The sequence below is a fragment of the Adhaeribacter terreus genome, assembly GCF_042657365.1.
Taxonomy (GTDB): domain Bacteria; phylum Bacteroidota; class Bacteroidia; order Cytophagales; family Hymenobacteraceae; genus Adhaeribacter_A; species Adhaeribacter_A terreus.
On sequence record NZ_JBHSKT010000004.1, the window covers coordinates 57672 to 288357 of the forward strand.

At 45.8% G+C, this 230686-nt stretch carries 191 protein-coding genes and 3 tRNA genes (2 of these 194 only partly in view); 90 read left to right on the forward strand and 104 right to left on the reverse strand.

The genetic code is table 11. The features are described from left to right. The 5 genes from ccsA (ACFPIB_RS07815) to ACFPIB_RS07835 form a co-directional block, all read right to left on the reverse strand. A protein-coding gene (ccsA, locus tag ACFPIB_RS07815) for a cytochrome c biogenesis protein CcsA (protein WP_378016880.1) crosses the window boundary here: on the reverse strand, positions 1-471 show its 5' portion. The gene continues 2139 nt to the left of window position 1, outside the view; 471 of the gene's 2610 nt are visible here — the first part of the coding sequence; its start codon is at positions 469-471; its stop codon lies beyond the left edge, outside the window. An 88-nt stretch (positions 472-559) separates the two neighbouring features. Beyond that, positions 560-1000 (reverse strand): cytochrome c maturation protein CcmE domain-containing protein, encoded by a 441-nt coding sequence (locus ACFPIB_RS07820; RefSeq protein WP_378016881.1) that lies wholly within the window; start codon positions 998-1000, stop codon positions 560-562. Positions 1001-1159: 159 nt separating this feature from the next. After that, a complete protein-coding gene (locus tag ACFPIB_RS07825; RefSeq protein WP_378016882.1) occupies positions 1160-1399 on the reverse strand; it encodes a CcmD family protein in 240 nt (79 codons plus the stop codon). Next, positions 1386-2048, reverse strand: coding sequence for a cytochrome c biogenesis protein CcsA (gene ccsA / locus ACFPIB_RS07830; RefSeq protein ID WP_378016883.1), 663 nt, complete (start codon positions 2046-2048; stop codon positions 1386-1388). The genes ACFPIB_RS07825 and ccsA (ACFPIB_RS07830) overlap by 14 nt, the downstream gene beginning before the upstream one ends. Positions 2049-2172: 124 nt before the next feature. Beyond that, complete coding sequence (locus tag ACFPIB_RS07835) at positions 2173-2859, reverse strand: heme exporter protein CcmB (protein WP_378016884.1); 687 nt, start codon at positions 2857-2859, stop codon at positions 2173-2175. Positions 2860-3362: 503 nt separating this feature from the next. Between ACFPIB_RS07835 and ACFPIB_RS07840 the strand changes: the two genes are divergently transcribed. Both ACFPIB_RS07840 and ACFPIB_RS07845 read left to right on the forward strand, forming a co-directional pair. Beyond that, complete coding sequence (locus ACFPIB_RS07840) at positions 3363-6170, forward strand: TonB-dependent receptor (RefSeq protein WP_378016885.1); 2808 nt, start codon at positions 3363-3365, stop codon at positions 6168-6170. Between the two features lie 276 nt (positions 6171-6446). Continuing rightward, positions 6447-7850, forward strand: a complete 1404-nt coding sequence (locus tag ACFPIB_RS07845) for a T9SS C-terminal target domain-containing protein (RefSeq protein WP_378016886.1) — start codon at positions 6447-6449, stop codon at positions 7848-7850. A gap of 20 nt (positions 7851-7870) precedes the next feature. Here the strand turns inward: ACFPIB_RS07845 and ACFPIB_RS07850 are convergent, their stop codons facing one another. After that, positions 7871-8065, reverse strand: a complete 195-nt coding sequence (locus ACFPIB_RS07850; RefSeq protein WP_378016887.1) for a hypothetical protein — start codon at positions 8063-8065, stop codon at positions 7871-7873. 159 nt (positions 8066-8224) lie between these two features. On the opposite strand from ACFPIB_RS07850, the gene ACFPIB_RS07855 reads away from it, so the two are divergent. The 3 genes from ACFPIB_RS07855 to ACFPIB_RS07865 all read left to right on the forward strand — a co-directional run bounded on the left by ACFPIB_RS07855 (position 8225) and on the right by ACFPIB_RS07865 (position 11227). Continuing rightward, positions 8225-8698, forward strand: coding sequence for a DUF6265 family protein (locus ACFPIB_RS07855; RefSeq protein WP_378016888.1), 474 nt, complete (start codon positions 8225-8227; stop codon positions 8696-8698). 71 nt (positions 8699-8769) lie between these two features. Beyond that, positions 8770-9981 carry a glycosyltransferase gene (locus ACFPIB_RS07860; RefSeq protein WP_378016889.1) on the forward strand — a complete coding sequence of 404 codons (1212 nt, stop codon included), beginning with the start codon at positions 8770-8772 and terminating at the stop codon, positions 9979-9981. Next, positions 9971-11227, forward strand: a complete 1257-nt coding sequence (locus ACFPIB_RS07865; RefSeq protein ID WP_378016890.1) for a lipopolysaccharide biosynthesis protein — start codon at positions 9971-9973, stop codon at positions 11225-11227. The genes ACFPIB_RS07860 and ACFPIB_RS07865 overlap by 11 nt, the downstream gene beginning before the upstream one ends. A 64-nt stretch (positions 11228-11291) precedes the next feature. On the opposite strand, the gene ACFPIB_RS07870 is transcribed toward ACFPIB_RS07865, so the two are convergent. The 4 genes from ACFPIB_RS07870 to ACFPIB_RS07885 form a co-directional block, all read right to left on the reverse strand. Next, the gene (locus ACFPIB_RS07870) at positions 11292-12401 is read right to left on the reverse strand and encodes a GNAT family N-acetyltransferase (RefSeq protein WP_378016891.1); all 1110 of its coding nucleotides are present in this window, start codon (positions 12399-12401) and stop codon (positions 11292-11294) included. A gap of 1 nt (position 12402) precedes the next feature. Further along, positions 12403-13434: a polysaccharide deacetylase family protein gene (locus ACFPIB_RS07875; RefSeq protein WP_378016892.1), complete on the reverse strand. Its 1032-nt coding sequence runs from the start codon at positions 13432-13434 to the stop codon at positions 12403-12405. A gap of 20 nt (positions 13435-13454) precedes the next feature. Further along, positions 13455-14447: an AAA family ATPase gene (locus tag ACFPIB_RS07880; protein WP_378016893.1), complete on the reverse strand. Its 993-nt coding sequence runs from the start codon at positions 14445-14447 to the stop codon at positions 13455-13457. A gap of 154 nt (positions 14448-14601) precedes the next feature. Then, positions 14602-14973: a DMT family protein gene (locus ACFPIB_RS07885; RefSeq protein WP_378016894.1), complete on the reverse strand. Its 372-nt coding sequence runs from the start codon at positions 14971-14973 to the stop codon at positions 14602-14604. A 257-nt stretch (positions 14974-15230) separates the two neighbouring features. Between ACFPIB_RS07885 and ACFPIB_RS07890 the strand changes: the two genes are divergently transcribed. From ACFPIB_RS07890 to ACFPIB_RS07905, 4 genes are all read left to right on the forward strand, one after another. After that, a complete protein-coding gene (locus ACFPIB_RS07890) occupies positions 15231-19550 on the forward strand; it encodes a T9SS type A sorting domain-containing protein (protein ID WP_378016895.1) in 4320 nt (1439 codons plus the stop codon). A 17-nt stretch (positions 19551-19567) separates the two neighbouring features. Then, positions 19568-19795: a PID-CTERM protein-sorting domain-containing protein gene (locus tag ACFPIB_RS07895; protein WP_378016896.1), complete on the forward strand. Its 228-nt coding sequence runs from the start codon at positions 19568-19570 to the stop codon at positions 19793-19795. Between the two features lie 115 nt (positions 19796-19910). Next, complete coding sequence (gene xrtX, locus ACFPIB_RS07900; protein WP_378016897.1) at positions 19911-20429, forward strand: exosortase X; 519 nt, start codon at positions 19911-19913, stop codon at positions 20427-20429. Further along, entirely contained in the window at positions 20395-20904 is a 510-nt protein-coding gene (locus ACFPIB_RS07905) for an XrtX-associated membrane protein (protein ID WP_378016898.1), read from the forward strand. The genes xrtX and ACFPIB_RS07905 overlap by 35 nt, the downstream gene beginning before the upstream one ends. An 87-nt stretch (positions 20905-20991) precedes the next feature. On the opposite strand, the gene ACFPIB_RS07910 is transcribed toward ACFPIB_RS07905, so the two are convergent. From ACFPIB_RS07910 to mutS, 5 genes are all read right to left on the reverse strand, one after another. Continuing rightward, entirely contained in the window at positions 20992-21423 is a 432-nt protein-coding gene (locus tag ACFPIB_RS07910) for a hypothetical protein (RefSeq protein ID WP_378016899.1), read from the reverse strand. Positions 21424-21824: 401 nt separating this feature from the next. Next, a tRNA-Leu gene (locus ACFPIB_RS07915) sits at positions 21825-21911 on the reverse strand. Positions 21912-21982: 71 nt separating this feature from the next. Then, positions 21983-22058 (reverse strand) — tRNA-Gly (locus ACFPIB_RS07920). Positions 22059-22104: 46 nt separating this feature from the next. Next, a tRNA-Gly gene (locus tag ACFPIB_RS07925) sits at positions 22105-22177 on the reverse strand. A 262-nt stretch (positions 22178-22439) separates the two neighbouring features. Further along, the gene (gene mutS, locus ACFPIB_RS07930) at positions 22440-25070 is read right to left on the reverse strand and encodes a DNA mismatch repair protein MutS (protein WP_378016900.1); all 2631 of its coding nucleotides are present in this window, start codon (positions 25068-25070) and stop codon (positions 22440-22442) included. A 483-nt stretch (positions 25071-25553) separates the two neighbouring features. Here mutS and ACFPIB_RS07935 point away from each other — a divergent pair, with 483 nt between their 5' ends. Continuing rightward, a complete protein-coding gene (locus ACFPIB_RS07935) occupies positions 25554-26099 on the forward strand; it encodes an RNA methyltransferase (protein WP_378016901.1) in 546 nt (181 codons plus the stop codon). 295 nt (positions 26100-26394) lie between these two features. On the opposite strand, the gene ACFPIB_RS07940 is transcribed toward ACFPIB_RS07935, so the two are convergent. Both ACFPIB_RS07940 and ACFPIB_RS07945 read right to left on the reverse strand, forming a co-directional pair. Beyond that, positions 26395-27159: a TerC family protein gene (locus tag ACFPIB_RS07940; protein WP_378016902.1), complete on the reverse strand. Its 765-nt coding sequence runs from the start codon at positions 27157-27159 to the stop codon at positions 26395-26397. Positions 27160-27316: 157 nt separating this feature from the next. Continuing rightward, positions 27317-27808: a YajQ family cyclic di-GMP-binding protein gene (locus tag ACFPIB_RS07945; RefSeq protein WP_378016903.1), complete on the reverse strand. Its 492-nt coding sequence runs from the start codon at positions 27806-27808 to the stop codon at positions 27317-27319. Between the two features lie 107 nt (positions 27809-27915). Between ACFPIB_RS07945 and ACFPIB_RS07950 the strand changes: the two genes are divergently transcribed. Beyond that, a complete protein-coding gene (locus ACFPIB_RS07950; RefSeq protein WP_378016904.1) occupies positions 27916-28347 on the forward strand; it encodes a GNAT family N-acetyltransferase in 432 nt (143 codons plus the stop codon). A 49-nt stretch (positions 28348-28396) separates the two neighbouring features. Then, entirely contained in the window at positions 28397-28939 is a 543-nt protein-coding gene (locus ACFPIB_RS07955) for a lipocalin family protein (protein WP_378016905.1), read from the forward strand. Between the two features lie 5 nt (positions 28940-28944). On the opposite strand, the gene ACFPIB_RS07960 is transcribed toward ACFPIB_RS07955, so the two are convergent. The 9 genes from ACFPIB_RS07960 to tpiA all read right to left on the reverse strand — a co-directional run bounded on the left by ACFPIB_RS07960 (position 28945) and on the right by tpiA (position 43703). Then, positions 28945-29532: a hypothetical protein gene (locus ACFPIB_RS07960; RefSeq protein WP_378016906.1), complete on the reverse strand. Its 588-nt coding sequence runs from the start codon at positions 29530-29532 to the stop codon at positions 28945-28947. Further along, on the reverse strand, positions 29529-30308 hold the full coding sequence (locus ACFPIB_RS07965) for an SDR family NAD(P)-dependent oxidoreductase (RefSeq protein ID WP_378016907.1): 780 nt from the start codon (positions 30306-30308) through the stop codon (positions 29529-29531). The genes ACFPIB_RS07960 and ACFPIB_RS07965 overlap by 4 nt, the downstream gene beginning before the upstream one ends. A gap of 642 nt (positions 30309-30950) precedes the next feature. Further along, positions 30951-32318 (reverse strand): dipeptidase, encoded by a 1368-nt coding sequence (locus ACFPIB_RS07970; protein ID WP_378016908.1) that lies wholly within the window; start codon positions 32316-32318, stop codon positions 30951-30953. Between the two features lie 90 nt (positions 32319-32408). Further along, the gene (locus ACFPIB_RS07975) at positions 32409-34277 is read right to left on the reverse strand and encodes a T9SS type A sorting domain-containing protein (protein WP_378016909.1); all 1869 of its coding nucleotides are present in this window, start codon (positions 34275-34277) and stop codon (positions 32409-32411) included. A gap of 594 nt (positions 34278-34871) precedes the next feature. Further along, positions 34872-35513, reverse strand: coding sequence for a glycerol-3-phosphate 1-O-acyltransferase PlsY (plsY, locus tag ACFPIB_RS07980; RefSeq protein ID WP_378016910.1), 642 nt, complete (start codon positions 35511-35513; stop codon positions 34872-34874). Between the two features lie 234 nt (positions 35514-35747). Beyond that, the gene (locus tag ACFPIB_RS07985; protein WP_378016911.1) at positions 35748-41318 is read right to left on the reverse strand and encodes a hypothetical protein; all 5571 of its coding nucleotides are present in this window, start codon (positions 41316-41318) and stop codon (positions 35748-35750) included. 15 nt (positions 41319-41333) lie between these two features. Then, a complete protein-coding gene (prmA, locus tag ACFPIB_RS07990; RefSeq protein ID WP_378016912.1) occupies positions 41334-42170 on the reverse strand; it encodes a 50S ribosomal protein L11 methyltransferase in 837 nt (278 codons plus the stop codon). A gap of 10 nt (positions 42171-42180) precedes the next feature. Next, positions 42181-42564, reverse strand: coding sequence for a 7(1) septoil knot domain-containing protein (locus ACFPIB_RS07995; protein WP_378016913.1), 384 nt, complete (start codon positions 42562-42564; stop codon positions 42181-42183). A gap of 383 nt (positions 42565-42947) precedes the next feature. Beyond that, positions 42948-43703, reverse strand: coding sequence for a triose-phosphate isomerase (tpiA, locus tag ACFPIB_RS08000; protein ID WP_378017208.1), 756 nt, complete (start codon positions 43701-43703; stop codon positions 42948-42950). Between the two features lie 257 nt (positions 43704-43960). Here tpiA and ACFPIB_RS08005 point away from each other — a divergent pair, with 257 nt between their 5' ends. Continuing rightward, complete coding sequence (locus ACFPIB_RS08005) at positions 43961-44254, forward strand: (2Fe-2S) ferredoxin domain-containing protein (RefSeq protein ID WP_378016914.1); 294 nt, start codon at positions 43961-43963, stop codon at positions 44252-44254. Between the two features lie 291 nt (positions 44255-44545). Here the strand turns inward: ACFPIB_RS08005 and ACFPIB_RS08010 are convergent, their stop codons facing one another. From ACFPIB_RS08010 to ACFPIB_RS08040, 7 genes are all read right to left on the reverse strand, one after another. Continuing rightward, on the reverse strand, positions 44546-45070 hold the full coding sequence (locus tag ACFPIB_RS08010) for a ferritin (RefSeq protein WP_378016915.1): 525 nt from the start codon (positions 45068-45070) through the stop codon (positions 44546-44548). A 245-nt stretch (positions 45071-45315) separates the two neighbouring features. Beyond that, entirely contained in the window at positions 45316-45669 is a 354-nt protein-coding gene (locus ACFPIB_RS08015; RefSeq protein ID WP_378016916.1) for a hypothetical protein, read from the reverse strand. A 91-nt stretch (positions 45670-45760) separates the two neighbouring features. Further along, complete coding sequence (locus ACFPIB_RS08020) at positions 45761-45958, reverse strand: cysteine-rich CWC family protein (protein WP_378016917.1); 198 nt, start codon at positions 45956-45958, stop codon at positions 45761-45763. 207 nt (positions 45959-46165) lie between these two features. After that, positions 46166-46738, reverse strand: coding sequence for a pentapeptide repeat-containing protein (locus tag ACFPIB_RS08025; protein WP_378017209.1), 573 nt, complete (start codon positions 46736-46738; stop codon positions 46166-46168). Between the two features lie 12 nt (positions 46739-46750). Next, entirely contained in the window at positions 46751-47410 is a 660-nt protein-coding gene (locus ACFPIB_RS08030; protein WP_378016918.1) for a tetratricopeptide repeat protein, read from the reverse strand. 388 nt (positions 47411-47798) lie between these two features. Further along, positions 47799-50600 carry an excinuclease ABC subunit UvrA gene (gene uvrA / locus ACFPIB_RS08035; protein ID WP_378017210.1) on the reverse strand — a complete coding sequence of 934 codons (2802 nt, stop codon included), beginning with the start codon at positions 50598-50600 and terminating at the stop codon, positions 47799-47801. A gap of 119 nt (positions 50601-50719) precedes the next feature. Then, on the reverse strand, positions 50720-51040 hold the full coding sequence (locus tag ACFPIB_RS08040) for a hypothetical protein (protein WP_378016919.1): 321 nt from the start codon (positions 51038-51040) through the stop codon (positions 50720-50722). A gap of 486 nt (positions 51041-51526) precedes the next feature. Between ACFPIB_RS08040 and ACFPIB_RS08045 the strand changes: the two genes are divergently transcribed. The 3 genes from ACFPIB_RS08045 (at position 51527) to ACFPIB_RS08055 (ending at position 56902) form a co-directional block, all read left to right on the forward strand. After that, positions 51527-53617 (forward strand): hypothetical protein, encoded by a 2091-nt coding sequence (locus ACFPIB_RS08045; protein WP_378016920.1) that lies wholly within the window; start codon positions 51527-51529, stop codon positions 53615-53617. A 155-nt stretch (positions 53618-53772) separates the two neighbouring features. Beyond that, positions 53773-55182, forward strand: coding sequence for a T9SS type A sorting domain-containing protein (locus ACFPIB_RS08050; protein ID WP_378016921.1), 1410 nt, complete (start codon positions 53773-53775; stop codon positions 55180-55182). 163 nt (positions 55183-55345) lie between these two features. Further along, entirely contained in the window at positions 55346-56902 is a 1557-nt protein-coding gene (locus tag ACFPIB_RS08055; protein WP_378016922.1) for a T9SS type A sorting domain-containing protein, read from the forward strand. Positions 56903-57047: 145 nt separating this feature from the next. Here the strand turns inward: ACFPIB_RS08055 and ACFPIB_RS08060 are convergent, their stop codons facing one another. After that, positions 57048-58301 carry an MFS transporter gene (locus tag ACFPIB_RS08060; protein ID WP_378016923.1) on the reverse strand — a complete coding sequence of 418 codons (1254 nt, stop codon included), beginning with the start codon at positions 58299-58301 and terminating at the stop codon, positions 57048-57050. Positions 58302-59086: 785 nt separating this feature from the next. On the opposite strand from ACFPIB_RS08060, the gene ACFPIB_RS08065 reads away from it, so the two are divergent. From ACFPIB_RS08065 to ACFPIB_RS08080, 4 genes are all read left to right on the forward strand, one after another. Further along, positions 59087-59554: a DUF6799 domain-containing protein gene (locus tag ACFPIB_RS08065; RefSeq protein ID WP_378016924.1), complete on the forward strand. Its 468-nt coding sequence runs from the start codon at positions 59087-59089 to the stop codon at positions 59552-59554. A gap of 280 nt (positions 59555-59834) precedes the next feature. Next, positions 59835-60434, forward strand: coding sequence for an RNA polymerase sigma factor (locus tag ACFPIB_RS08070; RefSeq protein WP_378016925.1), 600 nt, complete (start codon positions 59835-59837; stop codon positions 60432-60434). Beyond that, complete coding sequence (locus tag ACFPIB_RS08075; RefSeq protein ID WP_378016926.1) at positions 60409-60639, forward strand: hypothetical protein; 231 nt, start codon at positions 60409-60411, stop codon at positions 60637-60639. Before ACFPIB_RS08070 ends, ACFPIB_RS08075 begins: the two co-directional genes overlap by 26 nt. A 595-nt stretch (positions 60640-61234) precedes the next feature. Beyond that, positions 61235-62575, forward strand: coding sequence for a T9SS type B sorting domain-containing protein (locus ACFPIB_RS08080; protein ID WP_378016927.1), 1341 nt, complete (start codon positions 61235-61237; stop codon positions 62573-62575). Between the two features lie 149 nt (positions 62576-62724). Here the strand turns inward: ACFPIB_RS08080 and ACFPIB_RS08085 are convergent, their stop codons facing one another. Further along, entirely contained in the window at positions 62725-62913 is a 189-nt protein-coding gene (locus tag ACFPIB_RS08085) for a hypothetical protein (RefSeq protein ID WP_378016928.1), read from the reverse strand. Positions 62914-63073: 160 nt separating this feature from the next. Between ACFPIB_RS08085 and nth the strand changes: the two genes are divergently transcribed. From nth to ACFPIB_RS08100, 3 genes are read left to right on the forward strand one after another with little or no spacing between them, the layout of a single operon-like run. Beyond that, complete coding sequence (gene nth, locus ACFPIB_RS08090; RefSeq protein WP_378016929.1) at positions 63074-63748, forward strand: endonuclease III; 675 nt, start codon at positions 63074-63076, stop codon at positions 63746-63748. A gap of 56 nt (positions 63749-63804) precedes the next feature. Then, positions 63805-65685 (forward strand): asparagine synthase (glutamine-hydrolyzing), encoded by a 1881-nt coding sequence (asnB, locus tag ACFPIB_RS08095; RefSeq protein ID WP_378016930.1) that lies wholly within the window; start codon positions 63805-63807, stop codon positions 65683-65685. After that, on the forward strand, positions 65682-66845 hold the full coding sequence (locus ACFPIB_RS08100) for a glycosyltransferase family 4 protein (RefSeq protein WP_378016931.1): 1164 nt from the start codon (positions 65682-65684) through the stop codon (positions 66843-66845). The genes asnB and ACFPIB_RS08100 overlap by 4 nt, the downstream gene beginning before the upstream one ends. A gap of 120 nt (positions 66846-66965) precedes the next feature. On the opposite strand, the gene gldB is transcribed toward ACFPIB_RS08100, so the two are convergent. Beyond that, complete coding sequence (gene gldB, locus ACFPIB_RS08105; RefSeq protein ID WP_378016932.1) at positions 66966-67964, reverse strand: gliding motility lipoprotein GldB; 999 nt, start codon at positions 67962-67964, stop codon at positions 66966-66968. Positions 67965-68038: 74 nt separating this feature from the next. Here gldB and ACFPIB_RS08110 point away from each other — a divergent pair, with 74 nt between their 5' ends. Then, positions 68039-68737: a porin family protein gene (locus ACFPIB_RS08110; RefSeq protein ID WP_378016933.1), complete on the forward strand. Its 699-nt coding sequence runs from the start codon at positions 68039-68041 to the stop codon at positions 68735-68737. Between the two features lie 205 nt (positions 68738-68942). On the opposite strand, the gene ACFPIB_RS08115 is transcribed toward ACFPIB_RS08110, so the two are convergent. The 3 genes from ACFPIB_RS08115 to ACFPIB_RS08125 form a co-directional block, all read right to left on the reverse strand. Further along, positions 68943-70553, reverse strand: a complete 1611-nt coding sequence (locus ACFPIB_RS08115; RefSeq protein ID WP_378016934.1) for an Rne/Rng family ribonuclease — start codon at positions 70551-70553, stop codon at positions 68943-68945. Between the two features lie 216 nt (positions 70554-70769). Beyond that, a complete protein-coding gene (locus ACFPIB_RS08120) occupies positions 70770-71645 on the reverse strand; it encodes a tetratricopeptide repeat protein (RefSeq protein WP_378016935.1) in 876 nt (291 codons plus the stop codon). A gap of 69 nt (positions 71646-71714) precedes the next feature. Next, entirely contained in the window at positions 71715-72020 is a 306-nt protein-coding gene (locus ACFPIB_RS08125; protein ID WP_378016936.1) for an HU family DNA-binding protein, read from the reverse strand. A 196-nt stretch (positions 72021-72216) separates the two neighbouring features. On the opposite strand from ACFPIB_RS08125, the gene mutY reads away from it, so the two are divergent. The 5 genes from mutY (at position 72217) to recG (ending at position 78257) form a co-directional block, all read left to right on the forward strand. Next, positions 72217-73299 carry an A/G-specific adenine glycosylase gene (gene mutY, locus ACFPIB_RS08130; RefSeq protein ID WP_378016937.1) on the forward strand — a complete coding sequence of 361 codons (1083 nt, stop codon included), beginning with the start codon at positions 72217-72219 and terminating at the stop codon, positions 73297-73299. Positions 73300-73479: 180 nt separating this feature from the next. Beyond that, a complete protein-coding gene (locus ACFPIB_RS08135) occupies positions 73480-73938 on the forward strand; it encodes a single-stranded DNA-binding protein (RefSeq protein ID WP_378016938.1) in 459 nt (152 codons plus the stop codon). Between the two features lie 26 nt (positions 73939-73964). After that, positions 73965-75299, forward strand: a complete 1335-nt coding sequence (gene gldE, locus ACFPIB_RS08140; protein ID WP_378016939.1) for a gliding motility-associated protein GldE — start codon at positions 73965-73967, stop codon at positions 75297-75299. Further along, the gene (gene gldD / locus ACFPIB_RS08145) at positions 75271-75915 is read left to right on the forward strand and encodes a gliding motility lipoprotein GldD (protein WP_378016940.1); all 645 of its coding nucleotides are present in this window, start codon (positions 75271-75273) and stop codon (positions 75913-75915) included. Before gldE ends, gldD begins: the two co-directional genes overlap by 29 nt. A 245-nt stretch (positions 75916-76160) precedes the next feature. After that, complete coding sequence (recG, locus tag ACFPIB_RS08150) at positions 76161-78257, forward strand: ATP-dependent DNA helicase RecG (RefSeq protein ID WP_378016941.1); 2097 nt, start codon at positions 76161-76163, stop codon at positions 78255-78257. A gap of 133 nt (positions 78258-78390) precedes the next feature. On the opposite strand, the gene ACFPIB_RS08155 is transcribed toward recG, so the two are convergent. Beyond that, positions 78391-78612 carry a hypothetical protein gene (locus tag ACFPIB_RS08155; RefSeq protein WP_378016942.1) on the reverse strand — a complete coding sequence of 74 codons (222 nt, stop codon included), beginning with the start codon at positions 78610-78612 and terminating at the stop codon, positions 78391-78393. Between the two features lie 344 nt (positions 78613-78956). Between ACFPIB_RS08155 and ACFPIB_RS08160 the strand changes: the two genes are divergently transcribed. Further along, positions 78957-80417, forward strand: coding sequence for a hypothetical protein (locus ACFPIB_RS08160; protein WP_378016943.1), 1461 nt, complete (start codon positions 78957-78959; stop codon positions 80415-80417). A 56-nt stretch (positions 80418-80473) separates the two neighbouring features. After that, positions 80474-81208: a DUF6252 domain-containing protein gene (locus tag ACFPIB_RS08165; RefSeq protein WP_378016944.1), complete on the forward strand. Its 735-nt coding sequence runs from the start codon at positions 80474-80476 to the stop codon at positions 81206-81208. A 118-nt stretch (positions 81209-81326) separates the two neighbouring features. Here the strand turns inward: ACFPIB_RS08165 and ACFPIB_RS08170 are convergent, their stop codons facing one another. Both ACFPIB_RS08170 and ACFPIB_RS08175 read right to left on the reverse strand, forming a co-directional pair. Further along, positions 81327-82337, reverse strand: a complete 1011-nt coding sequence (locus ACFPIB_RS08170; protein ID WP_378016945.1) for a T9SS type A sorting domain-containing protein — start codon at positions 82335-82337, stop codon at positions 81327-81329. A 40-nt stretch (positions 82338-82377) separates the two neighbouring features. Further along, positions 82378-83403: a T9SS type A sorting domain-containing protein gene (locus ACFPIB_RS08175; protein ID WP_378016946.1), complete on the reverse strand. Its 1026-nt coding sequence runs from the start codon at positions 83401-83403 to the stop codon at positions 82378-82380. 101 nt (positions 83404-83504) lie between these two features. Here ACFPIB_RS08175 and ACFPIB_RS08180 point away from each other — a divergent pair, with 101 nt between their 5' ends. After that, on the forward strand, positions 83505-84266 hold the full coding sequence (locus ACFPIB_RS08180; RefSeq protein WP_378016947.1) for a hypothetical protein: 762 nt from the start codon (positions 83505-83507) through the stop codon (positions 84264-84266). Positions 84267-84328: 62 nt separating this feature from the next. Here the strand turns inward: ACFPIB_RS08180 and ACFPIB_RS08185 are convergent, their stop codons facing one another. From ACFPIB_RS08185 to ACFPIB_RS08205, 5 genes are all read right to left on the reverse strand, one after another. Further along, entirely contained in the window at positions 84329-86116 is a 1788-nt protein-coding gene (locus tag ACFPIB_RS08185) for an acyl-CoA dehydrogenase family protein (protein WP_378016948.1), read from the reverse strand. A gap of 196 nt (positions 86117-86312) precedes the next feature. Next, entirely contained in the window at positions 86313-87491 is a 1179-nt protein-coding gene (locus tag ACFPIB_RS08190) for a thiolase family protein (RefSeq protein WP_378016949.1), read from the reverse strand. Positions 87492-87797: 306 nt separating this feature from the next. Next, entirely contained in the window at positions 87798-90200 is a 2403-nt protein-coding gene (locus ACFPIB_RS08195; RefSeq protein WP_378016950.1) for a 3-hydroxyacyl-CoA dehydrogenase/enoyl-CoA hydratase family protein, read from the reverse strand. Positions 90201-90633: 433 nt separating this feature from the next. After that, complete coding sequence (locus tag ACFPIB_RS08200) at positions 90634-91068, reverse strand: MarR family winged helix-turn-helix transcriptional regulator (protein ID WP_378016951.1); 435 nt, start codon at positions 91066-91068, stop codon at positions 90634-90636. Between the two features lie 273 nt (positions 91069-91341). Then, on the reverse strand, positions 91342-93102 hold the full coding sequence (locus tag ACFPIB_RS08205) for an AMP-dependent synthetase/ligase (RefSeq protein ID WP_378016952.1): 1761 nt from the start codon (positions 93100-93102) through the stop codon (positions 91342-91344). Positions 93103-93252: 150 nt separating this feature from the next. On the opposite strand from ACFPIB_RS08205, the gene ACFPIB_RS08210 reads away from it, so the two are divergent. From ACFPIB_RS08210 to ACFPIB_RS08245, 8 genes are all read left to right on the forward strand, one after another. Continuing rightward, positions 93253-94407, forward strand: coding sequence for a formimidoylglutamase (locus tag ACFPIB_RS08210; protein ID WP_378016953.1), 1155 nt, complete (start codon positions 93253-93255; stop codon positions 94405-94407). A 67-nt stretch (positions 94408-94474) separates the two neighbouring features. Beyond that, entirely contained in the window at positions 94475-94891 is a 417-nt protein-coding gene (locus ACFPIB_RS08215) for an STAS domain-containing protein (RefSeq protein ID WP_378016954.1), read from the forward strand. Between the two features lie 55 nt (positions 94892-94946). Continuing rightward, positions 94947-95669 (forward strand): hypothetical protein, encoded by a 723-nt coding sequence (locus tag ACFPIB_RS08220; protein WP_378016955.1) that lies wholly within the window; start codon positions 94947-94949, stop codon positions 95667-95669. Positions 95670-95879: 210 nt separating this feature from the next. Beyond that, positions 95880-96131, forward strand: coding sequence for a cytochrome b5 domain-containing protein (locus tag ACFPIB_RS08225; RefSeq protein WP_378016956.1), 252 nt, complete (start codon positions 95880-95882; stop codon positions 96129-96131). 105 nt (positions 96132-96236) lie between these two features. Further along, the gene (locus ACFPIB_RS08230; protein ID WP_378016957.1) at positions 96237-97073 is read left to right on the forward strand and encodes an N-acetylglucosamine kinase; all 837 of its coding nucleotides are present in this window, start codon (positions 96237-96239) and stop codon (positions 97071-97073) included. A 46-nt stretch (positions 97074-97119) separates the two neighbouring features. Next, positions 97120-97293, forward strand: coding sequence for a hypothetical protein (locus ACFPIB_RS08235; protein WP_378016958.1), 174 nt, complete (start codon positions 97120-97122; stop codon positions 97291-97293). Positions 97294-97338: 45 nt separating this feature from the next. Further along, complete coding sequence (gene murQ / locus ACFPIB_RS08240; protein WP_378016959.1) at positions 97339-98154, forward strand: N-acetylmuramic acid 6-phosphate etherase; 816 nt, start codon at positions 97339-97341, stop codon at positions 98152-98154. 140 nt (positions 98155-98294) lie between these two features. Further along, complete coding sequence (locus ACFPIB_RS08245) at positions 98295-98861, forward strand: hypothetical protein (protein ID WP_378016960.1); 567 nt, start codon at positions 98295-98297, stop codon at positions 98859-98861. Positions 98862-99023: 162 nt separating this feature from the next. Here ACFPIB_RS08245 and ACFPIB_RS08250 read toward each other — a convergent pair whose 3' ends face one another. The 6 genes from ACFPIB_RS08250 to era form a co-directional block, all read right to left on the reverse strand. Next, positions 99024-99245, reverse strand: a complete 222-nt coding sequence (locus ACFPIB_RS08250) for a hypothetical protein (protein ID WP_378016961.1) — start codon at positions 99243-99245, stop codon at positions 99024-99026. A 267-nt stretch (positions 99246-99512) separates the two neighbouring features. Further along, complete coding sequence (locus tag ACFPIB_RS08255) at positions 99513-99707, reverse strand: hypothetical protein (protein ID WP_378016962.1); 195 nt, start codon at positions 99705-99707, stop codon at positions 99513-99515. A 279-nt stretch (positions 99708-99986) separates the two neighbouring features. Next, on the reverse strand, positions 99987-100181 hold the full coding sequence (locus ACFPIB_RS08260; protein ID WP_378016963.1) for a hypothetical protein: 195 nt from the start codon (positions 100179-100181) through the stop codon (positions 99987-99989). 82 nt (positions 100182-100263) lie between these two features. Next, complete coding sequence (der, locus tag ACFPIB_RS08265; protein WP_378016964.1) at positions 100264-101577, reverse strand: ribosome biogenesis GTPase Der; 1314 nt, start codon at positions 101575-101577, stop codon at positions 100264-100266. A gap of 259 nt (positions 101578-101836) precedes the next feature. Continuing rightward, complete coding sequence (locus ACFPIB_RS08270; RefSeq protein ID WP_378016965.1) at positions 101837-102325, reverse strand: carboxypeptidase-like regulatory domain-containing protein; 489 nt, start codon at positions 102323-102325, stop codon at positions 101837-101839. A gap of 5 nt (positions 102326-102330) precedes the next feature. Next, the gene (era, locus tag ACFPIB_RS08275; RefSeq protein ID WP_378017211.1) at positions 102331-103221 is read right to left on the reverse strand and encodes a GTPase Era; all 891 of its coding nucleotides are present in this window, start codon (positions 103219-103221) and stop codon (positions 102331-102333) included. 487 nt (positions 103222-103708) lie between these two features. Between era and hemH the strand changes: the two genes are divergently transcribed. Then, positions 103709-104743, forward strand: coding sequence for a ferrochelatase (gene hemH / locus ACFPIB_RS08280; RefSeq protein ID WP_378016966.1), 1035 nt, complete (start codon positions 103709-103711; stop codon positions 104741-104743). Positions 104744-105005: 262 nt separating this feature from the next. Here the strand turns inward: hemH and ACFPIB_RS08285 are convergent, their stop codons facing one another. From ACFPIB_RS08285 to glmM, 3 genes are all read right to left on the reverse strand, one after another. Then, a complete protein-coding gene (locus ACFPIB_RS08285; protein WP_378016967.1) occupies positions 105006-106619 on the reverse strand; it encodes an ArnT family glycosyltransferase in 1614 nt (537 codons plus the stop codon). Positions 106620-106801: 182 nt separating this feature from the next. Beyond that, positions 106802-107944, reverse strand: a complete 1143-nt coding sequence (locus ACFPIB_RS08290) for a cysteine desulfurase family protein (protein WP_378016968.1) — start codon at positions 107942-107944, stop codon at positions 106802-106804. Between the two features lie 735 nt (positions 107945-108679). Further along, the gene (glmM, locus tag ACFPIB_RS08295; protein ID WP_378016969.1) at positions 108680-110068 is read right to left on the reverse strand and encodes a phosphoglucosamine mutase; all 1389 of its coding nucleotides are present in this window, start codon (positions 110066-110068) and stop codon (positions 108680-108682) included. Between the two features lie 235 nt (positions 110069-110303). Between glmM and mazG the strand changes: the two genes are divergently transcribed. The 10 genes from mazG to ACFPIB_RS08345 all read left to right on the forward strand — a co-directional run bounded on the left by mazG (position 110304) and on the right by ACFPIB_RS08345 (position 119550). After that, positions 110304-111122, forward strand: a complete 819-nt coding sequence (gene mazG / locus ACFPIB_RS08300; protein ID WP_378016970.1) for a nucleoside triphosphate pyrophosphohydrolase — start codon at positions 110304-110306, stop codon at positions 111120-111122. A 408-nt stretch (positions 111123-111530) separates the two neighbouring features. Then, complete coding sequence (locus ACFPIB_RS08305; RefSeq protein WP_378016971.1) at positions 111531-112400, forward strand: MotA/TolQ/ExbB proton channel family protein; 870 nt, start codon at positions 111531-111533, stop codon at positions 112398-112400. A gap of 25 nt (positions 112401-112425) precedes the next feature. Continuing rightward, a complete protein-coding gene (locus ACFPIB_RS08310; protein WP_378016972.1) occupies positions 112426-113040 on the forward strand; it encodes an ExbD/TolR family protein in 615 nt (204 codons plus the stop codon). A gap of 4 nt (positions 113041-113044) precedes the next feature. After that, positions 113045-113584 (forward strand): ExbD/TolR family protein, encoded by a 540-nt coding sequence (locus ACFPIB_RS08315; RefSeq protein WP_378016973.1) that lies wholly within the window; start codon positions 113045-113047, stop codon positions 113582-113584. Next, positions 113574-114395 carry an energy transducer TonB gene (locus ACFPIB_RS08320; RefSeq protein WP_378016974.1) on the forward strand — a complete coding sequence of 274 codons (822 nt, stop codon included), beginning with the start codon at positions 113574-113576 and terminating at the stop codon, positions 114393-114395. The genes ACFPIB_RS08315 and ACFPIB_RS08320 overlap by 11 nt, the downstream gene beginning before the upstream one ends. 363 nt (positions 114396-114758) lie before the next feature. Then, positions 114759-115592: an energy transducer TonB gene (locus ACFPIB_RS08325; RefSeq protein ID WP_378016975.1), complete on the forward strand. Its 834-nt coding sequence runs from the start codon at positions 114759-114761 to the stop codon at positions 115590-115592. Between the two features lie 131 nt (positions 115593-115723). Then, on the forward strand, positions 115724-116449 hold the full coding sequence (locus tag ACFPIB_RS08330) for an energy transducer TonB (protein ID WP_378016976.1): 726 nt from the start codon (positions 115724-115726) through the stop codon (positions 116447-116449). 79 nt (positions 116450-116528) lie between these two features. Continuing rightward, positions 116529-116786 carry a hypothetical protein gene (locus ACFPIB_RS08335; RefSeq protein WP_378016977.1) on the forward strand — a complete coding sequence of 86 codons (258 nt, stop codon included), beginning with the start codon at positions 116529-116531 and terminating at the stop codon, positions 116784-116786. 144 nt (positions 116787-116930) lie between these two features. After that, positions 116931-117887, forward strand: coding sequence for a PstS family phosphate ABC transporter substrate-binding protein (locus ACFPIB_RS08340; protein WP_378016978.1), 957 nt, complete (start codon positions 116931-116933; stop codon positions 117885-117887). A gap of 61 nt (positions 117888-117948) precedes the next feature. Beyond that, positions 117949-119550 carry a tetratricopeptide repeat protein gene (locus ACFPIB_RS08345; RefSeq protein ID WP_378016979.1) on the forward strand — a complete coding sequence of 534 codons (1602 nt, stop codon included), beginning with the start codon at positions 117949-117951 and terminating at the stop codon, positions 119548-119550. 246 nt (positions 119551-119796) lie between these two features. Here the strand turns inward: ACFPIB_RS08345 and ACFPIB_RS08350 are convergent, their stop codons facing one another. The 15 genes from ACFPIB_RS08350 to ACFPIB_RS08420 all read right to left on the reverse strand — a co-directional run bounded on the left by ACFPIB_RS08350 (position 119797) and on the right by ACFPIB_RS08420 (position 133641). Next, complete coding sequence (locus tag ACFPIB_RS08350) at positions 119797-120840, reverse strand: RluA family pseudouridine synthase (protein WP_378016980.1); 1044 nt, start codon at positions 120838-120840, stop codon at positions 119797-119799. Between the two features lie 111 nt (positions 120841-120951). Continuing rightward, positions 120952-121581 (reverse strand): OmpH/Skp family outer membrane protein, encoded by a 630-nt coding sequence (locus tag ACFPIB_RS08355; RefSeq protein ID WP_378016981.1) that lies wholly within the window; start codon positions 121579-121581, stop codon positions 120952-120954. Positions 121582-121607: 26 nt separating this feature from the next. Further along, positions 121608-122285 carry an OmpH/Skp family outer membrane protein gene (locus ACFPIB_RS08360; RefSeq protein WP_378016982.1) on the reverse strand — a complete coding sequence of 226 codons (678 nt, stop codon included), beginning with the start codon at positions 122283-122285 and terminating at the stop codon, positions 121608-121610. Positions 122286-122303: 18 nt separating this feature from the next. After that, positions 122304-124805 carry an outer membrane protein assembly factor BamA gene (gene bamA, locus ACFPIB_RS08365; protein WP_378016983.1) on the reverse strand — a complete coding sequence of 834 codons (2502 nt, stop codon included), beginning with the start codon at positions 124803-124805 and terminating at the stop codon, positions 122304-122306. Then, positions 124802-125545, reverse strand: coding sequence for an isoprenyl transferase (locus ACFPIB_RS08370; RefSeq protein ID WP_378016984.1), 744 nt, complete (start codon positions 125543-125545; stop codon positions 124802-124804). The genes bamA and ACFPIB_RS08370 overlap by 4 nt, the downstream gene beginning before the upstream one ends. Before the next feature lie 57 nt (positions 125546-125602). Next, positions 125603-126367, reverse strand: coding sequence for a type IX secretion system protein PorG (porG, locus tag ACFPIB_RS08375; RefSeq protein ID WP_378016985.1), 765 nt, complete (start codon positions 126365-126367; stop codon positions 125603-125605). A 30-nt stretch (positions 126368-126397) separates the two neighbouring features. After that, a complete protein-coding gene (locus ACFPIB_RS08380; RefSeq protein ID WP_378016986.1) occupies positions 126398-127294 on the reverse strand; it encodes a DUF6089 family protein in 897 nt (298 codons plus the stop codon). 134 nt (positions 127295-127428) lie between these two features. Beyond that, positions 127429-128307, reverse strand: coding sequence for an NAD kinase (locus ACFPIB_RS08385; RefSeq protein WP_378016987.1), 879 nt, complete (start codon positions 128305-128307; stop codon positions 127429-127431). Between the two features lie 3 nt (positions 128308-128310). Next, on the reverse strand, positions 128311-129738 hold the full coding sequence (locus tag ACFPIB_RS08390) for a POTRA domain-containing protein (RefSeq protein ID WP_378016988.1): 1428 nt from the start codon (positions 129736-129738) through the stop codon (positions 128311-128313). A 9-nt stretch (positions 129739-129747) separates the two neighbouring features. Beyond that, entirely contained in the window at positions 129748-130413 is a 666-nt protein-coding gene (locus ACFPIB_RS08395; RefSeq protein WP_378016989.1) for a CBS domain-containing protein, read from the reverse strand. Positions 130414-130508: 95 nt separating this feature from the next. Next, positions 130509-131267, reverse strand: a complete 759-nt coding sequence (locus ACFPIB_RS08400) for an alpha/beta fold hydrolase (RefSeq protein ID WP_378016990.1) — start codon at positions 131265-131267, stop codon at positions 130509-130511. 71 nt (positions 131268-131338) lie between these two features. Continuing rightward, positions 131339-131932 carry an anthranilate synthase component II gene (locus tag ACFPIB_RS08405; protein ID WP_378016991.1) on the reverse strand — a complete coding sequence of 198 codons (594 nt, stop codon included), beginning with the start codon at positions 131930-131932 and terminating at the stop codon, positions 131339-131341. 181 nt (positions 131933-132113) lie between these two features. Next, positions 132114-132545 carry a hypothetical protein gene (locus ACFPIB_RS08410; protein WP_378016992.1) on the reverse strand — a complete coding sequence of 144 codons (432 nt, stop codon included), beginning with the start codon at positions 132543-132545 and terminating at the stop codon, positions 132114-132116. Positions 132546-132584: 39 nt separating this feature from the next. Continuing rightward, positions 132585-133103, reverse strand: a complete 519-nt coding sequence (locus ACFPIB_RS08415) for a CvpA family protein (RefSeq protein WP_378016993.1) — start codon at positions 133101-133103, stop codon at positions 132585-132587. Between the two features lie 76 nt (positions 133104-133179). Continuing rightward, positions 133180-133641, reverse strand: coding sequence for a GatB/YqeY domain-containing protein (locus ACFPIB_RS08420; protein ID WP_378016994.1), 462 nt, complete (start codon positions 133639-133641; stop codon positions 133180-133182). 295 nt (positions 133642-133936) lie between these two features. Between ACFPIB_RS08420 and ACFPIB_RS08425 the strand changes: the two genes are divergently transcribed. From ACFPIB_RS08425 to ACFPIB_RS08445, 5 genes are all read left to right on the forward strand, one after another. After that, complete coding sequence (locus ACFPIB_RS08425) at positions 133937-134662, forward strand: pyridoxine 5'-phosphate synthase (protein ID WP_378016995.1); 726 nt, start codon at positions 133937-133939, stop codon at positions 134660-134662. Next, entirely contained in the window at positions 134652-135686 is a 1035-nt protein-coding gene (mnmH, locus tag ACFPIB_RS08430; RefSeq protein ID WP_378016996.1) for a tRNA 2-selenouridine(34) synthase MnmH, read from the forward strand. Before ACFPIB_RS08425 ends, mnmH begins: the two co-directional genes overlap by 11 nt. Positions 135687-135926: 240 nt before the next feature. Beyond that, positions 135927-136979, forward strand: a complete 1053-nt coding sequence (gene selD, locus ACFPIB_RS08435) for a selenide, water dikinase SelD (protein WP_378016997.1) — start codon at positions 135927-135929, stop codon at positions 136977-136979. Between the two features lie 8 nt (positions 136980-136987). Then, positions 136988-137761, forward strand: coding sequence for an alpha/beta fold hydrolase (locus ACFPIB_RS08440; protein ID WP_378016998.1), 774 nt, complete (start codon positions 136988-136990; stop codon positions 137759-137761). A gap of 307 nt (positions 137762-138068) precedes the next feature. Continuing rightward, positions 138069-138782, forward strand: a complete 714-nt coding sequence (locus ACFPIB_RS08445; protein WP_378016999.1) for an SAM-dependent methyltransferase — start codon at positions 138069-138071, stop codon at positions 138780-138782. A gap of 340 nt (positions 138783-139122) precedes the next feature. Here ACFPIB_RS08445 and feoB read toward each other — a convergent pair whose 3' ends face one another. Both feoB and ACFPIB_RS08455 read right to left on the reverse strand, forming a co-directional pair. Then, the gene (gene feoB, locus ACFPIB_RS08450; protein ID WP_378017000.1) at positions 139123-141279 is read right to left on the reverse strand and encodes a ferrous iron transport protein B; all 2157 of its coding nucleotides are present in this window, start codon (positions 141277-141279) and stop codon (positions 139123-139125) included. 2 nt (positions 141280-141281) lie between these two features. After that, on the reverse strand, positions 141282-141515 hold the full coding sequence (locus tag ACFPIB_RS08455; protein ID WP_378017001.1) for a FeoA family protein: 234 nt from the start codon (positions 141513-141515) through the stop codon (positions 141282-141284). A gap of 528 nt (positions 141516-142043) precedes the next feature. Between ACFPIB_RS08455 and ACFPIB_RS08460 the strand changes: the two genes are divergently transcribed. From ACFPIB_RS08460 to ACFPIB_RS08470, 3 genes are all read left to right on the forward strand, one after another. Continuing rightward, entirely contained in the window at positions 142044-145544 is a 3501-nt protein-coding gene (locus ACFPIB_RS08460) for a T9SS type A sorting domain-containing protein (protein ID WP_378017002.1), read from the forward strand. Between the two features lie 445 nt (positions 145545-145989). Then, positions 145990-151239: a T9SS type A sorting domain-containing protein gene (locus ACFPIB_RS08465; protein ID WP_378017003.1), complete on the forward strand. Its 5250-nt coding sequence runs from the start codon at positions 145990-145992 to the stop codon at positions 151237-151239. A 555-nt stretch (positions 151240-151794) separates the two neighbouring features. Continuing rightward, complete coding sequence (locus ACFPIB_RS08470; protein WP_378017004.1) at positions 151795-155277, forward strand: T9SS type A sorting domain-containing protein; 3483 nt, start codon at positions 151795-151797, stop codon at positions 155275-155277. Between the two features lie 163 nt (positions 155278-155440). On the opposite strand, the gene ACFPIB_RS08475 is transcribed toward ACFPIB_RS08470, so the two are convergent. Further along, on the reverse strand, positions 155441-157924 hold the full coding sequence (locus ACFPIB_RS08475; protein ID WP_378017005.1) for a bifunctional UDP-N-acetylmuramoyl-tripeptide:D-alanyl-D-alanine ligase/alanine racemase: 2484 nt from the start codon (positions 157922-157924) through the stop codon (positions 155441-155443). Between the two features lie 134 nt (positions 157925-158058). Next, positions 158059-158682 (reverse strand): T9SS type A sorting domain-containing protein, encoded by a 624-nt coding sequence (locus tag ACFPIB_RS08480; protein WP_378017006.1) that lies wholly within the window; start codon positions 158680-158682, stop codon positions 158059-158061. A 263-nt stretch (positions 158683-158945) separates the two neighbouring features. Here ACFPIB_RS08480 and ACFPIB_RS08485 point away from each other — a divergent pair, with 263 nt between their 5' ends. After that, entirely contained in the window at positions 158946-159848 is a 903-nt protein-coding gene (locus ACFPIB_RS08485) for an EamA family transporter (protein WP_378017007.1), read from the forward strand. A 107-nt stretch (positions 159849-159955) separates the two neighbouring features. Here the strand turns inward: ACFPIB_RS08485 and ACFPIB_RS08490 are convergent, their stop codons facing one another. Together ACFPIB_RS08490 and ACFPIB_RS08495 are read right to left on the reverse strand one after the other, a co-directional pair. Beyond that, the gene (locus ACFPIB_RS08490; protein ID WP_378017008.1) at positions 159956-160138 is read right to left on the reverse strand and encodes a hypothetical protein; all 183 of its coding nucleotides are present in this window, start codon (positions 160136-160138) and stop codon (positions 159956-159958) included. A 128-nt stretch (positions 160139-160266) separates the two neighbouring features. After that, a complete protein-coding gene (locus tag ACFPIB_RS08495) occupies positions 160267-162876 on the reverse strand; it encodes a DUF5686 and carboxypeptidase regulatory-like domain-containing protein (protein WP_378017009.1) in 2610 nt (869 codons plus the stop codon). Positions 162877-163513: 637 nt separating this feature from the next. On the opposite strand from ACFPIB_RS08495, the gene ACFPIB_RS08500 reads away from it, so the two are divergent. Further along, the gene (locus ACFPIB_RS08500) at positions 163514-166825 is read left to right on the forward strand and encodes a T9SS type A sorting domain-containing protein (protein WP_378017010.1); all 3312 of its coding nucleotides are present in this window, start codon (positions 163514-163516) and stop codon (positions 166823-166825) included. Between the two features lie 263 nt (positions 166826-167088). Continuing rightward, a complete protein-coding gene (carB, locus tag ACFPIB_RS08505) occupies positions 167089-169902 on the forward strand; it encodes a carbamoyl-phosphate synthase large subunit (protein WP_378017011.1) in 2814 nt (937 codons plus the stop codon). A gap of 345 nt (positions 169903-170247) precedes the next feature. Here the strand turns inward: carB and ACFPIB_RS08510 are convergent, their stop codons facing one another. Together ACFPIB_RS08510 and ACFPIB_RS08515 are read right to left on the reverse strand one after the other, a co-directional pair. Continuing rightward, positions 170248-171423, reverse strand: coding sequence for an efflux RND transporter periplasmic adaptor subunit (locus ACFPIB_RS08510; protein WP_378017012.1), 1176 nt, complete (start codon positions 171421-171423; stop codon positions 170248-170250). A 35-nt stretch (positions 171424-171458) separates the two neighbouring features. Then, on the reverse strand, positions 171459-175856 hold the full coding sequence (locus tag ACFPIB_RS08515; RefSeq protein ID WP_378017013.1) for a CusA/CzcA family heavy metal efflux RND transporter: 4398 nt from the start codon (positions 175854-175856) through the stop codon (positions 171459-171461). 410 nt (positions 175857-176266) lie between these two features. Between ACFPIB_RS08515 and ACFPIB_RS08520 the strand changes: the two genes are divergently transcribed. The 5 genes from ACFPIB_RS08520 to ACFPIB_RS08540 all read left to right on the forward strand — a co-directional run bounded on the left by ACFPIB_RS08520 (position 176267) and on the right by ACFPIB_RS08540 (position 181833). Beyond that, on the forward strand, positions 176267-177001 hold the full coding sequence (locus ACFPIB_RS08520) for an FkbM family methyltransferase (protein WP_378017014.1): 735 nt from the start codon (positions 176267-176269) through the stop codon (positions 176999-177001). 7 nt (positions 177002-177008) lie between these two features. Continuing rightward, complete coding sequence (locus tag ACFPIB_RS08525; RefSeq protein WP_378017015.1) at positions 177009-177281, forward strand: DUF4834 family protein; 273 nt, start codon at positions 177009-177011, stop codon at positions 177279-177281. Positions 177282-177328: 47 nt separating this feature from the next. Continuing rightward, a complete protein-coding gene (locus tag ACFPIB_RS08530) occupies positions 177329-179785 on the forward strand; it encodes a YfhO family protein (protein ID WP_378017016.1) in 2457 nt (818 codons plus the stop codon). A 383-nt stretch (positions 179786-180168) separates the two neighbouring features. After that, positions 180169-181098 carry a 1-aminocyclopropane-1-carboxylate deaminase/D-cysteine desulfhydrase gene (locus ACFPIB_RS08535; protein WP_378017017.1) on the forward strand — a complete coding sequence of 310 codons (930 nt, stop codon included), beginning with the start codon at positions 180169-180171 and terminating at the stop codon, positions 181096-181098. 111 nt (positions 181099-181209) lie between these two features. Beyond that, complete coding sequence (locus tag ACFPIB_RS08540; protein WP_378017018.1) at positions 181210-181833, forward strand: DUF4230 domain-containing protein; 624 nt, start codon at positions 181210-181212, stop codon at positions 181831-181833. Between the two features lie 10 nt (positions 181834-181843). On the opposite strand, the gene ACFPIB_RS08545 is transcribed toward ACFPIB_RS08540, so the two are convergent. Next, complete coding sequence (locus tag ACFPIB_RS08545) at positions 181844-182335, reverse strand: regulatory protein RecX (protein WP_378017019.1); 492 nt, start codon at positions 182333-182335, stop codon at positions 181844-181846. Between the two features lie 163 nt (positions 182336-182498). After that, positions 182499-183152 (reverse strand): DsbA family protein, encoded by a 654-nt coding sequence (locus tag ACFPIB_RS08550; RefSeq protein ID WP_378017020.1) that lies wholly within the window; start codon positions 183150-183152, stop codon positions 182499-182501. Between the two features lie 349 nt (positions 183153-183501). On the opposite strand from ACFPIB_RS08550, the gene ACFPIB_RS08555 reads away from it, so the two are divergent. The 3 genes from ACFPIB_RS08555 to ACFPIB_RS08565 all read left to right on the forward strand — a co-directional run bounded on the left by ACFPIB_RS08555 (position 183502) and on the right by ACFPIB_RS08565 (position 185665). Continuing rightward, positions 183502-184113: a hypothetical protein gene (locus ACFPIB_RS08555; protein WP_378017021.1), complete on the forward strand. Its 612-nt coding sequence runs from the start codon at positions 183502-183504 to the stop codon at positions 184111-184113. Positions 184114-184287: 174 nt separating this feature from the next. Beyond that, positions 184288-184557: a hypothetical protein gene (locus tag ACFPIB_RS08560; RefSeq protein WP_378017022.1), complete on the forward strand. Its 270-nt coding sequence runs from the start codon at positions 184288-184290 to the stop codon at positions 184555-184557. Between the two features lie 214 nt (positions 184558-184771). After that, positions 184772-185665: a M48 family metalloprotease gene (locus ACFPIB_RS08565; RefSeq protein WP_378017023.1), complete on the forward strand. Its 894-nt coding sequence runs from the start codon at positions 184772-184774 to the stop codon at positions 185663-185665. A gap of 90 nt (positions 185666-185755) precedes the next feature. Here the strand turns inward: ACFPIB_RS08565 and ACFPIB_RS08570 are convergent, their stop codons facing one another. Further along, positions 185756-187327: a hypothetical protein gene (locus ACFPIB_RS08570; RefSeq protein WP_378017024.1), complete on the reverse strand. Its 1572-nt coding sequence runs from the start codon at positions 187325-187327 to the stop codon at positions 185756-185758. 193 nt (positions 187328-187520) lie between these two features. Here ACFPIB_RS08570 and ACFPIB_RS08575 point away from each other — a divergent pair, with 193 nt between their 5' ends. The 3 genes from ACFPIB_RS08575 to ACFPIB_RS08585 all read left to right on the forward strand — a co-directional run bounded on the left by ACFPIB_RS08575 (position 187521) and on the right by ACFPIB_RS08585 (position 189819). Further along, positions 187521-188282, forward strand: a complete 762-nt coding sequence (locus ACFPIB_RS08575) for a hypothetical protein (protein WP_378017025.1) — start codon at positions 187521-187523, stop codon at positions 188280-188282. Between the two features lie 185 nt (positions 188283-188467). Continuing rightward, positions 188468-189217 carry a hypothetical protein gene (locus ACFPIB_RS08580; RefSeq protein WP_378017026.1) on the forward strand — a complete coding sequence of 250 codons (750 nt, stop codon included), beginning with the start codon at positions 188468-188470 and terminating at the stop codon, positions 189215-189217. Further along, complete coding sequence (locus ACFPIB_RS08585; RefSeq protein ID WP_378017027.1) at positions 189214-189819, forward strand: hypothetical protein; 606 nt, start codon at positions 189214-189216, stop codon at positions 189817-189819. The genes ACFPIB_RS08580 and ACFPIB_RS08585 overlap by 4 nt, the downstream gene beginning before the upstream one ends. 88 nt (positions 189820-189907) lie before the next feature. Here ACFPIB_RS08585 and ACFPIB_RS08590 read toward each other — a convergent pair whose 3' ends face one another. Next, positions 189908-190225 carry a hypothetical protein gene (locus ACFPIB_RS08590; RefSeq protein WP_378017028.1) on the reverse strand — a complete coding sequence of 106 codons (318 nt, stop codon included), beginning with the start codon at positions 190223-190225 and terminating at the stop codon, positions 189908-189910. Positions 190226-190491: 266 nt separating this feature from the next. Here ACFPIB_RS08590 and ACFPIB_RS08595 point away from each other — a divergent pair, with 266 nt between their 5' ends. Further along, on the forward strand, positions 190492-190671 hold the full coding sequence (locus ACFPIB_RS08595) for a hypothetical protein (RefSeq protein WP_378017029.1): 180 nt from the start codon (positions 190492-190494) through the stop codon (positions 190669-190671). Between the two features lie 97 nt (positions 190672-190768). On the opposite strand, the gene ACFPIB_RS08600 is transcribed toward ACFPIB_RS08595, so the two are convergent. Together ACFPIB_RS08600 and ACFPIB_RS08605 are read right to left on the reverse strand one after the other, a co-directional pair. Next, positions 190769-191260, reverse strand: a complete 492-nt coding sequence (locus tag ACFPIB_RS08600) for a hypothetical protein (protein ID WP_378017030.1) — start codon at positions 191258-191260, stop codon at positions 190769-190771. Between the two features lie 19 nt (positions 191261-191279). Continuing rightward, entirely contained in the window at positions 191280-191825 is a 546-nt protein-coding gene (locus tag ACFPIB_RS08605; RefSeq protein WP_378017031.1) for a DUF421 domain-containing protein, read from the reverse strand. A gap of 259 nt (positions 191826-192084) precedes the next feature. Between ACFPIB_RS08605 and msrA the strand changes: the two genes are divergently transcribed. Beyond that, positions 192085-192570, forward strand: a complete 486-nt coding sequence (gene msrA, locus ACFPIB_RS08610) for a peptide-methionine (S)-S-oxide reductase MsrA (RefSeq protein WP_378017032.1) — start codon at positions 192085-192087, stop codon at positions 192568-192570. A gap of 91 nt (positions 192571-192661) precedes the next feature. Here msrA and ACFPIB_RS08615 read toward each other — a convergent pair whose 3' ends face one another. Next, complete coding sequence (locus ACFPIB_RS08615) at positions 192662-192946, reverse strand: hypothetical protein (RefSeq protein ID WP_378017033.1); 285 nt, start codon at positions 192944-192946, stop codon at positions 192662-192664. A gap of 276 nt (positions 192947-193222) precedes the next feature. On the opposite strand from ACFPIB_RS08615, the gene ACFPIB_RS08620 reads away from it, so the two are divergent. Further along, entirely contained in the window at positions 193223-193852 is a 630-nt protein-coding gene (locus ACFPIB_RS08620; RefSeq protein ID WP_378017034.1) for a hypothetical protein, read from the forward strand. Positions 193853-193938: 86 nt separating this feature from the next. Here the strand turns inward: ACFPIB_RS08620 and ACFPIB_RS08625 are convergent, their stop codons facing one another. The 3 genes from ACFPIB_RS08625 to ACFPIB_RS08635 all read right to left on the reverse strand — a co-directional run bounded on the left by ACFPIB_RS08625 (position 193939) and on the right by ACFPIB_RS08635 (position 197207). After that, positions 193939-194676 carry a TVP38/TMEM64 family protein gene (locus tag ACFPIB_RS08625; RefSeq protein ID WP_378017035.1) on the reverse strand — a complete coding sequence of 246 codons (738 nt, stop codon included), beginning with the start codon at positions 194674-194676 and terminating at the stop codon, positions 193939-193941. A gap of 71 nt (positions 194677-194747) precedes the next feature. Further along, entirely contained in the window at positions 194748-195923 is a 1176-nt protein-coding gene (locus tag ACFPIB_RS08630; RefSeq protein ID WP_378017036.1) for a zinc dependent phospholipase C family protein, read from the reverse strand. Between the two features lie 198 nt (positions 195924-196121). Next, entirely contained in the window at positions 196122-197207 is a 1086-nt protein-coding gene (locus ACFPIB_RS08635) for a DUF3616 domain-containing protein (RefSeq protein WP_378017037.1), read from the reverse strand. 3 nt (positions 197208-197210) lie between these two features. Between ACFPIB_RS08635 and ACFPIB_RS08640 the strand changes: the two genes are divergently transcribed. Beyond that, entirely contained in the window at positions 197211-197408 is a 198-nt protein-coding gene (locus tag ACFPIB_RS08640; protein ID WP_378017038.1) for a hypothetical protein, read from the forward strand. Positions 197409-197628: 220 nt separating this feature from the next. Here the strand turns inward: ACFPIB_RS08640 and lpdA are convergent, their stop codons facing one another. The 5 genes from lpdA to ACFPIB_RS08665 all read right to left on the reverse strand — a co-directional run bounded on the left by lpdA (position 197629) and on the right by ACFPIB_RS08665 (position 204859). Further along, positions 197629-199032 carry a dihydrolipoyl dehydrogenase gene (gene lpdA / locus ACFPIB_RS08645; protein ID WP_378017039.1) on the reverse strand — a complete coding sequence of 468 codons (1404 nt, stop codon included), beginning with the start codon at positions 199030-199032 and terminating at the stop codon, positions 197629-197631. A gap of 202 nt (positions 199033-199234) precedes the next feature. Then, positions 199235-200845: a 2-oxoglutarate dehydrogenase complex dihydrolipoyllysine-residue succinyltransferase gene (gene odhB, locus ACFPIB_RS08650; protein WP_378017040.1), complete on the reverse strand. Its 1611-nt coding sequence runs from the start codon at positions 200843-200845 to the stop codon at positions 199235-199237. Between the two features lie 109 nt (positions 200846-200954). Further along, entirely contained in the window at positions 200955-203708 is a 2754-nt protein-coding gene (locus ACFPIB_RS08655) for a 2-oxoglutarate dehydrogenase E1 component (RefSeq protein WP_378017041.1), read from the reverse strand. A 169-nt stretch (positions 203709-203877) separates the two neighbouring features. Further along, a complete protein-coding gene (locus tag ACFPIB_RS08660; RefSeq protein ID WP_378017042.1) occupies positions 203878-204516 on the reverse strand; it encodes a PRC-barrel domain-containing protein in 639 nt (212 codons plus the stop codon). 145 nt (positions 204517-204661) lie between these two features. After that, the gene (locus tag ACFPIB_RS08665) at positions 204662-204859 is read right to left on the reverse strand and encodes a hypothetical protein (protein ID WP_378017043.1); all 198 of its coding nucleotides are present in this window, start codon (positions 204857-204859) and stop codon (positions 204662-204664) included. A gap of 316 nt (positions 204860-205175) precedes the next feature. Here ACFPIB_RS08665 and ACFPIB_RS08670 point away from each other — a divergent pair, with 316 nt between their 5' ends. The 3 genes from ACFPIB_RS08670 (at position 205176) to ACFPIB_RS08680 (ending at position 207427) form a co-directional block, all read left to right on the forward strand. After that, a complete protein-coding gene (locus ACFPIB_RS08670) occupies positions 205176-205568 on the forward strand; it encodes a DUF6960 family protein (protein ID WP_378017044.1) in 393 nt (130 codons plus the stop codon). Between the two features lie 503 nt (positions 205569-206071). Then, the gene (locus ACFPIB_RS08675) at positions 206072-207010 is read left to right on the forward strand and encodes a DnaJ C-terminal domain-containing protein (protein ID WP_378017045.1); all 939 of its coding nucleotides are present in this window, start codon (positions 206072-206074) and stop codon (positions 207008-207010) included. A gap of 84 nt (positions 207011-207094) precedes the next feature. Then, positions 207095-207427: a chaperone modulator CbpM gene (locus tag ACFPIB_RS08680; protein WP_378017046.1), complete on the forward strand. Its 333-nt coding sequence runs from the start codon at positions 207095-207097 to the stop codon at positions 207425-207427. 111 nt (positions 207428-207538) lie between these two features. On the opposite strand, the gene ACFPIB_RS08685 is transcribed toward ACFPIB_RS08680, so the two are convergent. Continuing rightward, positions 207539-207976: a DUF4345 domain-containing protein gene (locus tag ACFPIB_RS08685; RefSeq protein WP_378017047.1), complete on the reverse strand. Its 438-nt coding sequence runs from the start codon at positions 207974-207976 to the stop codon at positions 207539-207541. 1275 nt (positions 207977-209251) lie between these two features. On the opposite strand from ACFPIB_RS08685, the gene ACFPIB_RS08690 reads away from it, so the two are divergent. After that, on the forward strand, positions 209252-210061 hold the full coding sequence (locus ACFPIB_RS08690; protein ID WP_378017212.1) for a gliding motility-associated C-terminal domain-containing protein: 810 nt from the start codon (positions 209252-209254) through the stop codon (positions 210059-210061). A gap of 34 nt (positions 210062-210095) precedes the next feature. Here ACFPIB_RS08690 and ACFPIB_RS08695 read toward each other — a convergent pair whose 3' ends face one another. After that, positions 210096-211064, reverse strand: coding sequence for an SRPBCC family protein (locus ACFPIB_RS08695; RefSeq protein WP_378017048.1), 969 nt, complete (start codon positions 211062-211064; stop codon positions 210096-210098). 291 nt (positions 211065-211355) lie between these two features. After that, positions 211356-212570, reverse strand: a complete 1215-nt coding sequence (locus ACFPIB_RS08700) for an NAD(P)-dependent oxidoreductase (RefSeq protein WP_378017049.1) — start codon at positions 212568-212570, stop codon at positions 211356-211358. 698 nt (positions 212571-213268) lie between these two features. On the opposite strand from ACFPIB_RS08700, the gene gcvP reads away from it, so the two are divergent. Next, a complete protein-coding gene (gene gcvP, locus ACFPIB_RS08705; RefSeq protein ID WP_378017050.1) occupies positions 213269-216190 on the forward strand; it encodes an aminomethyl-transferring glycine dehydrogenase in 2922 nt (973 codons plus the stop codon). Between the two features lie 297 nt (positions 216191-216487). Here gcvP and ACFPIB_RS08710 read toward each other — a convergent pair whose 3' ends face one another. After that, a complete protein-coding gene (locus tag ACFPIB_RS08710) occupies positions 216488-217786 on the reverse strand; it encodes a lectin-like domain-containing protein (RefSeq protein ID WP_378017051.1) in 1299 nt (432 codons plus the stop codon). Between the two features lie 276 nt (positions 217787-218062). Between ACFPIB_RS08710 and ACFPIB_RS08715 the strand changes: the two genes are divergently transcribed. After that, on the forward strand, positions 218063-218653 hold the full coding sequence (locus ACFPIB_RS08715; RefSeq protein WP_378017052.1) for a DUF4136 domain-containing protein: 591 nt from the start codon (positions 218063-218065) through the stop codon (positions 218651-218653). 151 nt (positions 218654-218804) lie between these two features. Here the strand turns inward: ACFPIB_RS08715 and lipA are convergent, their stop codons facing one another. Both lipA and ACFPIB_RS08725 read right to left on the reverse strand, forming a co-directional pair. Continuing rightward, complete coding sequence (gene lipA, locus ACFPIB_RS08720; protein WP_378017053.1) at positions 218805-219698, reverse strand: lipoyl synthase; 894 nt, start codon at positions 219696-219698, stop codon at positions 218805-218807. 52 nt (positions 219699-219750) lie between these two features. Then, on the reverse strand, positions 219751-220500 hold the full coding sequence (locus ACFPIB_RS08725; protein ID WP_378017054.1) for a hypothetical protein: 750 nt from the start codon (positions 220498-220500) through the stop codon (positions 219751-219753). Positions 220501-220571: 71 nt separating this feature from the next. Here ACFPIB_RS08725 and ACFPIB_RS08730 point away from each other — a divergent pair, with 71 nt between their 5' ends. Further along, positions 220572-220979 (forward strand): OsmC family protein, encoded by a 408-nt coding sequence (locus ACFPIB_RS08730; RefSeq protein ID WP_378017055.1) that lies wholly within the window; start codon positions 220572-220574, stop codon positions 220977-220979. Between the two features lie 187 nt (positions 220980-221166). Here the strand turns inward: ACFPIB_RS08730 and ytxJ are convergent, their stop codons facing one another. From ytxJ to ACFPIB_RS08750, 4 genes are read right to left on the reverse strand one after another with little or no spacing between them, the layout of a single operon-like run. Next, positions 221167-221508: a bacillithiol system redox-active protein YtxJ gene (ytxJ, locus tag ACFPIB_RS08735; protein ID WP_378017056.1), complete on the reverse strand. Its 342-nt coding sequence runs from the start codon at positions 221506-221508 to the stop codon at positions 221167-221169. A 32-nt stretch (positions 221509-221540) separates the two neighbouring features. Next, the gene (locus ACFPIB_RS08740; RefSeq protein ID WP_378017057.1) at positions 221541-221870 is read right to left on the reverse strand and encodes a hypothetical protein; all 330 of its coding nucleotides are present in this window, start codon (positions 221868-221870) and stop codon (positions 221541-221543) included. 3 nt (positions 221871-221873) lie between these two features. After that, positions 221874-222350 carry a hypothetical protein gene (locus ACFPIB_RS08745; RefSeq protein WP_378017058.1) on the reverse strand — a complete coding sequence of 159 codons (477 nt, stop codon included), beginning with the start codon at positions 222348-222350 and terminating at the stop codon, positions 221874-221876. Between the two features lie 25 nt (positions 222351-222375). Further along, the gene (locus tag ACFPIB_RS08750; protein ID WP_378017059.1) at positions 222376-224352 is read right to left on the reverse strand and encodes an alpha-ketoacid dehydrogenase subunit alpha/beta; all 1977 of its coding nucleotides are present in this window, start codon (positions 224350-224352) and stop codon (positions 222376-222378) included. 565 nt (positions 224353-224917) lie between these two features. On the opposite strand from ACFPIB_RS08750, the gene ACFPIB_RS08755 reads away from it, so the two are divergent. The 6 genes from ACFPIB_RS08755 to ACFPIB_RS08780 all read left to right on the forward strand — a co-directional run. Beyond that, a complete protein-coding gene (locus ACFPIB_RS08755) occupies positions 224918-226204 on the forward strand; it encodes a M16 family metallopeptidase (RefSeq protein WP_378017060.1) in 1287 nt (428 codons plus the stop codon). Positions 226205-226212: 8 nt separating this feature from the next. Further along, on the forward strand, positions 226213-226599 hold the full coding sequence (locus ACFPIB_RS08760) for a hypothetical protein (RefSeq protein WP_378017061.1): 387 nt from the start codon (positions 226213-226215) through the stop codon (positions 226597-226599). Between the two features lie 339 nt (positions 226600-226938). After that, positions 226939-227415: a 2-C-methyl-D-erythritol 2,4-cyclodiphosphate synthase gene (gene ispF / locus ACFPIB_RS08765; RefSeq protein ID WP_378017062.1), complete on the forward strand. Its 477-nt coding sequence runs from the start codon at positions 226939-226941 to the stop codon at positions 227413-227415. 60 nt (positions 227416-227475) lie between these two features. Further along, on the forward strand, positions 227476-229143 hold the full coding sequence (locus ACFPIB_RS08770) for a M28 family peptidase (RefSeq protein WP_378017063.1): 1668 nt from the start codon (positions 227476-227478) through the stop codon (positions 229141-229143). 74 nt (positions 229144-229217) lie between these two features. Further along, the gene (locus ACFPIB_RS08775; protein WP_378017064.1) at positions 229218-229619 is read left to right on the forward strand and encodes a hypothetical protein; all 402 of its coding nucleotides are present in this window, start codon (positions 229218-229220) and stop codon (positions 229617-229619) included. Between the two features lie 260 nt (positions 229620-229879). Next, positions 229880-230686 carry the 5' portion of a LutB/LldF family L-lactate oxidation iron-sulfur protein gene (locus ACFPIB_RS08780; protein ID WP_378017065.1) on the forward strand. 567 nt of this gene lie beyond the right edge of the window, so 807 of the gene's 1374 nt are visible here — the first part of the coding sequence; the start codon lies at positions 229880-229882; the stop codon falls past the right edge of the window.

A 230686-nucleotide genomic window follows, 5' to 3' on the forward strand; every position in this document is an offset into this window, starting at 1 on the left:
AGAACCAATTTTCAGGTCGCCGATCACCACACCCAGGATCATGGAAGTAAGGAAAAGTTGCACAAACGCGAATACGGCCATAGCAGGCGCTTCCCATTTGCGGTTATATTTTATAAGCAGGAGCCCTAAAACCGTGTGCCAGAAGATCCAGAGCAGGAAACTTCCCTCCTGGCCTTCCCAGAAACACGAGATCATATAATGGGTTGGCAAATGGTTGGAAGAATGGCTCCAAGCGTAATGGTATTCGTAGCGGTGGCTGTAGATAATCTCGAACAGGCTGCCGATAATGCCTAAAACTGCAATAACGTGCACAAAAAAAGCACCGCGCCCCAGCAATTTCCAGTCGAGCTTATCCTGCCCGAGCGGCTGCCGGTAAGACGCCATAAAATAAGCCAGCGCCGAAACGATTGCCGACACGAACGCCAATATGACGCTGAAATGCCCTAAATCGCCGATAAATGTATTGATCATTACTTTTTCTAATTAGAAATTCTGAATTAGAAATTAGAAATTGAAATGCCCGTTAACAGGAACATTTCTAATTTTTAATTTCTAATTTTTAATTAATTGACGCCGCTTTCGGTTTTCCTTCGGCTTTTACTTCTTTTTCAGTGTATTTGGAAGGGCATTTCAGGAGGATCTTATCGGCTACGAACACGTCGTTTTTCATGTTGCCGGTAATTACTACTTGTTCGGAACGTTCAAAATCCTGTGGTTTCGGGTTGAAATAAACAACGCGCTGCTCCAGTTTATTGGTATCGGAAAGGATAAAAGTGAAATAATTCGGGTCTTTAACCGGGTTATATTCCATGCCTACTATGTGGCCCTGAGCATCTTTTTTCAGACGACCAACTACGTGCACTTTTTTAGAGCTACCTTCTTCAGCCAACTCTTTGGCTTCCGAAAATGAAACGTAAGTACTGGCATCGCCGGCAGTGGTCATGATAATACCAATAGCCAGTGCAATGATAATGATCCCGATTATGTGCGTCTTTTTCATTTTATTAAACTTTTGCGCTTTTGCTGTGAACACCCGAAGCGGGCAGATAATTCAGCGCTGGCACTTTTTCACTCAATTTTACTTCGTTTCAGGTTTCAGGACTTTTTAGGGGAATTTCCCTACCGTTTTTAAATCCGGATGCTTGCTACCTGATACTTATTATTTTATTCCGGTCTGTCTTTCCAGGCGGCCGATCTTGCGGTCAATCATGAAAAGAAAGATCAGCAGGCCGATCAACATAACGGTTAATACAGCTACTACCACGTAGATCTTTCCATCGGCGCGGAGTTTATCGGCCATCTCAATTTCATTTGGGTTTTGCGCGAAAGCCGGCGTGATACCCAAAGCCATCAGCAGAAAGAGCAGCGAACGGACAACAATATTTTTAAGCGTTTTCATATAAGCGGAATTTAAGATTTTCGAGGCGCACCCGTAAGGTCATGATCCAGACACCCAGCCCGATCCAACCCAAAATGGCCGGATAAAATACCATGCGCATATTACCATCCAGATCGTAGCCGCCAAAGCCGGGATTACCGCCGTTGCCGGGGTGCAAAGAATCCGTCAGGCGCGGTAAAATAAACAGCAAAGGCACTAAAGTTACGAAGGCAAAAATGTTGTAAACGGCGCTGATGCGGGCTCTTTGTTGTTGTTCGGCGAAAGAACTGCGCAGCACTAAATAAGCAAAATAGATCAGCATGCCAATAGCCGCGCCGTTCAGTTTCGGATCGTTCACCCACCAGGCGCCCCAGGTAAAGCGAGCCCAGGTCATGCCGGTAAGCAAACCTAAAATGCCGTACAGAATGCCGACGTTGGCTGCTTCTTTAGCAATAATATCGTTACGAAGCGTAGGGTTGCTCAGGTATTTAATAGAATACGTTACCGAAACGCCCAGAATAGCCAGCATGCCAAACCACATCGGCACGTGAAAATACAGGTTTCGGATGCTTTCGTTCAGAATGGCCAAACGTGGTACTTCCGAAAGAAAACCGGCCACCACTGTATATAGAAGCAGCGCCACCGTTACAAATTTCCACCAGTTCTTCATTTTCGTTGTTCGTTATTCGTTGTCCGTTTTCGATTTACTTTTCGTTTTTCTGAACTCCGAATGTCATTTAATATTTTAATTTCCTGTGAATAACTAATCATTATTCATTAATCATTCATCACTATTAAGTTCGCCACAAAAACGGGAACAGGATGTAGGAAGTAGCAATTACAATTACATTTATAGCTCCCAAAACCGCTAATTCATCTAAGTTCGCGGAGCGATCCAGGCCATCTATCGCGTTTTTGGAAAGTTTCATGAGCATTAAAAGCATAGGCGCAATTACCGGAAAACTCAGCACCGCCATTAATGCTGAACTGTTCGCCGCTTTGGCTGCAATGCCGGAAACCAGGGTAAGGGAAGTTGCAAAACCTAAAGCGCCTAGTAGGATAGAAACCAGGAACATGGTAACATCCTGCACTGGATTCCCGATGATTACCGCATAAAACAAAAAGCAAAGCAGCGCTAAAACCAGCATTAAAGCTGCGTTATAAGCAATTTTGGCCAGAATTACGCCCTGCGGACTTACCAGGCTATAGAAGTAAAGTAAGCGTCCGCGGTTTTCCTGGGTAAAGCTTTTGGAGATGGCGTTAACGGCCGTAAAGAGCAGGATGATCCAGTACAAGGCATTCCAGACCGGAACCTGCAAACCGCTAAAGCGCATGCTGAAGCTGAGGTAGCAAATGAAAACGGTACTGCCCACATATAATAGCATTCCGTTGAAGGCATATTTCTGTCTCCACTCCAGAATGAAATCTTTCTGTACCAAATAAATAACCTCTTTCAGCAGCACAATTAACAACTTTGCCACAAAGGTACAACAGAAAAAATTCGAAAGACAGTAAAAAAAACTTTATTCCCGAATGACAATTATCAGGTTTCAGGGTTTTTAGTGTTAAAAGGATAGCATTTTGCATAAAAGCAGCGCTACACCTGTTTTCACGTTTCTTCCGGCCTTTCTTTTCAGGAGAGAATTAGAGATTTTCCGTTAAGGCAAAAAGCCCCGGAAAAAAATAAATGGAAAACCACCCTGAAAATTAGTTAGAATAGAATCCATGAAAACGGTATGCTTTCTGGTTAAAAAACCCGGAACTAATCAGGTTAAAAATTTCCTTTTCACCATAATATAAACAGCGGCACAAAACTACCGTTCAACAACCAAAAACCGCAAAGGTTTTACATTTCAGCTGCACAATATTCATTTAACAATTCAATAATATTACCGGCTTTTCTTTAACTGTTTGATAATAATGGATTAACAGTGCCATAATCGGGTCGCCGTACATTTGTAACGAGACTAAACGACACCCAATTATGAAAGCTTATTTACTCTTGCTATTTACTTTTTTCAGCTTTTCCCCTACCGTTTTTGCGCAAAGTTCCGGAACCCTAACCGGCCGGGTGACCAATAAAAATTCCAACGAGCCGGTAATTGGCGCGGTAGTCTTTATAACCGGTTCTACCAAGGGCGCTTCTACCGATCATAATGGCAATTTCTCAATTAAAGTAGAGCCCGGCATTTACAAGATCGCGGTTACCTATGTTTCCTATAAGCAAACCAACCTCGAAAACATTAAAATTGAAGCCGGAAAAACCACCACGCTGAACATTAAAATAGAGGAAGACAGCAAAATGCTGAATGCAGTTACAATTGTAGGCACGCGGCAAACCAACACCGAAATGAGCCTGATAACCGAAATGAAAAAATCGGAGATTGTGGCTAACGGGGTTTCGGGAGAGCAAATTGCCAAAAGTCTGGACCGTGACGCCGCCGAAACGGTAAAACGCATTCCTGGTATTTCGATCATGGATAATCGTTTTATCGTGATCCGGGGCATGAACGAACGCTACAATACCGTAATGCTGAACGATGCGCTCACGCCGAGTACCGAAACCGACGCCAAAGCCTTTTCCTTCGATATTCTGCCTACCAGCGTAATTGACCGCATCATGGTTTTTAAAGGCGGTTCACCGGAATTGCCGGGTGAATTTGCGGGTGGCGTGATCAAAGTCTACACCAAAAATTTCGCCGACGAAAACACCAATACGTTCAGTCTTTCAGGTTCTTACCGCGCCGGCACTACCTTCAAAAATTTCAATTCATACCAAGGCAGCAAAACTGATTTCCTGGGTTTCGATAATGGTAAAAGAGCCTTGCCGGGCCAGTTTCCGGAAAGCCTAGCTGATATGACGAATGCGCAACGCGCCGATGCCGGCAAAGCCCTGGAAAATACCTGGACGCCCAATCAAAGCAAAGCCGCGCCGGATCTACGCGCTTCTTTAGGCATGACCCGCCGGTTCAACATTGGCTCGACCAAGATCAGCAATCTGACCGCCGTTTCTTACAGCAACACCCGCACCATGCTGGAAGCCAACCGCGATAAATTCCTGTTCTTCGACGAGGAAACCCAGACCCACCCCTACGAATATTCTTTTAAAGACCTGCAAAGCACAGAAAGCGTACGATTAGGCGTGATTCATAACTGGTCGGCGCGCTTAAGCAACAACCATAAACTCGAGTTCCGGAATTTATTTAACCAGCTGGGCGCCAATCAAACCACCGTGCGCAAAGGCTTTGACCGCAGCAACCAGCAGGACCAGGAAAATTACGCACTACGCTACGAAAGCCGCCGCATTTATTCTGGTCAGTTGCAAGGCACCCACGATCTGAACAACGAAAACACGACACTTACCTGGACCACCGGTTTTGCCAGCACCAATCGTAACGAACCTGATTACAGAAGAGTGCGCACGCAACGCGCCATGGGCAGCACCGATGCCTTTAAAGTAGTGGTTCCGAATGGCCCAACGCCGAAAGATGCCAGCCGCTTTTTCTCGCAACTGAACGAAGATACCTACATGGCAAGCGGAGATGCCGAGCATCGTTTGGGCCAGAAAGACAGTTTGGCAACCGATGACCGCCGCATTAAACTGCGCACCGGTTTTTACGCCGAGAAAAAGAACCGCGATTTTGCTTCCCGCTACTTTTCCTACGCTTTCCGCCCCGACAACAACAACCCGGACCTGAGCGTGTTAGACCTTCCGCTTAACCAGATCTTCGCCCCGGAAAACATTAAACCAAACAACGGCTTTATTCTGGAAGAAGGCACCAACCCAAGCGATGCTTACACAGCTTCGAACGACCTGGTGGCCGGTTATGTGAGCACTTCGGTGCCCGTCGGAGCAAGATTATTATTAGCCGGTGGTGCCCGTTTGGAATACAACCGCCAGCGCTTGAGCACCGCTACCAGCAGCGGCCCGGTGGAAGTAGACAACCCGATCACACGTTTGCTGCCCAGCCTGAATATTTCTTATAACCTCACGGAAAACCAGCTTTTAAGAGCCGGTACCAGCGTAAGTCTGAACCGTCCGGAATTCCGGGAACTGGCGCCGTTTACTTACTACGATTTCAACACCAACTTTGAAGTAACCGGTAACCCGGAACTGGAAACACCTACCATTTACAACGCCGATCTGCGCTATGAATACTACGCCAGCCCTACGGAAGTGCTTTCGGCAGGAACCTTCTTCAAACACTTCCAGAACCCGATCGAGAACTTCTTTATTGTGAGCAGCGGGGCCAACTCTTACACCTTCAAAAATGCTGAAAGCGCGGTGAGCTACGGCCTGGAAACGGAGATCCGCAAATCATTCTTCAACCTTTCTGAAAACAAATTTGTGCAGAACCTGAGTCTGGTACTAAACGCCTCGCTCATCAAAAGCCAGGTTACTTTGGGCGAAGAAGCCGACGGCCAAGCCCAGGACCGACCGATGATGGGACAGTCGCCTTACATTGTGAACACCGGCCTTTATTACCAGAACGACGAACAGAAATTTCAGGCCAACCTGCTTTACAACGTGATGGGCAAGCGCATTTACATTGTAGGAAACTACGCCAATCCAACCGTGTTCGAAATGCCGCGCCACCAGATCGACTTTACGGTTACTAAAGGTTTCGGCGAACGGTTCCAGGTTACGGCCGGCGTGCAGGACCTGCTGAACCAGCGCTACAACCTGGTGCAGGACTGGGACCAGAACAGCCAGATCACCGACTTCGATAAATCTATTCTGAATTATAAACGCGGGGCTTACACCACGCTGGGCATGACCTATAAATTCTAAAAATCATATCGGGAAGAGAATTACGCATTCCCGAAAAGTCCCCCTTTGGAGGGGGTTGGGGGAGGATTTTACTTTACCAGGTCATCCCGACGATAGGAGGGATCTCATTAAGTTAATAGTACATTTTATTCTGGCTACTCTACCTTCCTCCGGAGATCTCTCCTGACGTCGAGATGTCGCAAAAAAGTGGTCCTCCCCCTACCCCCTCCAAAGGGGGACAATCAGAAAACTTAAAACAAAATCATCTACTCAAAACCAATTTAACCAAAAACAACAATGAAAAAATTACTAAATGTGATGCTGATGGCCTGTGTAATAGGTTTTACAGTTAGCTGTAACGACAATGACGATAATCCGAAACCACCAGTGGCAGTAGATCCGAACGGTGCGGCCGTTGCGCCAAACGAAGCGGGATTGAACGGAACGGTTGAAAATGGCCGGGTAGTTTTACAAGGCTCTGCAACCAAAAATGTAATTCTGCGCGCCGGCACCAAATATATCCTGAAAGGCTTTGTTTACATTCCTGCGGGCTTAACGCTTACTATTGAACCGGGCACCGTTATTATGGGCGACAAAACCACCAAAGGAACGCTTGTAATTGAAAGAGGCGGTAAAATTATGGCCGATGGCACCGCGCAAAAACCAATTGTATTTACTTCGGCGCAACAAAAAGGCAGCCGCGCGGCCGGCGACTGGGGCGGTATAATTGTACTGGGTGCTGCTCCAACCAATTTGCCAAGCGAAAAAGCTAAAATTGAAGGCGGCGTGGATCGTGAATACGGCGGAACGAATGCGAACGACAACTCCGGGATCATCCGTTATGTGCGCATCGAGTTCAGTGGCATTGCTTTCCAGCCAGACAATGAAATTAACGGTCTGACTTTGGGTGGCGTAGGTGCTGGAACCACTATCGATTACGTGCAGGTTTCTTACAACGGCGACGACTCTTTTGAAATGTTTGGCGGAACTGTGAATATGAAACACCTGATCGCTTACAAAACCGTGGATGATATGTTCGATACCGATAACGGTTATTCCGGCAAATTGCAATTTGTGGTGGGTTTAAGCAATCCGGCCGTGGCAGACGTTTCGGGTTCTAACGGATTTGAATCGGATGGCGATGCGCAAGGCTCAGATGCTTCGCCAAAAACTTCAGCCATTTTCTCGAACGTGAGCTTATTCGGTCCGATGGCAACTTCTACGGCTACCGGTTTTAACAGCAACTTTAAACGGGCCATGCACATCCGGAGGAACAGCAATATTCAGGTGCACAACGCAGTTTTTGCAGGCTGGCCAACGGGCTTGTTGTTAGATGGTTCCAAATCGCAAGCAAACGCTACGGCCAATACCCTGAAAATTCAGAATACAGTAATTGCCGGTTCGCAAAGCGGCAAAGCCCTGACTACCGAAACCGGCAGCACGTTTGATGTAAGTACCTGGTTTAACGCTGCCAGCAAAGGAAACAGCGTAGTAGCCGAAGCGGCCGACCTGAAACTGAACGGCGCTTTCAACCAGCAGAATCCGGATTTCCGTCCGGGCAGTGGTTCTTCTCTCCTAAGTGGCGCTTCTTTTACCGGCCTGGATGCGTTCTTCGAAAATGTAGCTTATAAAGGCGCTTTCGGAACAACCGACTGGACTGCCGGCTGGGCGAATTTCGACCCGCAAAACACTGACTATTAACTCATTAAAAACATTGTACATTAAAACAGGGTGAAAACTTTAGTGTACAGCTTCCGGCCGCGCAGCTTAGTCTCCTGCGCATCTGGTAAAAGCTCCGCTGCAAGGCGGGGCTTTTTACGTTTTCGGGCAATCTGAATCAAGGATTTTACGAATTTGGGATTACCCAGATTTTTGTTGCCCTCGATAAATCCGCCCAAACCCGAAATCCATTTCATCCGCGATTAAGACTTTTTCGCCTTCAAACCCTATCGTTTTTCAGTTCCGGAAAGCTACACGAAAACCGTATCTTTGAACTGGCTGCCGGTTGCTAAAATTCAGAATAAAAAAAAATCGACAGCCTGCACACTATAAAGACTTAAAACAAATAATAACCAATGAAATTAAAACCTATAAGCATGCTGACGTTTACATTTATGTTGGCGCTTTGCAGCTGGAATAATCCTCAGAACCCAGACATTGATAAAGCTTCGTGGCTGGCCGGGACCTGGCAGAATAAAAGCGAAAAAATGTTCGAAACCTGGAAAAAAGTAAGCGACACGGAGTTTGCGGGCAAAAGTTACATGCTTCGGAAAAACGACACCCTTGTTTTCGAAACGATCCGGCTGATTCAGAAACTGGAAGGGCTGGCTTATATTCCCAAAGTAAGAAACCAGAATAAGAACCAACCGGTAGAATTTTTGCAGAAAAAAGTAACCGAAACCGAACTGGTTTTCGAAAACCCGAAACACGATTTTCCGCAGGTTATTGCTTACAAACTGATCAACCCTGATTCGCTGGTGGCTGAAATTTCGGCGAGTAAAAATGGCAAGGTCCGGAAACAAACCTTCGCCATGAAACGTCTGAAATAATGCAGTAAGATGCGGAAAACTGTTCAGAAACCTTATATTTGAATTTTCTGAAAGCTTGCTGAGAACCTGAAATGCCAGAAACGCCGCGCCGCAAAATCCTGTTTTTACCCAAATGGTACCCCGACCGCAAGGCAGACCAGAACGGTAATTTCATTCAGCAGCACGCACGTGCGGTTTCCGGTTTTGCCGAGGTAATTGTGCTTTACGCCAACGCCGACGATTTTTCTGGCCCTAACCTGACCGAGTTCGATTACAAGAAAGACGACGGCATTCCCACGCTTTATTTCTACTACAAAAAGCGCATCACCGGCCTGAATTTTATAGACAAACCACTCAAATTGCTGCTGTATTTTGCCTGCCTTTTTCGCGGTTATCGCATTGTAGAACGGCTTTTTGGAAGGCCCGATCTGCTGCACGTGCACGTACTTTTGCGAACCGGTTTGTTTGCCTGGTTCAAATGTTTCACCAGTGGTTTGCCGTTTATAATTACCGAACACTGGACCTTATATCTGCCGCAAAATGCACATAAAATAAGCCGGCTCCGGAAAAAACTTACCCAGCTGGTAGTTAAAAAAGCGGCCGCTGTAAATACCGTTTCGGAAGATCTGAAAAATGCCATGCAGAATCTGGGTTTTCGGAACCGGAACTATACCGTTATTCCGAATGTGGTAGATACCGCGACTTTTTACCCCGAAAACCCTATCGTTTTGAAGCCGAAAAAGGAATTGCTGAACGTGGCCATTCTGAACGATCGCGCCAAAAACCAGAGCGGTTTAATTAAAGCTTTTCACAAACTGCTTCCAGAATTTCCGGACCTTGAATTGCACATTATTGGGTTTGGCCCTTCGGAGCAAATGCTAAAAGATCTGGCGCAGGAAATGGGTTTACTTAACAAAACAGTATTCTTTGAAGGCAAAAAAGAGGCGGAAGAAGTAGCGGAATTTATGCGAAAAGCCGATGTTTTTGTACTGCCCAGTTTCTACGAAACCTTCGGGGTAGTTTTAATTGAAGCGCTGGCCAGCGGAACGCCCGTAATTGCCAGTAAGGTTGGCGGCGTACCGGAAGTTTTTACTAAAGAACAAGGCATTTTGATTGAACCCGGCAACGAAGAAAATTTATTGGAAGCCTTGCGGTTTGTGCTGCAAAATCCGGAGGCTTTCCCGAAAGAAAAGCTGCGCAAATTTGCCGTAAAAAATTACAGTTTTGATGCCGTAGGAAAACAGTTTGCCGCGCTCTACGAAACGGTATTACTTTCCACCGAAAAACCCGAAGATGCTCGCTAAGATCCTGCACACCTTTACTTCGCGGGTAGGCATTGCCGGCCTCAATTTCCTAATCGTGATGCTTACGGCACAGGTTTTGGGCGCTTCCGGCCGGGGCGAGATCGGGATATTCGGGGCAAATTTAGCGCTGGTCATTTTGTTTACGGGCTTGCTGGGTGGCACTGGTTTGGCTTATTTAACGCCACGTACCAACATTTACCAATTGCTGCTTCCGGCTTATGTGTGGTCGGTGCTGGTTTCCGGATTGGTAACGGTTTTGCTGTATTTTTTAGATCAGGTTCCGCCGGAATTTGCCATTCATTTATTCGGACTTTCGTTGCTGCTGGCTTTGTTTACCGTGAACACAACGGTACTGGTTGGCAAGGAAAAAGTAAAGCTTTTCAACTACCTGAGTTTCCTGCAAACGTTGCTGCTAATTGTAGTTTTAGCAACCGGGTTTTTAGTTTTTAAGCAGCAAACCATAGCGTTTTATTTCACGGCTTTGTACTGGGCTTACGGCTTCACCTTCACGCTCAGCTTCATAGCTATTTTACTCCTCCCCGACCGACCCGATTTCACCGGATTTCAGCAAAACATTTTGCACTTATTCAAGTTCGGTAGTACCGCTCAACTTTCCAACATCATTACCTTTCTGAACTACCGCCTCGGCTATTATTTTCTGAACACCTTAACCGATTCTAAAGCAGTAGGCATTTTTTCAGTGGGCGTGTCCTTATCGGAAGCGATCTGGATGGTGGGCCGCAGTTTAGCGCTGGTACAATATGCCAAGCTGGTTAACACTGAAGATCCGGAAGCCGCCAAACAACTGACCATCAAGTTAGCGCGCCTGAGTTTTCTGGTAACTTTTACCGCCGTTTTGGTTTTAGCTTTGCTCCCGCCGGTAGTTTTTCAGCTTATTTTCGGGGAGGAATTTGGCAGCGTAAATACCGTGATCTGGTCGTTGGGGTTAGGCATTATTGCTATTGGCACGAGCACGATTTTTAGTCATTATTTTGCTGGCCGTGGGAAATATTCCATCAATAACTGGGCTTCGTTTTCTGGTTTGCTTTTAACGGTTCCGGCCTGCTGGCTGCTCATTCCGAAGTTGGGTTTTGTAGGCGCCGGAATGGCTTCTACTCTTTCCTATTTAGCGGCTTTTACATTTTTATACTGGAAATTCAGGAAAGAAAGCGGGTTTTCTTTCACACAACTTTTGCCGGGAAAGACAGATTTTCAGGAATTGAAAAAGTTACTTCGGAAGAAGTAATTACACAGTTTTCGCTGGCACAAGTGTTAAGCCACAGGCGTCACTTGTGCCAAAGACAAAAAGCTTACGTAAACGCACAATCCGCGTCGCCATCCTGAATCTTCACTTCTGCTTGCTTGCTTAATAATTCCGCAAATTTCTTCGAGATAATGTAGTGTCGTTTGAGCGGATGCAAATAAATAAACGGTTTCGGATTTTGCTTGAAAACCGCTACCAATTCCGGGTGAAAAACTGTGATGGTATTCAGCTTTTCTTTCATCATTAACTGAATAATAATTTCAGCTACGGTCCGCATGTTTCCGGCTTCTGCGTACAGATACGGCACTTTCAAATCGTTACCGCGAATGGCTAAAATCACAAAAGCAACTACCTGGTTTTCAGTATTTGAAATTTGCAACGGCCGGAATTCGAAACGTTTATCGAAAGCCGAGAAATGATACTTTTTGCCGGTGCCATCATCTTCCGAAAGTTGTAAAAGCCAAGGATTTTGCAGCATCCAGTTCAGGTCTTCGGCGCCGCGTTTTTCTAATTGGTTTTGCTGTTTTTCTGAGATGAATTCCGCGAGTTTTTCGTCGATTTTCCCTATCGTTTCTACGCGGTAATTCCTGGTTCCTTTCGAAGGTTCCCACATACTCAGGCGCACATCGTTCTGCACGTTCAACGCCCAGTTTTTCAGGCTGATGAGCCATTTGATTTTTTCCAGTACCGGGAATTTCTTAGGCAGCAATTCGTCTAGATTGAAGCGCAAAAAGCCTCGCAGGCCTTCGGAAATTTTCAGGTCCTGAAACTGATTGGAGCGGTCGTATAAACCTTTGGCGGCGGGCGTGAATTCGGTAACTAAAATGCGATTATCCCAGCGTTCCAGCACCCGAGTCAGCAGTTTTTTGGCAATGCCTTGTCCGCGGACTTCGGGGTCCACCCACATGCAGCTGAGCCAGCCGGCTTTATCTTTTTGTCCGTTCAGGAAAATATAGTCGGCAAACACGCCCAGGTAACCCGCCATTTTGCCTTCCACCATCGCTAAAACCAGAATTACATCGTCTTCAGTCACGCGCGGATTATTGATATGCGAAAGCGCGCGGTGCCGCGAAATGGGCACGACCGGCATGGTTTTGTACTCCTCCGAATCTAAAAACGGGCGTAAAGTCTGGGGCGTAAATTCGCGTAATTCCATATCAGCGGCGCGTTATTTTGTTTTTCCCGAACGGCGCTTTGGCAAGATAATACAAGTATTCGGTTTTGATCAATTCTTCGGCGCTCTGCTGCGTACCTTCCATCGGAAAACGCTGCAAATGCTGCCCAAAACTATCGTGCTTTAAACCCGCCGAACCGAAACTTAACTGCACTTTTTGATTTCGGTAAATTTCCTCGAAAAACTTTCGGGAAACGCCTTCATCAGTGAACGGAAACGCAAACCAACGGTAAGGCAAGTTGAATTTCTGCTTGATAAAATCCACGCTCGTAAAGGTTTGCTGCAATTGTTCATCCAGCGAAACCGTGCGATATTCGGGGTGCGAATGCGAATGCGCGCCGATGTAAAAACCTTGCTGGATCAGTTCGTTTACTTGTGCGGTTGTTAAATATGGCTTTTGCGTTTGCAGGTATTCCTGAAAATCGACTTCCAGCATTGCAGCAATTTCCGGCAATACTTCTTTGGAATTGAAATTAATGTTCAGCAAACTGTTTTTCAGATCGCCTTCTTTCAATAATTGTTTCTCCAGCAGCAGCTTGGCTATGAGTTTTTTAGCGTTTTCCGATACCGTTTTTTGCTGCAGTTTCTCAATTAAAACACTGGCTTGATACCGGTAAAAAAGCGCCTGATTGTCGTGAAAAGCGGAATTGAGGAAGAACGCGGCGGGCACGCCTTTCTCCTTCAGAATGGGTACAACTACATCGTAAATTTCCCGCAAACCATCGTCGAAAGTGATGAAGAAGCCGGGCTTTTGCAGACTTTTTCCGTTCAAAACGGTAGCGTTTAGAGCTTCAAAAGTCAGGGGCTCGAAGTGCTTTAAGAGAAAGTCGAGATCCTGGCGAAAAAGATTTTCGTTTCGGGTTTGGTAGAGGTGTTTGATATGCGGCGGTGCCTGGTTGCATACCAAATGATACACCGGCAAAAACAGTTTTTCGCCGCTCATAGTAATAAGTTGCGGCAGCGAAACCGCTCCGGAAGCAGAGTTTAGCAGGCTTTTGGTATAGCGTTTTAGCAAAATGAACTCAATAATATACCCTAGCTGATCGGTACTTTCCGTAAAATCGCTTCCACAAAATCTTTGGTTTTTACACCGTCGGCTTCGGCTTCGTAGTTCAGGATGATGCGGTGATTCATAACATCAGCGGCTACTTCCTTAATGTCTTCGGGTAGCACGTAATCGCGTTCGTCGAAAAAGGCTACGGCTTTGGCGGCTAAATTCAGGGCAATACTGGCGCGCGGCGAAACTCCGAACTGAATGTAGTTTGCAAATTCGGCCAAGTCGTATTCGGAAGGACGGCGGCTGGCAAAAACCAGTTCGATGATGTATTTTTCGAGCATTTCGGAAATCTGCACCTGGTTTATTTCGCTCCGGATATCGAAGATATCCTGCTTGGAAAGCACTTGGTTTACCTGATTTTTATAGCCCATATTGCTCATACGGCGCATCACTTCCAGCTCGTCGGCTTTTTTCAGATAGTCTATGTAAACTTTCATCATAAAGCGGTCAACCTGCGCTTCAGGTAGCGGGTAGGTTCCCTCCTGCTCTACCGGGTTTTGGGTGGCTAGCACTAAAAACGGCAAGTCTAAGCGGTAAGTCGTTTCGCCAATGGTAACCTGTTTTTCCTGCATGGCTTCCAGCAGCGCGCTTTGCACTTTGGCCGGCGAACGGTTTATTTCATCGGCCAGGATCATGTTGGAGAAGATCGGGCCTTTTTTTACTTCGAACGCCGAGGAAGCCTGGTTGTAGATCATCGTGCCAATCAAGTCAGATGGCAGCAGATCGGGGGTGAACTGGATGCGCTGAAAATTCAGGTCTAACACCCGGGAAAGCGTGTTTACGGTAAGCGTTTTGGCCAGGCCAGGCACGCCTTCGAGCAAAATATGGCCGCCGGTAAAAAGCCCGATGAGCAACCGGTTTACCATGTATTGCTGGCCAACCACGATCTTCCCTACTTCGGCAAAAACCTGTTTTATTTTAATCTGATGTTCGCGGATGCGTTCTTCGTACGAGATTTCTTCAGTTTCCATGAATGCGATGTTCGTATTTTCGAGATTAGATAGTTCGATGCTCGTTTGGCAAACGTTTTCTTTTATGAAACGCTTCTGTCGGGCAAAAATTTTCGACCTTTCAGCCCGAATTGCCGGTTATCTAAACGCTAATTTACTTTTTTCTGCCGAAACCCTACCATTTTTTAAAGATGAAGAACACGGCCAGCGTCATGAACAGAAACCCGACTACGTGGTTCCAGGCCAGCTTGTCGGTGCGGAAAATGTAAACGGCCACCAGCGTAAAAACCGTAAGCGAAACCACTTCCTGAATAATTTTCAACTCAAAAAGCGAGAACGGGCCGCCGTTTTCGCGGAAACCGATGCGGTTGGCTGGCACCTGAAAAATGTACTCAAAAAACGCCAAACCCCAACTGATCATAATTACGCCAATTAAACCAACGCCGTGCAGCCAACTTATTTTTTTGAACTGCAAATGCCCGTACCAGGCAAAGGTCATAAAGAGGTTGGAAAGTATCAGTAACAAAACAGAAGTTATTCCTTTCATAGATTCTGGTAAAATAATGGTCAATTCTCAAAGGTATTTATTCTGCCTAAAAATCCGCCTGGAACCGTAATTTTTATGTTTTCGGAAAAAGGTTTAGGATATTATGCAACTAACCGTGGTATTTTAGGTATAAAAAGGTCTGGAAGGTTTACAAATATTTAAATTTCACTATACTCGGCGGCCGCAATATTACGGCAGTACTTGAAAGGCCACAAGCCAAACCTATATTAAACTGAATACAAGTTTTTAATGCATCTATGGCAAAATTACTACGCAATCACTTCTGCAAAAATGGTCTGGTTGTAAAAACGCTATGCTTTTTGTTCTTAAATCTGGTTTGTGCACTTTCTTTGCAGGCTCAGACTCAAGTAGGAACCGGAGATGATGAACCAAACGATGCAAATTTAACGCATCAACCATTTGGCAACACCTTTAGTTATGAAAGATCTGCCGGCATTTACCTGGGCTCCGAGATCGGAACCTCGGGTACTATTACAGCTATTGGCTGGTTTTTAGAAGCAACCAACAGCCCTGCAGGTTCCGTGCCAACGCAGATCTACTTAAAAAATACAGCCAGCACAACGTTTACCGGCAACGAATTTGCCCCAAATGAAATAAGTGGTGCTACCTTGGTCTGGAGTGGGAATATCACTACCGCCCTATTAGTACCAAATACCTGGGTTACCATTACACTTACAACGCCTTTTACCTATACCACTGCTTCAAACCTGGAGGTAATAGTAGCCACCAATACAACTAATACAAGCGGGGCACCTACCGGACTGGAATCAGGAAATCCTACAGCCAAAGATTTCAGGTTCACGAATATTGGAGCCACCCGTTTTCTATACTGGCAACGCGATGATGTACCGCCCGGCACCAACGCATCTGGAGACCCGAACGGCTTTCTGGATTTTCCTTTTACTTCAACTTTCCGACCTAATATTCAATTAACTTTTGGCAGTGCCCCACAAACCTGCGATGCCCCAACCGGTTTAACGGCTACCAATGTAACTTCTTCTTCGGCCGACCTGAATTTTACGGCCAGTACTACCGGCGCAAGCGGTACTTATACCATTGAATATGGTCCTTCGGGTTTTACACCCGGAACCGGTACCATTATTACGAACGTAACTACTTCTCCCCGGAATGTCAGCGGCCTAAGCCCTAGCACTGCTTACCAGTTCTACGTAACTAAAAATTGCGGCGGAAGCATTGGTAATAGTACAACTGCCGGGCCAGCCAACTTTACAACTACGGCAGCAACCTGCGCGGCGCCTACCACCGTTAGCGGCGCCGGTACAGGCCAGACTACAGCTCAGGTTACTTTTAGCGGTGGCGATGCGGGAACTTCCTATACCATTGAATACGGACCTAGTTCAACTTTCCCGGCCGGAACAACAACTGCAACAACAAACAGCTCGCCGGCAAACCTTACTGGCTTAACAGCTGGCACGACATATACTTTTGTAGTCAGAACGCTTTGCAGCAACGGGGTAACCAGCGCGAACAGCCCAAGCGGAACTTTCACTACTTCGTCGGCGCCACAAACCTGCGATGCTCCAACGAACTTAACCGCTACAAACGTTACAGCCAACTCCGCTACGCTTAATTTCACCGGAAGCACCACCGGTGCAACCGGCACTTATACTGTTCAATATGGCCTGGCTGGTTTTGCCAACGGAACCGGTACAACTGTTTCTGGTCCGCCTTATAACGTAAGCGGGTTGAGCCCAAATACTACTTATGATTTTACGGTGCAGAAAAATTGCGGGGCAAGTGGCAACAGTGGCTTCGTGCGGGCACAATTCACTACTTCGGCAGCCGCGCAAACCTGCGATGCTCCAACCGGTTTAACAGCTACCAATGTAACTTCTTCTTCGGCCGACCTGAATTTTACGGCCAGTACTACCGGCGCAAGCGGTACTTATACCATCGAATATGGTCCTTCGGGTTTTACGCCCGGAACCGGTACCATTATTACGAACGTAACTACTTCGCCCCGGAATATCAGCGGCCTAAGTCCTAGCACTGCTTACCAGTTCTACGTAACTAAAAATTGCGGCGGAAGCATCGGAAACAGCACAACCGCCGGACCGGCCAGCTTCACTACTACCGCAGCGCCGGTTACCTGCAACGTCCCAACCAACCTGACAGCCACGAATATTACCAATACTACTGCGGATCTTGCTTTTACACCAAGCGCCGGAACCGGTACTTACGATGTAGAATATGGATTAACGGGCTTTACTCCGGGCACCGGAACAGTAGTGAACGTAAGCAATTCACCAGCTTCGGTTAGCAACCTTACTGCCAATACCAGCTACCAGTTCTACGTTACCAAAAACTGCGGCAGCGGCGTTACCAGCAGCCGTGTTGGCCCGGAAAACTTTACTACTACCAATACCCAACCGGTAGTATGCGACGCGCCAACCAATCTGAACGCCTCGAATATTGGCTCCACAACTGCCACTCTGAATTTTACGCCAAGTGCAACCGGCTCTACCGGCACGTACACGCTTGAATACGGACCGAGTGGTTTTACACCGGGAAATGGTACCATTGTAAGCGGTTTAACGGGTTCGCCATACAATGCAAGCAATCTGCTTCCGGGGGTAACCTACGATTTTTATGTTACCAAGAATTGTACTGGTGGCAATAGCCCTACTGCAGGCCCGGCTAGTTTCACCACCACGCTTCTTCCTTGCACAGCCGGTACCTGGTTAGGAACTACATCCACTGACTGGCATACGGCTTCTAACTGGTGTAACAATACCATTCCTACCAGCACCACCGATGTAACCATTCCGGCGCTTACATTATTTCAGCCGGTAATTTCAGCAGCAGCCAGCACCCGCAATCTGACCATTGATAACGGCGCTACGCTTACGTTAACTTCCGGCGTTTTAACAGTTAGCGGCACATTTGCCAACAACGGTACGTTCAACAGCAACGGCGATGGTTCCTTGGTATTCCCTACCAGTAACACAACCGCACAAACTGTAGGTAAATCTGGCGTTACTACTATTTTCCGGAATCTTACTACCGGCGGCGGTCCTGTTACTTTAGGAGGGCCGGTGAGCATAAAAGAATTACTGACCCTGAATGCGAACTTAAACACCAACAACCAAACATTCACGCTGTTATCGCAAACGGGCAACCATGCCATGGTAGTAAATAACGGAGGGGTTGTAAATGGCACCACTACCGTACAACGCTATATAAATCCGGGTATAAACTCTGGGCCGGGCTACCGCCATTTCTCATCGCCGGTTACCAATGCTACTATTGGCCAGCTGAACGATCCGGGAGTAAATATGGTGGTTAATCCGGCTTACAATACAAACCCTACTCCGGGCACTACCAGACCATTCCCAACGGTTTTCCGTTACAACGAAACCCGCTTAACGGCCACTAATCCGGACTTCACCTTTGGCTGGGAATCTCCGAATTCATTAAGCGACCCAATGCCTCCGGGCAGAGGCTTTACCGTGAACACAATACCAACAACTGTAGATGTTAGCGGAACACTAAATAACGGCAGTATTTCGGCCGGAACGCTCACCCGTGGCAGCACTGCTAAATCGGGCTGGCATTTACTGGGCAACCCGTATCCGGCCCCAATAGACTGGGATCAGGTTACAATTCCGCCGGGCGTAGATAATGCGGTTTACGTTTTCCGTTCAACCGGCCAATATTCCGGCTCTTATACAAGCTACGTAAACGGTGTAGGTACTCCTGGCACAGAATTAATAGCGGTAATGCAGGCATTCTTTGTGCGGGTAAATTCCGGTTCGCCGACATTTACTTTCAATAACAGCGCCCGCGTAACCACGTATGAAAACCCGGCCATGTACCGGCAGTCGCGCACCGAAACCAGACCGATCGTTTCGCTTTCGGTACTGGACAATGCCGGAATAGGCGATCAACTACACGTATATTTCCAGCAAGGAGCAACAGCCAGCTTCGATAGTGAGTACGATGCTTTTAAACTGCCGAACTCCGGGAATGTAGCCAGCTTCTACTCCGTAGCCGGAAATGATATTCTTTCGATAAACGGTTTACCAACCACTATTCCGGGCACTGTTATTCCGTTGGGTGGCCGCGTGCCACAAGCCGGCAGCTTCACCATTACCGCCGATCAGATCCTGAATTTCAAAGTTAACCAGGACATTTTCCTGGAAGATCGCACTACCGGAACGCTGCATAACCTGCGTCAACAAAGCAGTTATCAGTTTACCACCACGCAAACCGATCTGACCGGTCGTTTCTTCCTGCGCTTTGGTCCGGCAACTACCACTGGCATATATGCAATAGATCTGGCTACCGAAGTTTTGGTTTATCCGAACCCGAATAATGGTATATTTACTATCAGCATGCCGGCCTTTAACGAAGCCGTTACCGAAGCCAAACTATTTAACGCGATTGGGCAGCAGGTATGGCAGCAAAGCCTGAAAGCAGAAAACAATCAGCACATCCAGGAAACCATCAGGTTGCATAAACTGGCAGCCGGCGTTTACACGCTGCGCCTGGAAACCGGTGCCGGACCAGTAACCAGAAAAATTGTAATTGAATAAAACGATAGGTAAAACAGATGAAAAACCCGCTGAAACTGTTTAAAAAGTTCACCTTAATTACGGGAATATGCTTGTTTGCCGGCATGGTAAAAGTGTATGCCCAGGGTCCGCCGGACGATGGAGGACCAACCCCGACAGAACCACCTCCGGCCGAGATCCCGATAGATGGCGGGGCCAGTTTGCTGGTAGCAGGCGGCGTTGCATATGGCCTCAAAAAACTCCGCGACCGCCGCAAAGCCCGTTAATTCAGAATTAGCTGCAGGCATGAAAAAGCAATTGTAACAGGTTGCTTTTTCATGCTGAGCCAGCAAGCCTTTGTATCACCTTCGGCTTCCGGAAACTCACCGGAAACATCAGTTTATGGACAATTCTCAGCAAATTATTCGGTTCCTCGGTACTGCTCTGGCTCTTTATGCAGTCTGGTATCTGTGCTACGATCTCTGGCTTTTCCCTGACGGTCGTTTAGATACCTGGCTTTCGGAACAGGAAGTTTTTTTAAGTGATTATGGCTTGCGTTTATTTGGTTACCAGGCCAGTCACAGCGATACTACGCTTTTCATTAATACGTATCCCGTTGTGCTGGTTGGAAATCCGTGCAACGGCATGGTGCTTTTTGCACTTTTTGCCGGGTTTATCATAGCGTATCCCGGCCCATGGAAAGCAAAATTATTTTACGTGCCCGTGGGTATTTTCCTGATCTACCTGCTGAATGTACTGCGTATTATGGCACTGGCGCTTAACAGTTTCCATAGCCGGCATACGCTGGAGTTCAACCATAAATATACGTTTGCGTTTGTGGTTTACGCCTGTATTTTCGGTTTCTGGATGCTTTGGATAAAAAGATATGCGAAACCGGATACTGCTACTATTTCAGCCTGAAGCCCGCAATTTTGCCGTTCCTGGCAATGCGCTGCGTAAGGCTTTACTTTTCGGCCTCTTTACCCTACTATTTTTCACCGGGGTTTTTACCGATTATATCTATCTTTATCTAGACAGGCTTTACTATTTCGTTTTCACCAGCTTGGGTTGGTTTTCCTTGCTCAATCAGTCGCAGGCGGAAGTTTCTTCGCTGGTAACCATGCGCAGCTGGCCAACCATGCTCACCTATGGCTTGCTTTATACAGCGCTGAGCTTTCTGTTTCTGCACGTATATTTTAACAAAAACTGGAAATCGCTGATCGCGGCCGGCTTTTATTTTTTCATTTTCATGGCCTGCACCACGCTCATCTTAACCGGAAAAATGCTCCCGGATGCCGACTGGGCTTATAAACTTTGCCGCCGTCTGATCGAGATGGTTATTTCGCCGTTGCCGGTAATTCTGCTCATTGCGGCTTTAGCCCGGGCAAAGTTTTAGCGTTTTCCGACTGAGATTTCAACAGAAAGTAAAAAAACGGTAGGATTTTAGGGGTAAAAACTGCTTTCTGAAAGGAAAAAGTAAGACTTACAAACCAGCGAGCCAGTTTTTAGCTTCATCCAGATCGGAGAAAAGCATTATTTCCAGCTTATCGCCGAGCCTTTCAAAAGAACCCTCCATAGTAAGAGCTGAATAACTGCCGAAAGTTGCAACCAGCGCATATTTCTTTAAACCAGCCTGCAACGCATTAGGCAGCCAGATGTATTGTTGCCAATCGCTGAGATCAGCCCAGGTACCATGAACCCGTCGCTGATCGATCAGCATATTGGTGCAGTTGTGTTGTTTCAGCAAGTGAAGCCCCTGAATAGCACCTGTGATCAAAAGCTGTTTAGAAACGAAACCCTGCCATTCCGAAATTACGCAATCATGTTCCTCATCAAAAAATAACGTATGCTCCCGCGAGGTTGCTTCATCAGGTATTGTTTTTAAGGAAAGTAAATTTTCTAAAGATTGCTCCATTTAATCCGGAAAGGACAAACTAAATATGCAATCGTAATTTACAAATTAATTTGTCAGGTTTTGCCAATTAAGGCGGCAAAAACATTGCCATTTATCAGCAAAATTTCGCCTGTTCTGTGAAACAAAACTTGCTTTACGCACTTTCTTTAAAACACAATTAAAATTAAAAGAAACAGCATATTCCTGAAAAAAGCTTTGGCATGCAGAATTTACAGCCGTGCAAGAATTGTATTTCGGGAATTGAAGAATAACCAGATGCCGCCGCAAAACGCTATGCTATCAGGCCCAAAAAGTAGATCGGGGGAAGACGTAAATTTACCGGCTGGCTAATAATGGAAGCAAGCACATTTGTGCATAATATAAAAAGCCCCTTAAACGTGCTGTTTAAGGGGCTTTTTGTGTGGTACCAGGAGCGGGACTTGAACCCGCACAAGCTTGCGCTCACAAGATTTTAAGTCTTGCGTGTCTACCAGTTTCACCATCCCGGCCTATAGTCGAAAGTGGAAGCCTTCGGACTATATCAAAAAACAAAGACGTTACTTGCGCAACGCCTTGCTCTTGGAGCGAAAGACGGGGTTCGAACCCGCGACCTCGACCTTGGCAAGGTCGCGCTCTACCAACTGAGCTACTTTCGCATTTAGTTAACCTATTCGGTTATTATCTTTAAAGAACGTTTTTTTGAGCGAAAGACGGGGTTCGAACCCGCGACCTCGACCTTGGCAAGGTCGCGCTCTACCAACTGAGCTACTTTCGCGTTTCAATCAACCTTAGCGGCGAATTGTGATACAAAGGTAATACAATTTATTTAAACTTGTCAAGTATGTTTCTAAAAAATCTTTTCCAAAAACCATTAAATCCTGATTTTCAGGCATAATTTTTTATTCCTCACAAATTTGCCTGGTGCTGCCAGTTTTTCAGGGCAAAAGCATAGCGTTTTAAATTTATAAAAAAACCTGTGAGGTTTCAGAAACTTCACAGGTTTACTTCGGACTTTTCAGACCTAAAACCCTACCGTTTTACGCCACTGGTTGCTTTTTGCTTTTCAGAATCAGTTGCAGTTCGTTCAGTTTCAGCAAGGCTTCTACCGGCGTTAAACCGTTCACATCTATCTGCTGCAATTGTTCCCGGATGCGTTCCAAAGCTGGATCGGCGGGTTCGAACATACTAAGTTGGATATTAGCCTTGGGAACAGATTGCAGTTTTTCATTTTCGTCCGGATGCGCAACTTTTTCTTGCTCCAGGTGGTGCATAATTTCGTTGGCGCGCAACACTACGCTGTTCGGCATGCCCGCCATTTGTGCCACGTGAATACCGAAACTATGCGCACTACCGCCTTCTACTAACTTCCGCATAAACAGAATTTTACCGCCGGCTTCGCGCACGCTTACGTTGAAATTTTTCACGCGCGGCAGATCTTCGGCAAGCTGGTTTAGTTCGTGGTAGTGGGTAGCAAAAAGCGTTTTGCCCTTCGCTTTCGGGTTGTTGTGTAAGTGCTCTACAATTGCCCAGGCAATGGAAATACCATCGTATGTGCTCGTGCCACGACCAATTTCATCCATCAAAACCAAGCTTCTGTCAGAAAGATTATTCAGGATGCTGGCCGTTTCGGTCATTTCTACCATGAACGTACTTTCGCCTTTGCTCAGGTTATCGGAAGCGCCTACGCGGGTGAAAATTTTATCGATAATGCCCACTTCAGCCGCTTCGGCGGGCACGAAAGAACCGATCTGCGCCATAAGTACGATCAAGGCCGTTTGACGGAGCAAGGCACTTTTACCCGCCATGTTCGGACCAGTAATAATAATGATCTGCTGCTCTTCGGTATCCAGGAAAATATCGTTCGGAATATAGCTTTCACCGGGCGGCAATTGCTTTTCAATAACCGGATGGCGCCCTTTTTTAATGTTCAGCACTTTGCTGTCATTCACTTCCGGCTTTACGTACTGCTGCTTAATTGCCGTTTGCGCGAAAGAACTTAAGCAATCTATAACTGCCAATGCTTTAGCGTTTTGCTGAATCTGCATCACATAATCCTGTGCCGTAAGCACAATTTCGTTGTAAAGCTGAAATTCGATGGCAAAGATCCGGTCTTCGGCGTTCAGGATCTTTTCTTCGTAGGTTTTCAGCTCCTCGGTTATGTAGCGCTCGGCATTTACCAAGGTCTGTTTCCGGATCCATTCCTGCGGCACTTTATCTTTGTGCGCGTTACTAACTTCTAAATAGTACCCAAAAACCTTGTTGTAGGCAATTTTAAGCGAAGTAATACCGGTATTTTTTACTTCGCGCTGCTGCAACTGAAGCAAATAATCTTTCCCGGAAAACGCAATGGCGCGCAATTCATCGAGCTCGGCGTGAATGCCGTTCTGGATCATGTTGCCTTGGTTGGTGAGCATCGGCGCTTCGGGTTTCAGTTTGGTTTTTATTTCCTCCCGAATTTCTTCGCACTCAATCAATTGTCCGCCGAGTTTGCTTAAAGCCGGAATTTCGCTGCCTACTAGGGCTTCTTTTATCGGCAGTAACGCTTCCAGTGCACGCGCCAATTGCAGCATTTCCCGGGGATTGATACGCTTTACCGCAACCTTGGAAATAAGACGTTCGAGGTCGTTGATCTGTTTCAGGTTCTGCACAATTTCCTGCAACAGATCCGGATTTTGCGTCAAAGCTTCCACCGTATCTAACCGTCTTCTGATCTGGGCACTTTCTTTCAAAGGCAAAACCACCCATTTTTTCAGCAGCCTCGCTCCCATTGGGGTTACGGTCTGGTCTAAAACCTGGATAAACGGCACGCCTTCGGTATGTTGGGGCTGAATGAGTTCTAAATTGCGCACTGTGAAACGATCGAGCCAGACGTATTTATCTTCTTCCAGGCGCGAAATGGTGGCAATGTGGCGAACTTCGGAATGTTTGGTTTCGGCCAAATAATGCAATACCGCACCGGCTGCAATAATGCCTTCCTTCAGGTTTTCGATACCAAAACCTTTAAGCGAAGTGGTGCCGAAATGGCGCGTTAAGGTTTCGTAAGTATAATCGTAGCTGAAAACCCATTCATCTAAAGCGTACGAACAATAATCGTTGCTGAAGTTTTCGATGAAATCGGCTTTGGCGTGCTTGCAATACAGAATTTCGGCGGGGGAAAAGCTGGAAATAAGTTTGCCGATGTAGTTCAGGTCGCCCTGCGCCGTAATGAATTCGCCGGTGGAAATATCGAGAAAAGAGATACCGTTTTCCTGCTTTCCGAAGTGGATGGCGGCTAAATAATTGTTGCTGCGGCGCTCTAAAACCTGATCGTTGAAGGAAACGCCGGGCGTTACGAGTTCGGTAATACCGCGTTTTACAATGCCTTTTACACCTTTCGGATCTTCGAGCTGGTCGCAGATGGCTACGCGTTCGCCGGCACGTACTAGCTTGGGCAAATAGTTATCCAGAGAATGGTGCGGAAAGCCCGCTAATGCCGTTTCAGAAGCCGAGCCGGCCCCGCGTTTGGTGAGTACAATGTCTAATATCTTGCTGGCTTTAACCGCGTCTTCACCGAAGGTTTCGTAGAAATCGCCTACGCGGAACAAGAGCAACGCGCCCGGATGCTGGGCTTTGATGGCGTTGTATTGTTTCATTAAGGGCGTTACGGGGGCTTCGGCGGCAACTTTCATACTAATAATCTATTTCTTTAGGAAAGACACAAAGTTTTGCGTCTCTACAGTTTCTTTGGCAAAAATGATAGCGTTTTCAGAAACGGAGATGCAAGATACGGGCATTTCAGGTAATTTTAAGGCGGGAAAGGGAATTTCTGTAAAGAAGGCGGATTGCAAATCCGCAGCTCGGTGCTTCCGGATTACAAATCCGGAAGAGCGGAATAATTTTAAAGTATTAAAGCGGATATCCCGATCAGTCCCCCTTTGGAGGGGGTTGGGGGAGTATTTTTACGTTATCTTATGATTTCGACGCGAGGAGAAACGAAGTTCGGCATAGCCAAATCTCTTGAGGAAGGTAGTTGAGCTAGCTTGAAAGTTACTACTAACTTTTGGAGATCCCTCCTGACGTCGGGATGACGCAATAATATGGCCCTACCCCCTCCAAAGGGGGACTTTTCGGGAATACGTAAAAACAATCAACCATTAGCAATAAATAATAAAATGACTGAAGAACCTGGGCACAAACTTTCGATGGATGAATTGAACCGCGATTCGGTGGAGGAATTTAAGCAAAAGCAGAAAACGCCGATCGTGCTGGTGCTGGATAATGTGCGGAGTTTGAATAACGTGGGTTCGGCTTTCAGGACCGGCGATGCTTTTGCGGTTGAGAAAATTTATCTGTGCGGCATCACCGGTACGCCACCGAATAAGGAAATAAATAAAACGGCTTTAGGTGCAACTGATTCCGTGGATTGGGACCATGCAGCGGAAACGCCGCATTTGCTGGAAAAATTGAAAGCCGAAGGGTTTAAAATTCTGGCGGTAGAACAGGTTTCTAACAGCATTTCTTTAAAAGCGTTTCAGCCGGAAAAAGGGCAGAAATATGCGCTGGTGTTCGGGAACGAAGTTTTTGGCGTGGAAGAAAATGCGCTGGCTCTGGCGGATACAGTTTTGGAAATCCCACAGTTTGGCACCAAGCATTCGCTGAATATTTCGGTGGCGCTGGGAATTGTGGTTTGGGATCTGGTAAGTAAAATGATTGATTGACGTTTTTGGATTTACGTTTTATAGGTTGACTTCACGAGACAAAATTCCAGCGTTTTATAAAGTTGTAATAACCAAAGCCTTTTAGTTGTAGTGCTTCGGTCTGTGCGCCACACACCGAGGTTAAGCCACAGAATGAGGTTAAGGAAATGCAGATAATTCGACTTTCAGAATAAAAAAGGATAGCGTTTTAAACCTGCACAAAACAAATTTCGTTGCTGCCTGCATTAGCTAGTGGAGCAAAGAAAGCCCGATACAGATTGCTGCATCGGGCTTTCTTTTATTCTAAAGGTCAGTTTTAATCCAGGTCGATAGAATCGCGGAGTTCTACTGGTTTGGTTTTCTTGCGCAGACGCATGTTCAGGAGTTCTACGGCCAGCGAGAAAGCCATTGCAAAGTAAACGTACCCCTTCGGCACATGCTGGTGCAGCGCTTCTAAAACCAGCATGAAACCGATCATGATCAGGAACGAAAGCGCCAGCATTTTAATGGTTGGGTGATCGTTTACAAAATTGGAAATGGCTTTAGAAAAGGCCAGCATCACGCCCATGGAAAGAATTACCGCAATAATCATAATGGTTACGTGCTCTACCAGTCCTACGGCGGTTAAAATAGAATCGAACGAGAAAACGATATCGATGAGTACGATCTGGAAAATCACTTTCCCCAGGCTCTGTGCTACTTTTTTCACGTTGTGTTCTTCCTCTTCGCCTTCCAGCTTACCATGAATTTCGGTGGTACTTTTAGCAATCAGGAACAAACCGCCGGCAAACAAGATCAGGTCGCGGCCGGTTACGCCAAAGTCATTTTCTATAAACGGCAGATCGAGCGTGAACAGCGGATCTTTCATAGCCACGATGTGCGATATAAAAAGCAACAGAATTACCCGGAAAACCAAGGCGCACATTAACCCGATGGTTCGGGCTTTGCCTTGCTGCTCAACCGGCAACTTCCCGGCTACTATGGAAATGAAAATAATATTGTCAATACCCAGCACAATCTCCATGAGCGTAAGCGTGAGCAAACTGATCCAGGTGGCTGGTTCGGCAAAAATTTCGAACATGTTTGTTTAATGATTAATTTCTAATGAATAATAATAAATTGGAAAATAAGGCAGGCTGCATTACAGCTCCCAGGTTACAAAGTTTCGGGTGCAACCCGGTTCTGAATTGGCTTACATCGGCGTAATCAATTAAACATAATTCATTAATCATTAAACATTAAGACTTCATATTCACAAACTGCAAAGGCTGGCCGATGTCGGCTTTGCGAAGGGCACCGATAGCTTCCTGCAGATCGTCAATTTTTTTGCCGGTTACGCGAATCTGGTCGTCCATGATGGCGGGCTGAACTTTCAGTTTCTGATCTTTAATGATCTTTACTATTTTCTTCGAAACTTCTTTATCGAGGCCGGCGCGTACTTTAATTTCTTTCTTGATCATCGGCCCGGAAGCATATTCTTCGTTCGTAAAATCGAGCGCGGTAGCATCTATATTCTGCTTCACGAATTTGCTGATGATAATATCTTCAATCTGGCCGAGGCGCATGGTATTTTCGGTAGTAACCAGAATAATGTTGGTCTTTTTGTCGAAATCGATGCTGCCTTTGGTGTCGCGGAAATCGTAGCGGTTCTGAATTTCACGGTTTACCGTGTTCAGGGCGTTATCTAAAGTTTGCGGATCTACTTTGCTTACAATGTCGAAGGAAGGCATAGTTAAAAAGTTTAGGCTGACAGAAAAACTTACACGTATATGAAGCGGTAAAGTTAGTATTTTAGGCTAACAATTCAGTTTTTCGCCCCAAAACCCTACCGTTTTCCATGAGAATAATTGAGCCGGCCACCGAAGCAGATTTTGAACAGTATTACCAGTTGCGTTACGATGTTTTGCGGGCACCCTGGCAGCAACCACCCGGCACCGAACGCGCTTCAGATGATGACCGGGCCATTCACGCCATGCTGCTGGACCCTGAAAACCGCGCGGCCGGCGTTTGCCGTTTGCATTTCGAAAACGAAGAAGAAGGTCAGTTACGATTTATGGCTATCCGGGAAGATCTTCAAAACCAGGGCTTAGGAAAATATCTGCTGCATTACCTGGAAGATAAAGCCCGCGATGCCGGTTGTAAATACATAACGCTGCAAGCCCGCGAACTAGCCGTAAATTTTTATAAACGCTACGGGTACAAAGTGGTAAAAAAAACACATTTGCTTTTCGGTAGTATTCAACATTACCAGATGGAAAAATACCTGTAAGGGCTTCCCGCTTTGCATTAAAAACGCTATGCTTTTAGCCCCAAAAACTATGAGAAAACAAACGAAAATACTTTTAGGCATCGCAGCGTTGGCTGGTGGATTATCTTTTATGGCTTTCCGGCCGCAAAACGAACCGCTGAAAACGGTGGCTTATGTAGATCTGCAAAAATATATGGGCACCTGGTACGAGATTTCGGCTTTCCCGCAGCGCTTTCAGAAAGGCTGCCATTGCACCAAAGCCGAATATAAAATGCACCCAGAAGGCTACGTGGAAGTAAAGAACAGCTGCCGGAAAAATAGCGCAACCGGAGAATTAGAGGTAGCAATGGGAAAAGCGTTTGTGAAAGACGAAAGAACAAACGCTAAACTGAAAGTGCAATTCTTCTGGCCTTTTAAAGGCGATTACTGGATCATAGACCTGGCCCCCGATTACAGCTACGCAGTCGTTGGCGCACCTAACCGAGAATATCTCTGGATCCTGAGCCGGCAAAAGCAAATGGACCAGGCGCTTTATAATAAAATAGTGGCCGGCATTAAAGAAAAAGGCTTCGATGTTTCCAGGCTGGTTTTATCGGATCAAAGCTGTAACTGAGTTTTTCACCGGATCGAATCTATTGTTTCCGGCGGGGCATTTTCCAGAATTATATTGCGATTGGGTTCCCGATCCCGGAAATCGATCACGAACGAAGCAATGCCTAAAATAAAGGCTAATACGTAAGGATATAGCAAATTCCGGTTCAGGAATCGAAGCTGGTTATGGTGCAGTTTCTCGTGCCGGGAACGGTATTTGCCCAGAAAAAAAGCCGTGATCAGGAAAATAGGCAGCGCAATAAAATACATGATCTGCCAGCCCAACCAACCCTGATACCGGAATAAAATAGCCAGGAAACCCAAGCCCAAAGCCAAACTTCCGAAAGCACCCAGCAAGGCTAGTTTTACGTGGCTTACAATAAAAAAGAAAGATAACCCGATCTGCACCAGGAAAATAAGCGTGAGGATAATAATGGAAAAAATGAACACATAACTTCCGCCGTTTATCTGCAGAAATTTCATGATCACGCCTCCTACGGCCATGGCCAGCGCCACATACAAGATGGTGGTAAACGTATTAATAAAGCTGGAAATACGATAATTAATATCTTCCAGGCCGGTAATCGGGGGTTCAGGTCGTAGGTATGGTTTCATCTTTTTTCCTGCATGTAGCGCACTATTCTGGTTACCAAATCTCGTGGTGCAAAGCGGCTGCTCAGCGCCAATGCTTTATTCTTTATTCCGGGAATCACTACTGTTTTTCCGGCCATCAGGCCTTCGTAACCGGCTTCGGCAACTTCCTGAGGCGAAGCAATATTTCCCGCAAAAAGATCGGAGCCGCCTAAATTAGCCTGCTGCTCAAAACCGGTTTCTGTTGGTCCGGGGCACAAGGCCGTTACGGTTACGCGCCGCGCCTTCAGTTCGTTGGCAATAGCTTCCGAAAACGACAGTACAAATGCTTTGGTTGCATAATAAACCGCCATTAAAGGCCCCGGCTGAAAAGCTGCCGTAGAAGCGACGTTCAGTATTTTTCCTTCCGTATTTTTTGGCAGCTGATCGAGGAAAAGCTTACTTAAATACACCACAACCGTCATATTCAATTGCATCATATCGAGCTGGCGCTGCAAACTAATTTCTTCAAAATAGCCATATTCTCCAAAACCAGCATTATTCACCAGAATCTGCACCGGAATATTTTTAGTTTTCAGGGTTTCGAAGAGTTGCTGTGGAGCTGATGGTTGTACCAGATCGGTGGGCAAAACTGTATTTGTCGTGTGAAATTGCGTTGAAAATTCCTTGGCAAGCTGCTGCAGTTTATCCTCATTACGGGCTACCAACACCAGATCGAAACCGTTTCTGGCAAAGATGCGGGCTAATTCTTCACCAATACCGCCAGAAGCGCCGGTTATTAAAACAGTAGCTTTTTTCATGCAAAAGAATAGCTCTTAAGATAACAAATAAATATAGTTTTTATGCTATACGTTAAATGAAGCTGAAAGATATACACGAGTTTTTGCGTTGAAAAACATAGCGTTTTGAATCAGGATTTTCAGGATTAAAGGATTTTCAGGACAATTGTCTGAACTGGGATTTATTAGATTTAGGGATTGAAAAGATTTCAAAAGCCCCACCTAAATCCCTCCCTAAAAACATGGAAGGACTTTACCTCACGCATTTCGCCAGCGCAGCGTAGCTTGAAAATCACGTTATCTGAGAAAGCTAAACTAAAAAGAAGCTGATTACGAAGGTGAGTGATCCCAGTTTCTGCGTGCGCGGCCTCCGCACTTTCCGGTTTCGTCAGAAAAGCCGCGTGCGGCTAGGAAAGGGTGAGACGCGAACGCAGAAACGAAGCCACCCGGCTTGAGGGAGAAAATTGTCGATGAAAGCAAGAAGCTAGATGTTTAGCAGAAAAGGTGTTTCAAAAACGGTATGCTTTTTAGCTGAAAAACTGCTGCCCGCCAACAAGGTCCTTCGCTAACGCTCAGGATGACAGCAAAAAACGCTATACTTTTAAAGCAAAAAAGTCTGTACCAAAACGATACAGACTTTCAGAAATGTTGCCGAAGCAAAATTTACTTCCCGGAACTCATTTCCGCATAATATTGGTAGAAATACGGGATCGTTTCAATGCCTTTAAAATAGTTGAATAACCCGTAGCTTTCATTCGGCGAATGGATCGCATCCGAATCAAGGCCAAAACCCATCATCACAGAATCAATACCCAATTCCGATTTAAACATGGCTACAATGGGAATGCTGCCGCCGCTGCGTACCGGAATTGGCTTTTTGCCGAACGTGGTTTCGTAGGCTTTACTGGCGGCCTGGTAGGCAACCGAGTTGGTTGGCGTAACTACCGGCTCGCCGCCGTGGTGGGGTTTCACCAGCACTTTTACACTTTTCGGGGCAATACTTTCGAAGTGCTTCTGGAATTTTTCGGTTATTTCTTCGGAGGTCTGGTGCGGCACCAAACGCATGGAAATTTTAGCAAAAGCCTTTGAAGCAATTACCGTTTTAGCGCCTTCGCCGGTATAACCGCCCCAGATACCATTCACATCCAGCGTTGGCCGGATCGAAGTTCTTTCCAAAGTAGAATAACCAGCTTCGCCATGAATATCACCCAAGTCTAAGGCTTTTTTGTATTTCTCCAGATCGAAAGGCGCTTTGGCCATTTCAGCACGTTCTTCTTTAGAAAGTTCATCTACATTGTCGTAAAAACCGGGAATAGTAATGTGGTTGTTTTCGTCGTGCAGACTGGCGATCATTTTGCAAAGAATATTGATTGGATTCGCTACCGCGCCGCCGTATAAACCGGAATGCAGGTCGCGGTTCGGGCCGGTAACTTCTACTTCCAGGTAACTTAAACCGCGCAAACCTGAGGTAATAGACGGCGTATCGTTGGCAATTATGCCGGTATCGGAAATTAGAATTACATCGGCTTTCAGTTTTTTCTTGTTGTTTTTTACGAAGGTGCCCAGGTTTTCAGAACCCACTTCTTCCTCGCCCTCTATCATGAATTTAACGTTGCAGGCCAGTTTATTTTCCCTCATCATCATCTCAAAGGCTTTGAAGTGCATGTACATCTGGCCTTTATCGTCGCAGGCGCCGCGGGCGTAAATCTTTTCGTTCTTAATTACCGGTTCAAACGGCGGCGAATCCCAGAGCTCATAAGGGTCTGCGGGTTGTACATCATAATGGCCATAAACCAGAACCGTAGGCAATTTCGGATCAACCATCTTTTCGCCGTAAAGGATCGGGTAACCTGCTGTCTGGCAAAGTTCAACCTTATCGGCGCCGGCTGCTTCCAGTTTCTCTTTCAGGAATTGAGCCGTGGCTATCACATCGTCTTTGAATTTCGGATCGGCACTCACGCTTGGCAGGCGCAGCAGATCTAACAATTCATTCAGGAAACGGTCTTTATTCTGGGTCAGGAAATCGTTCATAGTTCAGTCTTTTTTAATGTGCTAAAATTAAAAGAAAAAAGCCGCCTGAAATAATTTCAGAGCGGCTTTTTAAAGCATTATAAAATGAGATTACTTGGTTACAACCAGACGCTTGGTTACAACTGTTTCACCAGCTTTCAGCGTGCAGATATAAACACCGGCATTCAGATCGCTGATGTTCAGTTTCGCTTCGTGTGAGCCAGCAGTTTGTTTACCCAGGTTCAGGGTTTTAACTTTTGCACCAATAATGTTAGTTACAGTAAGTTCTACAGCAACCGGCTGTTTCAGATCGAACGTTAAAGTAGCGCTGTTTGAAGCAGGGTTTGGATAGATGTTGCTTAAACCAACCACGCTGTTACGATCTTTCGATACGCCCATTGGCGACAGAATTTTTGTACCGATGCTGATATTGATCATGAAATCTTCTGTATCGGCAGTACGGTATTGCGTAAGCGTACCATTCTGAACTTCAAAAGTACGGAAAGAGAACGGAGGTTCTTCGTCTACTAACAGGAACGCATTTTGGTCAACACCGGCAGGAACATCCGGAATAACCATTACATATACACCACCGCTGGTGATCATGTAATATTGTTTCTGCGGAATCTCGATCAGGTTGTTCGTGTTCAGTAACACATCGGCAGCTGCCAGAGTAGTATCGAATAAAAGAGCACCTAAGCCACCGGTAGCGCTTTCGCCGTAAATACGTACAATAAAGCCGTTATCAGCTACAGTTGCACCTTGATCGCCAAGCACATCAAAATCAATAGAACGTACTTCAGTCGGGAAGAATGGCATTGGGTAGAACACCGCTGCACCAAAGCTGGTTAAACCTTCCGGCGAAGCATTGTTGTAGCTCAGAGCAACTTCTTGTCTGCCAACAGTATCTACCACTACAAGTTCTGTAACATTCAGGTTGTTAGAGGAGTTAACGTCACCGGTAAGCGTAACGTTATGCTGAATAGAATAAGTACCGTCGATATTAGGTGTGAACGGAGTTGCAAATGTATGAGCAGTATCAGTTCCTACGCGTAATTTAGGCAAGCTTACAGTTTGGTTGTAAGTTCCGTTACCTGGTTTAGTAATTGTAAGACGGGAAGAGATCGGGCTGGCAATATTCACGTTACCTACGTTCGCCACGTTGGCAGTAAGGTTCATTGCCTGGCCTTTTAATGCAGTAAAAGCACCGTTCTGGCTATTGTTTACCCAGTTAGCTTTCACATCGGAAACCTGGTAAGTAGAGTTAGCCGGACGCTCGAATTTGATAGCAGTGTTGCTGGTTGGCATCTGATCTGCCATAACCTGAAGACCAATGGTTTCAGTTATGTTTTCGATACCAACTACCGCATCGTTAAAGTTAGCAGTCAGGTTCGGAATTACCGGGTTCATGGTATTGTACTGGAATTTAATACCGTTATCGGCTTTGGTAAAAATTACCTGGAATGTGTTTGAACCGATATATTCCGGGGCAGCAGATTGCCAGAAAGGTACGTTAACGTAAGAAACGATTGCAGTATCTACGTTATTTGTGTACATATAAACGCTGCCTGGGTTTGTAGCGCCAGCAGCAGCCTCTAAAGTAAGGTCAGCCAGGAAAGGAGCAACAAAGTTAGAGCCTGAACCACCCTGTGGAATGTTAGGGAAGCCGTGCGCAATATTACCAACATTGCTGAAAGATATCCAGCCGTTAGAACCGATCTTAATGCTGTTTACATCTACCCAGTAATACTTCATGGTGAAACCCAATGGAATCATACCTACTGAGTTATCATCGCCTAAACCGGTAATTTGCGTTGTACCGGTTTTACCAATAATATTGATCCAGTTATAAGTCGGACCACCTGCAGCGGTGTTATCTTTCCATGTGTAACCATAAGCATCCGGGCCACCCGAATTCTGAGCCAGAATTGTTCCACTGGCTGCAACCATGGCTAGCAGCAGAGTAAAAATTTTTTTCATAAGTAAAGATGAATTATTAATAAATAAGCTGTTTTTCGCCTCTAAAAGTACGAGGTTATTCCAGTATTTGCAAATGCACAAACTGTTTTAAGCGCAAAACTTGTTTTTAAACAGAATGTAGAACCAGATAAAACATTTCAAAGGGTCAGAACGTTAACAAATAGTTTTAAACGAACATCTACGCAAAAAATGGCCGTTCCATCTGGGGCGGCCTTTTTTATGCTCCAAAACGCTGGTCAACTTCAGTTTTTCTGTTTAAAAGCATACCATTTTTGTTTCAATCAAACCATCAAACCGCACGAAGGTCTGTTGAATTCTTAAGGAATTTAATCAATGCTACCTTTCCCATTTCTGCTTAAAACGCTATCGTTTTGACCCCAAAAAGTAAGGCTAACACGCTTAGAAATCCTGCAAATACGTTAATCTAATAATCCTTGATCCCGCTAAGAAAAAAGCGAAACTTCTTAAATCAGCATCATTCAAATACTCCGGCGTTAAAAACCGGATCTGAAATGCAGGAAGTTAAATACTACATAAAAAAGCCTTCCCCTGCATTAAAGGAAGGCTTTTTAAATAATTTCAGCGGGTGTAATGTTACCAGAACCGGATATTGGCCCTGCTTTCGTTACCATGTATCAGGCGGGAAATATTTTTGCGGTGCGTAAAAATAACCAGCACCGCTACAATAACCCCAAAGCTAACCAAAAGAGTTGTAGAGTGTTCTGGCCGGAACCATGGCAATAGCATAAGCAACGGAAACGCAAGCGCGGCTAGCATAGAACCCAGCGAAACGTATTTTGAAATAAGCAGCACTACTATAAAAATGCCCAGGCAAACCAAGGCGGCTTCGGTTTGAATAGCCAGCACCATACCCAGCAAAGTTGCCACACCTTTTCCGCCTTTAAATCCGGCATAAACCGGAAAAACATGCCCTAAAACTGCCAGAAAGCCATAAAGCAACTGAAAAGGCACTACATTTTCGGCCGGAATAGCATTGAAGATCACCAAGAAACCTACCAGCGAAGTTGCGGTCCAGCCTTTAAAAATATCGACTAGCATAACGATGGTTCCCGGTTTTTTACCCAGCACCCGAAAGGTATTGGTAGCCCCGGAGTTGCCGCTGCCGTGTTCCCGGATATCAATTCCGTAATAAGCCTTACCAACCCATAAAGCGGTAGGCACTGCTCCTACTAAATAAGCAACCAACGCAAATATCCCAATCAGGAGAAGATTCATAGTGTATTCAGAAATTCAAAAAAAATGGTACGTTATCAGCCGATAAAAGTACCCGTAAAAATCAATCCGGTAATTTAGTAAACGTCAAAGATAAATAAAAAGCCCGGCAGGTTTACAATCTTGTTTCCCTAACTCCAAAAACGCTATGGTTTCGGACTGAAAAACTCACGGGCCATTGCCATATATATACGTTTCTGCTTTTGCAACCGGCTATAAAAAGGCATAGCCCCGTAATTACGGGGCTATGTCTGCTTCGGTATCTTCTTCTATCGGTTCGCCAAATTCATCAAGCTTCGGCTTTTTCTTTTTCTCTTTTTTCTTTTTCTCCGGCTTCGCCTCTGGCTCTGGTTCCGCGGCTGGCTCAGCAGGAGTATCAGCCGGTGCTTCTTCTGCCGGAGCGTCTATTTGTTCTTCTTCTTTAACTTTTACTTTCTCCTTTTTCTTCTTCTTGGCCGGTGCCTCTTCTGCAGGGGCTTCTTCAGCCGGAGTATCCGCAACCGGCGCATCTGCTGGTGGTGCATCGGCCGGAGGAGCTTCAGCCGGCGGTGTATCGGCTACCGGTTCATCTTCAATCGGATAGCCATACTCATCAACCTGTGGCTTTTTCTTCTTTTCTTTCTTCTTTTTCTTACCGGCTGCCGGTTCCGTGCCATCGCCCTCTCCTTCAGCCGATTCTGTAGCCGGGTCAGAGGCCGGTTCTTCGTTTATCTGAACAGCCGGAGCATCTACCAGAGGCTCGCCTTTGCCACCCAGATACGTATTCCGGAAATTCAGCACAAACTGGTTCCGGTCCATAGTTTCGCCGGCGATTGGGGTAAAGGTAGCAGCCACCGTTCCGGCCGGTTTAAGTTTCGGAGCCAGTATCTGGTTAAATTTCCCGTCGGAAGAAGCTACAGTCAGGACATTTTCGGAGTAGCTGAAATAGTACCAGGTAGTTGGGTTGGCTTCCAGGTAAATATTCACCACATCAAATTCTCCGTTGCGTTTAATTTCAATGTGGCCCGGCATCTGCACGTTCACATCGGTCTTATCTATGTTGGCTACACTTATCGGACCAACACTGTACCAGGCACCCGTTTTCTGGCTCCAGCGCAATTTCACCTCGTTCAGCACCAGGCTATGGATCAGCTTCGGCGAAATTTTCGGGAAAGACACATAGCCGGAATTCGTTTTGTTAATGTAATCTTCCACGCCTTTATTGCCCAGGAATTCGCCTAATTTAAACAGCAACGCTGAATTACCACTGTTAACTGCCTCCGGTGCGCCGCTGGAATTATCTACCAGCATGGTACCCATCTGCGCCCAGGCCTGCGACGGTAAATTAATATCGAAAGCCATAAAAGCATCCAGGTTTACCCGGTTACTATCCAGATTCGCGCGGGCACTACCGGAAGTTGCCAGTTTAAAATCTCTCTCCGATTTTATCAGGTTGAACTTTCCTTCGTACTTCGCCACTTTAGACGAATCGTTGTAAAGCATCACATTACCTTCGTAAGAATCGGCGTACGCCCGCGATTCATCGCCGAGCTTAAATTCGCGGTTAAATTTATCGTACGAAAGCAAACCATCCACTTCAAAAACGCTCAGGTCCGTTTCATCGGCTTTCTCAGACACAAACGTGTTGTAAATTTTTGAGGAATTACCCGAAACGTGCAAACCGGTTACCAACGGCACATCATCCACGGTTTTCATATTTTTGATCGTTACCCGAATAGAATCCGGATTTACCGTATTCTTATAAGGGAACCAGGCTGAAGCCGCTTCATCGCCGAATGCAAGTTTCATTTCCCCGTCAAAATCGAGCAATTGTTTATTCGACGTTAGATTTACAACCCCTTTATACAGAATTTTCGGCAGTAGTTCCATGCGGGTTTCTTCTGCTACCTCGCCCACTGCTTTGGTAACATACTCGTAAGGCTGGCCTTTTTCTATGAGCACAGAATCGCGGGTAAAACTGCCAAACTTGATCGGGAAGGCTTTGCCCTGCGAATTCTTATATTCCAAAGTAGCAAAACCCTGGAACTCTTTCCGCGACATGATATCAATTTCGCCCTGCACCATTTCATGGAAACGGTTAAGCGTATCCATCACAATTTTAGAGTTCTGCAACACCTTTATGTCCGCACCCTCGGTAATTTCCACGTTGCCGTCGCCCGGATAAATATGCGCATCGTTCGCGCGAATGTAAGGGACTCCGCCTGCTTTCAGGGTATTAGTATTCAGGTCGTAGAAAGCGCTTTTGGCATAAAACTTCAGCGTATCCTGATCCGGGTTTGTAGAATAGAAGAATGAGCTCGTAATATCTTCCTTGCCTTCCGGCTCATTCATGGTTACGATCTTCTGCTTGAAATCCCACTTACCGCCGCTCAACGAGGTTTTATACTGCGCATTCGGTAGTTCTGTACTCGCAAAGCCTACCCTTTCCGGACTGAATTCGGCATAGCCTTTTTTCAGATCGTAGTCCATGTGCACATCGGTAGCAAGCAAAGCCGGTTTATCCGGATTATCAGACTTAATCTCCATCACAGCATTATTCCCCTTAAAGTGCGTTTCCTGGAAATTGAAATACGGCGACTTTATTTTAGTTTCTTCGCTCTCAACCATACCGTTTCCTTTCAGGCCTTCCGGTGTAATTACGGCCCGGCCTTTATAAGCAAACTGCCCGTTATAAAGCTTTATCGGATCCATGTATTTCTCATTGAAGAGCGAATCCGGTTTGTTCAGGGCCAGGCTATCGGCGCTCACATGCCAGTTCATTTCATAATGGCCTATAACAGCATCCGGGAAAATTCCGGTTTTATTCGCCGCAATGGCCCCGGAAATACCACGCTTGGTCGTTACCGAATCGAGGTAGAACGTAAACGTATCGGATTTCAGCGTGGAAGCCAGATAATTGATGGAGCCGTTGGCCTGAAGACCATTTTCGTTCAGCGTGATCTTGCCCGTGGCTTTTCCTTTGCCACCATAAACCGGCATACCTTCCTCCGGCATCTGGTATTCAAAACCCAGACTCTGATCCGGCATAACCGTCAGACGCGTTTCTATTGGCGGGAAAATATTGCCGGAATGAAACGTACCTTTAAAGTTTACAGCACTTTGGCTGGCGCTGCCAATACTATCGAGCTTGAACGGCGGAATGGTAAAGTACACGCTGCTGTCGTAGGCTCCATCAAGTACGTCAGGTTTGTTGAAATACACCACCGCACCGGTAGAAGCATCGAACATCGGGTAGCCCGGTATTTTTTTGCGACCCGATTTGTTATTCGGTTTATTCAGATAGAGCTTTCCGTTCAGGCCGGTAAGGGCTTTTTCGGTACTTACTTTCGGTTTCTTTTTCACGACCGGTTTTGGCTCGCCGGTCGTTTCGTCGGCCACGGCTTCTTCCTCAATAATCGGATCGCCCCATTCATCGAGCTGCGGCTTTTTCTTTTTAGCTTTCTTAGCTTTGGCTATTTCGCGGGCTTTTTTCTTTTCTTCCTTCTTTTTTTGCTTGGCCAGCTTTTTAGCGGCTTTAGCGGCCTGCAATTTTTGTATCCGAACCGAATCATCTTCCGGGAAATCATCCGGCGCAGAAATCTGGGCCAACGAATCGGCAGCGGCCTGGGCTTTTTCCTGGGCTATGCGTTCGGCGGCGGCGCTGTTCACATCGGCACCTTTAATATCTACTTTCTCTTTCGCGCCTTTTTTGCCTTTTCTGGTCCGGAAGATCAGCGAGTCGATCTTGGTCATATCGATCCAGTAATCGTTGTAGCTGAATTTGAAACCGGAACCTTTAAAAATGAAGTTTGGCGTGGTAACGCGCCCGGCAAATTCCATGTCCCGGTTTTTCCGCACCCGCACAATACCGCTATCCGGCACGGCAATAATCGCCCCAGAATCGGCATTAAAGGCAAATTGCTTTACGCCCCGCAGCACCAGTTCCTTGCTGCCCATATCGAACGTCGCATTTTTACCGGCGCCGGAATAAGACTTAATGGAAATATGGTCGAAGTCTTTTTTATCGCGGTGCGCATTTACGTAATGTATTGCTTTGGGCTTCAGAATGATATAACCGGTAGTACTGTTGTATTCTATGTAACCCAGCCGCGCCATAGCCGCCATCGATTTTTTGAGCGTAGCTTCCTTTATTTTTAAATCCTGGGCTACATCTACGGCGTAGAATTTATCGGTTTTTTTGCGTTGCGAATAGCCCACCAACATTTGCAGCGGGTGGAAACTCGAAATACCTTTCAGTTGCTGGTAACGCTTATCGGAAAAATAATCGGCCGATTCGATCTGGGCCGGCACCATTTCTTTAGCTGTGATGATGGAAAATACCATTTGCGGCTCGGCCAGATTCCAGATCAGCAGGTCGGCGGTAATTTCCATTTTATGATATGAATCTAGGAACGGAATTTCTTTCAGCGCGCTGTTATTGTTTTCCATCATTTTCAGCATGTTCCGTTCCCGCGAAAACTTGAATTCCATACCCGGATGAGTAATGGAATCTTTTTCCTGGTAAATAGTAATGCCCGCGCGTTCCGCCGAAATTAAGGTATCGCCGAGAATGTAGTTGCGCGAATACGACTTGAATTTCTTTTCGCCGTTATATTTGGCTACCAGATAAGAAAAGCTGTTATCTAAGGCGGCACTCATAATTTTAGCGCCCTGCAACGTAAACCCACCACGATAAGCCAGGTTTTCGCCTAAATTTTTAAGCTTGGCATCATTGGTAAAAGAGGCAAAACGCGGATAGCCATAATCTACGTTAATAACGCGGCGCTTGGCTTTATATTCAAAAACACCCTCAATGGGTTCTTCTAAAGTAGCGTTATAAGTAAGCGTGGCGCCTTCGGCTTTGAACTCAGGCTTGGTAACGTCGAAATTATATTTTTTGAGCTCTACCGAAGCCGGATTGCCATTGATATCCCAATCGAAATGACCGCCTTTACCCACAAACTTGTTTGAAAGCAAAGAAACGACCCCGCTGGTTTTGTAAATGGTTACCGAATCGAACTGGCTAACCATGTAAATATCGGCGTCTTTAATTACAATGGCCGGGCCTTTAACAACGGGAACTTCTTCGGTTAAATAACTGGTACGCATGCTGCTTTCTTCCGGCACAACTTCCGGTTCCGGAGCTGTACCCCAGCCGTCGTCTTCGGTTTTGGCAGTGGTTTCGGTGTCATCCCAGCCCGACCAGTCGTCCCAGCCGTCGTTGCTTTTCTTTTTCTCGGTCTTTTTAGCAGTTTTCTTTGGTTCTGCTTTGGGTTTTGGAGCTGGTTTTGGTACCGTTTTTACGGGCTCAGGTTCATCTACTTCGTTGCCGTAGCGGTATTCAAAAGAAAAAGTACCCCCGATCACGCGCAGGGCATTGGTTCTGGTGCGGTATAAAGCTTTGGTATCTAAAAAACGGTAGGCCGTAGCCATAAACGTTTCTACCGATTTCGGATCTTCTTTCTGATACGTTTCATCGATCACGTTCATAACCTTATCCAGTTCCTTGCCGGTAAGGCTGTGCACGTTTACGGCGCTTCCAATGGCACCAAAATAATTTACAAAGTGCGGATAAGGTTTATACTTTTTTGCCTGCAAGCCTTTCGCGAATTTTATAACGCGGGTTTTCTGTTCAGGGCTTATCAGGCCGCTTTTCCAGGCCATATCGAGCATGGAAGCAACCTGTATAGCGCGATCGTTACGGGTTGGCACCATCATTGTCTGAACTTCCCCGATAAAAAGATCCGGATCTTCAGAGAACTTCGGCGTTTGGGCAAACGTGGTTACCAGGCTAAAAAAGAAAAAGCAAAAAAGTAAAAAAGACCTCATAAAAGGATATTCAGATTACATAAGCGGTTTCCGGAAAATAGCCGAAACCCAGTTGTTTTTCTCGCGGTTGGTCTCAAAAACCAGGCCGCAACGCGTAGCTTCTTCTTTCAGAGCAGGCAGATCTTCGATGTAAAAACCGCTTAAAACCAACGGACCGCCGCTTTTCAGCAGTTTGGTGTAAGCAGCCAAATCGGCCAGCAGTACGTTGCGGTTAATATTGGCCAGCACCACATCATAAGGCGCATCGTTTTCTACCACTTTTACATCGCCGAAATGCACCAAAATGTTCGGGCAGTTGTTCAGTTCTGCGTTTTCGCGGGCATTTTCTACGCTCCAGTCTTCTACTTCCACGCCCACTACCTCGCTGGCACCCAGTTTACAAGCCATAATAGCCAGAATACCGGTGCCGGTACCCATATCCAAAACCCGCTTGCCTTTATGATCTACCGTGAGCTGGTTCTCGATCATGAGCGTGGTGGTTTCGTGGTGGCCGGTGCCGAAGGTCATTTTCGGATTGATCACGATGTCGTACTGCACGTTTTCCGGCTGCGGGTGAAAGGAAGCACGTACGGAAACTTCGTTGCCAATGATCAGGGGTTCGAAATTCTTCTCCCACTCTTCGTTCCAGTTCTGCTTTTCAATTTTGCTGGTCTGGTAGGAAATTTCAGCCATGGCGGCGTATTTCGCTACTACTTCCTGCAAATCGGTTTCGCTGAAAATGTCTTCAGTAATGTAAGCGTTGAAACCGGAATCGGTGTCCATGAACGTATCGTAACCAATTTCGCTGAGTTCGGCAGTTAAAATATCGGCAAAATCCTGGGGCGCCTGAACGGCAACTTCAATAAAATCCATTTAAATAAATCTAATCTTTACAACCGGCAAAAGACCGGGTTTTGGTAAAATAAACGCCGAAATCGGCCAGGTTGCGGTTTGGCGAAACGAACACCACGAAATCGGCGAAATCGCGGTTCGGCGCGGGGTACCACAAGCCGGGCGCATCGGCAAAAAGCTTGTTATCTTCTTTATAAACCACCAGGTTGGCAAAAGCCTCTTCGGTTTCTTCGTAAATGGTAAACTGCGTTCCGGCCTGTTTGCGCGGGTCGCGCTCAAAATATACCGAGCCGTAAATGCGGCAGAAATCGGGCGGCAAAACGGTAGGCTTTTCGGGTAAAAAAGTCGTTTCGGCCGAAACAGATGCCGCCGGAAACGCCCAAAGCAGGAAAATTAAAATATACAGAATTCGCATTTAGCAGTCTTAAACCTTAAAATTAACGAAAATCTGTGGGAAAATAATATAAATCAGTCGGTTGGTTTCGCGCAATCGCTTTGGTTTTGTTAAAAAATTACCTGAATGTTATGTTTACCGCAAAGATTCTAGCTTTTTTAAAGCGGCTCACGCAGAACTAACATAAAGAGCAGGTTCATTTTTCTTGGACGAAAATATCAGTGTTTGACTAAAAAACTTGCCATAACCAAAACCTCCAGAATGCTGGTAGTAGCGCTTTAACAGTCATAGCATCCGGACTTTCCAAGCCCAAAACCCTACCGTTTTGAATAAGAAAAAGCGCAACATTTATACGCTGCGCTTTTCTTATATTATGAGTTTTCAGGCTCAAAAGCCTACCGTTTTTAGAACGAACGGATAATCGTTAAGAAATCTGCTGATTTTAAAGCGGCGCCACCAATTAAACCACCGTCCACATCTTTGCAGGCAAATAACTCTTTGGCATTCTGCGCGTTGCAGCTACCACCGTAGAGAATCGGCGTTTTAGAAGCAGCTTCAGCATCGTAAGCGCGGGAAACCTGTTCGCGGATGAATTCGTGCATTTCTTGGGCTTGCTCAGAGCTGGCCGTGCGGCCGGTGCCAATGGCCCAGATCGGTTCGTAAGCAATAATTACCTGGTCGAATTCTTCGTTGCTTAAATGGAATAATCCTTCTTTTAACTGCTGCGCAATGAAATCGAAATGAATCTCCTGCTCGCGTTGTTCTAAAGATTCGCCGCAGCAGAAAATTGGTTTTAAGTCGGCCGCCAAAGCAGCTTTCAGTTTCTGCTCCAGCAATTGGTTATCTTCCTGAAAATACTGGCGACGCTCGCTGTGGCCTAAGATCACATATTCACAACCAACTGATTTTAACATCGTTGCCGAAACTTCGCCGGTAAACGCGCCGCTTTCTTTTTGATGGCAATTCTGCGCCGAAAGCTGAATGTTCGCACCTTTGTTTTCGTTAACGGCCGCTAAAAACGGGAACGGCGGCGCTACAATTACTTCCACGCCATTGGCCGGATTATTCTGCAGATCGGTAGCAATTTCGGTTACCAAAGCTAAAGCCTCCGGATACGTTTTGTTCATTTTCCAGTTTCCGGCTACAATTTGTCTTCTCATGCGTTTATAGTCTATTTTTGAAAGCGTTTTTTCGTGGTGCATAGTTAAGAATTTTACCCCGGAAAGCCTAAAACCCCGCCTAAATCCTACCCTGTTTCATGGGAGCACTTTTTTCGCAATAGATTGCTGATTAACTTTTCCTGAAAAACGCTATGGTTTCCAGCCTAAAAAGTGCCCGATGCTTTCAATTCTGTTTGATTACAGGCAGCTATATTTTCAATCCTGCGTACAAAAAATACTAACTCCAAAATTCCGAAATGGGTAGAGAATACAAAATTCCGAAACAGGTAATTTACGTTTGCACCGGCGATAAATGCAAAAAGCGCGGCGGCAAAGACACAGGCAAAGCTTTCCGCCAACTCTGCAAAGATTTCGGCCTCAAAAACGATGTAGAGATTATCAAAACCGACTGCACCGACCGCTGCAAACTGGCGCCGGTAATTTGTATTCAGCCGCAGAATTTGTGGCTTTATGAAGTAAGCGAATACAAAGTGCAGAACTTATTTCAGCAGCATATTTTAAATGCGGGCAAAAAAGAAGATCAGCCTTGAAAGAAAAGCCAATTCGCCGTTGTTGGTGAAAACACCAATAACGGCGAATTCAAAACGTCATTCCGAGCACAATTGAGCGCGAGGTAGCGCGAAGATTGCGAACGTAGTTCAAGAGGAAACTTATGAGGCCGTATTATGATGCTGGCTTTATAAGTTGCCTCAACTTCGTTCGGGATGACCAGATAAATTAAAATATTTAAAAAAAAAGGTAGCGCAGAGTTTAAACCCTGCGCTACCTTTTTGCTTTTCTGCGGAAATCATTTTCAAATTTCCACATCTTCAAATTAAAATCTATTTCTCGTAATGAATGTGCGGAATGCGCTTATCGATCTCGTAACGGCCGGTTCCTTCTTCGCCAATTACATCAAACAATTCCAGCGCACGACGGGCTACATATTCCTCTTCGATCTGTTCGTTCAGGAACCACTGAATAAACTGGAACGTGATAAAATCGTTGGCTTTCATGCATTTGGAAGCCATGCGGTTGAATTGTTGCGTAACGTAAATTTCCTGCTGCAAAGCTTGCTCAAATACGCTTCGGAAGGATTCAAATTCCTGCGGAATGCCGGTAATTTCCGGGGAAATGGCACGGCCACCCAGGTCAGAAACATAGTTAAAAAGTTTCAGCATGTGCTCACGTTCTTCGCCAGATTGTTTCTGGAAATATTTGGCGCTGCAATCGAAACCGTTGCGGTCGCACCAGGAAGCCATGGCCAGGTAAACGGCCGAGGAATGTGCTTCTACTTTTATCTGTTCGTTTAATAGCGTTTCTATTTCTTCGGTAAGGGAAGTTTTAAGCCGGAGTAAGTCTTTCATAACGGTATCGGTTTTAAATAAAAAAGTCAGGAATAATTGCTTATGCCTGACTTAAATTTAACTGATATTTTAAGAATTGGTTACTCTTACAGCAGAAATGAGCTTAATACGGAATTGGTCTAAATTACCTCTTTAGATTTGAAATTTGAAGATGTGGGAATTTGAAAATAAGGAAATAAAAAAAGTCTGTGCGCCACAGACCTTGGAATATTGATCAGAAAGAAGTCTTGATACTTATGTCTAAATTAAACTGCCATCGCGTGCAGGCTTTCATAAATAATGCTGTTCAGCTCGATCATGGCTTTGGCGCCCTGCAGCAATTCCCGAAAATTCAGGACATCGGTTAAAGTCAGCACAAAAACGCGATCAGAACAAAGCGGATTTAAAACGACCACATCGGCAAAACGCGCCGGGTTCTCCGCCATTTCTTTAACGTCTATGGCTTCGAGGCTTTGTTTCAGGTGCAGGAAATCGGTAGGCTTAAAAGAAGAAAAACCGCCGGCAAACTCGATCCAGTAAACGTTATAGCGGTTGCATTGAAAAACAGCGCCGAATTCGGTCCGGAAAATTTCTGATAAAGTATTGGCAGCGGTTCCCATATTTTGGAGCAGTAATGTTGCTTTAAAAATGAATCTGCTGCAAAGATACGCTCAATTTAGAATTAGTCCAAATAAAGAGAGATGATAGTTGTCAGTTTTTTGCATCTTTCTTTTGAAGCTCTTTTTCCAGACAGCTTTTGCAATAGCAACTGGTAGCATCTTCGTTCAAAGGCATAATATTGGGCAAACTATCGCACCAGCAGATGGCATCGCCATTTACTGCACCACACAATAATCCGGTGCCGCATTTATAGCAGGGAATGGTGGGTTTGTTTTCGGGATTTGGCATTTTAATATTTAGCTTTTAGCTTCCTTTTTCCGTCATCTCGACCGCAGGGAGAGATCTCATCAAGTTAGCAGTAGTTTCTATCCTGGCTTTCTACTTTATTCCGGAGATCTCTCCTGACGTCGAGATGACGGCTTTGAATTTGCTTTTGTAATAGAAAAATCCTCCCCCTACCTCCTCCAAAGGGCGACTTATCTTCTCACGGCTTTTTTACTTGATAACGATACCGTATTTCTCCAGCAAACCGGGTAAGCCATTGATTGAGAACTTTGCTTTTTTGATGCGGTTGATCTCCGGATCGAAGCTGTAATTGTAGGCGGTGGTGAAGTCAGCTTTTTCGAGGTTGGTGCGGTCGAAGGTGGTTTGGTGGAGGTCGCAGTGCTGGAATCTGGCTTCGGTGAGGTCGGCTTCGGCGAAGTTGGCTTCTTTGATACTGCAATCCTGGAAGGTGGTTTTCTTGAGTTTCTTTTTGTAGAAATCGGTGAGGTCTAAGGTGCAATTTTGAAAGTTGACTTCGAATAGAAAATCGTTGCAACTTGCAAAACTTACCCCGATGAGTTTGCAGTTCTGGAACCGAACGTTGTTGAGTTTGGCGTTGGCGAATTTGGCCATGCTCAGGTTGCAGTCTTCGAAGCGGCAATCGGTGAACTCGTTGCGCGACAGGTCGGCGTTGGCGAAGTTGCAGTGCTTAAAGGTGCAATCGATGAACTCCCGGCCGTTGAGTTTCTTTTCGGAATAATCGAGCTTTTCGAAGGTTTGCTGCTCTTGCAGAAGTTCTTGCATCAAGATATTATATTACTCTTCAAATCCAGTAACAATAAAATCTATTGCAGGACGCCCCATTACAGTTTTGCTCTTTTTCTTAATAAAAGAATACAAAAAAACTGCGGTATCTGATCCAAGTGAAATCGCTTGATCAAGCACTACTAAAGCATCATCAAACTTTTCTTCTGCCCAATATAAAATTGCTAAATTAAACACAGCATATAAACAATCATTATTCAATTGGATAGCTTTTTTATAGCAGGCATAAGCAAGATTAATATCTTTTTTAAAACAAAAGATATTACCTAAATATAAATATGGTCCAGATGCATCAAAAACAGCATTACCAAAGATAGGGGCATTATCATCCAAACTTCTTATTGAATTTTTCATCCACTCCTCTGCTAAATCGAAAGATTTACGATAATAAAAAATTAGGCCTGCAGAAAAATAAATTATTGGTTGATCTGCGTCTTGTTCTAATGCTTTTAAGTAATCCCATTTTGCAAGATCAATCAAATTAGCCGAATAATGAGCTTGCCCTCTCCAATAATAATAAAAGGCTGACGGTTTCTCCTTACTTATAAGTTTATTAAAGCAATTTATTGCTTCTCGATATTCACCTTCGATAAAAAAGTTATACCCTTCAAGGAATTGTTCATTTTGAACCTCAAGAAAATATTTATCCATAAAGATTTAAATATGTCTGTCCCAAATATAGTATTTTAAATAAATGTTCAGAAAAACAATATTTTAAGTATCCAGATACTCTAAAAATTTAAAGAAAAAAAGGTGGTTGCTAATATACATCAGCAACCACCTTCAAATTTTGCACTTAATTAAACTTGTTATTAATCTATGATTAAATACTTAAACAATTCAATTATTACAGTTTTAATTAACCACCCAATAAATTTATTCTCCCCAATTTGGCTAACCAATTGCTTCAACTTTTTAGCCTTGTTCTTATAAATTGCCACATCCTTAGAGTAGCGAACAAAGAACGATTTGGGAATGAATCAGGAATACAAAAAAGCCTTACTGAAAGTTCAAATTAGTTAAAAAATTCTTCTCTCCCCTACAACTTCTCCTTCAAATACTGCGCGGTGTAATTATCATCCAGCTTCACCATATCTTCTGGGGTGCCTTCAAACAGTAAATAACCACCATTAATCCCACCTTCGGGACCCATATCGATGATCCAGTCGGCGGATTTTACGATGTCCATATTGTGCTCGATGATGACTACGGAATTGCCTTTATCGATAAGGGCGTTGATGGCGGAAAGCAGTTTGCTGATGTCGTGGAAGTGGAGGCCGGTGCTGGGTTCGTCGAAGATGAAAAGTACGTTCTCGTTGTGCGTGGTGGCGCCTTTGGTGAGGAAAGAAGCCAGTTTTACCCGCTGCGCCTCGCCGCCGGAAAGCGTGTTGCTCGATTGCCCCAGGCGAATGTAGCCTAGGCCCACATCGTCGAGCGGCTTCAGTTTTTCGGCTACTTTTGGCTGGTCTTTAAAGAAGGAAATGCTGTCGGCAATGGTCATATCCAGCACGTCGGAAATGCTCTTTTCCTGAAACTTGATATCCAGAATGTCCTGCTTGAATTTCTGGCCGTGGCAGCTTTCGCAGGTCAGGTAAATATCAGCCATAAACTGCATTTCGATCTTCACCTGACCTTCACCCTGACATACTTCGCAGCGGCCGCCTTCAATGTTGAACGAGAAATGCGATGGCTTGAAACCGCGGGCTTTGGCCAGCGGCTGGTCGGCAAAAAGCGCCCGGATGGCGTCGTAGGCTTTCACGTAGGTTACCGGGTTGGAGCGCGACGATTTTCCGATCGGGTTCTGGTCCACAAATTCCACGTGCGAAATCTTGTTCGTTGCCCCGCCGATCTTATCGAACTTGCCGATAATATCGGAATGGCCGCCGAGGTGTTTCTGCAAAGCCGGATGCAGAATGCGCTTGATCAAAGTCGATTTTCCGGAGCCGGAAACACCTGTTACCACCGTCATTACGCCCAGCGGGAAATTCACGCTTACGTTCTTCAGGTTATTTTCGCGGGCGCCGGTAATCTCGATAAAGTTGCGGGCTTTGCGGCGCGTTGGCGGCACCGGCAACCCCATTTTTCCGCTTAAATATTTACCAGTGTAGGTGCTGGAATCTTTCAGAATTTCCGGGTACGTGCCCTGGAACATCAGATTTCCGCCGCCCGTGCCCGCTTCCGGACCAATATCGATGATCTGGTCGGCGATCTCCATCATTTTTTCGTCGTGCTCCACCACAATTACCGTGTTGCCCAGTTTTTGCAGGCTTTTTAATACGCCAATTAATTGCTCGCCATCGCGCGGGTGCAGGCCGATGCTTGGTTCGTCCAGGATGTACATCGAGCCTACCAGCGCCGAACCGAGCGAAGTTGCCAGGTTAATGCGCTGGCTTTCGCCGCCGGAAAGGGTGTTGGAAAGTCGGTTCAACGTAAGGTAGCCCAGGCCAACGCGTTTTAAATAGCTGAGGCGTTTGGTAATTTCCAGCACCAGGCGTTCGGCTACGCGGGTTTCGTGTTCGGTAAGCTGAACATTTTCGAAGAAATCGAGGGTTTCGGTTATCGGTTTCAGCACCAGGTCCATAATGTTTACGCCGTTCACTTTCACGTAGCCGGCATCTTTGCGCAGACGCGTTCCCCGACAATCGGGACAAACGGTGCGGCCGCGGTAACGGCTCATCATTACGCGATACTGAATTTTATAGCTTTGCGCTTCTACGTGTTTGAAAAACGCATCGAGGCCGCGGAAATATTTATTACCGGTCCAAAGCAGTTGCTGTTCTTTTTCGGAAAGTTCGTTGTATGGCCGGTGAATAGGAAAATCGAAGCGAATGCCGTTCTTGATGAGCGGCTGCTGGAATTCTTCATTCATTTTATCTGAACGCCACGGAGCAATGGCACCTTCGTAAACTGTCAGGCTTTTATCGGGAATTACTAGGTCTTCGTCGATGCCCAACACAGAGCCAAAACCTTCGCAACGCGGACAGGCGCCGTAGGAATTATTGAAGCTGAAAAAGTTGACGTTCGGTTCTTCGAAAACAATACCGTCGAGTTCAAAACGGTCGTTGAAAACGTGGTTCTTTTCGTCGGTGCGTACGTGGCATTCGGAGTGGCCTTCGAAGAAAGCGGTTTGTACGGAATCGGCAATGCGAAACTGCAGGTCTTCGTCGTTGGGTTGAATTACGGCGCGGTCTACTAAAATGTAGATACTTTTTCCGGCCTTGGGCATAGCGTTTTCCAGGGCATCTTCAATGAAAACCACTTCTTCGTCTACCACAATTCTGGCATAACCTTTCTGCAGCAGCAGTTCGAGTTCGCGTTTCAGGTCGCGCTGGCGGTCTAAAGGAAGCGGCGCTAAGATCATTACGCGGCTGCCTTCGGGCAAACTGAAGATAAAATCTACCACGTCGGAAACACTGTCTTTGCGCACCTGCTTGCCGGAAACCGGCGAAAAGGTCTGGCCGATGCGGGCGTAAAGCAGTTTCAGGTAATCGTAAATTTCGGTGCTGGTGCCAACGGTAGAGCGGTTATTTTTGATGTTTACTTTCTGCTCGATGGCAATAGCCGGGCTGATGCCTTTTATATAATCTACATCGGGCTTATCCATTCTGCCCAAAAACTGTCGGGCATAAGAACTTAAGCTTTCGACGTACATCCGCTGGCCTTCCGCATAAAGCGTATCGAACGCTAGGGAAGATTTTCCGGATCCGGAAAGGCCGGTTATGACGATGAATTTATTGCGGGGAATTGCGACGCTCAGGTTTTTGAGGTTGTGCACGCGGGCGCGCTTTATAATAATGTATTCCCGCGGGTCTAAACTTTCAATGCCTTCCATTTCTTCCATCACTTCCGGCGAAGTAATATCAGCTTTTGGCGCTTTGGTAGCAGTAGTTTTTGTTTTTGCGGAAGTATTTTTAGCAGCTTTTTCTGAAGCTGATGCTTTTGCTTTTGCCATAGTTGTTCTTAACGTTTCCGGGTACTTTTTCGTGCCGAAAGCCTAGCGTTTTTACGCTGAGTTTTTGCGGCGTTTTCCATACCGTTTTGCAAGCAGTTTTTCAGGTTAAAACGATAGCGTTTTTTCCGAAGTTTTCCGGGTGAAAAGCCTACCGTTTTGGAAGGCACTTTTTCAGCCTGAAACCATAGCGTTTCACTAAGCAGTTTTTGCGCCTGAAAGCCTACCGTTTTGAAATTACCGAATGAAGCCGGAAAGGTTCGGGTAAAATTACCGATAAGCAGCGGGATGTAAAAATAATCGGACAAAGCTGTCTTCATTATTAAAAGCATATCAGAAAACCCGGCTTTGGCCTGAATTAATAATATCCAATAAACAGTATTTTCCAAATTCAGGCTTAACAAAGAAACAACAAATTGAATTTTTCCAACACAGACATATTATTAACCGGAGTTCTTCTTATACTTCAGCACAATTACTTAATCTACAAACTACCAATTTTTTTACCCAATCGTTAAATACAATAAGAATATCACAATGTAAATTTTAAAATAAACATAAATATTAGCAACGCACAATATCAGGAATATAATTTAAAAATATTCTTATTCTAATTTCAACTACTAAATATGGTCAAAATATTTCCGCTAGAGATGTTCTGCCCAGGATAGTAAAGATTACAAACAGCGCTCTTAAGTACAAATACCCTTCCCTTCCGATTCAGATCATCAATTCAACTTCCGATGCATGGTTTGCCATGCCTTCCTTGCTCTACTTTAACATTGCCACTATGAATCGCACTATTTGTAACTATTACTATGAAAACAACCTTTACTTACCTGAAATTACTCCTGATTACCTGCCTTCTGATTAGCACCGGAAAAACCCAGGCCCAGTTTACGCACTTTCCTACCAACGGAGCCCCTATTTTTGGCAAAAATCCGGTAGCAAAAGGCAACCTGGACGATCCGGATAAAAAGATCTGGGTGAAAGTGAACGGAAAAATGGCCGGGCCGCAACCGCACAATAAAATGCACCCTTTTGTAACGCCCGGTTCTTATGTAGATCTGAACTTCAACATAAATAAAGCCGGCAACCGTTACACCCTGGTTTCTTATACTGTAGATTCTGTAACCGGTAAACGCACCATTTACGATTACCAGAGTAATTTTTACAATGCTACCAAACCGGTTCAAGGCAATTCTAACCAGCAACTGGTACTTATACCGACCTGTAAATTTGAAGTTTACTTCGTAAAAGGCACCTTAGTAACCGATTTTACAGTTGCTCCCAATGCCGCCATTACAGCAAGTGGCCCGGCGGGAAACCCATATGCTACGGACCCTGCAGGCAACCTGGTTCTCGATTTTGCCAATGGCGGTTCCGGAACCTGCGAAACTTGCCCTACCGTGATCAGCAGCACCGACTGCGTTTTTCCGCGGCTGCTGGAAGTAATAGACCTGCCTAATCAACAGAAAGAACTGATCTTTTCAGTAATTAACAATATAAACACCAACACCAATGCCTGCGGTGCCGGCTGGCCGGAGATCGGCGACATTATTTTCACGAACATCAACCCGGTGCATACCGGCAATAACCAGCCTTACCAGTTCCGCTACAATTACCAGTTAGGCCCTAACATACCAAGTTATCCATTAAGTGGGGTAACACCGCCGCTGCCAAATAACTACCAGGGTTCGTTTGTTTTCGACCAACGAAATAACCACAATGTGCTGGATTTCGATGTGTATCAGTCGGAAATTGTGCGGTTCAGGGTTTCGGATGCGGAATACGCCCGCCTGAGCTCACCAGCCAATACGGTTATTCCGCAGATATGCGTAGAACTTAGTAATAAGCACCCGGAACCACACCAAACTTTACCGCCGGTTTACTGTGCCGATATTGACTTTGTGTGTGAAGCACCGGAGCCGGAAGAAGTATGTACCGCAGACAGCACCAGCAACTTTATAGCCCAGATACCAGAGGAATTTGAAAACGATGCGAGCGGCAATTTCCAGGTACCAGTAAGAATTATCAACTTAACAAATACACCTGTAAGCGTGGTTGATATTACCCTGGGCCCTAATCCGCTCCCGATTCTTGGTCCTTCCAGCGGCGCCTATGCTGAAGGTAATTATACCTGGAATGCAATAAATGATGCCGTATCGAATGTAACGTTCAACGCCGTGAACACAGCCGGTTTTATTAATGGAAACGAAGAAGATTTCATTCTGACCATTAATATGGATGATCTGCTGAATTCCGGGGGCTTGTTATCAATAGCAGTAACGGCGGGCAGCGTAACTGAAACCCTGGAACTTGAAGCAGGCCTCTGCGCCATAATAGTTACCCTGCCGGTAGAGCTGATCAACTTTAAAGGCAAAAACACATCGGAAGGTATTGCCCTGAACTGGACCACAGCATCGGAAAAAGACAACGACCGGTTTGAAATTGAACGCAGCGCGAATGGCCGGAACTTTGAAAAGATAGCCATAATAAAAGGCAATGGTAATTCGAGCAATCAGATCAATTACAATTACCTGGACGGCACAGCAAATAAAGGCCTGAATTACTACCGGCTGAAACAAATTGACTTTAACGGCGCCCACGAATATTCCCGGATCATTTCGGTGAATAATGAGGGAGGAAGAACGAATCCGCTGACGGTAATGCTGGTACCCAACCCTTGCCACGGCGAAAATTGCACCGTTCGCTTACAGAACTCCGAAACCAACACCCCGATCACGATTGAACTGCAGGACCTGGCCGGAAAAACTGTATTCAGCAAACAGATTCCAGGCGATCAGACGTCATTCGAATTACCGAAATCGGTTCGCGGCGGCGGAATTTATATACTCTCTGCCAGAAACGGCAGATACGCAACGCATCAGAAAGTAATAATGCACTAAAAGTAATAATGTAATAATTCTTTCATCTCCCACTTTACCACAGAAAATCCCGGAGCGTTGTTCCGGGCCTTTCAACCCCGCTCTCGACCAGGCACTTATACACAAGCTATCAATTTTAAGAGCTATGCATGTTAACAAACTTAATTTCTACTATTATGACACGTTTATCTTTACTCATAAGCTTTATTATAAGCTTAATCCTTGAACTTCCTTTTAATAGTTATGCCCAGATCCTCCCAGGCAATAATCCAAACCCGTATGGCATTTGCGAATTGCCTCCTCCCGGATGCCAGGAAATTCCGATCTGTACATATTATGACGATTGTTTCCGCTTCGACTTTTATCAGCCGGTAAACCGCCCAGACGGAACAACTGTTTTAAAGCACAAGATCACCAACTTCAGCGAATCTACTTTTAAACAAGCGGCTTTCGAATTACCAGGATCCGGCAGCCCGAGAACACCAGCAATACTTCCTACCACCTCGTTCAGGAACCGCTATAACCACAGCGTGGTAAATCCTTTCAACGACACGATGATCGCTTACAATGCCATTAATGCAGGTACGTTCAGCTACGGTGGTTTTGAAATGTATTACTATATTGTAAACACAGCAGATTTTAATGCTGCTTCCGGACGTTTTATTACCATAACCGCCAAAGCCGGCCGCCCTTGGCAGCTGCAACGCACCGGTACAGTAGTAATTGAAGTTGATGAATGCTTAGGTGTGCAACCTTGCACCCCGCCAACCGCCAACATCTCAGGCCCGGATACAGTTTGCCTTTTCAACGATGACCCATATGTATTTACCACTCCGGCTCTGGCTGGCGCTACTTACAACTGGTCGGTAACCAACGCTACTATTATTGAAGGCAATGGCACCAATACAGTATCTGTAGTACCTGATATCGATTTTGGCCCTGGCCTGATAACTGTTGTGGTTGCAAACCAATGCGACTCTGCAACTGCTACCAAAGAATTTGAAGTGATTGATTGCGACACGATTGTTCCGCTTCCGGTATCGTTGCGATCCTTCAAGGGACAGGTTAGCTCCGGTGGAATTTCGCTGAAATGGCAAACGGCTTCAGAACAGAACAACGACCGGTTCGAAGTTGAACGAAGTACCGACGGCAAGCACTTTGAGAAAATAGGTATGGTGAAAGGGAACGGCAATTCCAGCAATACGATCGCCTATAACTTCTTAGACCGGCATCCGCAACAAGGCACTAATTACTACCGCCTGAAACAGGTAGACTTTGATGGCAAATTCGAATATTCGAACATCATCTGGGTGCAGAATACTGATAAGTCAAGTGCTTTCTCAGTAATGATGGCGCCAAACCCTTGCATAGACGGAAAATGTAATGTGCAGCTGCAAAATACAGATCAGAGCCAACCGGTAACTGTTGAAATACGAGACCTGACCGGCCGCATGGTATTCAGCAAAGAAATACCAAACAACCAGACCACCTTTGAGTTACCGAAACTGGAAACCGGCGCAGGCATCTATATCTTATCGGCAAGGAACGGCCAATACACCGCCATACAGAAAGTTATTTTAAAATAATTCAACTTAACCAATTCACATTCTTTTAAGCACACACTTTAATATCTGAAAATCCCGGAGCGCTGCTCCGGGCCTTTCAACCCCACTCTCAACCAGGCACTTATGTACAAACTACCTTTTATCTGAACTATGAATTTTAACAAACTTATTTTTTTTAACAGCTATGAAACGCTTATCTTTACTCATAAGCTTTATTTTAAGCTTAACCCTCGGACTCGCCTTCAATACGCAGGCACAGACCTTAGACAATAATCCACTGGGCATTTGCGAAGCACCGCCTCCAGGCTGCCAGGAAATTCCGATCTGTACTTTTTATGACGATTGTTTCCGCTTCGATTTTTATGCTCCCCGCGACCTTGGCAACGGTACCAGTGTTTTAAAACATAAGATCACCAATTTCAGTGAATCTACTTTTAAACAGGCTACCTTCGAACTGCCAGGAAACGGCGCTTCTACGCCGGCTGCTGTAAGCCCGACCACTTCTTTCCGGAACCGCTACAACCACAGCGTAGTAAACAAATTCAACGACTCGCTCATTGCTTTTAATGCCATTAATGCCGGTACTTTTAGCTACGGCGGGTTTGAAGTGTATTACTACATTGTAAACAATGCCGACTTAAATGCGCCTTCCGGACGGAGCATACAGGTAACGGCAAAAGCTGGCCGGCCTTGGCAGCTGCAAAGAACTGGTACCGTTATAATTGACGTTGACGATTGCGTAGGCGCCCCTGGAGATACTGCTTGCCTGGTACAGGAAAACGATAACTACAGATTACTTTTCCCTTTCTTCAGCCCGAACGCCAGTGGTAATAACCCGCTGAACTTTACGCTGATTAACAAAACTGCCAGCGATGTGGATTTTATTCAGATGGAAGCTTCCAGCGCCATTGTAAGTCCATTGAATGGTACCGGTTATACCAGCCCGGTTAACGTACCTTTCTACAGCTACGATGTTTCTAATGCCAGCCCGCTACGGTTTACCCGAACTGTTGCAGCGCCTTCAACGGTAGGTTATGCAAACGGGCTCCGCGATATTTTCAACTTTGAAGTAGTCGCGGCACCGTTCCAGATATCGGGATCGCTGATAACGGTGGTGGTAAGGAATGATGCCGGTGTTCAGGATACTTTCATTTTTGAATGCGCGGAATGCGGGCCGATCGTACCATTACCAGTTACGCTCACCAGCTTTAAAGGCAAACTGACACCTGATGGCATTGCGCTTGACTGGAGCACGGGCATGGAAAAAAACAATGACCGGTTTGAAGTAGAACGAAGTATGAACGGCAAGGATTTCGAGAAAATTGGTATAGTGAAAGGTAACGGTAACTCGAATAACCATTTAAGTTACGACTTCCTGGATCGGAGCCCGCAGCAAGGTACCAATTACTATCGTCTGCGACAGGTAGATTTCGATGGGAAAGCTGAATTCTCGAAAATTGTAACGGTGAAAAACGGCAGCAAGGTAGAAGTTATGAAGGTATCTATGGTGCCAAACCCTTGCATAGACGGTAAATGTACCATTAACCTGCAGCATACCGACCGTAATTTACCGGTAACCGTTGAAATACGAGACCTGACCGGCCGCATGGTGTTCAGCAAAGAAATACCAAACAACCAGACCACTTTCGAATTACCGAAACTGGAAACCGGCGCAGGTATTTACATCTTATCGGCTAAGAACGGCGACTACACGGCTGTGCAGAAAGTAATTCTGAAATAAGGACAGCCACAAAAATCTCTTTTCATAAAAAAAAAACCCGGTAGCTGCTACCGGGATTTTTTTTTATGAGCCGATGCAGGTAGCCTGACTTTTCAGAGCTGAAACCATAGCGTTTTTGAGTTTTTCAGCCACAAAGCATGGCGTTTTACAATTGCAGGTCGCGAAGTTTTTTAGCTTTCAGGGAAGTAATACCAACAACCAATAAGGTCATGGCACCGCCGAAGACCACAGAAGGAACCACGCCCATAATGCGGGCCGCAAAACCCGATTCGAACGCGCCGATCTCGTTGGAAGAACCTACAAAAATATTATTCACCGCCGAAACCCGGCCTTTCATGTGTTCGGGCGTAAACGTATGAATGAGCGTGGAACGAATGATCACGCTGATAGAATCGAAAACGCCGCTGAGCGCCAGCAATACCAACGAAAACCAGAAGCTTCTGGAAAGCCCGAACAGGATGATGCAAACCCCGAAACCAGCCACGCAAAGCAGCATTTTTTTGCCGGCATTTACGCTTATTGGCCGGTGCGCCAAGTAAATGGCCATGAGCACCGAACCGACGGCCGGTGCGGCACGCAGAAAGCCTAAACCTTGCGGGCCGGCATGCAGAATTTCGGAAGCAAAAACCGGCAACAACGCTACAGCTCCGCCAAAAAGCACCGCAAACAGATCTAAAGAAATAGCGCCTAAAATGATCTGGTTACCAAACACGAACCGGAAACCGGAGAGCAAACTTTCTTTCATATTTTGCTTTGCTTCGGTAGTTGGTGGCAATGGTTTGGCTTTGATCAGGAAATAAAAAACGAAGGCGAAAAGGGTGAGCGATGCATCTAGGGCATACGCCGCCGTCATTCCGAAAAACCCGAAAACCAGACCGCCGATAGCCGGCCCGCCAACCGAAGCGGCTTGCCAGGTAGTGCTGCTCCAGGTTATGGCGTTGGCGTAAAATTTTCGTTCGGGCATGAGCTGGGGCATAAATGAGAATGTGGCCGGCCCCATAAACCCGCGCGCTATGCCGCTCAGAAAAATGACCGCATAAATGGGCAGCACACCGTTCTCTAAAACAAAGGCGCCGGCATCTATGGTAAAGAACCAGAGCGCGGCCGAGCAAACTACCAATACGCTTACCGCACTTACAATAATGCCTTTTCGGTTGTAACTATCGGCTACATAACCGGCATATAGCGCCACGAAAATGGAAGGCAGCGCTTCGGCTAAACCAATTAAACCCAGCGAAAGCGGATCTTTGGTGATCTGGTAAATCTGCCAGCCTACAATTACGGCCTGGATCTGTAAAGCAAGGGTAAGGCAAAAGCGCGCTGCCACGTAAAGCCGGAATTCCGGAATTTTGAGCGCCGCGTAAGGATCGTGCTTTACTTCGAAAGAAGGTTCTGCCATTGAAGGATTTTTTTTGAGGGAAGCAAAGGTACGGGAATATGCGTTAGTTTTTTGCTTAAAAAGGATAGCGTTTTTTTTCGTCATTTCGACGTGAGGAGAGATCTCTTTAGGTTGGTATTTTGGGTTATTATTGAGTTTTTAGGCCGAAAAGGATACCGTTTTATTTTGTCATCCTGAGCACAATTGAGCGCGGGAGCGCGAAGATTGCGAACGTAGCTCTGAAGGACCTCGTTGGCGGGCGGCAGTTTTTTCAACTAAAAGTGCTAGCGTTTTGAAATACTTTTTATGCTAAACAGCTGACTTTTAACTTTCTTAGGCAATTTATTCCCTCAAGCCGGGCGGCTTCGTTTCTGCGTTCGCGTCTCACCCTTTCCTAGCCGCAGGCGGCTTTTCTTACGAAACCGGAAAGTGCGGAGGCCGCGCACGCAGAAACTGGTGTTATTCACCTTCGTAGTCAGCTTCTTTTTAGTTTAGCTTTCTTAATAACGTGATTTTCTAGCTACGCTGCGCTGGCGATATGCGTGAGGAAAAGTTCTCCCCTGTTTTTAGGGGAGGGTTTAGGTGGGGGCCTTTCCTAAATCCAACAAATCCCAATTACAACAATCTTGCTATTCACAATTCAGTTTTCCAGTCTGAAAGCATAGCGTTTCACTTTGTTTTATAATTCTTTCACGAAAGCAATTTTAAAATTCTCTGAAAAACTGTTACCAGTTTAAAACGAAGGCCGTATAAATCTGCAAAGCCCGAGTTATAAACGGCTTTCTAATTTCATTTTTTGCTTTTTTATGAAAATACTGGCTAAACTTTGTTTCTTTCTGGCCCTGACTTTTATTGGTTTAGAAGCTTCGGCGCAGGCCACCATGCCCCGCAAAGGCGAACCTAAAAAAACAATGCGCGATGGGGTGGGCCGTAAATTCGGAAAAATGGTAGAGTTTAAGCGCGGAAAAGAAGTGGCGCTTTCCAGAACATACACGGCTAAAAACGGCACCAAAGTAACTTCGGCCGGCATGGTAACTTATGCAGACGGCACCAAAGAAAAACTGCCGGAAGGCTACGCGATAAACAAAGAAGGCGAAAAAGTGATTCTGGAAGATGATATGATCGCGCCGGAAAAAATACGGAAACACCAAAAGGAAGTAACCGGGAAAGATGAAACTTCAGTAACTATAACCGAAAGAACCAAACTGATCATAAACGACAGCACCGGCCGCAAAGCAGTTTACGATACTATCCGTACGGTGGAAACGAAATAAAAATGCCGCTTTCAGTTTTAAATTAGCCCAACGCTGCTTTTTCTATTGCTTTGAAATTAAACCAAACGCTATGCTTTTGGTCTAAAAAACTACCATGAAGCGCCGAAACGAAGTAACTGATCTTTATCATAAAAATAAATGCAAAATATCAGGCCGGCGCTTGACTTTCGGAAAAAATAAGTTTATATTTGATTCATTACTTTTATTAACGAACCCATCTAAAACCCAAACTCTTGCTTATGATATAAACGGCTACATTACTTTTATCTTGTAGGTTTATATGAATATTTCGCAGAGAAGCGACTCCGAGCTGGTATCGCTGTACATTACGGGTAACAAAAAAGCATTCGAAATACTGGTTAACCGCCACAAAAACCGTGTTTTCACGAGCATTATGCTTATTGTGAAAGACGAAGACGTGGCCGAAGATCTGTTGCAGGATTCTTTTATTAAAGCTATTCACACCATGAAAGGCGGGCGCTATAACGAGGAAGGAAAATTTTCGTCCTGGATCAGTCGCATTGCCCACAACCTGGCCATCGACCACTTCCGGAAAGAAAAAAGAAATCCGACTTTACAACTGGAAGACAATATCAAAGCGTTCAACTCGTTAAGCTATGCAGAAGACTCCGCGGAAGCGCTGCAGATTCGGGAAGAAACGTTTGCCCGGTTGAAAGCAATGATAGATCTATTGCCCGAAAACCAGAAAGAGGTGCTGATCATGCGCCATTATGCAGACATGAGCTTTCAGGAAATTGCGGACGCTACCGGGGTGAGCATCAACACGGCATTGGGAAGAATGCGCTACGCGTTGATCAATCTTCGGAAGAAAATGTCCACCTCAACGAAAGTATATGATCAAAACCTTTACGCACAATGAACTCATTCAGTATGTTTATGACGAACTGCCGGATGCAGTAAAAACCAACCTGGAATGCGCTTTGCAAACCGACGATGATCTGGCCGAAGCTTGTGCCGAGCTGCTGATCTCAAAACGCAGCCTAGAACGGGTAAGCAAAGCCCCGCGCCAAAGTTGCATCAGCAACATTCTGCTTTATTCGCAAACCTTTAACATGCAGTCCTGATAACGGGGCTGCATTTTTTTTGCGCTTCGGGTAATTTGTGTAGCTTTGGTAACATTCGTTGCAAAATATAACCGGAACAATGTTCAGAATTTACCTCACCCTTTTGCTGTTTGTTGCATTTTCGAAAATTAGTTTCAGCCAGAATTTAGTCCCGAATCCAGGATTTGAGCAGATTGTAAATTGTAGTAGCGTAAATACTACAAACTTTGGTACTGCTATAGATACCAGTGAAACCATTTTCCCGCATTTACCAGGCTGGTTCAATAGCAGTTATGGTGCAGCTGATTTTTTTCATTCCTGTTTACCTTTCACCTCCAGTCCAAATTATCCGAACACACCCCAGACACCTCGTACTGGGAATGGCAATGCAGGTTTACACGCCTATCTTCATTTTATTAACCCTCCCCCTGCTGGTATGGCCTTCAGAGAGTATATTCAGACGAAATTATATAAACCAATGCAAACCGGCTGTTTATATGAAGTCTCCTTCTATACTAAGCTTGAAAATGATCCGACGAGGCTCCAAGGTTATGCAATTGAAAATATGGGTTTATACATTTCAGTTGATCGACCTGCGGATAATCATCAGGAACTAATGCAGGTAAGCCCACAAATCACAAACCCGCCTGGTAGAATACTTGGAACGACCTACACTAAAATTTCAGGTTTATATACTGCTACTGGTGGAGAAAAATATATTACCATTGGTAATTTTGTAGATGATCTGAATACCGTCGCACATCAACGAAACCCAACTTCACCTCCTGCAAGCTCATTTTGCTATTACCTCATTGACGATGTCTCTGTAATTCCGGTAACGGCAGCAAACTACAGCTTGAACATCGGTCCGGACACGGTTTACTGCGACAACCAGCCCATTAACCAAACGCTTACGGCACCCAATGGCTTTGCAGCTTACGAATGGAGCACCGGCGCCACTACGGCTTCCATTCAGGTTACGCAGCCGGGCACGTATTGGGTAAATGCAGATTTTGGCTGCGGCTTCCTTTCTGATACCATCCGCATCGATACCAAGCCAAGTTTTATAGAAGGTTTTGAGCTCGGAAACGATACCGTTATCTGCGCACAAGGTCCGTTTAGATTGCCACTGCGTACCAAAAGAGGCTTCACCACTTATACCTGGAATACCGGCGATACCACGCAAAACATTTTCGCCACTGCGCCCGGTACATATTGGATAACTGCTACTTATGATTGCGGCTCTATTTCCGATACGATTGTAATTGAGCAGTTTCAGCCCGGTAGACTTTTCAGCTTTACTGATACTGTTTTGTGCGAAGGCGAAAGCGTGAATTTGAATCCGGCTTCGGGTTTTGCAAGATATCATTGGACATCCGGGGAAACTTCGCAAAGCATAACTGCAAGTCAGGCCGGGAAATATAAAGTTACTGCTACTACGGCAGCCGGTTGTTCGGTTTCTGATTCGGTTACCATAAGCTTTAAAGCGCCGGTTATGAGTTTTTCACTCGGAAAAGATACCGTTTTGTGCGAAAACCAGACGATGAAAATTGAAGTTCCGGCGCAGCCTGGCTTTGCTTATTTGTGGAATGACGGCGTAAAAATGGCTTCCAGAACGATCAATAAACCGGGCATTTACAAGTTAACCGCTTCAGATCGTTGCAACAGTTTTTCGGATGAAATGGAAGTGAAATACCGCGACTGCAACACCATTTTCGTTCCCAACATCGTTACGCCCAACCACGACAACCACAACGATTTCTTTGAAATTGCCACGCCAACCAACCGCAAACTAAATCTGAAAATTTATAACCGTTGGGGCGTGCTGGTTTATGAAAAGCAGGATTACCGGAACAACTGGCCAAAAGAAAACATCAGCAGCGGCACGTATTATTACCTGCTTTCTGACCCAGAACTGAATAAAACTTACAAAGGCTGGCTGGAAGTAACGCAGTAATTCTGGGCTTTTGGCGCTAACGGTTGAGATTATTTTATCTTTAAGTTTTGTTACTGCAACAATTTAAAAACTAAAACGCCTTTACCTGGGCTGTAGCACAACCTGGGCAAAGGCGTAAAACGGTAGCATTTCCGGGCTAAAAACTAGGCCTAAGCTTCGGCTTCTTTTTTGCCTTCCAGAATTTCCTGATTTTCTTTGATCCGCTCTTCGGCATCGCGCATGGCATCTAAAATAAGCGGGTAGTTGTAAAATTTTTCGCCTTTGCTGCGCATTTTCTCTATAAAATACTGATCAGTTTTGATCTGTTCTTCCAGTTGTTTTCTTTGTTTCGCGTCCATGTGTTCTGTAGGAGTTTTCAAATGGCCATCTGTGCAGTTGGCGGTGCAAAGTTACGCAACAAAGCTGCAAAAAAACAGCCCTTATTTAACAAAAGCCTTTTTATACCCAGATTAGACTTTCTGCCGGTATTGCCGTAATTTCGGGCGAGGGACGAATTTTATGCGCAAAACCGAACGCTACCAGCACTTAATCGAATATTTTACCACCAATTTTCCGGAAGCTGAAACTGAGCTGCACTACACCAATGCCTATGAACTTTTGGTAGCCGTGGTGTTGAGCGCGCAGTGCACCGACAAACGCGTGAACATGGTTACGCCGGATTTGCTGAAGCAATTTCCAACACCAGAACATTTAGCGGCCGCTTCTTCCGATGAAATTTTTCCGTACATCAAAAGCATTTCTTACCCGAACAACAAAGCCAAACACCTTTCCGGTTTAGGTAAAAAACTGGTTTCCGATTTTAATTCTGAAGTGCCGAGCAGCATTGAAGACCTGCAGAAACTGCCGGGCGTGGGAAGAAAAACGGCCAACGTAATTGCTTCGGTTATTTACAATTTGCCGGCCATGGCAGTAGATACGCACGTTTTCCGGGTTTCCAAGCGCTTGGGCCTGGTTTCTGCAAAAGCTAAAACTCCGCTGGAAGTAGAAAATGAGTTGATGAAATATATTCCGCTGGAGCTTGTCCCGAAGGCGCATCACTGGCTTATTTTGCACGGACGCTATATTTGCGTGGCGCGCCGACCGAAATGCGAAATCTGCCCGCTTACCCATTTCTGTGCTTTTTATCAGAAAAACTGGCCTAATATTCCCGACGATCCGGAAAACCGCTTATAGCGTTTGGTGGTTTGAGTTTTTATCGCGTTTTTGATACCGTTTTTGTAAAATGCTGCATGTGCGGACTGAACGTAATTCTTGATAAAAAAAGCAATTTATCGCCGGAACTGATCTTGCGGATGAACCGTGCTACGCACCACCGCGGGCCAGATAATTCCGGGCTTTACGTACATCGTTCCCAGGAAAAAACGTATTTCTTCGGGCACAACCGTCTTAAAATAATAGATTGTTCCGATGCCGCCAACCAACCTTTTTTCTCGGAAAACGAACGCTACCTGCTGCTTTACAACGGCGAAATCTACAACTACCGCGATCTTCGCCGCGATCTGAAAACGGCTGGTTATACGTTTCGCACAGAATCGGATACGGAAGTAGTTTTAACGCTGCTTATTCACTATGGCGCCGCCGGTCTCGAAAAACTGAACGGCATGTTTGCGCTGGCTTTTTTCGATCTGCACACCAACGAGCTGGTCATTGCCCGCGACCGTTTTGGCCAGAAACCGCTTTATTACGCCCAGACCGACGATTTTTTCCTGGTTTCCTCTGAAATTAAAGGCATTCAGGCTTCGGGCTTAATTAAAAAAGAACTGAACGAAAGCCAGCTGGCGCATTATTTAACATACAAACACGCCCGCAAACCCGCAACGTTTTTCCGGAATATTCTGGAGCTGGAAGAAGGGAAATATGGCGTATTTTCCGAAAAAGGACTCGAAATAAGAACCTTTATAAGCACTTTTCCGGCCAAAAATGCTACCATTTCTGAGCCTGCCCAAATTGTAGCCCGCACCGAAGAATTGCTGCAAAGTTCTCTCTCGCGTCAGTTACAAAGCGATGTACCGCTGGGTTTATTTTTGAGCGGCGGCATAGATTCTACGTTGCTTTTAGCGTTGCTGGCGCAGGCTGGTCACGCAAATTTTCCGGCTTTTTCGGTGGCTAACCAGGCGGCGGAGCGTTCTTTTGGTTCCGACGATTTTCATTTTGCCCGGCTGGCTGCGCAACAATTCGGCGCGCGCCACACCGTTTTCGAGATCGACGATTCGGTTTTCCAGGGTTTTCTGCCGCTTATCGATTGCCTGGATCAACCTATTGCCGACGGTGCCACTTTGCTTACCGATTTTCTGGCAAAAAAAACGCGCACGCAGGTAAAAGTAGCTTTATCCGGAGCTGGCGCCGATGAGCTTTTTGGCGGCTATAACCGGCACCGGGCTTTTTATGCGTACCTGCAAAACCGTTCTTTGCTGCTGCTTGCCAAACCTTTTCTTCAGATGATCGCGCCAACTTTACCTACCGGCATTGCGCACCCGTGGCGTAAGCAATTCCGGTTACTGAAAAAAATGGCAGTTAAACTCAAGCATGATCCCGGCAAAACATTCCGGCTTTTTACTGCCATGGACGCCGAATTGCGGTATTGTTTAAAAAACCAGACCAAGACTTTTTCGGCCGAAAACCCTACCGTTTTCAAACACAAAAACGACTGGCTGCATTGGGCACTGGAACAGGATCAGCACGAATATTTAATTTCCGATATATTGGCATTGACCGACCAGACTTCCATGCGCAATAGCCTGGAAGTGCGTTTGCCTTACCTGGATAATGATCTGCATGCGTTTACAAACAGTTTACGGCCCGATCTGATTTTTCAACACGGCCAGAAATGGATCCTGAAAGCACTGCTCCGGCAACAGGAAGGCGATGCATTTATCAGTCGCCCGAAAGAAGGTTTTGGGATGCCGCTTGGGCTCTGGCTTCGGAAACCGAATAACCAATGGCTTTTTGAACCGTTGCAAAACCGCAAAAGTGTGATTTTTAATTACCTCGATTTTGATGCGGTGCAGCAATTGCGTTATAAACACCAGCGAGGCAAACACGATTACAGCGTAGAACTCTGGGCTTTGATCACGCTGGCTTTCTGGCTGGAAAAACATTTCGGCGCATGAGAATTTTATACCTGCACCAGTATTTCCGGAAGCCTTCGGAAGGTGGCGCGCTGCGATCTTATTACCTCAGCTCGGCGCTGGCTAAAGCCGGCCACGAAGTAGAACTGATAACCGCCTACAACGGCAAAACCTACAAAACCGAAACCATAGCAGGCGTAAATGTGCATTATCTGCCGGTGGCTTACGATAATCGTTTTGGTTTTCCGGCGCGCATCAAAGCTTTTCTGAAATTCAGCTGGCAAAGTACGCGGCTGGCTTTTAAACTGGAAAATATAGACGTTTGCTTTGCTACTTCCACCCCGCTTACTATCGGAATTCCGGCTTTATTGCTGAAGAAATTTCGGGGCACGCCGTATATTTTTGAAGTGCGCGACCTGTGGCCGGAGGCACCGGTGCAACTGGGTTATATCCGGAATGAATTGCTGAAAACGGTATTGTTTTGGTTCGAAAAACTGCTTTACCGGAATGCGGCTAAAATTGTGGCGCTTTCGCCGGGCATGGTTGCGGGCGTAAAAAAGTACAAACTTCCGGTACCCGTTTTTCTTATTCCCAATATTGCCGATTGCCAGTTTTTCCAACCGGTTTTCACCGAAAAAATTTCTACGCTAGAGCCTTTCATTATCAGTTACTTAGGCACCTTGGGCCGGGCAAACCGGGTAGATTTTCTGCTTGATATTGCCAGAATTTGCCAGGAAAAGAATCTGCAACAGGTAAAATTCATAATTGCCGGCAGCGGCGCAGAAAGCAGGCATCTGAAGCAGAAAGCGCAAAAATTAAACCTGCACAACGTAGAATTTGCGGGCCATTTCAACCGGAAACAGGTGCAGAAATTACTGAACCGTTCGGCGGCTACATATACTTCATTCGATAAAATTCCGGTGCTGCAAACCAACAGTCCGAACAAATTCTTCGATAGCCTTGCCGCCGGAAAACTTTGCCTGGTAAATACCAATGGCTGGCTGCAGGATCTGGTAGAAAAAAATAACTGTGGTTTTTACGCCGACCCGCACCAACCGGCAGTTTTTGTGCAAAAATTGCTACCGTTTTTAACCGACGCGACATTTTTAAAAACCTGCCAGCAGAATGCCCGCAATTTAGCCGAACAGGAATTCTCACGGGAAAAATTAAGCCGCCAATTTGTTTCGCTTTTTGGTCAATAAATCTAAAGCAAAACTTTCAGAAAGCTTGTTCATTTTTGAGTAGCGACTTTTTCAAAACGCCAATCCTTATATTTCAAACCATAAAAAAAGCCTTCCCGGTTTAAAGAAGGCTTTTTGCACTTACGGTTTCTTCGGTTTATACCGCGATTCGTTCAGTATTTTTTGCGCATTGGTTTCATTCATGAGTTGCTGCAGCGTTACTTCCGGATGCTCTTCCATGTATTTCCGCACAATTTGCCAGCCAACCCAAACCCCGATCCGGCCCGGGCACTGTTTGCCGATTTCCGGTACGTTCGGGCGTTCGCCTACGTATTTCTTTATTTTGAATTGTTCGGTCTCAAACAACAAGCCTTTCTCTACAAAATGGCCCCAGATGCGTTCCTGGTTGTAATATACATCGGCCATTTGCTGGTTGGTGTAGCCAATTATAAGCGAATCGGGCGTGCAGGGCAGCATTCTCTGCGTGAAGTACAACGACTTTCCGTTCGCGATCATTTCTCCGAGCATGGTGCTGTTTTCCGGGTCGGTTTTATTGTATTTATCAGAAATCAGCAACACTGTAGTTGGCACTACATACGGTTTGTCGTAACGGTAAAGAATATATTTGGGAAACGGCGGACGGTATTTCGCTTTCGGACCAATGAAAAAATCGAGGCCCCAAACCAGCAAGCTATCGTCTAAATAAAGATCCTGGCCCATACCGGTTACGAAAGTTGCCAGTTGCGGAATTTTGGTTTCCGGATAGTAATATTTCAGGTGTTTAAAAGCCGTTTCCAGATCCGTTTCAAGCACATCCAGATCCTTAAAACGTTCGTCGGCGTCGCTGGCCAGCTGCTTCAGATTCGGCTCGGTGGCCATGCCGTACAAATTATCCACCAGTTCATCTTCGGTCTGGTAGCGTTTGCGTTGCAGAAAACGGTCTGCAAAAAGCGGGTGTTTTTTCAGAAAAGCCGAAACTTCTTCTTTAGATTTAACGCTGAATAACTCTTTTTCCAGGCGTTGGGCTTCAAAATCAACCTTAATATCAGCAATTTCGGAAGGTATTTCGCATTTGTTTTTCTGACATCCAAAAACCGCCAATAGCGTACAGCAAAACAATAATATATTTGAAATTCGCATTATTTTCTATCTTTATCGCAAATTAGAAACGAATTTACGAAGAGTAACTTATTTATCCTTATTTAATATCTGCTATGAAAAAGCTTACCCTGATGGCCGCTTTTGTTTTTGCCGCCTTCTTCTCTCACGCTCAGGATGTGGAATCTGATACCGGCCTGGAAATTGGCTTAAAAGTATCGCCGGCAATTGCTACGAACCGCTTTCAGGCACCTTTCCGCTTTAACTTCGAAAACGAAAACGCAAAGCTTCGCGGTAGCTTCGGATTAGTGCTCGATTATTTTTTCGGTAAGAATTACGCGTTTAATACCGGTTTGGAATACAGCGTTAAAGGCGGAAAAATAAAATATACATCCAGCCAGGCCACCGATACAACGGCAGCAGTAAAAACCACAGATGAGCTGAATATTCAATACCTGGCGGTTCCGCTTGGCATTAAACTTTACACCAACGAAGTAGCCACCGATACACGTGTTTATTTCAACTTAGGTACCTCCCTGAATTTCCGGATCTCTTCTAAAATTAACGGCGATAACTTTTACGGCCAGAATAATGACGAGATAAAAGCCAACAAACGCTATAATTTCTTCGAAGCCGATGCCATTATTGGAGCCGGTGCCGAATGGCAATTGGGCACGAACACCAAATTTTTTGGCGGGCTTTCTTATCACCGCGGTTTAATTGATATTGACCGGTATTATGAAAAAGCCCTGAATGAAAAAGACATTGCAATTCGCAGCAATACGTTTGCGTTAGATCTTGGCCTGAAATTCTAAACCAAAACGGTATCCTTTTAAGCTAAAAAATTCAAAGCCACAGTTCAGAAATGAGCCGTGGCTTTTTTATTTATGCTTCATTTTGATTTTTCCAGGCTTAAACCCTACCATTTTTTCTGACATTTCAGACATAAAAAAACCTCACAACTTCAGACGAAATTGTGAGGTTTAATAAGTTAGTTTTTAGCTTGAAAAGCCTACCATTTTAATCGACTTCAGCGTGCTGGTGCTTATCCTGCATGGAATTTACTTCGCCCGCACTGGAATGCAGCTCAATTTCTTCGCCGCGTTCATCCACCACTTTAAAATCGGTTAAGCCCAATGAAGTGTCTTTCATTACCTTTACCCATTTCAGGTAGCGGGTGTACCACTTCATCTGCCGCGAAATAAGGCCTTTTGTGTAATACGCGTGTAAGAACGGATGCACAAAAAGCGTAATACCGCGCTGGTTCTGGTTCGTGAGCAGGTCGGCAATAGTATCGTCGATCTGATCGGTAACCAGAATGCTGGCCGAAATTTTACCGGTTCCGTGGCAGGTCGGGCAAACTTCGCCGGTGGCAATATTCTGCTCCGGACGCACGCGTTGCCGCGTGATCTGCATCAAACCGAATTTCGAGATCGGAAGAATGGTGTACTTCGAGCGGTCGTACTTCATTTCTTCTTTCATCACCTCGAAAACCCGGTTCCGGTTCTCGGCCGACTTCATATCGATAAAATCGCAGACAATGATGCCGCCAATATCGCGTAAACGCAACTGCCGGGCAATTTCACGGGCTGCCATCGTATTCACGTTCAGGGCGGTAGCTTCCTGATCGCTTTCCGAATTCGATTTATTGCCACTGTTTACGTCTATTACGTGCAGGGCCTCGGTATGCTCTATAACTAAATAGCCGCCGCCCGGTATCGTTACCGTTTTGCCGAACAACGCTTTCAATTGTTTCTCGATCCCGAAGTGCTCAAACGTTTTTACCTTACCGGTATAATGCTTCAGGATCTTTAATTTGTCAGGCGCGATCTTCGTCAGGTACGCCTTAATTTCGTCGTGCATCTCTGCATTATCGACGATGATGCTGTCAAAACTTTCGTTTAGAATGTCTCTCAATATGGAGGACGAACGGCCCAGTTCGCCGATAATCTTATCGCGATCTTTAGCTGTCCGGAGAACTTTAAAACCTTCTTCCCAGTTCGCAACCATGCTGCGAAGGTCTTTGTCGAGCTCGGCAACTTCTTTGCCTTCAGCTACTGTGCGGATGATAACGCCAAAGTTTTCAGGCTTTATAGACGTAATCAACCTTTTCAGGCGCTGGCGCTCTTCTTTGCTGACGATCTTTTTGGAAACGCTTACCGTGTTTGAGAACGGAACAAGCACCAAATAACGACCGGCCAGGGAAATTTCACAGGATAAACGCGGGCCTTTGGTGGAAATAGGTTCTTTAACGATCTGAACAAGTACCTGCTGGCCTTTTTTCAGAACGTCGGCCATTTTGCCGAGCTTGTCTATTTCCGGCTCGAATTTGAATCCGGTAAGTTTTGCAGTTGCATTTTTCTGGCTTTGCGTCTGCTTTACGTATTTATTGAGCGAACGAATCTGTACACCCAGGTCGTGGTAATGCAGAAAGGCGTCTTTCTGATACCCGATATCGATAAAAGCAGCGTTCAGCCCCGGCATTACTTTTTTTACAGAACCCAGGAAAATATCTCCCACGGTGTAGTTGGTATCATTCTTTTCGTAATGATACTCAACCAGCCGTTTGTCCTGCAATAAAGCAATGCGCTCTCCATCCTGAGTAGAATTGATAATTAATTCGTTACTCAATTTTTCAGGGATTTATGGATGAACAAATGTACCAAAGCCCACCCCGCGTAGCAAGGTGGGCTTTCTAAAAGAAGCGGTTAATTACTTCTTCTTATGACGGTTTTTTCTAAGGCGTTTCTTTCTCTTGTGAGTTGAGATCTTATGTCTTTTTCTTTTCTTTCCGCAAGGCATAGTATTAGATTATTTAATTATTAAAAATAAGTTTACTCAAAATTTTTACTGAAGCTTCTTTAAGTATTCATCTACCGAAGCATGAAGCTCCGGATCGTTTTTCAGGGTTTTCACCTTCTTGAATACTTCAATGGCTTCGGCTTTCTTGCCGGTTTCTGCTAAAGAAACACCCAGGTAGAAATTACCGTTCACGTTTTTCGGATCCAGCTCCACCAGTTTCCGGAAACGATCTGCCGCTTTATCGAACTGGCGGCTCTGCAACGATAAGTAACCCATATTATAGATCGCCTTTTCGTTGTTCGGATCTTTTTCCAGCACTTCGCGCAGCAACGCAATACCTTTCATTGGAGCAGGGCCCGCAATATAGGTCATCGCCAGGTTCGTTTTAGCATCGAGGTTATCCGGGTTCGCTTTCAGCACTTTATCGTACATTGCCTGTACTTTTTCGCTTAAAAACTTCGTCCTTTCTTCGGTTGCCGCAAAGCTGAAAGCTTCGAAATACTGGTCGCCGGCTTTTTCAAAATTCTGTTCGGTAGGTTTTATGCTGGCTACAGTTTCGTAGTAATAACCAGCGCTATCGAACTTACTGATCTGCTGATATTTCTGACCAAGTTCAGCCGCAAGCGAAACTTTAACGTTGGCATCCTGCTCGATCTCGAACCGGTTGCGCAGCGTTGCAATTTCCTGCAGTTGTTCTTTCGAAGCAGCCGTATGCGCTGCAGGTTCATCGGAAGGGTGCTCGCCCGGCGCATGATCGTGGCCGGAATGATCTTCTTCAGTTGCTGCTTTATCGCGGTTAGCGGTTGCGCCCGTCAGATCAGCTTTCTTATCATCTTTATTAATAACCACTTTCGGCAAAAAGAACATACCAATAACCAGCACTAATGCAACAACAATTACAACAATCTGGGATCTTGACATTTCGGTTACTTTTCTCCGGAGTTTAATCGGTTAAAAATCAATAGAAAGCGCAAAAATACGCAAAAAACCTTAGGCAGCTACTTCTTCCTTGATCTTTTTGCTGTTTTTTATCTTCTGAACGAAAGTTTTAGACGGCTTGAAGCTTGGAATAAAATGCTCGTCGATGATAATAGAGGTGTTTTTAGAGATGTTACGCGCTACTTTACGAGCTCTTTTTTTGTTTACAAAGCTACCAAAGCCTCTCACATAAATATTATTCCCGTCTGCCATAGAGTCTTTCACTACTTTGAAAAACGCTTCTACGGTCGCCTGCACATCAGATTTCTCAATTCCGGTCTTGTCAGCAATTTCTGATATTACTTCTGCTTTTGTCACTTTATTTATTCGTTTAAGTTAATTTTTTTCTTTTCGAAATGCCCAAACTCGCTTTTCTTCATGCAGTTGATGCAAATCGGGGCACAAAGGTAAGCCTTATTTTGAATATAAAAACTATTGCTGTTAAAATTTCCTGTCACCTTTTTACTTCATTATAAAGAGCTTATCTGTATTTTTGCGCATTAATAACTCATAAATGCTGCTCCCCGAACCCGCTTTTTTTGCCGAAACCTTATTAAACTGGTACAAAAAGCATTTCCGCCCGCTGCCCTGGCGCGAAACCACCAACCCTTATGCTATCTGGCTTTCCGAAATTATACTGCAACAAACCCGTGTTAATCAGGGCCTCCCTTACTACCATACTTTTTTAGACGCCTACCCTACCGTTCATGACCTGGCTAATGCACCCGAAGACGAAGTATTGCGCCACTGGCAGGGTTTGGGTTATTACTCGCGGGCCAGAAACCTGCACCAGACGGCTAAATTCGTTTCCGAAGAACTAGGCGGTTTTTTCCCCGAAAACTATACCGATTTACTGAAACTGAAAGGCGTGGGAACCTACACGGCAGCCGCCATTGCCAGCTTTGCTTTTAAAGAACAGGTGGCGGTTTTAGATGGCAACGTTTTCCGGGTTTTGGCGCGCATTTTCGGTATTTCCGACGATATTCTGAGCCCGCTGGGCAAACGCACGTTTCAGGAACTGGCTAATAAACTGGTGCCTGCCAACGAACCTGATACTTACAATCAGGCCATTATGGAATTCGGGGCTATACAGTGCACGCCGGTAATGCCCGATTGCCTGTTTTGTCCGTTTCAGGATCACTGCTACGCTTTTAAGCACGGGTTAGTGGCGGCATTGCCCCATAAAAGTAAAGCTAAAGCACCGCGCGTGCGCCATTTCCATTATTTCGTATTTCAGTTCGGCGAAGATTTTTACATGAAAAAACGTTTGCCTGGCGATATCTGGCAGGGGCTTTACGATTTTCATTTGCTGGAATCGGATACGAAAGCGCTGAGTTTAGATGAGATGATCGCTGAGCTGGGAATTTTGCACCAGGATGTGCCCATGCCGAACATCAAAATGCCATCGCCGGCTTATAAACATGTATTGAGCCACCAGAAAGTTTTTGCCACTTTTTACCATATTCTGCTCGAGTCTCCGTTAAGCCAAGATGTAACAAATAACACCGGATTATCGTTGTACACCACAACTGAAATGGAGCAATTACCAAAACCGGTACTTATAAATAATTATTTAAAAGACGCGATCTTTAAGTAAGTTTGGAGATTTGAAAATTTAAGAATCCCCAAACAAGTTAATGATTGAGAAAATTTGAAGAGTTGAAATAAGCGCTGAAAACGGTATGGTTTCGGGCTTAAAAACTAAGTTTCATGTTCAGATTTTAATGCTTATATTTCAATTTCTTTTTCGTAATTTTTAATTTCAAATTAAAAAAACATGGCAGGAATTAACAAAGTAATACTGGTTGGCAACCTGGGCAAAGACCCGGAAGTGCGTCATCTGGAAAATAATGTAGCGGTAGCCACTTTTTCACTGGCCACTTCTGAAAGTTATAAAGACAAAAATGGCCAGCGCGTAGAAAAAACCGAGTGGCATAATATAGTAATGTGGCGCGGCCTGGCCGATGTAGCCGAAAAATTCCTGAAAAAAGGCCAGATGGTGTACATTGAAGGCAAGATCCGGAACCGAAGCTACCAGGATAAAGAAGGCCAGACCCGCTATACCACCGAAATTGTTGCCGACGAAATGACCATGCTGGGTGCGCGTCCGGATGGCGGCCAGGGCGGAAATACGTCTAACGCCGGTACACAAAGCACAGCCGCGCAAAATGCCGCTGCTCCGGTGGGCCATACACCGCCGGCTTACGAGGAAGAACCAGACGATCTTCCGTTTTAATATAAGTTTCACCTAACGTTTTTATTTTGGAACCAGACCCCTATAGTTGGAATAACCTCAGCGCGCTGCTTTTGCAGGCCGATACCATTCAGGTTTTTTCCTATCTTTTAATACCGTTTTTATTGTTCTTTTCGGCCCTGCTTTCCGGGGCCGAAAAGGCTTATTTTTCGTTGCCCGACGAAGCCCTGGAACATTACCGGCACAGCAACACCAAAGCAGACAACCGCGTCTGGAAACTGCTTGAAAATCCGCGGCAAACCTTATCTACCATTTTCTTTGCCAAGAGTTTTGCTTATGCGCTCATGCTGTGCCTGGTTTTCTGGTTCAGCTGGCAGGCTTTTAATACTTCCCCCGAAAACGACAGCTTTAATATTTTTATAGCTTTTCTGCTTTTTCTGGCGCTGGTTTTCCTGGCCGAAATTCTACCAAAAGTTTATTACACCCATCACCCGGAAGGTCTGGCGCGCAGCCTTGCTCCTTTTCTGCACTTTTTTCAGAAAATACTCAGCCCTTTTACCGGTTTATTTTTAGCTACCGAAACAATAGTAAGCCGCAAATTCAACTTAAAACTGAGCCAAAGCCCTATTGAAGATCTGCAGGAAGCGCTGGATGCGACGATCAGTGAAGAAACCACTACCGAAGAAAAAGAAATTCTGCGCGGCATTGTGGCTTTCGGTTCATTTTCGGCGAAGCAGATCATGCGTTCCCGCACCGATATTGTGGCCTTCGATTACAACCTAACTTTGCCCGAACTTATTCCGCTGATCGAAGAAAATAATTATTCGCGGGTACCGGTTTACCTAGATGATATTGATACGATTGAAGGCATTTTATACATGAAAGATCTGCTGCCGCATTTTGATGGCGGCAAAGATTTTAAATGGCAAAGCTTGCTGCGGTCGCCGTTTTTTGTACCGGAAAGCAAGAAAGTTGGCGATCTGCTGAAAGATTTTCAGGAAATGCACGTGCACATGGCCATTGTGGTAGATGAGTACGGCGGCACGTCGGGCCTGGTAACGTTGGAAGATATTATTGAGGAAATTGTGGGCGATATTAAAGACGAGTTCGACGATGAAGATGAGCTGGTTTTTTCGCAACTCGACGAAAATACCTATATCTTTGATGCGAAAACCTCGCTGCACAACTTCTGCAAAATTACCGGAACGCAATACGAAAAACTGGAAGAAGTAAAAGGCGAAAATGAAACGCTGGCCGGCCTGATGCTCGAATTATTTTCCCGGATACCGCGTACCGGCGCCGAAACCACGCTGGAGCCGTACCATTTCAGAATTGAAGCTGCCGACAGCAAAAAAGTTATAACCGTAAAAGTGCATGTTAAGCCCGAAAATAAAATTATCTGATCTTCGCCTGAACCGACTTTTCTGCCTGTTTCTGGTACCGTTTTTATTTGCCTGCGAGCCCGAATACACGCCCAAACCGAAAGGCTATAACCGTATTGATCTGATGCCGGCCAAATACCGGCCGCTACAGGAAAAACACCCTTACAAATTCGAGTATTCGGCTTACGCTAAAATTCTGCGCGACTCGAGCCGCCTGAGCGAACCGCACTGGATAAACATTTATTACCCGGCCCACAAAGCCAACGTGCAGCTTACCTACAAAGCCCTGAACAACAACCCGAAAACGTTTAACAGCCTGGTAGAAGATGCGCGTAAGTTAACGTCGAAGCACCAGATAAAAGCTTATTCTATAGACGAAGCGCAGATCCGGACGCCTAACGGCAACACCGCTTTTGTATTCGAGCTGAGCGGCGAAGTTCCGAGCCAGTTCCAGTTCTACGTTTCCGATTCTACCAACCATTTCCTGCGTGGCGCGCTTTACTTCCGCACCGCCACTGCCAACGATTCTTTAGCGCCGGTTATTGAATACGTTAAAAAAGACGTGGTTCATTTGCTGAATACGCTGGAATGGACGGATGTGAAAACCGGAAAAACGCTGGGGAAAACGAAGCGGTAATGGTAGAGACGCAATACTTTGCGTCTCTTTTGCAAATTGACCTGAAGTTCTGCCCGTCAGAAACGTAAAATTCCGGCCTTGTCTGAGACGCAAAGTATTGCGTCTCTACATTGCCCTTTTTTATCACACGCTAGCGAAAGGCCTCTATGTCATTTCCGATCTGACCTAAAATTTCGTAATTTTACAATGTAATCCGCGGTGTTGAAAAACACTTTTTCCGCCTAAAACCCTACCGTTTTTCAACTTTGTCGTCTAATTTTTTCCATACCAAGATCGAGTTTCTGAAAGGCGTTGGTCCACAGCGCGCGGGTTTGCTGCAGCTGGAATTGGGCATCTTTACGGCTGGCGACCTCATTCAGCACTACCCTTTCCGGTATTTGGACCGCACGCAGGTTTACAAAATTGGCGAACTGCACGAAGACCTACCGCTGGTGCAGATAAAAGGCATTTTAAAGCGCAAGCAACTCATTGGCGAAGGCCGCAAGCAACGACTTTCAGCGGTTTTGGTGGATGATACTGGCGAGATAGAACTGGTTTGGTTCAAGGGCGTGAAGTGGCTCGATAAAACGCTGAAGAATTTCACGGAATACCTCGCTTTTGGCAAACCGACCTTGTTCAACAGCAGCCTGAATATGGCGCATCCGGAAATGGAAGATACGGCGGAGCTGAAACAGGAAACCGGTTTTCTGCAGCCCGTTTACCACACTTCCGAGAAAATGAAAGTGCAGCGCCTGGATAGCAAAGCGTTGAGCCGCATCACACAGGTGCTGGTGAACATGGCCAAGCCACACATCCAGGAAACGCTTCCGAAATACCTGATAGACCAGTACAAGCTCATTTCGAAGCAGGAAGCGCTGATAAATATCCATTTCCCGGAAAATGCCGAAAAACTGCAGGCAGCGCGGTTCAGACTGAAGTTTGAAGAACTGTTTTACGTGCAGCTGAAGCTCATGCGCCAGAAAGTGGTTCGCAAAGCCGATCTGTACGGACAGGTTTTCAAAAATACCGCTACCCTCACCGAATTCTACAAAAACCACATGGTTTTTGACCTGACCGGTGCGCAGAAACGGGTGATCAAGGAAATTTACAAAGACGTTACCTCGGGCAAGCAAATGAACCGACTGTTGCAGGGCGACGTGGGTTCCGGCAAAACGATCGTGGCGTTCATTTCTATGCTGATGGCGGTAGATAATGGCGCGCAGGCCTGCTTAATGGCGCCTACCGAAATTCTGGCCGAACAGCATTACACCGGCCTGAAAGAATTTGCCGATAAGCTGGGAATTAACCTTGGGAAACTGACGGGCTCTACGAAACAATCTGAACGCAGAATTATTCACGAGCAGTTGCGGAATGGCGAAATGAAAATGATAGTCGGTACGCATGCGTTGCTCGAAGATGTAGTGCAGTTTCAGAATCTGGGGCTTTGTATTGTGGATGAACAGCACCGTTTTGGCGTGGCGCAGCGCAGCAAATTGTGGCAGAAAAATCCGAGGGTAATTCCGCACGTTTTGGTGATGACGGCTACCCCTATTCCGCGCACGTTAGCGATGACGCTTTATGGCGATCTGGATGTTTCAGTGATCGATGAAATGCCGGCCGGCCGGAAGGAAATTGTAACCGTGCACCGTTTCGATAGCAAACGCTTGCGGGTTTTCGGGTTTATGCGCGAACAGATAAAGCTGGGCCGCCAGGTTTACATTGTGTATCCGCTTATAGAAGGTTCCGAAACCATGGATTACAAAGACCTGACCGACGGCTACGAAAGCATTACGCGCGCTTTTCCGGAATACGAGGTAAGCATTGTGCACGGTAAAATGAAACCTGCTGACAAGGATTTTGAAATGCAGCGCTTCGTACGGAATGAAACGCAAATTATGGTGGCAACTACCGTAATTGAAGTGGGCGTGAACGTGCCGAATGCCAGCGTAATGGTAATTGAGAGTGCCGAACGGTTTGGTTTAAGCCAGCTGCATCAGTTACGCGGGCGCGTGGGTCGGGGTGCGGAACAGAGCTACTGCATTCTGATGACGGATTACAAACTCGGCAAAGACACCAAAGTGCGCATCGAAACCATGGTACGTACCAACAACGGTTTCGAAATTGCCGATATCGATCTGAAGCTGCGCGGGCCAGGTGACCTGATGGGAACGCAGCAAAGCGGGGTTTTAGACTTACTTATTTCCGACCTGAGTAAAGACGCTAAAATTCTGCAAGAAGCACGTTATGCGGCCATGCAAATGCTGGAAGAAGACCCGAAACTGGAAAAACCGGAAAACGAAAATATCCGGCAGCACATCCGTTCGCTAAGCAAGCATGCGGTAAACTGGAGCCGGATCAGTTAGAAAAACGGTAGGGTTTTGGGCGGCAAACCCGGAACGCAAAAAATCCGGCAATGCTTCAGCATTCCGCGAGAGAATACAATAAAGCAGCACCGGATAAATTAGTAAAATGGTAGGGTTTCGGAAGGAAAAAGTATTAGTTGAGTTGCAGGGAGCCTTTCTCGAATTTCACCGAAACCGGCGAATGCTCTTTTTCAGCAATTGGAGAACGCTCAATGTTGTTGGTAAAAACAGTGTTAGTTTCCTGGGTTTCCTGCATCTTGGCAACAGGGGTTTGCAGAGTTATCGTTTCATTTTTAGCAAGCTTACTCATTACAATCAAACACACTAACACTAAAACTTTCAGTACAAATTTCATAGTAAATATATCTTTTCAGGAAAAGGCAACAGAGAACTATACTGATAAACCGCCTCAAAGTTACGCCGGCGAGCAAATATATAACCCTTTTTTATATTAAGTTTCTTTAATCTATTTATTAACAATACATTATACGGGTTTCACCGCCTATTCCGGCTTGCTCACTAAAAACCAGCAACCATTGGTCAGAATTTAGTTTTGCACTAAAACCGGTAGGAACTGCCCTAAAACCGGCATGATTTTATATATATGACACGCTCTATACCGGAAACGGTTTTCAAGATTGAAACTTTTATATTTGCCTGCCGGTAAGGTTACCACCGCCTCAACCTAAAATTTGCCCTGTGAACAAGTACCTGTTTTTCTTGCTTTTTGCCCTACCGTTTCTCTCGGTTTTCTCTTCTGAAACGCTGGCCCAGTCTAAAACCAGATCGGTACCATTTGCTTACCGCCCCGACGAATCTGATGACCGGTACAACCAGCGCCTGAAACATAAAACCCTGGCCGTAAGCGAAACCGATTTCGTGATCCTGAGCAAGAAAACCGATACCGAATTTGCCGTTGAACGCTACAACGAACGCCTCGAAAAAACCTGGAGCGCGGTGCTGCCATTAACCAGCGGCGAAACCGTGGAGACATTTGCTAAAAGTGAAGCCGGCGTATATGTACTCACGCACCGCACCAACTCCGAAGTGGGCTCGCAAACCTTAACCGGGCATTTATTCGATCTGAAGAACGGCAGCAAACTGGAAACCAAAAAGCTTTTTGAAGCGCCCGCTAAAAGCCGGAAAATTGCCGTAAGCCTTTCCGATGATGGTAGCAAAATTGCGGCTTTCCAGTATTTAATGCAGGAAGCGAAGATCAAAGCCATTCAGGCCGGCATTTTCGACAGCCGTTTTCAGAAACTGAAAGACCAGAACTACAACCTCCGCGACATTGCCACCAACGTTTCGGCGAACCTGAAAATAGACAACCGCGGCGACCAGTATTTGTGCTTGCTCAGCGATAATGCCACCAAACTCAGCGTGCGCAAATACACTAACACTTCCGATGAAGCCAAAGTGATGTCGGTGCAATTAGGCGGTATGTTTTCGGGGAAGCAGGTTTACGTTTTCCAGACGCAGTACCAATTGCAGCAGAACGGTTTGCTTTACGCCGCCGCCCTTACTTTAGACCGCAACACCTCCGATTACCACAGCCTGAAACTGGTAAAATTCGATTTTGTAGCGTCGGAAATGGCTTTTGCGCCCGAATTTAAATTTACCCCGGAATATATTGACAGCCTGAATAAATCTTACCCCACCGATAAACCGGTGAAACGCCTGGAAGATATTGAGCTTTCGGAAATGGTAATTACGCCGGAAAAAGACGTGGTGCTGATCGCCGAAAAACGCTATACCGAAGGCGGCGAAAACTCGAATTACGTAGCCAAAGAACTGCATTTGTTTACTTACGACGAATACCTGAACCTGGCCTGGCGCTCTATTCTCATGAAAAACCAGGTTGCTCCGCCCGAAGAAGCCTTCAGCGGAATTTCTTACCTGGCCAATTACGTAAGCGGCGCGCTGCACATTCTTACCCTAGAAACAATAAACGGCAAAACCGACCTATATAACCGCCGCATAAACGCGCACAACGGCGCCGGCGAAAACCCCAAACCACTCGGCCTGAACGTTGCCAACGACAAAAATATAGCTTACATCAAAGACTTTACTGCCTGGCTAAACGACCGGAAGTTGGTAGTTGTGAGCCGGCCGAATAAAAAATCAGCATCGCTGCAGCTTAACAGAATAATTTTTAAGTAAGCACTTGCTTTTCAGCTGAAATCGTTTTGTATCTTTGCGGAATAATTCAATTTCGTATGAAAAACATTTACCTGCTCGTATTCGCGGTTTTCGGCTTATTGCTGGTTAGTTGCAAAGATAAAGACAAAGACCCTAAGCCAACAGTAGGCAGTATTCGCTGCGCAGTTACTCCGGCGGGTTCGGTAAGCGCCATGAGCGTTACGGCGGGCGGCACCATTTACACAGCCCTGCCCGAAGCTGACAATTCTTTCCTGATCGGCAACCTGCCACCGGGCCAGTACACAGTTTCATTTCAGACCACCCCAAACTATAGAGAGCCGGCCAAGCGCCTGGCTGAAATTACGGCCAATAATGAAACCAATCTTGGCACGATTTCCATCGAAAAAGTAATTGATACCGGTACCTTTTCGGCTACGCTGAACGGCAACAGCTGGGTTTCGCCGCTGCCGTTGGGCACTATAAACAATAACAGCCTGATCGTAACGGGTACGCAAATAAACCTGAATGGCAACAGCGAAGTTATAACGCTTGTGCTGCCGAATTTTAACGGTACCGGAATTTATACCGGCCCTGTTGATGCCAGCGCCACTTTTACATCGGTTTCAATTTCGGGCAACATGCAGAACTGGAGCACCAGTACAGGCCAATGCCTCGTAAACATTTCCCGCCTCGACCCGAATGAAAAACAGGTTTCAGGCACGTTCAGCTTTTTAGCGATTCCCGCCGATCCGAATGCTTCGGGCACCAAAACGGTAACCAACGGTACTTTCTCTAACGTGAGTTTTCAATAGTAAAACGGTAGCGTTTTCGCATAAAAAAGTCCCGGCTTCTTTCCATAGAGGCCGGGACTTTTTTATGTTTCTGCTTTATAGTTTTCAGGCTGAAAACCATAGCGTTTTGAGCATTGCCTTACTGCACTACAAGTCTTTTTACAGCTGCTTTGCCTTCGGTTTCTATTTGCACCAGGTAAATTCCTTTGGCATATCCCGAAACATCAATAGTGTGGTTTTGCAAACCGGCTTCGGCTTTATCGAGCGCTAAAACGGCTACTTCCTGCCCTAAAAGATTGGTTATTCTGAGCGTTGCTGCCGCCGTTTTTTTAAGTTCGAACTGAATATTGGCAACGCCGGAAGCCGGGTTCGGGAATAGTTGCAGTTTCATTTGCGCAGCCAGATCTTCTTTGGTTCCCAGCTTTTTCACATCGAGGTAAACGCCGGTATAGATTGTGCCCATTAAAGTAACGCGGCGGGTCATGCGCAACAGCGGGAAATGCACACCCGGCTGAAACCAGTCGTACGTAACCGTATTTTCGGAATACATAGTGCCCGGATTGGAAACTTCTTCAGTTTTCAGTTTCAGCACATTCTGGACAGTTCCGGTTGGTAAAACCAGCGTACCGTAGCCTTCGGCAGTTACCGTTACGTTGCCGATGCGCGGAATAACATTGCCGGCCAGCGTGGCGGTTCCGACATAAGCATCGGTAAAAGTATCGTTGAAGGTGAACGGGAATTTCAGTTTTTCAGCCGGATCGGTGTTTTCCAGCGCATAACCCTGCACCGATTCATAAAGGGCATACTCTTTCAGCATCGTGCCCGTGTTTTCGAGATACGCGTATTCATTGCCGACCTTTACTACCATATTTGCCGCTGGGTAATCGGTTGGTTTGGGCGCTGCCGCACGGGTAATTACTTCGGCTTGCTGCGCACCTGCCGAGGAAAGTGCACTGAAATTCCAGTTTGGGTTAGCGCCAGCCAAAGCGCCGGTCGTAAATTCCGGAATCCCAATCGTAGTCTGGTGCGCCTGGAATTGGTCGCCGATCTGGAGGTTGTTGCTGGCGGCCGTAAGCGTAGGCTGGGCGGCTACCTGGTTACCGGCGGCGCTAAAAAACGCTATGCAAACCGGGAGTAAAAGTCTTTTCATAATTAGAGCTCTGTTTTTTTTAAGAGTGATGAGAATAAATTTACTGCACCAGCAGCTTTTTAACCGCTACCTGATCTGCAGTTTTTAAGCGTACAAGATAAACACCTTTCGGCAAATTACTTACATCAAATTTCCGGGAATAATTACCCGAAGCGCTGACGTTCTCTTTCAGGTGCAAAACTTCTTTTCCCAAGGCATCCGTTACCAGCAGTTTTACCTCGGAAGGCATTTTTAAATAGCTTTGAACTGTAACTTCGGAAGTGGCGGGATTGGGGAAGGTTTGCAGATTTAATTGTGTAGCGAGCTCTTCTTTTAAACCAAGGGTGTTATGATTTAAATAGTATCCTTCGTAAGTTGTGGCAGAATAATTTGCACTGAAATAGCTATCCTTCATTACTCTTAAAACAGGCAAATGTACTCCGGGCAAATACCAATCTAAAATTGTGGTGGAGTCTATACTTGAATTAGTGATAGTAACTTTTATTGATTTTACCCTTAGCACATTACTAGCGGTTCCAATTGGCAGCATAAGCGTACCATCGCCATCTCCGGTTACCGTAATATATCCTCCGAAATTAACTATTGGCCCCATGCTGGTTCCGGTACCTGCGAAGCTATCCATAAAGAAACTATTGTAAGTAAACGGATAGGTAAGTAATTTAACTGGGTTACTAAACCTCAAAACTTCTTCCGTAAAATTATTGAAATGTCCCAAAAGGCTTACAGAATCATTACTCGTTTGAATAAAGTCATATTTCAGAAAAGAATTCAGAACTGCATTTGCGGCAGGAAAAGGATTGTTCCCAATTATCAGGTTTGGCTGATATTGAACGCCAATTCCAGAACCACTTCTGCCTGATAAACCGCTATAATTCCATGTAAAATTATTTCCGGTTGCCAGAGCATTGTTAAAAACAGCATTGTTCACACTGAATTCATATACTGGAAAGTATTCCCCGATCTGAACATTTGTATTTACAGCCGTAAGCGTAGGCTGTGCTTTCACACTTCCGGAAAAATTAAAGCTGAAAAACGCTATCAAAAAGGGCAGTAAAAGTCGTGTCATACTTTTAAATTGAGGCTTGAGATTTCGCACTATAACAAATCATGCTTAAATCTACTTAAATAATTTGAAGGCTTCGTTTTAATCTCCGATTTTTGCGACCTATGAATTTGAAAAAAGCGTTCTTCTTATTTACATCTCTCATTTCCTGCATTACTTTTTTTTGGGGTTGTGAAAATGATGCTGTTAAACCAAAACCTACCGGCAGTATAAAAGCGGTCGTTTCGCCGGCTGGAGCAGTAACAAAAATGCAGTTATCTAAAAGTGCCGACATCATTACAATCCTCCCGCAAAATGGCGACACTTTTCTGGCTGAAAATCTGGAAGATGGGCCTTATCTGGTTTCTTTCTGGAAGGCATCCTATTTCAATGAAGAGTATTATACACGAACTATTACCATAAAGAACGGACAGGCTATCGTTCTGGACACGCTTAAATTTACACGACAGGATACAACAAAGCCAGGCACCATGTCAGCAACTATAAATGATATAAAGTATATTTTCGACATAAATCATGCTGAATGGATTGGCAGTACTCTTTGGATTTCAGGATTTAGTCATAATGTAGGTTCTCCATACGGCTCAAAGGATATTGGAATTGCATTACAGCAAGTAACTGGTCCAGGCATTTTCAGTTCGCCATCTTATGCAGGTATTGGCTTAAGCGGATTTCCGCCGGTTTCTCTTTTATGGGCAACCAACGTTTCCGGTGGAAATCTTACCGTTAACCTCACCAAATTCGATACTATTAACAATAGGCTTTCGGGTGAATTCAGTTTTAAAGCCATACACATTACTTCGCCAGGTTCCTACACTCCTCAAACTGTAACCAAAGGCATTTTTACCGATGTGCTGATTAAATAAATAAAAAAAGCCGGCTGCTTTCGCAAACCGGCTTTCTGAAAATATTACCGTGACTTTTTCACCTAAAAAGCATACCGATTCTCAGAGATCAGTTTGGCAGCAACTCTTCTTCTGGCTTCCTTCGCATTGAATAATTCCGAAGTTTTGGTGAAGCGCTTCAGACCAATGAACAGCATTTTCTGCTCGTCGCCTTCGGCCATAGAACCAATGGCTTCTTTGCCGGCCAGGTACGTGGTATTGATCGCTTCTTCCAAATACACGCGCAACATATCAATTTGTAATGCCGCCGCTTCTTCGCCTTTGCTTTGCACGAGTTTTTCCACCCGAAGTAATAGAGATTCCGCTACGTAAGTTTTAATCGCCATATCGGCAACGTTCATGAGAACTTCCTGTTCTTTGGCCAGGCTCATCATGAATTTCTGCACCGCGGTTCCGGCCGTCATCAGAATGGCTTTCTTCAGGTTTCTGATGACTTTTTTCTCCTGACTGAATAGCGTTTCTTCTTCATCACCGAAATCCGGAATGCTCATCAGTTCGTCCTGCACGGCTTTGGCTGGCGTCATCAAATCGAGTTCACCTTTCATGGCGCGCTTCAAAAGCATATCCACGGTCAGCATGCGGTTAATTTCGTTTGTACCTTCAAAAATGCGGTTGATGCGCGAATCGCGGTACGCGCGGTCCATCGGGTAATCGGCCGAGAAACCATATCCACCGTAGATCTGCACACCTTCATCTACCACATAATCAAGCACTTCCGAACCTTCCACTTTCAGAATAGCAGCTTCTACGGCAAACTCTTTGGCAGCTCCTAAAAGTGCTTCGTTGTAACCTTTGCCTTCCGCTTTCAGCTCTTCTTCTTTCAAATGAATGTCGTGACCGCAGCGGTACAGCGCCGATTCCAGCGCATAAATTTTAATCGCCTGCTCCGCCAGTTTATGACGGATCGCGCCAAATTTGGAGATCGGAATTTTGAACTGGATGCGTTCGTTGGCGTATTGCACGCTCAGGTTGGCTACTTTTTTTGCCGCGCCCAAGGTTGCTGCTGCCAGCTTAATTCTACCTAGGTTCAGGATGTTAAACGCAATTAAATGGCCTTTGCCAATTTCGCCGAGTACGTTTTCTTTCGGCACTTTGCAATCGGTTAAAAACACCTGGCGGGTAGAAGAACCTTTAATGCCCATCTTGTGCTCTTCCGGACCAAGACTCAAACCCGGCGTACCTTTCTCCACAATGAAACCGGTAAATTTATCGCCGTCAACCTGCGCAAAAACGATGAACACATCCGCAAAACCGGCATTCGTGATCCACATTTTCTGGCCGTTCAGCACGTAATGGTCGCCTTCCAACACCGCCTTAGTTTTAGCCGCCAGCGCATCGGAGCCGGAACCCGGTTCAGTTAAGCAGTAAGAAGCCATCCACTCGCCGGAAGCTAGTTTAGGCAGGTATTTCAGTTTCTGTTCCTTGTTTCCGAAATACAGAATTGGCAAGGTCCCGATGCCTGTATGGGCCGCAAACGCCACCGGAAACGAATGTCCGCCGCCGGCCGCTTCGGTAACGAGCAAAGACGTATTAAAATCCTTGTCAAAACCGCCGTACTCTTCCGGAATGGAAATGCCGAACAAGCCCAGCTCGCCCGCTTTTTTCATCAGGCTTTCCATCAGGCCTTCTTCGTGGTTATCCAAGCGGTCCAAAACCGGCGTAACTTCCGAATCGACGAATTGCAGCGTGGTTTCCGCCATCATTTTCTGCTCTTCGTTGAATTCTTCCGGGGTAAAGATATTTCCGGCAATGGTTTCCTTTATGATGAATTCGCCGCCTTTTAGCGATTTTTGATTTTGGGTAGTTTCCATGGTCGTATGTTCGGTTATTCGAGGTTCGATTTTTCGATTTTTATTTTTTGCGGTCATTCCGACCCTTACCGTCATCTCGACCGCAGGGAGATCTCAACAGGTTGGTAGTACCTTTTATTCTGGCTTTGCTACCAGACCGATGAGATCTCTCCTGACGTCGAGATGACGCGCACGATTATTAAGAGCTTAGCACCTATTACTTCAGTAGTTCGTAGATACCGGCCACTCCTTGCCCACCACCTACGCAGGCCGTAACCATGCCGTACTTCTTGTTTCTTCTCCGAAGTTCATGAAATAACTGCACGCTGAGTTTTGCTCCGGAGCAACCCAGCGGGTGGCCCAAAGCAATGGCGCCGCCGTTCACGTTCAGTACCTCCGGATTAATGTTCAGCTCCCGCATTACAGCAATAGATTGCGAAGCGAAGGCTTCGTTCATTTCGATCAGGTCGAGGTCTTCGAGTTTCATGCCGGCCATTTTCAGGGCTTTCGGAATGGCTTTGATCGGACCCATCCCCATAATTCTCGGGTCAATGCCTTCCGTAGCGTAGGTTACCATCCGGGCAATAGGCTCCAGGTTCAACTCCTTGATCATGCGTTCTGACATTACCAGCACAAACGAAGCGCCATCAGAAGTCTGGGAAGAATTACCGGCCGTAACGCTACCATTCTGGGCAAAAACCGGTTTTAATTTGCTTAGCTTTTCAACCGAAGTATCAGCCCGCGGACCTTCGTCAGTGTCTACCACAAAGCTGCGGGTTTTCTTTTTGCCGTTTTCATCGAGGTAGGTTTCTTCCACGTTTACCGGCACGATCTGGTCTTTGAAATAACCGTTCTGAATGGCGTTTATGGCTTTCTGGTGCGAATTATAAGCAAACTGATCCTGGTCTTCGCGACTCACATTGTAATCTTTCGCCACGGCTTCGGCCGTTAAACCCATGCCTAAATAATACTCCGGGTGCTTCACCGAAATGTTGTAATTCGGAACGGTTTTCCAGCCTACGGTTGGTACCAGCGACATACTTTCGGTGCCCCCGGCAATAATACAATCAGCCATTCCGGCGGTAATTTTAGCTACCGCCATGGAAATGGTTTCGATGCCGGAGCCGCAATACCGGTTCACAGTTTGCCCGGAAACGTTGATGGGCAGCGACAGCAAGGAGATCATCCGGCCAATTTGCAGGCCCTGCTCCGCTTCCGGAACGGCATTGCCTACGATCAGGTCGTCTACCCGGGCCGGGTCTAAGGAAGGCACCGAAGCGAGCAGATGTTTGATCACGTCGGCAGCCAGGTCGTCGGGGCGCGTGAACCGGAAGCCGCCACGGGTTGCTTTTCCTACGGCCGTCCGGAAGCCGGTTACGATATATGCTTGGTTCATTTTATGTATGTTTACCCCACCCTAACCCTCCCCTAAATCAGGGGAGGGAATTTTTGAGTGAGTTGGTTAATGTTTTAACTTTTTCAGCTGAAAACCATACCGTTTTCAATCCTTTAAATTATTTTTTTGCTCTTCCGGATTTGCAATCCGGAATTTTTGAGTTGCGGATCTGTGATCCGCCTTCTGCTGGCTTTTAACTGCTACCGTTTAAACCGGTGGTAGTGTTGCGAATTACAAATCCGCTGGCTTAGTACTTTCGGATTGCAAATCCGAAAGAGCGAAATTGGCCGGTGCCTTCTTCATCAATTAATTTCGCAGCGGTTTGCCAGTCGTCAGAATACTTTGGATACGCTCCAGCGTTTTGCGTTCTCCGGTCAGCGATAAGAAAGCTTCGCGCTCCAAATCCAGCAGGTATTGCTCCGAAACTTCGGTTGGCGCAGACAGGTCGCCGCCGCACATGATCCAGGCTAGTTTTTCGGTGATCTTTTTATCGTGCTGCGAAATGTAGCCGCCTTCGTACATGGCGTGGGCGCCGGTCAGGAACATGCCTAAACCGCTCTTGCCTTCCACTTTTATGTTGGTGCGCTGGGTTGGTTTGGTGTAACCGGTTTCGGCTAAACGAATAGCGGCAGCTTTGGCATCGGCGATCAAACGGTTCTGATTGATGGTTATTTCATCGCCGGGGCGCAGATAGTTCATATCGCGGGCTTCGTGCGCGGACGTTGCTACTTTGGCCATCCCGATGTTCAGGAAAGCGTTGCGCAAACGATTCAGCTCCGGATCGCCTTCCTGGAAACTGGCTGCCGTGCGCAGGGTCATTTCTTTGGTGCCGCCACCAGCCGGAATTAAGCCTACCCCGAATTCAACTAAGCCGATATAGGTTTCGGCAGCGGCTTGTACGTGGTCGGCGTGGAGGGTGATTTCGCAGCCTCCGCCCAGGGTTAAACCGTGCGGCGCCACTACCACCGGAATCGCTGAATAACGCACGCGCATCATGGTGTTCTGGAACTGTTTGATCATGAGGTTGATCTCGTCGTATTCCTGTTCCAGCGCGTTCATGTACAGCAAAGCAAGGTTGGCGCCAGCCGAGAAATTCGGGGCATCGTTGCCAATTACCAGGCCACGGAAATCTTTCTCGGCGAGGTCGATGGCTTTGTGAATTCCCTGTACCACTTCGGAGCCCATGGTGTTCATCTTGGTGTGGAATTCCAGGTTCAGAATGCCGTCGCCGATGTCGTGAAGGGTAGCGCCTTTGTTTTTCCAGACTACGTTGTTACTGCGGTAATTGTCAAGGATGATGAAGTTTTCGGTGCCCGGAATTGGCTTGTAGGTTTTGCTTTCGCGGTCGTAGAAAAGGCGTTTGCCGCTTTCACTTTTATAGAAGGTTTCGGTACCGTTTTGCATCATTTCGGTAACCCAGGCCGCTGGTTTGTAGCCGGCTTTTTCCATGTTGGCTACAGTCTCTTTCACGCCCAAAGCATCCCATACTTCAAACGGACCAAGATCCCAGCCGAAACCGGCTTTCATGGCATCGTCTATTCTATAAAGTTCGTCGGAGATCTCCGGAATGCGGTTGGAGGCGTATTGGAACAAACCGTAGGAAGTTTCGCGGAAAAAGTCAGCCGCTTTGTCGGAAGCACCAGCAAACGCTTTAAGGCGCGAACGCAGGTCTTCGATCGGCTTGATGGTTTCCATGCTCTGGAATTTCACCTTGTTTTTCGGGCCGTATTCCAGCGTGTTGAGATCCAGGGTCAGAATTTCAGTAGCGCCTTTTTCGTTCTTCGTTTTCTTATAGAAGCCCTGTTTCGATTTATCGCCGAGCCAGTTATTTTCTACCATTTTCTGTACGTAAGCCGGCAGCTGGAACAAATCGCGGCTTTCGTCTTTTTCCCCTGTCTGGTACAAGCCCTGCGCTACTTTTGCCAGCGTATCTAAGCCAACCACATCGAGCGTTCTAAACGTTGCTGATTTTGGGCGACCAATGGCCGGGCCAGTGATTCTATCGATCTCATCTACGTTCAGGCCGAGCTTGTTCATTACCTGCAAGCCTTGCATGATGGCGTAAATACCTACGCGGTTCGCGATGAAAGCAGGGGTGTCTTTTGCCAGAACGGTGGTTTTTCCGAGGTACAGATCGCCGTAGTGCATTAAGAATTTCACCACTTCTGGATCGGTTTTCGGCGTAGGAATAATTTCCAGGAGCTTTAAGTAGCGTGGCGGGTTGAAAAAGTGCGTGCCGCAGAAGTGTTTTTGGAAATCTTCGGAACGGCCTTCGAGCATGAAATGGATCGGGATACCGGAGGTGTTCGAAGTAATTAAAGTGCCCGGTTTCCGGAATTGTTCTACCTGCGCAAAAACCTGCTGCTTTATTTTCAGGTTCTCAACCACCACTTCAATGATCCAATCGCAATTGGCAATATCCTTCATATTATCGGTGAAGTTGCCGGTGGTGATGCGTTTGGCGAAATCTTTTTTGTAAAGCGGTGCCGGGTTGGAATTGATGGCCGTTTGCAAAGCTGTGTTCACGATGCGGTTGCGCACCTGCAGGTTTTCCAGGGTCAGTCCTTTGGCCTGTTCGTCGGGTGAGAGTTCGTTGGGAGCAATATCGAGGAGCAGCACCTGCACGCCGATGTTGGCAAAATGCGCCGCGATCCGCGAACCCATAACGCCGGAGCCAAGAACCGCTACTTTGTTGATGATTCTTTTCATTAGATAGATATTAGTATCTGGATGTTAGAAATTTAATTATTGAATGCGTGCAAGTAAAAATGCGTGAATGTCTCTTAACTGTTTTGTCGGAGCTTGGGTTTTGAGGCCTGAAAGCATACGGTTTTACCCCTACTAAATCCACCCCTAATTCAGGGGAGGATTTTTTCCAACCTTCGTTGCAAGCTTTTCTGCTGTTAGCCAACAAGCTCCTGCGCTCTTTCGGATGTTTTCATCCGAAAGCCACCTGCCGGGGATTTATCAATCCCGTGTTCATACAAACTCGTTGCACGCGGGTCAATAGACCCGCAACAGGCAAGATTCAGATTGATAAATCCGAATCAGCAATTACATTCCCGCATTTTCACATTTCTTAATTAGCACTTTAGCACTTACTTTAGCACATTAAACCATTAGCACATAACAAACCGCCACATTAAAAAATGCTTTTGCTTTCGATCAAACCGTTTATTTGGCCTATAACTTTGAAGAAACATTCGAGGTCTTTTTCGGGGATGGTTTCGCGGACTTTCTGGTTGAATTTCCGTACGGTTTGCCGGGAAACTTCTTTCTTTTGCATGCCTTTTTCAGTGAGCATGATACGCACGGAACGTTTGTCTTTTTCATCGGCCATTTTGTAGATGAGGCCTTTTTCTTCCATGCTTTTTAGAATGCGTGTAAGGCTGCGGGCTTCTAAACCTAATAAAGGCGCAATTTTGGTGGCCGGCGTGCCTTCGTTCGGGTCTATGTTCAGCAACACGAAGCCGATGGAAGTGGTTATGTCGTGCTGCGCGGCCTGCACATTGTACATGCGCGAGATGGCGTGCCAACAGACTTTTATATTATAATCTACGGTTTCTTCAGGTTTCATAGTAGTGGTTAGGATCAATAAGTTATACCAAATATAACGAAAATTTGTTATGCTTGCATACTAAATTAAAAAAAATATTTTAACACGATTTTTAGGATTTCCGGAACGAGCAAAGCCTTTCGTCTGAATTGGGATTCGTCAGATTACGGGATTTCAGGATTATCCAAAATCAGAATCTGTTAATTCCTAAATCTGATAAATCTTTAAATCTGACGAATCCAAATTCAGACATAAATAAAAAACCCGGCCACAGAGGTGCAGCCGGGTTTTTGCTTAGGAATACATACCGTTTATCTGGGCTTCGTAGTTTTTGCTGATCACTTTTCGTTTTACTTTCAGCGATGGCGTAAGTTCCCCGCTTTCAATGGTCCAGGGGTTCAGAATGAGTTCGAATTTCTTGATCTGTTCGTATTGCGCAAAACCTTCGTTGAACCCGGCAATTTCCTTTTTGAACTTGTCGATCACTTCCGGTTTTCGGATCATTTCGGCATCGGTGGTGTATGGTATTTGGTGAATTTTGCACCAGTCCTGCAGGCCGGCGTACGATGGCACAATGAGCGCGGAAGGGAATTTTTGCCCCTCGCCTACCACCATGGCTTGTTCAATTACCAGACTTTCTTTCAGCTTGTTCTCGATCTGCTGCGGCGCCACGTATTTTCCGCCCGAGGTCTTGAACATTTCTTTTTTGCGGTCGGTGATCTTCAGGTATTTGCCTTCCTCCATGTGCCCGATATCGCCGGTATGGAACCAGCCGTCTTTGTCTATTACTTCGGCTGTAAGGTCGGGTTTGTTGTAATAGCCTTTCATTACGCCGCGGCCGCGGGTCAGAATCTCGCCGTCTTCGGCAATCTTCACTTCTACCCCATCAATCGGCGGCCCAACCGTGCCAATTACGTTGTTTTCGGGTTCGTGGCGGTTTACTGCAATTACCGGACTGGTTTCGGTTAAACCGTAGCCTTCCATAACGCGAATGTTCGCCGACCAGAAAACTCTTGCCAAACGTGGTTGCAAAGCCGCACCGCCCGAAACAATAGCGATTACGTTTCCGCCCAGAGCTTCGCGCCATTTATTGAAGATCAGTTTATTGGCCAAAGCCAGCTGCGTGTTATAGAAGAAACCCTGATCTTTGCGGGTGTCGTATTTCAGGCCGAGCTCTAAAGCCCAGAAGAAAAGTTTGCGTTTTACGCCTTCCAGCTCCAGGCCTTTGGCTACAATTTTATCGTAGACTTTTTCGAGCAAACGCGGTACCGTTGTAAATACGTGCGGCTTTACTTCTTTCAGATTGTCGGCAATGGTTTCCATGCCTTCGGCGAAGTAAATAGAAACCCCGAAACTCATGTATAAATAAAGCAGCATGCGTTCGTAAATGTGGCAAAGCGGCAGGAAACTAAGCGCGCGGTGGTTTTCGTTTACCGGTACGTAAGGGCCTGCGCCTTTTACGTTGCTCACAATATTATCGTGGCTCAGCATTACGCCTTTGGGGTTGCCGGTAGTGCCTGAAGTATAAATAATGGTGAGCAGATCGTCGGGTTTAATGGCGGCTTTGAGCGGTTCCAGTTTGGCGGCATCTTCGCCTTGGCCCAGTTTCAGAAGGTCGGTCCAGCATTTGGCACCGGGTACGTCATCGAAGGTGTAAATTTCTTTTATGCCCTCAATTTCGGCGGTCGCGGCTATTACTTTATTATAAAGCGTACGATCCGAAACGAACACCGCTTTTACTTCGGCATCGTTGAAAATGTAACGGTAATCTTCTTCGGTAATGGTGGGGTACATGGGCACGCCAATGGCGCCGATCTGCTGAATGCCGTAATCTACAAAAACCCATTCGGGCCGGTTCATCGATACAATAGCCACTTTATCGCCGCTTTTTATGCCCAGTTTCAGCAAGCCCAAACTCACCTGGTTGGCTTTTTCCTGCACTTGCTGGGTGCTGTATTTACGCCATTCGCCGTTAATTTTGGCAGCCAGACAATCGGGTTGCGGGTACTTTTTAAGCTGGTAAGGCAGAATATCGAAAGCGCGGGTAAAATCCATAGTAGATCTGTTTGCGTGAGGAGGCTTTTCTTTTCTTAAATAAAGCTATTTCCGGCGGAAAAAACAATATTGCAATAATTTTCTACCATACGCACGAAGCAGGCTTTCCGGTTTTAATTTCTTAATTTTGGAACTGCCACTTTTAGCTATATGAATTTAGGAATACTGTTTGAAGCCCTGCCCGAAGAGTTTGAAAAATTTGCCACCCAGGATCTGAAAAGTGTGGGCGCGCATACCGATGCTTTTCTTTACAAATTCCCCGATTGGCAGGAAGCCGACATTGCTGTTTTTGGCGTGCTCGATAACCGCGGAAAAACGGTATCTATTTCCGACGAAAATCCGGCCGATGCCATACGCCGGAAACTTTACGGCCTGAAAAAAGGCACCGGCCGCTACCGCATTGCCGACCTCGGAAATCTGCGCCCCGGCATTACGTTGGAAGAAACGCATTTCCGGATACGCGAAGTGGTGGAAATGCTGGTGGCCAACCATACTATTCCGGTAATTTTAGGCAGCAGCCACGACCTGGATTATGGTCAGTTTTTAGCTTACGAAACCTGGGGCCGGCCGGTGAATTTAGTAACTGTAGACAGCGCGCTGGATATGACCGAAAATTCTTCGGCGGCCGAAAACAAGCAGCATCTGCACAAAATTCTGATGCACGAACCGAATTATTTGTTCAGTTTCAGCCAGCTGGCGCACCAGAGTTATTTAACCGAACCGGAAATGATGGCGGTGCTTGAAAAACTGCATTTCGAAACCATCCGGATAGGTGAAGTGCACAAAGATATTACCAAAACCGAACCGCTTATCCGCCACGCCGATCTGCTGAGTTTCGATGTTTCGGCCATTAAATTTCAGGAAATGCCGGGGTATGCGCCGGCTAATCCGTTTGGTTTAAGCGGCGAACAAGCCTGTCAGCTGACCTGGTACGCGGGGCAAAATGACCAGCTTACATCTTTCGGGCTTTACGAATACGAACCGGCTTACGATCCGCAACGGCAAGGCGCATTTCTGCTGGCAACCATGGTCTGGTATTTTATAGAAGGCTTTTACCAGCGCAAAAATGAACTCGATTTCACGGGCAAAAAATTCACGAAATACACGGTTGCTTTCCACGATAACCCGAACAAAATGTCGTTCTACAAAAGCAACCTGAGCGATAAATGGTGGCTGGAAGTAGAAAACCTGACGCCCGAAAAAGACAACCACATTGTGCCTTGTACTTACGACGATTATCTGCTGGCGACGAATGGTGAAGTTCCGAATAGATGGATTCTGACGCAGGCGAGAATGGGGTTTTAATGTGCTAATGCGTTAATGTGCTGATGTGCTAATTGTTGAATGATTGAATTAGAGAATGATTGAATAAATGAAGGAAGAAAATCTAATTGATAAATTAAATGGCCTGAATTTTTCGCTGGAGGAAACTGGAGATATTACTATTCTGAATTTTGGTAAAGATTATGAAATCCAGGAATATGGTTTTATTTGGGATATCATACATGAAAGTAAAAAGCATCCTTCAGAAGTAGATTTCCTTTTTAAATCAGATCAGCTAATATTAGACTTCTCAAACCTTAACTATATTGATCAAACAGGTGGCGAATTTACCGTTCTGAATGAAACTTATAAGGTCTTAAAAGGGAAAGAAATTCTTTTTTGTGGGATCAACGAAAATATTGAATTCATTTTTAAAATGATTTCAGAGGAAGAATATTCAAAGCTTTTAAAATTCGAAACCCGTGAAAAAGCAATTGAATATTATAGAGCTCAAAAGAATAAATAATGAAGATGTAGAATCATTTTCACATTTACGCATCTTCAGATTTTCAAATTGTAGCATGAAATTTTACCGCATACTTTTTATCCTGTTTTCCCTATCGTTTTTTGCCGGTGAAGTGCGGGCGCAGGAAGTGATTCCGTGCCGGTATCCGTTGCAGGTTTCGGCCGATTCTTTGGTGAATTTTGTGCGGAAAGATTTTGAATGGCGCACCGGAAAACCAACGCAAATTGAGCCGGAAGACTGGAAAATGTATTTCTACGACAATACACGCGGCATCGATTTTACGTCGGCTTATAACCAGGCGCAGCAATTTCTGTTAGAAAAACTAGGTCGGGAAGTTTTCTGCCGCTACACCGACCTGATGCTCAACAGTTTCGAAATAAACCCGACCAACAGCAACGAATTTTATCTTACGTATTATCTCCAACTTCCGAACCTGGAAAACCCGAAGCAGATCGGTTACATGCAATTCAATTACGAGGTAGTTCCGCTCAAATTCACCTTCAATTTACAACCCGATAATACGCTTCGCACCACCGTTCCAACGAACGTTCCGGAATGCAACAACCAGCCCGATTGCGGCATAACGATCACAAAAGAACGGGCGCTGCAAATTGCCCGCGCCAAAGAAATAATTACCAATAACGTAGATTATTTCATCGAAACCGACGGCCGCGACTGGGTGATCAGAACTTCACCGAACGGCGGAAAAACCGTAATTGCGCACCGCATTAATTTGCAAACCGGCGCCGTTTCGGGACCATTAACGGTGGTGAAGTAAGTAGGAATGATTGAATGAGAGAATGAGTGAGTTAGAGAATTATAAATGAAAAATGGTGGAATTAAGATAATCAGGAAAAGCATTAAAGCACTTTTTCAGCTAAAAAGCATATCGTTTTGGATGGAGATTTTCTTCCGAAAAGCCATTCCAGCATTCTCTCATTCAATAATTCTCCAATTCTAGCATTCACCAATTCAATAATTAAAAACTTTGGAAAACGAATACGCGCATTTGCCCGAATACACCAAAAGCCAGCTGGCGCTCCGCAACGGTCAGGACCGCGACGAGATCTGGGTGGCTTACAAAGGCATAATTTACGACGTAAAAAAATCGAGGCTCTGGAGCCGGGGCAACCACTACGAACACTGGGCCGGCCAGGACTTAACCGCCGAACTGAAAGATGCACCGCACACCGACTATGTTTTCGATAAATTTGAAGCCATTGGCCGGATTAAAAAGTAATTAAATGGTTAAATGGCTTAATTGTTAAATGGCTGAAAACGCTATGATTTTCAGGCTGAAAAGTAAAAAAACAATTAAACATTCAACAATTAAACAATGTAAAAAATGAAATTAATAGCCGATAGCGGCGCTACCAAAACCGACTGGTGTTTACTGGATGATAACGGCGCAGAAACCATTTTTAAAACGCAGGGAATCAGTCCGCATTACCAGACTTCCGAGGAAATTACGGCTACGGTAAAAACGGAATTGCTGCCGCAGCTAAAAGATTTGGTGCCTGCTGAGCTTTTCTTTTACGGCACCGGTTGCAGCTCCTATAAAAGCAAGGCAATCGTGCTTCGGGGCTTGCAGGCTGTTTTTCCGGACACTAAAATTGAAGTAGATCACGACCTCATTGCAGCAGCCCGGGCACTTTGCGGAAGAGAAGAAGGCATTGCCTGCATTCTGGGAACCGGCTCTAATTCCTGCCATTTTAAAGACGGGAAAATTGCTTACAACGTACCCAACTTAGGCTTTATCTTGGGCGACGAAGGCAGCGGCGGCTATCTAGGCAAGCGCCTTATTCAGGCTTTTCTGAACCTCGAACTTCCAACAGAACTGCACGAAAAAGTCAAAGCCACTTATAATTTAACACACGACGATATTATTCATACCGTTTACACCAAGCCTTTTCCGAACCGGTTCCTGGCCACGTTTACCAAATTCCTGGGCGAAAACCGCCAGCATCCATTTCTGGCAAAGCTGATCCACACCGGCCTCAACGATTTTTTTGTAAAGAACATTATCCGCTACAAAGATCACCAAACACTGCCCGTGCACTTTTTAGGCTCCATTGCCTACCATTTCAACACCGAACTGAAAGAAATAGCCGCCAGCCACAACATTACCATCGGCCGCATCATAAAAACGCCCATGGAAGGTTTGATCGAGTATCATTCTTAGTTTGGTTGTTCGTTGTTGGTTGTTCGTTGTTGGTTTTAGAAGTTTTATGAAAGTTAAGATCATTGCAGTAACAGGAATTATCCTTTGTCTTATTATCATAAGTATTTTAGCGTATTTTAACACTAAGGATTTTTGGGCTATTGACGCCTGCTTAGATAAAGGTGGACGATGGAATTATGAAACCAAAAAATGCGAATATGGTCCTAAACTTCCTGATTAAAAAGTAAAATCCATTTCCAAATTTCCTCATTTTCAAATTTTCACATTGAAAGAAATGTCTACCACCGAAACTGCTTCGCACTACAATAACCTCGAGAAAATGTCGGTGCATGAGCTGCTGACCAATATTAATAACGAAGACAAAACGGTACCGCTGGCAGTAGAAAAAGCCATTCCGCAGATCGAGAAACTGGTAGAAGTTATTGTAGGAAAACTGGGCAACGGCGGTCATTTATTTTACATCGGCGCAGGAACCAGCGGACGGTTGGGAATAGTAGATGCTTCGGAATGTCCACCCACGTACGGCGTGCCTTTTGATCTAGTGCAGGGCATTATTGCGGGCGGCGATGGGGCCATCAGAAAAGCCGTAGAATTTGCCGAAGATGATTTTGAACAAGCCTGGAAAGATCTGCAGAAAGCCGGCATTACTGAGGAAGATGTGGTGGTTGGCATTGCCGCTTCGGGAAGAACGCCTTACGTAATTGGCGGTTTACAGGTTTGTAACGAACGCGGAATTGCTACGGGTTGCGTGGTTTGCAACGTCAATTCCAAAGTAGCCGAAGTAGCGCAGTTCCCGGTAGAAGTTATAACCGGACCGGAGTTTATAACCGGCAGCACGCGCATGAAAGCCGGCACTGCACAAAAGCTCGTTCTGAATATGCTTACTACTTCAACCATGATCAAACTCGGACGCGTAAAGGGCAATAAAATGGTAGACATGCAGCTAAGCAATTTAAAACTGGTAGATCGCGGCGCAAGAATGCTTATGGAAGAACTGAAGATTTCGCATGATGAAGCAAGTGCATTGCTGGAAAAATATGGCAATGTGCGGGCTGCCATTGAAGCTTATAAAGGCAAATAAAACCCAATAGTTTTTAACCAGAATGGGTAGAGACAAGGCATTACCTTGTCTCTACGGTTTTATACACATTCCACTTTCCTCAAAAACCAATCCCGCAAAAATTCAGTAAGCAAAAAGCCACAAATTTACGCTTTCGTTTCATGCACACCATTGAGCCTTTCTACAACTGGATCGAAATTTATTCTGCTTCCGAAGACCCGCGTTCGCCGCTTTTTGAAGCCGAAAACGACCTGAGTTACTACACGCACGATATTTACGGCTATTACATTCATCCGCAATGGGACCCGATCGGTTCGGAAACGCTGTTTATCAAGATCCTGTTTGCTGACTACGACGAAGGCTACGCCATTATAGAATTTATTGGCGAGTGGAACGATGCGCTGCATAATGATATCATGCACCTGAAACGGAATATTGTGGACCCGTTAATTCAGGAAGGCATTAAATACTTCATTCTCATCGGCGAAAACGTTTTCAATTTTCATGGGTCCGACGACAGTTATTACGAAGAATGGTTTGAGGATGTGGAAGAAGGCTGGATCGCGGCAATTAATTTCCAGGAATTTGTACTGCGCGAAATGCATAATTACAACCTCGATTCTTATATCAATTTCGGTGGCAGCCTGGAAGAAATTCCGTGGCGCACCTTAGACCCACGACAGCTTTACCAGCGCGTAGATCAGCTTATTCAGAAACGCCTGCTGTGATATGAATACCAAGGTTTTGAATAAAAATCAGATGAAAACGCGATGCTTTCCGGATTAAAAACTGCTTAGAAAAATGGTAGGCTTTGGAAGCAAAAAAGTAAGTGCATAAAAAAAGGCGCCGTTGCCGGCGCCTCTCTTCTAACAAAACATTTCAATAATTAATTATTGAGCAGCGTTTTCAATGCTGTCAGCTTTTGCTTCGCCAGCATCTTCTACTGCGTCAGCACCAGCTTCGTTGCCCGCATCTTCCATAGCGTCAGCTTGGTGTTCTGCACCTTCTTCTACTTGCTCAGCCTGGTGCTCAGCAGCATCTTCTTTTTTAGAATCGCAAGAAGCGAAAGTGAACATACCAGCAGCAAGAGCTAAGAACAATACCTTTTTCATTTTTCTAAATTTAATGGTTAAGTGAATGAATTTCTTCTTTTATGCTTCTATTAGAAACCTGCGTTTCCAGTCAGAATACAGGCTTTATACCAGCAACTGCAAAAGGTAACCCAGCTTTCAGAAAAAAATTTAAAAATATTTCTGCCGGCGTGTTTAGTTTTTTAAGGCTAAATCACTGCGTTTTTTTACCAACAAAAAGCCCCGCATTGCTGCGGGGCTTTTTCTACACCAGCCGGAGCCGGTTAGCGTCATTTACTAAACCAATAATTACTTAACTACAGTAGTATCAGTAGTGGTTGTTGTAGCAGATGTTGTGTCTACAGTTGTAGTAGTTGTGTCCATAGACATGTCAGTAGACTCAACTGTAGTTTCAGTAGTTGTAGTTTCTTCAACTTTTTTAGACTCGCAAGAAGCGAAAGCGAACATACCGGCAACTGCTACAAGAGATAATACCTTTTTCATTTTTGGATTAAGTTTAATTGTTGTTTTATAGTTTCTTTGCTGTTTACCGGAGCTTTGCAACCATCGAAAATTCCGGCGAACGAGGTTTAATACTGAAAGTGAAAGAAGGTAACCCGTACTTTTCAAAAAAAATTAAAAAATATTCCGGCACCGGCCAGTTAGTTTTTAGGCTGAAAATGCTACCGTTTTTATAAATAAAAAAGCCCCGAATTTGCTTCGGGGCTTTTTTTGCCGAAACCAGCCAAGCGCCGGTTTCTAATGGCTTTTACTAAACTGAAATTACTTAACTACAGTAGTGTCAGTAGTAGTTGTAGTAGCAGTAGTGTCAACTGTTACAGCAGCAGTGTCAACAGCTACGTCTTCAGTTGTAGTTACTTCTTCAGTTGTAGTTGTAGTTTCTTCAACTTTTTTAGACTCGCAAGAAGCGAAAGCGAACATACCAGCAACTGCTACAAGAGATAATACTTTTTTCATGATGAAAGTTTTGTAAATGATTTTGTTTTTAGAGTCGCAAAGGTAATGCAACTTTTTCATTCCAAACAACATCCTGAAAAAATTATTTTTTCTTGAAGATCACGTTGATCGGCACGCCTTCAAAACCGAAATGTTTGCGGATCTTATTCTCCAGAAAACGCACGTAGCTTTCACGCAAATATTGCGGCAAATTGCAGAAAAATGCGAACGTTGGGTTGTGCGTTGGGATCTGGGTTACGTACTTGATCTTCACAAACTTACCTTTGATGCTTGGCGGCGGATAACGCTCGATCTCTTCCAGCATTACTTCGTTCAACTTCGAGGTCGGGATCTTTTTCATCTTGTTCTCATACACCTCGATCACTTTTTCAATAGCCTTGTGTACGCGCTGCTTGGTGAGCACCGAGGTGAAAATGATCGGCATATAGGTCATGGAACCCAGCTTTTCGTAGATCTTTTCTTCGAATTCTTTGGCTGTATTGGTTTCCTTGTTCTCTACCAGATCCCACTTGTTTACCAGAATCACGATGCCTTTTTTGTTCTTATCGGCCAGGCCAATAATGTTGATGTCCTGCGCTTCTATACCGCGGGTTGCATCGATCATTACCACGCAAACGTCCGATTCTTCCAGTGCCCGGATGGCCCGCATTACAGAGTAGAATTCGATGTCTTCGTGTACCTTAGCTTTCCGGCGCAGACCGGCCGTATCGATCAAAATAAACTCTTTGCCGAAGGCATTGTAGCGCGAATGAATAGAATCGCGGGTGGTGCCGGCAATGTCGGTTACAATGTTGCGTTCTTCGCCTAAAAGCAGGTTGGCAAAAGAAGATTTACCCGCGTTCGGGCGACCCATAATGGCAATTTTCGGAATTCCCGCATCCGGATCTTCTTCGTCTTCGCTTTCGAAATGTTTTACTACTTCATCCAGAAGATCGCCGGTTCCGGAACCGTGCTGGCTCGAGATCGGGAATACTTCTTCGCCTAAACCCAACGCATAAAATTCGCCGGCCTGGTGACCACGTTGAAATGTATCGGCTTTGTTGGCTACGATGTAAATTGGTTTTTTAGAGCGACGTAGTACGTTTGCAAATTCTTCGTCGAGACCGGTTACGCCGGCTTCTACGTCTACCATGAACAGAATTACGGTGGCTTCGGCAATGGCCAAATCTACCTGTTTCCGGATCGATTCTTCGAAAATATCATCGGAGCCGGTTACGTAACCGCCGGTATCTACCACGGTAAAGTTTTTGCCGATCCATTCGGAATAGCCGTAGTGGCGGTCGCGGGTTACGCCGCTTTCATCGTCCATGATGGCTTTGCGGGAGCCCACTAAACGGTTAAAAAAGGTTGATTTGCCGACGTTAGGCCGGCCTACAATTGCTACAATGTTTGCCATTGTGGTAAAAAATTTGGTAATGTTTCAGCCCCTCATTCTTCGTAGGAGTATCCGAATAAATAAAATGGTGTTCCTGTTGCCTGAACTCTACAACAGAACCAAGTTTGGACCGAAGTCCGGTAATGTTTTTTTGTCTGAATTGGGATTTATGGGATTAGGGGATTAATCAGATTCAAATTTTAAAATCCTGAAATCCGTTAATCTGGCGAATCTAATTCTGACTTTTTAGGCCTGAAAGCCTAGCGTTTTTTTCGTGATTCTAATAAATTAGTTTAAGATCATCTTCAGATGTCATCTCATAAATAGTATTATCTTTCTTCCCTATCCCCAACAAAACCTGTAATTCAATACCTTCACCATGATTTAATGCGATATTCTTTATTTTTAAATCACCATAGACACTTCCGGAAATAACTAAATCGTAAGTTGATCCAGGTAAATTGTATTTAAATCTCCCATTTGAATCAGAAGCCGCTCTAAATCTTTCCCCTGAAACATTATCCCATATGTAGATATTTTCAAAAGGTAAAGTATCAGGCTTCAATTGAGAATAAGTTCCTCTTCCAAGGACCATTCCTGTAATATAAGTTTCTATTGAATCACTAGCCTTAATTCTCTTAAAAGAAAGAACTTCACTTTTAACTGGATCAATTTCAAGAATTGAAGTTTCACAATTGAATTGCCCAATATGCCTTTGGCAGCCAAAACAGAATAAAGCAAAAATTGCTATTAAAAAACTTCCTCTCATAAAACTCAACTCCCCTTATACCCAAACCGCGATAACGATTTCGGATCGCTGCGCCAGTTTTCTTTTACTTTCACGAAAATTTCGAGGAACACTTTTTTCTGGAAGAAATCTTCGAGATCGACGCGGGCCAGCGAACCAACTTTTTTCAGCATTTCGCCGCCGTGGCCAATGATGATGCCTTTCTGGCTGCGGCGCTCCACTATAATTTCGGCGCGCATTCTAATAATCGTTTCGTCTTCCTTGAATTCCTCGATCACCACTTCGCAGCTGTAAGGAATTTCTTTTTTGTAGGTCAGGAAGATCTTTTCGCGGATCATCTCGGCTGCGAAGAAACGCTCGGGCTTGTCGGTTAGTTCATCTTTCGGGAAATAAGCCGGGTGCTCGGGCATGTGCTTCAGAATAAGCTCAAAAACCTTGTCGGTATTTTTCTTGTTCAGCGCCGAGATCGGGATAATTTCTTCGGCCTGCACTTTGTCTTTCCAGTAATTTATCTTTTCCAAAACCTCATCGGAAGTAGCCTGGTCGGTTTTATTGATGAGCAGCAGAATTTTCGCTTTCGATTTTTCTAAGCGTTTGATCACTTCGTCTTCGTCCCATTTTTCATAGATATCCGTTACGAACAGCACCACATCCGCATCTTCCAGCGAGCCGCGCACAAATTCCATCATACTTTCGTGGAGTTCGTATTTGGGCTGAATAATGCCCGGCGTATCGGAATACACGATCTGAAAATCGTCGCCGTTCAGAATACCCATGATGCGGTGGCGCGTGGTCTGGGCTTTGGACGTTATAATTGAGAGGCGTTCGCCAACCAGCACGTTCATCAGGGTCGATTTTCCAACGTTGGGTTTCCCGATAATGCTGACAAATCCGGCTTTGTGAGGCGTTTCCAAAATAGTAATAGGTTAGGTTTGAACTTGCAAAGATACATATTATTTGGTTGATGGTTGGTAGTTGCTGGTTGTTGGAGTTTTTCGGGGGAAATTGGTAGCGTTTTTGGGTGGTTAACCCCACCTAAATCCTCCCCTAAGTCAGGGGAGGGCGTTTTTTATCGGATAATGTGAAACAACTACCCCTGCCCCTCCTTGGTAATGAGGGGAGCTGCTTTACTGCCAATCTTTTGATTATTGCTAATAGAAAACGCTATACTTTTGTACACAAAAAGTCATGGCAAGCAGAAAAGAAAAAGCGCCCCTCCTTTTCAAGAAGGGGTTCGGGGTGGTTATTTCACATTATCAGAAATCCTGTTAATCCAACAAATCTTGAAAATCGTGTTCAGACAATTTTAAACTCCTGCAGTACAAAACTCCCTCCCCTGAATTAGCTATTGAGGTGGGGTCAACTAAATGCCTATCTTTACAGTTTAATTCCGAAAAAGAAACTATGGCTTCTACACCGCTTACCGGCGTTTTACTCATAAATTTAGGCACTCCAGATTCTCCCGAAGTTCCGGATGTGCGCAAATACCTGCGTGAATTTTTAATGGATGGCCGCGTAATTGATATGCCGACTCCCCAGCGATTTATGCTCGTAAATGGCGTAATTGCCCCGTTCCGCGCGCCAAAATCGGCGAAGGTTTACAAAGAACTTTGGGATGAACGCGGCTCTCCCCTACTCTACTACAGCCAAGATCAGCAGAAACTGCTTCAGGAAAAACTGGGCAAAGATTATTACGTGGCTTTGGGTATGCGCTACCAGAATCCGAGCATAGAAAGTGCGTTGGAAGAACTCCGAAAAAAGGATGTAGACAAGATCATCGTGCTTTCGTTGTACCCGCAATACGCTTCGGCGAGTACCGGAACTTCTACTCAAAAAGTGATGGACATTGTGAGCAAGTGGGAAGTAATTCCGAGCATTTCGTTCCTGAACCGCTTTGCCGACGATCCGGGTTTTATCAAAACTATAGCTGCCATCGGCCGCAGTTACATGGAAAAAACGCAGTTCGACCATTACGTTTTCAGCTACCACGGCATTCCGGAACGGCAGATCTTAAAAGCTTCGAACGGCGGCTATTGCCAATTATCGGATAAATGCTGCGCAACTTACAACAAGAAAAACCGCTACTGCTACCGCGCGCAATGCTACGAAACCACGCGTCTGGTAGCCAAAGAACTCGGTTTGCGCGAAGATCAGTACACGGTGGCGTTCCAATCAAGATTACAGGCGCGCATTAAAGATCCGTGGATCAAACCATATACCGACGAAGTAATTGCTGAAATGCCGAAAAAAGGTATCAAGCGCGTGCTGGCGTTCAGTCCTGCTTTCGTGGCCGATTGCCTGGAAACGACCGTTGAAGTTGGCCGCGAGTTCCGGGAGATTTTCGAGGAAGCCGGCGGCGAACACTGGCAGTTAGCGGAGAGTTTAAATACGCATCCGCTTTGGATCGATACGCTGAAAGATATGGTGTTGCGGAGTTAGTTTTTCAGGTAAAAAGCATAGCGATTTTAAAAATGCTGAAAATAAAAATCCTGTCATGTGGAGCGATAGCGAAACAACTTGTCAGCGGTTAGCAGAAACTTTTCTATTAGCAGCCGATGAGCTCCTTCGCTGCTGCTCAGGATGACAAACTTATTATATCTAATTACAAGTCAATCTATAAAATTCAAAGTCCCGGTTTCACACAAGAAGCCGGGACTTTTTTATACCAAAACGATATCGTTTTGCGGCTACAAACTCAACCCTATTCCTTTTTCTTCGGAAGCATATATAATTGCACGCTGCCTTTTTGCCACAATAATTTCCGCTCCGGGAAAAGCATATACACGCTGTCCGCTTTTAAATGCATCATCAGTTCTGGGTTCGAGATCATGGCGTGGTTCATGAGTAAAAAAGCGGTATCGGCGGTGGCGGAAACATGCTGGGTGCGGTTGTAATTCAGGTATTCGTAATGCGGGTTGGGTTTGTAACCGTAAAAAGACGCGTGTTGCTGCGCCAGATATTCGTTCGTGAAAACCTGATAACGGCCGGATTTATGATTCAGCCGTTCGGTCATGAGTTTTTGCGTTACGAAATAATCGGTTACGGTAGGTTTTACCATAAAATGTAACGGACGGATAGCCAGCGAAAACATGATCGCCAGCAAACCCAAAACCGGAATCGCGAACTTCGGCACGAACCGCACGAACAGGAAAAACAACCCGATGGGCACGTAAATTGCTGCCATATTCGATCTGGAAATAATGGCCGCAGCAATAAATAAAACGCCAACCAATAACTGGAAACGCGGTTTATAAAAATTATTCGCCAGCGCAAAACCAGCCGAAATGCAAAGCGGCGGCATGAGAACCGTGATCATGCGCGGCACCAGAACCATGGGCTTGTAATGCGTGTAAGAAGTACTCCCGAACCAGAAAGCCAGCAAGATCAGAATCGTGACCAGCAACCAATAACTGCGCGTATTTTCCAGTTTCAGCAGGTTTCTAAGCGTTACACCGGGCGCCGAAAATGCGAAAATTATCGGAACAATAATGCCGCTGACAATAAAAAACTGAATCGGTTCAAAAGTCAGGCGATTGAAGTAATAAGCGGTTTTGTTATTCAAATAACCCGGCTTGAATTCGTTCACAATTTCCGAGGTCATCAGGAAACGGTTGAGCCAGTGGCCAGTAAAAATTTCGTAGGCTGCAAAATAAAACGCTAGCAAAATGGACCCAAAAACTGCCGACCAAACCCAAAATTTCAGGTTTTCCTTCCGCACAAGATCTAATACAAAAACGTAGAGGTAAAAAGGCAGGATGTAAATGATCGTTTCCTTCGTGAGCATGGCCAGAAAATTCAAAACTGCAAATGCCAGCGCGAAACCAACTGCATTTTGCCGCACTTTCCGGAACCGGTACAAAACGCCCAGAATGCCCAGCCCCACCAGCATCACAATATTATCGGGATAAAGGTAATTGGAAAGGAAAAGCGTGTGAAAATTGAAGCCGAGCAAAATAACCGCCCACATGGCCACACCCGGGTAATTCTTCCTCAGCAAATAGTAAATTAAAACCAGCGTGCCGGCGGTGCAAAGCATGGGCCAGACGGTAGTAATGTAAGGCGAAACACCGATGGTAGCATACAAAACCGAAACCGGCAGATATGCAAAGAACCGGTGCGAAAACGGCATGTCTTCGAATTCAAAATCGCCGGTCAGCACTTCGTGGGCGTAGCGGCTGTAAGCCCAATCGTCGTTGAAATACGAACCTTCGTGCGCGAAAAAGAAATACAGAAGCGTAAACACGCAGCCAGCCAGCAAAGTCAGTTTCGCCAGCAAAGCTTCGCTTTTAGTTAGTTGTTGCAGTTTGTTCAGCACGCGTTAAGGTAGTCCGGTGATTTAAAAAATGAAGTGCTGCGAAGTAACGTTAATTTTTCGTTTCCGGCAAAAGGTGTTCCTGTAATGGCAATATCTGCACACGAAAATGACAGGGAAAAAGCAGAAAAAAGTCCCGGCCTCAATCATGAAACCGGGACTTTTCAGCGCAAAAGCATAGCGTTTTACGCCGGAACGTTCTGATACATTTTGGCCAGCGTAGCCGCGGCGTAATCTACTTCTTCTATGGTGTTGTATTTGCTGAACGAGAAACGCACCGCACCACGCTCCGGCGAAACACCCAAAGCCTGCAACACGTGCGAACCCGCGTTGGCACCAGAAGTACAAGCACTGCCGCCCGAAGCTGAAATCTTATTGATATCCAAGTTAAACAGCAGCATTTCGTTCATTTCCGAAGGCGGCAGACTGATGTTCAATACGGTGTACAAACTCTTATCGGCAAACTCCGAATTTCCGTTGAAACGTACGTCTTCTATTTGCGCTTTCAGTTGGGAAATCATGCGATCTTTCAAGGCCTGAACGTGTTTCTGGTGCTCGGCCATGTCGCGGTAAGCAATTTCCAGGGCTTTGGCCAAGCCAATAATGCCATACACGTTTTCGGTACCGCCGCGCATGTTGCGCTCCTGCGAACCGCCGTGCATGAATGGCTGAATTTTCACGTCGCCGTTCACATATAAGAAGCCTACGCCTTTCGGACCGTGAAATTTATGCGCCGAACCAACCAGGAAATTTACCGGCAAGGTTTGCAGGTCGTGCACGTAATGGCCCATGGTCTGCACGGTATCGGAATGGAAAATGGCGTCGTGTTTTTTGCAGATCTCCCCAATCGTTTGAATATCGTTCAGGTTGCCGATCTCGTTGTTAGCGTGCATGATGGTTACCAGCGTTTTGCCGTTCGTAGCCAGCAATTCTTCCAGATGGTTCAGGTCTAAGGCACCGCGTTCGTCGTGCTTTAAGTAGCTTACTTTTATGCCGTCGTTTTTCTCTAAACATTCTACCGAGTGCAGCACCGCATGGTGTTCCATTTTGGTAGTAATTACGTGCTTAATGCCCAGGCTGCGCGACGTACTGATAATGGCAGTATTGTCGGCTTCGGTACCACAGCTGGTAAAGAAAATTTCCGAAGGCGATGCGTGCAGCAAATTAGCAACCGTGCGGCGCGCACCTTCAATAGCCGAACGCACTTGCCTTCCGTGCCAGTGAATAGACGATGGATTGCCAAAATGTTCGAGCATGTAAGGCGCCATGGCATCAAAAACTTCTTTGTCTAAAGGAGTGGTCGCCGCATTGTCGAAGTAAACACGCATACTTTTTATTTAATTAGAAATTAGAAATCAAAAATTCTTAAATCAGCCCTGCTGAATCGGAAATTCAAAACGAAAGATTTACAAATATAAGGTTTTCAACCCTAAATCGTTCCATCTCAAGGTGCTAACTTGCGAAAAATATCCATGAATTACTAAACCCCAGAATGATCATCAAAACCTTCTGGTCAATTAACCAACGATAAAGATTAAAAAATCTTTACTCTACCTCTAAATTCCACACATATCGCCAGCGCAGCGTCCTTCGAAAATCACGTTTGCTAGAAAGCTAAAATAAAAGAAGCCAGCTACGAAGGTGAATGATACCAGTTTCTGTGAGAGCGGCCTCCAAGCTTACCGGTGGCTTTAGCCAGCCCGGAAGGACAGGTAAGATTGCAGCCGCGAACGCAGAAACGAAGCCCGCCCGGCTTGAGGGAGAAAATTGCCGATGGAAGTTTAAAGCCACCTGTTTAGCAGAAACAGTATTTCAAAAACGCTATCCTTTGTAGCTCAAAAACTCAATAGCAAACAAAACTACCAACTTGAAGAGATCTCTCCTTCCGTCGAGATGACGAAATAAACAGTATGATTTGAAGCAAAAAACACAGATATGCGGCTTTATAAGTTCCCTCGACTAGCGCTCGGGATGACGAAAACGCTATGCTTTTAAAGCAAAAAAGTCTGAAGCGTTTCCGCAACAGACTTTTCAATTTCTAATTCGTAATTTCTAATTAAAACCTACGCTTTCACCGAAATAATTTCCTTGATATCGGCAATGATCTTATTAGCCAAATGCTCCGCCGTAGCGTTAGAATCCGATTCGGCGTAGATACGGATGATCGGTTCGGTGTTGGATTTGCGCAGATGAACCCACTCCTTGTCGAACTCAATTTTAACGCCGTCTATAGTGTTTACCGGTTGCTTTTTGTAGCGATCCTGCATTTGCACCAGCACATCGTCTACGTTAATTTCCGGCGTTAATTCTATCTTGTTTTTCGAAATATAATAGTTCGGGTAAGAAGCGCGCAAACGGGTCATTCTTAAACCAGATTTTGCCAGGTGCGTCAGGAATAAAGCAATACCAACCAAAGCATCGCGGCCGTAGTGCAACTCCGGGTAAATAATACCGCCGTTGCCTTCACCCCCAATTACCGCATTCTGCTCTTTCATCATTTTCACCACGTTCACTTCACCTACCGCCGAAGCAAAATAGTTGCCGCCGGCTTTTTCGGTTACATCACGTAAAGCTCTGGTAGAAGAAAGGTTGGAAACAGTATTGCCAGCGTTGTTTTGCAACACGTAATCAGCCACGGCAACCAGCGTATATTCTTCGCCGAACATGCTGCCGTCTTCGCAAACCAAAGCCAGACGATCTACATCCGGATCCACTACAATACCCAGATCGAATTTGCCTTTTTCCAGCACGCGGGAAATATCGCGCAGGTTTTCTGGCAGCGGCTCGGGGTTGTGGGCAAAATTACCGTCGGGCTCGCAGTAAAGTTTTTCTATTTGGGTAACGCCAAGGGCTTCTAAAAGTAAAGGCACTGCAATTCCTCCGGAAGAGTTTACGGCATCTACCACTACTTTAAAGTTCTTGGCTTTTATAGCTTCCACATCTACCAGCGGCAGATTGGTTATGGCTTTTATGTGCTTTTTCAGGAAATCGGCGGTGGTATATTTTCCGAGTTTGGTTACCTGCGCAAATTCAAAATCTTCGCTTTCGCCAATTTCCAGCACCAGTTTGCCTTCTTCGTCGTTAATAAATTCGCCTTTATCGTTCAGCAGTTTCAGCGCGTTCCACTGTTTTGGGTTGTGGCTGGCCGTAAGAATAATGCCGCCGCCAGCTTTTTTAGCCGGAACCGCCATTTCTACGGTTGGCGTAGTGCTCAGGCCGAGATCAATTACATTAATGCCCATGCCCTGCAACGTTGCCGCCACCAGTTTACTCACCATTTCGCCGGAAAGCCGGGCATCGCGCCCAATAACAATCGTATTGTTCTGGGTGGTCTGCAAGACCCACGCCCCGAAAGCAGCGGCGTATTTCACTACATCAACCGGCGTTAAAGCATCGCCTGCCTTACCGCCAATTGTTCCTCTGATTCCTGAAATTGATTTTATTAATGCCACGAATTATCTGTTTTTAATCAGGTGCAAAAGTAATGAATTCAAGCTGAAAGCAATAAGAAATTTGCAAGCTCTTTTTAGTTCGGTTTTATATTAAATATAGATTTTAAGCTATAAAAGCTTTATTCTGCTCCATTCCTTCTATATAGTAATTCTTAAACGCTATACTTTTTACCGCAAAAAGTATAGCGTTTCTTTTCCGCCCCAGGCTCCTGCAAAACCTTTGTATATTTGCCTTATGGAAAATACTGTTTTTGCCGATTCGGCCCGTGGCCGCCAGCTAAGTGCTTTTAACCGTTTGCTCGACGTTTTAGACGATCTGCGTGAAAAATGCCCCTGGGATAAAAAGCAAACCCTGCAAAGCCTGCGCCACCTCACCATAGAAGAAACCTACGAACTTTCCGACGCCATTATGAAGCAGAATATGCCCGAACTCAAAAAAGAGATCGGCGATATTATGCTGCACATGATTTTCTACGCCAAAATTGCTTCCGAAACCAACATCTTCGACTTGGCCGATGTTTTGAACGCGCAATGCGATAAACTTATTTTCCGGCACCCGCACATTTACGGCGATGTAAAAGCGGAAACCGAAGAGCAGGTAAAACAGAACTGGGAACAATTAAAATTAAAAGAAGGCAATAAATCTGTATTAGGAGGCGTTCCTGTCTCGTTGCCGGCATTGGTAAAAGCCATGCGCATTCAGGAAAAAGCGCGCGGCGCCGGTTTCGATTGGGAGAAAAAAGAACAGGTATGGGAAAAAGTGGAGGAAGAACTCTCGGAATTTAAAGAAGAATTTAACCTGGCCGAGCCGGAAAAAGTAGATCGTGAACGCGCCAGCGGCGAATTTGGCGACCTGTTGTTTTCACTGGTAAACTTTGCCCGCTTCATCGATATTAACCCGGAAGAAGCGCTGGAAAAAACCAATTTGAAATTCATTCAGCGGTTTAATTTTTTAGAAACCGAAGCGGCTAAAGACGGTAAAGAACTGCGCAATATGAGCCTGGCCGAGATGGATGAATATTGGAATAAAGCCAAAAAATTGGGCCGGAATTAAAAAAAGTTACCGCAAAAAATAAACTTATTTGGCGGTTTTGCTGTCTGTATTTGCAATTGCTATTTGTCAGCAAAACCGCCGCCGGGAAAAAATGGTATCCTTTTCCCACTCCAAACTACCTATCTGAACTGTGAAAATTAAAGCGGCCCAAAACTGAATATTTTATTTAGTATGCATGCCGAATTGTTAAATTAATCTCAATTTTTATAGCTTTACCGCTAAATAAAGAATTGAATTTGGCAGAAACTCTGAATTTGATTAGGTTTGTACGTTACGAATAGCCGTTTTACGGAATTTAAACCTTTATTCAGGGTATTAGTTTTAACAAAACGGTATACGTTCGAACCAAAAAAATAAAACAAACAACTAAAACAACCCAAAACAATTAACATTTAATTTTTAACAACAATGGAAAAAAAGATTGCAGTAAACAAAGATGCAACCAAAAGCACTACTGACAGCGGCAAATCCGGCTCTATGTTCGCTACGTTGGCTATTCCGATCGCGATAGTAGCTGCGATTATTATTTATATGTTCATTTTAGGTAACCCGGCTAACTTTGAAGGTGGCGACACCAACAATCACCCACTGCCAGGTAACGTATTAGGTATTGTTTACAAAGGTGGTTTCATCGTACCAATCCTGATCGCCCTTCTGATCATGGTATTAGCTTTCGGTATCGAGCGTTTCTTAACCATCAGCAAAGCAAAAGGTTCTAAAGGTATCGAAGGTTTCGTTCGTACTATCCGCATGAAACTGAACCAGCACGATGTAAACGGCGCTATGGCTGCCTGCGATGCGCAGAAAGGTTCTGTAGCTAACGTAGTAAAAGCTGGTCTGCACAAATACAAAGAAATGGTAGCCGACAACTCTCTGCCGAAAGATCAGAAAGTATTGGCTATTCAGAAAGAAATTGAAGAAACTACTGCCCTTGAGTTACCAATGCTGGAGAAAAACCTGGTTATCATTTCAACCATCGCTTCTATTGCAACCCTGGTAGGTCTGATCGGTACAGTACTTGGTATGATCAAGGCGTTCTCGGCTCTCTCCGCCGGTGGTGCTCCTGATGCAGTAGGTCTGGCAAACGGTATCTCTGAAGCGCTTATCAACACCGCTCTTGGTATTACCGGTTCGGCTATCGCGATCATCGCTTATAACTTCTTCACCAGCAAAATTGATGAATTAACCTACTCTATCGATGAGGCTGGTTTCTCTATCATCCAAACGTTCGCTTCCCAGGAAGGCAACACAACTACAAAAGCGCCTTACAACGCTTAATTTCTAAAACTGCAGATTTTAAAATATGCCTAAAGTTAAAGTACATCGGACCAGTCCTTCACTGGATATGACTCCCATGGTTGACTTGGCGTTCCTGCTGGTAACATTCTTTATGTTAACAGCTACACCTTCGCAGGAAGAAAAGTTGATTGTCGATACCCCTTCTTCTATTTCGGAAATTAAGCTTCCCGAAAAAGACGTTATTACGATAACAATTGGAAGTGACAACCGCGTTTTTTACGGCGTAGATGGCCAACCAACCAGACTCAGTCTCCTCGATAAGATGGGCGCCAAATACAATGTTTCTTTTACAGAAAATGAAAGGAGAACATTTGAGTTAACCAACAGCTTCGGTATGCCGATGGCGGGTTTGAAATCGTATCTGGCAATGACCCCGGAACAGCGTAAAAAAATAACCCAACCCGGAATTCCTTTCGATTCGGTTAAAAATGAATTAGGCGACTGGGTGCTGCAAACCCGTTTAACTAATCCGGATGTGGTAGTGGCCATTAAAGGCGACCAAAGCACCGACGTGCCAACCATTCAGCGGATTATCGAAGTGTTGCAGGAGAAAAAGGTAAACAGATTTAACCTGATTACCGACATGGAAATGAAACCTTCTAACTACAAACCGAGATAAGAAGATGGCTGAAATACAACCAAAAGGTGACGGTGGAGGCAAAGGCGGGAAGAAACGGGCTAAGAAAATGTCGACCAAGATCGACATGACGCCAATGGTAGACTTAGCATTCCTTTTGCTTACCTTCTTCATGCTCACCACCACCTTCAACAAACCACAGACCATGGAAATAAACATGCCTGTGAAAGACGTTAAGGAAGAAGATCGTAATGAACTTAAAGCTTCCGAGGCATTGACGGTGATCTTAGGTAAAGACGATAAAGTTTATTATTACCAGGGATTGAACGACGGCAAATCGCAACCAGAACTGAAAACCACTGACTTCTCCGATAAAGGGATCCGTCAGGTTTTACTGGATCTGGGTCGTACCATTCCGAAGCTTACCGTATTGATTAAACCGGTAAAAACGGCGCGCTACAAAAACATAGTGGATATTCTGGATGAAATGAACATTACGAATACCCGCCGTTATGCGCTCGTTGATATGTCTGACCTTGATACGAAATTATTGGAAACTGTAACCGGCGCGCCTGATGGAAAATAAGAATTATGCCAACGCCACCCTCGACGACATTGTTTTTGAGGGCCGCAACCGCGAATACGGTGCCTACATGCTCCGTAAGGTTTACACCAAACACGTAACCCGCGGTCTGATCATTGCTATTGCTTTGTTCATGATCTTCCTGGCTGCTCCGGTAATTTCCAAATACATTTTCAAGGAAGAAGTAGTAGAAGAGCACGTAGCTGTAGTAGACGTAAACACATTAGCGGAACCACCGCCAATTGATAAAACAACGCCACCACCACCACCACCGCCACCGCCAGCGGAACCACCACCCCCACCGGTACAAAAAACCATTAAGTTTACGCCGCCGGTAATTAAAAAGGATGAGGAAGTGCGGAAGGAAGAAGTGCCGGACGTGCAAGAGCTGAAAGAAGCTGCCGTAGACGTAAAAACGCAGGAAGGTACCACAACCAAGCCAGATCTTTCAGGACTGGAAGGCACCGGAGATGCAGTAGTAGCGGATGTGGTAGAAGACAAAGTTTTTGAATTCGTGGAGCAGCAGCCGGAATTTCCGGGCGGGCAGGAAGCGATGATGAAATTCTTAGGCCAGAACATTCGTTACCCATCGGTAGCGCAACGTAATGGTCTGGAAGGCCGGGTTATCCTTTCTTTCGTAGTAGACCAGAACGGTGAAATTTCAGATATTAAAATTCTGAAACCACTGGGCGGCGGTACCGACGAAGAAGCGATCCGGGTAGTAAAAACAATGCCGAAGTGGCGCCCTGGTAAACAGAACGGCCGCGCGGTAAAAGTTAAATTTACCCTGCCGGTTCTCTTCAGCATTAAATAATAATTAAGAAATATCTAATTCATAAAAAACTCCGGGCTGCTTGGTCCGGAGTTTTTTCGTTTAAAAGCATACCGTTTTACACACAAACCTCACAGGTTTCAGAAACCTGTGAGGTTTTTTTATTGCGCACCTTTTCCTTTAAACCACAATGAAAAAAACGCTATAGTTTTCAGTAAAAAAAGTCTAAGAAAAAGCACAACATAAATTACAGCATAGCGTTTCTCTATATATTAACCACTTTCTAAATTCATTCATTTCTTAAGATCTTCTATGGCATAAAATTCTACTTCCCACATATTTTTTTTGCGGGCTCATTGCGTGACCTTTTCAATTATTCATATTCACTTTTAACCGGTCCGTTTTATGACAAGTAGCAATTTTGCCACCCAAACCACCTTCGACGACATTGTTTTTGAAGGCCGAAACCGCGAGTATGGTGCTTACCTGCTCCGGAAGATCTACACCCGCAACTTATACCGTGGCCTCGTCGCGGCAATTATGTTGTTCATGCTTTTCCTGAGTCTGCCGCTGATCATCAACAAACTCTTTCCGAAGGAATTTGTAGATACGCCGTCTATTCCCACGGTTGGGCCTATGATTATTGAGGATATTATCATTCCTCCGCTTCCGGAAGAAATTACGCCCCCTCCTGCTCCCGCCGACGTTAAACCACCGCAGGAAGCAACGCCGGCCGCAGGCGCCACCCAGGAATTTATAGAGCCGGTAATAACTGCCAACGGCCATAAAACAATGATTGATGTAAATCTGCCGCCGGGCATAGAACCTGGTAAAACCACCAGCGAAGGCAATGGCGGCACCGGCGTAATACCAAACACCGGAACCGGTACCACCGGCGGAGAAATTATTGTTCCTGAGAATAAAATCTTCGAATACGTGGAAGTAAATCCGGAATTTCCGGGCGGCCAGACAGCCATGATGAAATACCTGAGCGAGAATATCCGGTATCCATCTTTAGCCGAACGTAACAGGCTGGAAGGTTTGGTGGTGGTGCAGTTTGTGGTGAATGAAGAAGGCCGGATTTCCGGTTTAACCATTCTGAAAAACCTGGGCGGCGGCACCGACGAAGAAGCCATGCGCGTGATCAAAAACATGCCAACCTGGAAACCAGGTATGCAAAATGGCACAGCCGTAAAAGTGCGCTATACCTTACCGATCAGGTTCACTTTAAAACGATAGTTTCAGAAACTCCGGGGTTAAGAAAGCTCCGGAGTTTTTTGCTTTAAAAGCATAGCGTTTTCAAAAGAATAAGGCCTTTCAATAATTGTTATTAAAACCGTAGCTTTGCATTTCTGAATTTATTTTATTGCATGAAACGACTTTTACTTTTTGCCTGCTTTTTGATAGCGTTTTTCACTGCTTCAGCACAGATCCGGACAACTGATGAACAGGTTTATTCTTACGCAGATCCGATGCCGGAATTTCCGGGCGGGCAAACTAAGATGATGGAATATATCGCGCAAAATATCCGCTATCCGGGCGAAGCATTGGTTAATGGGCTGCAAGGCATTGTGTTTGTTTCGTTCGTAGTAGAAAAAAATGGAAAAATAACGCAAGTAGAAACAATTAAAAGTGCAGCACCAAGTCTTGATGCTGAAGCTGTAAGAGTTTGTGAAAGCATGCCTAATTGGGAACCCGGAAAATTGAATAACCAGACAGTAGCCGTAAAATTTACATTACCGATAAGATTCCAATTCCAAACGAAAGATCAAACTGATAGCACTGCTATAATTGAAAGAGTTGAGGAACAACCAGAGTTTCCGGGCGGACAGGAGGCAATGTTTCGCTTTTTAGCAACTCATATTAAATATCCTAAAGAAGCTCAAAAGGAACGAATCCAGGGGCGGTCTATCATTTCATTTGTAGTAAATCAGGATGGAAGTTTGAGTAACTATAAAATTGTAAAACGTTTAGGTTATGGCGCTGATGAAGAAGCTCTTAGAGTTTTGCAGGCCATGCCGTTATGGAAACCTGGAAAAATAAACGGAAAACCAGTTCGCGTAAAATTTACATTACCAGTTCTTTTCCAATTATAGTTATCAGAACAAAACTAAACCCTCATCCTCACTTTCAGCCACAAAAACCGTATCTTTTCAGGCTGAAAAACTACGCTTTATGTTTGAACCTAGAAATCCGCGCAACCAGCCGGAAAGCACTTATACCAAAATTGTAAAATATTTTTCGCTCGTCATGACGCTGCTTTACCCGGCCATTGGCGTTTTCCTGTTCTTTTCTACGCCTGAGCAGGTGCGTTTAGATGAAACTACCAAGAAAATACTGGGTGGCGTGTTGGTCGTTTATGGCATCATCCGGGCAATCCGGGTTTACCAGGAGCATTTTAAGAACAAAAACCGCCATCACCGCGAAGAATAATTTCCGCAATATTGCGTTATAAGAGCAAGATAAAAGTAAACGGCAGCGCCGGTAGCAGAAAAACAATGCGGCCGGCGCTGCTGTCTTATTAACAGAATTGTTAGATTTGTGCTATCATCCTTGCAGAATTCACGTTTCAGGAACATGAAAAACATAAAAGCATTCAGCACTTTGTTGCTTACCGGCGGTTTATTTACCGTTTTGCTGGGTAGTTGCAATCAATCGGGCAGCAAAGGCCCATCCGATACACCAACTTCCGGTTCCATTAAAATAAGCGTAGACGAAACTTTTAAGCCGATAATAGAAACGCAGCTGAATGTTTTTCATAAGCTTTATAAAAATGCAAAGATCAACGCTACCTATGCGGCCGAAAGCGAAGCTATAAAAGCGCTTTTGCAAGACAGCGCCCGCCTGGCTATTGTATCGCGCCCGCTTACTCCTTCCGAAACCCAGGTTTTTGAAAAAGCCCGCATTACGCCGCGCGTAACCAAAATTGCGACCGATGGCATTGCATTGATCCTGAACCCGGAAAATACCGATACCCTGCTTTCACTGCCACAACTGCGCGAGATCTTCAGCGGAAAAGCTACTTCCTGGAAACAGGTGAACCCGGCTTCCAAACTTGGTAATATTGCTATTGTTTTCGATAACGCTAATTCCAGCACGGCCCGTTTTGTGCGCGATTCCATTACCAATAAAGCGCCTTTGCCGCCAACGGCTTACGCGTCTAATTCTATTCCGTCGGTTATAGATTATGTAACGGAAAACAAGAATTCCATCGGCGTGATCGGGGCCAACTGGATCAGCGATTTTGATGACAGCACAGCCGTAGGTTTTATCAATAAAGTGAAAGTTGTAGCTGTAAGCCGGGAGCATACTCCTGCCAAACCCGATAATTACGTGCAGCCCTATCAGGCTTACCTGGTGCAGAAATCTTACCCGTTATTCCGCGAGGTGTATATCATCAGCCGCGAGGCCCGCGCCGGTCTTGGCACGGGGTTTGTTTCGTTCTCGGCCGGAGATAAAGGGCAGCGTATTGTGCTGAAAGCCGGTCTGGCTCCCGCCCGCGGGGTGGTTAGGCTGGTAGAAGTGAAACGATAACTACTTTTTTTCCTAAACGTAATACCATTTTTCTTAATTCAATCTTATAAAACCAACACCCATGACAAAGAACTGGAAGTATGCGCTCCTGATAGCGGGCCTTTTTTCTTTCTCGTCAGCAATAGGCCAGACCATGCAGGATGGCCGTCGTTTGCTGGAGATGGAACGCTACGGTGAAGCAAAGAAAACCCTTTCGAAAGTAGTAAAGAACCAGAATAACGAGCTTAATAATATTGCTCTTGGCGATGCGTATCTGAGAGCCGGCCAACCGGATTCAGCGGTAATGTATTACAATATTGCTGCTGGCATGAACAAAAAATCGGCGCTGGGAATGGCCGCTGCCGGTAAAGCTGCTTTGGTAAAAAATAACGTTGCGGAAGCAGATAAACAGTTTGCAGATGCCGTAAAACGCTCCAAATCAAAAGATTCGAACGTGCTGATGGTAATTGGCAGCGCTTATTTCGATACTAAAAAAGATTATAATAAAGCCGTAGAATATCTTACTAAAGCGGTAAAAGCCAATAATAAAAATGCGCCTGCGTATGTAATGCTCGGCGATGCGCAACTGGAACTGAAACGCGGCGGCGAGGCCATGACGGCTTACGAAAATGCTATTTCAGCTGACAGCAAATATGCTTTGGCGCACCTGCGTAAAGGCCAGTTGAGCGTGCGTTCGCGTAACTACAACGAAGCGCAGAACTCATACCAAGCCGTAATTAACATGGATCCGAATTATGCTCCTGCATACCGCGATCTGGGTGAGCTTTATTACTTCGCCGGTAAATATGACCTGGCGCTGGAAAACTACAAAAAGTATGTGGCCATGGCGGAAAACACGCCGGAAACCCGTGCTGTATATGCTTCTTTCCTGTACCTGACTAAAGATTATGCCGGTACCATTAAAGAAGCCGAAGAAGTGTTGAAACGCGATCCGAACAACGTGGTAATGAAGCGTTTGCTGGCTTATTCGTATTATGAGACCAAACAGGATGATAAAGCTTTAGCAGCCATTCAGGATTATTTCAAAACTACGCCGGCCGATAAATTACTGGCTACGGATTACGAATACCAGGGTAAAATTTTAGCCCGTGCCGATAAGTCTGACGAAGCGTTGAACAGCTTCAATAAAGCCCTGAGTATGGACTCTACCCGCGCCGATCTGCGTAACGACATTGCCCAGATCTACGTGAAGCAAAACAATTTCCCAAAAGCGATTGCTTTGTACCGCGATAAAATGAACCGCAGCAAGCCTACCAACACCGATTACTATTATTTAGGTAATCTGTACGATCAGGCGAAGAATTACAAAGCTGCCGATAGTTTATACGCGCTGATCACGACCAATAACCCAACGTATGCGCAGGCTTATTTGTGGCGTGCCCGCTCCAATGCGAACTTAGATCCGGAATCTAAAACCGGTTTAGCCAAGCCGCATTACGAGAAATACATTGAACTGGCCTCTGCTGAAAAAGATAAAAACAAATCTGGCCTGGTGGAAGCAAACTATTATCTGGCGTACTACAACTACCTGAAAAAGGACAAAGCGCAGGCAAACATGCACCTGAAAGAAGTACTTACCCTGGAACCAGGAAACGTACAAGCTAAAACCTTATCGGATGTGGTAAACGGTAAAGTGAAAGCCAAAACCAAGACGAAGAAATAATAAGCTTCGGTTTACAAACCATAAAAAAAAGCGCTTCTCAGAAATGGGAAGCGCTTTTTTTATTTTAAATCAATTCAAATAGATCTGACTTTTTGCTCTTAAAACCATAGCGTTTTCATTTTATTTTGCTTTAAAAACGGTAGGATTTTCGCCACCAAAACTCATGACTTCACAATACTCAAGAAACTGCAAAGCTCAAATATTTTAAAAACGCTATGCTTTTCGGCTTAAAAACTGCTTGTAACTTTATTCAGCGTACAACTCCCACTTAGCGAGCGCCTGCTGAAAATCTTCGGGAAGCTCGGTAGAGAACTGCAGGAATTCCTTCGTTTTCGGGTGAATGAAACCCAGCGTTTGCGCGTGTAAAGCCTGACGGGGCATAATTTTAAAAGCATTCTCTACAAAGGTTTTATACGAACCAACCGGTTGCCCTTTCAGAATTTTATCGCCACCGTACGTTGCATCGCTGAAAAGTGGGTGGCCTAGGTATTTCATGTGCGCCCGGATCTGGTGCGAACGTCCCGTTTCCAGGTTACATTTCACCAGCGATACATACTTGAACGATTTCATCACTTCGTAGTGCGTTACGGCGTGTTTTCCCTGCTCTCCGTTCGGATAAACACTCATCACCCGCCGATCCTTCAAACTTCTGCCTACGTGGCCGGTAATCGTGCCTTTTGGTTCTTTCGGAACGCCCCAAACCAACGCATAATACGTTCTTTCAATGCTGTGGTCATAGAATTGCCGGGCTAAATATGTCATCGCAAATTCCGTTTTGGCAATTACCAACAAGCCGGAAGTATCTTTATCGATGCGGTGCACCAAACCCGGCCGAATAGCGCCGTTACGGCTGGTGGGCAGGTTATTTAAATAATACGACAGCGCATTTACCAGCGTACCGGTCCAGTTGCCATAAGCCGGATGCACCACCATACCGGCCGGTTTGTTTACCAGCAGCAGTTCCTCATCTTCATACACAATGTTCAGCGGAATATTTTCCGGCACCACTTCGGTATCGCGCGGCGGGTCAGGCAGCGTAATGGTAACCACATCGAGCGGCTTTACTTTATAGCTCGATTTTATGGCTTTGTTGTTTACCAGAATGGTATGCGCTTCGATGGCATTCTGAATTTTGTTGCGCGTGGCGTGCGGCAAGCGGTCCATCAGAAATTTATCGATGCGGAGCAGGCTCTGCTTTTTATCTATTACAATGCGGTGGTGCTCATACAATTCATCCGAATCGGCATCGCCGCTGTCTAATACCAGTTCTTCGTCTTCCAGATCTTCCATTATAATGCAAAGGTAAGTTTTAAGCCCGAAAATGATACCGTTTTGGGTAGCCCTCGGAAACAGAAAAGCCGGTACAATTGCACCGGCTTTCTTTATTTTGGCTGAAAGAAATTACTTCTTCTTGCTTTTAGATTTCGATTTGGTAGCTGGTGCAGCCGGAGTTGCCGGTGTAGCTGGTTTTACTTCGGCAGCCGGAGCAGCACCTGGTTTAACCGGCGTTACGCCCATTTTCTTCAGAACTAAGTCAGAAATGTTACCATCTTCCGGACCGTGTAATAAAACCGGCGTGGTGCCATAACCAGCATCAGAGTTAAATACATAGGTATAACCGTTTTCTTTAGCTACATCGTCAATAGCTTTCTGCAGTTTATCTAAAGCAGGTTCCATTAAAGACTGCTGCTTTTTTTGCAAAGATACATCCGCATTTTTCTGGAATTCTTCGATAGAAGAACGCAGGTTCATCAGCTCTTTTTCTTTGTCGGCTTTTACTACGTCGGTCATAGTAGCAGCACCTTTCTGATACGCCTGACCTTTGGTTTCAAACTCCTGGTATTTTGATTTCAGCTGGTTCTCAAGTTGCGCGCTGTAAGCTTTCAGATCAGCTTCAATTTGCTTGCTTTCCGGCATTTGGCTCAGAACGTAATCTACGTTGGTATAACCAATTTTAACGGGCGTTTGCGCAAAAGACACAGCGCTCATAAATAAGAACGCGACAGCAGCGAATAATTTACGTTTGTTCATTTTTACTTTTTCGGGTTAATTATATACTATTTTTTTTGCTTTGGTTGGGTACGGACCGGGGCAGCTTTTTTTACCGGAGCCGGCTGATCCATTTCTTCTTCCTGAATACCTTCCTGCTGCCGTAGCGGCGTATCGCCCGGTTGATCTACCAGCGCACCGGCCGGGCGTTTTCCAGGCTGATTTTTTTCCGGAGAAGCCAGGCCTAATTCTTCCAGCACATATTCAGTATAATCGTGCACCGGGTTGGTGTAGATCATCGTCATATCGCCAGATTTATCGAACATGATCTGGAGACCTTTCTTTTTCGATACTTTTTCTACGGCTTCAAACAAGTTGTCCTGCACCGGGCGGATAAGCTCCATGCGTTTTTTAAAAAGCGTACCTTCAAATCCAAAAATGCGTTTCTGCATTTCACGGGCATCTTTTTCTTTGGTCTCAATTTCAGCCAGCCGCTTTTGCTTCATTTCATCGGTCAGCAGCACTTCTTCGGCCTGAAACTTTTTCCGAAGCTTTTCCACTTCTTTATACTGGCCTTCAATATCTTTCTGCCAGGCAGCCGAAAGCGTATTTACTTCCTGTTGCGCCGAAGCATAAGTCGGCATTTTACTCAGAATGAATTCCGAATCGATATACCCGAATTTCTGCGCGAATGCAGCAGGCACGGCCAGAAAAAGCACGAAGAGTATACCAAATAGTTTTTTCATGTGGCTAATATAAATAATTTATCTGATCTGCTGTCCGATCATGAAGTGGAAACGCCCGCCAGACGGACTGCCGGCACTACCCGGCGTAGCAGGATAGCTGTCCAGACCATAACCATAATCGAAACCGAGTAACCCAAAGGCAGCCATAAATATACGGGCACCTACCCCCACCGAACGGTATAACTTGTATGGGTTATAATCGCGGTAGTTGGCAAAGTTATTACCGGCTTCAGCAAATCCTAAAACAAACACCGTCGCGCTTGGGTTCAGGGTAATCGGGTAACGAAGTTCCATCACAAATTTATCGAAGGCAACTCCACCGGCCTGCGCTGGCGTAACGGTAGCATCTTCGTAACCGCGTAAGCCCACGTATTCTGTACCAACAAGCAGCGTTCCTACGCCCATGCCGTTACCACCAAGCTTAAATCTTTCGAACGGACCAATGCCGATTTTATTATTATAACTACCCAGGAAACCGAAATGCGCTCTTGTGTTTAATACCAAATTCCCTGCCAGATTCGTGAACCATGAAGCATCGAACATCCACTTGTGAAACTCGATCCATTCGAATTCACTTTTGCGGTTTTCGTTGAATAAAGAATATGGCGGCGTTAAGTTCACGCTTAAGCTTATGGAAGAACCGCGTTTGGTATAGATCGGGCTATCAAAACTGTTCCGCGACAAGGTATTGGTCAGGGAAATACTGTTGGAAGTACCATTATCGAAATTTTCCATAATAGCATAATTATTCAGCTTATACTGATAATACGCCAGGGAATGCGAAAGCACGAAGAAGTCATCCGGCCAGGTTAAACGACGACCCAAACCAATAGAAAGACCATTGATCTTGATCAGCGGATCGTTTGCTGTTTTGGTAGCTACCGCATAGCTCAACAAACGGGAAACCGTATGGCTTAAGCTTACTGAAAGAGAATTTGGCTTGCGGCCACCTAACCAAGGCTCGGTAAAAGAAAGCGAATACGACTGATAACGGTAACCATTGGCCTGCACATTCAGAGATACGCGTTGCCCATCACCGGCCGGAACCGGAGTCCAGTGCTTAAATTTACCAGCTTTGCGGAGCGAGAAGTTATTGAATACGAAACCAGCCGTACCCACAAAGCCCTGCAAACCGCCCCAGCCACCAGATAAGGTAAACTGATCGCTTGGTTTTTCTACTACCGTATATTTAATATCTACCGTTCCGTCCTGCGGATTCGGAATCGGGTTCATGCCAATTTGCTCCGGATCGAAATAACCCAGGTTGGCAATTTCGTTACGCGAACGGATCAAATCTGCCCGGCTGAATTTCTGGCCTGGAACTGTACGCAATTCACGCAGTACCACGTGGTCGCTGGTTTTCGTATTTCCGGCTACGGTTACATCTTTAATTCTAGCCTGCGCACCTTCCGAAATACGCATTTCAATATCAATGGAATCGTTTTCAACCAATACTTCTACCGGATCGATACCGAAGAACAGGTAACCATCGTCCATGTAAAGCGAAGTGATATCCAAACCGGTCGGGTTGTAGCTCAGGCGTTTGTCCAGAGTTTCTTTGCTGTAAACGCTACCCTTTTTAATGCCTAAAATGCCTGCCAGGTATTTATCGTCGTACAGATAATTGCCGTTCCAGGTTATATTCCGGAAGTAATACTTACGGCCTTCATCTACGGTTAAATAAACATGAATACGGTCTTCAGACACTTTTACCACACTATCCGATACGACTTGCGCATCGCGGTAACCCTGGCTGTTGTAATATTCTACAATAGCGCGTTTATCATCTTCAAAGCCGGTTTTCAGGAATTTAGAACTGGTAAAGACTTTCCAGAACTTACGTTCCTTGGTGTTTTTCATTTGCTTCTGCAACTTGCCCTCGGCAATGGCATCGTTTCCTGAAAACGTAATTTCTTCTATCTTAACTTTTTCTTTTTTATCGATATCGATGTTCAGTACCACGCTGTTCGGCAAAAGGGAATCGGTTTGCTGCGTGATATTGACCTTGGCATTCATATATCCTTTCTCCAGGAAATATTTCCGCACAATATTTTTGGTATTGCTGATCACGGCATCGGTTACTACTTTACCACGGATCAGGTTTATCTTTTCGCGAAGTTCATCGGCGTGGCCTTTTTTAACGCCTTTGAACGTGAATTTAGAAAGGCGCGGACGTTCGGTCAGGTAAAAATCGAGGAAAATATAACGCCCTTCTACTTTCGTAGCCGAAACTTCTATATTACCTAAAATGCCCTGCGCCCAAAGTTTATTGATCGCTTTGCTGATATCTTCGCCGGGAACCTGGATCTGATCGCCTACTTTTAAACCGGTAATGGCAATAAGCGTGGCCGGATCCAGGAATTTAGTACCGCTTACCGTAATACCACCAATCTCGTATTTCTGCGGATTGGTGTAATCAAGAACAAGGTCTTGTCCTCCCTGCATCCGGATCTGGCCAAATGCCTGCCCGCAAAAAAACAGTAGGAAAAATACCCCAAAAAGTCTGTTAACTATTTTCATTTTGTAAGTTGTTCACTCGTTTTGCCAAAGCGCCGTTCGCGGGCCTGGTATGCAATAAGCGCTTCGTGCAAATGCTCTTTCCGGAAATCCGGCCAAAGTAAATCGGTAATATATAATTCGGTGTAAGCCATCTGCCAGAGCAGAAAATTACTGATGCGTTGTTCGCCGCTGGTTCTGATCAATAATTCCGGATCGGGCATGCCGGCAGTTGCCAAGTAAGAACCAAACTTATTTTCGTTCACATCTTCCGGCTGCAACTTCCCGGCCTGAATTTCCATGCCGATCTTTTTTACTGCCTGCGCAATATCCCAGCGGCCGCTGTAACTCAAAGCCAATACCAGGGTCATACCCGTATTCTGGCTTGTGGCATCCATGGCTTCCCGGAGTTCCCGCTGGCAGCTGCCAGGCAGGCTTTCAGTTTGACCAATAGTTTGTAAACGAATATTGTTTTTCTTTAAAGTAGCGGTTTCTTTTCCGATAGTAGATACCAGCAATTGCATCAGTGCATTTACTTCAAATTGCGGACGGTTCCAGTTTTCGGTAGAAAATGCGTATAAAGTTAGATATTCGATTCCCAGTTCGGCGGCTCCTTCTACGGTTTCGCGCACGGCCGTAATGGCACTCTGGTGGCCGAAAATACGCATACCGCCGCGCTGTTTAGCCCAACGGCCGTTTCCGTCCATGATAACGGCAACGTGTTTAGGTAAATTGTGTTGTTCTATTTTATCCCGAAGACTCATCCAAACAGTATTTCCCCGCAAGTTAGGAAAACGGTAGCAATTTCTTACAAAAAACTGCTATTCAAGCGGGCTTGGTTTGGATCTGTACACTTTCGGGCATGGAATTTTGTAGAAAGTGTAGGATATACTGATGCCGTTGTAAAAGTACCAGTCGTTATCGTGTGGGTTGGCAAGCGGCAGCGGAGTAGCATCGCCGAGGTTATCGAGCAGGTCAGTAAAGATGAGGCGCGCGCCTATTTCCAGGCCTAAGTTCCAGTGGTGAGAAAGCGCATATTTAATACCTACCCCGGTTGGTACAGCAATAGAAAGCATGGCATTATTTCCTTCAACCAGATTAGCAACGGAGCCTTCAGCAATGCTAGCCTGTACCGAAGATTCAGTATTGGTTGAAGCATAAAACCCGGCAACATTCAGGAAATAATACGGTGTCCAGCGTTTACGCCGGCGAAGGTCATAAAAATCGAGAAAATTATATTCTAAACCTGCAGCCACTTCCAGCACGGTACCGCGCATACGGGCCTGGCGGAATTGGTTCAGGGGTAATTCAAAGTAATTATCAGTTCCGCCAATACCACCAAGCAAGGCACTCGCTCTTAATGTTACCGGTGCCGAAATATCGCGGCGGTAAAAAACCGTAACGGCTGGCTGGTTATTCCCGAACCGGTACTTAGGGGCAATTTCGCCCTTGTAATTAATGCCGCCTAAACCAATACCAAGCTCGCTGGTAATCTGATTTTTTTGAGCAAATGCCGGAACTACAAAAAAAACACTCCCTACTTGTAAACAAATAAGGAGTGCTATTCTAAAAATCTTTGATCTCATGCAGTAGTAAACGAACCTGAAGGCCCGTTATTATCTGAACTTCGGACTTCTTACGTTTGTAGGCAGAATGTAAGTCAGGTTGAAGCCTGTTACAATATACCAGTCTTTATCGGTTTTATCGCCACGCTGGAAACCAGGTGCATGCACAGATCTGTCGAAGCTGCGGTTTGCCATTTCAACAGCTTTAGGGCTTGGCAGGTCAGCATCAGATAATACGTAGTTTGTGCTTACATCATCCAGGTAATCGGTGAAGGTTTTTCTCCAGCCAATTTCAAAACCAAGATCCCAGTTTCTGTCCAGTTTATAACGAACACCGGCACCGAATGGAATAGCGATCTGTACTTTAGAATACTGATCCGGATAGTTCTTACCGTCACGGTCTGTTGCTAACTGGCCTTCTGTACCCAGTGGTTGCAGGGCTACAAAGTTACCGCTTGCATCCTCCGCTTTAGGGTTGTGCGCAAAAACCGCTACCCCTGCAAATGCATATGGAGACCAGTCTGGGCGTTTCAGGTAAGTACCACGGTTTTCGAACAGATCGACAGTACCAACCACGCTCAACTCCTTGATATCGTTGCGAAAGCGCAGGTTACGAACAAAACGCGGATAGTTTTCCGCTTCATTCTGAGAAGCACTTTTAGCATCGTCGCCGGTAATACGGCCCCAGGCCAAAGCAGCTCTTACGGAAATCCGGGGAGTAAAGCGGCGCATATAAGATACCCCGATATTTGGCCGGGTTGATTTGAAACGCAAGCTGGTGAAGTCAGCCTCCGGCACAATATCTCCGAAATAATTCATAGCGTTCAGGTGAACACCTACTGAACTATACGTTTTTTTCCGGGTGAACCGTTGTGCATCAGCATCTGTAGAAGCCACCAGTGAAAAAAACAGCACTCCTAGAACTGCGATGGAGCAAAAGTTTTTCATAGTTTTTAAAAGTTATATAATAATAAATCCCGATATAGCTATCCTAAATTAAGAGACCTTCAAAAGTAAGACTTTAGTCCGAAATATTCGCAAGAATTTTCAAATCTTTTCGCAAATTTTTCTTTAACGTAATCTTACTCGTTTCGTTTGTCTAAGCCCCAGTTTAATTTGCTGCGAAGCGTCGATAAAAAATTTACCTGGTTGATCTTTACCAGCCGGGCGTTAAAATTCTCACGGCGCACGGCAAGCTGCACACCGGTTTCCACAATTTTAGAACGCGAATCCAGCGAAACCAGGAAATTATTGCTACGACCTTCCACCTCAAACGAAATGACACTCTTATCTGACACCACCAACGGGCGCACATTCAGGTTATGAGGGCATACGGGCGATATCACAAAATTGTTTGTCTGTGGCAGCACTACCGGGCCACCGCAGCTTAGCGAGTAGCCAGTAGAACCTGTAGGTGTGGCAACCACCAGCCCGTCGGCCCAATACGAGTTCAGATATTCGCCGTCTATGTACGTATGCACCACAATCATAGAAGAAGTATCGGTTTTAACAATTGTAAACTCATTCAGCCCGAAATTCACGCCGTCAAAAATTTCCTGATCGGAATCAGCACGGATCAAAGAACGTTCGTCTATTACAAAATGACCTTTATACAAAGCATCCAGCGCCAGCGGAATCTGGTCGGAAGCTACCGTAGCCAGGAAACCCAACCGACCGGTATTGATCCCTAAGATCGGTATTTGCTTTGCTCCCACGTACGTTACGGTATCCAGAAGTGTACCATCACCGCCAATACTAAAGACGAAATTTACACCTTTTAAATCATCTCCCCTACTAAAAGTGCCGACATTTTCGGGTAGGGTCAGGCGATTTTCTAAGTAAGTTTTAAAATATTCTACAATGGTTATTTCGGCATGGCGCGAAACCAGATCATCGAAAAGCCCCTGCATGAACGGGATTATTTCGTCTTTAAAGGGCTTACCAAGTATTGCTATCTTCATTTTTTAAAACGGAAAAGCCGAATGTATAAACAACCCACGGTCGCCTTCACGGTTTATGGAATACTCCAGCGTTAGTACGCGATCGTAATACGTTACAATATGCAAACCGAAACCAGCAGCCATATTTAAGCGGTTTGTAAGATAATTGGTTTGCTCATAGCGATTCTCCAAAACGTAACCGGCGTCGGCAAACAAATTGAGGTACAAGGTAACAGGAATACGGTTGAATTGGGGATTTTTTATGAATTTAAGTTCGATCTGGTTCAGATCTAACAACTCGCGCGAAAGTCCGTTTTTGAAAACGCCGTAATGCTGCCCCCCTATTACGTAAAGCTCATAGCCCCGGATGTAACTTTTATAACCCAACGCCACATTATCGTAATACGCTAAATTCTGAGCCAGCCGGCTTTGCGCTTCCAGCGAATAACTGTAGTAGAATTTCTTTTTCAACGGCACATAATCGGAGAATTTTACCTGAGCGGTGGTATTGTGCTGGTTTCCGTTTACGGCAACTTGCTGGCTTAAACTTAACTGCAGGTAATGGCCGGAAAGTGGATAAGAAAAAGTGTTCCGAAAATTGAGCGTGCGGGTTAATTCAAATTCCAGGTATTTGCGGTTTTGCTGCTGGCTGAAGAATTCAGGATTTAAAATTAAGACCGAATCGGAAATTTGTTCCTGATGGTAGGATGTGGTGAAGGTGGTGCGTTTCTGGACGTTTTCGCGCCAGATTATGGAGCCGGAAGCATAGCGTTTTTGAATGGGAAATCTATCTTCCTGGCGCAGCGTGAGCAGTTCGTTTTCAATAGTATTATAATCTACGGAATGGCTTTGGTAAATGGAACCGCCCACGCTGAAACCTAGGTTGCGCTTTTTATTGAAGTACGGAACGGTGTAAAAAAGCTCGTATTTGCGGTTGAAACCGTGCTGAAAGTTGGCTTTCAGTTCTTCGTTGCGGCCCCGGAAATTATACTGCACCAGATGTAACCCGTAATCAATTCTATTAAAATCTTTCTTTTCCCACCAGGAGTTGAAGTTGCGATCGGCTAAAGAAAAAATGGGTACCGGAAATAAATACCAGCGTTCCTGCATTTCGAAAATGATGGTTAACCTTCCGTTCTGGCAAACGGTTTCGTAGCGCACCCACAAAAAAAGCTGCAGATTGAAAAGTCTTAAACGGTTTTGCTCCAAACGTTTTTCCAGGCCTTTTTCAGAAACTATTTCGCCTTCTTTGAAATCGAGTTCGGCGCGCAGCACGCGTTCTTTGGTTTTGCGGTTTCCTACAAAAGCAATGGCGGCAATTTCAAACTGATTGGTATCGGGACAAAGCTCGAGTTTATTTGGCGCAGTGGGCAGACTGCCCGGCAACTTTTTAGAAACGGTATCGGGTGGGGCAAAAAAAGTAAGGAATAAAGCAAGCAGGCAGTTCAGCACGAAAGCAAATTACATATTCAGATATTTCAGCAACAGATCGTAACGATCTTTATCGGCCTGGTTATCGGAGGTTTCCTGAAACTGCGCAATAATGCGGTAATCGAACCTTTCAAGCGTGGCGATGATGCGGGTAAGATCCGTGGTGTTTATTTTGAGCGTGAGCTTGATCTTGTACGGGTCCATTTCATCCGGCGAAACGTAGGCGCTCAGAATTTTGGCGTCGTTGCTTTCTACGTGGCGGCTGATCTGGCTCAGAGAATAATCGCGTTCGGGCATGGAAAGTACCAGAATTCCGCCCTGCCCCTGCAACGCCGACATTTGCCCGAAAGCGGCGATGGTATCGTTTACGGTTATAACGCCATAAAATTCCTGGTGCTCGTCTAAAACCGGTACTACCTGAATTTTATTCTTGATAGCCACTTCCATAACCCGGTAAAAGTGCTGGTTGTACATTACGTACACGTCGTCGTAACCGAATTTTATGTTTTCGAGGCTCTGGTAATTATGGTCTTTCTCGATGATATCGTCTTCGGTAATTAAACCGAGATAATGACGATTTTTTACCACCGGCAACTGATTTACGCGAAATTCTTCCATCCACTTCACGGCTTTCTCGGTAGAGTCGGAAAGCTTGAGCGGCGGGATCATCGGGTTTATCAGTTCTTCGGCAATCATAATTTAAATACGAATGGCGTGCAGTTAAAGGTCGGGATTAATACCGAAACTACGCACTTAAAGTTTGAGTTTTTTCACCTAAAACCCTACCGTTTTCACGGATGTTCGGCTAAGTATTTGGCTAAGATGCGGTTAAATTCTTCGGGATGCTCCATCATTGGCGCGTGTCCGCACTTGTCAATAAAATGCAGTTCCGAATTCTTTAGTAAACGGTTGAATTCGTGGGCTACAATGGGCGGCGTAATGGTATCATTTAATCCCCAAACCAAAAGCGTTGGCTTATCTATAGTCGTAATATCTTTGGACATGTTGTGGCGCTGCGCCGATTTGGCAATGGAAATTATGCGCAGGCACTTGGAGTTGGAATTCGTGATATCGAAAACTTCGTCGACGAGTTCTTTGGTGGCCACGTTCGGGTCGTAGAAAGTGTGCTTGGTACGCTCTTCCACGAAGCCGTAATTGCCGCGTTTCGGGAAGGTGCCGCCCATGGAATCTTCGAATAATCCGGAGCTGCCGGTAAGCACAATTCTTTTAACTTTTCCCGGATTTCTTAACGTGTAAACCAAACCTACGTGGCCGCCTAAAGAATTGCCTAAAAGCGTGAGGTTGCTCAGGTTTTTGAGTTTTACAAATTCGGAAATAAAATCGCTGAGGCCGGAAACGCCGGCTTTGGAAAGTGGCATTTCGTAAATGGGCATAAGCGGAATTACCACGCGGTAGTTATCTGAAAAGCCTTTAATTACGCCTTCCCAATTGCTTAACGCGCCGAACAAACCGTGTAAAAGCAACAAAACTTCGCCGCTGCCTTCGTCTATATATTGAAATTCGCCTTCCTGTTTTACCGTGAGTTCCATCTCGAAAATATTAACCCCACCCCTGCCCTCCTCTAAATCTGGGGAGGGAGATTATGGGCAGTTTTTTAGCTTTATCCGATATCGTTTTTGGCTAATTTACCGGACAATCCTGCAATACTAAGCCAATTTCGGAGTATATCCAAACCATACGTAGTAAGCAGGGCTTCCGGGTGAAATTGCACCGCAAAAACCGAATGTTCCACGTGCCGGAAAGCCATAAGTTCGCCGGCTTTTGTTTGCGCCAGCGGCTTTAAAGTTTCCGGCAAATTAGAAAGCAATAACGAATGATAGCGCGTAACCGGCATGTTGCAGGGCAAGTCTTTAAACAACGAATCGTCTTCGCAGGTTATTTCGGAAACTTTGCCGTGCATGGGTTTGCTTGCTTTTTCCAGTTTCGCGCCGTAAAATTCGCCTAATGCCTGGTGGCCTAAACAGATGCCTAAAATGGGCAGTTTGTTGTGATAATGCTGAATAACTTCCATTAAAACGCCGGCTTCGCCTGGTTTTCCCGGTCCGGGCGAAAGGATGATGCCGTTGAAGTTGTGCCTTTGAATTTCGGCTAAAGATACATCGTTGCGCAGCACCAATACTTCCTGGCCTAATTGCTGGAAATAGTCGCGCAGGTTGTAGGTGAAGGAATCGAAGTTATCAAGGAGGAGAAGCAATGTGAATTAATTATTCGATGTGCAGCCAAGTATATTTATTCTTGTCCCCAAATATAATACCACCACCTTCAGCAACGTGTAAAAAGATGGCATCATTTTTCAATTTTACTGAGTTTAAAGAATCAGGACCAATAATATCTCCTGACTTATCATCAACTAACGTTTGAGCAACAGTTTCGCCTTATGGTATCCTTTCGAAAATTTCAATCCAATCAAGGTCTTTCATTCCTTGAATTTCTGTTCCAGCCCCGTAAACTGTATATTCTTTATTAGCTCCGTTGTGAAGTATTAAGAGCCCTTTTTCAAAGGTTTTCTTATTGAAAATTAAGGCTGCAACATCTTTAAGGTTATCGTTATTAAAATTACCTTCAATAAAACTCGGTTTGGCGAAATCCGCTAGTTGATAAAGTTCATCAAGCTTTAATGATTTCATCTTTTCCGAAACCCAATCAGGAATTGATTCAATCCGCTTTTCAGGAACTATTGAAGAAGTATCAGCTATTTCAGGTTGATTTTCAATTTGATTTGATATAGTTTCTTGCTTAACCTCATTCTGGCAACCAGAAAAACCAGCAATCATCAATAAGACTAAACCTGATTTTAGCTTTTGCATTTTGATAATTTAAAGTGCGATTGAAGAAATAATTTCAGCTTAAAACAATCCCTTCAAAACACTCAGCAATGTTTTCGCAAAAGGCAGCACAAAACCGATCAGATCTAAAGCTAGCGGCGTTGCTTTTACCACGTACGGATAAATTACGGAAGTTTTGGAAGCGTTTTCCGCGATGCTGATGCCAGCCATTTGCGCAACGTAGAGCAGCAAACCCACCGCCATACACCATTTCAGCGCGCCGATGCCGGCTCCTAAAACGTTATCGAAAAGGCCCAGCGGCGTAAGGCCGATGACTTTTTTGAGCAAAATGCCTATCATTCTTACGCCCAAAATTATGAGCACAAAAACCACCAGAAAAGTAAGCAGCGGCAGCAAACCAAACACGTCGCCCACAAAGCTTTTCATTACGGGAATGGCCGCGTTCAGCAGCTTCAGGCCGCCTAAAAACCCGATGATGAGCGCTACCAAAGAAACAATTTCCAGCAGCAAGCCTTTGCGGAAACCCATAAATGCGCCGTAGGCGATCGGCACGGCCAGAAACCAGTCGAAAGTAGTCAAGGCAGGAAAAATTTAAAAATTCAAAATAAACCTCACAGATCTTAGAAACCTGTGAGGTTTGAAAACGGTTCAGAAATTAAACGTCGGTGTTGTTTAAAAGCGCGTTTACGGCGTTGGAAATGGCTTTCCCGTCGGCTTGTCCGGAAAGTTCGCGCGCGGCTACGCCCATTACTTTTCCTAAATCAGAAGGTCCGGTTGCGCCTACCCGCTGAATAATTTCGTATAATTTTATGCGCAGATCCCCTTCATCGAGTTGCGCCGGCAGGTATTCTTCAATTACAGCCAGCTCCGCCAGTTCCACTTCTTCCAGGTCCGAACGGTATTGTTTTTTATAAACTTCCGCCGATTCACGACGTTGCTTGGCAGCTTTGTTCAGCAGTTTTAATTCCGCATCCGGGGTTAAAGCTTCGGCAGCGCCTTTCTCGGTTTCAGCCAGCATGATCTGGCTTTTTATGCTGCGCAGGGCCTGTAAACGCACTTTATCTTTCGCCAGCATCGCTTGCTTAATATCGGCTTCAATTCTTTCTTTTAAGCTCATAGTTTTTATAATTTGGGAATTTAAAGATTTGGAAATAGATCAAATTCCGCCTCTCAGATCATTTAATTTTAAACAATGTAACAATTCAGCCAGTAAGCCATTTTAACACTTTTTTGGCCAAAAACCCTACCGTTTGGGAAAGTACGGAGAAAGCCATGAAAGATATAAATAAAAGGCCGTATTTTTGGTTTCGATTTTTAGACTGTTCGATATTTGATTATTCGATGTAAAAAAAGAATAATTAATATGAACCTTGTCGAACAATCGAACTTCGAACCATCGAACAATCGAAACAATGACCAAACTGAGCGTAAATATAAACAAAATTGCCACCATCCGGAACGCGCGCGGCGGCAACAATCCTGATCTGGTAAAAGTAGCGCTGGATTGCGAACGTTTCGGCGCCCAGGGAATTACCGTGCATCCACGCCCCGACGAACGCCACATTCGCTACCAGGACGTTTTCGACCTGAAAAAAGTAGTTACTACCGAATTCAACATTGAAGGCAACCCTACCCCGGATTTCCTGGAGCTGGTAAAAAAAGTAAAACCCGAACAGGTAACCTTAGTGCCCGATGCCCCCGACGCCATCACCTCCAACGCCGGCTGGGATACCGTAAAACACCAGGCTTTTCTGAAACTTACTATTAAAGAACTTCAGGACTTAGGCATGCGCGTTTCTATTTTTGTAGACCCGGTTGCCGAAATGGTGGAAGCCGCCAAAGAAACCGGTACCGACCGCATTGAACTCTACACCGAAGCCTACGCCAGCAACTATCTCAAAAACCGCGAAGCCGCCATTGGACCTTACAAAACGGTAGCACTTTTGGCTCAAAAACTCGGCCTCGGTTTAAACGCCGGCCACGATCTGGACCTCGACAATCTGAAATACCTGCACCAGCATTTACCGGGCTTGCTCGAAGTTTCTATCGGCCACGCCCTGATCTGCGATGCGCTTTACTACGGCCTGGAAAATACCATTCAGCTTTACCTTCGTCAGTTAGAAAATTTTGATCAATAGAATTCCCATTTCCGAAGTACTTCAACTCAAAGAAAACCTGCCGCTGCTGGATATCCGTTCGCCGAAAGAATTTGCGGCCGGCCATATTCCGGGTGCGAAGAGTTTTCCGCTTTTTTCGGATGAACAACGCCACCAGATCGGCACGGCTTACAAGCAAATTTCGCAGGAAAAAGCCGTTTTGCTGGGGCTGGATTTCTTTGGTCCGAACATGAGCACGATGGTGAAGCAAGCCAAAAAGCTGGCGCCGGAAAAAGAAGTTTTGCTGCATTGCTGGCGCGGCGGCATGCGCAGCCAAAGCGTGGCCTGGCTTTTAGATCTGGCCGGTTTCAACGTTCATTTGCTTGATTTCGGCTACAAAAGTTACCGCCATTTTGTGCTGGAGCAATTCGAGAAAACCTACCCAATGCTTTTAATCGGCGGCGCCACCGGTAGCGGCAAAACCGAAATTCTGCAGGAATTACAAAAACTTGGCGAACCGGTGATTGACCTCGAAAAACTGGCGAATCACAAAGGCTCTGCGTTCGGCAACATTGGCATGTCACCGCAAGGAACCATCGAGCAATTTGAGAATGATCTGGCATTGGAACTGGCCGCTTTAGACCGCAACAAAACCACCTGGCTCGAAGATGAAAGCGTGAGCATCGGCAAAGTGAACGTGCCCAAACCTTTCCACGAACAGATGCGCGCCGCGCCGGTTTTAAAACTCGATGTTCCACGGGAAATCCGCGTTCGGAAACTGGCCGAAGAATATTGTCAGGTTGAAAAGGAAGTACTGGCCGAAGCAATTCATAAAATCAAAAAGCGCCTCGGCGGTTTGGCATACCAGGAAGCCTTAGCCGCCATTGAAGCTGGCGATATGGAGAAAATGGTGGAGATCGCCTTGGTTTACTACGATAAAGCCTATCAGTTCGAGCTGGATCACAAAGAAAATATCCGGATCATAAACGTACCGCTGGAAACTACGAATGCAGCTAAAAATGCGGAGATTGTGCTGCAGTCGGCGAAGAAAAACGGTATGCTTTAGAGCTGAAAAAGTCAAAATAAAGAAAAGTCCCCCTTTGGAGGGGTTGGGGGAGGAACACTTTATTGAAGATTCGTATTACGAAGATTCTCCCCTTGAGGGGAGTTAGAGGGGTGTTTCTCTACACACGATCCCCCCCCGGCTCCCCTCAAGGGGAGAGTTTTGCATAACGTAAAAATCAACAAAAGTAAAAATCATCCCCCTACCCCCTCCGAAGGGGGACAAACGCAATAATTTAAGAAGATGACCGACCACGAAATAACCGAAATAAAACTTACCCAATACAGCCACGGCGCGGGTTGCGGCTGCAAGATCTCCCCGAAAGTGCTCGACCAGATTCTGCATTCCGCCATCGAAATCCCGAAGGATAAGAACTTGTTGGTTGGCAACGATTCGTGCGACGATGCGGCGGTTTATAATATCGGCAACGGGCAAGCCATCATTTCTACCACCGATTTTTTCATGCCGATCGTGGACGATGCGTTTGATTTCGGGCAGATCGCATCGGCGAATGCTATTTCGGATGTGTATGCAATGGGCGGAAAACCGTTGATGGCGATTGCGGTGCTGGGTTGGCCGGTAGACAAACTGGCACCGGAAGTGGCAAAACGCGTAATTGAAGGTAGCCGCCATTTGTGCCACCAGGCCGGAATTCCGTTGGCTGGCGGTCATTCCATCGATTCACCGGAGCCTATTTTTGGCTTGGCCGTAACCGGTATGGTAGCTATTGAAAACCTGAAGCAGAACAATACGGCTACCGAAGGCTGCGAACTTTACTTAACCAAACCGCTCGGCGTAGGCATTTTAACCACGGCGCAGAAAAAAGGAATCCTGCAGCCGGAACACGTACAAATTGCCCCTCAGCAAATGATGCAGCTGAATAAAATTGGCGCAGAATTAGGCAAACTCAACAGCGTAAAAGCATTGACGGACGTAACCGGTTTCGGACTTTTGGGCCACCTGGCAGAAATGTGCGAAGGCAGTAACCTGAACGCGGAAATTGAATTCAACAAAGTGCCGAAGATTCCGGAAGCTGAACAATACCGTTTGCAGAAAGCCATTCCCGGCGGCACCAACCGCAACTTCGACAGCTACGGCCACAAAGTTGGCGCCTTAACTGATGAACAAAAACACTACCTCTGCGATCCGCAAACGTCGGGCGGTTTGCTGGTGGCCGTTGAACCCGAAAACCGGGCAGAAGTTCTGGAAGTTTTTGCGAACTTTGGGCTGCATTTAGAACCGTTCGGGAAGCTCACAAAAGCCACCGGCGCAACCGAACGCATCCAAGTAAAGTAACTGAGCTTATGAAACTACATTTCCGCACCCTCGGCGAAGGCCAGCCTTTCGTAATTATGCACGGCCTTTTCGGCACTTCCGATAACTGGCAAACCTTAGGCAAGCGCTTTTCCGAAACGCATAAAGTTTACCTCGTGGATATGCGCAACCACGGCCGCACCGAACACAGCCACGAGTTTAATTACCAGCTCATGGCCGACGATATTCTGGAGTTTGTAAAACAGGAAAACCTGCAGAACCCCATAATTATGGGGCACAGCATGGGCGGCAAGGCAGCCATGAATTTCGCGCTGCAAAACCCGGAAATGCTGGAACGCTTAATTGTGGTAGACATCGCACCCAAAGCCTACCCGGTGCACCACGACCAGATCATCGAAGGTTTGAAATCGGTAGACCTGGCGAATTTAAAAAGCCGCAACGACGCCGATGAACAACTGAAAGCTTACATAGACGAACCGGATGTGCGGATGTTCCTGATGAAAAACCTGTACCGCAAGGAAGACAACTCCTTTGCCTGGCGCGTGAACCTGAAAGCGGTAGATGAAAATATCGAAAAAATGGGCAGTGAAATCACCTCAGATTCTCCATTTCTGAAGCCAACTTTATTCATCCGCGGCGGCAGATCGAAATATATCAAACCACAAGACGAATTCGACAGCATCTGTCACCTTTTCCCAAACGTAGAGATCGAAACCATTGAAGAAGCGGGCCACTGGGTGCACGCCGAAGCCCCGGATAAATTCTACGACATTGTAATGAATTTCCTGAAGCTGGTGAAGTAGGTTTTTAGACGTTGGTATCTGGATATTAGATATTAGACAAAGTATCAAGACATAAGACTTTTTTACCTGAAAACGGTAGCGTTTTGGGATAAAATAGTCAACATCACAAATGCTCGGATTACATTATTGCATCATCCCGAGCGCTAGCCGAGGGAACTATGGGGCCATATATCTGAATCAGCAAAGGAAGAAATTTTTCGCTCAGTTGCTCAAAATTCCATTGTAATCCCCATAAGTTTCTTCGACAAGCTGAGAATGACGCAATGTTTTTTTTACTCAAAATTTCCGAATTAAACCTTCCTTCACTTTGAACAAAGGCACCCTCTACCTCATCCCCACCGTTCTCGCCGAAGACACTGCTGCCGCTGTAATTCCGCCGCAGGTTATAAATACGGTAGCCAGCCTCGATTATTTCCTGGTAGAAAATGCGCGTACGGCCAGACGGTTTGTGAAAAGCATTTGCCAGGAAAAAGTGATCGAGCAATTGCAGTTTACGGTGGTAGATAAAGACACGCCGGCCGCCGAAGTGAAAAAAGCTTTGCAGCCCATTTTAGAAGGAAAAGATGGCGGCGTCATTTCCGAAGCGGGTTGTCCAGGCATTGCCGACCCGGGGGCGGAACTGGCGAAATATGCGCACCAGGCCGGCATAAAAGTAGTGCCCTTAGTTGGGCCTTCCGCAATTTTGCTGGCGCTCATGGGCTCCGGCTTCAACGGACAAAGTTTTGCGTTCCATGGCTATATTCCCATCGATAAAAAGCAGCGGTTTCAGGCCATCAGAAACTTAGAAGCCGAAATGCTGAAGCGCGATCAGACGCAAATTTTCATGGAAACGCCTTACCGCAACAACCAGCTTCTCTCCGATCTGATGAATACTTTAAGCCCCGGAACGCGTTTGTGCATTGCTGCCAACATTACTGGCAAAGACGAATTCCTGCAAACCAAAACGGTAGCGGAATGGAAGCAAAAACTACCCGACCTGCATAAAATTCCGGCGGTGTTTTTAATTTATAAAGGGGTTTGAAAAATTAACCATCCCCGAACCCCTCCTTGAAAAGGAGGGGAGCTGCTAAGTACCAAATTCATAGCGGCAGGGCTTTGTAGAAAGCAGCAGAACGCTATTCATTCTAGCACAAAAAGTCAAATGAAGCAGGCAAGCAAAAGCTCCCCTCCTTTTCAAGGAGGGGTTCAGGGGTGGTTGCTACGTTATCCGATAAAAACCTCTGGCCTTAATTTCTAAATTAATAAACACTATCCCTTTAGCCTGAAAAACTCAGAATTGCGGCCTGATAAGTTCCCTCGGCTAACGCTCGGGATGACCTTCAAATAAAAAAACAGCTGATTCAGGAAAGGGCTGGGTGGGGTTAAGACAGCCAGCTATAAACCGCCCAGGCAGACAAATACGCCAGACCCGTCATATACAGTGCCTGCAGAATCGGCCATTTCCAGCCTTTGGTTTCGCGATAAACTACAGCTATGGTGCTCATGCATTGCATAGCAAACGCGTAGAAGATCAACAATGAAAAACCACGGGCTGGATTGAAGAATGGTTGCCCTTTTTCATCTTTTTCCATGGCTAGTTTCTGCTGAATGGTGGCTTCTTCTTCGTCGGCGCCTACGCTGTAAATGGTAGCCATGGTGCCTACAAAAACTTCGCGGGCGGCAAAAGATGTAAGCAGGGCAATGCCGATTTTCCAGTCGTAGCCCATTGGCCGGATGGCTGGTTCTATGAAGTGACCGAAATGGCCGGCGTAGGAAGATTCGAGTTTAAGCGAGGCAATTTTGTTTTCCGTTTCGGCTTCCGATAAGTTCAGTTTCTGGGCTTCGGCTACGGCAGTTTTTTCGGCGTTTTCCATAGCGTTTCCAGGGCCGTAACTGGCTGCAACCCACAGAATAATGGAGATCGCCATGATTACTTTACCAGCTTCGAAAACGAAGGCTTTTACTTTCTCTACAATAGTTAAACCTACGTTTTTCCAACGCGGCATTTTGTAGGTCGGGAATTCCATGATGAAGAAACTCCGCTCTTTGGTTTTCAGGAAGAATTTCAGCGCCATGGCCGATAATAATGCCGCCACAAAACCAAGCAGGTACATTCCCATCAAGGCAATTCCCTGTAAATTCAGGAAACCGAGGTAATATTTTTCCGGAACGACTAAAGCAATAATTACGGTATAGATCGGAATGCGGGCGGAGCAACTCATGAGCGGCGTCACGAAAATGGTAATCATCCGGTCTTTCCAGTTGTCTATCGTGCGCGTACTCATAATGGCCGGAACCGCGCAAGCTGCACCTGAAATTAAAGGAACTACGCTTTTCCCGTTCAGCCCGAATTTGCGCATGATCTTGTCCATCATGAACGTGACGCGGGCCATGTAACCGGTTTCTTCCAGAATGGCAATGAAAGCAAACAAAATGGCAATCTGCGGAATAAAGATCAGAATCCCGCCGAGGCCGGCAATAATACCATCGGTTAACAGATCTACTAAAGGTCCGGAAAAGTGTTCGTGAATGAGGCCGTTCAAAGCTCCAACTCCACTGTCTATCAGGTCCATCGGGTAACTGGCCCAGGCGAAAATAGCCTGGAACATGAGGAACAGTACGGCAAAGAAGATCAGGTAACCGAAAACTTTGTGGGTTAAGATCTTATCTAATTTATTGCTGAATTTTTCGTTTGTTTCGGCTTTAATCACGCGGACCGAGTCGAGCAGCAGTTCGTTAATAACGGTGTAGCGCTCAATGGTTTCGGTGGCCTGCAGCGTGTTGGAATCAAACTTATTTTCCTTCAGCAGGTCTTCAATGTAGTTTTTATCGTCGTCGGTAAGGAAGCTTAGTTTTTTGTATTGATGCGCGTAATGCAGCGCCAGGTAATCGTTCTTGAGCTCGAAATAATATCGGATCTGGCGCACCAGCGTAAGTTGCGCTTCCGGAATTTTATAGAAAGACTGATTTACAGCCGCAAGCTCCTGCGAAGCCAGAATTTTTAACGCCGCAATGCCAATTCCTTTCCGGGCATTCATGGGAATAACCGGCACGCCCAGGTCTTGCTGTAGTTGCGGAACGTCGATTTTTACGCCGTGCGTTTCCGCTACGTCCATCATGTTCAGCGCCAGAACCAGCGGAATGCCTAGGTCGGAAAGCTGGGTGTAAAGCAGTAAGTTTCGTTTTAAGTTAGAGGCATCGGCGGTTACAATGATGAGATCCGGATAAAATTCCGATTTCTTATTGTAAAGCAGATCGATGATAACCGCTTCGTCCAGCGATTTCGGGTAAAGCGAATAGGTGCCGGGAAGGTCAATGATTTGCGCCTTAAGATTGGGCGTTAGCTGGCTGATGCCGGTCTTTTTATCGACGGTAACGCCGGGGAAATTACCAACTTTCTGGTTTAAACCGGTGAGTTGGTTAAACAAGGAGGTTTTGCCTGAATTAGGATTACCAATAAGCGCAATTTTAGCAATGCGCTCAGCTGAGGAGGTTTTTACACCCTGCTTTTCTTCCGGTGAAATAAGTACTTCAGGCATTGCTAAGCTTTCAGCAGAATAGTTTCTGCTTCGTCTAAACGTATGGAAAGCGTATAATCGTTCACTATAATCGTGATCGGGTCGCCAAGTGGTGCGCGGCTGTTCAGTTTTACCTGCGTACCCGGAATACAACCCATTTCGAGTAATTTCAAACCCATTTCCGGATCTTTCAGGCAGCAAATGGTACCTGTTTCCCCGATCTTTAAATCCCGAACGCTTTTTTCTTCTCTCTGCACAGCCGCTTATTCTTATTTAGACTCAGTATAAACAGTTGCAAGTTACGGCGGGTTTCCTTTTTTACCAAAAAACCCTACCGTTTTTTACAAAAAGTAATTAAAGCGGTAGGGTTTCAGTTCAAAAAAGTCAGCCAAGAAGCTTTGCACAATTATCTGCTGCTTTCAGCCAAAAAAATTTTATAAATATTCATTCGGTTTAGCTTTCTATTATTCCGGAGCAATTTCAGACGCGCTCAGAAAGTGATCACGAATTTGAATCGCAACCCTGAAAAATTCAACGATATTCAGTAAATCACAATTAATTCCCGAAAACAAGGCGTGCTTTTGCAAGCTTTTTGCCGACCAAAAAATAAACAAAGATTGAATAAGGTTATTTAAGATTATAACATTTTTCACAAAACTCATTAACCTTGTGATATGCTATTTTCACTAAAAAACCTTTAGAATTAGTTGCTTAGGTTTTGGTTTTTATTATAGAAACCTTAAATTGAGCGAACAATCATTCTTATCACTTTAATTTCTGGTTAAATGAAAAAACTTTTACCGCTATCACTTTTTCTGTGGATGTTGGTAGGAACCGCTTGGGGGCAAGCCTGTACTACTACCATTACAACATTTCCTTACTTCGAAGGATTTGAAGGAACAAATCACAACTGGACCACATCCGGAGCCAATAGCTCCTGGGCTTTAGGCACTCCTGCCAAAGCTATTATTACTGGTGCAGGCGGCGGCACAAAAGCCTGGGCTACTAACTTAACCGGTAACTACAACAACGCCGAAGATTCTTATGTAATTTCACCATGCTTTAACCTATCAGGCTTACTATTGCCGGTAGTTGAAATGAAGATCTGGTGGAACAGTGAAGCCAGCTGGGACGGAACGGTACTGCAATCTTCTATCGACAATGGCGCTACCTGGCAAGTGGTTGGTGCCTTTGGCGACCCGAATAACTGGTACACCGACAACTCGCTGGATAACCGCGTTGGCGGTCAGTCTATTGGTTGGGCTGGTGTTGGCCCAGGCATGTGGGTAACTGCAAAGCACGTTTTAACTGGTTTAGGTGGTCAGTCTAACGTTCGTTTGCGTTTTGCATTCGGTTCGGATGGCAGCGTAAACAGTTATGATGGTTTTGCTTTCGATAACTTCTCTATTTACAACACTCCGGCAAACGATGCTGGCGTTTCTGTGATCAACACACCAACTACGCCAATTACTCCGGGTGTTTCTACTCCGGTAACAGTAACGGTGAAAAACTACGGAACTTCTCCGCTGACTTCTGCTACAATTGGTTTCCGTGTAAATAACGGTCCGGTTACAACCATAGCGCATACGTTCACTACGCCACTGGCTCTGAACGCTTCTTCTGCTCCGATCAACATTGGCAGCCATACTTTCCCTGCCGGAACTTTTACCATTAAATCATGGACCCAATCTCCGAACGGCGTGACCGATGGTCTGATCTACAATGACACAACTACCGTTTCCGTTATTTCCTGTAACGCTTTAACCGGTACTTATACTATTAATAAAAATACTGCGGCAACCGCCACCAACTTCACCAGCTTTAGCTCTGCGGTTCAGGCAATCAGCAGCTGCGGCATTTCCGGACCGGTAGTATTTAACGTAGTTGCCGGCAGCGGCCCTTACAACGAAAAGATCTCGATCGGAAGCATTCCGAACACCAGCGCCACCAACACTGTTACTTTTAACGGTAATGGCAACATCCTTACCAGCGGTCTTGCCAGCACCGATGGCATGATCAAGCTGAGCGGTACTAAATACATGCGTTTCAACAACCTGATCCTTAACGCTGACCCTAACTCACTGAACGGTTCTGGTATCTATTTAACCAATGGTGCGCAGTTCAACAACTTTGTTGGCAATACTGTTTCCCTGAGCACTACTACTACCAGCACATCGTATGGTATCCAGTTAAACACCGGCGCGAACACCAACAACGTATTCCAGAACAACATTATTAAAGGTGGTTACTACGGTGTTTACAACTATGGTAGCTCAGCTACTCCGGTCAGCAACAACCAATACATAAACAACCAGATCAGAGACCCTTACTATTATGGTATGTATTTCTATTACGGTTCTAACAACCTGATAGAAGGTAACGACATCAGCCGCTCTACCCGTACCAATGGCAGCTATATGTATGGTATGTATTTCTCAACCGCTTCTACCGGAAACACCATCAGCAAGAACCGCATCCACAATACACATGATGTAGCAAGCGCGCAGACTGGATACGTATATGGTATTTATATTTCAGCCGGTTCTAGTGTAGGCTCTGAGAACGTTGTGAAAAACAATGCGATCTACAACATTGTACCAGACCAGGGCGCTGCTTACGCATTTTACAATAGCGGCGGTAACGGCACTCACTACATCCATAATACAGTAGCATTGTATAACCCGCAATATACTGGTTCCGGTACCCTATATGGTATGTACTTCGGTTCGGCTTCTACCAACGTGAAGTTCATCAACAACAACGTGACCATCAATGCTGGTACTACCGGCAACAAATATGGTATCTATTTAGCTTCCTCTACTATTTCCCTGGTAAGCAATGGCAACAACCTGCATGTAGTTGGTGGCAACGTAGGTTATCATTCATCAGCAAAAGCTACTTTAGCTGACTGGAAAACCGCTAACAACAATGCTTACGATCAGGCGAGTGTTTCTGCCGATCCGTTATTCATTAACCTGGCTAACGGCAACCTGCGCCCTAACTCTGTAGCTATTGATAACGCTGGTATCAGCGGACAAGGTGTGGCAGATGATATTTTAGGCGCCGTTCGCAGCACTACTACTCCAGACCCAGGGGCTTACGAATTCACCGTACCACCTAATGATGTTGCTGTAATTGCTGTTTCTGGTCCGGTATCTGGCTGCGGTCAGACTTCACAGGAAACCGTTACTGTTACTATTAAGAACTTCGGCTCGAACACCCAAACTTCTATTCCGGTTTCTTATAAAGTAAACGGCACTACAATTGGCACAGGCACCTGGACCGGTACCCTGCCTCCGAACGGAAGCGCTACGCACACCTTTACTACTAAAGCCAACTTAGCAGCCCGCGGTACTTACGACATTGAAGGATCCACAAACCTGAGTACTGATACTGATCCGACCAACAACGCAACTACTTTAACTGTAGCTAACGCATTATTGCCTAGCATGCCGGTTACGCTGGACTTTGAAACTCCGCTGGGTGGCCTGGATGCAACTGTAGTAGTTACGAACAAATACTCTATGGTAACAGAGGCAGCTGCAGCAAGCAAAGGCACTGGTTCTACCAAAGGTATGATCATGGAAGGCATTGATAACTCAAGCTGGGAAGTTCCAGTTGGTATCACTGACCCTTGGACCAGCAACCCTGATTTCTACTCTGCTATCAGAATGTGTTTAGATGCAACAGCTAGTGGTAATGACTCGATCGTTATGACTTTCGACCTGAAGCAGCTTTTCAAAACCACTCATTACAACACCAACTTCCGCGTTACAGTTAACGGCAAACAAGTTCCGGTTTATGAGAATGGCAAACTGAAAAACACGCTGAACCCTCCTTTCGGTGGTTACGATTCATTAGGTGCACAGTGGAAATCTATCAGAGTAGACCTGACTCCGTACAAAAATACCGGCGTGATCCAGATCGGCTTCGGTAGCAGCGTACGCGAAGGCTATCAGAACGGTACTGGTACTGCTAACCTGATCGACAATATCAGAATCCGTACTGTAGCAGGCCCAACTGGCGTAAAAGAGAACATTCTGCAAAGCAATGTAGTAGTATTCCCGAACCCGTCTAACGGCCTGTTTAACTTGAAAGTACCAACTACTACCCGCAATTATTCAGTAGAAGTGATGGACCTGACCGGTAAACTGGTAAAACAGCAAACCGTAACCAACAACGCTGGTACTACCCAATTAAACCTGAACGGTACAGCCAAAGGTATCTACATCCTGAAGATCGCTTCTGAAGGAAATGTAGCAACCCGCAAACTGATTGTAGAATAAAAACGCTATCGTTTCAGATGCTAAAACTCAAAAAGCCCCGAAAATACTTCGGGGCTTTTTTTTATTTCTACCTGGCTCAAAAACGGTAGGATTTTGAGAGTAAAAAGTCTTTAGCAGCCCAAAACGCTATGCTTTTGCCGGCCAAAAGTAACACCAGAACTTACTCCGAATATGAACTTGGCTGGCACCATTAATAAAGAAAAACTGAAGAAAATCTGACTCAAACTAACTACGCTGTTTCAATAAAAAATCATAGCTTTTATCAATAATTTACCAAAAGTATCAGAATATCAATCTGTTGCACTTCACCAATCACTACAACATGTTAACTAAAAACCCGGCCCGACTAACATATAATTTTTGGTTTTAAACAAAAATAAATTATAAACTTTAGGCTTTAACGCCTCATAATCTTAATCTTCAACCCACCTAAACTCTCTCATTTATGCGGTTAAAACTAACTCCTTTATTATTCCTAATCTTAAGCGTATGGGGGTATTTTATTACCCCAGCTTCGCATGCTCAGGGTTTACCCGAGCTCATGTATTACAAGTTCGACACTCCCGGAACTACAACTCAGAACTTTGCAAGTACGCCGGCAGGAACCAATCCAGCCCCTCTAACAGGTGCAACTATTGGCGGAACTGGTCAGTACGGTACGGCATTAGTCGGAAACGGGGGCACTACGGCTTCTAACTCCGTAAATACCGGCTGGGCGCCAAACCTGGGAGCAGGCAGCTGGACCATTTCTATGTGGTTACACAACATTCCCTCTTCTACTACGCTTCAATATTTCTTTGGCGACGTGAACACCTCCAGCCTGCGGGCATTTACAGGAGGTGTAGCCGGCGCAGGAGGAATCAGACTGGTAGGCGGCGGCATTACAGCTATGGATATGGCAAATGTAATTGGCACCAACCCGGTAGTTATTCATTATGTTCATGATGCTACGGCCGGCAACATTAAAGCCTACGTTAACGGCGTCCTGAACAGTACTTCTACCCAAACTGCTGTGAATTTTAGCGGTGCAGGCCCGTTTTATGTGGGCGGTTATCCAAGCAACAATGGTTTACCAACCGGTGGCTTATTAGACGAATTCAGACTTTATAACCGAGCACTTACTGCAGCTGAAATTGCCACTACCTGGAACGTTATGTTGCCTTATATGCCATCTCCGAATGATGGAGGCGTTACTGCTCTTAATGCACCAGTAAGCCCAACGGCTCCAGGTTCTCAACCTATTCAGGTTACCATTAAAAATTATGGTACAGCTCCTTTAACCAGTGCACAGATCGGCTGGAAAGTAGGTACTACCACCGGCACCCCTTACGCCTGGACAGGAAACCTTGCTCCTAATGCCAGCAGCTCCCCTATTACCATCGGCACTCACAATTTTACCAATGGAACGCATGCCGTTAAAACCTGGACCAACTTGCCAAACGGCCTGACGGATGGCAATCATTTTAACGATACGCTTACAACCACCATCATTGCCTGCAACGCCCTGACCGGTACTTATACTATAAACCAGAATGCACCTGCTACGGCTACCAACTTCACGAGCTTTGCTTCAGCATTACAAGGTTTGAACAGCTGCGGTATTTCTGGCCCAGTAGTATTCAACGTAGTTAGTGGTACAGGCCCTTACAATGAACAGATCAATCTCGGTGAAATTAATGGGGTAAACGCTACCAACACCGTTACTTTTAATGGCAATGGCAATACCATTACGGCCAACCCAACCGGCAACCTGGGCGCTATTACCCTGGATGGCGCTGATTTTGTAAAGTTCGATAACCTGGTGATCACGTTAGATTCTACTGCAACTGCGGGCTGGGGTGTTCAGTTCTTAAATGCAGCTGATAACAACACGATCTCGAACTGCACCATTAACCTACCAACCAACTCTACCAGCACCAACTTTATTGGTATTGGCACCGGCATCACGTATTCTACTTACGGCAACCATACCAACAACTCCAAGATCCAGAACAACACCATTAACGGAGGCTACTATGGTATCCGGATGAACGGTACTTCAACCTCGGCAACTTCGGCTGGTAACCAGATCACTGGTAACCAGATAAAAGATGCTTACTACTATGGTATTTATCTGTACTACACCGGTACCATGCTGGTTGAAGGCAACGATATCAGCCGCTTAGGCCGTAACGATGGAACAACCTTCTACTGTTTGTATAACGGTTATTCTCAGAGCAACACCATCAGCAAAAACCGCATTCACGGTATTGGCGGCTCAACGATCTATGGTATCTACAACTATTACGGAGATTCCCCGGCCGGTGCTGAAGCTGTTATCAAAAACAATGTGCTTTACGACTTCAACAACACCGGTACTACGTATGCTTTATACAGTGCCAGCGCTGATGGTACTTATTTCTTCCACAATACCGTTGACCTGAGAAATACGGTTAATACCGGAACGGTTTACGGTTTCTACCAGACCACGGCAGCTACCAACATGAAGTTCCAGAACAACATCATCTCAATTGATGGCGGGGTTTCAGGAACCAAATATGCGGTTTATTACGGCGTTACAACTTCTGCCATCACCAGCAACAACAACGACCTGTATGCTACCAACGGTACAAATGTAGGTTATTATTCAGGTGCAAAAGCAACCTTAGCTGATTGGCAGACTGCAAGCTCTCAGGATGCAAACTCCGTTTCTGTTGATCCAATGTTTACAAACCTGACAACCGGTGACCTGAAACCAACCAACTCTACTGTAAACGGTATTGGCACAGCCTTAACTCCGGCCGTAACCGACGATATTACCGGCGCTACCCGCAGCACTAGCAATCCGGACCCGGGCGCTCATGAGTTTACTCCTGCTGCCAACGATGCCGGCATTATTGCTATAATTACACCAACGTCGCCGGTACAGCCGGGCGTTAACCAGCCAATTCAGGTTACCATTAAGAACTTTGGCATGAACGTGCTGACCAGCGCTACAATTACAGCGAACATTACCGGTTCAGCTACCCAAACCGTTACTTTTAACTGGACCGGCAGCCTTGTAAACAATGCAACTGCAAATGTTACTATTGGTAACTATTCTTTCGCTACTGGTAGTTATATTTTAGACGTTTGTGCATCTAACCCGAACAACGCTACCGACGGAAACCCAGGCAACGATTGCTTTGCGACTCCGGTAATTTCCTGCTCCGCTCTGGCCGGAAACTATACAATTAACAAAAACAACCCTACAGGGGGTACCAACTTCCAGAGCCTTGCAGATGCAGTTGCCAGGGTAACAAGCTGCGGCGTTAGCGGCCCGGTTACTTTTACAGTAGCTCCTAATTCAGGTCCGTACAATGAGCAAATGATCATTGGTGCAATAAGCGGCGTTAACGCTACCAATACCGTTACTTTTGAAGGCAGCGGCAATACCATTTCGGCCAACCCAACCGGCGGCAACCTGGGTGCTGTAACCTTCGATGGTGGTACGTATGTAAAAGTTAACAACTTCGTGATAACCCTGGATGCAGCAGCAACTGCGGGTTGGGGTGTTCAGTTCTTGAATGCAGCGGACAACAACACGATCTCGAACTGCACCATTAACATGCCAACCAACTCTACCAGCACCAACTTTATTGGTATTGGCACCGGCATCACGTATTCTACTTACGGCAACCATACCAACAACTCCAAGATCCAGAACAACACCATTAACGGAGGTTACTATGGTATCCGGATGAACGGCACTTCAACCTCGGCAACTTCGGCTGGCAACCAGATCACTGGTAACCAGATAAAAGATGCTTACTACTATGGTATTTATCTGTACTACACCGGTACCATGCTGGTTGAAGGCAACGATATCAGCCGCTTAGGCCGTAACGATGGAACAACCTTCTACTGTTTGTATAACGGTTATTCTCAGAGCAACACCATCAGCAAAAACCGCATTCACGGCATTGGTGGCTCAACGATCTATGGTATCTACAACTATTACGGAGATTCCCCGGCCGGTGCTGAAGCCGTTATCAAAAACAATGTGCTTTACGACTTCAACAACACCGGTACTACGTATGCTTTATACAGTGCCAGCGCTGATGGTACTTACTTCTTCCACAATACTGTTGACCTGAGAAATACAGTTAATACCGGAACGGTTTACGGTTTCTACCAGACCACGGCAGCTACCAACATGAAGTTCCAGAACAACATCATTTCGATCGATGGCGGGGTTTCAGGAACCAAGTATGCGGTTTATTACGGCGTTACAACTTCTGCCATCACCAGCAACAACAACGATCTGTATGCTACCAACGGTGCAAACGTAGGTTATTATTCAGGTGCGAAAGCAACCTTATCCGATTGGCAGACTGCAAGCTCGCAGGATGCAAACTCTATTTCGGCTGACCCTATTTTCTCTAGCCCAGCCACCGGCGATCTGCAGCCTACATCAGTTGCTGTAAATAATATTGGCACACCACTCGCAAGCGTTACAGACGATATTCTGGGCAACCCACGCAGCACCACTGCGCCGGATTTAGGGGCTTATGAATTTACCCTTAACCCGAACAACGTAGGCATTATCGCTATAACCGGACCAGTATCCGGCTGCGGTCTGACTGCTCAGGAAACCATTACCGTAACCATTAAAAATTATGGCACGAATACGCAAACCAGCATTCTGGTAATGTATTCTATTAATAATGGCACACCTGTAAGCCAAACCTATTCAGGCACATTGGCTCCAAATGCTACCGATACGCTTGTATTCACGCAAACAGCTAATCTGGCTACTGCCGGCCCATATACCATTGTTGCCGCCACCCAATTCCCGGGAGATGCTGACCCGACTAATGATGCTGACACGTTAATGGTAGCAAATTCTCTGATGCCAGCCGGCCCGGTTAACATCAATTTTGAAGTGCCTGCTTCCGGGTTAAATGCTATGCGCGTGGTAACCAATGCCAGATCTAATATTAAAGAAAGCACTGCCGCAGCTACCGGAACCGGTTCTACCAAAGGCATGATCATGGATGGAGTAATTAATACAGCCTGGGTAGTACCAAGTGGCACCATAGCTCCATGGACAAGCAATCCGGATCATTTCTCGGCTACTTACCTGTGCTTTACGCCACTAGCCGGCCAACCAAATGATACCCTTTTCCTGGAATTTGATCTGAAGCAGCTCTATAAAACTACCCATTACAACACCAACTTCCGGGTAACTGTAAATGGCCAACAGATCGGCGGCACTTACAACCCTCCGTTTGGTGGTTATGGCTCCGCCGGTGCACCATGGACCCATGTGAAACTGGACATTTCTTCGTTCCTGGGCAACCCAACCATTGAAATTGGCCTGGAAAGCAGCGTAAAAGAAGAATATGCCAACGGAAACGGCACAGCCAACCTGATCGACAATATCATGGTGCAGCGGATCGCTGGCCCAACCGGTATAAAAGAGAACATCCTGCAAAGCAATGTAGTGGTATTCCCGAACCCGTCTAACGGCCTGTTCAACCTGAAAGTACCAACTACAACCAGAAATTACTCAGTAGAAGTAATGGACCTGACCGGCAAACTGGTAAAACAGCAAACCGTAACCAACAACTCCGGAACTACCCAATTAAACTTGAATGGTACAGCTAAAGGTATCTACATCCTGAAGATTGCTTCTGAAGGAAATGTGGCTACCCGCAAACTGATCGTAGAATAAAAACGCTATCGTTTTTGCTTAAAAAAGTCACGCTGGGTATCCGGCGGGACTTTTTTTGTTTATAACCGAAAGAAAAACGGTATGCTTTTAGCCTGAAAAACTGCTGTTCGCCATCAAGGTCCTTCGCTATGGCTCAGGATGACAGGGCGTAAAAAAAGCTATGCTTACAGCCGTAAAAAGTAAAACGCTATGGTTTATAAAGTAAAAAGCGACTTCTGAAACGGTAGGGCTTTTCAGCAAAAAACGCCTTCCCGGCTAGTAATATTTAAGTCATCCAGAAAATTCACGTGTTTATTATTCAATCCTCACCACCTTCTAAACACAGCACTTCACCCGAATAAAAAACACGTTCACCCAACCTCAAAATCCCTTTGTAATCAGCAAAAATCTCAGCCTGATAAGTATAAATAAAAGCAAAATAATTTGCACTCCAAAGCAAAAAACGGCTTTAATTTAACGAAAACACTCACTATTAATGAGTTATATTTCAAATTCCGGATAAAAAATGGTAACTTAAGGCGCAAAACTATTTTATCATTACTTAACATTTATTACATGCAAAAACCTTTTCCCCTCATCCTTTTATGCATCTTACTTCTCTTTGCCGGGAGCATTAATGCGCAGATACCTGTGCAGATCGGTACCGGCACATCATCGCCGGCCAGTACGCTTTATGGACCCGTTTATCGTTTCTCAAGTACCTCTGCTACCAATGGCGCGCGGGTAAACATGCTTTGGACAGCCGCAGAAATGGCAACAGCCGGCATTCCGGCAGGTTCATTAATTACCGGAGTTCAGTTCAATAAAACCAATACTGCCAATTTCAGCAATACTGTACCTTTTAAAATGCTGGTTGCCAATACCAGCCACACCACTTTAAGCACTGCCGATACCTGGGCCAGCGTTTTAAGCAGCCATACGCAGGTAATAAACAGCACGAATTTTAACTTACCTGCTACAACCGGCTGGGTATCTTTTAATTTCAGCGCGCCCTTCACCTACACCGGCGGCGCATTCGAAATTGCCACAGAGCATGATATTACAGGCATGACCCAGCCGCGCTCAACAGACGCTATTAAATGGGAATTTACTTCGGGACACAGCAATAAAATTGCAGGTGTTGCCACGCCTACCGGCGCCACTCTGAACGGAAACGTTTCCGGTTACAAAGAGCGTCCAAACATCAAGATCTTATATATTCCGGCTACTCCGTGCGTTGCTCCTCCAACTCCCGGCACTGCAACGGCAAGTGTTGCAAACATTTGTCCTAATATTAATTTCACCCTGGGCGTTTCCGGAAATTCTTTTGGTCTGGGCCAGACTTACCAGTGGGAAAAATCGCCAACCGGAGCAGCTCCCTGGACGCCAATAGGAACTTCTTCTAATGGTTCTTCATTAACCACTTCACAAACTGCAACAAACTTCTACCGCCTGGCTGTAACCTGCAGCGGACAAACTGCTTATTCAAACAGCGTGCAGGTTACTACCAATGCTACACCACTGTCCGGCACTTATACGATAGATAAAAACAGCGCTCCTTCAGCCACGAACTTCCAGAGTTTCCAGGCCCTGACCACTGAATTGGATTGCCGCGGTATGTCTGCCGCGATAACGGTTAACGTAGTAGCAGGCTCAGGCCCTTACAACGGACAAATTACACTTGCCAACATTACCGGCTTAAACGCTACAAATACCCTCACTTTTAATGGTAACGGCAACAAGATCGCGTTTGCTCCTACTTCAGCAAACCGCGCAGTAGTGCAGCTGGACGGCGTGGATTACGTTACGTTCAATAACTTCAAGATAGATGCTACTGATGCTACCTATGGCTGGGGCTTTCATTTACTGAACGGCGCCGATCACAACACGATCAGCAATAATACTATTACCATTGCCTCTACAAGCGCTACAGAAGCAAGCACGGGCGGTATTATCTTCTCAAACTCTGCTACATCAGTAACATCTGCAGGAAACACGGGCAACAACAACGTGATCTCTGGCAATACCATTATCGGCGGTTACAAAGGCATTCATTTGAACAGCGTAGTTACCACAGCCAGCAATAACCAGATCATAAACAACACCATTAAAGATTTTTATGCCGATGGTATTGTTGTGAATGCAGCAAAAGGCACGCTAATAGAAGGCAACGATATCAGCCGTCCTACCCGCGCCACAACTACTACATTTACCGGAATTGAGCTTAATGGCAACACCCAGCTAACTACTGTAAGCAAAAACCGCATTCATAACGCTGCCGGCGGCGATCTTAGCCCAATATCAGCCAGCTACGGTATTCACTCTACCTCTGCCGATGCTCCGGTTGGTTCTGAAAACATTATCAAGAACAACCTGATCTATGACATGAATTCTACCGGTATTATCTATGGCTTATACAATACCGGCTCCAATGGTTCGCATTATTACCACAACACCGTAAACCTGGATAATACCAGCAACACCGGTTCGGTACGCGGTTTTTATCAGACCACGCTTGCAAGCAATATCCGGATTATCAACAACGTGTTCAGCGTAAATGCTGGTACCACCGGCGCCAAATATGCGTTGTATTTCAATACAGCTACTTCAAGCATTACCAGCAACAACAACGTGCTTTATATTGCGCCGGGCGCAAGCAACGCACACGTGGGCTACTATTCTGGTAATAAAACTACTTTAGCTAATTGGAAAACTGCTAACAATAATGCTTACGACCAGGCCAGTATTTCCGCAGACCCGGTATTTATAGATGCAGCCGTTGGCAATCTTCGTCCGAATTCCGCCACCCTTGATAACACCGGCCAGGCTTTAGCCGCCGTTACCACCGACATTAACGGTGCAACTCGCAGCACAACTACTCCAGACCCAGGCGCTTATGAATTTACCATACCGGCCAACGATGTAGCTGTTACCAATATCTCAGGCCCGGTTTCCGGCTGCCACCTTACTGCTGCCGAAGCTATTACCATTACCTTACGCAACTTCGGTTCTGCTACCCAAACCAGCATTCCGGTAAGTTACAAAGTGAATGGTACTACTATTGGCACCGGAACCTGGTCTGGCACCCTGGCTCCGAATGCTTCGGCAACTTTCCTTTTCACCCAAACTGCAAACCTGGCAGCCAGCGGTGCTTACGTAATTACGGCACAAGCTAGCCTGACTACCGATGCAAACGCGGCAAACGATACCCTTTCAGCAACTATTGGCAATTCTTTATTAACAAACACGCCAATTGTTTTCGATTTTGAAACGGCAGCAACCGGCCTTGGTGCGCTACGGGCTATTACAAACAGCAATTCTAATATTATAGAAAGTGCGGCCGCAAGCCACGGCACAAGCTCTACCAATGGCATGATCATGGATGGCGCCAGCAGTACGCAGTGGTCAACTCCGGCTGGTACGGTAAACCCGTGGACCAATAATCCGAACCATTTCTCGGCTGTTTATTTCTGCTTTACTCCGAACACCGCTCCGCAGGATACACTTTTCCTGAGCTTCAACCTGAAACAGCTTTACAAAGACACGCATCTGAATACCAATTTCCGGGTAACGGTAAACGGGAAGCAGGAAGGACCGACTTACAACCCTCCTTTTGGCGGCTACGATTCTTTGGGTGCGCAATGGGATACGATCCGGATCAACCTGGAGCAATATAAAACCCGCGGCAATATTGAGATCGGTCTGGAAAGCAGCGTAAAAGAAGAATATGCCAATGGAAATGGTACTGCTAACCTGATCGACAACATCGAGATCTTTACAGTGGCAGGCCCAACTGGTGTAAAAGAGAACATGCTGCAAAGCAACGTAGTAGTGTTCCCGAACCCGTCTAACGGCTTGTTCAACGTGAAAGTGCCTACTTCTACCCGCAACTACTCCGTAGAAGTGATGGACCTGACGGGCAAAGTGGTAAAACAGCAAACGGTAATCAACAACGCAGGTACCACCCAATTAAACCTGAACGGTACAGCTAAAGGTATCTACATCCTCAAGATCGCTTCTGAAGGAAATGTAGCAACCCGCAAACTGATCGTAGAATAATAAAAACGCTATCGGTTTAGCACTAAAAAGTCCCGCCGGGTTCCTGGCGGGACTTTTTAGCTTTCTGTTAAAGGTTAAAGTTGAAAACGGTATGGTTTGGAGAATGAAAAGTGATTGCTCAAAAACGCTATGATTCAGGAAGCAAAAACTCAAAACCAAAAACCTACTCCGAATAAAAAACCCGCTTCACCCTTGGGCTTACATTTGTCAATAACTCATACGGAATGGTTTTGATCTTTTCTGCCAGTTTAGTGATCGGTAATTCCTGCCCGAACACAACTACTTCATCGCCTTCGGAAACCTGCAGACCGGTAACGTTTACCATGCACATATCCATGCATATATTCCCGATTATAGGTGCAGCCTGTCCGTTTATCAGCACTTCGCCGGCACCGTTGCCAAATCTTCGGTCGAAGCCGTCGGCGTAACCAATGGCCAGGGTAGCAATTTCAAGATCGGTTTCTGCCAGGCCGCGGCGACTATAACCAACCGTATCGCCCTGCTGAATGTGTTTGATCTGGGAAATGGTGGTTTTGAGCGTTCCTACATTTTGCAAAGCATCTTGCTCGGTGCCGGTAGCTTCCACGCCATAAAGCCCGATACCAAGCCGGACCATATCCAGTTGATGCTCCGGGAAGCGTACAATGCCCGCCGAATTAAGAATGTGCTTGATAACGGAATAACCGATCTTCGCCTCGATCTCTGAAGCCATGTTCCGGAAACCGGAAATTTGCTGCTTCGAAAAATCGTTATGCAGGGCTTCGTCGGCACCGGCTAAATGGCTGAACATGCTGGCTACTTTTACCCGCGGCTCGGTTTGCAGCAAACTGAATAATTCCTCAAAATCCGCCTGGGTAAAACCTAAGCGGTGCATACCGGTATCGAGCTTTAAATGAATATGATAAGCGGGTGCAGCATCGGCATGGATATAGGTTAAAAAACTACGTAGCTGGCTCAAGGAATAAATTTCCGGCTCTAAATGGTAACGCAAAAGCTGCGCAAAACTATCCGGCGAAGGATTCATGACCATAATAGGCAAACTGATGCCACTTTCGCGCAAAGAAACGCCTTCATCGGTATAGGCAACGGCTAAATAATCTACCCTATGAAACTGCAGGATATTGGCAATTTCGTAGCTGCCGCTACCGTAAGCAAACGCTTTTACCATTACCATAATTTTGGTTTCGGGCTGCAGTTTGCTGCGGTAGAAATTCAGGTTATGTACCAGCGCATTCAGGTTCACTTCCAGCACCGTGCCGTGCACTTTTTTACCGAAAACCGCTACGATCTTTTCAAATTCAAAAATCCGCGCGCCTTTCAGCAAAATGGTTTCGTCGTGAAAACTATCAGGTTGAAAATGCTGCAGAAAATCGGTAGTGCTTTCGTAAAATTCAGCTTTCATACCAAACTTCAGCCGGTGCCGGCCAATTACTTTTCCAATCCCAATTAACCGGTCTACGCTACGGTTTTTTAAAGCTGCAGCCACTTCCGCATAAAGCGTTTCTTCGTTTAACCCAGATTCTAAAAGATCGGAAAGAATTACCGTTTTTTGCTGATTCCGCTTCTGGTGCACAAGCAGATCCAAAGCCGTAGAAAGGCCGGCCAGATCGTTATTGTAAGTATCGTCTATCAGGTAGCAGTTATTTATAGCTTCCTTCATTTCGAGGCGCATGGCTACCGGGAGCAGTTTATCGAAGCGCTGCTGCATAATTTCGGGCTCCATTTCACGCCAGACTAAAACCGCCAGACAATGCAGCATGTTCTGCACCGAAGCCGGATCTATAAACGGAATGGAAATCTGCGCTTCTTTTCCGGCATACTTATAAACAACATTGGTTTTAGCGCCGGAAACTTGTTGCGAAAGGATCTGCAGATCGGCATCTTCCTGATGGCCCCAGGTAAAGCTTTTAATTTCCTGCCGTTTTACGGCGGCATCCAAAAGCGCGTCATCAGAAGAATAGAAAAGCAGTTTTACACCCTTAAACAATAGCAATTTCTCTTCGATCTTATGAACCGAATTCTGAAAACCTTCGTCGTGCGCCGTGCCGATATTCGTAAAAATCCCCAAGGTCGGACGGATGATCGCGGCGAGCTTTTCCATCTCTTCAGGTTTAGAAATACCGGCTTCAAAAATACCGAACGTATGATTTGCGTTGATCTGCCAAACCGAAAGCGGCACCCCGATCTGCGAATTATAACTGCGCGGACTTTTCACCACTTTTTCATCGGGACTGAGCAGTTGCGCGAGCCATTCTTTCACAATGGTTTTGCCGTTGCTGCCCGTTATGGCCATTACCGGCAACAGAAATTCGCCCCGATGATAAGCCGCAATTGCCTGCAAAGCGGCTAAACTGCTTTCAACCTGTAAAAAGTTTGCTCCCGGGAAACTGTATTTAAAACCTTCTTCAGATTTTACACCGGGAATCTCGTCAACCTGTTCTACCACAAATTGCCGTACGCCGCGCGCATATAAAGCATTTACGTAATCGTGGCCATCGTTAAAAGCACCTTTTATGGCGAAAAATAACGTACTGGTTGGCTGGGCAAGTTTGCGGCTATCAGTGAGTAAATGCCGCACCGGCAGATCCTGCACAAATTGCAAAACCGAACCATGCGTAATAGAAGCGAGCTGCGAAAAAGTAAGCATACAATTCAAGAAAAACAGATTGCACAAAGATACAAAACGCAGACCGGCCGAAATATTTTATTAAAGCAATTTCAGAACGCAAAAAAATAGCCCCGATGCAATTTCAGGGCTATTTCATTAGTTAAATTTCGGTTCTATTTCTGAATAACAAGCCGGCGGGTTTCCACCATTTTATCGCGGTTCCATAAAGTATAGAAATAAACGCCGCCAGCCATGCCAGAAAGATCGATCTCGGTTGCTTTAACGGCTTTAAATTCTGAGCTGTTAATAGTTTTTACGGTCTTTCCGATAGCGTTTGTAAGGCGTATTTCATAATCATCGGCATCGGCGAGGTTCAATTCCAGTTTTACTTTATTTTGCGCCGGGTTCGGGTAAAAGTTCAGCATACTTTTATGCATCAGATCTTCTTTGGTTCCGGTTGGCGCCGCTAAAATAGTAATACTTCCAGACATTGACTGCCCGTGAATAGTGCAGTGATACGGATATGTACCGGCCATATTAAAGGTGTGAGAAAAGGTAGGGTTGCCGGAAGTAGAAGATGCTTCGGTCCAGGCCTGTGGCGAACTATCGGAGTGAATATTGTGCGTACCAGATTCCCATTGCCAGGTAACCATTTCGCCGGCATTTATAGTAACCTGCTGCGGCGCGAACGAATTTGAACCACCAGGACCAACGGTAACCGTAGCATTAGCGGCCTGCAGCTCTGCTTTGCCCATGATCAAAACCGAAAGGCACAAAAAAGTAAAGAGTTTTTTCATAGAATTTAAGCAATTAATGGTTGAAGTTTTTTTTGTATTATCCTACGAAAGGTAAACAATTGGGAATTACAATTTCCTCTGCGGACAGGCAGTTTATAAGCGAACGGGAATTATTTACGGTTGAAACGGAAAGCGCAGCACCTGAACCGGAAAATTGTAAAATGGTATGTGAAAAAAAGAAACTATTCGGGCGCAAGAACTATTAGTTAAGCAGCGTAGTATGTGGTACTTTTGCAGGCCTTTTTCCTACCGTTTCTATAACATTGAAAACAAACAAATATTACGCGGCAGCCATTGCGGCTTTCGTGATCTGGGGCTTTATTCCGTTCCCGCTTCGCGCCCTCACCCAATATCCCAGCGGACAAATTCTTTATTTCAGAATCCTGATCTCGGTTTTCATTTTATTGTTGCTGATATTTACCGTAAAACGAAAAGAAGCCCAAACTACCTGGCGCTTTTATAAAAACAGCTCCGGCCCTGAAAAACGCAAAATGCTGTTGCTCACGCTGGCCGGCGGCGCATTGCTTACGCTCAACTGGCTGCTGTTCATTTACGTGATCAACCACATTTCCATTCAAACGGCGTCGTTTTCGTATTTGCTGTGCCCTATTCTTACGGCAGTGCTGGGTTTTCTAATTCTGAAAGAACCGCTTCGCAAAAACCAGTGGGCGGCAATTGGACTAAGTTTGCTGAGTTGCGGTTTAATTGGCGTGGCTTCGTTTACTAACCTGGTTTTCAGTTTGCTCATTGCGGCGAGTTATGCCTTTTACCTCATCTCGCAGCGCGTACTCAAAGACCACGATAAAATTGTATTACTCACGCTGCAGCTCATCCTGGGCTTTATCATCATCGCGCCGTTTTACAATTACCTCCGCGAAAACGCTGCTGCAATTCCGGAACTACAATTTTTCGGACCGGTACTTATTTTAAGCGTAGTATTTACCGTTTTGCCGCTTTTCCTGAATTTATTTGCCTTGCAGGAACTAAGATCCGGCACCATCGGCATTCTGATGTACCTCAACCCGATCATCAACTTTATGCTGGCCTTCCTTTATTTTGGAGAAGAAACTACCGTACAGCAAGGCCTGGCTTACGCGCTGATTTTCCTCTCTATTATATTATACAATCTGAAGCCCCGGCATAAAAAAACGGCCAGCTTTTCCTGATATCTTTGGAAAAAGTGGCCGCCCAAATGGTAGGGTTAAAGGTAGAAAAAGTGCTGGTGTAATAGAAAAACGCTATGCTTTCAGCGTGAAAAACTGGTTGTGTTCTGTCAAGCTGCATGGCGAATATTTTTTATCCAGTAACCGATCGTTTTTACAGATTTTACCGGGAGTTTGGTGGTAGCCTGCATTGCTGCCTGTTCGTTATTTTCAGTTGCATGTGCAGCGTTTTCGTGCATTAAAGTGGCCATTGCCACGGTACGCCAGCTTCGGAAGGTTAAGGAAAATGCCATTTTGTTTCAGGTTCGTTAGGTGAATTTCTTTTTTCAGACTTAACGCCCCGACACTCTAAAAGTTGGCTAAAATAGCTCCTGTGGCGGTTTTCCGAATTTCTTCCTGCTAAAATGCTATGCTTTTCCGCTTAAAAACCAAAGCCGACCCTGAAACCGGTGCGCACTTTTTGGCCTTCCTGAAAACCGGTATAGAAATCGGCGCGCAGAATTTTAAAGATGTGCTCCAGGCCAACACCCAGCTCTACATAGTTTTTCGATTCGCGCGTATGCAGGTAATTTACATTTACCACTTCCTGCAATTTTCCTTTTCTTATAAAAGGCAGCTTATTCAGAATAAACCCGTTGAAATGATGGCTGAAATGTCCTTCGAAATACGTGTGTTTGGTGCTGTATAAATAATAGTCTAACAGTTGAAAGCCGCCAAAACCGCCGGCGTAAATGGTGCGATTACCCGAGAAATGCCGGTAATCCATCAGCCACATTTTTCGCGAATTCAGAAACGTACCGCCGGTAAACCAATACTGCGAACTGCCCAGCAAACCCAGATCCACGTTATCGCTCACCAAAGCCGCCACCCGGTCAAAATCTACATCGGAGCCAAAAATATTTTTGAAGCCTTTGGTATAAGCCACCGCAAAAGTCGGGTATTTGGAAGCCAGGTTTATTTTATGATCCGGACGGCTGATGTATTGCTGCCCCGGCCGCCACGTTAATTGCATACTAGCCGTAAAAGCCTGATTTCTTCCAAAAGCTGCATCGGGCAATTCTGCCACAACGGGCAAATTCGGCGTAAAATTGCGGCTCTCGCGATCGCTGAACGTATAATCGATGGTATTAAATAGTTCGTGCCGGTCGGCAAATTCGGCGACTGCCGTTATATTCAACCCGTTTACGATCTCCGACTTTTCTTCCAGTTTTACATAGCGTTTTTCGTAGAGCTTCAAATAATTGCGTTCGGCCAGTAATGTATAAACCGAATTCCAGAACGTAGTGATCGGGTTATTGCTGTTGAACTGGCTCACAAACCTGCCGCCTTCCGCCGTAAACGTGCCGTTTTTGAGCGGTTTATAATACCAGGTCGTTTTCAGGCTGGCATAAAATCTTTCGCTGCTGAAACCATAACGAAACATGGGCGCCACTTCAAAATAACGGCGGTCTTCGTAACTTTTGCGGTACATAAAGCCCGGATTCAGCACCAGGCCTTCCACGGTATTAAACTGCAGAAACGAGTTATATTCCAGCGGCGCAATCAGCGGATCGGTACTGAAAGATTGCCTGGAAAAAGAATGGTAATACCGGTAACCGCCGAAAAACAAACTAGAAAAGCTGAATTTATTCCGCACCGCATCTACCGAATCTTTATAAGGCTTCGATTCTACAATCGCTACTAAACTATCTTTGGTTTTGTAGTCCGAAATTTCTTCCTGCGTAAGCGGAATCGGCCGAATTTCTTCCCAGTAAACACTGTCTTTTTTATTGGCTTCTTCGGCTACCGAAAGTATCTCGTTATTAAAATGCTTCTTATCGAAAAGCTGTTCCGGTTCGGTTCTTTGCTTCGTTTTGCGCGCTACTTTTTTGCTGGTTTTCCCTACCGTTTTCGGTTCTTCCGCAGCAGTTTTTCCCTCCGAAATCCTAGCGTTTTCTGAATTATTTAACGCATTGGCCGCCAGCACATAACCGGCCGGTTGCGCCTGGTATTGTGAATAGATCACGTTTACGTAACCGTTGCCTTTAAAACCCAGACCCGAAAATTGCAGCGTCAGTTTTTTCGAGATCGGCAGCCACACCCCCGAATTTCCGATGGGTGCAAAAACCTGCTTCATGTGCGCCGAATCTAAAAACTCGAGCTGGGTATTTTTACTGAGCCCAAGGTCCACACTATGCAAACGCCATTCGTCGTCCACCAGATAAATGTAGCCTTTAAAAGCAGGATCGTTTTTGCGCAGCGGCGTTACTTTTATTTTATGTATGAAGCGCCCTTTTTCTTCGGAAGTACCAATAAGCTGATACTTATAAAACAGGAACGCATTGGCAGCTATGGGCGAAACAAAACCGCGCGGCGTAAGCCCTTCTACTTTTATCAGGTTCTGGTAAAAATCGAACTCAAAATCGGTTGCCTGGTTGAAACTAATAGTTTTGTTGCTACCGCTCATTTTAGAAGAAAGCAGTTTTTCGCGGTATTTATCCGGCTGCTTAAAACTCAACTCCGAAACCGATTCCGAGAGATAAATAATACCCGGTTTTACATCGGTAACTTTCACCAGGCCCAGCACTTTTTTCGGCACTTCGGTCAGGCGCTGCAGATTTTTTATATACACCCGGCATTTATAAGCTTCGGTTTCTTTCAGGTGATATTTACGTTTACCCATTGCCGCTTTGATCATGGCATAAGCCGGATCTTTGGCGCCAGCTTTTATCACCACTTCCTGCAGGTTCAAAGCTTCGGGTTGCAAACTTACATTGCGCTCCATCATACTTTCCCCGATCACGATCTGCTGCACTTCGGGCTTATAACCAATAAACTGGAAAACGATCTCGTAAGTACCCGGCGCTAATTTGAATTGATAGAAACCCTGTTCGTTGGCCGTAGTGCCGTTGGAAGTGTTGCGCACGTAAATATTGGCAAACGGGAGCGGTTCGCCCTTTTCATTGGTAATGCGCCCCTGCAATACGCCCGCTATTGCTGAAAACTGGAGCAGCAAAAACCACATCAGAAAGACCAATTTTATACGCTTCATAAATTTTTTATTCCTGATTGATGATCTCTGTGAACTTAAACAAATTTTATTGAGTTAGCGCATTGCAAAAACATGAAATATGATTTTAATGAAATACCCAGAAGTAGGTATTGCGGGAAACAATATAACTATTCTTGTATTTATTTTTAAAAATCAGGCTAACCTTTTTTAGGAAATGCGTATTAACCCATACAAAATAATTATGTTAACGTTTTTCACCAAGTTACTCACAGAATGTTAGTGACAAATAGTAATGTTTTCACAGAATACATAATTTTTCAAACGTAATTAGATTTTTTCAATTTATTTTCAGAGTGAAACATTGGATAGAATTTTTTTAGTAGTAACTTTGCAAAGAATTAAAAACTAGAACTTTACTTAATTACAGCACAATTTAGGAATGGACTATTTTAAGCAGTGTTCTTTAAAAAATCATTCTACCCTCATACAACCTAACAGGCATATGTACTGTCTTACTGAATAAGCACTTGTTATTCCCGGGCCCTGTTAATTCTTTTAAAATTTTCTCTCACAGACACCACTATTTAATGCAGTTAAAGAAAGGCAATATTTTTTGCTGATTCTTAGAAAACGTTTGTAATAAGAGAACCCTAAATAAAAATTTATCCCTTTTTATATGACACATTTTTTACGTTTAAACCTGAATAAGCCGGTTAAATGGCTCATGGCATTTGCGACCTTCTTCATTCTGGGTCAGGAAAATGTTTTTGCAGCTGATTATTATTGGGTAGGCAGCAACAATACCAACTGGAGTGTTCCAGGTAACTGGCGGACTGGTAGTTTTGGAGGAACTGTGGCTACAAGCCGTCCTGTAGCAGGAGATAATGTTTTCTTTACAGCCGGAGGCACCAACTGCAATTTCAATATAGGTACCGTAAATGTAGCCAATGTAACGATCGATGCAGGTTATACTGGTACGATTTTACAGAACACTGCCAATTTCTCTGTAGACAGCCTGATCATGGCTGGAGGCAATTTTGTTGGTAGCGGAGACAATACCATCAACATTACCATCCGTGGTAATTTTAAACAGACAGGCGGTAACTTTACATCTACTAAAGGTCAGCTGATCTTTACGGCCAGTAATACCAACCACACATTCGGAGGTACTTTTATCCACAACAGCAACCTCTTAACTGACTTCAGAGGTACTACAACCATTAACGGTAATCCAACTTTCTACAAACTGCAATTTACATCAAAAAGCAAACGTATTTATACTATCTCCAATACGATACAGGTAGAAAACAATTTTACCCTGGCCGATACAGGATCAATTTATATTAATGGTGGTACTATTGAACTGTTAAATACAGCTAATTTAAACTGCCTTAATACTGCTACAAGCGGCGGCGGTAATGCTTTAATTAACTTCACTGGCACTGGCAATCAGAACCTTTACGGAGCAAGTAATCCGGGAGAAAGCAGATTACCCCGTATCCAAATCAATAAAACAAGCGGTACAGTTTTCTTACACAACAAAGTAAACATTACCAATGAATTTACCAATGCTTCTAACAGCGTAGATGCCACTTCGAATTTTTCGAAAGTTATTTTCACGAACGGTACTACCGGCTTACCTGGTGGCGGTATTAATCAATATGACATCGTTGGTAATACAACCTTCCACGACCTGGAAATGGCTCCTACTACAAATACCGTCTTCAATATACCTTCAGGTACAACCCTGACTGTTGCAAACGAATTCGGTTTTGCAGGAACGAACAGATTAACTATTAATACCGGAATTGTTGATGTAAAAGGCAATATGGTCGTAACCAACACTTCTTCGTCTGGAGGTGTAAGCACTGGTATTATCAGGTTTACCAGCAACAGCGATCAGAGCTTTACAGGCTCTACAACCGATGGTATTGGACAATTACCAAAAATCGAGGTTATAAAAAGCAGCGGCACTCTTTTCATGCATGAGGTTATTAACCTGAAAGGCGGATTGGTAGTGAGCGGAAACAGCCAGGTAAATGATTCAGATGCTATTATTGCAATTAACGGATCAATGACCATTGAATCAATCTCGAATCAGTTGACCTTAAACCACCTGTTAATTCCAGGCAATGCCGGCACGAACCTTACTTCTAATGTAACCAACAGCTTACAGGTTAATAAATTAGAAATGAAAGGAACTGAAAACATTGTTTTAAGCACCTCCCTGATTGGTTCACAGAACCTTTTCGTTAAAGTATCCGGCGACCTGATAAATACAAATACCAGCACAGCTAATGGCGGTGGTTCTGCAAGCATTATGTTCAATGGTTCCGGCGATCAGAATTTGACTGGCAGTTCGGTTATTGGCGGTGGTAAATTACCATCGATCTTTATCGACAAGTCTGTCGGGAATCTTATTTTAAACGAAACGATCAACCTTGCGAACAATGCAGATTTGACATTAAACAACGGCACAGTTATAGCTGACGGTTCTACTTTGGTAATCGCTAATAACGGTACAGATATCACAGGTATTCATACGCTGAATAATCTGATCTTCGCACCGTCTACTGTTGCTACCCATAATTATGCTATTGACCCTGCCAATACACTAGCCTTAACCGGCGATCTTATTTTCGATGGCCCGGCAGGTTCTAACATTACTTTAACAAGCGGCACTATTGATGTTAAGAAAAATCTTACCATAAATAATGGCAGTTTAACCAGCAATGGTAGCGGTCTGATTTCTATGACAGGTACTGCAGACCAGTACATTATCAGCAACGCACCTGCAGGTATTCCAAATCTTACTGTTAATAAAACTTCCGGCATTTTATCTGTTGGCAGCGATATTAACGTACGCAGCACGCTTGCCATGACCAAAGGCGACATCGACATGAACGGAAATACCCTTACGTTAGGAACTTCCGCCTCATTAGCAAACCGGGGTACCCTGGATTATGCTGCCGGTAAAGTTTATGACGGTACTTTCAGCCGCTGGTATGGAACAACTGCCGTGTCCGCTGGTAGTAATGAATCTCTTTTCCCGGTAGGTACACAAACAAACGACCGCAGAATGTACATTTCTACAACTTCTGCTCCAACCACTGGTGGTACCATTGCTGTTAAGCATGATCCGAATGCAGCTGCTGCCAGCACAGATATGATGGACGGAACTGATCAAGTGCTTTCATTTCTGCCATCTGGCTGGGATATTAATTCGAACGTAACCGGTGGTACTTACAATTTAAGAATGAGTGCAGAAGGCTTAGGCCCGATCAATAAACTGAGTGATATCCGTATTGTAAAGAACAATGCTGTTGTAGGTACTTATAGCGCAACTAATGGTACTACGGAGAATGCAATATTGAACCGTACTGGTATCAGCCAGACAAACTTAGCAGGCACATACCGCATCGGAAGTAAAGAACCTATCAATCCGCTTCCGGTTGCACTGGTAAGCTTTAACGCTGAAAAAGCAAGCAATGCTGTAAACCTGAACTGGAAAACTGCATCTGAGAAAAACAACGATCTATTCGTAGTAGAACGCTCTGCTGATGGCCGGAACTTTGAAGCGATCGGTCAGGTGAAAGGTGCCAGCAACAGCAATGTTTTAAATGCCTATGCTTTTGCTGATAAAAACCCGGTAAATGGTGTTTCTTACTATCGCCTGAAACAAATTGATTTCGATGGCAAGTTTGAATACTCTAAAATTGTAAGCGTAACTTTCGAAGGTAAGATCACTGCTGTAGCAATCAACGCTTTCCCGAACCCGGCGAATAATCTGCTGAACGTAAAAGTAAATGGCCTGAATGGAAAAGCTACCATGGAAATTACCGACGTAACCGGCCGTAGCCTGAAGCAATTAAAGATCAACGCTGCAGAAACAAATGCGGTGAACGTAGAAATGTTACCAAAAGGTCTGTATCAAATCCGCATCGTTTCAGAAAATGGTTCAGCCGTTTCTAAATTCCTGAAACAATAACCAAAACGCTATAGTTTTTTATTAAAAAACCCCGGCTTCTAAAGAGGCCGGGGTTTTTACTTTTTAACCAAATCAGATATCATTTTTCAATTATCTGAATTACAACTCTGAAAAACGCTATAGTTTAGTGTTAAAAAAGTGATTGATTTGCCTTTTGTCCGGCTAATATTTAAACTTTCAAATAATTTGGGCATTCTTACCATATTAATTCGGCTTTTTAAAAAGCAGTCCCTAACTTTGGGCAATTTATACCTATACCACTTATGCCCAGAGACACCAGTATTCGTTCCGTTCTTATTATTGGCTCCGGCCCGATTGTAATTGGCCAGGCCTGCGAATTTGATTATTCCGGCACCCAGGCCGCCCGCTCGCTCCGCGAAGAAGGCATCGAAGTTACGCTTATCAACTCCAACCCGGCTACCATCATGACCGACAGCATTACTGCTGACAACGTGTACCTGAAGCCGCTCGAGAAAAAGTATATCATCGAGATTCTGGAAAAGCATAAAATTGATGCCGTACTGCCTACTATGGGTGGACAGACTGCACTGAACTTAGCCATAGACTGCGAAAACGCCGGGATCTGGAAAAAGTACGGCGTGCGCATAATCGGCGTAGATATTAAAGCCATTGAAACCACCGAAGACCGCGAGCAATTCCGTTTGAAAATGCTGGAACTGGGCGTGAACGTTTGTAAAGGCAATACGGCCCGTTCGTTCCTGGAAGGCAAGGAAATTGCGCAAAACATTGGTTTTCCGCTGGTAATTCGCCCTTCTTATACGTTGGGCGGCGCCGGTGGCGGTTTTGTAGAGAAGCCCGAAGATTTTGATAAAGCGTTAGCGGCTGGCCTGCACGCTTCACCGGTTCACGAAGTTTTGGTAGAGCAAAGCATTTTGGGCTGGAAAGAATACGAGCTCGAACTGCTCCGCGACAGCAACCAGAACATCATCATTATCTGCTCCATCGAGAACTTCGACCCGATGGGTATTCATACCGGCGACTCTATTACGGTTGCTCCGGCCATGACCTTACCGGATACGGTTTATCAGAAAATGCGCGACCTGGCCATTAAAATGATGAACGGCATCGGACAGTTTGCCGGCGGTTGCAACGTGCAGTTCTCAGTAAATCCGGAAGACGATACCATTATTGCCATTGAAATTAACCCGCGCGTTTCCCGTTCTTCGGCGCTGGCTTCCAAAGCTACCGGTTACCCGATTGCGAAAATTGCCGCGAAACTAGCTATTGGCTATAACCTGGATGAACTGAAAAACGCCATTACCAAAACTACTTCGGCTTTCTTTGAACCGGCTTTGGATTACGTTATTGTAAAAATTCCGCGCTGGAACTTCGATAAATTTAAAGGCACGAACAAAACACTGGGTCTGCAAATGAAATCGGTAGGTGAAGTGATGGGTATTGGCCGGACGTTCCAGGAAGCGTTGCAGAAAGCGTGTCAGAGTTTAGAAATTAAGCGGAATGGCATTGGCGCCGACGGCAAGGAAATGACGAACTACGAACAGCTGATCGAGAGCATGACCCATGCCAGCTGGAACCGTTTGTTCAGCGTGAAAGATTCCATGAAGTTCGGAATTCCGACCAACACCATTCGTAAGATAACCAAAATTGACCCGTGGTTCCTGAACCAGATCGAGCAGCTGAACGATATGGAAAAGGAAATGGGCAAATACACCCTGGAAACGCTTCCGGAAGGCATGCTGCGCAAAGCCAAACAGCAAGGCTACGCCGACCGGCAGATCGCGCATATTCTGCGTTGCCTGGAAAGCGAAGTGTTCAAAAAACGTCAGGAATTAGGCATTCAGCGGGTTTACAAACTGGTAGATACCTGCGCCGCCGAATTTGAAGCCAAAACACCTTACTACTACTCTACTTTCGAAGGCGAAAACGAAAGCGTGGTTTCGGATAAGAAAAAGATCATTGTTTTAGGTTCGGGACCAAATAGAATTGGTCAGGGAATTGAGTTCGATTATAGCTGCGTACACGGCGTTTTAGCGGCCAAAGAATGCGGCTACGAAACCATCATGATCAACTGCAACCCTGAAACTGTTTCTACGGACTTCGACATTGCGGATAAACTTTACTTCGAGCCGGTTTTCTGGGAACACATTTACGACATTATTCTGCACGAAAAACCGGAAGGCGTAATTGTACAGCTTGGCGGCCAGACCGCTTTGAAACTGGCAGAAAAACTGGACCGTTACGGCATTAAGATCATTGGTACCAGCTTCAAGAGTTTAGATTTAGCAGAAGATCGCGGTTCTTTCTCAACATTGCTGAAAAACAACAACATCCCGTATCCGCCATTTGCCTCCGTTACCAGCGCCGAAGAAGCCATTGAACTTTCAAAGCAATTACGATTCCCGCTTTTGGTGCGCCCAAGTTACGTTTTAGGTGGTCAGAGCATGAAGATCGTGATAAACGAGCAGGAACTGGAAGCGCAGGTTGTGGATATTATTAAAGACAACCCAGGCAATAAAGTGCTCCTGGACCACTTCCTGGACCGTGCTATTGAAGCCGAAGCCGATGCGATCTGTGACGGCGAAGATGTGCACATTCTGGGAATTATGGAACACATCGAGCCGGCCGGTATTCACTCTGGAGATTCGTACGCCGTACTTCCGCCGTTCGACCTTTCGGACAACGTGATGAAGCAAATTGAAGACCATACGAAAAAAATTGCGCTTGCTTTGAATACCGTGGGCGTGATCAACATTCAGTTTGCTATTAAAGACGAAGTGGTTTACGTGATCGAAGCAAACCCAAGAGCGTCGCGTACCATGCCTTTCATTGCCAAAGCGTACCGCGAGCCGTACATTAATTACGCGACCAAAATTATGCTGGGCCACGCCAAAGTGAAGGACTTTACTTTTAACCCGCATAAAGAAGGTTACGCCATTAAAGTACCGGTTTTCTCTTACAGCAAATTTCCGGATATCGAGAAGGAACTTGGTCCGGAAATGAAATCTACCGGCGAAGCGATCTACTTTATAGACGATTTACAGGATGAGTATTTCCAGAAGGTGTATGCCGAGCGGAATTTGTATTTGAGCCGGTAACCCCACCTAATAATGATTTTCAGAAAGCCTGGTTGCGATTGTAGCCAGGCTTTTGTTTTTCATTTCAGGCTGCAGCTTCTACCATCCCCGAACCCCGCCTTGAAAAGGAGGGGAGCTATCAGATAATGCGCTCCATGTAGGGACAGGCTTAACCAGTCCGCACGCATTTCTGATTAAAATATTTCTGAAAAACGGTAGACTTTTGAGCTCAAAAAGTCAAGGCAGGCAGGAACCCAAAAGCTCACCTCTTTTCAAGTCGCAGAACCCGAAGAATTTCGGGAGAAGAGGCTCAGGCATGATTACTTCCCGCATTCCGACAAGCCCCACATTAGCCAATAAACCGGTTTACTCTTCCTCCCCTACGTTCAGCTTTTTGGCCATGATGTGGTATGCGCCTTTGGTAACTATTTTCGCGTTGGCAGGTATGTTTTCCGGTAATCTTACTTCGGTATATCCATTTTCAGTAGCGCCAATTTCTACCGGCACCATTTCAAATGTTCTGGCGTTTTTAGCGATGAAGATAACGTGCTTCCCTTCGGCTTGTACAATGGCAGCTTCGGGTAAGGCAGGTACGGTTTGGGCATTAATTTCTACCAAAGCCGTCACGTACATGCCGGGCAGTAATTCAGGATCTTCGCGGTCTAAATGCGCGTGCACGCGGATCGTTTTGTCGGCTTCGATGCTACGGCCAACCAGATAAACGGAAGCGGTAATTTCGTGGCCGGGAAGATTGGGGAAAGTGAGTTTTATTTTCTGGCCCTGCTTTAGTTTGGCAATATCTTTTTCGAAAACGGTCAGTTCGGCGTGCATGTGTTCGGTATTTACAAGCTCAAACAATACATCCTGCGGCGTTACAAATTTCCCGGTATTCACCAGCACGTTCTTTACAAAACCATTGATAGGCGAATAAATACGGATGGTGCTGGAAATATTGTTGGCGGAAAGCTTGTTCGGGTTGATGCTGAGCAGCGCAAGTTGTTCTTTTAAAGCAGCGGCGCGGTTGCGTAATTGTTGGTATTCCGAAGTAGCCTGTTGAAAGGTTTTCTTCGAACTTACGTTTTCCTCGCTGAGTTCTTTCTGGCGGGCAAATTCAAGTTGCTGGTAATTCAGTTTGCTTTTGGCGTCTAAGTATTCCTGTTGCAGCGCAATGTATTCTGGGTTCTCGAGCACTGCCAAAACCTGCCCTTTATTCAATTTCATACCCTGCAGTAAGTCCGTTTTTTTTACGAAACCACCCAAAGGCGCCGAAACGCTGATCAGGTTTTGCGGCGGCACATCCAGCATGCCGTTCAATCGCAAAACGGTACTGATATTTTTCTGCTCTACCTGCCCGAAGGCAATGCCTGAATTTTTAAACTGGGCATCGGTAAGGCTAACTTCATTGGGGTTTTCCGGGGCAGCAGCAGTTTCAGTTTCAGTTGCTTTTTCTTCTTTGGTAGCCGAATTGCAGCCGGAAAAAACGCTAAGGAAAACAAGCAAAAAACCCGAAGCCAAAGCAGCTGGTTTGCAGGATTTCAACATATATAAAAAACGGTATGGCATAAGGGGTAAAAAGTCTAAAGTTGGCCGCAGATAAATTCCAGTTCGGTTACGGTTAGGTTGTAGCGCAGCAACCGTTCCAGGTAGGTGCTCTGAATTTCGAGGGCCATGCGAGCGCTTTGCAGGTATTCCACGTAGCCAATTTCGCCACTCCGGAAACTTTTATCGGAAAGGCGCAGCACCAATTCACTTTGTTTCAGGGCCGATTGTTCGTAATAGTTCAGGGCGGTTTTTTCTTTTTCAAAAGCCTGCAATGCCTGCGTTAATTGTCCGCGGAGATCATGTTGCTGTTGTACCGCCAGTTTTTGGGCTTGCTTCTGCCGGAATGCTGCCGACTGAATCCGCGCCGAATACGGTTTCCACCAAAGTGGCAGCGCAATGCCAGCCATAACCCCATCGAAGCGATCGGCGCCGGTAAACGTTTGCTCCACCCCGTTTACATTCATCGGACCGCGGAGACTTTGGTTGAAATAACCAACGGTAAGATCGGGCAAGGCTTTGGCTTTTTCCAGGGAATACATTTTCTGCTGCACTTCAATTTGCTGCATGGCTAAATTCCAGGCTGGCGTTTGGCGCAAAACGGCAGAATCGGGCGTGAAAGTTAAGGGGCGTTTTGGTAAAGTGGGAAGTTCAATTTCTACGGGTTCGGAAGTATTCAGCAGCGCTTGCAAACGACCTTGCCAGGCCAACATATCGGCTTCGTTCTGCGGAATTTGCGCCCGGATGTGCATCAGTTGCGTTTCGGCGGAAGCTTTTTCTAATAAATACGTTTCGCCGGTTTTAAAGCGGATTTCCGCCGCACGGGCAAAAAGGGCATACAAGCTATCCTGGCGGTGCAGAAGTTTGCCGAGTTGCTCCAAATAAACCAGCTGGTAATACGCATTCTTCACTTCGTAAACCAATTCCTGCTGCGTGCGCGCCTGCCGCAGTTCGCTTTGTTTAATTTCCGCTTTAGCCAGACCAGCCTGCCGCGAAAGTACCGTCGGGAACGGAAGGCGCTGCGAAACGTCGAAACGGGTATCGTTCAGCGGCGTGTTCACCTGCCCGTATTCCATGCTGAATTCGGTTTTACCCAAATCGGAAGAAGCTTTTTTCATGGATTGCTGCACCTGGATTTCCATTTCGGAAGCGCGCAAACCGGCATTTTGTCTTTTGGCCAGTTCGATCAGTTCTTCGAGTTTTAGTGGCTTATTCCCTACCGTTTTTTGCGTTGGAATTTCCGTTTGTGCCTGACTTTGCGTTGCAAAAACGGTAGCCAAAAGCAGTAAAAAACTCAGCGCCGCAGGTTTCTTTTTAAAATGAATGCGTTCGAAGAAAATATACAAAATAGGCAGCACAATTAAAGTTAAAGCGGTGGCTGAAATAAGTCCGCCAATTACCACGGTGGCCAGCGGTTTCTGCACTTCTGCGCCCGAAGAACCGGAAAGCGCCATCGGCATAAAACCCAGTGAAGCTACGGTAGCCGTCATGAGTATAGGGCGCAAACGCACGGAGGTTCCGGTTAAAACTATGCGGTGCAGATCTTTCATGCCAGCAGCTTTAAGTTGGTTGAAATAGCCAATGAGTACAATTCCGTTCAGAACGGCTACTCCAAATAACGCAATAAAACCCACGCCGGCCGAAATACTGAACGGCATGCCGCGCAAATAAAGCGCCAACACTCCACCAATGGCCGACAGCGGAATGGCCGTAAAAATCAGCAAACTGTGCTTGAATGAATTAAATGCGAAGAACAGCAACATAAAAATAAGCGCCAACGCCAACGGAACGGCCACAGCTAACCGACTGCTGGCTTCCACGAGGTTCTGGAACTGACCACCAAACGTTACATAATAGCCCGCCGGCATTTTAATTTTCTGGTTTATGCGTTGCTCAATTTCCTGTACCAGGCTTTGCACGTCGCGGTTACGCACGTTAAAACCTACGGTAATGCGGCGTTTGGTATCGTCGCGCTGGATCTGGATCGGGCCTTCTTTGTAGCTGACTTCAGCCACGGCGGTAAGCGGGATCTGGTTGCCATCCGGGAGGGTTACGGTTAAATTCTGCACGTCTTCAATGCGCTGACGGCTCGCTTCTTCCAGACGCAAAACCAGGTCGAAACGTCGTTCGCCTTCGAAAACCAAACCTGCAATTTTACCGGCAAAAGCACTTTCTACGGTGGTATTTACGGCTTCTACCGTTAAGCCATAACGGGCCAGTTGGTCGCGGTTCAGTTTTACCACAATTTGCGGCAGGCCGGTAATTTTTTCTACATATAAGTCGCTGGCACCGCTCACTTTCGAAACTTCCTGCCCTATTTTTGTAGCTACGCGCGAAAGTTCATCGAGGTCGTCGCCGTAAATTTTGATTACCACGTCCTGCCGCGCACCGGTCATCAGTTCGTTGAAACGCATCTGAATGGGTTGCTGAAAACCAAAAGAAACGCCGGGCAATGCATCCAGTTTTTCTGCCATTTTAGTAGCCAGTTCTTCGCGGCTGCTTGCCGAAGTCCATTCTGATTTATCTTTCAGCACAATGATCAGGTCGCAGGATTCTACGGGCATGGGATCGACAGGAATTTCGGAAGAACCAATCTTGCCAACCACTTCTTTTACTTCCGGAAAATTCTTCAGCAAAATTTCCGCAGCTTTCTGCGAAGTTTCTACCGTTTGCGACAACGAACTGCCGTTCACCAAACGCGTTTCCACCGCAAAATCGCCTTCGTCCAAAGTAGGAATAAACTCGCCGCCCATTCTCATAAACAGGAAAACCGCGAACACGAACAAGCCGGCGGCCAAGCCTAAAACCAAGAGTTTCAGGCGCAAGGCTTTTTGAATTAAAGGCGCGTACCAGGTTTGTAGTTTCTCAATAAGGCGGTCGGAAATGTTGCGTTTGTGTTCGGTATCTTTACTCAGAAACAGCGAGGAAGCCATCGGCACGTAGGTTAGCGAAAGCAGGGAGGCGCCGATAATAGCAAAAGCCACCGTCTGCGCCATTGGTTTGAACATTTTACCTTCTATGCCGGCCAAAGAAAGGATCGGAAAATAAACGATCAGAATGATGATCTGCCCGAAAATGGCAAAGTGCATCATCTTCTTCGCCGATTCCGCCACTTCGCCGTTCATCTGTTCCTGGGTTAACTTTTTAACGCCCGTATGATACTGTTTTTTAACCACAATGCCGTGAATCACGCTTTCCACGATAATTACGGCGCCATCTACGATCAAACCAAAATCGATCGCTCCCAGGCTCATTAAGTTGCCGGAAACGCCGAAAACGTTCATCATAGAAATGGCAAACAGCATGGAAAGCGGAATAACCGAAGCTACCACCAGCCCGGCCCGCAAATTGCCGAGCATTAAAACCAGCACAAAGACCACGATCAAAGCGCCTTCGGTCAGGTTTTTTATTACGGTTTGAATGGCGTTATCTACCAGTTTGGTGCGGTCCAGGTAAGGTTCGATTATCAGGCCTTCGGGCAGCGTTTTCTGAATTTCAACGATCCGCGTTTTCACTTCCTGGATTACTTTGGAAGAATTCGCGCCCTTCAGCATCATTACAATGGCTCCTACCACTTCGCCTTCGTTATTGTAGGTCATCGCGCCGTAACGCACCGCATGCCCGAAACGCACTTCGCCCACGTCGCGCACCAAAACCGGCGTACCATTTGGCGTATTTTTCACTACCATTTTACCCACATCATCCAGATTTTGCGCCAAGCCTTCGGTGCGGATAAAGTAAGCGTTCGGTTTCTTTTCGATATAAGCGCCGCCGGTGTTCTGGTTATTTTGTTCCAGCGCATTATACACATCCGAAATACTCAAACCCAGCGCGCGCAAACGGTCTGGGTTTAAAGCTACTTCGTACTGTTTCAGATACCCGCCAAAACTACTGACATCGGCCACGCCTTTGGTACCAAGCAATTGCCGCCGAACGATCCAATCCTGAATGCTGCGCAATTCGGTAGCATTGTATTTACCTTCGTAGCCTTTTTTAGGCCTTAAAATGTACTGATAAATTTCGCCGAGGCCGGTGGTAACAGGTGCCAGTTCCGGCGAACCGATTCCCGGTGGGATCTGCGCTTCGGCTTGTTTCAGGCGTTCATTTATCTGGCTGCGCGCCCAATAAATATCGGTTTCATCAGTAAATACAATGGTTACAATGGAAAGCCCGAAACGGGAAAACGAGCGAATTTCGGTAATGCCCGGAACGGTAGCCATGGTAACTTCCACCGGAAAGGTAATAAGCCGTTCCACTTCCTGCGCCGCCAGACTCGGGCTCACGGTAATTACCTGCACCTGGTTGTTCGTAATATCGGGCACAGCATCTATCGGCAGCTGCGTTACAGAGTATCCGCCCCAGCCAATCAGCGCCGCAATCAGCAACCCCACAATCAGCTTGTTACGGATAGAAAAATCGATGATCTTATCAATCATTTGGGTATTGAATTATACCGTAAAGGTACGTTATGTAGCGGCCTAAGAAAACGATTTAAAGCATAACAGTTTAATTCAGAATTTGTCTAAACCCCACCCCGGCCCTCCCTAATTCAGGGGAGGAAGTTTTTTCTACTTCGCGGAGCTCAGGTTGGTAGTTTTTGGGGCTGAAAGCATAGCGTTTTTATTAGCAATGCGTGCGGACAGTATAGCCCTGTACCTACAAATGAACCGCATTATCTGATAGCTCCCCTCCTTTTCAAGGCGGGGTTCGGGGGTGGTTAGCACTTTTTCGACCAAAACACCTAGCATTTTTTCACGCATTCCCGAAGAAAGCCCTCCCCCAATTTAGCTATTTGGGGTGGGGTCCTAAATTCCTTACCTTTGCCAAAACGCTATCCTTTTACTGCTTGAAACTGCTACGCAAACTTTTAGAAAATATTCTGGGCTTTAAGGGCTACCTCCGCTTTGTAAGCAAAACTTACCTGATTATGGTGGGTGCCGGCCTGATGCAGAAAAAATATCCGGAACTGTTCTTTTTGAAAAAGATCATCCGGCCAGGCTTTATCTGCATCGATATCGGGGCGAACCTGGGTTATTATTCTACGTTTCTTTCTAAGCTGGCCGGCCCGCAAGGAAGAGTTTTGGCGGTGGAACCCATACCGTTATTTCAGCAGATCTGGAAAGATAATGTGAAAGCCAGTGGCGTAGATAATTTAGAACTGCTGCCATATGCGTTAGGCTCGGAAAACGGCGTTATACAAATGGGTACGCCGGAACGCAATGGGCTGCTGCACCACGGCATGACAAAAGTGGTAAGCAGCGCGGATGAAAAATACGCGCATTTCTACGATGTAAGTATGAAAATACCTGACGAACTGTTTGCCGGTCTGGAACGTTTAGACTTTGTAAAGTGCGACGTAGAAGGCTTTGAGTATCAGGTTTTCAGCAACATGCAGGCAACTTTAACCAAATACAAACCCTTGATCCAGACGGAACTGAACGGCGATGAAAACCGTGATAACGTGATCGGGTTACTGGAGAAGCTTGGTTACCGGGTGCATGTCCTTTCGGCAGAAAACGAACTAAAACCTTGCGCTGGTCCGGAAATTGCGTCGCACCACGGAGATTTTTATTTCAAGTGATTAAAGCATGTTTAAGTTTATAATTGTTTCTTTTTTAATAATTATGTTCATCCGGTTGGTAGCGCCTTTTCTGCTCCGCTGGCTGGTCGCTTTCCTTTTCAAAAAACACATCCGCAAAACCGGTTTCGATCCACAGCAACACCCATTTGGTAATTCGCAGCAGCACCGCTATCAGAAACCAAGCGGCAACGTGCGGGTAGATTATATTCCGGAAGATAAACTGCATCAAAAAAAGGATTTCGAAGGCGGGCAATACGTGGATTATGAAGAAATAAAATAAATGCCTTATCTTTCTAGCGCCATTTGCAAAGACGATTCTGAACAGATATGAGCTCTAATTTTTCTTTTAAACACCATGTTTTGCCGCATATTATTGCGGTTCTGATCTTCTTCGGCCTTTCAGCCACTTATTTTTCACCCATTCTTTTCGAAGGCAAGGGCTTGCCGCAGAATGATATTCTGCAGCACCGCGGAAGCTCGCAGGAAGCTACTGAATACCGCGAAAAAACCGGCAAAGAAGCCCTCTGGACCAATTCTATGTTCAGCGGCATGCCAACTTATCTCATCAGCACCAAGTTTCCCGGCGATCTGATGAAGTTTGCGCACCAGGCCATTACGCTCAATTTGCCGGCCATGGTTGCCAACGTTTTCCTGGCATTGGTTTGCGCTTATATCCTTTTTGTGGCGCTGGGTATGAGCACCTGGCTTTCTATTGCGGGCGCCATTGCGTTTGCCTTCACTTCTTACAACCTTATTATTCTGGAAGCCGGCCACAACACCAAATCGCTGGCAATTGCTTACATTCCGCTGGTTCTGGCGGGTTTAATCATTACGTTTCGGAAGGGAAGACGCAATTTCTGGCTTGGCGCAGCACTTTTTGCGTTTGGTCTGGCCATGCATATCCGGATGAACCACTTGCAGATCACCTATTACCTGCTGCTCATCATCCTGATCTTCGGCATTGTAGAGCTGATCTTTGCAATAAAAGAAAAGTGGCTGGGCGAATATTTCAAACGCGTGGTTATTCTTTCTGTTGGCGCAATACTGGCCGTGGGTGTAAGCTTCGGGCGGGTGTATGCTACTTATGAGTACGGCAAATATTCAATCCGTGGAAAATCGGAGATAAAACCGCTTGATAATACAGGCGCAACGGCAACCGGCAGCGGCCTGGACCGTGATTATGCTTTTAACTGGAGCTACGGCGTGGGAGAAACCATTACCCTCTTAATTCCGGATTTTTACGGCGGCGCCAGTACATATAGTCTGAACGATAAATCGGAAACTTACCAGGCATTACTGCAAGTTGGAGCGCCGGAAAGCCAGGCCCGCGACATTGTGAAGCGACTGCCACTTTACTGGGGTGACCAACCATTTACCAGCGGACCGGTTTACGTAGGCGCGATTATCTGTTTCCTGTTTGTGCTGGGCTTGTTCCTGGTGAATAAAAAGATCCGCTATTGGCTACTGGCTGCTACAATCTTTTCTATTCTGCTGGCCTGGGGTAAAAACTTCGAAGCGTTCAACTATTTCATGTTCGATCATTTCCCGGGTTACAATAAATTCCGGGCGGTTTCCATGGCTTTGGTTATGGCGCAGGTGACGATTCCGCTTTTAGGCATTTTAGCGCTTTATGAAGTGCTTTATGGCCGAAACAAAGAGGTAGATTATCAGAAAAGCGTACTTTATTCGGCGGGTATTACGGCTGGGTTTGCGCTGCTTGCCATGATCGTGGGTAGTATGAGCGATTTTACTGCTCCGGCCGATGCGCAGCTGCAAAGTTCCGGGTTTCCGGTTCAGGTAATAAATGCTATTCGTGCAGACCGGGCCGGTATGATGCGCGGCGATACGTTCCGGACCATTATTTTTATTTTAATGGCAGCGGGCGTACTTTATTTCTACCTGAAAGGCAAACTTTCGGCAATGGTAGCTTCGCTGATAGTTGGTGCATTAATTCTAGTTGATCTGTGGAGCCTCGATAAACGCTATCTGAAACACGATGCTTTCCAGCGCCAGATCATGGAATCGCACTTCCAGCCAAGCCCGGCCGACCAGCAGATCCTGCAGGATAAAGATTTGAGCTACCGTGTAATTAACTTACAGAATCCGTTCAACGATGCCCGCACTTCTTACTTCCACAAGTCGATTGGCGGTTACCACGGAGCTAAAATGCGCCGTTATCAGGATTTGATCGATCGTCATATTTCGCAGAACAACCTCAAGGTGTTGAACATGCTGAACACGCGCTATTTTATTACCGGCGATCCGAAAATGCCGGTGCAGCGCAATCCGGATGCTTTGGGCAATGCCTGGTTCGTAAATTCGGTAAAACCGGTAAACAACCCGGACGAAGAAATTGCGGCGCTAAAAGATTTCGATCCGAGAACCGAAGCTGTGGTAGATATTTCGAAATTCCCGCTGGAAAAACGTAGCTTCAACGCGGCCGGCTCTACCGTAAAACTGACTTCATATTCTCCAAACGAACTGACTTACGACGTAAATGCCACGCAAAATGGCTTGGTGATCTTCTCAGAAATTTATTACAAAGATGGCTGGAATGCTTACGTAGACGGCAAACTTACACCGCACATCCGCGCCAATTATGTTTTACGCGCGTTGGAAGTTCCGGCCGGTCAGCATAAAGTGGAATTCAAATTCGAGCCGAAAGAATACAGCATTGGCAATACCGTAACGCTCATTTCTTCGGTGCTGCTTTATGCCGTAATTATTGCTGCCATTGTATTTGCTGCGAAAACCAAGCCGGAAGAAAACCAGCCGATCGTTTAAAAAACGCTATGCTTTTTAATGGAAAAACCGGTTGGCAAGACGCCGGCCGGTTTTTCTTTTTTTCACAAAAATCTGTCATCTTGAACACAAGCGAGCGCAGCTCTGAAAGACCTCGTCGGCTTTTCGTAGTAATGTTTCTACAGGCAATAAAATAGCTTAAATTATTGTGTCAATTCGAAAGAAGTTGAGGAAAGGATCGCGATCGCATACCGGACCTGTAAGGAATTTATCGCTCACTCGCTCAAAATTCCATAGCAGTACCAAATAGTTTCTTCGACAAGCTCAGAATGACGCAATTTTGTAATCAGCTTGATGGCATTGACTTTTTCATCTGAAAACCATACCATTTGCTGACTTTTTCACCCGAAATCCCTACCGTTTTTATGCCTGTTTCTTTGCAAGCGCTTTCCGATTTTTTTAAAAATATTCCTTCCGTTCCGGTGCAGAAACTGGAAAGCGAGCTTTTGAATGAGAAAGGCATTGAACTTTACGTGCGGCGCGAAGATCTTTTACATCCGGAAGTTTCGGGAAATAAATGCCGCAAACTGAAATACAATTTACTGGCCGCAGCGGAACAAAATTTCGACACGTTGCTCACGTTTGGCGGCGCTTTTTCCAACCACATTGCGGCGGTGGCGGCAGCCGGTAAACTTTTCGGGTTTAAAACCATTGGCCTGATCCGGGGCGAAGAGCACTTTCCGCTGAACCCTACTTTACAAAAAGCTACCGAAAATGGCATAGAATTGCATTACCTGGATCGGGAAGCGTACCGCCGGAAAAACGCTATGGAATTTCAGAAAAAACTCAGAAAGCAATTTGGTGAAGTTTACATTATTCCCGAAGGCGGCACGAATGCATTGGCATTGAAAGGCTGTACGGAAATTATTGCTGAAATTCAACAGAATTTCGATGTTTTGTGCTGCAGCGCCGGCACTGGTGGTACGGCGGCAGGCTTGCTTTGCGGATTAAATAACGAGAAAAGCATGCTCGTTTTTTCTGCTTTAAAAGGCGATTTTCTGAAAGACGAAATTGAAATACTCACGCAGCTTTGCGGCGGCAAAACGTACCGGAACTGGACGCTGCAAACCGATTATCATTTCGGCGGTTACGCCAAAACCAAACCGGAGCTTTTCGCTTTTATGCAGGATTTTGAACTGCAATTTCAGATACCTTTGGAGCCGGTTTACACCGGTAAAATGTTCTTCGGTTTGTTCGATCTGATCCGTAAAAATCACTTTCCGGCGGGCACTAAAATATTGGCGGTGCATACCGGTGGCTTACAGGGAAATGCGGGCTTTAAGCAGGAATTCTAATGCGGGTTTTCGGGTGTAAAAAGATAGCGTTTTAGGAAGAATTTGATTGCGTGTCACAACCTTTATCTGTTTCTGCGTAAGCAAAACAGAATTCATTTCATGTAAAATTTTATGCGCCTCGCCCGCCTCATCCGAACCCTTTTGCTGCCCTTTTTTCTGATCTTTCTGGCTGTTTTTCTCTGGAAAAAATTCAAGCCGCTTTCGCTGTTCAAACCGGAAGAAAAAGTAACGGTTTCACACCACACGGTACTTACCAAAGTAGAAGCGCTCGGCAAAATGGAACTGGTGCGGTACAATTTTAAAGATGTGGTGGAATACAAAAAAGAGATCATGTTTCTGCCCGATTCGCGCAGCGTTCTAATTGTGGCCGGCGAAGCAGTTGGTTGCATCGATCTGCGCAAAATTACCGAACAGGACCTCGTTTTTTCCGGCGATTCGCTGCTAACGGTTTACTTGCCAAAACCTGAGATCTGCTATTCCAAAGTGAACCACGAAAAATCGAAAATTCTGCTCATGGAAAACACGTATTTCCGCGATGCCGAACTGGTAGATGAAGCGTATAAATATGCCGAAAAGAATATTGCCCGCACCGCGAACCACTCCGGCATTTTGCGCCAGACCGAAGTAAATGCGCAGAAAGTGCTAAAGCCGATGCTGGAAAGTTTTTCGGAGAGAAAAGTTATTTTGCGGCGGCAAAGCGAACGAATGCAAACGCCCGAAATAGAAAAACGCTGAAAGAAATTATTTACGCGTTCGTCCCATCCAGTTCCCTCAGAGCATCCTGAATAAGATCGGTTTCGTAACCTTTGGTTTGCAGGTAATAGGTAATTTTCTGCTTGCGCGCGAACGGATTACTTTCTTTCTCGGAGCGCATTTTCTTTTCCGTTAAGTGCAGCAGATTTTCCCAGTAAACTTCCGGGTCAATTTCTTTCATGCCTTTTTTAATGCAGTAATCGGAAATGCGTTTGCCTTTTAAACCCTGCAGAATTTTGCGTCTCCCCCATTTTTTTATTCCGTATTTCCCGCGCACATACGAAGCCGCATACCGTTCCTCGTCTATCATTTTTTCGGCGCAAAGCTTTACGATCAGCTCTTCCACGTCTTCAGGCTCCAGGCCGTAAGTGTAGAGTTTATCGCGCACTTCCTGCTGCGTGCGTTCCTGGTAAGCGCAGTAAGCAGCGGCTTTCAGCAGGGCTTCTTTTGGGGTGTAGGTTTTATTCTTCTTCGGCTGTTGCACTTTTTTCGGCTAAAAGGGTAGCGTTTTATACGGCTTATTCAGAACAAAATTCCGGCGCTAAACATTCGTTCCTGCACGCAGAAAGGCATTTTATTTTAAGCCGTTTTCAGTTGCCAGAACTTAAAAAAACGGTAGGGTTTCAGATTGAAAAAGTGCCGGCTCGTTAATCGTCCTGCTTTATTTCGCCGCTCAGAATTTTGCGTAAAACTTCAGCCAACGGTTCAAATTCCTGGAAACCCTGCGTGAGCAGATATAACTTTTCTTCGTGCTCTACCACAATGGCCGGGAAACCGGTAATTACCCAGTTTTTAGCCAGTTCGAAATCGCTTTGCGCCTGTTCGCGGTATTTTTTCTGCTGAAATTTCAACCGGAAAACTTCTTCCGGCAAACCAATTTCGCGGCACAACGGAAAATACGTTTCGGCTTCGTTCAGGTCCTGGCCTTGCACGTAATGCAGCTGCTGAATTTCGTGCGCCAGCTTTATTTGCTGGTCTGAAGCCTGTTCCTGCAGAATTTTAAGCGCAATGGCCGGTGGCAACGAATTACTGATGTAGGTTTCTGAATTTAAAATACCGTTCAGGTATGGTTCGCCAAATTTCACGCCCGAAACCTGCTCTACACTCGGCACGGAACGCTTGATGTAAGCCGCCATTTTATGCAACGGGCCAACCCGTTCGCCGGTTATCATGCCGCCATTTATTACTTCAAAATTGAATTGCTCTTGAAATTCGGTGTGCAGTTTTTGCATGACCGGCGCAAAGCCAAAGCACCAGCCGCAAAGCGCATCGTAAATGTAAAATAAAGTAGGTTTTTGCATAAGAACAGGTTTGAAAGGGCCCAAATTTAACCATTTAAAACGGGAAAGCCTTTGCCGCTCCGGAAATTAGGATCTGACGCTGCCGGGAAAGTTAAAGCGTCATTTTTACAGTTTTTGCGTCCAATTTCCTACCGTTTTAAATAATGCGGTTTCCGGTTAACCCACAATTGGTTTGATTCACGAAAAAAATTGGATGATTTTCAAATAAACCCCTTTCCGATTAAAACTCTGGCACTATATATCCGTTTATATATCCGACTGAAAAGTAACAGGTTAGCGTGCTTTCTCCATTAAAAAGGACATACTTTCGCCGCCGGCCGAATTGTTTCACTAAAATTAAACCAAGAAAATGGCACCAACCAGAAGAACTCAAACCAACATCGTTCCGGAAGCTGTATCCAAGGTAGTAAGCAAAGTTGTGCGGAAAGTAGCAAAAACAGCCGACGGCGTGACCGGTAAAAAAACTGCAAGCTCAGCCTCTACGGCTAAAACCAGTACTAAAAAAGCCAGCGCAAGCACCGCTAAAACCAAAACAGCAGCTACCAAATCTACCACTGCTAAAAAAGCGACCGCTGCTAAAACGGCTACCGCCAAAACTCCGGCAACCAAAACTGCAACGGCTAAAAAGACAACTGCCGCTAAAACAGCAACAGCCAGCAAAACAGCTGCAGCGCCGAAAAAAGCGACCGCGGCTAAATCTACCAAAACAGCAAGCGCTGCCAAAGCCACGAAACCGGCAACTAAAACCGCAGCAACTGCAAAGAAAACCAGCACCGCAAAATCGGCTAGTGCCGCAAAACCAGCCGCTAAAAAAGCTACAAGCACCACAACCCGGTCTACCGGCGCAATGGCTAAAAAAGCAAGCACCAGCGGTGCCACTACCAGAAAAGCCGGCGGCACAACCGCCTCTACCAAAAAAGCTGCCTCTTCTGCAGGCAGTAAAAAAACGGCAGCTAAGTAGTTTTTACTACCCCAACTTCCGATACTTCTAAAGCCGGGCTCCAGGAGTCTGGCTTTTTTTATATTTTTTTATAAAAATGCCCGAAACCAAACTCTGAAGCCCGTTTTTCGTTTCAGCAAGTATTCAAATAACTGTATAAACGTCAAGTTGCACCGCATAAAAACATAAAATCCGATGACGAAAGAAAAAGACAAAAAAGAGCATAAAGAAATTGCCGACGTAATTGCCGATGCTGTTGGTGATGCTGCCCGCGATACGACCAAAAAACTGGTAAAAACGGTAGAGAAAAAGGCCGAAAAACTGGTAAAAAATGTGGTGCCGGGTTTAACCGAAGAAAAGAAAACTACCAAGAAAGCTTCAGCTAAAAGCGGTGATAAAAAAGCCTCTTCGGAGAAGAAAAGCAGCAAAAAAGATGCTGATAAAGGAAAAAAAGAAGATAAGTAGAAGCTTCATTTCGAAATTCGGAACTGGAAAAATATTACTTTTCTTTTAAGCACAAACAAAGCCCCGGAGCAAACTTCGGGGCTTTGTTGTAAACGCTATGCTTTTGGCACTCGAAACTCTGGCCGCAAAATTGCACTTATTCTATTGTAAAACGTTTTAATGAAAGCAGATACAGAATTAAGTGCCTGCATCGTTTCTTAATAAAGGCAGAGCTATGAATAAGATCTTCACCAACTATATTACCGCATTTTGCATCGGTTTTACGGCGCTGGTATTTGCTCCGGAAATTGCCAATGCCCAAACCTATAAAAGCACTACCAAAACCCGCGGTGCCCGCGATATTGTAAAAGAAATTATAGACGTTGTGGGCTTAACACCGCGTTTCGAAATGCGCGAAGCTGAGATTGATAACGCCGCCGCGGTAATTATGAACGGCCGCCGTTACATTTTATACAATACCCGTTTCCTGAACGAAGTAAATTCTGCGTCGCGTACCGATTGGGCTGCTGTAAGTATTCTGGCGCACGAAATTGGCCACCACCTGAACGGGCATACGCTTTTAAAAGGAGGCAGCAACCCCACCGATGAACTGGAAGCCGATGAATTTTCGGGCTTTGTGCTGCGCAAAATGGGTGCATCTTTAGCCGATGCACAAGCAGCTATGGCGGTACTTTCCGATGAATATGAAACGGTTACCCACCCCGGCCGCAAATCGCGTTTAACGGCTATCAGCAATGGCTGGCGCAACGCAAATAACCAAATGCTAGCCGGTAATAATCCGGTTTCCGATAAACCAGTAGCTATTGCTACCCAGAAATGTACGCCGCAAACTATTACCCGCGAAGACGCGCAACCAACGTTAGATAACCGCTTTATTCTTACCAAAGTAACCTTTAAAAATGCACCTCGCGAAGAGTTTTACATTACCACGTATGGCAATTTGGTGCGGGTAAAAAACAAGCAACTCGAAATAATCGGAAAGCTGGCGCAGACCAATAATGAGCAATTCCCGTTCGTTTTTAAAAGCGATAAAATAGACCCGCTCTTCGTAAGTAAAACCGGCAGAATTTATAACCGCAACGGCAAAGAACTGGGCTGGCTTTCTTAAAAAAAACATGCATTCTAAAAGCACAAAACGCTATGCTTTTCCACTCAAAAACTAACAGCTGCTTTTAAACGAGGCAGCTTTTCTGTGCTTTTAATTTACTACTGCCTTTGCAGGCATTTTCCAGGCGGTTAATTCCAGCAAAACATCATAATACCGGCGCTTCAGAATTTTAGATTTCAGCCAGGCATAAAAACTGATCGATTGAATGTCTTCCTGTTCCAGCGGCAAAAATTCCAGCTCCTTTTCGATCAGTTCTATAAAATATGGCTGGTCCAGCAAATACGGATCTTCTATTAGTTTTTTAAGCAGCTGCAAATAACCTTTTACGTTGTGGTAAGCTTCCTGGGCCAGCAGATTTTTAAAACTCCGCTCCATGATCCGTACTTTATTCATGGCCAGTTCCGGGTTCTGCAATTCTATCTGCAAAATGAGTTCGCCCATGTTCTTTTTCAGCACCCATTCCTTGCCCATTTTGGTTTCGCAGAATTTATCGGAGTGTGGTAAACGCATCAGTATCAGGTTGGCTTTTTTGAAGTTTTCCTGCGCAAAATACAGAAAGCTCAAACCGAATTGCGCCGTAAGCTGATCGCGGATGCTGAGCAGATTTCCCTGCTTTTCGATCAGGTCCTGCATCAGTTCAGAAGCTTCTTTCAGGTGCTCTAAAAAGGCCAGGTTCGCCGTTTTCAGAAATACGTAACGCGGGTAAAATTGCAGGAACAGGCTTTTGGTATTGGTTTTCAGCTCGGCATAAATTTGCTCCAGATATGCATTGCTCTGGCTGAATTTACGGTTGCGATACAGCACGTGCGCGATCATGTAAAGCAGGTTCAGTTTATAATGCAGCTGCGCTTTGGTAAAACCGCTTTGCTGCTCCAACTGCTGAAACTGCGCAATAATATACGGCTCGAACTGGTAAAAATCTTTCCGGGCCAGCACCGCGCTGCGGGCAATGGTCATGAGTTTATAGAAAATGGAAGGCCGCCGGCCCGCTACTTCTGTAAGCTGAAAATCATGCAAAACTTTTTGGATGATCGCGTCGAAATGCAGGTCGCGGCCTTGTGCCCGAACCTGGGTAAGTTGCTCTCTTATCAGACTGGCTGCAATGTTGGCACGTTCTTCTTCGTCGGCGGCCAGTTTGTTCTCGTTGCGTTTCTGAATGATCTGGTGCAGATTATCGGCAAATTCGCTGTCGGCTTTTTCTATCTGAAGGTTATAAATATTATTCAGCAGGTCGAATTGTTCATTTTCGGCGGCCAGTTTTTCAGCTTTGCGCAGCAGGTTCCAGGCCAACCGGTCGGCGCGGGCCTCAAACAAATACGTAGCCAGCGAAACCATGCCCATAACCGACGAAGCCGAAGTGCTGTCTTCTTCCATGCGCTTAAGCAGAATAAAATCGGAAAGCTGGCGCATGAGCCGTTTGCGAAGCGCGTAATAAGCCATGCTGTTTTCGGCATCCGGGTAAATTTTACGCTGTAATTCCGTAGGCGATAACTTTTTCTTTTGCTGCAAGGCCTGGAACAGTGCCACATCTTTGCGGTCTTTATGCCGTTGCTGCCGCTTCATAAAATCTACAAACTCCCGTTTCTGGTCACTGGTCAGCGTATCGATGGTAATTTTCAGATCGTCCATAAAGAAAAACAAAGCAGCTGGAATTGCTTTCAATATAAACAAAATTCGGCATTAAGAAACATCTCATTCACAAACATTTAAACAACTGAAATTCAGTTAATTAAAACGCATTAAAACCCGTCATCAAAGTCTTTATCTTCAGATTCCTGGTTTTACTTTCCTTAATCCCGCGGCGTATCTTTATCCGGAAACATTGCAAAACGGTATCATTTAAATGCATAAAACTATGAAAAGCTCTTTACTACTCAGTTTTTGTTTGCTGGCTTCTTTTTTTGCCGCCGCCCAAGACGTAATCACCAGAAAAGACGGGCAGGAAATTGCCGCTAAAATTCTGGAACTCACGCCCGACCTCGTTATTTACAAACGCGCCGATAACCCCGAGGGGCCAACCATTTCGATTTACAAGCACGAAGTTTTCATGATAAAATATGCGAACGGCGTGAAAGATATTCTAACGCCGCAACCACCACAACCTAAGCCGGTACCGGTAGCGCCACGGCCTGTGGTAAAAGAAGTAAAAGTGGCTGAGCCACCGCAACCCGAAGAACCAGCCCCTTACCAGATGAAACTGAACGGTCCGCGCTTTGGCATAACCTACATTACCGAAGGCAAACTTACCCGCCGCCTTGCCGAGGAATTTGACGCGACCAGCCCCGTTATTTCGCAATTTGGCTGGCAGTTCGAAACCCAGATCTTCAACATTGAGGGCGGCCCGACCGGTTTGGTTGAATTCATTCCGCTGATTGGCGGCTTAGACCAGGGCGCATTTTTGCCAAGTGCCAGCCTCATGTTCGGTTTGCGCGGCGAAACCGGCATGGAACTGGGTTTCGGACCGAACATTTCTCCGGCCGGAACCGGTGTTGTGCTGGCGGTGGGCACTTCGTTCACTTCCGGCAACGTTCATTTCCCAGTAAATTTTGCGGTGGTTCCGTCTAAAGATGGTGCAAGATTCAGCCTAATGTTTGGGTTTAACTACCGGAAAAGATAAACGAACTAATAGCACTTTTCAGGCCGATTTCCCTAGCGTTTTTTATTCAGTGAAGCAATTTCAGAATGCGTTTCAGACTATTTTCAGAGAAAACATTGCGGTTATTTTTTTACCGAAACATTTAATAAACGATGCAATTACGTTATCTTGGCTGGCGAAATAAATAGCTTCTAATCTTGCTGCGCATGAAAAAAATATTGCTGTTCGTCTTTGCCATTTTCGGTGCTTACTTTGCTTCGGCACAAGATGTTTTAATTAAAAAAAGCGGTGAAGAAATACCGGTAAAAGTGCTGGAAATTACGCCCGACCTGGTAAAATATAAGCGCATCGATAACCCGGAAGGCCCCATAATTTCAGCCCGCAAAAGCGACCTTTTTTTGCTTCGGTATGCTAATGGTGCTAAGGAAGTTTTCGGCGAGCCGGCCCCAACCAACAAACCATTTCGCCTGGCCCCAGCAGAACCACTCTACGTAGCGCCGCAACCCGAAGAACTGGCTCCGGAACAGGTAAAACTGAACGGCCCTCGCATTGGCTTAACCCTAATAGACAAAGGGGAACTTAGCCGCAGGCTGGACCGTGAATTTGAGGCAAGCCGCCTTTTAACCCAGTTTGGCTGGCAATTCGAAACCCAGATCTTTATGAGCGACCGCGGCACTTCCGGTTTGCTGGAACTTATTCCCTTGATCGGGGGCCTGGAGCAGGGTTTATTTTTACCGAGCATCAGCGGCATTATTGGCTTAAGAGGAAAATCGGGGTTTGAAGTTGGGGTTGGCCCGAATGTTTCGCTGGCGGGTGCCGGGCTGGTATTTGCCACCGGCGCTACTATAAAATCGGGCAATATGAATTACCCGCTCAACTTTGCTTTTGTGCCTTCTAAAGAAGGTGCTCGCTATAGTTTCATGGTCGGGTTTAACTACAGAAAGAAAAACCAATGAAATTAAAATACATTTTCCTGAGCCTGTTTGTGCTGCTATTTGCAGAAGTTGCTTCGGCGCAAGATAAAATACTGGACCGCAAAGGCAACGAATACCTGGTTAAAGTGCTGGAAATTACGCCCGATTCAGTCCTTTACCGGCTATCTCCGGATTCGGCAAATGCTACCACGTATGCCATTCCCAAAGCAGCTATTTTTATGATAACTTACCCCAATGGCGTTAAAGAATTGTTTCAGGAAGAAATGCAGCAACCGGCAAAAGTTGAAGCTCCGGTTTTAAACAATAACGAACTGTATAACCTGGGAAAAGTAGATGCTATAAAATATTATAAACCACGGGGCGCTTATTGGGCTACCTTGGGCTCCACGCTTTTATACCCGCCGGTTGGTTTAGGAGTTGGTGCTGCCATTGCAACCTCCTCGCCTTCCCGCCAAAATATGGAAACCTCCGATACGCGTTTGCTCGACAATCCGCATTATGTAAACGGCTATAAGCAACAGGCCAAAAAACAGAAGTTGGGCAAAGCCGCTGCCGGTTTCGGTACAGCAGCAGGCATTTATGCCGGGTTGTTTATTTTATTAATTGCAGCCATGGCGCAATAAGAAAAACGCTATCCTTTTTGAGCTGAAAACTAAAAAAGCTGCCCGGCAAACCAGGCAGCTTTTTTCTTAATTTTTTATTGTGCAACCGTTAGCGGCGGCGGGTAGTTTTTTTCTTAACCGGATATCTGCGGGAAGGATATTTCTTTTTGGAATAATATCTTTTGCTGGAACTATTGGAAGGACCGTATTTGATCGGTTTGCTGGCTTCAACGGCTAATTGCTCCTGGTATTTACGAGGCACTAAAAGGTCGCGTTGGGCTTGCTCGGCTGGCGAAATACTGGCTTCGAGTTTGTGCGGATCATTGTTTGGGGATTCTGTTTTGGAAGCGGCGCTGCCATGTCCCTGCGAAAACCCCGGTGTAAAGGCCAGCATGAAAAGCAGCGAAAAAAGATAAAATGCTTTCATTATCTGTTTAAAAATTTGGTTAACGGGTTCAAAATTAAACTTTTCGAACGAAAATTGCACTAAAAATCGTCATTTTTTTCCTTTTACCTTTCTAAATCAACCGTTAACCCGCTTTTTCAACCATTTTTTCCAATCCGCTTTTTGGCTGAAACAGGTTATGTTCAATCATATTTCGCAGGGATTCGTATAAAACCTGCCACCCGGCCAATTGGAAATTCGGGGCGGGCTAAAAATTGTTCAACACTAAAACGAAAGGAAAAAACGCTATGCCAAGAGGAGATAAATCTGCCTATACAGACAAACAAAAAAGACAGGCGGAACACATTGAAGACAGTTACGAGAAAAAAGGAGTTGGCCACGAGGAAGCAGAAAAGCGCGCCTGGGCCACGGTAAACAAACACGACCACGGAGGTAAGAAAAGCGGCTCCGGTCGTAAAAGTTCTTAAGGCTTCTTCCTGAAAATGTGCCAGGAAGAAAATTACACTAAAAAAAAATGCCGGTTCTTTGCTCAGAACCGGCTTTTTTTTTAGTGTAGTTTAAATTTCAGCGTTTGCTATTAAGGAGTTTATCCATTCCGCGCGCGGCGGCAGCAGCGGCTAAACCGCCCAATAAATACCAGGCTACCGTCATTACTTTGGTTTGCGTGGTGCGGCCGCTTGGCGCTGTACCTAAACCCAAAGGGCCGGGAAGCGCTACGCCGCCTAAGCCACCGGCCAGGCCGAGCATAGAACCGCGGAGCCAGGCATTTTTATCGCAACCAGCCAGACTATAGTACAACGCGTTGGCCACAATATCGCCGGCCATGGTTATGCCAAAGAGTTTTTCTTCGGCGGGCGGTTCGGTATTGGCGGCACGCATGGTTTTGGCAATTGCGCGCATACCCAGCAGATCCATCCGGGGAGCATCGGGGTGCACACGGCGCATGGTTTCGTGCACCAAAGTTAGGGCGCAGGCACCCGCTAAACCACCAGCCAACGATTTCAGCATACTGTTATTGGTAGCGCATTTATTCTGTTTCCATTTACTTTTTTTCATAGTAGAGGTAGTTTATTGTTTAGAAATTAATAACGCGGCTACAACCATCAGGTTTTGTTTCTGGTTTTTCGGCTTTACTAAAGGGAATTAAACTGATCTCACCGCTCCGCTCAAAGTAGGCATCTTTCACATTTTTCAGGTCTTCCATTTTATCTTTACGGCAAGCTTCATAGAGGTCGTTCAGGCTAACTTTTTCGCGTTCCATTTCCTTCCAGAGTAGGTTGCCGTCTTTTATAAGCTGTGTTTCCTGGCCCTTTACATATTTCCCGAAACCCTTTATATGAAACGCGACCATGGCCAGCAGCCAATGAAAACCAACCAGCAAAATGGCTGTGAAAACGGTTGCGTAAAAAGGCGAATTACCGGTTATGGCGCGGCTTAAAATGGAACCCAGAATAATACCCAAAACAATATCCAGCGCGGTACTTTTACCAAAAATGCGATGATCGCCGTAGCGCACCATAAACAGGGTAAGCAGAAAAACCAGAATACCCCGCAACCCCATTTGCCACCACAAAATATCTTTAGAATCCGGACCGATCAAGGCATTCAAAAAATCGAGCATGGAAATTGTATAGTTTAAGATTAAGTTTCAAGAAAAACGGTAGGCTTTTATTCCGGAAAACTGCAGAAATTTATACGCTGCATATTGTTTCTGATTGCTCCTTTTTTAGTAAACGGAAATAAACCTGAAGGGTGCAATTCATAAGAAAAAGCTTTAAATTTTAGCTTAATAAAAGAATTCGGCAACCTGGCACCCAAGTAATTACGTAAGTAAGCCTGAAGTTTTTAGTAAAATAATACATTACAATATTAATATATTTATGGAGAAGGCCACTTTTGCAGCGGGATGTTTTTGGGGGGTTGAAGCTATTTTCCGCCAACTTGAAGGAGTTACAGCTACTTGCGTTGGCTACACAGGTGGCATAACCGAAAACCCTACTTATGAAGAAATTTGTGCTGATAAAACTGCGCATGCCGAAGCTGTAGAAATTACCTACGATCCTGCACGCATTTCTTACCAGGATCTGCTGGAAGTTTTCTGGCAACAACATAACCCCACCACACTTAACCGTCAGGGACCTGACATTGGCGCGCAATACCGCTCGGCTATATTTTACCACAACCTGGCTCAGAAAGAAGCCGCGCAAATATCAAAAGCCTTGCTCCAGCAATCAGAAATTTACCGCAACCAACCTATTGTAACCGAAATTTCAGCAGCCGGAACATTTTATAAAGCTGAAGAATACCATCAGCAATACCTGGAAAAAAGAGGCTTTTCGAACTATGTAAAAGTGCTGACGAAATAAATTTAGCCCAAACGCCCCTTTGAAAATATAAAAGCCCGGTACCATTACAGCACCAGGCTTTTCTTGTTCATAGATCAATTTCTAAAATGGCTTATCGCTTTAATTTACCGGCAATTCCGCTGAAATTCATTTTAGAGCGTTTAGACAAATAACCCGCGCCTAAAACCAGCAAAGCTCCACCAATTACTTTTTGCGTGGTGCTGAGGCTGTTCACTTTTTTAGCAGCCATTTCACCGTATTGTTTCAGTTTTTCGGGAATCTGCACGTTACCTAACATGCCCGTTAAAGTATCCATATTAAAACCGTTGCTCTGATTTGAAGCGGCATTTTGCGCCGAATGCTGTGCCTGATCTGGCTTGTTGGTTTTATTTTCCATGATGTTTTGAAAGTTAAAGAATGAAAATTATCCGGCCTTCATTAGCTATTTTTCCAATAGGGCCGAAATACTATACCGGTTTTTTACGGGCTTAGGTTTCAATTATTCTTCCATTTTTCCTTACCCGACTTTTTCGCTTAAAAATGCTATCGTTTTTCGGTTTCATTCCTCTTATTGCATTAAAACTACCCGAACCTGTGCGTCAAGCTTCCGTAAATTGTTCTTACGGCAACGCTCCAAAAGCAAAGCCAATGTTTCACTTTACCGAATAAGACTATGAAATTTAATAAGAACGAAAGTGGCGAACGTGGCCACCGGAATCATTTAGAAGGCGAAGGTACCAAAGCAGACCGTCAGGGTGGCGGACCAGGCGAACGTAGCAGCATGGCCGGCGAACAAGGCGCGAAAGCTGAAAATCCTAACGATAGCATACGCTCGCATACGCAAGCCGGCGAAGTGCATGGAGCCGGTACATTAAAAGAAGGTTCGAGTCGCGATCAGGCCAATGAAGATCGTTTTGGCCTGCACTTGGGCGATGATTACCGCAAAGACCGGATAACCGGAGAACAAAATGAAGATGTTCGTCGACAAACCGGCACCGCAAATCATGCGGGTGGGAAAACCGATGGATCTGGCGGCGGTAAAAGCAGTGGCGGTGCCGGTCATGGTCCGCAAAGCCACACGCACGCCCCTGATTCCAGCGGCAGCAATAACCCAAGCAGCCGAGCAAGCAGCAACGAAGGTTCGGGCGGAACCAACGTAAATACGAAAGATTACAAAGGCTACGAAGGCGGAACTCCTCCGGGGAAACTGAAAAGTGGCGGCGACCATCAACACGGTGGCGAATTTCCACCAAGAACCCGTCAGAACCCTAACGAAGAAGGCAGTTCGGCTGGTAGCCACTAAGAAAACAGGTTAAACTTTCACATAAAAAAGTCCCGGAACTTTAATATTAAAGTTCCGGGACTTTTTTATGTGAAAACTATAGCGTTTTACTTTTCCTTTTTTGCCTGGGAAGTAGAGGTTTTCTGTTTGTGTTTGTCGTAGAAATAAAAAATAAGGAAAGCTACAACACCAACGGAAGACAACCAGATAAGGCCGGTTTTAAGATTATCAGTATCGTTGCCAATAAAAGCAATAAGCGTAATAAGGGGCACTACGCCGGCCGTTGTGGCACCCATGAATTTCCAGAATTGCAAACCTATAGAACCAGCCACAAAACTAATGGCATCGTTAGAAATTACGGGAATTACGCGCGCAATGGCTACCGCCCAATAACCATAACGATCTACCTGCACTTCTACTTTTCTGGCGGCTTTTACACCCAGCAGTTTATGCACTAATGCAGATCCAGCCCAGCGCCCAACGCCATAACCAATAATAGAAGCCAGCATTATACCCGCAAAAGCAATGAGCGAGCCCCAGACCGGACCATAAACCAAAATGGTGATAATGATGATAGCCAGCACATTTACTACTACCATAAACATTTGCACCACCATAAATAAAATAATGACCAGCGGCCCCCAGTAACCAAATTGCTCTACCCAGGCCGAAATTTTCTGCTGATCGCCGGTACTAACAATATTCCAGGCTTCCCGCACATTGTTGGCAAATGGCGGCCAGAAAAAATAAAGCGCGAAGACGGTTCCTACCACCACCAGGGTAATGTACAAGGGCAGCTTGCTCGATTTTTCTTTGGGCTTATGTTCCGTTCGTACAGGTTCCAAATTAGAATTGCTTGGTTGCAGAAGTAGTTTGCAAAGCTTCTACGGATTTTTGGGGCGCAAAGGATACCGTTTTATTTGCTTCCGGAATTACTTTGGCTGTGTTGCTTCAGGTTTAGCAGGCTGGCTTTGGTTTTAGAGTAGCGCTTCTTTTCTTTACGAAAATCGGGTGGCGGGGGTAAGTTAGCGAAATACAGCAGGCCATCGGCGCGCAACGTTGCAGAAGCGGTTTGGAAATTATGATCGGAGAGTTTTGTAAGCAAACGCGCAAACGTATCATCCGCCAGTTTATATCCTCCTAATTCCGCCTGAAAACCGGTATCAAGGTCGTAGTTTTGCAGTTCCGGTAAACTTTCCGGCAGGCTTTGTAATGAAAGCCGGTAAGCTTCCAGGGCAGCCACAAAACTTGCAGCAAATAAACTTTCGGCTTCCGGCGTAGGAATTTCGAAATTGAGCGGTTCCAGAATTCCAAATTTTGGTACGAACCGGAAAGCAGCAGCCATTATTCTCGCCGAAACGCCCGGCTGGTCTTCAGACTGGCGAAACAATTCGTTAAAACTGCTTCTGCGTAACAAATGCGCCACTTTCTGATCGGCAGCGCTGCCTTCATTTTTCAAGGCCTCTTCATCTACCCACTGCCAGCCGATCTTGGTGATCTGGGGCAAAACGGCTTTCACTGAAATGCGAAAAACCCGTTCGGTCAGGGGCAGATATACAAAGATTTGTTTCAGCCGCAGACCATAGGTTTTGTAAAAAGCGCGTTCCAACACTTCCCGGGCCACTTTAAACCCAATAAAATCGCGGTAAGCTTGGGGTGCATAATTTCCGCGCGCGGCCTGTAGCACATCGAAGCCGAATTCCATGCGCATGTGCGCCACCGGATCTTCTTCGTAGGTTACCACCTGGCCAAAATATTTGCGGGTTTCAGGATATACCAACGGCACGCTTAAGTTGGTAGCCAGTTTATGCCCATAAACATCGCCGTGATAATGCGCCAGCGCGCCTAAAGCAAATGCCAATTCGTTGCGGTTGGTGGCTTCGGCAATAAGATTTCGGGTGAAATTTCCGGTACACACATAATGCACCAGATCGGTAAAAAACCGGCTTCCCAATGGGTAATAACCTATATCGGGTATAATTGCACCTCCGTAGGCAAAGGCATGGGCATCTTTTAATTCACTGGCAGTTGCTCCGGGGAACCGACTTTCCAGAACTGTTACAATTTCTTTTTCCCAGGCTGCATCTATCATAGCCTGATGGGTGAGTACCGAATAAGCGCACGTTTTCTGGCTAAAAAACAATAGCAAAAAAATTAAGATACAGCAGATTTTTCTAAATAGAGGCAAGCAGTTTCGTTTGTTTTTCCTACGAAATTGCTTTGCCGCTGTTTAGATACCAGTTCTAAGATTTTGTAACAAGCAGTTTTCAGGCACTAAACCCTACCATTTTTAAAGTTTATAAATATCTGCTTTTACTCCGTTATCGCCGTGTTTACGTTTATCCGTCGGGCTATCGAAAACGATTAACACGTGGTTATCGTCGTAAAGGGTCATGCCTTCAGCTTTGTCCTGCCCACTGGTTTCGCCGGAGCCGTGCGGCACATCGAATAATCTTTCAAGTTCTTTGCGATGCACAATGGCTTCGGGTTTCTGTTTGGTCGCATTTTTCCAGCAGTACACTGAAATGGTGCCGTCCAGATCCATGGTGGGACCAGCCAGAATTAACAGGTCGTGGCCAACTACACGCAACTCCCGGATGCCCATACCTTCCAAATGCAGGAAATGCTTTTTGTAAAATTCACCGTTTTCGCCTATCGGTTTCAGTTTGAAATGTTCAGACTTGGATTCCTCTATTTCCACTTCCAGGATCATGGCCCAACCTCTTAATACCGGACCGCGCAAGCCTATATAGATTTTCTCTTTGCTCAAAGCCAGCCCTTCAATATCGAAGCCGTTGTCTTTGCCGGGAATTTGCATGAACGGTTTCAGGTGCATATCCGAAGCCAGTACCTGCCAGAGTTTATTTTTATCACCGTAGCTTACCAGCTGCGAAGCCTGTAATTTCACGTTCGGAATATCAGGGCGTTCGCAGGTTTTATGCAATTCGTATTCGCCGGTTTCTTTGTTTTTGATCATCGGAATACGCGCCAGCAAATACCGGCTCGGGTCGTCCTTCACTTTGGCCAATCGTTTTATTTGCTTTTCCATTGAGTCTTTTTTCTTGGGTTTCTTGCGAGCCAGACTATGCGAGCCAACGATCCACAAATAATGTTCGTCGAAACCCATGCCTTCAACATCAATTTCACACTCTTTTCCGCCAGGCAACTCCAGGTATTTATGCAGTTCGAAAGATGTATGGCTACCGAAAGTTTCTTTATCGAGGCGCGTGAGGCGTTCCAGGCTGCTGCGTTCATCGCAGGCAATCCAGAGGTTATCGCCCAGCAGCAAAGAAGTTGAAAGGCCGTCGCGCACGTGTTTGCCGGCTTGGTTGTAGCTCTGCTTTTCGTCGAATTCGAGGGTAAGGTGTTTTTTCATAGCATGGGTTCCCGCCAACGTTTCGCTAACTTTTCAGGTGTATTTGCATACCGTTTTTGGAGAGGGGAAGTTATTTATCAGGAAAAGAAATTTGTTTTCAACACTGAAAAAAAGATGGTTTCCGGCGCAGCTTTCTATGTTGGTATTAAGCAAAAAACGCTATGCTTCGGAGCCTCAAAACTCATGGAAAGCCGAGTTTAAAACCAAGTAGTTTGCCTTTATGTAATTACTGCTTGCTTCACCAACAAAATTGAATTGTCACGCCTTTTAAGGCGTGGAGCACAGCGGTGAAAAGTCAGGACAAAAAAATACCTCCCGGAATGGCAGTACCAGGAGGCATTTTCAGCAAAGGAATATCCGGAGTTTTTAAGCCGAAAACGCTATCGTTTTAAGCCGCAAAAGTCATTCCCGGAGCTTCAGATTAAATATGGATCGCGCGGTTTTCCGTTGCGGCCAAACAGGCTTCTTTCATGGCTTCGGCGTAGGTTGGGTGCGCGTGACTCATGCGGGCCACGTCCTCTGCCGAGGCACGGAATTCCATGGCGGTTACGGCTTCGGCAATTAAGTCAGCAATGCGCGGACCGATCATGTGCACGCCCAGAATTTCGTCGGTATTCTTATCGGCTAATACTTTCACGAAACCGTCGGTATCCATAGAAGCTTTGGCGCGGCCGGAGGCTTTGAATGGGAACGAACCGGTTTTGTAGGCGCGGCCCTGCTCTTTCAGTTGCTCTTCGGTGAAACCCACGCAGGCAACTTCCGGCCAGGTATAAACCACGCCCGGGATCAGGTTGTAGTTGATGTGCGGTTTCTGGCCAGCCATATATTCGGCAACCAGCACGCCTTCTTCTTCAGCTTTATGCGCCAGCATCGCGCCACGAACCACATCGCCGATGGCGAAGATACCCGGTACATTGGTTTCCAGGTGATCGTTTACGGCAATCATGCCACGTTCGCCCATCTGTACACCAGCCGCCTCTAAATTCAGGCCTTCGGTATACGGTTTACGACCGATAGAAACCAAGCAATAGTCGCCTTCGAAAGTAACAGTTTCACCTTTGGTGTTTTCGGCAGTTACTTTTACGTTTTTACCATCGTTGGTAGCGCCGGTTACTTTGTGCTGGAAGAAGAATTCAAAGCCTAAGGTTTTCTTCAATACGCGCTGCAGTTCTTTTCCTAAAGCACGGTCCATGGTCGGGATGATGGCATCCATGAATTCTACCACGGTAATTTTAGCGCCTAAACGGGCATACACCGAACCCAACTCCAGCCCGATCACGCCGCCGCCAATGATGATCATGTGCTTCGGAATTTCTTTCAGTCCTAAGGCTTCGGTGGAAGTAATGATGCGTTCTTTATCTACCGGTAAGAAAGGCAGCACAGTTGGTTTGGAGCCGGTTGCGATGATCACTTTCTCGGTTTCGATTTCCTGACCTTCGCCACTTTCGGAGGCAATTTTGATACGGTTTTTGCTTACAAATGAACCCAGACCGTTAAACACATCGATCTTATTTTTCTTCATCAGGTAAGCAATGCCGTCGTTGTTCGATTTGATAACCCCGGCTTTGCGGCTGATCATCTGCTCCAGGTTTACTTTCAGGTTGTCCAGCTCAATGCCGTGCTCTTTGAAGGTATGCGAAGCGTTATGGAAGTGCTCCGAAGAATCTAAAAGCGCCTTGGAAGGAATACAGCCCACGTTTAAGCAGGTACCACCCAGCACATTATATTTTTCGATTATCGCGGTTTTCATTCCCAATTGTGCGCAGCGAATTGCTGCCACGTAGCCTCCAGGACCTGAACCGATTACAGTTACATCGTATTTCATTTTTTTACTTTTTAAAAGATTACTCTTTTTAAACTCTTTTGCGATACTCCCCCTTTGAAGGGGGTAAGGGGGATGTTTTTTGCAAGAAATCAGCACGTGTAAACACCCCTATGGTCCCCTCAAGGGGACAGTATCAGATATTGTAAAAATAAAGAGGAGGAAATTCAGAAAACCTGCCTCCCTCCTCTTTTATCATTTCAAATTAAACGCCAAGTAAAAGTCTCATTGGATCTTCCAGCAATTCCTTCACGCGTACCAGGAAGCTCACCGACTCACGGCCATCGATTATTCTATGGTCATAAGAAAGGGCCAGGTACATCATTGGGCGGATCTCAACTTGTCCGTTAATGGCAACCGGGCGCTGCACGATGTTATGCATACCTAAGATTGCGGATTGCGGCGCGTTGATAATTGGCGTTGACATCATGGAGCCGAAGATACCACCGTTGGTGATGGTGAACGTACCGCCGGTCATTTCGTCGATGCCTAATTTACCGTCGCGGGCTCTTTTTGCTAAGCGTACTACTTCTTTTTCGATACCATCCAGGCTCAGTTGCTCGGCGTTGCGGATAACCGGAACTACCAGGCCTTTCGGCGAAGAAACGGCAATGGAAACATCGCAGAAATCGTTGAATACCATTTCACCGTTATCGATCATTGCATTTACCGCCGGCCATTCCTGCAAAGCAACAGTACAGGCTTTGGTGAAGAACGACATGAAGCCTAAACCAACTTCGTGTTTTTCTTTGAACTTGTCTTTGTACTTGTTCCGGATGTCCATGATCGGCTTCATATCTACCTCGTTGAAAGTAGTCAGCATGGCCGTTTCATTTTTCACCTGTACCAAACGACGCGCTACGGTTTTCCGCAGGCTGGTCATTTTCTCACGGCGCTGGTTGCGGCTTCCTGCTACAGCAGCTGGGGCAGCGGCCGGAGCTGAAGTTGCAGCAGGTTTTGCAGCGGCAGCCGGAGCAGCAGCTGGTTTGACTTGCGCGCCCATCGCATCTTCTTTGGTAATTCTGCCATCGCGGCCGGAACCTTGAACGTCGGCCGGGTTAATGCCTTTTTCAGAAAGGATTTTGCCAGCAGCTGGCGAAGGTGTTCCCGAAGCATAAGTTGCAGCGCCGGAAGTTGCCGCTTGCATTGGTTGCGTTTGCGCCGGAGTTGCCGGAGCACTTGGAGCAGCTGTAACGCCAGCTTGCGCGCCGGTCGTTTCAATTTTGCAGATAACGGCACCAATTTCAATCGTAGAACCTTCCGGAGCAACAATTCTTAAAATACCGGCTGCTTCCGCTGGCAATTCGAAGGTAGCTTTATCAGATTCCAGTTCGCATAAAACTTCGTCCATAGCAACCTGATCGCCGTCATTTTTCAGCCATTTGGAAATGGTAACTTCGGTGATGGATTCTCCTACGGCCGGGATCTTGATCTCTTTTACGCCGCCGCCAGTTGCCGGAGCAGAAGCGGGTGTTTGTGGCTGGTTTTGCGCACCTGAAGATGGTGTAGCTTCCGCTACCGGCGTGCTTTGCGGATCGGAAACTGTTTTGGTTTCGGTTGGGGCGGCAGAAGTTGCAGCACCATTACCTTCAATACGGCACAGTACGCCACCAATTTCTACGGTATCGCCTTCCTGGGCTACAATTCTTAAAATACCGGAAGCTTCGGCTGGTAATTCAAACGTTGCTTTGTCTGATTCCAGTTCGCAGATGATCTCGTCCATTGCAACCTGGTCGCCGTCTTTTTTCAGCCACTTGGCTATGGTTACTTCGGAAATCGATTCGCCGACAACCGGTACTTTTACTTCTAATGACATATATTTTGCTTTAGAATTAATTCGTTTCTATTTGCTGAAAACCTTCGGAAAACGCTATACTTTTTGAGGTAAAAACCATAGCGTTTCCTTCGGGAAATATTCTTTGAAATTACAGAGCGAACGCGCGTTCTACGATTTCCTTTTGCTCTTTCTGGTGTACTTTATTATAGCCGGTAGCCGGAGAAGAACTTGCTTTACGGGAGATCACATCTACCACTTCAGAACGCATCGCATTCAGGATGTACATCCAGCCGCCCATGTTTTGTGGTTCTTCCTGTACCCAATACACTTTCGCACCTTTGTATTTGCTTAACTCAGTAGCTAATTGCGTTTTCGGGAACGGATGCAGCTGCTCCATACGCACGATGGCTACGTCTTTGCGCTTGTTTTTCTGTTGTTCCTCCAATAAATCGAAGTACACTTTTCCGGTGCAAAGCAATACCGTTTTCACCGATTTCGCAGTAGCAAAATCATCGCCGATCACTTCGCGGAAACTGCCTTTGGTAAACTCTTCAACTTTAGAAGAAACCAACGGATGGCGCAGCAACGATTTCGGCGACATGTTCACGCAAGGCTTGCGGAAAGGCAAAGCCAATTGGCGGCGCAGCATGTGGAAGAAGTTGGCCGGCGTGGTGATGTTCGTTACGAAAATGTTGTATTCGGCAGCAAGTTGCAGGAAGCGTTCCGGACGGGCGTTGGAGTGTTCCGGACCTTGTCCTTCGTAGCCGTGCGGTAACAGCATAACTACGCCGTTCATACGCTGCCATTTCGATTCGGTGGAAGTTACGAACTGGTCGATCATAACCTGCGCACCGTTGGCGAAATCTCCGAACTGCGCTTCCCAGATTACCAACGCATTCGGGTTGGCCATGGCGTAACCGAATTCGAATCCTAAAACGCCGTACTCAGAAAGCAGGGAGTTGTAGATATGCAGTTGCGCCTGTTTTTCGGCGATGTTGTTCAGGCTGTTGTATGGCGCACTGGTGTTGGCATCGTGGAAAACAGCGTGACGGTGCGAGAAGGTACCGCGCTGCACATCCTGACCGCTTAAACGCACAATTTTATTTTCCAGCAAGATAGAACCGTAAGCCAGTAATTCAGCGGCGGCCCAGTTCAGGGTTTTGCTGCCGAAGAACATATCCTGGCGGTCTTTCAGCAGCTTTTCGATCTGTTTCAGCGGTTTATAACCTTCCGGAACTACCGTTAAGGCCTTGCCAACTTTATCGATCACTTCCTGCGAAACCCCCGTTTCCGGCGATTTCTCGAAATCTTCCGGCTTGGAGCGGCGTAATTCCTGCCACTCTTTTTCCATGCTCTGGTAATTATATGGCAGCGGTTTTTGCTTTACCATATCCAGGCGGGCCTGCAGTGTATCGCGGAATTGTTTGTCCATCTCCTCGGCCAGTTTCGCATCGATCTCGCCGCGGTTGATCAGCGTTTCGTTGTAAACTTCGCGCGGGTTTTTGTGGCGGGAAATCAGGTTATAAAGCGAAGGCTGCGTGAATTTCGGTTCATCGGCTTCGTTGTGTCCGTGACGACGGTAGCAAACCATATCTACAAAGATATCGGCATGGAACATCTGGCGGTATTCGGTTGCCAGACGTACTGCGAAAACTACTGCTTCCGGATCGTCGCCGTTTACGTGCAGCACCGGGGCATCGATAATTTTCGCTAAGTCAGTTGAATAAATTGAGGTACGCGCATCTTCGAAATCGGTGGTGAAACCAACCTGGTTGTTAATTACAAAGTGCAGCGTACCGCCGGTTTTGTAACCTTCCAGCTGGCTCATCTGCGTTACTTCGTAGCCAATTCCCTGGCCGGCAACAGCCGCATCGCCGTGAATTAAGATCGGCAGAATTTTATTGTAATCTTTGCCATACATGGTATCGAGTTTCGCGCGAACGAAGCCTTCCACCACCGGGTTTACCGCCTCTAGGTGCGATGGGTTCGGAGCCAGTTTCAGATTAACTTTATAGCCTCTGGCAGTTTCAATTTCGGAGCTGTAACCCATGTGGTATTTCACGTCGCCATCGCCCATGGTCAGATCCGGAACGGCAGTGCCTTCAAATTCGGAGAAGATCTGCTCGTAGGTTTTACCCATGGTGTTCGCCAGCACGTTCAGACGTCCGCGGTGCGCCATGCCAATAACTACTTCCTCAACTCCCAGTTCAGCCCCTTTATCGATAATCGCATCCAAAGCCGGAATCGTAGTTTCGCCACCTTCCAATGAGAAGCGTTTCTGGCCTAAGAATTTGGTATGCAGGAAGTTTTCGAACACAACCGCTTCGTTCAGTTTAGAAAGAATGCGTTTTTTGTATTCGATGCCCGGGTTGAAGCTTAATGAATCTTTCTCGATCTTTTCCTGGATCCAGGCCAGCACTTTCGGGTCGCGGATGTACATGTACTCGAAACCGATAGTGCGCTCGTAGATTTTCTGTAGAGCAGCTACAATATCTTTTAAAGGAGCTGCGCCAATGCCGATCAAATTGCCAGCCTGGAAAGTTGTATTCAGATCGGCATCGGAAAGACCGAAATCTTTCAGATCGAGCATGGCGTGACGGTCTTTGCGTTCGCGAACCGGGTTGGTTTTAGAGCGTAAGTGGCCCCGCGAACGATAGGCTTGGATAAGCTGATAAACTTTAACTTCCTTATCGGAAACGGTTGGCGCGCCAGCGGCGGCACCTGGCTTGGCCGCTACAGCAGTTTCATGGCCATTTTCTGACGGGTAATTTTGCGAAAATTCGAAACCTTCGAAGAATTTGCGCCAGCCGAAATCTACGGCTTCCGGATCCTGCTGATAAGCTTTGTAGAGCTCATCGATGTAGGCTCCGTGGGCATTTGCGATATATGAATACTGATCCATGCGGAGTTGATTTGGTAAGTAGTTGAGGGCAAAGATACTAATTACCTATATTACTTTAAAATACATATTCGCATTAACAAATAAACCTGATAATCAACAAAATTAAAACCATACTATTTGAAAATTTCTTTCAAAACGGTATGGTTTTAAGACAAAAAAGTAAAGCCGCTTACAGACCTATGGCGCGGCGCTTTAAATGCTGAAATTCTTCATCGGTTAAAATTCCTTTTTCCCGCATCTGCACCAAACGTTCAATAGTGTCGAGGTCGTGATGAACCGGGTTGGTATTGGCCGCAGAACGATCGTAGAATTTGCGTTCGTCGAAGTATTCGTGCTTGTAGAAATCGGTTGGAATGGGCAGGTTGCTTTGCTCGGTTATTGGCGTTTGCTGTTTGTTCGGGTTGATCATGGTTTCGCGCAGCAACCTTTCGTACTCGGGCACCACGGCACCGCCGGCATAAAGCGGGTAACGCGGCAGGGTCATCTGGTCGAGGTGGTTTACGAAAACTTTATCACCTTCTTCCTGCAACCTCGCCGAACCGATAGGAACCAGCAAATGATGGTCCGGATTATCGTGGATCAGATCTTTATCGATCTCTACATCGAGGTAACGCACTTTCATCAGGGTTTCGTCTACGATCAGATCGTCAACCACGCCTAATTTCCGGCCGTCGGCGCCCATCACTTCCCAGCCGCGCACATCGAGGTTATCTTTGGCAACTTTAAAATTCTTCAGCGTTTTCAGCGGCGATAACGTGGAACCCGGATCGCCGGTAAAGTTAGTATCATCAGAGTATTGTGTGGTCATGTTTTTCGATTTTTCGATTGTTGGAGATTCAATGATTCGATCTTATTCTTGGTTGAAGCCGGCAGTTTTCAGGCGTAAAATCCTATCGTTTTTTACAACGGGAAATAGTTAATCTGTAAACTTCAGCGGAAACGAAGCCAGAAGATCAGGTGCGGTAAATGGGTTCTTCGTGGGTAATAAGCATGCCAACCGGCGCTTTTTCCAGGTTTTTATCCTGTTCGTATTGCGTGGTATCCTGAAAGAAGAATTTGTAAACCGCCCAGCCAATTAAAGCCAGCAGAATAAGCAATAAGATCCAGCCCCAGCCAGAGTTTTTTTTGCGTTCGATGTTGATCTCAGCCATAGTTTTATGTTGTGTATAGAAGCTGCGCCGCAAGTTTTTTGGTTTGAAAACGATAGGGTTTGCGACTGAAAAAGTACTGTTTCTACGGGGTAAAAGCGTTCGGGTTTTTGCCAGATTTGGAAATTTGAAGATTTGAAAATTTGAAGATGAGACCGGGTATTTTGGCTGATTAATCAAATTGCAAGCCCTTGCTTTTTTTGATTCCGCAAATCCCTTTTACCTTTATTAAAGATTTGGTTTGAGCCAGGATTCTTAACTTTTAAGTACACAATTGCGAATAACCATTTCCAAATCTTCAAATTTTCAAATTAATAGCATGCGCCGCCAGCCACTTCGTTTCGGACTTTATCCCTGGTTTCCTGAACACGGGTACACCTACATTCACCCCGCCAACCGCCGCGATTTTGAAGATATTCAGCCGGCCGGCAAAGTGTTCGAGTTGCTGGAAACTGCCAACGGCTGGCTGCTGCTTCGTTACCAAGACCGCCAATACAAAGTAAAACCCGAGCTTTTCACGGAAGTAGATCAGCCGCCTCTGCGCTATGGCGATTTCGTACGCGTGCAAAACCAACCCGAAATTCCGGATTACCCCGCCGAAGTAAACGATATATTCTGGAACGAACGCGAAGGCCGGGCTTACTACGGTCTGGTGATGCGCAAACGCAAACTACCAGGCATTTTTGGCGAAGAAGATCTGGTGAAAGTGTGACCCCACCCCGCCCCTCCCCTAATTCAGGGGGGGGAGATTTTTGTCTGAACACGATTTTCAGGATTTTTGAGATTTACAGGATTTCAATTGCCCATGGTTTTAGCCATGGGATTCTGCAATTTTTCCATTTCGGCTTTAGCCAAATTACACTTTCCCTCCTATTTATTATTTAAGCTGAAGCCAATTATCAGCTGCTGTGCTCCCCTGACTAATGCCAGGGGCAATTCAATTCTATAATTCTGATTTTACTAATCATAGTTCAAAGCAAAAACGCTATGGTTTTAAGCACAAAAAGTCAAAAAGAAGCAGAAACCAAAAGTTCCCCGCCTGGACAGTAGGGGTTAGGAGTGGTTGATTTCACGTTAGCCGATAAACCTGACAATCATTTAAATCCCATAAATCGTGTTCAGACAAAAACTCTTTTGAATTAACTTTTGGAGGCGTTAACAATTCCCTTAAACTTCGTATAAAACTGCAAACCGAAGTCTAAAAATTTCTGACCTGTGGAATACAAAGACTATTACAAAACCCTGGAAGTTTCGAAGACGGCCACCAAGGACGAAATCAAAAAATCGTATAAAAAACTGGCCCGAAAGTATCACCCGGATGTGAATCCGGGCAACCACGAAGCGGAAGAAAAATTCAAAGCCATTTCGGAAGCCTACGAAGTATTGGGCGACGATGAAAAACGCAAGAAATACGACCAACTCGGCGCCGACTGGAAACGCTACGAACAAGCCGGCGGCGGCGCAGGCGGTTTCGACTGGAGCCAATATGCGGGTGCAGGCGGACCGGGCGGCGGCAGATACACGCACTTTGAAGGCGACTTTGGCGGCGGCGATTTTTCAGATTTCTTCAGTTCAATTTTCGGCGGCATGGGCGGAGGTGGTGCACGTTCACAAGGCGGTCGCAGAAGCAGCATGGCTTTTAAAGGACAGGATCTAAGCGCGGAGTTGCAAATGCCTTTAGAGGAAGCATTCCGCGGCGGCAGCAAAACATTAACCGTGAATGGCAAAAACTTGCGCATCAACATCAAACCAGGCGTAGCGGACGGACAAACCATTCGCTTAAAAGGACAAGGCGGACCAGGCATGAATGGTGCTGAAAACGGCGATCTGTACATCACCTTCCGCATCAACCCCAATCCAAAATACACTCGCAAAGGCGACGACTTGTTCCTTGATGTTCCGGTGAGCATTTACAAAGCAGCTTTGGGCGGCGAAGAAATTGTAGATACGCTCAGCGGAAAGATCAAGATCAAGATTCAGCCCGAAACCCAGAACGGTAAAATGCTGCGCCTAAAGGGCAAAGGCTTCCCGGTTTACAACCACCCCGGTCAGCACGGCGATTTATATATAAAAACGATACTCCATTTACCAGAAAAACTCACGGAGAAAGAAAAGGAATTGTTCAGGCAACTGGTTGAACTTCGACCGAATTAATTGGTTTGTAAATTGGTTTTTCCGGCCAAACCCTAGCGTTTTCGAAAGTCTAAAATCTATTGTCTTACATCTAGCATCTAAATAATGAACTACATCGAAATAGAGAAATTTTGTACGCATCATGGGGTTCAGGTGACACTGGTGCGGGAATTTGCAGATTTTGGCTTAGTGCATTTGCAAGAACAGGAAAAGCAAGCATTTGTACCCGAAGAAGAAATCGAGAAATTGGAACGCATGATCCGGTTGCATTCGGAGCTGGGTATCAACAAGGAAGGTTTGGAAATTATTCTGAACATGCGCGACCAGTTGCTGAATCTGAATTCGGAGCTGGAAACTATAAAATACCGATTGAAGCAACTGGAAGAAGAGCAGAATCTACGGCTTTTCGGTTCGGAAGAGAATGTAGATGATCTATAAGAAATCATGTTTCCCATTCTAGATAATTTGAAAATAACCTCCGTTTCTAATAAAGAAAAAGCACAAGTTTCTTACCTGTGCTTTTTGCATTTTTATTTCCCGAATTTCGGATTAAACACTCATACTCAGATCTAACTTCAGCTGCTTCTCTACGCTGTTTTTAGTGGCGAAAAATAATGTAGCCGCAATCAGGAAAAATACCGATTCGATGATCAGCCATTGCGTGCCAAAATCTCCCAAAGCTCCTTCAGAGAAAATGGTAATGGTACGACTTAAAGCATAAAAACCCCAGAGCAGCATTAAAAATTGCAGGCCTTTGCGCGGCGCTTTTACGGCTAAATAAACCAGCGAAATCACCAGCGCCATTCCCACGCCGCCATACACGCCCCGGATCGAACTGTAGGCATCGGTGTTTTCGAGTTTTATTTGTACCAGATCCATTACGGCCTGCGGACTGGCAAACGCCATGAGGCTTACCGATACTAAACTGAAGGCCGAAAGCAGGATGAAACTTTTGGCGGCCAGCAGGCTTATTTTTTGCTTTTTCATTTTGTTTGGTTTAAAGTTCGTTGCAAATTTCCGGCGGCGCGCATTCAGAAACCTTGACAGAGATCAAGATTTTCGGAAGCTGGAAATTTTTGCGGATTTTTGCCACGTTTGTCGCCCGAAAGTAGTCTTGAAAGTACGTTTGCACCTGCCTTGCCTATGAAAAACCTGTTACGAATTTTCCTGTTGCTTTTTCCGCTGGTTTCGCTGGGCCAGGGCGCGTTTGTGAAGCAGATCGAGGGCATGAATGTGGGGCGGAATGTGCGGGTTTTTCAGACGCCGGACCAGGGAATTGCGGTTTTTTCCTTAGACAGCCTGCAACTTTACAAATTCAACAGCTGCGGTAATCCGGAATGGGCGAAGCAATATAAACTACCCATCGGGCCGTACATTGGCAGCGTTATTCAGACCCGAAACGGCGGTTTTGCGCTTTTGAACCGCATTCCGAACGGCAGTATTTATTATTCGGTGGTTACGATTTTAGATGCTAACGGGAATATTAGCTGGAGCAAAACGCTTGAAGACCCGGATTACAGTCAGTTTCCGTACACGATCAGCGAAGAAAGCAACGGCAATTTGATGATCCTGGCCAACGCCGCACCGCTGAACCAGCAACTGCACTACAACACCATTATCAAGCTCGATGCGAACGGCAATTTCCTCTGGAGCAAATTCTACAATTTCGGTCCGATCTGGGGCGGCGGACTTTTAACTTCCGATGGCGGCATTCTGGCGCGCATTGGCGGCGTACTTATCAAAACCGACCAGAGCGGAAACCAGGAATGGGTGAGCGATTTCCGGAATACGGTGAGTTACCTGGCGCCCATAGAAGTAACCGACGGCTACATTTTTACGGGCTTCAGCAGTACAAGTAAGGTGAGCCTTTACAAAATGAGCAAGACCGGGCAGCTGCTTTTGGGCGGCATGAAGGTTACGGATTTCAGTGGTAACCCGCCGCAGCTCTACAAAAAAAGCACCGGAAATTTCGCGGCCATTTTCAACAAATCCGTGTCCGGGTTTAATTACGCTACCGTGGTTGAGTTCGATAAAGACCTGAATATTGTGCGGCAAAATACGCTGGATAATTTAAAATCGGGAATTCCACTGCAGGGTTCGCACGTGGGTTTTTCCGACGAAAACCATACGCTTTTGGCTGGCCTTACCATTGGCAACGCGGCCGGTTCCACGCTGTTTTTCGCCAAAACCGACAATCGTTTCCGGACCGGCTGCGACACGACTTTGGCCATAAACCTCAGCACCGAACCGGTAACGCAAACCATGGTGCAGCCTTCGCAGGTACTTTCGCACACGTTCAGCATAGTGAATAAACCGGTGGTAGTGAAGCAAATTCCGAGCGTAACCAACACGCTTTGCAGCCGGGTGGCGCCCGTTAAAATCGACATCGGGAGGGACAGTATTTTGTGCGCCAATGCACCGCTGGCCTTGCGCGACCGGTCGGGCACGGCGCTGGCGTCTTACATTTGGAGCACCGGCGATACCACCGCCACCATTGCCGTAACCCAACCCGGAAAATACTGGCTCCGCGCCACGACTTCCTGCAACGGCCAAACGCTTTCCGATACCGTAACGGTAACCCGTATAAACTTCCCGAAACCCGCTTTAACGCAAGATACGGCGCTTTGCCAGAACTCCGAAGTGCTGATAAATGCCACGCTGCCGGGGGCCGTTTACCGCTGGCAAGACGGCTCAACCAACGCCATTTTCCGCGCCACCAAACCCGGAACTTACGAAGTGGACGTAACCTACCAAACCTGCCCCCAACGTTTTAGCGTGAAGATCGGCGATTACGAAAACCTGCTGCTGCCCAACATTTTCACCCCGAACAACGACAGCCGCAACGACACTTTCCGGCCCATGCAAATGTGCGGAATCGCCTCCGGAACGCTTAAAATATACAACCGCTGGGGACAGTTACTTTATGAAACTTCGGATATTGGAAAAGGCTGGAACGGTAGGGTAAACGGCGGGAAAAGTGCCGATGGGGTTTACTTTTACTTGGTAGAATACCGCGATTTTAACGGCCAGCTGAAAAGGAAAAAAGGTTGGGTTGAATTAGTGGGTGGTTAAGTTGAAAAACGCTAGGGTTTTGAGGGGAAAAAGTCTAAGCTTGTTCCGCCCGCTGCTTTACAACTTGCAAAATATTATTTTGAATATCCTGCATAATCCATCTGGCCCACCAGCTTGCATAAAAGTTGAATGTAGTGCTTAACGTGAAATGGCTGTACAAATGCAGCCGATAAGTATTTTCATTTAACTTTTCCAACTCATAAGTTCCGTCTAAAACATCGAAATAATCACCACCAATTACTACGTGTTCATCCATAGTAGTAGAAGGTATTTCATGCGGATTTGCTTTGATAGAAAACCGCATTTTTTTCTGGTGTTCGTATTCCTTTACTTCTTCGTGAAAAACTAAACCTTTATCGAAAATTGCTTCCCGGCTGGCCCCCACGCCTTCGTAATTTAATTCAGCTTTTAGTGGTCTTGGAAAACCTAAAGATTCTGTTAACCAACCTTTATCCTGCTCTTTCTGAATTTGCGGAACACGCGTTACGTTTCTCCAGATTGCTTCTTTATCAGCTTTTATATCTATGGAAGTATAGGCATCATACGTTCCGGGAATTGCGCCTACCATTTTTTCGATTGGAGCAATTAAAAATGGTAAAATAGCGAACAGCGAAACAAATAACTTTTTGTTTTTAGCTACTTTCTGTTTCTTTAATTCCGATCCTATTATTCCACCTACCGAAGCTGCGAGCAAATAGAAAGGCAGAACCATTAACCAGCAAGCCCAACCTTCAATTTTAAACGCAAGTGTAATCAGAAAAAATAAAAAAATTGGTAGCCAAGGCAGGAAGAAGACATACCATCTGTTTTGTAATTTCTTTACATCAGATAAATAGGTTGCGAGCATACCAACAAGCAATGGCCCGAAAAATAAAAAACCAACTGTCATTACGGAAAAGAGATCATTCCAGGCCTCTACTCCAAAAAAACCTCTGATTGCTAAAGCTACTATTACCGGAATACCGATAATTTTGAGCCACTTCTTAAATTGCTGATTCTCCATTTAATATTCACTCTTAACCGTGGTCTGTAGCGCACAGACCAACTTACTGTCTCCCATCCCGCAAGTTTAGCGCAGCCCAACTTGTGGGTTAACATTTGGTCAGTTTGCAACTGACCTTGCCTGAAAGGCAACCAAACCAGCAACAGAAAACGCTATGCTTTTGGAGCCAAAAAGTCGCAATGTTTCCGCCAGTTACAAACTGGCTAACTATTAAAAGTCACAAGTTGCGGCTGCGCCTAAACTTGCGACATGATTATGCAACATTCTTACTAAAAAACTTCCGGTTTCAGGTTATTTTCCATCCACATAATCCTGCAGATAGCTGTATTTCTCGGTCAGTTTTCCGTTTTTGGCGATGGTGGCGCGTTCAATGGTGCCGTCGTCTTCGCCTAACAAATACGGGAATACGTTGTCAATTAACTGGCGGCCGAAATCGCGGGAAGCGTTGCGGGGAAGTTCACAGGGCAGGTTATCTACGGCCATCACGGTAATGTTGCCTTGCTTGTTGTAAGGCGGCTCCAGGTGGCTGGTCCAGGGGTTGTAATCGAAGGCCGGGTCTGGAATGGTGGTAGAGCGTTTGGTGGTCGGGATAGAACCGTCTATGTCGCAGGTTACGTCAGCGATGGTGTTTATTTTGAAATCCGGCTCCTTCATTTCTTCCTCGGTGAAGAGTTTCGGCGCTTTCGGATCCCAGTAGGCGCAGGCAATCAGCAGATCGGTAACCTTGGTAAACTTATCGAAAGTGCTTTGGTATTCTTCGGGGTGCGCGTAAAAATCGGGACTGTCCCAAACCTTGCCGTCTTTGCGGGTATTGTAATCGGAAGAGTGCAGTTGCGCGTAAACCGGCTCGTTGAAGTTGTTGTAGAGGAAGTTGAACACGCTCACTTTTTTAATGCCCATCATGTCGAGCACTTCCATGGCGCCTTTGGCTACGCGGCCGCCGCCGGTAACCGCAATTTTAATGGACGGAAGCGTTTTCACCTTAAAGAATTCTTCCTCCATGTCTTCCATATCCACGCACTGGTGCGCCGGTTTCAGGTCGAATAAGCTCCACTTTTTGCCGTAGGTCAGAATGCCGTTATATGCGCCCACAATGCCTGCCCAATGCCCGAAAGCCACAATGCGGTTGCCGTTTTTATCGGTAAGCGTTTCGTAATCTACCAGCGTGATGTTCTTCTCCAAAATGGCCTGCAAAAGTTTGCGGTTATACGGCTGTTTCTTAATGGTATGCGAAAAGAACAGGTACGTTTTATTTGGAATAAGCTGGTCAACAGGAACTTCCTTCACGCCCATAATAATATCGCAATCCGAAAGATCTTCCTGCAACGTAAGGCCGAGCTGAGTATATTCCTGGTCTTTAAAACACCGGATCGGGCTGGGCTGCACCGCAATTTCCGTTTCCGGATACGCTTGCAACGTTTCCTGGCATTTTTTAGGGGTAAGCGGTACGCGTTTATCTACCGGAACTTTTCCTTCTCTTACAATACCGATCTTATGCTTGGTCATGGTGGGGGCAGGTTGGGTTATGGGTGGTAAATTTAAGAAAAATTTTACCCCACCCCAGCCCTCCCCTAAAAACAGGGGAGGGAGTTTTTTTGTCTGAACACGATTTTTGGGATTTAAGGGATTTACAGGGTTTTCGGCTAACGTGAAATCAACCACCCCCAACCCCTCCTGTCCAAGCAGGGGCTTTTTTCTGCCGTGCTGAATATGAATGGCAGCGGTTCTTAGGTTATTCCTGTAGGGACAGGGCTTGACCTGTCCACACGCATTCCTGAAAAAAAAACGCTATGCTTTCGAGCCTAAAAAGTCAGAAGAGCAAATTCATTGCCGTCTGCTTCAGCTGACGGAAAAGCTCCCCGCTTGGACAGGAGGGGTTGGGGTGGTTGACTTCACGTTAGCCGATAAAAAGTCCTCCCCTGTTTTTAGGAGAGGATTTAGGTGGGGTAAAACGCTATGCCTTCAGGCCTGAAAACTCAAAAATGCAGCTTCATAAGTTCCTCGGCTAACGCCCGGGATGACGCAATAATTTAGAAGACCAAAAACCAGAAATAATGACAAAAATCAACTTCCCTTAAAAACGCCTTCCCTATTATTAAATCAAAATAAATAGCGTTACTTTTGCAGCGGAAATCCCTACGGTTCTGAAAAGATAAGTAGCTGACTTCTAAACCATAAACGCTACTCCCTTAAATCCTCTTTATATGATATTCAAAACCAAACCTGCAGATGTGTTCAAAGAGCGCCACAACGGCCCTACCAAGCAACAGATGCAGGAAATGCTGAAAACCATCGGCACCGACTCATTAGATACTTTAATCGACGAAACCATTCCGGCTGCTATTCGCCTGAAAAACCCGCTGAACATTCCGGCTGGTTTAACCGAGCGCGATTTCCTGCGCAAGTTCAGCGGCATTGCCAAGCAAAATAAGATCTTCAAATCGTATATCGGTTTAGGTTACCACGATACCATTATTCCTCCGGTTATTCAGCGCAACATTCTGGAAAACCCAGGCTGGTACACCGCTTACACGCCTTACCAGGCTGAAATTGCGCAGGGCCGTTTAGAGGCTTTGATCAATTACCAGACCATGGTAATGGACCTGACCGGCATGGAGATCGCCAACGCATCTTTGCTGGACGAAGGTACTGCTGCTGCCGAAGCGATGAATATGTTCCATGCGCACCGCAAAGGTTCCCGCAAAAACGCCAATAGCTTCTTCGTTTCGAACCAAGTGCTTCCACAAACCATCGATGTTCTGATGAGCCGCGCTACGCCGCTGGACATTAAACTGGTTATCGGTGATCACCGCGAAGCTAACCTGGCTGACGAAAACCTGTTCGGGGCAATCGTACAATATCCGGGTGCTGATGGTGAGATCTTCGACTATACCGATTTCATTTCGGAAGCGCACAAAAACGACATGTTCGTAGCCGTTGCGGCAGATATTTTAAGCTTAACCTTGCTGACTTCACCAGGCGAAATGGGTGCTGACGTTGCCGTTGGTACAACCCAGCGTTTCGGTGTTCCGATGGGCTTTGGTGGGCCGCACGCAGCATATTTTGCTACCCACGATTCTTTCAAACGCGTAATTCCGGGCCGTATCATTGGTCAGTCTATCGATGCGCAGGGTAAAAAAGCGTACCGCATGGCGCTGCAAACCCGCGAGCAGCACATCCGTCGTGAGAAAGCTACTTCTAACATTTGTACGGCGCAGGTTCTGCTGGCAGTTATCGCTGGTATGTATGCGACTTATCATGGTCCGCGCCGCCTGAAATACATAGGTCTGAACACGCACGCCCTGGCGCAAATGCTGAACGAGCAACTGAAAGGCTTAGGTTTTGAGCAGCTAAACGAGAATTATTTCGACACGCTGAACATTAAAGCGGAAAGCGCAGAAATGGTAAACGCTATCCGTAAAGAGGCAGAAAGTGCGCAGATCAACTTCCGTTACTTCGGCGAAAACCAGATCGGTATTTCCCTGCACCAGAACATGGATGTGGAAGATGTGAAAGACATCGTAGCGGTATTCGCGAAAGTTGCCGGCAAAAAAGCTTCTTCCGATAACCTGGAAATTTCTGACGAAACCAACATCTCCTGGCCAGAAAGCCTGATCCGTAAATCAGAATTCATGACTGCCGATGTGTTCAACTCGCACCATTCTGAGCACCAGATCCTGCGTTACATGAAGCACCTGGAGAACAAAGATTTCTCTTTAACGCACGGCATGATTCCTTTGGGTTCTTGCACCATGAAACTTAACGCTACGGCCGAAATGATGCCGGTTACCTGGCCGGAAATCGGGCAGTTGCACCCGTTCGCGCCAGCCGACCAAACGCAAGGTTACAAGCAGATCTTCTCTGATCTGGAAGCCTGGTTATGCGCGGCAACTGGTTTCGATGCGGTTTCTTTACAGCCAAATTCCGGTGCGCAAGGCGAATACGCTGGTTTAATGGTTATCCGTGCGTACCACGAATCACGCGGCGATTTCCACCGCAACATTGCTTTAATTCCTTCTTCTGCGCACGGCACCAACCCGGCATCGGCAGTTATGGCGGGCATGAAAGTGGTGATCGTGAAATGCGACGAAAAAGGTAACATCGACGTTGCCGATCTGAAAGCGAAAGCGGAACAATACAAAAACGAACTGAGCTGCTTAATGGTAACGTATCCGTCAACCCACGGCGTTTACGAAGAAAGCATCATCGAAATTTGCCAGATCATTCACGACAACGGTGGCCGCGTTTACATGGACGGTGCCAACATGAATGCGCAGGTAGGCTTAACTTCGCCAGCCAACATTGGCGCCGACGTTTGCCACCTGAACCTGCACAAAACGTTCTGTATTCCTCACGGCGGCGGCGGACCAGGCGTTGGCCCGATCGGTGTAGTAAAAGACTTAGCTCCTTATTTGCCAGGCCACTCCGTGGTAGATATGGGTCGTGAGAAAGCGATCAATGCGGTTTCTGCGGCACCTTGGGGTTCTGCTTCTATTCTGCCAATTTCTTATGCGTACATTGCCATGATGGGCGGCGAAGGCTTAACCGAAGCTACCAAAGTGGCTATCCTGAACGCGAACTACATCAAAGCCCGTTTAGAGAAACATTATCCGGTACTTTATGTAGGTAAAAACGGCCGTTGTGCCCACGAAATGATCTTAGACTGCCGTTCGTTCAAGAAATTTGGCGTTGAGGTAGAAGACATTGCCAAGCGTTTAATGGACTATGGTTACCACGCACCAACTGTTTCTTTCCCGGTAGCCGGCACATTAATGGTGGAGCCAACCGAATCGGAAGCCAAAGAAGAACTGGACCGTTTCTGCGACGCCATGATCGCGATCCGCAAGGAAATTGAAGAAGTAGAAAATGGTACGGCTGATCAGAAAAACAACGTACTGAAACACGCTCCGCACACTGCTGAATTAGCTTTAGCAGAAAACTGGGATCGTCCGTACAGCCGCGAAAAAGCTGTTTATCCGTATGAATTCAGCCGCACAAGCAAGTTCTGGCCAACAGTTTCCAGAATTGATTCTGCCTACGGCGACCGTAATCTGATCTGTTCTTGCACGCCGCTGGAAGCTTATGCGAATCCGGAAGTTGCGCAGACTGCTACGGGTATTGAATAATTAAATTGCTAAATAGCTTAATTGCTAAATGGTTAAAAGCCGCTTCGGGAATTCCGGAGCGGCTTTTTATTTACTGGCAGTTTTTCAGCTCAAAAGCATTCCGTTTTCAGGCGAATTAGCGCATTAATCCTTCAACAGTTTTTCGGCTTTAAAGCATAGCGTTTTGAAAAGACTGGCAAGCATTTGTGAAACTTAAAAACGCTATGCTTTTAATGCAAAAAACCCGAAGCAATGCTCCGGGCCTTTCAGCACTTTTATCTAAAAAATTAATACATTTTTATTTTCAAGCTTTGCGGGCTAGCGAACAACTATGCGGGCAGTTTCTTTTGCGTTGCCACTTACAACCTGCACCAAATACATACCCGGTTTTATGACAGCCATATTCAGGCTATAAATATTCTTACCAGCTTCCGCAGTTTGGTTCTCGGTTTTTACTACGGTGCCCATCATGTCGAGCAGTAGAATTGTGGCGGTTGCTTTCTCCCTGGTTTCGAAAGTAATATGCAATGTTTCTGCATTTTGAACCGGGTTCGGATAAACGTTTACAGAAGCAGTTAAACGGCTTTCCGTTTGCACAGAGATCACTTTTGAAAATTCAGCGGTTTCGTCCATATCTACCATTTTCAGGCGGTAATAAATCAGGCCGACAGTGTTGGAGACGTCATTGAATTCGTAATTATGAATGTTATTGCTGTTACCATGCGATGTAATTCGGGTTAAAGCGGTCCAGTTTTTAGCATCGGTACTACGCTCAACCTGGAAATAAGCGCTGTTCTTTTCAGAAGCTGTGGTCCAGGTTAAGTGAGTATCCTTTTCATTTTTGGCAGCAGCAAATTTTACCAGGCTAACCGGCAACGGCGACAAACCTTTATTGTTAACGTCGGTCAGGGTGAGGTTTACCTGGTACACGCGTTGCTGATTAGAATTGCTGCCAGTGCTGGCCGTAAAACCCCAGTAAACGTTGCTGTTGCCGTCGAAAATTGTATTTACAACGTCATTGGTATAGGCCTGGCGCAAGGTTCCGTCGAAATAAATGTATAAGGTCTGAGCAAGTGCATCCCAGGAAACTTCCACATCGTGGTTGGCGCCATCTTCAATATTGGCATTGGCAGAATTGGCGTGAACCGCGTTCTGTAATTTTGAAGCAGTTGTAGCAGTCGTATTTTTAGTTAGCCCGATAACGTCAGGGGAATTTTTACCGGAATTACCGCGCGAAACATTGGCGTCGAACTCAACATTCAACGCCGGCGCAATGCCTTGATAACCAAAATACTGACTCAATGTCCCGGCTCCCAAAGCTGCTGTACCACGAGCATCCTTCTGAAATAATAAGGCTATTCCTTCGGCACCAGTGGCATCTTTGCTTCCAAAATTTGCTTTGAATGTTAAAGTAAAAGAGTTATTCAGAATATCAATCGGGGTATTATTCCAGACTGCACCTTTCTGGTTTGCCAGATCGGGCGTAAGCTGAAAGGAGCTCGGGCGGCTTGCAGTTGAAATATCAGATGAATTTCCGTTAATGGTAAACTGAGCTTGCGCAAAATGTGCAGTAAAAGCAAAAACGATAACTAAAACGGCGGTAAAAATTCTTTTCATTGGTAAAGGGAAAATTGGGGAGAGCATTATTTCCTTGTTTGATGCTCCAAAATTACTTCCCACTTTCCGCTGCCAGTAAAGTATTCGGTGAACGTGTAATATGTCTCGACGAAACCTGCTTTTTATCGGATGTATTTTTCAATTTAAAAGATAAACCATATCGTTTTCCCGACAAAACGCCATAACATGCCACGAAATAAAATATCCGCCGTATAAACTTTAACTTTTTCCGGTTAAAAAATAGCTGGAGGAAAATAGGCTCTAAACCCATAAACTATGAACAAAATTTCTTTACTGGCCCTGTTACTGGGCTTATTTCTGAGTGGTTGCGCAGCTGTGCCGGTAGATGTAAGCACCGACTACGACCGTGCTGCTAATTTCAACCAATTCACCACTTTTAAATGGTACCAGGATACTCCGACCGCCAATCGCGATTCAGCTTATAAATATGACACCTTTATGGACAAGCGGATCCGGCAGGCGGTGGAAAACAGCCTCGCTCGCAAAGGCATGCGCATGGTAACTACCAACCCCGATATACTGGTAGCTTACGATGTTAAAGTTGTGCGCCGCCAGGAATTACGGCCCGATTACGCTTTTGCGCCAGGCTTTGGTTATGGTTATAGTTACTGGTACGGCTACCGCTACGATTACGGTTATTCGCGGTTTGGCACCCGACCAATGCTGATAGACGAGTATAACGACGGTACCATTATTATTGACTTGGTAGATGCGAAAGACAACCAATTGGTTTGGCGCGGCTGGGGACAAATGGAAGTAGGCAGCGCCAACGTTTCGGAAGCGGAAATCAATAAGATTGTGAGCAATATTCTGGAAAAATATCCGCCGGGAACTGATAAAAAATAAGTGTAATGCTGCTTGTTCCGTGCTTGTTCTTTTTACTTCTTTAAGTGGATATCCTGAAGTCGGAAAGCAATATTTTTACATAAAGCCAGAAACAAAAAAGTCATTCCCGCAAACAGGAATGACTTTTTTGGCTTAAAAGCATAGCGTTTTTCTATACGTGTACGTGGCGTTCGGCGTGGTAAGAAGAACGTACCAGCGGACCAGATTCTACGTATTTCAGGCCGCGGCGCAAACCTTCTTCTTTGTAGTGCGCAAACAGATCCGGGTGGATAAATTCGGCTACTTCTATGTGGCGTTTTGTTGGCTGCAGATACTGGCCTAAAGTTAAAATATCCAAGCCATTGGCCGCCAGATCATCCATCGCTTTATACATTTCCTCTTTGGTTTCGCCTAAGCCCAGCATAATGCCAGATTTCGTGCGTTTGCCGTATTCTTTGGTTCTGCGGATCTGCTCTAAGCTACGGTCGTATTTGGCTTGCGGGCGCACCATGCGGTACAAACTTCCTACGGTTTCCATGTTATGCGAAACAACTTCCTGGCCGGCCGAGATCATCGTTTCCAGCGCTTCCCAGTTCGCTTTCACGTCCGGAATAAGGGTTTCTATAGTGGTTTGTGGCGAAAGGGTTTTGATCTGCACCACGGTTTCGTGCCAGATGGCAGCACCGCGGTCTTTCAGTTCGTCGCGGTTTACCGAAGTAATTACGGCGTGCTTCACTCCCATTTTCTGAATAGCTTCAGCTACGCGACGCGGTTCGTCCACATCGTATTCGTTCGGGCGGCCCGTGGCTACAGCGCAAAACGAGCAGCTACGTGTACAAACGTTGCCTAATATCATGAACGTAGCGGTGCCGGCGCCCCAGCATTCGCCCATGTTCGGGCAATTTCCGCTTTCGCAGATGGTATGCAGTTTATTTTCGTCTACTATATTGCGGACTTTGGCGTATTCCTTCCCTACGGGCAGCTTTACGCGCAGCCAGTCGGGCTTGCGGTTTTTGGGCTGTTCTACTACCGGTTGTATAACCGGCAACCTTACAAATTCATCCATAAGGCAAAGGTACGAAGCTTGCGGGGGAAAGGCAATAAACTGAGGGCCAGATTTATTTGCGGCGGCCCCAGTAAACGGTAAGGTAAACGGAAGTGAATACCTTGTAATTTTCGGCGGCCGGCAGCATGATGAGTTTTTTATTGAAGGCTTCGAAAAGAAAACCGGTCTCTACGCCAACAATATTTTCCTGGTAACGGCCGTGTTCAAAGCTAAGCGCCGTGCGAAGATGCGCTCCAAGGTTTACATCGGTTTCGTTTGCGCCAGTTAGAAAACCGGCACTGCCTCTTATATTTTCAAATTCACGGTGCTGGGTGATCGGGTCGTAACGCTCTACGCGAATATCGGTAGGGCCAACCTGCACGCCATTGCGGTATTCGGTATAATCGTAGCTGATATAATAGGGAACCAGTAAACCAAGCGAAGGACCAACCCCAACTACTGCATTTACCTGCACGCCAGATTCGGGTGCTTTGCGGAAAAGGGTATAATCACGGCCATATTCAGGCCGCGCCACAAACAGATAATTGGTCTTGCCCAGCACAAAAACATCGCCATCCAGGCCCAGCAAGCGGTTTTCTTTGGGGTGTTTTACTTCCACTATTTCCAGACCCCAGAATTGCTGCCACTTTTCTTTATCGGGCACGGGCCGGGAAGAACGTATAGAAGCGCCACCAATAATACCACCGTTGGTATTCCAGTTTATTCCCCAGGTAAATTCACGGCTTTGCTCCTCGCCCTGCGCCGAAACGCCGGTGGTAAGGCCTAAAAAAAGCAGCAAACCGATCACAAAAGATTTATACACAGACGGGGAATAATAAGTGCTTTAAAAGTAATAAATTTACGACCAATCCCAAAATTAGTTATTCCAAATCCATGAGCACAATTACTTCCGTTTATACTGGCAATTTACGCACCCAGGCTACTCATAACGCTTCGGGCAACCAGATTATTACCGATGCGCCTTTAGATAATAACGGCCGCGGCGAAGCCTTTTCGCCTTCCGATCTTACCTGCGCCTCTTTAGGCAGCTGCATGATGACCATTATGGGCATTGTAGCCGAACGTAATAATATTTCGCTGGAAGGCACCAAGATGGAGATCACCAAAATTATGGTTCCGGAGCCGCGCCGCATTGGCGAAGTGGTGATCGATTTTTACATGCCGGCCGGCGCAACCTATACCGATAAAGAAAAAGCGATGCTGGAAAATGCTGCCAAAACCTGCCCGGTTGCCTTAAGCCTGCACCCGGAAATTAAGCAAACGGTTAAATTTATCTATTAAACGTAAACCGAAAAAGATTGTAGAGATGCAACGCAATACCTTGCGTCCCTTTTTTTTGCGATTGATTTTAGAGCTGAATGCCCGGAAAGGAATAAATGTAGAGACGCAAGGTATTGCGTCTCTACATTTTGACTTTTACAGCTGAAATGCCTACCGTTTTTTATTCGCCGGCGGCAATGTTTTCTTTTTAAGCTGAAACGCGCTTTTTCACTTCGTCTAATTTAATTCCGAGGTGCGAACCGTGATAGGTGCACATACCATCCTGAATAAGCAGCAATTGCGGCGATTCGTGGCGAACCTGGAAAAATTCGGCGATCTCGTTCGAAACCGGGCGATGCGCTAACAGATCCAGAAAATAGGTTTTAACGTTCGTAAATCCGTTTTCGGCCCACTGGCGTTCCAGGCGGGTTTTAGCGGTAGCGCTGATGGAGCAGCTGGTGCTGTGCTTAAAAATTACTACCGGCTGTTGTTTCGATTCTTCGGCCAACGCACCTACCTGTGCCACTTCTTTAAGCTTTTCCCACTGCATAATATTCTTAATAAATTCTGTTCTGAAATAAATTAACGCTTCTTTTTAAACAGTTTCCGCTCCTTTTTTATGGGGTTCGGACCGTAGTAAATTTCGTCGTACTGCAATTCTTCTGCCACTGGCCGGTTTCCCGGTTCGCCCCGCTTATACGAGTATTTGTTCATATCCAGGTGCGATTCCTTCACATCTTCGGCTTTGTATTTGGCAGCTTCGCGGCGGATCCGGCGACTGTCAGCTTTCTTGGCTGTTTCATCGTCGAAAGAGATTTGCGCGTACGCAGGCAATTGCAAAGTTGTTGCCATTAAAACCGCCATAAAACCAGCTTTTGCCAGGTGGCGCATTCTTAAAGTAGCTTTTTTCATACCTTAATAATCTACGGGTTCAACATTCGTTCGCTGCTTCGGCTTACCGGCCGATTTCTTCTTTCCCGAGAAGATACTTAATATACCGCTATTCTTCCTGCTTCGTTTCCGAGCCGGGTTACTGCGCAGCCTTTTATACTTCTTTTTTTGCAGCAGGCCGTTTTTATTATACTTATTCTTTGAGCCGGTTACTTTTTGCTTCGAAGCACTGCTTTCTTCCGTGCTGCTGTCGTCGTCAGTCAGGGCTGCAGAAGCATCGGCCGTTTCGGTTCCGTCGCCTTCACCTTCTGTGGCCTGTTTTTTAGGCGCTTTTTTCTTTTTGTTTTTTGCCTGCTTTTCCGCTTTTACCGGCGTGGGGCAAGGCATTTTTTTACTGCAGCCGCCCGCAAAAACTGTAAGCATCGCCATTAAAAGCAGCAAAGCACTTTTTTGGGCTAAAAACCTACCGTTTTTCCGGGAATTCTGCAGCAATATCAACATATAATCTAAGTTACGAGATAACTCCTTAATAAGCAAGCATTTTCTCTACCGCTTCTTCAAAACGCTTCGTAGGCAGGAACTGCGCTTCCAAAGGTGGCGAGAACGGAATAGCAGTATCTAAGCCACCCACGCGTAAAACCGGCGCATCTAAACGTTCGAAACAGTTCTCCGAAATCCAAGCCGCAATTTCTGCTCCGATGCCACCCGTCAAAGTATCTTCGTGCAGCACAATTACGCGACCGGTTTTCTCTACGGTTTTCTTAACCGCATCTTTGTCCCAAGGCAGCAACGTTCTCAAGTCTAAAACATCCGCGCTTAAGCCTTGCTTTTCGATCAGTTGTTTGGCCCAATGCACGCCCATGCCGTAGGTGATAATCGAAAAATCATCGCCTTCAGAAGCTAAAGCGGCTTTGCCAATTTCGGTGGTGTAATAATCGTCGGGTACGTTGCCGGAAATTGAACGGTACAGCATTTTATGCTCGAAATACATTACCGGGTTCGGATCTTCAATAGCAGCGGCCAGTAAACCTTTGGCATCTACCGGATTCGAAGGGTAAACGATCTTCAGGCCTGGCGTATGGAAGAACCAGGCTTCGTTGCTTTGCGAGTGGAACGGACCAGCGGCCGCGCCGGCACCTGTTGGCATGCGCACAACCACATCCGCATTTTGTCCCCACCGGTAGTGTGATTTTGCCAGGTTATTGACGATCTGGTTAAATCCGCAGGTCACAAAATCGGCGAACTGCATTTCTACCATAGTCTTTTTCTTTTTGATAGACATACCCAAACCAATACCGATAATGGCAGATTCGCAAAGTGGCGTATTACGCACGCGTTCCTTGCCGAATTTCTCTACAAAGCCTTCAGTAATTTTGAAAACGCCGCCGTATTCCGCAATATCCTGCCCCATTAAAGTCAATTCCGGGAAACGTTCCATGCTTTGGCGCAAACCATCGGAAATGGCATCTACGAAGCGTTTTTCGGTAGTTTTATCAGAAGCGGGCTGCACAACTTTCTGCTCGAACGGCAGGTACATATCGGCAACTTCTTCCTCTACATTTGCAACCGGCATTGGCGTGTTGAAAGCGGTATCTAAGCCTTTTTCAATTTCGGCTTTGAATTCTTCGCGAATAGCTGCCATGGATTTTGGCGTCAGCACTTTTTCATCGAGCAGGTATTTTTCAAAGTTCTCAACCGGATCTTTTTTCGCCCATTTCTCGAACAGTTCCTGCGGCACGTATTTGGTACCACTGGCTTCTTCGTGGCCGCGCATTCTAAAGGTCATGGCTTCGATCAACATCGGGCGCGGATTTTTGCGCATGCTGTAAGCCGCCTGACGAATGGTGTCGTACACTTCCAGCACGTTATTGCCGTCAATCTGCAGCGCATCCATGCCGTAAGCCGGACCTTTATCGATGAAATAATTGAATTTGAATTGTTCGTTGCTTGGCGTAGAAAGGCCGTAACCGTTATTCTCGATCATGAAAATTACCGGCAGGTTCCAAACCGCCGCTACGTTCAAAGCTTCGTGGAAATCCCCTTCGCTTGCGCCACCGTCGCCGGAATAAACCAGCGTAACTTTTTCGCGTTTTTCCAGCAGGTCAGCCAACGCAATACCACCGGCAACCGCCAACTGCGGACCAAGGTGCGAGATCATACCCACAATGTGATGCTCATTCGAGCCAAAGTGGAAAGAACGGTCGCGGCCTTTGGTGAAACCAGTCGTCTTACCCTGGAACTGCGCAAACAGCTGGTCCAGCTTCATATCGCGGCAGGTGAAAACGCCCAGGTTGCGGTGCATTGGTAAGATATATTCGTCTTCTTCTAAGGCCAACGTAGAGCCTACTGAAATCGCTTCCTGGCCAATGCCGGAAAACCATTTGCTCACTTTTCCCTGACGCAGCAGGATCAGCATTTTTTCTTCGATCATGCGCGGCTTTAAAATGCCACGGTACAGGCGGATCAGTTCGTCGTCGGAATATTCTTTGCGATTGAAATTCATAGTTTTGAAAGCAATTTAATTGCGCGGTAAAATTAACCGAATTCTATGCAGCCGGAAAGAAATATGGGTTTATTTTTTGTAGCTGGTAGTTAGTATCTGGCATTTGGATTTTTTGGGGTAAAAAGGATAGCGTTTTGGATTGAAACCCTCCCTTAAAAGCCGGGCAATTGTATCTCTTAACATTAATTTATTTCGTCATTCAATTTAGCCGGCCATTCCGAGCAACGTTGTATTGTCATTTCGACCAGCGGGAGAAATCTCCGGAATAAGGCAGAGAAGCTAGAATAAAAGCTACTACTAACTTGAAGAGATCTCTCCTGCCGTCGAGATGACGCTAAAAATTTAATTCAAAGGAAAAACCTATGGCTTCCAACCCAAAAAGTCAAACACCTTATTCATTACCGTCTGGTTTAGTTGGCGGACTTACACAATTGCGAATAATTTTACGCAATTGCGCAATAATTTCCCCGAAAAACCTGAACTTCGGCACAAACTGTCGTAAAACGATAGGTTTTTGGCGCTAAAAAGTCAAGATACCAATACCGGCTACCAGATACCAAAAAACATGATCCACTTCGAAGAATTTACTTTAGATAACGGCCTGCGCGTAATTGTGCACGAAGATTTAACCACGCCCATGGCGGTTTTGAATGTGCTTTACAACGTAGGCTCCCGCGACGAAGACGAAAACCACACCGGCTTTGCGCATTTGTTTGAGCATTTAATGTTCAGCGGTTCGGTAAACATCCCGAGCTATGACGAACCTTTGCAGAAAGTAGGCGGCGAGAACAACGCTTTTACCAGCCCTGATATCACGAATTATTACCTTACCGTGCCGGCGCAAAACATCGAAACTGGTTTCTGGCTAGAATCTGACCGCATGCTGGGTTTGGCTTTCTCTGAAAACGGCCTGGAAGTGCAGCGCAAAGTGGTGATCGAGGAGTTCAAGCAGAACTACCTGAATCAACCTTACGGCGATGTATGGCTGAAGCTGCGTCCGTTGGCGTACCAGGTGCACCCGTATAAATGGGCGACGATCGGGAAAGAAATATCGCACATCGAAAACGCCGTAATGGACGATGTACGGGCTTTTTTCAACAAGCATTATTCACCGGTAAACGCCATTTTAGTCGTAGCCGGAAATGTAACCTTAGCCAAAGCAAAGGAACTTTCAGAAAAATGGTTCGGCCCAATTCCGGGCGGCACGCTTTACGAACGCAACATTCCGCAGGAACCCAAACAAACCGAAGCCAGAAGATTAGATGTGTACGCCGATGTGCCGCTGAATGCGCTTTATAAAGTGTATCATATGCCCGCCCGCAACGACAAAAATTACCATTCTGCCGACTTGGTAAGCGATATTCTGGGCCGCGGAAAATCGTCGCGCTTGTACGATAAACTGGTAAAAGAACAGAAGCTTTTCAACTCCATTTCGGCATCGGTTATGGGTTCTATGGAGCCCGGTTTGCTCGTAATTCAGGGCAAACTGAACGCCGGAGTAGACCTGGAAACCGCCAACAAAGCCATCGAGGAAATCAACGCGGAGTTCATGGCCAACGGCATTTCGGAAGAAGAACTGACCAAAGTAAAAAACCAGGCCGAAACCAGTTTGGTTTTCTCCGAAATCGACCTGCTGAACCGCGCCATGATGCTGGCTTTCTGCAAACTGATGGGCGACGCGAACCTCATAAACCAGGAAAGCGCCAAAGTACAAGCCGTAACCCGCGAAAGCCTTTTGGAACAAGCTCGCACCGTTTTAGATCCGAACAACTGCTCCACGCTTTACTACCACGCGCAGCCCAAAGCCGCCGATAAAATGGAAGAAAAAGTAGAAGACATAAAAGAAGCTTAAAAACGTTTATGAACCCGAAACTCCTAATGATCGCAAGCAGCATTTTTATGGCTGCCAACGGCTTAGCGTTCACGTTTTTTCCGCAAGAATTCCTGCAAAACTTTAACCAACCGGCCAGCCCGCTCATTGTTTCGATTTTGCAATTGCTCGGTGCTTTGTATTTAGGCTTCGGTATGCTGAACTGGATGGCGAAAAATCTGCTGATAGGTGGCATTTACAGCCGGCCGATTTCCATGGGAAATTTCGCTCATTTTCTGGTTGCTGGTTTGGCGTTATTAAAAGCTGCACCGGGTTTAAAACTTCCGCAGATCTGGGGTTTAGCCGTTATTTACATCGTTTTTGCTGCCGGTTTTGGTTTGGTTGCTTTTACCCATCCAAAAGCGGTAAAAGTCTGAATCAGAATTTAAAGGATTAAAGGGATGGGCCGGATTTCTCGGCAAGCGTAATCAACCACCCCTCCTTGTAAAGGAGGGGAGCTTCATGCTATTAAAGTTGAACTTCAGTTTTAATAGCAAACGGCAAAAAACGGTATGTTCTGAAGCTCAAAAAGTCAAAACCACGCAGAAGAAAAACAGCTCCCCTTCTTAGCAAGGAGGGGTTCGGGGGTGGTTGAAAACGGTATGCTTTCAACCCCAAAAACTCCCCACAAGAATTAAATATTAACCATAAAAAAAACACCTACCCAAGAACTCCCTCCCCTGAATTAGGGGAGGGCCGGGGTGGGGTCAACAACTATGAAAATAAGAACCGGCTTCGGCTACGACGTACATCAGTTAAAAGAAGGATTAGATTTCTGGCTCGGTGGCATTAAAGTGCCTCACACCCACGGCGCCTTGGGGCATTCCGACGCCGATGTGCTCATTCACGTGATTTGCGATGCACTTTTAGGTGCTGCCAATTTACGCGACATCGGTTTCCATTTCCCTGACACCGACCCGAAATACAAAGGCGTGGATTCTAAAATTCTGCTGCGCGAAGTAATGCGTTTGCTGAAAGAACAAGGCTACGAAGTGAGCAACATCGATTCTACTATTTGTTTGCAGGAACCGAAAATAAACCCTCACATTCCGGCCATGAAAACCTGCTTAGCCGAAGTCATGGGCATTCCGGAGGAAGATATTTCTATAAAAGCCACTACCACCGAAAAACTGGGTTTTGTAGGTAAAAAAGAAGGCGTGGCCGCGTATGCTTCCGTGCTGATCTATAAATAAAATATATAAAAACGGTAGGTTTCCGCGTTAAAAAACTCATACTCAAAACCAGAGCTTCCGATGAAAAAAAATATAATGCTGGCGCTGATGGCCGCCTGGTTTGCCATGCCGCAGGCCGAAGCGCAGAAAACCAAGCGCAAAAGCAAAACGGTAGCACTTCCGGCCGAAAAAGTGGAAGCGCCGGCTGCCGCCGCGGAACCTACTGCCGAAACGTTTGCTCAAACCATAACCGCGGCCGATCTTTCCGCGCATTTGCACGTGCTGGCTTCCGACGAATACGAAGGCCGCGAAACAGGTAAAAAAGGACAGAAAATGGCCGCCGAATACATTGCCAACCACTTCCGCGAAAACGAAATTCCGAGCCCGGCAACCCTAGATAATCCGTATTACCAAACTTTTGAGCTGGAAGAAAGTCGTTGGGAAAAAGCGAGCCTGAAAGTTGGCAAAAGCGATTTCGTTTTCCTGAAAGATTTTTATCTGCCCGGCGACGAACCAACCGAAAACACGCAGCAACTCGACCTTGTTTTTGCGGGCTACGGCATCGAAACGGAAAAGCATTCCGATTACCACAACTTGGATGTGAACGGCAAAACGGTGGTTATTTTAAACGGCGAACCGAAAGATGCGAAAGGAAATTTCCTGGTTTCGGGTTCTAAAAAACCATCGGCCTGGAATTCTGATTATCGCAGCAAACTGAAACTGGCCCGCGAAAAAGGCGCCAAAAACCTCATCATTATTTCCGACCAGACCGACCAGCAATTCCAGAAACAGGTAGAATATTTACGCCACCGACTGGAAAAACCGCGCTTAGATTTTCCTGCCGAAAAACAGCCGGGTGGTAAGACACCAGTCGTTTTTGTTTCGCAATCGGTTGGCGCGGCGATTTTGAATTCGGATGCAAAAAAACTGCAGGCCTTTAAAACGCAGGTAAGCAAAGCCGGAAAACCGGTAGCCGCCAAATTCAAACCGGTTAAAAACGCTATGCTTTCCGCCGAAAAAACTCATACGCCGGTAGCCACCGAAAACGTGCTGGGTTTTGTGGAAGGCTCCGATAAAAAAGACGAAATTATTGTAATTACCGCACACTACGACCACGTAGGCATGGATCCGGACCTGAAAGGCGACCAGATCTTTAACGGCGCCGACGACGACGGTTCCGGAACGTCGGCGGTTTTAGAGTTGGCGCAGGCGTTTATGGAAGCGAAAAAAGCTGGTTCCGGTCCGCGCCGCAGCATTTTGTTCATGACCGTTACTGCCGAAGAAAAAGGTTTGTTGGGTTCAGAATATTACACCAATAATCCGGTTTATCCGCTGCAAAACACGGTTGCCAACCTGAACATCGATATGATCGGCCGGCTGGATAAAAAATATGCCGAAGATAAAAATTACGTGTACGTGATCGGTTCCGATAAACTTTCTTCCGAGCTGCATAAAATAAACGAAGAAGCCAACCAGAAACACACGCATCTTCAGCTCGATTATACTTACAACGACGAAGACGACCCGAACCGCTTTTACTACCGTTCCGACCACTACAATTTCGCCAAAAACAACATCCCGGTGGCATTCTATTTCAACGGCGTGCACGAAGATTACCACCAGCCCGGCGACGAAGTAGAAAAGATCCTCTTCGACAAAATGGAAACCATCACGCGCCTCGTTTTCTACACCGCCTGGGAAATTGCTAATCGTGACGAACGGATAAAAGTGGATAGCAATAAAAGATAAATTGTTAAATGACTTAATTGTTAAATTGCTTGCTTCTTGACTATTACGTTACTACTTATTTTAAATTTAGCAGCATGAATTTTCTAAAGCCTTTGATAATTCTTATTACTATATCCTTACTAATCAGTTGTCAAAACAAAACTGAAAAGGAACTACTTGGATTCATTGAGAACAATAAATTCAATTATACAAATCTTGAAAGAGGATATAATGAAAATGTAGAGAGAAAATTCAAAAGGTCAGTAGAATACGGAATTATAAAATTTCCGAATCACGACACAGTTAAATACTGGTTTTTATCACATCATATTGCCAATGATGGATATGGCGGAACAGTATTTGAATTACCAAACAAAGAGAAAAAATTCATTAAGGGATATTTTTGTTGTGAAGTACAATTGCCCAATAATGGTAATTATAATGATGCGGTTTCATTTCTAAAACAAATGGAAAAATTAAACAATACTCATCCGTAATATTATTTATTCACCTTGGTCTGTGGCGCACAGACCAACTTGCTACTGTTTAAAGCAGGTTACATTCACGGCAGTGCTTCGGTCTGTGCGCCACAGACCGGGGAGGACGGTTCCGAGCTTTCATAAAACGCTATCCTTTCAACCCCAAAAACCCGAATAAAACGGTATTGCTTTCGGCCGAAAAACTCCGAACTTTGTACAAATCCTGATTTGAAAATCATCTTCAAATTTTCAGATCTCCAAATTTTCAAATTACCACGTTGAGCAGGTTAAAACAATTTTTAGTAGAGTCAGAAGCCAAAGCCTTCGATCTGGAACACCGCAAAAAGATCCGGTTCAACATCGGGAAATACAACGCGGCGGTAGAGAAAGGCATGCACCAGTACGAAAACCACGAACTGGCCCGCGCACGCGCTTCTTTCATCAAAACCACCACCATCAACAACCTCGATAAATACCTCATCGAGTTCGAAAATAATTTCACCCAGCGCGGCGGCAAGGTTATCTGGGCGCAAAACGCCGAAGAAGCCCTGAAAGAAATTGGCCAGATCATGAAACGGAAAAAAGCCCGCACCGTGGTGAAATCCAAATCCATGATCACCGAGGAAATTCACCTGAACGAATTCCTCGAGAAAAATGGCATCGACGTGGTAGAAACCGACCTGGGCGAATACATTGTACAGCTAGCCGATCAGCGCCCGTACCACATTGTTACGCCGGCCATGCACATGTCTAAAAAAGACATCGCCGATCTGTTCGTAAAAAAACTCCGCATTCAACCCACCGACGATGCCCAGCAGCTGGTTTTAACCGCCCGCCGCTTGCTCCGCGAAAAATATACTTCCGCTGAAGTAGGAATTACCGGCGCAAACTTTATACTGGCCGACGTAGGCGGCATTGCTTTAACCGAAAACGAAGGCAACGCCCGCTTAAGTACCACGTTCCCGAAAACGCACATTGTAGTGGTTGGCATCGAAAAAATGTTGCCTTCCATCATGGATCTCGATCTTTTCTGGCCATTGCTGAGTACCAGCGGTACCGGGCAGCAGGTTACCGTTTACAACACC

Coding starts and splice junctions, on each gene's coding strand:
- ACFPIB_RS07820 (WP_378016881.1), bottom strand. CDS start 1,000: ATGAAAAAGACGCACATAATCGGGATCATTATCATTGCACTGGCTATT.
- ACFPIB_RS07825 (WP_378016882.1), bottom strand. CDS start 1,399: ATGAAAACGCTTAAAAATATTGTTGTCCGTTCGCTGCTCTTTCTGCTG.
- ccsA (WP_378016883.1), bottom strand. CDS start 2,048: ATGAAGAACTGGTGGAAATTTGTAACGGTGGCGCTGCTTCTATATACA.
- ACFPIB_RS07840 (WP_378016885.1), top strand. CDS start 3,363: ATGAAAGCTTATTTACTCTTGCTATTTACTTTTTTCAGCTTTTCCCCT.
- ACFPIB_RS07845 (WP_378016886.1), top strand. CDS start 6,447: ATGAAAAAATTACTAAATGTGATGCTGATGGCCTGTGTAATAGGTTTT.
- ACFPIB_RS07850 (WP_378016887.1), bottom strand. CDS start 8,065: ATGAAATGGATTTCGGGTTTGGGCGGATTTATCGAGGGCAACAAAAAT.
- ACFPIB_RS07855 (WP_378016888.1), top strand. CDS start 8,225: ATGAAATTAAAACCTATAAGCATGCTGACGTTTACATTTATGTTGGCG.
- ACFPIB_RS07860 (WP_378016889.1), top strand. CDS start 8,770: ATGCCAGAAACGCCGCGCCGCAAAATCCTGTTTTTACCCAAATGGTAC.
- ACFPIB_RS07865 (WP_378016890.1), top strand. CDS start 9,971: ATGCTCGCTAAGATCCTGCACACCTTTACTTCGCGGGTAGGCATTGCC.
- ACFPIB_RS07870 (WP_378016891.1), bottom strand. CDS start 12,401: ATGGAATTACGCGAATTTACGCCCCAGACTTTACGCCCGTTTTTAGAT.
- ACFPIB_RS07880 (WP_378016893.1), bottom strand. CDS start 14,447: ATGGAAACTGAAGAAATCTCGTACGAAGAACGCATCCGCGAACATCAG.
- ACFPIB_RS07885 (WP_378016894.1), bottom strand. CDS start 14,973: ATGAAAGGAATAACTTCTGTTTTGTTACTGATACTTTCCAACCTCTTT.
- ACFPIB_RS07890 (WP_378016895.1), top strand. CDS start 15,231: ATGGCAAAATTACTACGCAATCACTTCTGCAAAAATGGTCTGGTTGTA.
- ACFPIB_RS07895 (WP_378016896.1), top strand. CDS start 19,568: ATGAAAAACCCGCTGAAACTGTTTAAAAAGTTCACCTTAATTACGGGA.
- xrtX (WP_378016897.1), top strand. CDS start 19,911: ATGGACAATTCTCAGCAAATTATTCGGTTCCTCGGTACTGCTCTGGCT.
- ACFPIB_RS07905 (WP_378016898.1), top strand. CDS start 20,395: ATGCGAAACCGGATACTGCTACTATTTCAGCCTGAAGCCCGCAATTTT.
- ACFPIB_RS07910 (WP_378016899.1), bottom strand. CDS start 21,423: ATGGAGCAATCTTTAGAAAATTTACTTTCCTTAAAAACAATACCTGAT.
- mutS (WP_378016900.1), bottom strand. CDS start 25,070: ATGAAAGTTGCCGCCGAAGCCCCCGTAACGCCCTTAATGAAACAATAC.
- ACFPIB_RS07935 (WP_378016901.1), top strand. CDS start 25,554: ATGACTGAAGAACCTGGGCACAAACTTTCGATGGATGAATTGAACCGC.
- ACFPIB_RS07940 (WP_378016902.1), bottom strand. CDS start 27,159: ATGTTCGAAATTTTTGCCGAACCAGCCACCTGGATCAGTTTGCTCACG.
- ACFPIB_RS07945 (WP_378016903.1), bottom strand. CDS start 27,808: ATGCCTTCCTTCGACATTGTAAGCAAAGTAGATCCGCAAACTTTAGAT.
- ACFPIB_RS07950 (WP_378016904.1), top strand. CDS start 27,916: ATGAGAATAATTGAGCCGGCCACCGAAGCAGATTTTGAACAGTATTAC.
- ACFPIB_RS07955 (WP_378016905.1), top strand. CDS start 28,397: ATGAGAAAACAAACGAAAATACTTTTAGGCATCGCAGCGTTGGCTGGT.
- ACFPIB_RS07960 (WP_378016906.1), bottom strand. CDS start 29,532: ATGAAACCATACCTACGACCTGAACCCCCGATTACCGGCCTGGAAGAT.
- ACFPIB_RS07965 (WP_378016907.1), bottom strand. CDS start 30,308: ATGAAAAAAGCTACTGTTTTAATAACCGGCGCTTCTGGCGGTATTGGT.
- ACFPIB_RS07970 (WP_378016908.1), bottom strand. CDS start 32,318: ATGAACGATTTCCTGACCCAGAATAAAGACCGTTTCCTGAATGAATTG.
- ACFPIB_RS07975 (WP_378016909.1), bottom strand. CDS start 34,277: ATGAAAAAAATTTTTACTCTGCTGCTAGCCATGGTTGCAGCCAGTGGA.
- plsY (WP_378016910.1), bottom strand. CDS start 35,513: ATGAATCTTCTCCTGATTGGGATATTTGCGTTGGTTGCTTATTTAGTA.
- ACFPIB_RS07985 (WP_378016911.1), bottom strand. CDS start 41,318: ATGAGGTCTTTTTTACTTTTTTGCTTTTTCTTTTTTAGCCTGGTAACC.
- prmA (WP_378016912.1), bottom strand. CDS start 42,170: ATGGATTTTATTGAAGTTGCCGTTCAGGCGCCCCAGGATTTTGCCGAT.
- ACFPIB_RS07995 (WP_378016913.1), bottom strand. CDS start 42,564: ATGCGAATTCTGTATATTTTAATTTTCCTGCTTTGGGCGTTTCCGGCG.
- tpiA (WP_378017208.1), bottom strand. CDS start 43,703: ATGAGAAGACAAATTGTAGCCGGAAACTGGAAAATGAACAAAACGTAT.
- ACFPIB_RS08005 (WP_378016914.1), top strand. CDS start 43,961: ATGGGTAGAGAATACAAAATTCCGAAACAGGTAATTTACGTTTGCACC.
- ACFPIB_RS08010 (WP_378016915.1), bottom strand. CDS start 45,070: ATGAAAGACTTACTCCGGCTTAAAACTTCCCTTACCGAAGAAATAGAA.
- ACFPIB_RS08015 (WP_378016916.1), bottom strand. CDS start 45,669: ATGGGAACCGCTGCCAATACTTTATCAGAAATTTTCCGGACCGAATTC.
- ACFPIB_RS08020 (WP_378016917.1), bottom strand. CDS start 45,958: ATGCCAAATCCCGAAAACAAACCCACCATTCCCTGCTATAAATGCGGC.
- ACFPIB_RS08025 (WP_378017209.1), bottom strand. CDS start 46,738: ATGCAAGAACTTCTGCAAGAGCAGCAAACCTTCGAAAAGCTCGATTAT.
- ACFPIB_RS08030 (WP_378016918.1), bottom strand. CDS start 47,410: ATGGATAAATATTTTCTTGAGGTTCAAAATGAACAATTCCTTGAAGGG.
- uvrA (WP_378017210.1), bottom strand. CDS start 50,600: ATGGAAGAAATGGAAGGCATTGAAAGTTTAGACCCGCGGGAATACATT.
- ACFPIB_RS08040 (WP_378016919.1), bottom strand. CDS start 51,040: ATGCTTTTAATAATGAAGACAGCTTTGTCCGATTATTTTTACATCCCG.
- ACFPIB_RS08045 (WP_378016920.1), top strand. CDS start 51,527: ATGAAAACAACCTTTACTTACCTGAAATTACTCCTGATTACCTGCCTT.
- ACFPIB_RS08050 (WP_378016921.1), top strand. CDS start 53,773: ATGACACGTTTATCTTTACTCATAAGCTTTATTATAAGCTTAATCCTT.
- ACFPIB_RS08055 (WP_378016922.1), top strand. CDS start 55,346: ATGAAACGCTTATCTTTACTCATAAGCTTTATTTTAAGCTTAACCCTC.
- ACFPIB_RS08060 (WP_378016923.1), bottom strand. CDS start 58,301: ATGGCAGAACCTTCTTTCGAAGTAAAGCACGATCCTTACGCGGCGCTC.
- ACFPIB_RS08065 (WP_378016924.1), top strand. CDS start 59,087: ATGAAAATACTGGCTAAACTTTGTTTCTTTCTGGCCCTGACTTTTATT.
- ACFPIB_RS08070 (WP_378016925.1), top strand. CDS start 59,835: ATGAATATTTCGCAGAGAAGCGACTCCGAGCTGGTATCGCTGTACATT.
- ACFPIB_RS08075 (WP_378016926.1), top strand. CDS start 60,409: ATGATCAAAACCTTTACGCACAATGAACTCATTCAGTATGTTTATGAC.
- ACFPIB_RS08080 (WP_378016927.1), top strand. CDS start 61,235: ATGCAGGTAAGCCCACAAATCACAAACCCGCCTGGTAGAATACTTGGA.
- ACFPIB_RS08085 (WP_378016928.1), bottom strand. CDS start 62,913: ATGGACGCGAAACAAAGAAAACAACTGGAAGAACAGATCAAAACTGAT.
- nth (WP_378016929.1), top strand. CDS start 63,074: ATGCGCAAAACCGAACGCTACCAGCACTTAATCGAATATTTTACCACC.
- asnB (WP_378016930.1), top strand. CDS start 63,805: ATGTGCGGACTGAACGTAATTCTTGATAAAAAAAGCAATTTATCGCCG.
- ACFPIB_RS08100 (WP_378016931.1), top strand. CDS start 65,682: ATGAGAATTTTATACCTGCACCAGTATTTCCGGAAGCCTTCGGAAGGT.
- gldB (WP_378016932.1), bottom strand. CDS start 67,964: ATGCGAATTTCAAATATATTATTGTTTTGCTGTACGCTATTGGCGGTT.
- ACFPIB_RS08110 (WP_378016933.1), top strand. CDS start 68,039: ATGAAAAAGCTTACCCTGATGGCCGCTTTTGTTTTTGCCGCCTTCTTC.
- ACFPIB_RS08120 (WP_378016935.1), bottom strand. CDS start 71,645: ATGTCAAGATCCCAGATTGTTGTAATTGTTGTTGCATTAGTGCTGGTT.
- mutY (WP_378016937.1), top strand. CDS start 72,217: ATGCTGCTCCCCGAACCCGCTTTTTTTGCCGAAACCTTATTAAACTGG.
- ACFPIB_RS08135 (WP_378016938.1), top strand. CDS start 73,480: ATGGCAGGAATTAACAAAGTAATACTGGTTGGCAACCTGGGCAAAGAC.
- gldD (WP_378016940.1), top strand. CDS start 75,271: ATGTTAAGCCCGAAAATAAAATTATCTGATCTTCGCCTGAACCGACTT.
- ACFPIB_RS08155 (WP_378016942.1), bottom strand. CDS start 78,612: ATGAAATTTGTACTGAAAGTTTTAGTGTTAGTGTGTTTGATTGTAATG.
- ACFPIB_RS08165 (WP_378016944.1), top strand. CDS start 80,474: ATGAAAAACATTTACCTGCTCGTATTCGCGGTTTTCGGCTTATTGCTG.
- ACFPIB_RS08170 (WP_378016945.1), bottom strand. CDS start 82,337: ATGAAAAGACTTTTACTCCCGGTTTGCATAGCGTTTTTTAGCGCCGCC.
- ACFPIB_RS08175 (WP_378016946.1), bottom strand. CDS start 83,403: ATGACACGACTTTTACTGCCCTTTTTGATAGCGTTTTTCAGCTTTAAT.
- ACFPIB_RS08180 (WP_378016947.1), top strand. CDS start 83,505: ATGAATTTGAAAAAAGCGTTCTTCTTATTTACATCTCTCATTTCCTGC.
- ACFPIB_RS08185 (WP_378016948.1), bottom strand. CDS start 86,116: ATGGAAACTACCCAAAATCAAAAATCGCTAAAAGGCGGCGAATTCATC.
- ACFPIB_RS08190 (WP_378016949.1), bottom strand. CDS start 87,491: ATGAACCAAGCATATATCGTAACCGGCTTCCGGACGGCCGTAGGAAAA.
- ACFPIB_RS08195 (WP_378016950.1), bottom strand. CDS start 90,200: ATGAAAAGAATCATCAACAAAGTAGCGGTTCTTGGCTCCGGCGTTATG.
- ACFPIB_RS08200 (WP_378016951.1), bottom strand. CDS start 91,068: ATGAAACCTGAAGAAACCGTAGATTATAATATAAAAGTCTGTTGGCAC.
- ACFPIB_RS08205 (WP_378016952.1), bottom strand. CDS start 93,102: ATGGATTTTACCCGCGCTTTCGATATTCTGCCTTACCAGCTTAAAAAG.
- ACFPIB_RS08210 (WP_378016953.1), top strand. CDS start 93,253: ATGAATTTAGGAATACTGTTTGAAGCCCTGCCCGAAGAGTTTGAAAAA.
- ACFPIB_RS08215 (WP_378016954.1), top strand. CDS start 94,475: ATGAAGGAAGAAAATCTAATTGATAAATTAAATGGCCTGAATTTTTCG.
- ACFPIB_RS08220 (WP_378016955.1), top strand. CDS start 94,947: ATGAAATTTTACCGCATACTTTTTATCCTGTTTTCCCTATCGTTTTTT.
- ACFPIB_RS08230 (WP_378016957.1), top strand. CDS start 96,237: ATGAAATTAATAGCCGATAGCGGCGCTACCAAAACCGACTGGTGTTTA.
- ACFPIB_RS08235 (WP_378016958.1), top strand. CDS start 97,120: ATGAAAGTTAAGATCATTGCAGTAACAGGAATTATCCTTTGTCTTATT.
- ACFPIB_RS08245 (WP_378016960.1), top strand. CDS start 98,295: ATGCACACCATTGAGCCTTTCTACAACTGGATCGAAATTTATTCTGCT.
- ACFPIB_RS08250 (WP_378016961.1), bottom strand. CDS start 99,245: ATGAAAAAGGTATTGTTCTTAGCTCTTGCTGCTGGTATGTTCACTTTC.
- ACFPIB_RS08255 (WP_378016962.1), bottom strand. CDS start 99,707: ATGAAAAAGGTATTATCTCTTGTAGCAGTTGCCGGTATGTTCGCTTTC.
- ACFPIB_RS08260 (WP_378016963.1), bottom strand. CDS start 100,181: ATGAAAAAAGTATTATCTCTTGTAGCAGTTGCTGGTATGTTCGCTTTC.
- der (WP_378016964.1), bottom strand. CDS start 101,577: ATGGCAAACATTGTAGCAATTGTAGGCCGGCCTAACGTCGGCAAATCA.
- ACFPIB_RS08270 (WP_378016965.1), bottom strand. CDS start 102,325: ATGAGAGGAAGTTTTTTAATAGCAATTTTTGCTTTATTCTGTTTTGGC.
- hemH (WP_378016966.1), top strand. CDS start 103,709: ATGGCTTCTACACCGCTTACCGGCGTTTTACTCATAAATTTAGGCACT.
- ACFPIB_RS08290 (WP_378016968.1), bottom strand. CDS start 107,944: ATGCGTGTTTACTTCGACAATGCGGCGACCACTCCTTTAGACAAAGAA.
- mazG (WP_378016970.1), top strand. CDS start 110,304: ATGGAAAATACTGTTTTTGCCGATTCGGCCCGTGGCCGCCAGCTAAGT.
- ACFPIB_RS08305 (WP_378016971.1), top strand. CDS start 111,531: ATGGAAAAAAAGATTGCAGTAAACAAAGATGCAACCAAAAGCACTACT.
- ACFPIB_RS08310 (WP_378016972.1), top strand. CDS start 112,426: ATGCCTAAAGTTAAAGTACATCGGACCAGTCCTTCACTGGATATGACT.
- ACFPIB_RS08315 (WP_378016973.1), top strand. CDS start 113,045: ATGGCTGAAATACAACCAAAAGGTGACGGTGGAGGCAAAGGCGGGAAG.
- ACFPIB_RS08320 (WP_378016974.1), top strand. CDS start 113,574: ATGGAAAATAAGAATTATGCCAACGCCACCCTCGACGACATTGTTTTT.
- ACFPIB_RS08325 (WP_378016975.1), top strand. CDS start 114,759: ATGACAAGTAGCAATTTTGCCACCCAAACCACCTTCGACGACATTGTT.
- ACFPIB_RS08330 (WP_378016976.1), top strand. CDS start 115,724: ATGAAACGACTTTTACTTTTTGCCTGCTTTTTGATAGCGTTTTTCACT.
- ACFPIB_RS08335 (WP_378016977.1), top strand. CDS start 116,529: ATGTTTGAACCTAGAAATCCGCGCAACCAGCCGGAAAGCACTTATACC.
- ACFPIB_RS08340 (WP_378016978.1), top strand. CDS start 116,931: ATGAAAAACATAAAAGCATTCAGCACTTTGTTGCTTACCGGCGGTTTA.
- ACFPIB_RS08345 (WP_378016979.1), top strand. CDS start 117,949: ATGACAAAGAACTGGAAGTATGCGCTCCTGATAGCGGGCCTTTTTTCT.
- ACFPIB_RS08350 (WP_378016980.1), bottom strand. CDS start 120,840: ATGGAAGATCTGGAAGACGAAGAACTGGTATTAGACAGCGGCGATGCC.
- ACFPIB_RS08355 (WP_378016981.1), bottom strand. CDS start 121,581: ATGAACAAACGTAAATTATTCGCTGCTGTCGCGTTCTTATTTATGAGC.
- ACFPIB_RS08360 (WP_378016982.1), bottom strand. CDS start 122,285: ATGAAAAAACTATTTGGTATACTCTTCGTGCTTTTTCTGGCCGTGCCT.
- bamA (WP_378016983.1), bottom strand. CDS start 124,805: ATGAAAATAGTTAACAGACTTTTTGGGGTATTTTTCCTACTGTTTTTT.
- ACFPIB_RS08370 (WP_378016984.1), bottom strand. CDS start 125,545: ATGAGTCTTCGGGATAAAATAGAACAACACAATTTACCTAAACACGTT.
- porG (WP_378016985.1), bottom strand. CDS start 126,367: ATGAGATCAAAGATTTTTAGAATAGCACTCCTTATTTGTTTACAAGTA.
- ACFPIB_RS08380 (WP_378016986.1), bottom strand. CDS start 127,294: ATGAAAAACTTTTGCTCCATCGCAGTTCTAGGAGTGCTGTTTTTTTCA.
- ACFPIB_RS08385 (WP_378016987.1), bottom strand. CDS start 128,307: ATGAAGATAGCAATACTTGGTAAGCCCTTTAAAGACGAAATAATCCCG.
- ACFPIB_RS08395 (WP_378016989.1), bottom strand. CDS start 130,413: ATGATTGCCGAAGAACTGATAAACCCGATGATCCCGCCGCTCAAGCTT.
- ACFPIB_RS08400 (WP_378016990.1), bottom strand. CDS start 131,267: ATGGAACTCACGGTAAAACAGGAAGGCGAATTTCAATATATAGACGAA.
- ACFPIB_RS08410 (WP_378016992.1), bottom strand. CDS start 132,545: ATGCAAAAGCTAAAATCAGGTTTAGTCTTATTGATGATTGCTGGTTTT.
- ACFPIB_RS08420 (WP_378016994.1), bottom strand. CDS start 133,641: ATGAGCTTAAAAGAAAGAATTGAAGCCGATATTAAGCAAGCGATGCTG.
- ACFPIB_RS08425 (WP_378016995.1), top strand. CDS start 133,937: ATGACCAAACTGAGCGTAAATATAAACAAAATTGCCACCATCCGGAAC.
- selD (WP_378016997.1), top strand. CDS start 135,927: ATGACCGACCACGAAATAACCGAAATAAAACTTACCCAATACAGCCAC.
- ACFPIB_RS08440 (WP_378016998.1), top strand. CDS start 136,988: ATGAAACTACATTTCCGCACCCTCGGCGAAGGCCAGCCTTTCGTAATT.
- feoB (WP_378017000.1), bottom strand. CDS start 141,279: ATGCCTGAAGTACTTATTTCACCGGAAGAAAAGCAGGGTGTAAAAACC.
- ACFPIB_RS08460 (WP_378017002.1), top strand. CDS start 142,044: ATGAAAAAACTTTTACCGCTATCACTTTTTCTGTGGATGTTGGTAGGA.
- ACFPIB_RS08465 (WP_378017003.1), top strand. CDS start 145,990: ATGCGGTTAAAACTAACTCCTTTATTATTCCTAATCTTAAGCGTATGG.
- ACFPIB_RS08470 (WP_378017004.1), top strand. CDS start 151,795: ATGCAAAAACCTTTTCCCCTCATCCTTTTATGCATCTTACTTCTCTTT.
- ACFPIB_RS08475 (WP_378017005.1), bottom strand. CDS start 157,924: ATGCTTACTTTTTCGCAGCTCGCTTCTATTACGCATGGTTCGGTTTTG.
- ACFPIB_RS08480 (WP_378017006.1), bottom strand. CDS start 158,682: ATGAAAAAACTCTTTACTTTTTTGTGCCTTTCGGTTTTGATCATGGGC.
- ACFPIB_RS08490 (WP_378017008.1), bottom strand. CDS start 160,138: ATGGCATTTTCCTTAACCTTCCGAAGCTGGCGTACCGTGGCAATGGCC.
- ACFPIB_RS08495 (WP_378017009.1), bottom strand. CDS start 162,876: ATGAAGCGTATAAAATTGGTCTTTCTGATGTGGTTTTTGCTGCTCCAG.
- ACFPIB_RS08500 (WP_378017010.1), top strand. CDS start 163,514: ATGACACATTTTTTACGTTTAAACCTGAATAAGCCGGTTAAATGGCTC.
- carB (WP_378017011.1), top strand. CDS start 167,089: ATGCCCAGAGACACCAGTATTCGTTCCGTTCTTATTATTGGCTCCGGC.
- ACFPIB_RS08510 (WP_378017012.1), bottom strand. CDS start 171,423: ATGTTGAAATCCTGCAAACCAGCTGCTTTGGCTTCGGGTTTTTTGCTT.
- ACFPIB_RS08515 (WP_378017013.1), bottom strand. CDS start 175,856: ATGATTGATAAGATCATCGATTTTTCTATCCGTAACAAGCTGATTGTG.
- ACFPIB_RS08525 (WP_378017015.1), top strand. CDS start 177,009: ATGTTTAAGTTTATAATTGTTTCTTTTTTAATAATTATGTTCATCCGG.
- ACFPIB_RS08530 (WP_378017016.1), top strand. CDS start 177,329: ATGAGCTCTAATTTTTCTTTTAAACACCATGTTTTGCCGCATATTATT.
- ACFPIB_RS08535 (WP_378017017.1), top strand. CDS start 180,169: ATGCCTGTTTCTTTGCAAGCGCTTTCCGATTTTTTTAAAAATATTCCT.
- ACFPIB_RS08540 (WP_378017018.1), top strand. CDS start 181,210: ATGCGCCTCGCCCGCCTCATCCGAACCCTTTTGCTGCCCTTTTTTCTG.
- ACFPIB_RS08550 (WP_378017020.1), bottom strand. CDS start 183,152: ATGCAAAAACCTACTTTATTTTACATTTACGATGCGCTTTGCGGCTGG.
- ACFPIB_RS08555 (WP_378017021.1), top strand. CDS start 183,502: ATGGCACCAACCAGAAGAACTCAAACCAACATCGTTCCGGAAGCTGTA.
- ACFPIB_RS08560 (WP_378017022.1), top strand. CDS start 184,288: ATGACGAAAGAAAAAGACAAAAAAGAGCATAAAGAAATTGCCGACGTA.
- ACFPIB_RS08565 (WP_378017023.1), top strand. CDS start 184,772: ATGAATAAGATCTTCACCAACTATATTACCGCATTTTGCATCGGTTTT.
- ACFPIB_RS08575 (WP_378017025.1), top strand. CDS start 187,521: ATGAAAAGCTCTTTACTACTCAGTTTTTGTTTGCTGGCTTCTTTTTTT.
- ACFPIB_RS08580 (WP_378017026.1), top strand. CDS start 188,468: ATGAAAAAAATATTGCTGTTCGTCTTTGCCATTTTCGGTGCTTACTTT.
- ACFPIB_RS08585 (WP_378017027.1), top strand. CDS start 189,214: ATGAAATTAAAATACATTTTCCTGAGCCTGTTTGTGCTGCTATTTGCA.
- ACFPIB_RS08590 (WP_378017028.1), bottom strand. CDS start 190,225: ATGAAAGCATTTTATCTTTTTTCGCTGCTTTTCATGCTGGCCTTTACA.
- ACFPIB_RS08595 (WP_378017029.1), top strand. CDS start 190,492: ATGCCAAGAGGAGATAAATCTGCCTATACAGACAAACAAAAAAGACAG.
- ACFPIB_RS08600 (WP_378017030.1), bottom strand. CDS start 191,260: ATGAAAAAAAGTAAATGGAAACAGAATAAATGCGCTACCAATAACAGT.
- ACFPIB_RS08605 (WP_378017031.1), bottom strand. CDS start 191,825: ATGCTCGATTTTTTGAATGCCTTGATCGGTCCGGATTCTAAAGATATT.
- msrA (WP_378017032.1), top strand. CDS start 192,085: ATGGAGAAGGCCACTTTTGCAGCGGGATGTTTTTGGGGGGTTGAAGCT.
- ACFPIB_RS08615 (WP_378017033.1), bottom strand. CDS start 192,946: ATGGAAAATAAAACCAACAAGCCAGATCAGGCACAGCATTCGGCGCAA.
- ACFPIB_RS08620 (WP_378017034.1), top strand. CDS start 193,223: ATGAAATTTAATAAGAACGAAAGTGGCGAACGTGGCCACCGGAATCAT.
- ACFPIB_RS08630 (WP_378017036.1), bottom strand. CDS start 195,923: ATGATAGATGCAGCCTGGGAAAAAGAAATTGTAACAGTTCTGGAAAGT.
- ACFPIB_RS08635 (WP_378017037.1), bottom strand. CDS start 197,207: ATGAAAAAACACCTTACCCTCGAATTCGACGAAAAGCAGAGCTACAAC.
- ACFPIB_RS08640 (WP_378017038.1), top strand. CDS start 197,211: ATGGGTTCCCGCCAACGTTTCGCTAACTTTTCAGGTGTATTTGCATAC.
- lpdA (WP_378017039.1), bottom strand. CDS start 199,032: ATGAAATACGATGTAACTGTAATCGGTTCAGGTCCTGGAGGCTACGTG.
- odhB (WP_378017040.1), bottom strand. CDS start 200,845: ATGTCATTAGAAGTAAAAGTACCGGTTGTCGGCGAATCGATTTCCGAA.
- ACFPIB_RS08655 (WP_378017041.1), bottom strand. CDS start 203,708: ATGGATCAGTATTCATATATCGCAAATGCCCACGGAGCCTACATCGAT.
- ACFPIB_RS08660 (WP_378017042.1), bottom strand. CDS start 204,516: ATGACCACACAATACTCTGATGATACTAACTTTACCGGCGATCCGGGT.
- ACFPIB_RS08665 (WP_378017043.1), bottom strand. CDS start 204,859: ATGGCTGAGATCAACATCGAACGCAAAAAAAACTCTGGCTGGGGCTGG.
- ACFPIB_RS08670 (WP_378017044.1), top strand. CDS start 205,176: ATGCGCCGCCAGCCACTTCGTTTCGGACTTTATCCCTGGTTTCCTGAA.
- ACFPIB_RS08680 (WP_378017046.1), top strand. CDS start 207,095: ATGAACTACATCGAAATAGAGAAATTTTGTACGCATCATGGGGTTCAG.
- ACFPIB_RS08685 (WP_378017047.1), bottom strand. CDS start 207,976: ATGAAAAAGCAAAAAATAAGCCTGCTGGCCGCCAAAAGTTTCATCCTG.
- ACFPIB_RS08690 (WP_378017212.1), top strand. CDS start 209,252: ATGGTGCAGCCTTCGCAGGTACTTTCGCACACGTTCAGCATAGTGAAT.
- ACFPIB_RS08695 (WP_378017048.1), bottom strand. CDS start 211,064: ATGGAGAATCAGCAATTTAAGAAGTGGCTCAAAATTATCGGTATTCCG.
- ACFPIB_RS08700 (WP_378017049.1), bottom strand. CDS start 212,570: ATGACCAAGCATAAGATCGGTATTGTAAGAGAAGGAAAAGTTCCGGTA.
- gcvP (WP_378017050.1), top strand. CDS start 213,269: ATGATATTCAAAACCAAACCTGCAGATGTGTTCAAAGAGCGCCACAAC.
- ACFPIB_RS08710 (WP_378017051.1), bottom strand. CDS start 217,786: ATGAAAAGAATTTTTACCGCCGTTTTAGTTATCGTTTTTGCTTTTACT.
- ACFPIB_RS08715 (WP_378017052.1), top strand. CDS start 218,063: ATGAACAAAATTTCTTTACTGGCCCTGTTACTGGGCTTATTTCTGAGT.
- lipA (WP_378017053.1), bottom strand. CDS start 219,698: ATGGATGAATTTGTAAGGTTGCCGGTTATACAACCGGTAGTAGAACAG.
- ACFPIB_RS08730 (WP_378017055.1), top strand. CDS start 220,572: ATGAGCACAATTACTTCCGTTTATACTGGCAATTTACGCACCCAGGCT.
- ytxJ (WP_378017056.1), bottom strand. CDS start 221,508: ATGCAGTGGGAAAAGCTTAAAGAAGTGGCACAGGTAGGTGCGTTGGCC.
- ACFPIB_RS08740 (WP_378017057.1), bottom strand. CDS start 221,870: ATGAAAAAAGCTACTTTAAGAATGCGCCACCTGGCAAAAGCTGGTTTT.
- ACFPIB_RS08745 (WP_378017058.1), bottom strand. CDS start 222,350: ATGTTGATATTGCTGCAGAATTCCCGGAAAAACGGTAGGTTTTTAGCC.
- ACFPIB_RS08750 (WP_378017059.1), bottom strand. CDS start 224,352: ATGAATTTCAATCGCAAAGAATATTCCGACGACGAACTGATCCGCCTG.
- ACFPIB_RS08755 (WP_378017060.1), top strand. CDS start 224,918: ATGATCCACTTCGAAGAATTTACTTTAGATAACGGCCTGCGCGTAATT.
- ACFPIB_RS08760 (WP_378017061.1), top strand. CDS start 226,213: ATGAACCCGAAACTCCTAATGATCGCAAGCAGCATTTTTATGGCTGCC.
- ispF (WP_378017062.1), top strand. CDS start 226,939: ATGAAAATAAGAACCGGCTTCGGCTACGACGTACATCAGTTAAAAGAA.
- ACFPIB_RS08770 (WP_378017063.1), top strand. CDS start 227,476: ATGAAAAAAAATATAATGCTGGCGCTGATGGCCGCCTGGTTTGCCATG.
- ACFPIB_RS08775 (WP_378017064.1), top strand. CDS start 229,218: ATGAATTTTCTAAAGCCTTTGATAATTCTTATTACTATATCCTTACTA.